At 59.7% G+C, this 230686-nt stretch carries 201 protein-coding genes, 6 tRNA genes and 3 pseudogenes (2 of these 210 only partly in view); 105 read left to right on the top strand and 105 right to left on the bottom strand.

The window, feature by feature from the left end; all coding sequences use genetic code 11:
* A protein-coding gene (locus GH657_RS10235) for an autotransporter outer membrane beta-barrel domain-containing protein (RefSeq protein WP_153100663.1) crosses the window boundary here: on the top strand, positions 1–862 show its 3' portion. The gene continues 485 nt to the left of window position 1, outside the view; the window shows 862 of its 1347 coding nt (coding positions 486–1347); its start codon lies off the left edge, out of view; its stop codon occupies positions 860–862.
* Between the two features lie 125 nt (positions 863–987).
* Positions 988–1134 carry a hypothetical protein gene (locus tag GH657_RS10230; RefSeq protein WP_153100662.1) on the top strand — a complete coding sequence of 49 codons (147 nt, stop codon included), beginning with the start codon at positions 988–990 and terminating at the stop codon, positions 1132–1134.
* A 40-nt stretch (positions 1135–1174) separates the two neighbouring features.
* On the opposite strand, the gene GH657_RS10225 is transcribed toward GH657_RS10230, so the two are convergent.
* A complete protein-coding gene (locus tag GH657_RS10225; RefSeq protein WP_153100661.1) occupies positions 1175–1978 on the bottom strand; it encodes an inositol monophosphatase family protein in 804 nt (267 codons plus the stop codon).
* A gap of 283 nt (positions 1979–2261) precedes the next feature.
* Between GH657_RS10225 and GH657_RS10220 the strand changes: the two genes are divergently transcribed.
* Entirely contained in the window at positions 2262–3077 is an 816-nt protein-coding gene (locus GH657_RS10220; RefSeq protein ID WP_153100660.1) for an RNA methyltransferase, read from the top strand.
* Between the two features lie 78 nt (positions 3078–3155).
* Here GH657_RS10220 and GH657_RS10215 read toward each other — a convergent pair whose 3' ends face one another.
* The 4 genes from GH657_RS10215 to GH657_RS10200 form a co-directional block, all read right to left on the bottom strand.
* A complete protein-coding gene (locus GH657_RS10215) occupies positions 3156–3962 on the bottom strand; it encodes a UDP-2,3-diacylglucosamine diphosphatase (RefSeq protein ID WP_153100659.1) in 807 nt (268 codons plus the stop codon).
* 87 nt (positions 3963–4049) lie between these two features.
* Positions 4050–4544: a peptidylprolyl isomerase gene (locus GH657_RS10210; RefSeq protein WP_153100658.1), complete on the bottom strand. Its 495-nt coding sequence runs from the start codon at positions 4542–4544 to the stop codon at positions 4050–4052.
* Between the two features lie 105 nt (positions 4545–4649).
* Positions 4650–5231: a peptidylprolyl isomerase gene (locus tag GH657_RS10205; protein WP_153100657.1), complete on the bottom strand. Its 582-nt coding sequence runs from the start codon at positions 5229–5231 to the stop codon at positions 4650–4652.
* Positions 5232–5331: 100 nt separating this feature from the next.
* The gene (locus tag GH657_RS10200; protein ID WP_153100656.1) at positions 5332–6069 is read right to left on the bottom strand and encodes a tetratricopeptide repeat protein; all 738 of its coding nucleotides are present in this window, start codon (positions 6067–6069) and stop codon (positions 5332–5334) included.
* Positions 6070–6322: 253 nt separating this feature from the next.
* On the opposite strand from GH657_RS10200, the gene cysS reads away from it, so the two are divergent.
* From cysS to GH657_RS10170, 6 genes are all read left to right on the top strand, one after another.
* Entirely contained in the window at positions 6323–7720 is a 1398-nt protein-coding gene (cysS, locus tag GH657_RS10195) for a cysteine--tRNA ligase (protein WP_153100655.1), read from the top strand.
* A 45-nt stretch (positions 7721–7765) separates the two neighbouring features.
* Positions 7766–8824, top strand: coding sequence for a DNA-3-methyladenine glycosylase family protein (locus GH657_RS10190; RefSeq protein ID WP_153100654.1), 1059 nt, complete (start codon positions 7766–7768; stop codon positions 8822–8824).
* Positions 8825–8935: 111 nt separating this feature from the next.
* Positions 8936–9907, top strand: coding sequence for an acetyl-CoA carboxylase carboxyltransferase subunit alpha (locus GH657_RS10185; RefSeq protein ID WP_153100653.1), 972 nt, complete (start codon positions 8936–8938; stop codon positions 9905–9907).
* A 124-nt stretch (positions 9908–10031) separates the two neighbouring features.
* Complete coding sequence (tilS, locus tag GH657_RS10180) at positions 10032–11519, top strand: tRNA lysidine(34) synthetase TilS (RefSeq protein WP_153100652.1); 1488 nt, start codon at positions 10032–10034, stop codon at positions 11517–11519.
* Positions 11520–11820: 301 nt separating this feature from the next.
* Complete coding sequence (locus GH657_RS10175; protein ID WP_153100651.1) at positions 11821–13071, top strand: aspartate kinase; 1251 nt, start codon at positions 11821–11823, stop codon at positions 13069–13071.
* A 210-nt stretch (positions 13072–13281) separates the two neighbouring features.
* Positions 13282–13375, top strand: a tRNA-Ser gene (locus tag GH657_RS10170).
* Positions 13376–13488: 113 nt separating this feature from the next.
* Here GH657_RS10170 and GH657_RS10165 read toward each other — a convergent pair.
* Positions 13489–14588, bottom strand: a protein-coding gene (locus GH657_RS10165; protein WP_425495738.1) for an IS3 family transposase whose coding sequence is annotated in 2 segments (ribosomal slippage) — positions 13489–14327 and positions 14327–14588 — 1101 coding nt in all. Because the reading frame shifts where the segments join, the coding sequence is not laid out codon by codon here.
* A gap of 78 nt (positions 14589–14666) precedes the next feature.
* Between GH657_RS10165 and GH657_RS10160 the strand changes: the two are divergent.
* The 3 genes and pseudogenes from GH657_RS10160 to arcA form a co-directional block, all read left to right on the top strand.
* Positions 14667–14810: pseudogene (locus tag GH657_RS10160) on the top strand (integrase core domain-containing protein); the annotation flags it as partial.
* Positions 14811–15597: 787 nt separating this feature from the next.
* Positions 15598–17022, top strand: coding sequence for a basic amino acid/polyamine antiporter (locus tag GH657_RS10155; RefSeq protein WP_153100649.1), 1425 nt, complete (start codon positions 15598–15600; stop codon positions 17020–17022).
* A 20-nt stretch (positions 17023–17042) separates the two neighbouring features.
* Complete coding sequence (gene arcA, locus GH657_RS10150; RefSeq protein ID WP_153100648.1) at positions 17043–18308, top strand: arginine deiminase; 1266 nt, start codon at positions 17043–17045, stop codon at positions 18306–18308.
* A 266-nt stretch (positions 18309–18574) separates the two neighbouring features.
* Here the strand turns inward: arcA and GH657_RS10145 are convergent, their stop codons facing one another.
* From GH657_RS10145 to GH657_RS10120, 6 genes are all read right to left on the bottom strand, one after another.
* Entirely contained in the window at positions 18575–21892 is a 3318-nt protein-coding gene (locus tag GH657_RS10145; RefSeq protein ID WP_153100647.1) for an efflux RND transporter permease subunit, read from the bottom strand.
* 91 nt (positions 21893–21983) lie between these two features.
* Positions 21984–25121 (bottom strand): MdtB/MuxB family multidrug efflux RND transporter permease subunit, encoded by a 3138-nt coding sequence (locus GH657_RS10140; RefSeq protein ID WP_153100646.1) that lies wholly within the window; start codon positions 25119–25121, stop codon positions 21984–21986.
* A 15-nt stretch (positions 25122–25136) separates the two neighbouring features.
* On the bottom strand, positions 25137–26642 hold the full coding sequence (locus tag GH657_RS10135) for an MdtA/MuxA family multidrug efflux RND transporter periplasmic adaptor subunit (protein WP_153100645.1): 1506 nt from the start codon (positions 26640–26642) through the stop codon (positions 25137–25139).
* Between the two features lie 308 nt (positions 26643–26950).
* The gene (locus tag GH657_RS10130) at positions 26951–27796 is read right to left on the bottom strand and encodes an IclR family transcriptional regulator (RefSeq protein ID WP_153100644.1); all 846 of its coding nucleotides are present in this window, start codon (positions 27794–27796) and stop codon (positions 26951–26953) included.
* 522 nt (positions 27797–28318) lie between these two features.
* Entirely contained in the window at positions 28319–28699 is a 381-nt protein-coding gene (gene crcB, locus GH657_RS10125) for a fluoride efflux transporter CrcB (protein ID WP_153100643.1), read from the bottom strand.
* 205 nt (positions 28700–28904) lie between these two features.
* Positions 28905–29231 carry a hypothetical protein gene (locus tag GH657_RS10120; protein WP_153100642.1) on the bottom strand — a complete coding sequence of 109 codons (327 nt, stop codon included), beginning with the start codon at positions 29229–29231 and terminating at the stop codon, positions 28905–28907.
* A 78-nt stretch (positions 29232–29309) separates the two neighbouring features.
* Between GH657_RS10120 and GH657_RS10115 the strand changes: the two genes are divergently transcribed.
* Together GH657_RS10115 and GH657_RS10110 are read left to right on the top strand one after the other, a co-directional pair.
* The gene (locus GH657_RS10115; protein WP_153100641.1) at positions 29310–29810 is read left to right on the top strand and encodes a GNAT family N-acetyltransferase; all 501 of its coding nucleotides are present in this window, start codon (positions 29310–29312) and stop codon (positions 29808–29810) included.
* Entirely contained in the window at positions 29807–30334 is a 528-nt protein-coding gene (locus GH657_RS10110) for a BCAL1086 family glycoprotein (RefSeq protein ID WP_246174048.1), read from the top strand. Before GH657_RS10115 ends, GH657_RS10110 begins: the two co-directional genes overlap by 4 nt.
* A gap of 103 nt (positions 30335–30437) precedes the next feature.
* Here the strand turns inward: GH657_RS10110 and GH657_RS10105 are convergent, their stop codons facing one another.
* Positions 30438–31076, bottom strand: coding sequence for a cysteine dioxygenase family protein (locus GH657_RS10105; protein ID WP_343031265.1), 639 nt, complete (start codon positions 31074–31076; stop codon positions 30438–30440).
* A 168-nt stretch (positions 31077–31244) separates the two neighbouring features.
* Between GH657_RS10105 and GH657_RS10100 the strand changes: the two genes are divergently transcribed.
* On the top strand, positions 31245–31712 hold the full coding sequence (locus GH657_RS10100; RefSeq protein WP_153100640.1) for an Lrp/AsnC family transcriptional regulator: 468 nt from the start codon (positions 31245–31247) through the stop codon (positions 31710–31712).
* A gap of 120 nt (positions 31713–31832) precedes the next feature.
* Entirely contained in the window at positions 31833–32024 is a 192-nt protein-coding gene (locus GH657_RS10095) for a hypothetical protein (RefSeq protein ID WP_153100639.1), read from the top strand.
* A 46-nt stretch (positions 32025–32070) separates the two neighbouring features.
* Here the strand turns inward: GH657_RS10095 and GH657_RS10090 are convergent, their stop codons facing one another.
* Positions 32071–34527: an FUSC family protein gene (locus tag GH657_RS10090; protein ID WP_153100638.1), complete on the bottom strand. Its 2457-nt coding sequence runs from the start codon at positions 34525–34527 to the stop codon at positions 32071–32073.
* A gap of 252 nt (positions 34528–34779) precedes the next feature.
* On the opposite strand from GH657_RS10090, the gene GH657_RS10085 reads away from it, so the two are divergent.
* From GH657_RS10085 to arfB, 4 genes are read left to right on the top strand one after another with little or no spacing between them, the layout of a single operon-like run.
* Positions 34780–38280 carry an exodeoxyribonuclease V subunit gamma gene (locus GH657_RS10085; protein WP_153100637.1) on the top strand — a complete coding sequence of 1167 codons (3501 nt, stop codon included), beginning with the start codon at positions 34780–34782 and terminating at the stop codon, positions 38278–38280.
* Entirely contained in the window at positions 38277–42110 is a 3834-nt protein-coding gene (recB, locus tag GH657_RS10080; RefSeq protein ID WP_153100636.1) for an exodeoxyribonuclease V subunit beta, read from the top strand. The genes GH657_RS10085 and recB overlap by 4 nt, the downstream gene beginning before the upstream one ends.
* Positions 42107–44254 carry an AAA family ATPase gene (locus tag GH657_RS10075; RefSeq protein ID WP_153100635.1) on the top strand — a complete coding sequence of 716 codons (2148 nt, stop codon included), beginning with the start codon at positions 42107–42109 and terminating at the stop codon, positions 44252–44254. Before recB ends, GH657_RS10075 begins: the two co-directional genes overlap by 4 nt.
* A complete protein-coding gene (gene arfB, locus GH657_RS10070; protein WP_153100634.1) occupies positions 44251–44661 on the top strand; it encodes an alternative ribosome rescue aminoacyl-tRNA hydrolase ArfB in 411 nt (136 codons plus the stop codon). The genes GH657_RS10075 and arfB overlap by 4 nt, the downstream gene beginning before the upstream one ends.
* 92 nt (positions 44662–44753) lie before the next feature.
* On the opposite strand, the gene GH657_RS10065 is transcribed toward arfB, so the two are convergent.
* Complete coding sequence (locus tag GH657_RS10065; protein WP_153100633.1) at positions 44754–45011, bottom strand: DNA-binding protein; 258 nt, start codon at positions 45009–45011, stop codon at positions 44754–44756.
* A gap of 166 nt (positions 45012–45177) precedes the next feature.
* On the bottom strand, positions 45178–45408 hold the full coding sequence (locus tag GH657_RS10060; protein ID WP_153100632.1) for a hypothetical protein: 231 nt from the start codon (positions 45406–45408) through the stop codon (positions 45178–45180).
* Positions 45409–45900: 492 nt separating this feature from the next.
* Between GH657_RS10060 and GH657_RS10055 the strand changes: the two genes are divergently transcribed.
* Complete coding sequence (locus GH657_RS10055; RefSeq protein WP_153100631.1) at positions 45901–46227, top strand: hypothetical protein; 327 nt, start codon at positions 45901–45903, stop codon at positions 46225–46227.
* A 642-nt stretch (positions 46228–46869) separates the two neighbouring features.
* On the opposite strand, the gene GH657_RS10050 is transcribed toward GH657_RS10055, so the two are convergent.
* Entirely contained in the window at positions 46870–47271 is a 402-nt protein-coding gene (locus GH657_RS10050) for a transposase (protein WP_153100630.1), read from the bottom strand.
* A 408-nt stretch (positions 47272–47679) separates the two neighbouring features.
* Between GH657_RS10050 and GH657_RS10045 the strand changes: the two genes are divergently transcribed.
* The 8 genes from GH657_RS10045 to truB all read left to right on the top strand — a co-directional run bounded on the left by GH657_RS10045 (position 47680) and on the right by truB (position 58601).
* Positions 47680–48594, top strand: a complete 915-nt coding sequence (locus GH657_RS10045; RefSeq protein ID WP_153100629.1) for a LysR family transcriptional regulator — start codon at positions 47680–47682, stop codon at positions 48592–48594.
* A 264-nt stretch (positions 48595–48858) separates the two neighbouring features.
* Entirely contained in the window at positions 48859–49701 is an 843-nt protein-coding gene (gene scpB, locus GH657_RS10040) for an SMC-Scp complex subunit ScpB (protein ID WP_153100628.1), read from the top strand.
* A gap of 60 nt (positions 49702–49761) precedes the next feature.
* Positions 49762–51618 (top strand): 23S rRNA pseudouridine(2605) synthase RluB, encoded by a 1857-nt coding sequence (gene rluB / locus GH657_RS10035; protein ID WP_153100627.1) that lies wholly within the window; start codon positions 49762–49764, stop codon positions 51616–51618.
* 420 nt (positions 51619–52038) lie between these two features.
* Complete coding sequence (gene rimP, locus GH657_RS10030; RefSeq protein WP_153100626.1) at positions 52039–52497, top strand: ribosome maturation factor RimP; 459 nt, start codon at positions 52039–52041, stop codon at positions 52495–52497.
* Complete coding sequence (nusA, locus tag GH657_RS10025; protein ID WP_153100625.1) at positions 52494–53969, top strand: transcription termination factor NusA; 1476 nt, start codon at positions 52494–52496, stop codon at positions 53967–53969. The genes rimP and nusA overlap by 4 nt, the downstream gene beginning before the upstream one ends.
* A 96-nt stretch (positions 53970–54065) precedes the next feature.
* Entirely contained in the window at positions 54066–56963 is a 2898-nt protein-coding gene (gene infB, locus GH657_RS10020; protein WP_153100623.1) for a translation initiation factor IF-2, read from the top strand.
* A 234-nt stretch (positions 56964–57197) separates the two neighbouring features.
* On the top strand, positions 57198–57563 hold the full coding sequence (gene rbfA / locus GH657_RS10015; RefSeq protein ID WP_153100621.1) for a 30S ribosome-binding factor RbfA: 366 nt from the start codon (positions 57198–57200) through the stop codon (positions 57561–57563).
* A gap of 81 nt (positions 57564–57644) precedes the next feature.
* Complete coding sequence (gene truB / locus GH657_RS10010) at positions 57645–58601, top strand: tRNA pseudouridine(55) synthase TruB (protein ID WP_153100619.1); 957 nt, start codon at positions 57645–57647, stop codon at positions 58599–58601.
* A gap of 58 nt (positions 58602–58659) precedes the next feature.
* Here the strand turns inward: truB and GH657_RS10005 are convergent, their stop codons facing one another.
* From GH657_RS10005 to GH657_RS09990, 4 genes are all read right to left on the bottom strand, one after another.
* Complete coding sequence (locus GH657_RS10005; RefSeq protein WP_153100617.1) at positions 58660–60228, bottom strand: DHA2 family efflux MFS transporter permease subunit; 1569 nt, start codon at positions 60226–60228, stop codon at positions 58660–58662.
* Between the two features lie 33 nt (positions 60229–60261).
* Positions 60262–61518 (bottom strand): EmrA/EmrK family multidrug efflux transporter periplasmic adaptor subunit, encoded by a 1257-nt coding sequence (locus tag GH657_RS10000; RefSeq protein WP_153100615.1) that lies wholly within the window; start codon positions 61516–61518, stop codon positions 60262–60264.
* Between the two features lie 68 nt (positions 61519–61586).
* Positions 61587–63116 carry an efflux transporter outer membrane subunit gene (locus GH657_RS09995; protein WP_153100614.1) on the bottom strand — a complete coding sequence of 510 codons (1530 nt, stop codon included), beginning with the start codon at positions 63114–63116 and terminating at the stop codon, positions 61587–61589.
* Between the two features lie 55 nt (positions 63117–63171).
* The gene (locus GH657_RS09990) at positions 63172–63687 is read right to left on the bottom strand and encodes a MarR family winged helix-turn-helix transcriptional regulator (RefSeq protein WP_153100612.1); all 516 of its coding nucleotides are present in this window, start codon (positions 63685–63687) and stop codon (positions 63172–63174) included.
* Between the two features lie 383 nt (positions 63688–64070).
* On the opposite strand from GH657_RS09990, the gene typA reads away from it, so the two are divergent.
* The 6 genes from typA to GH657_RS09960 all read left to right on the top strand — a co-directional run bounded on the left by typA (position 64071) and on the right by GH657_RS09960 (position 73690).
* Positions 64071–65894, top strand: coding sequence for a translational GTPase TypA (gene typA, locus GH657_RS09985; protein WP_153100610.1), 1824 nt, complete (start codon positions 64071–64073; stop codon positions 65892–65894).
* 286 nt (positions 65895–66180) lie between these two features.
* A complete protein-coding gene (locus GH657_RS09980) occupies positions 66181–69042 on the top strand; it encodes a 2-oxoglutarate dehydrogenase E1 component (RefSeq protein WP_153100608.1) in 2862 nt (953 codons plus the stop codon).
* A gap of 90 nt (positions 69043–69132) precedes the next feature.
* Complete coding sequence (gene odhB / locus GH657_RS09975; protein WP_153100607.1) at positions 69133–70407, top strand: 2-oxoglutarate dehydrogenase complex dihydrolipoyllysine-residue succinyltransferase; 1275 nt, start codon at positions 69133–69135, stop codon at positions 70405–70407.
* 85 nt (positions 70408–70492) lie between these two features.
* Positions 70493–71923 carry a dihydrolipoyl dehydrogenase gene (lpdA, locus tag GH657_RS09970; protein ID WP_153100605.1) on the top strand — a complete coding sequence of 477 codons (1431 nt, stop codon included), beginning with the start codon at positions 70493–70495 and terminating at the stop codon, positions 71921–71923.
* Positions 71924–72010: 87 nt separating this feature from the next.
* Complete coding sequence (gene zapE / locus GH657_RS09965) at positions 72011–73108, top strand: cell division protein ZapE (RefSeq protein WP_153100603.1); 1098 nt, start codon at positions 72011–72013, stop codon at positions 73106–73108.
* Between the two features lie 108 nt (positions 73109–73216).
* Positions 73217–73690 (top strand): transposase, encoded by a 474-nt coding sequence (locus tag GH657_RS09960; RefSeq protein ID WP_153100601.1) that lies wholly within the window; start codon positions 73217–73219, stop codon positions 73688–73690.
* Positions 73691–73836: 146 nt separating this feature from the next.
* Here GH657_RS09960 and GH657_RS09955 read toward each other — a convergent pair whose 3' ends face one another.
* The 3 genes from GH657_RS09955 to GH657_RS09945 all read right to left on the bottom strand — a co-directional run bounded on the left by GH657_RS09955 (position 73837) and on the right by GH657_RS09945 (position 78196).
* Complete coding sequence (locus GH657_RS09955; RefSeq protein ID WP_153100599.1) at positions 73837–74325, bottom strand: DUF2147 domain-containing protein; 489 nt, start codon at positions 74323–74325, stop codon at positions 73837–73839.
* Positions 74326–74529: 204 nt separating this feature from the next.
* The gene (locus GH657_RS09950) at positions 74530–76215 is read right to left on the bottom strand and encodes a ShlB/FhaC/HecB family hemolysin secretion/activation protein (RefSeq protein ID WP_153100597.1); all 1686 of its coding nucleotides are present in this window, start codon (positions 76213–76215) and stop codon (positions 74530–74532) included.
* Between the two features lie 307 nt (positions 76216–76522).
* The gene (locus tag GH657_RS09945; RefSeq protein WP_153100594.1) at positions 76523–78196 is read right to left on the bottom strand and encodes a collagen-like triple helix repeat-containing protein; all 1674 of its coding nucleotides are present in this window, start codon (positions 78194–78196) and stop codon (positions 76523–76525) included.
* A 1098-nt stretch (positions 78197–79294) separates the two neighbouring features.
* On the opposite strand from GH657_RS09945, the gene GH657_RS09940 reads away from it, so the two are divergent.
* The 15 genes and pseudogenes from GH657_RS09940 to GH657_RS09875 all read left to right on the top strand — a co-directional run bounded on the left by GH657_RS09940 (position 79295) and on the right by GH657_RS09875 (position 93536).
* Positions 79295–79486, top strand: a complete 192-nt coding sequence (locus GH657_RS09940; protein ID WP_153100592.1) for a Flp family type IVb pilin — start codon at positions 79295–79297, stop codon at positions 79484–79486.
* Between the two features lie 158 nt (positions 79487–79644).
* Positions 79645–80148, top strand: a complete 504-nt coding sequence (locus GH657_RS09935) for an A24 family peptidase (protein ID WP_153100590.1) — start codon at positions 79645–79647, stop codon at positions 80146–80148.
* On the top strand, positions 80145–80630 hold the full coding sequence (locus GH657_RS09930) for a TadE/TadG family type IV pilus assembly protein (protein WP_153100588.1): 486 nt from the start codon (positions 80145–80147) through the stop codon (positions 80628–80630). Before GH657_RS09935 ends, GH657_RS09930 begins: the two co-directional genes overlap by 4 nt.
* 103 nt (positions 80631–80733) lie before the next feature.
* Positions 80734–81654, top strand: coding sequence for a Flp pilus assembly protein CpaB (gene cpaB, locus GH657_RS09925; protein ID WP_153100586.1), 921 nt, complete (start codon positions 80734–80736; stop codon positions 81652–81654).
* 54 nt (positions 81655–81708) lie between these two features.
* Positions 81709–83064, top strand: coding sequence for a type II and III secretion system protein family protein (locus GH657_RS09920; RefSeq protein ID WP_153100584.1), 1356 nt, complete (start codon positions 81709–81711; stop codon positions 83062–83064).
* Positions 83061–83186: a hypothetical protein gene (locus tag GH657_RS18410; protein WP_281349380.1), complete on the top strand. Its 126-nt coding sequence runs from the start codon at positions 83061–83063 to the stop codon at positions 83184–83186. Before GH657_RS09920 ends, GH657_RS18410 begins: the two co-directional genes overlap by 4 nt.
* Positions 83158–84396: a fimbrial protein gene (locus tag GH657_RS09915; RefSeq protein WP_153100582.1), complete on the top strand. Its 1239-nt coding sequence runs from the start codon at positions 83158–83160 to the stop codon at positions 84394–84396. The genes GH657_RS18410 and GH657_RS09915 overlap by 29 nt, the downstream gene beginning before the upstream one ends.
* Positions 84397–84399: 3 nt before the next feature.
* Positions 84400–85746, top strand: coding sequence for a TadA family conjugal transfer-associated ATPase (locus tag GH657_RS09910; protein ID WP_153100580.1), 1347 nt, complete (start codon positions 84400–84402; stop codon positions 85744–85746).
* Positions 85739–86740: a type II secretion system F family protein gene (locus GH657_RS09905; protein WP_153100578.1), complete on the top strand. Its 1002-nt coding sequence runs from the start codon at positions 85739–85741 to the stop codon at positions 86738–86740. Before GH657_RS09910 ends, GH657_RS09905 begins: the two co-directional genes overlap by 8 nt.
* Positions 86741–86781: 41 nt before the next feature.
* Positions 86782–87786 (top strand): type II secretion system F family protein, encoded by a 1005-nt coding sequence (locus GH657_RS09900; RefSeq protein WP_153101712.1) that lies wholly within the window; start codon positions 86782–86784, stop codon positions 87784–87786.
* A 13-nt stretch (positions 87787–87799) separates the two neighbouring features.
* A pseudogene (locus GH657_RS09895) lies at positions 87800–88705 on the top strand (tetratricopeptide repeat protein); the annotation flags it as partial.
* 500 nt (positions 88706–89205) lie between these two features.
* Positions 89206–89589 (top strand): DUF3613 domain-containing protein, encoded by a 384-nt coding sequence (locus GH657_RS09890; RefSeq protein ID WP_246174045.1) that lies wholly within the window; start codon positions 89206–89208, stop codon positions 89587–89589.
* Between the two features lies 1 nt (position 89590).
* A complete protein-coding gene (locus tag GH657_RS09885; RefSeq protein ID WP_153100576.1) occupies positions 89591–91348 on the top strand; it encodes a TadG family pilus assembly protein in 1758 nt (585 codons plus the stop codon).
* A gap of 23 nt (positions 91349–91371) precedes the next feature.
* The gene (locus tag GH657_RS09880; protein ID WP_153100574.1) at positions 91372–92760 is read left to right on the top strand and encodes a sigma 54-interacting transcriptional regulator; all 1389 of its coding nucleotides are present in this window, start codon (positions 91372–91374) and stop codon (positions 92758–92760) included.
* A gap of 47 nt (positions 92761–92807) precedes the next feature.
* Positions 92808–93536, top strand: coding sequence for a DUF2968 domain-containing protein (locus GH657_RS09875; protein ID WP_153100573.1), 729 nt, complete (start codon positions 92808–92810; stop codon positions 93534–93536).
* Positions 93537–93725: 189 nt separating this feature from the next.
* On the opposite strand, the gene hfq is transcribed toward GH657_RS09875, so the two are convergent.
* From hfq to GH657_RS09845, 6 genes are all read right to left on the bottom strand, one after another.
* Complete coding sequence (hfq, locus tag GH657_RS09870) at positions 93726–94190, bottom strand: RNA chaperone Hfq (RefSeq protein WP_153100571.1); 465 nt, start codon at positions 94188–94190, stop codon at positions 93726–93728.
* 306 nt (positions 94191–94496) lie between these two features.
* Positions 94497–95726 (bottom strand): MFS transporter, encoded by a 1230-nt coding sequence (locus GH657_RS09865; protein ID WP_153100570.1) that lies wholly within the window; start codon positions 95724–95726, stop codon positions 94497–94499.
* A 233-nt stretch (positions 95727–95959) separates the two neighbouring features.
* Positions 95960–96820, bottom strand: coding sequence for an efflux RND transporter periplasmic adaptor subunit (locus GH657_RS09860; RefSeq protein WP_153100568.1), 861 nt, complete (start codon positions 96818–96820; stop codon positions 95960–95962).
* Positions 96821–96833: 13 nt separating this feature from the next.
* The gene (locus GH657_RS09855; RefSeq protein ID WP_153100566.1) at positions 96834–97034 is read right to left on the bottom strand and encodes a DUF1656 domain-containing protein; all 201 of its coding nucleotides are present in this window, start codon (positions 97032–97034) and stop codon (positions 96834–96836) included.
* The gene (locus GH657_RS09850; RefSeq protein ID WP_153100564.1) at positions 97024–99231 is read right to left on the bottom strand and encodes an FUSC family protein; all 2208 of its coding nucleotides are present in this window, start codon (positions 99229–99231) and stop codon (positions 97024–97026) included. Before GH657_RS09850 ends, GH657_RS09855 begins: the two co-directional genes overlap by 11 nt.
* A 15-nt stretch (positions 99232–99246) precedes the next feature.
* Positions 99247–100845 (bottom strand): efflux transporter outer membrane subunit, encoded by a 1599-nt coding sequence (locus GH657_RS09845; RefSeq protein WP_153100562.1) that lies wholly within the window; start codon positions 100843–100845, stop codon positions 99247–99249.
* Positions 100846–101017: 172 nt separating this feature from the next.
* Between GH657_RS09845 and GH657_RS09840 the strand changes: the two genes are divergently transcribed.
* Positions 101018–101956, top strand: a complete 939-nt coding sequence (locus tag GH657_RS09840; protein ID WP_153100560.1) for a LysR family transcriptional regulator — start codon at positions 101018–101020, stop codon at positions 101954–101956.
* Positions 101957–102004: 48 nt separating this feature from the next.
* Here GH657_RS09840 and GH657_RS09835 read toward each other — a convergent pair whose 3' ends face one another.
* From GH657_RS09835 to wrbA, 4 genes are all read right to left on the bottom strand, one after another.
* On the bottom strand, positions 102005–102832 hold the full coding sequence (locus GH657_RS09835) for a metallophosphoesterase (RefSeq protein WP_153100558.1): 828 nt from the start codon (positions 102830–102832) through the stop codon (positions 102005–102007).
* A gap of 49 nt (positions 102833–102881) precedes the next feature.
* On the bottom strand, positions 102882–104327 hold the full coding sequence (locus GH657_RS09830; protein WP_153100556.1) for an FAD-binding oxidoreductase: 1446 nt from the start codon (positions 104325–104327) through the stop codon (positions 102882–102884).
* A 149-nt stretch (positions 104328–104476) separates the two neighbouring features.
* Positions 104477–104920 (bottom strand): DUF2069 domain-containing protein, encoded by a 444-nt coding sequence (locus GH657_RS09825; RefSeq protein ID WP_153100554.1) that lies wholly within the window; start codon positions 104918–104920, stop codon positions 104477–104479.
* Positions 104917–105519, bottom strand: coding sequence for an NAD(P)H:quinone oxidoreductase (gene wrbA / locus GH657_RS09820; protein ID WP_153100552.1), 603 nt, complete (start codon positions 105517–105519; stop codon positions 104917–104919). The genes GH657_RS09825 and wrbA overlap by 4 nt, the downstream gene beginning before the upstream one ends.
* 147 nt (positions 105520–105666) lie before the next feature.
* Here wrbA and GH657_RS09815 point away from each other — a divergent pair, with 147 nt between their 5' ends.
* Positions 105667–106941: a YihY family inner membrane protein gene (locus GH657_RS09815; RefSeq protein WP_174769975.1), complete on the top strand. Its 1275-nt coding sequence runs from the start codon at positions 105667–105669 to the stop codon at positions 106939–106941.
* 44 nt (positions 106942–106985) lie between these two features.
* On the opposite strand, the gene GH657_RS09810 is transcribed toward GH657_RS09815, so the two are convergent.
* Positions 106986–107306 carry an Mpo1-like protein gene (locus tag GH657_RS09810; protein ID WP_153101709.1) on the bottom strand — a complete coding sequence of 107 codons (321 nt, stop codon included), beginning with the start codon at positions 107304–107306 and terminating at the stop codon, positions 106986–106988.
* 249 nt (positions 107307–107555) lie between these two features.
* Here GH657_RS09810 and GH657_RS09805 point away from each other — a divergent pair, with 249 nt between their 5' ends.
* The 4 genes from GH657_RS09805 to GH657_RS09790 all read left to right on the top strand — a co-directional run bounded on the left by GH657_RS09805 (position 107556) and on the right by GH657_RS09790 (position 113104).
* Positions 107556–108011: a CBS domain-containing protein gene (locus GH657_RS09805; RefSeq protein ID WP_153100551.1), complete on the top strand. Its 456-nt coding sequence runs from the start codon at positions 107556–107558 to the stop codon at positions 108009–108011.
* 305 nt (positions 108012–108316) lie between these two features.
* Positions 108317–110260, top strand: a complete 1944-nt coding sequence (locus GH657_RS09800; protein ID WP_153100549.1) for an MFS transporter — start codon at positions 108317–108319, stop codon at positions 110258–110260.
* A 206-nt stretch (positions 110261–110466) separates the two neighbouring features.
* On the top strand, positions 110467–111567 hold the full coding sequence (gene aroC, locus GH657_RS09795; RefSeq protein ID WP_153100547.1) for a chorismate synthase: 1101 nt from the start codon (positions 110467–110469) through the stop codon (positions 111565–111567).
* A gap of 46 nt (positions 111568–111613) precedes the next feature.
* Positions 111614–113104, top strand: a complete 1491-nt coding sequence (locus GH657_RS09790) for a glycosyltransferase family 9 protein (RefSeq protein WP_153100546.1) — start codon at positions 111614–111616, stop codon at positions 113102–113104.
* A gap of 71 nt (positions 113105–113175) precedes the next feature.
* Here the strand turns inward: GH657_RS09790 and GH657_RS09785 are convergent, their stop codons facing one another.
* A complete protein-coding gene (locus tag GH657_RS09785) occupies positions 113176–114849 on the bottom strand; it encodes an electron transfer flavoprotein-ubiquinone oxidoreductase (RefSeq protein ID WP_153100544.1) in 1674 nt (557 codons plus the stop codon).
* Positions 114850–115114: 265 nt separating this feature from the next.
* On the opposite strand from GH657_RS09785, the gene GH657_RS09780 reads away from it, so the two are divergent.
* Together GH657_RS09780 and GH657_RS09775 are read left to right on the top strand one after the other, a co-directional pair.
* A complete protein-coding gene (locus GH657_RS09780; protein ID WP_153100542.1) occupies positions 115115–115891 on the top strand; it encodes an SDR family oxidoreductase in 777 nt (258 codons plus the stop codon).
* 116 nt (positions 115892–116007) lie between these two features.
* Positions 116008–116430 carry an acyl-CoA thioesterase gene (locus GH657_RS09775; RefSeq protein WP_153101708.1) on the top strand — a complete coding sequence of 141 codons (423 nt, stop codon included), beginning with the start codon at positions 116008–116010 and terminating at the stop codon, positions 116428–116430.
* Positions 116431–116510: 80 nt separating this feature from the next.
* Here GH657_RS09775 and GH657_RS09770 read toward each other — a convergent pair whose 3' ends face one another.
* A complete protein-coding gene (locus GH657_RS09770) occupies positions 116511–117056 on the bottom strand; it encodes a PAS and helix-turn-helix domain-containing protein (RefSeq protein ID WP_153100539.1) in 546 nt (181 codons plus the stop codon).
* Between the two features lie 172 nt (positions 117057–117228).
* Between GH657_RS09770 and GH657_RS09765 the strand changes: the two genes are divergently transcribed.
* Entirely contained in the window at positions 117229–117933 is a 705-nt protein-coding gene (locus tag GH657_RS09765; protein WP_153100537.1) for a CoA transferase subunit A, read from the top strand.
* Between the two features lies 1 nt (position 117934).
* The gene (locus GH657_RS09760) at positions 117935–118576 is read left to right on the top strand and encodes a CoA transferase subunit B (protein WP_153100535.1); all 642 of its coding nucleotides are present in this window, start codon (positions 117935–117937) and stop codon (positions 118574–118576) included.
* A 230-nt stretch (positions 118577–118806) separates the two neighbouring features.
* On the opposite strand, the gene GH657_RS09755 is transcribed toward GH657_RS09760, so the two are convergent.
* Positions 118807–119190 carry a hypothetical protein gene (locus tag GH657_RS09755; protein ID WP_153100534.1) on the bottom strand — a complete coding sequence of 128 codons (384 nt, stop codon included), beginning with the start codon at positions 119188–119190 and terminating at the stop codon, positions 118807–118809.
* 2445 nt (positions 119191–121635) lie between these two features.
* Here GH657_RS09755 and GH657_RS09750 point away from each other — a divergent pair.
* From GH657_RS09750 to GH657_RS09695, 12 genes are all read left to right on the top strand, one after another.
* Positions 121636–122559, top strand: a complete 924-nt coding sequence (locus GH657_RS09750) for an alpha/beta fold hydrolase (RefSeq protein ID WP_153100533.1) — start codon at positions 121636–121638, stop codon at positions 122557–122559.
* Between the two features lie 138 nt (positions 122560–122697).
* On the top strand, positions 122698–123051 hold the full coding sequence (locus GH657_RS09745) for a RidA family protein (protein ID WP_153100531.1): 354 nt from the start codon (positions 122698–122700) through the stop codon (positions 123049–123051).
* A gap of 54 nt (positions 123052–123105) precedes the next feature.
* On the top strand, positions 123106–125367 hold the full coding sequence (locus GH657_RS09740) for a RelA/SpoT family protein (RefSeq protein ID WP_153100529.1): 2262 nt from the start codon (positions 123106–123108) through the stop codon (positions 125365–125367).
* A gap of 172 nt (positions 125368–125539) precedes the next feature.
* Positions 125540–125616: transfer RNA gene (locus GH657_RS09735), tRNA-Val, on the top strand.
* Between the two features lie 390 nt (positions 125617–126006).
* Complete coding sequence (thrS, locus tag GH657_RS09730) at positions 126007–127914, top strand: threonine--tRNA ligase (protein WP_153100527.1); 1908 nt, start codon at positions 126007–126009, stop codon at positions 127912–127914.
* 50 nt (positions 127915–127964) lie between these two features.
* Positions 127965–128489, top strand: a complete 525-nt coding sequence (gene infC, locus GH657_RS09725; protein ID WP_153100525.1) for a translation initiation factor IF-3 — start codon at positions 127965–127967, stop codon at positions 128487–128489.
* A 237-nt stretch (positions 128490–128726) separates the two neighbouring features.
* Positions 128727–128924, top strand: a complete 198-nt coding sequence (gene rpmI, locus GH657_RS09720) for a 50S ribosomal protein L35 (RefSeq protein ID WP_153100523.1) — start codon at positions 128727–128729, stop codon at positions 128922–128924.
* A 30-nt stretch (positions 128925–128954) separates the two neighbouring features.
* Entirely contained in the window at positions 128955–129314 is a 360-nt protein-coding gene (gene rplT / locus GH657_RS09715; protein ID WP_006052502.1) for a 50S ribosomal protein L20, read from the top strand.
* 198 nt (positions 129315–129512) lie between these two features.
* Complete coding sequence (pheS, locus tag GH657_RS09710; protein ID WP_174769926.1) at positions 129513–130526, top strand: phenylalanine--tRNA ligase subunit alpha; 1014 nt, start codon at positions 129513–129515, stop codon at positions 130524–130526.
* A 130-nt stretch (positions 130527–130656) separates the two neighbouring features.
* Entirely contained in the window at positions 130657–133089 is a 2433-nt protein-coding gene (gene pheT / locus GH657_RS09705; protein ID WP_153100521.1) for a phenylalanine--tRNA ligase subunit beta, read from the top strand.
* 69 nt (positions 133090–133158) lie between these two features.
* Positions 133159–133551 (top strand): integration host factor subunit alpha, encoded by a 393-nt coding sequence (locus tag GH657_RS09700; RefSeq protein WP_153100519.1) that lies wholly within the window; start codon positions 133159–133161, stop codon positions 133549–133551.
* A gap of 46 nt (positions 133552–133597) precedes the next feature.
* Positions 133598–133996, top strand: a complete 399-nt coding sequence (locus GH657_RS09695; RefSeq protein WP_153100518.1) for a MerR family transcriptional regulator — start codon at positions 133598–133600, stop codon at positions 133994–133996.
* A gap of 281 nt (positions 133997–134277) precedes the next feature.
* On the opposite strand, the gene GH657_RS09690 is transcribed toward GH657_RS09695, so the two are convergent.
* The 19 genes from GH657_RS09690 to sctC form a co-directional block, all read right to left on the bottom strand.
* Positions 134278–134354, bottom strand: a tRNA-Pro gene (locus tag GH657_RS09690).
* 409 nt (positions 134355–134763) lie between these two features.
* Positions 134764–135057, bottom strand: a complete 294-nt coding sequence (locus GH657_RS09685) for a ribbon-helix-helix domain-containing protein (protein ID WP_153100516.1) — start codon at positions 135055–135057, stop codon at positions 134764–134766.
* A gap of 514 nt (positions 135058–135571) precedes the next feature.
* Positions 135572–136009 carry a hypothetical protein gene (locus GH657_RS09680; RefSeq protein ID WP_153100514.1) on the bottom strand — a complete coding sequence of 146 codons (438 nt, stop codon included), beginning with the start codon at positions 136007–136009 and terminating at the stop codon, positions 135572–135574.
* Entirely contained in the window at positions 136006–137337 is a 1332-nt protein-coding gene (locus GH657_RS09675; RefSeq protein ID WP_153100513.1) for a FliI/YscN family ATPase, read from the bottom strand. Before GH657_RS09675 ends, GH657_RS09680 begins: the two co-directional genes overlap by 4 nt.
* A complete protein-coding gene (locus tag GH657_RS09670; RefSeq protein ID WP_153100511.1) occupies positions 137334–139430 on the bottom strand; it encodes a flagellar biosynthesis protein FlhA in 2097 nt (698 codons plus the stop codon). Before GH657_RS09670 ends, GH657_RS09675 begins: the two co-directional genes overlap by 4 nt.
* Before the next feature lie 8 nt (positions 139431–139438).
* On the bottom strand, positions 139439–140182 hold the full coding sequence (locus tag GH657_RS09665) for an EscU/YscU/HrcU family type III secretion system export apparatus switch protein (protein WP_153100509.1): 744 nt from the start codon (positions 140180–140182) through the stop codon (positions 139439–139441).
* Entirely contained in the window at positions 140179–140922 is a 744-nt protein-coding gene (locus GH657_RS09660) for an EscT/YscT/HrcT family type III secretion system export apparatus protein (RefSeq protein ID WP_153100507.1), read from the bottom strand. The genes GH657_RS09665 and GH657_RS09660 overlap by 4 nt, the downstream gene beginning before the upstream one ends.
* Positions 140922–141188: an EscS/YscS/HrcS family type III secretion system export apparatus protein gene (locus GH657_RS09655; protein ID WP_153100505.1), complete on the bottom strand. Its 267-nt coding sequence runs from the start codon at positions 141186–141188 to the stop codon at positions 140922–140924. Before GH657_RS09655 ends, GH657_RS09660 begins: the two co-directional genes overlap by 1 nt.
* The gene (locus GH657_RS09650; protein WP_153100503.1) at positions 141185–141859 is read right to left on the bottom strand and encodes an EscR/YscR/HrcR family type III secretion system export apparatus protein; all 675 of its coding nucleotides are present in this window, start codon (positions 141857–141859) and stop codon (positions 141185–141187) included. The genes GH657_RS09655 and GH657_RS09650 overlap by 4 nt, the downstream gene beginning before the upstream one ends.
* The gene (locus tag GH657_RS09645) at positions 141856–142866 is read right to left on the bottom strand and encodes a FliM/FliN family flagellar motor switch protein (RefSeq protein WP_153100502.1); all 1011 of its coding nucleotides are present in this window, start codon (positions 142864–142866) and stop codon (positions 141856–141858) included. The genes GH657_RS09650 and GH657_RS09645 overlap by 4 nt, the downstream gene beginning before the upstream one ends.
* Positions 142863–143480, bottom strand: coding sequence for a FliH/SctL family protein (locus GH657_RS09640; RefSeq protein ID WP_153100500.1), 618 nt, complete (start codon positions 143478–143480; stop codon positions 142863–142865). The genes GH657_RS09645 and GH657_RS09640 overlap by 4 nt, the downstream gene beginning before the upstream one ends.
* The gene (locus tag GH657_RS09635; protein ID WP_153100499.1) at positions 143477–144109 is read right to left on the bottom strand and encodes a hypothetical protein; all 633 of its coding nucleotides are present in this window, start codon (positions 144107–144109) and stop codon (positions 143477–143479) included. The genes GH657_RS09640 and GH657_RS09635 overlap by 4 nt, the downstream gene beginning before the upstream one ends.
* Positions 144106–144714, bottom strand: coding sequence for a type III secretion system inner membrane ring lipoprotein SctJ (gene sctJ, locus GH657_RS09630; RefSeq protein ID WP_174769925.1), 609 nt, complete (start codon positions 144712–144714; stop codon positions 144106–144108). Before sctJ ends, GH657_RS09635 begins: the two co-directional genes overlap by 4 nt.
* Positions 144711–145034: a hypothetical protein gene (locus tag GH657_RS18025; protein WP_174769924.1), complete on the bottom strand. Its 324-nt coding sequence runs from the start codon at positions 145032–145034 to the stop codon at positions 144711–144713. The genes sctJ and GH657_RS18025 overlap by 4 nt, the downstream gene beginning before the upstream one ends.
* A complete protein-coding gene (locus GH657_RS09625; RefSeq protein WP_153100495.1) occupies positions 145031–145465 on the bottom strand; it encodes a tetratricopeptide repeat protein in 435 nt (144 codons plus the stop codon). The genes GH657_RS18025 and GH657_RS09625 overlap by 4 nt, the downstream gene beginning before the upstream one ends.
* A gap of 48 nt (positions 145466–145513) precedes the next feature.
* Complete coding sequence (locus tag GH657_RS09620) at positions 145514–145681, bottom strand: hypothetical protein (protein ID WP_153100493.1); 168 nt, start codon at positions 145679–145681, stop codon at positions 145514–145516.
* Between the two features lie 26 nt (positions 145682–145707).
* Positions 145708–145929 (bottom strand): hypothetical protein, encoded by a 222-nt coding sequence (locus tag GH657_RS09615; RefSeq protein ID WP_174769923.1) that lies wholly within the window; start codon positions 145927–145929, stop codon positions 145708–145710.
* A gap of 10 nt (positions 145930–145939) precedes the next feature.
* Positions 145940–147043 (bottom strand): FHA domain-containing protein, encoded by a 1104-nt coding sequence (locus tag GH657_RS09610; RefSeq protein WP_153100489.1) that lies wholly within the window; start codon positions 147041–147043, stop codon positions 145940–145942.
* Positions 147040–149079, bottom strand: a complete 2040-nt coding sequence (gene sctC / locus GH657_RS09605; protein ID WP_153100487.1) for a type III secretion system outer membrane ring subunit SctC — start codon at positions 149077–149079, stop codon at positions 147040–147042. The genes GH657_RS09610 and sctC overlap by 4 nt, the downstream gene beginning before the upstream one ends.
* A gap of 387 nt (positions 149080–149466) precedes the next feature.
* Here sctC and GH657_RS09600 point away from each other — a divergent pair, with 387 nt between their 5' ends.
* Positions 149467–150585, top strand: a complete 1119-nt coding sequence (locus tag GH657_RS09600) for a DUF1521 domain-containing protein (protein ID WP_153100486.1) — start codon at positions 149467–149469, stop codon at positions 150583–150585.
* Between the two features lie 89 nt (positions 150586–150674).
* Here the strand turns inward: GH657_RS09600 and GH657_RS09595 are convergent, their stop codons facing one another.
* The 3 genes from GH657_RS09595 to GH657_RS09585 all read right to left on the bottom strand — a co-directional run bounded on the left by GH657_RS09595 (position 150675) and on the right by GH657_RS09585 (position 154593).
* Positions 150675–152441 carry an AMP-binding protein gene (locus GH657_RS09595; RefSeq protein ID WP_153100484.1) on the bottom strand — a complete coding sequence of 589 codons (1767 nt, stop codon included), beginning with the start codon at positions 152439–152441 and terminating at the stop codon, positions 150675–150677.
* A gap of 267 nt (positions 152442–152708) precedes the next feature.
* A complete protein-coding gene (locus GH657_RS09590) occupies positions 152709–153584 on the bottom strand; it encodes a MaoC family dehydratase (protein ID WP_246174043.1) in 876 nt (291 codons plus the stop codon).
* 100 nt (positions 153585–153684) lie between these two features.
* The gene (locus GH657_RS09585; protein WP_153100482.1) at positions 153685–154593 is read right to left on the bottom strand and encodes a TetR/AcrR family transcriptional regulator; all 909 of its coding nucleotides are present in this window, start codon (positions 154591–154593) and stop codon (positions 153685–153687) included.
* A 293-nt stretch (positions 154594–154886) separates the two neighbouring features.
* On the opposite strand from GH657_RS09585, the gene GH657_RS09580 reads away from it, so the two are divergent.
* Positions 154887–155258, top strand: a complete 372-nt coding sequence (locus GH657_RS09580) for an MAPEG family protein (protein ID WP_153100481.1) — start codon at positions 154887–154889, stop codon at positions 155256–155258.
* Positions 155259–156091: 833 nt separating this feature from the next.
* Here GH657_RS09580 and GH657_RS09575 read toward each other — a convergent pair.
* The 3 genes from GH657_RS09575 to GH657_RS09565 form a co-directional block, all read right to left on the bottom strand.
* Positions 156092–156178: transfer RNA gene (locus GH657_RS09575), tRNA-Leu, on the bottom strand.
* 404 nt (positions 156179–156582) lie between these two features.
* Positions 156583–156669 (bottom strand) — tRNA-Leu (locus GH657_RS09570).
* Positions 156670–156774: 105 nt separating this feature from the next.
* Positions 156775–158289 (bottom strand): glycoside hydrolase family 130 protein, encoded by a 1515-nt coding sequence (locus GH657_RS09565; RefSeq protein WP_153100480.1) that lies wholly within the window; start codon positions 158287–158289, stop codon positions 156775–156777.
* 389 nt (positions 158290–158678) lie between these two features.
* Here GH657_RS09565 and rnr point away from each other — a divergent pair, with 389 nt between their 5' ends.
* The 4 genes from rnr to GH657_RS09545 all read left to right on the top strand — a co-directional run bounded on the left by rnr (position 158679) and on the right by GH657_RS09545 (position 163946).
* A complete protein-coding gene (rnr, locus tag GH657_RS09560) occupies positions 158679–161174 on the top strand; it encodes a ribonuclease R (protein WP_246174040.1) in 2496 nt (831 codons plus the stop codon).
* A 130-nt stretch (positions 161175–161304) separates the two neighbouring features.
* The gene (rlmB, locus tag GH657_RS09555; RefSeq protein ID WP_153100478.1) at positions 161305–162063 is read left to right on the top strand and encodes a 23S rRNA (guanosine(2251)-2'-O)-methyltransferase RlmB; all 759 of its coding nucleotides are present in this window, start codon (positions 161305–161307) and stop codon (positions 162061–162063) included.
* A 108-nt stretch (positions 162064–162171) separates the two neighbouring features.
* Positions 162172–162867 carry a ribose-5-phosphate isomerase RpiA gene (gene rpiA, locus GH657_RS09550; RefSeq protein ID WP_153100477.1) on the top strand — a complete coding sequence of 232 codons (696 nt, stop codon included), beginning with the start codon at positions 162172–162174 and terminating at the stop codon, positions 162865–162867.
* Between the two features lie 383 nt (positions 162868–163250).
* Positions 163251–163946 carry a FadR/GntR family transcriptional regulator gene (locus GH657_RS09545; RefSeq protein WP_153100476.1) on the top strand — a complete coding sequence of 232 codons (696 nt, stop codon included), beginning with the start codon at positions 163251–163253 and terminating at the stop codon, positions 163944–163946.
* A gap of 121 nt (positions 163947–164067) precedes the next feature.
* Here the strand turns inward: GH657_RS09545 and GH657_RS09540 are convergent, their stop codons facing one another.
* The 7 genes from GH657_RS09540 to GH657_RS09510 form a co-directional block, all read right to left on the bottom strand.
* Complete coding sequence (locus tag GH657_RS09540; protein ID WP_153100475.1) at positions 164068–164727, bottom strand: amino acid ABC transporter permease; 660 nt, start codon at positions 164725–164727, stop codon at positions 164068–164070.
* A 150-nt stretch (positions 164728–164877) separates the two neighbouring features.
* On the bottom strand, positions 164878–165702 hold the full coding sequence (locus GH657_RS09535; protein ID WP_153100474.1) for a transporter substrate-binding domain-containing protein: 825 nt from the start codon (positions 165700–165702) through the stop codon (positions 164878–164880).
* 99 nt (positions 165703–165801) lie between these two features.
* Positions 165802–166854 carry a quinone-dependent dihydroorotate dehydrogenase gene (locus GH657_RS09530; protein ID WP_153100472.1) on the bottom strand — a complete coding sequence of 351 codons (1053 nt, stop codon included), beginning with the start codon at positions 166852–166854 and terminating at the stop codon, positions 165802–165804.
* 124 nt (positions 166855–166978) lie between these two features.
* Positions 166979–167770 (bottom strand): arginyltransferase, encoded by a 792-nt coding sequence (locus tag GH657_RS09525; protein WP_153100470.1) that lies wholly within the window; start codon positions 167768–167770, stop codon positions 166979–166981.
* A gap of 117 nt (positions 167771–167887) precedes the next feature.
* A complete protein-coding gene (gene aat, locus GH657_RS09520) occupies positions 167888–168637 on the bottom strand; it encodes a leucyl/phenylalanyl-tRNA--protein transferase (protein ID WP_153100468.1) in 750 nt (249 codons plus the stop codon).
* A gap of 18 nt (positions 168638–168655) precedes the next feature.
* Entirely contained in the window at positions 168656–169201 is a 546-nt protein-coding gene (locus tag GH657_RS09515; RefSeq protein WP_153100466.1) for an NUDIX hydrolase, read from the bottom strand.
* A 236-nt stretch (positions 169202–169437) separates the two neighbouring features.
* Positions 169438–169511 (bottom strand) — tRNA-Met (locus tag GH657_RS09510).
* Between the two features lie 134 nt (positions 169512–169645).
* Between GH657_RS09510 and GH657_RS09505 the strand changes: the two genes are divergently transcribed.
* From GH657_RS09505 to GH657_RS09495, 3 genes are all read left to right on the top strand, one after another.
* Positions 169646–170194, top strand: a complete 549-nt coding sequence (locus tag GH657_RS09505) for a heme-degrading domain-containing protein (RefSeq protein ID WP_153100465.1) — start codon at positions 169646–169648, stop codon at positions 170192–170194.
* On the top strand, positions 170154–170486 hold the full coding sequence (locus GH657_RS09500; protein ID WP_425495754.1) for a DMT family transporter: 333 nt from the start codon (positions 170154–170156) through the stop codon (positions 170484–170486). Before GH657_RS09505 ends, GH657_RS09500 begins: the two co-directional genes overlap by 41 nt.
* A 69-nt stretch (positions 170487–170555) precedes the next feature.
* Positions 170556–171725, top strand: coding sequence for an enoyl-CoA hydratase/isomerase family protein (locus GH657_RS09495; RefSeq protein ID WP_153100463.1), 1170 nt, complete (start codon positions 170556–170558; stop codon positions 171723–171725).
* Positions 171726–171731: 6 nt separating this feature from the next.
* On the opposite strand, the gene GH657_RS09490 is transcribed toward GH657_RS09495, so the two are convergent.
* Positions 171732–172160, bottom strand: coding sequence for a hypothetical protein (locus GH657_RS09490; protein WP_153100462.1), 429 nt, complete (start codon positions 172158–172160; stop codon positions 171732–171734).
* A gap of 237 nt (positions 172161–172397) precedes the next feature.
* Here GH657_RS09490 and GH657_RS09485 point away from each other — a divergent pair, with 237 nt between their 5' ends.
* Positions 172398–173474 (top strand): permease, encoded by a 1077-nt coding sequence (locus GH657_RS09485; protein WP_153101705.1) that lies wholly within the window; start codon positions 172398–172400, stop codon positions 173472–173474.
* 185 nt (positions 173475–173659) lie between these two features.
* On the top strand, positions 173660–174082 hold the full coding sequence (locus tag GH657_RS09480; RefSeq protein ID WP_153100461.1) for a hypothetical protein: 423 nt from the start codon (positions 173660–173662) through the stop codon (positions 174080–174082).
* 100 nt (positions 174083–174182) lie between these two features.
* Here GH657_RS09480 and GH657_RS09475 read toward each other — a convergent pair whose 3' ends face one another.
* Both GH657_RS09475 and nodI read right to left on the bottom strand, forming a co-directional pair.
* Entirely contained in the window at positions 174183–175010 is an 828-nt protein-coding gene (locus GH657_RS09475; RefSeq protein WP_153100460.1) for an ABC transporter permease, read from the bottom strand.
* Between the two features lie 107 nt (positions 175011–175117).
* The gene (gene nodI / locus GH657_RS09470) at positions 175118–176032 is read right to left on the bottom strand and encodes a nodulation factor ABC transporter ATP-binding protein NodI (RefSeq protein WP_153100459.1); all 915 of its coding nucleotides are present in this window, start codon (positions 176030–176032) and stop codon (positions 175118–175120) included.
* 223 nt (positions 176033–176255) lie between these two features.
* Here nodI and GH657_RS09465 point away from each other — a divergent pair, with 223 nt between their 5' ends.
* Complete coding sequence (locus GH657_RS09465; protein WP_153100458.1) at positions 176256–176756, top strand: universal stress protein; 501 nt, start codon at positions 176256–176258, stop codon at positions 176754–176756.
* Between the two features lie 191 nt (positions 176757–176947).
* On the opposite strand, the pseudogene GH657_RS09460 reads toward GH657_RS09465, so the two are convergent.
* Positions 176948–177205: pseudogene (locus GH657_RS09460) on the bottom strand (hypothetical protein); the annotation flags it as partial.
* 300 nt (positions 177206–177505) lie between these two features.
* Positions 177506–178174, bottom strand: a complete 669-nt coding sequence (gene lexA, locus GH657_RS09455; RefSeq protein WP_153100457.1) for a transcriptional repressor LexA — start codon at positions 178172–178174, stop codon at positions 177506–177508.
* A gap of 202 nt (positions 178175–178376) precedes the next feature.
* On the opposite strand from lexA, the gene GH657_RS09450 reads away from it, so the two are divergent.
* The 6 genes from GH657_RS09450 to GH657_RS09425 all read left to right on the top strand — a co-directional run bounded on the left by GH657_RS09450 (position 178377) and on the right by GH657_RS09425 (position 184759).
* Positions 178377–179417, top strand: a complete 1041-nt coding sequence (locus GH657_RS09450; RefSeq protein WP_153100456.1) for a sulfate ABC transporter substrate-binding protein — start codon at positions 178377–178379, stop codon at positions 179415–179417.
* Positions 179418–179592: 175 nt separating this feature from the next.
* A complete protein-coding gene (gene cysT / locus GH657_RS09445; RefSeq protein ID WP_153100455.1) occupies positions 179593–180498 on the top strand; it encodes a sulfate ABC transporter permease subunit CysT in 906 nt (301 codons plus the stop codon).
* Positions 180495–181439, top strand: coding sequence for a sulfate ABC transporter permease subunit CysW (cysW, locus tag GH657_RS09440; protein WP_153100454.1), 945 nt, complete (start codon positions 180495–180497; stop codon positions 181437–181439). Before cysT ends, cysW begins: the two co-directional genes overlap by 4 nt.
* Before the next feature lie 12 nt (positions 181440–181451).
* Complete coding sequence (locus GH657_RS09435; RefSeq protein ID WP_153100453.1) at positions 181452–182510, top strand: sulfate/molybdate ABC transporter ATP-binding protein; 1059 nt, start codon at positions 181452–181454, stop codon at positions 182508–182510.
* An 87-nt stretch (positions 182511–182597) separates the two neighbouring features.
* Positions 182598–183524 (top strand): CysB family HTH-type transcriptional regulator, encoded by a 927-nt coding sequence (locus GH657_RS09430; protein WP_153100452.1) that lies wholly within the window; start codon positions 182598–182600, stop codon positions 183522–183524.
* Between the two features lie 149 nt (positions 183525–183673).
* Positions 183674–184759, top strand: a complete 1086-nt coding sequence (locus GH657_RS09425) for an asparaginase (protein WP_153100451.1) — start codon at positions 183674–183676, stop codon at positions 184757–184759.
* Between the two features lie 168 nt (positions 184760–184927).
* Here the strand turns inward: GH657_RS09425 and lysM are convergent, their stop codons facing one another.
* The 5 genes from lysM to gcl all read right to left on the bottom strand — a co-directional run bounded on the left by lysM (position 184928) and on the right by gcl (position 189653).
* Entirely contained in the window at positions 184928–185413 is a 486-nt protein-coding gene (lysM, locus tag GH657_RS09420) for a peptidoglycan-binding protein LysM (RefSeq protein WP_153100450.1), read from the bottom strand.
* Positions 185414–185484: 71 nt separating this feature from the next.
* Positions 185485–185742 carry a hypothetical protein gene (locus GH657_RS09415; protein WP_153100449.1) on the bottom strand — a complete coding sequence of 86 codons (258 nt, stop codon included), beginning with the start codon at positions 185740–185742 and terminating at the stop codon, positions 185485–185487.
* Positions 185743–185913: 171 nt separating this feature from the next.
* Entirely contained in the window at positions 185914–186822 is a 909-nt protein-coding gene (locus tag GH657_RS09410; RefSeq protein ID WP_153100448.1) for a 2-hydroxy-3-oxopropionate reductase, read from the bottom strand.
* Positions 186823–186983: 161 nt separating this feature from the next.
* Positions 186984–187793, bottom strand: a complete 810-nt coding sequence (hyi, locus tag GH657_RS09405; protein WP_153100447.1) for a hydroxypyruvate isomerase — start codon at positions 187791–187793, stop codon at positions 186984–186986.
* A gap of 84 nt (positions 187794–187877) precedes the next feature.
* Positions 187878–189653, bottom strand: a complete 1776-nt coding sequence (gene gcl / locus GH657_RS09400) for a glyoxylate carboligase (protein WP_153100446.1) — start codon at positions 189651–189653, stop codon at positions 187878–187880.
* Between the two features lie 183 nt (positions 189654–189836).
* Here gcl and GH657_RS09395 point away from each other — a divergent pair, with 183 nt between their 5' ends.
* From GH657_RS09395 to GH657_RS09360, 8 genes are all read left to right on the top strand, one after another.
* Positions 189837–190748, top strand: a complete 912-nt coding sequence (locus tag GH657_RS09395) for a LysR family transcriptional regulator (RefSeq protein WP_153100445.1) — start codon at positions 189837–189839, stop codon at positions 190746–190748.
* A gap of 278 nt (positions 190749–191026) precedes the next feature.
* On the top strand, positions 191027–191401 hold the full coding sequence (gene rpsF / locus GH657_RS09390; RefSeq protein WP_153100444.1) for a 30S ribosomal protein S6: 375 nt from the start codon (positions 191027–191029) through the stop codon (positions 191399–191401).
* A gap of 43 nt (positions 191402–191444) precedes the next feature.
* Complete coding sequence (gene priB / locus GH657_RS09385) at positions 191445–191744, top strand: primosomal replication protein N (RefSeq protein WP_153100443.1); 300 nt, start codon at positions 191445–191447, stop codon at positions 191742–191744.
* A 2-nt stretch (positions 191745–191746) separates the two neighbouring features.
* Entirely contained in the window at positions 191747–192022 is a 276-nt protein-coding gene (gene rpsR, locus GH657_RS09380) for a 30S ribosomal protein S18 (RefSeq protein WP_153100442.1), read from the top strand.
* Positions 192023–192048: 26 nt separating this feature from the next.
* Positions 192049–192501, top strand: coding sequence for a 50S ribosomal protein L9 (gene rplI, locus GH657_RS09375; protein WP_153100441.1), 453 nt, complete (start codon positions 192049–192051; stop codon positions 192499–192501).
* Between the two features lie 129 nt (positions 192502–192630).
* Positions 192631–194016 (top strand): replicative DNA helicase, encoded by a 1386-nt coding sequence (locus GH657_RS09370; RefSeq protein WP_153100440.1) that lies wholly within the window; start codon positions 192631–192633, stop codon positions 194014–194016.
* 120 nt (positions 194017–194136) lie between these two features.
* Positions 194137–194763, top strand: coding sequence for a DUF47 domain-containing protein (locus GH657_RS09365; protein ID WP_153100439.1), 627 nt, complete (start codon positions 194137–194139; stop codon positions 194761–194763).
* Between the two features lie 12 nt (positions 194764–194775).
* Positions 194776–195786, top strand: a complete 1011-nt coding sequence (locus tag GH657_RS09360) for an inorganic phosphate transporter (protein WP_153100438.1) — start codon at positions 194776–194778, stop codon at positions 195784–195786.
* A 98-nt stretch (positions 195787–195884) separates the two neighbouring features.
* Here the strand turns inward: GH657_RS09360 and GH657_RS09355 are convergent, their stop codons facing one another.
* From GH657_RS09355 to GH657_RS09290, 14 genes are all read right to left on the bottom strand, one after another.
* Positions 195885–196691: an SDR family oxidoreductase gene (locus GH657_RS09355; RefSeq protein ID WP_153100437.1), complete on the bottom strand. Its 807-nt coding sequence runs from the start codon at positions 196689–196691 to the stop codon at positions 195885–195887.
* 100 nt (positions 196692–196791) lie between these two features.
* The gene (locus tag GH657_RS09350) at positions 196792–197835 is read right to left on the bottom strand and encodes a C40 family peptidase (RefSeq protein ID WP_153100436.1); all 1044 of its coding nucleotides are present in this window, start codon (positions 197833–197835) and stop codon (positions 196792–196794) included.
* A gap of 322 nt (positions 197836–198157) precedes the next feature.
* Positions 198158–199252 carry a hypothetical protein gene (locus GH657_RS09345; protein ID WP_153100435.1) on the bottom strand — a complete coding sequence of 365 codons (1095 nt, stop codon included), beginning with the start codon at positions 199250–199252 and terminating at the stop codon, positions 198158–198160.
* Between the two features lie 372 nt (positions 199253–199624).
* Positions 199625–201388 carry a PhoH family protein gene (locus GH657_RS09340; protein ID WP_153100434.1) on the bottom strand — a complete coding sequence of 588 codons (1764 nt, stop codon included), beginning with the start codon at positions 201386–201388 and terminating at the stop codon, positions 199625–199627.
* A gap of 101 nt (positions 201389–201489) precedes the next feature.
* Positions 201490–201621 (bottom strand): hypothetical protein, encoded by a 132-nt coding sequence (locus tag GH657_RS18405; RefSeq protein WP_281349371.1) that lies wholly within the window; start codon positions 201619–201621, stop codon positions 201490–201492.
* 102 nt (positions 201622–201723) lie between these two features.
* Positions 201724–202185 carry a peroxiredoxin gene (locus GH657_RS09330; RefSeq protein ID WP_153100432.1) on the bottom strand — a complete coding sequence of 154 codons (462 nt, stop codon included), beginning with the start codon at positions 202183–202185 and terminating at the stop codon, positions 201724–201726.
* A gap of 92 nt (positions 202186–202277) precedes the next feature.
* Complete coding sequence (locus GH657_RS09325; RefSeq protein ID WP_153100431.1) at positions 202278–203174, bottom strand: polysaccharide deacetylase family protein; 897 nt, start codon at positions 203172–203174, stop codon at positions 202278–202280.
* 10 nt (positions 203175–203184) lie between these two features.
* Positions 203185–204234 (bottom strand): bifunctional UDP-4-keto-pentose/UDP-xylose synthase, encoded by a 1050-nt coding sequence (locus tag GH657_RS09320; RefSeq protein ID WP_153100430.1) that lies wholly within the window; start codon positions 204232–204234, stop codon positions 203185–203187.
* Complete coding sequence (locus tag GH657_RS09315) at positions 204231–205205, bottom strand: formyltransferase (RefSeq protein WP_153100429.1); 975 nt, start codon at positions 205203–205205, stop codon at positions 204231–204233. Before GH657_RS09315 ends, GH657_RS09320 begins: the two co-directional genes overlap by 4 nt.
* Positions 205202–206248, bottom strand: a complete 1047-nt coding sequence (locus GH657_RS09310) for a glycosyltransferase (protein ID WP_153101704.1) — start codon at positions 206246–206248, stop codon at positions 205202–205204. The genes GH657_RS09315 and GH657_RS09310 overlap by 4 nt, the downstream gene beginning before the upstream one ends.
* 39 nt (positions 206249–206287) lie before the next feature.
* Positions 206288–207439 carry a DegT/DnrJ/EryC1/StrS family aminotransferase gene (locus GH657_RS09305; protein WP_153100428.1) on the bottom strand — a complete coding sequence of 384 codons (1152 nt, stop codon included), beginning with the start codon at positions 207437–207439 and terminating at the stop codon, positions 206288–206290.
* A gap of 121 nt (positions 207440–207560) precedes the next feature.
* Complete coding sequence (locus tag GH657_RS09300) at positions 207561–207932, bottom strand: SMR family transporter (protein WP_153100427.1); 372 nt, start codon at positions 207930–207932, stop codon at positions 207561–207563.
* A 21-nt stretch (positions 207933–207953) separates the two neighbouring features.
* A complete protein-coding gene (locus GH657_RS09295) occupies positions 207954–209651 on the bottom strand; it encodes a glycosyltransferase family 39 protein (protein WP_153100426.1) in 1698 nt (565 codons plus the stop codon).
* Positions 209652–209887: 236 nt separating this feature from the next.
* Entirely contained in the window at positions 209888–210262 is a 375-nt protein-coding gene (locus GH657_RS09290; RefSeq protein ID WP_153100425.1) for an Mth938-like domain-containing protein, read from the bottom strand.
* Between the two features lie 432 nt (positions 210263–210694).
* Here GH657_RS09290 and GH657_RS09285 point away from each other — a divergent pair, with 432 nt between their 5' ends.
* The 6 genes from GH657_RS09285 (at position 210695) to GH657_RS09260 (ending at position 217045) form a co-directional block, all read left to right on the top strand.
* Positions 210695–211933, top strand: coding sequence for a pyridoxal phosphate-dependent aminotransferase (locus GH657_RS09285; RefSeq protein WP_174769922.1), 1239 nt, complete (start codon positions 210695–210697; stop codon positions 211931–211933).
* 156 nt (positions 211934–212089) lie between these two features.
* Positions 212090–213421: a homoserine dehydrogenase gene (locus GH657_RS09280; protein ID WP_153100423.1), complete on the top strand. Its 1332-nt coding sequence runs from the start codon at positions 212090–212092 to the stop codon at positions 213419–213421.
* A 12-nt stretch (positions 213422–213433) separates the two neighbouring features.
* Entirely contained in the window at positions 213434–214885 is a 1452-nt protein-coding gene (thrC, locus tag GH657_RS09275) for a threonine synthase (RefSeq protein WP_153100422.1), read from the top strand.
* Between the two features lie 90 nt (positions 214886–214975).
* Entirely contained in the window at positions 214976–216259 is a 1284-nt protein-coding gene (locus tag GH657_RS09270) for a molybdopterin molybdotransferase MoeA (protein ID WP_153100421.1), read from the top strand.
* Between the two features lie 37 nt (positions 216260–216296).
* Positions 216297–216554, top strand: a complete 258-nt coding sequence (gene moaD, locus GH657_RS09265; RefSeq protein WP_153100420.1) for a molybdopterin converting factor subunit 1 — start codon at positions 216297–216299, stop codon at positions 216552–216554.
* A gap of 8 nt (positions 216555–216562) precedes the next feature.
* Positions 216563–217045 carry a molybdenum cofactor biosynthesis protein MoaE gene (locus tag GH657_RS09260; protein ID WP_153100419.1) on the top strand — a complete coding sequence of 161 codons (483 nt, stop codon included), beginning with the start codon at positions 216563–216565 and terminating at the stop codon, positions 217043–217045.
* Between the two features lie 78 nt (positions 217046–217123).
* On the opposite strand, the gene GH657_RS09255 is transcribed toward GH657_RS09260, so the two are convergent.
* The gene (locus GH657_RS09255; RefSeq protein ID WP_153100418.1) at positions 217124–217660 is read right to left on the bottom strand and encodes a group III truncated hemoglobin; all 537 of its coding nucleotides are present in this window, start codon (positions 217658–217660) and stop codon (positions 217124–217126) included.
* Positions 217661–217874: 214 nt separating this feature from the next.
* Here GH657_RS09255 and clpB point away from each other — a divergent pair, with 214 nt between their 5' ends.
* Entirely contained in the window at positions 217875–220472 is a 2598-nt protein-coding gene (clpB, locus tag GH657_RS09250; RefSeq protein WP_153100417.1) for an ATP-dependent chaperone ClpB, read from the top strand.
* 70 nt (positions 220473–220542) lie between these two features.
* On the opposite strand, the gene GH657_RS09245 is transcribed toward clpB, so the two are convergent.
* The 10 genes from GH657_RS09245 to rho all read right to left on the bottom strand — a co-directional run.
* Positions 220543–221903 (bottom strand): IS3 family transposase gene (locus tag GH657_RS09245; protein WP_153099652.1). Its coding sequence is split into 2 segments (ribosomal slippage): positions 220543–221433 and positions 221436–221903, totalling 1359 coding nucleotides; the frame shifts between segments, so codons are not numbered across the junction.
* Positions 221904–222020: 117 nt separating this feature from the next.
* The gene (locus tag GH657_RS09240) at positions 222021–222488 is read right to left on the bottom strand and encodes a YidB family protein (RefSeq protein ID WP_153100416.1); all 468 of its coding nucleotides are present in this window, start codon (positions 222486–222488) and stop codon (positions 222021–222023) included.
* A gap of 163 nt (positions 222489–222651) precedes the next feature.
* Positions 222652–223227: a ComEA family DNA-binding protein gene (locus tag GH657_RS09235; protein WP_153100415.1), complete on the bottom strand. Its 576-nt coding sequence runs from the start codon at positions 223225–223227 to the stop codon at positions 222652–222654.
* A gap of 372 nt (positions 223228–223599) precedes the next feature.
* Positions 223600–224979 carry an MATE family efflux transporter gene (locus GH657_RS09230; RefSeq protein WP_153100414.1) on the bottom strand — a complete coding sequence of 460 codons (1380 nt, stop codon included), beginning with the start codon at positions 224977–224979 and terminating at the stop codon, positions 223600–223602.
* 2 nt (positions 224980–224981) lie between these two features.
* Positions 224982–226736, bottom strand: a complete 1755-nt coding sequence (locus tag GH657_RS09225; RefSeq protein ID WP_153100413.1) for an ArnT family glycosyltransferase — start codon at positions 226734–226736, stop codon at positions 224982–224984.
* A 297-nt stretch (positions 226737–227033) separates the two neighbouring features.
* The gene (locus GH657_RS09220) at positions 227034–227303 is read right to left on the bottom strand and encodes a type B 50S ribosomal protein L31 (RefSeq protein WP_153100412.1); all 270 of its coding nucleotides are present in this window, start codon (positions 227301–227303) and stop codon (positions 227034–227036) included.
* Positions 227304–227468: 165 nt separating this feature from the next.
* The gene (locus GH657_RS09215) at positions 227469–228296 is read right to left on the bottom strand and encodes a M90 family metallopeptidase (protein WP_153100411.1); all 828 of its coding nucleotides are present in this window, start codon (positions 228294–228296) and stop codon (positions 227469–227471) included.
* 4 nt (positions 228297–228300) lie between these two features.
* On the bottom strand, positions 228301–229857 hold the full coding sequence (locus GH657_RS09210; RefSeq protein WP_153100410.1) for an MFS transporter: 1557 nt from the start codon (positions 229855–229857) through the stop codon (positions 228301–228303).
* On the bottom strand, positions 229854–230375 hold the full coding sequence (locus tag GH657_RS09205) for a MerR family transcriptional regulator (RefSeq protein ID WP_153100409.1): 522 nt from the start codon (positions 230373–230375) through the stop codon (positions 229854–229856). Before GH657_RS09205 ends, GH657_RS09210 begins: the two co-directional genes overlap by 4 nt.
* A gap of 177 nt (positions 230376–230552) precedes the next feature.
* Positions 230553–230686: the 3' end of a transcription termination factor Rho gene (gene rho / locus GH657_RS09200; protein ID WP_153100408.1), read on the bottom strand. It continues 1129 nt past the right edge of the window; the window shows 134 of its 1263 coding nt (coding positions 1130–1263); its start codon lies beyond the right edge, outside the window — the gene reads right to left on this strand; its stop codon occupies positions 230553–230555.

Genomic DNA, 230686 nt, shown 5'->3' with positions numbered 1-230686 from the left:
GGCCAGCGCTGCCTGCAACACCACGCCGTCACGCGTCACGAGTGTCTGGGGCCAAACCTACGGCTCGCAAGGACGTCTCGGCAGCGATGGCAACGCCGCCAGCGTGGACCGCAGCAGCACGGGCTTTATCGTCGGCGCGGATACGGCGCTGAACGAAACCTGGCGGGTTGGGGTGGCCAGCGGCGTTAGCAGCAGCGCGTTCGATACCAGCGCGAACAACGCCTCCAGCACCATCGACAGTTATCACGTGGCGCTGTATGGCGGCGCGCAGCTCGATGACGTGGCATTGCGCATGGGCACGGCGTATTCGTGGAACCGGGTGCAGGTGAACCGCAGCATTAATTTCGGTGACTTCTCGGGCAACCCATCGGCCAATTACGGCGCAGGCACGGCCCAGATCTTCGGTGAAGCGGGCTATGCCACGGCGCTCGGGCCGGTGGCGCTGGAGCCCTTCGCCGGTCTGGCTTATGTGGTGCTGCATACCAACGGCTTTGCCGAAGATGGCGGCGTGAGCGCGCTCACCGGCGACGAAGACACGCAAAACCTGGCGTATTCGACGCTGGGCGTGCGCGCCGCGACCCGCTTCGAACTGGGCAGCCAGACCACGCTGATGCCGCGTGCGATGGTGGGCTGGCGCCATGCGTTTGGCGCTCTTTCGCCGACAGCGCGCATGGCCTTTACCGGCAGCCCGACCACCTTCAGCATCGCGGGCGTGCCGCTGGCGCGCGATAGCGCGGTGGTGGAGCTCGGCGTCGATATCAGCGTCGGCAAAAACGCGACGCTGGGGTTCAGCTATGCCGGCCAGTACGGCAGCGGGTACCGGGATAACGCGATCCAGGGCAGCGTGCTGTGGAAGTTTTAGGGGGCGCTTAAAGCGGGCCTGGGTTCGGACGCTGGGCGTCTGAACCGGGCCGTATCGGTATCGGTATCCGTATCCGTATCCGTATCCGTGGTGGAACTCCCCCGCGCTGGGGCGCGTAGCCACCGGTGTTCGAGCGCGCGCTTGAGCGGCGCGGCATCGCCTCGCGCGCTCAAGGTGCCGAGCGCGGCTGGCAACAGCAGATCGGGGAGATCGGGGAGATCGGGGGAAATCTGGAAAGCCAGGAAGCAAAAAAGCGGCCGAAGCCGCTTTAAAACAAAACAGGCGAGCCGCTGTCCGTGTCCTTAGCCGTACTCAGGCGCCTGGCTGCTTCAGACGGCTATAGCGCGAGACAATCGGGACCATCTGCGCATACAGCTTGGGGTTGCCCGCCAGAATCTCGCCGAGATGCAGGAAATCCGAATCGCCCGTGTAATTGCCGACCAACCCTCCCGCTTCCGTAATCAGCAGGCTGCCCGCGGCGACATCCCAGGCATGAATGCCTTGCTCGAAAAAACCATCCAGACGCCCGGCGGCGACGTTCGCCAGATCGAGCGCGGCCGCGCCTGGGCGGCGCAGGCCGGCGCAAGCTTCGGTCATGTCGGTGAACAGACGGGTGTAGGGTTCGAGCCCGCTCTTGTCGCGGAACGGAAAGCCCGTGGCAATCAGGCCATCGGCGAGCCGGTCGCGGCGGCCGACGCGAATGCGGCGGTCATTCAGAAACGCGCCACGGCCGCGCGAGGCCGTAAACAAATCGTTGCGAGTCGGGTCATATACCACGGCCTGGGTCACGATGCCCTTGTGCACCAGCGCAATCGACACGCAGTAGTAAGGAAAGCCGTGGATGAAGTTCGTGGTGCCGTCGAGCGGATCGATGATCCACTGGAATTCGGATTCGTTGTCGGAGCGGCCGGATTCTTCCGCCAAAAAGGCGTGATCGGGGTAGGCGGTTTTGAGGGTATCGAGGATCGCGGCTTCGGCTGCCTTGTCGACTTCGGTCACGAAATCGTTGTGCTGCTTTTTGCTGACCTGGACCAGATCGAGATCGAGCGAGGCCCGATTGATGATTTGCGCGGCGCGGCGAGCGGCCTTGACCGCGATGTTAAGCATGGGATGCATGAGCCTGGATCCTTTTGCCAGCGCCTGGAATTATCACAGGGCATGGCCGGTTGAAATATGCCGGAAAAGCAAGGTGGCAATGTGAGGCGCGGTCAACGGCGCTTTCCATCGACAAGACGGGGCGAGACGAATTGGACAAGAACGAGGCGTCTGTCTGAAGACAGCGCGAGAGCGCGATTTTACCCGAGTCCTGGCCACTCGGGCAGCATGCTGTTAAAGCATGCTGTGCGCGCTCGGGATGACGCTAACATAGCGCTTCTTCCAACTTGCCCGACCTTAAGCCGTGACCCATTCCCTTTCTTCACCGCCCGTGCCGGCTGTCTTTGCCGGGTTTGCCGCGACGCGTTTCATTCTGGTCGAACCGAGCCATCCAGGTAACGTCGGCGCGGCCGCCCGCGCGCTCAAAACGATGGGTTTTACGCGGCTCGTGCTGGTTGCGCCACGCGTGTCAGGGGTGTTGGCGGAGCCGGAGGCGCTGGCCATGGCGTCTGGCGCCACCGATGTGCTGGCCGCCGCGCAAGTGGTGCCGACGCTGGCCGAGGCGCTGGCGGGCGTGCAATGGTCGATGGCGCTGACCGCGCGTTCGCGCGAGTACGGCCCGCCGCAACTCACGCCGAAAACCGCGGCGCTTGAGGCCTGCACGCACGCGGCGCAGGGCGAGATGGCGCTGGTGTTCGGTAATGAGCGCACGGGTTTGTCAAACGAAGACGTCGAGCGTTGCAGCGTGCGTGCGCATATTCCCGCGAACCCGGCGTATAGCTCGCTGAATCTCGCTCAGGCGGTGCAGGTGCTGGCTTATGAATTGCGTGCGGCGTTTTCCTCGGCCAGCGCTGCGGCGGGCTCGCCATTGCTGTCGTCGCTGCCGGCTTCCGTTGGGAGCGCATGGGCGGCCAGCGACGATATCGAACGCATGTATGTGCATCTGGAACAGGCCCTGATTGCGCTAGCGTTTCTCGATCCTGGCCATCCCAAGAAACTCATGTCGCGTTTGCGTCAGCTGTTTGCGCGTTCGGGCCTTGAAGCAGAGGAGGTCAATATCGTGCGCGGGATCGCCAAGCATATTTTGTTAAAGACCAAGCCGCCCGGCGCTGAGGGGTAAGCGTGGGCGCCGGGCCGATGCCGTGCGCGGCTCAAGCCTCATTGCGCTTCATTGAGCCTCATGTCATTGAACCTCATGTCATTGAGCCTCATCGAGCGCTTGCGCCGTGATGCCTTGAGCATCGAGCCGCAGATAGCCGCCGCGCCGCTCACCGTGATCCAGCTCCCAGTCCGGCAGTACCCAGCGCGTGCCGTCCGCTTCCACATGACGGGCCGGGCGATGCGTATGGCCATGAATGAGGGTGGCCGTGCCCGATTTTTTGAACAGTGCGGCGATGGCTTCGCGCGTGACGTCATAGCGCGGCGTGACGGGGCGCAGGCGGCCTGCTTCGCTGTTGCGCCGCATGCGTTCGGCGAGCGCCAGGCGCCATTTGAGCGGCCACGCCAGAAAAAGTTGTTGCACAAGCGGCATCCGTACCAGACGGCGAAACCGTTGATAGCCGTGGTCTGCGGTGCATTGGGCATCGCCATGGGCGAGCGTGAGGCGCAAGCCAAAGGCCGTGAGGGTGAACGGGTCGGGCAACCCGATGGCGCCAGCGGCTTGCATAAAACGCCGGCCTAGCAGGAAGTCGCGGTTGCCATGCATGACATAGAGCGCGATGCCCCGTTCGGACAACGTATGCATCAAGGCAGCCATGCGCGCCACAAAGGGTTCGGCGAGCATGTCGTCGCCGATCCAGTATTCGAACAGGTCGCCGAGAATAAAAACCGAATCGGCTTCTTCCGCGGTCACGCGCACGAAGTGCTCGAACGCCGCCACCGTGCGTGGAATCGCCTCGCTCAAATGCAGGTCGGCGATGAAAAAGAGCGGACGCGCGGGCGCGGGCGCAGCACCCGCGCCGGGCCCGCCCGCAGCCGCGCTACCCTGTGGCGTATCAGGCAGCATCAAGGCGTCAGCCCTTGATTCGTGATTCGTGATTCATGATTCACGGTTCATGGCTCACGCTTGGGCAAGCATCGGGCGTGGGTCACGTTATTCGACGATGACGGCTTTTTCGATGATGACGTCGTCGGTAGGCACGTCCTGGTGAAAGCCCTTCGTGCCGGTCTTGACCTTGCGGATTTTCTCCACCACATCGAGGCCGTCCACCACCTTGCCGAACACGGCATAGCCCCAGCCCTGCGGCGTAGGCGACGTGTGGTTGAGGAAGTCGTTGTCGCTGACGTTGATGAAGAACTGCGCGGTTGCCGAATGCGGATCGTTCGTGCGCGCCATGGCAATCGAGCCCTTGACGTTTTTCAGGCCGTTGTTGGCTTCGTTGGCAATTTGCTCGCCCGTCGCTTTTTGCGTCATGCCAGGCTCGAAGCCGCCGCCCTGGATCATGAAGCCGTCAATGACGCGATGAAAAACGGTGTTGTTGTAATGGCCGGATTTCACATAGTTGAGAAAGTTTTCAACGGATTTAGGCGCTTTTTCAGCGTTGAGTTCAAGCTTGATGATGCCGTGATTGGTATGCAGTTCAACCATGATGAAATCCTTTGCCAGACGGGTGGCGGGTTAAAAAGAAAAGAGCGGAAAGCTGGCGCGACAGGCGGCATGGCTGCCCCAGGCGCGCCTTGAGGTGAAACACGTTTATTTGCCGACGACGGTGGCGGACTCGATCACGATGGGGGTTTGCGGCACATCGCTCATCGGGCCGCGCGAGGTGGTGGGCGTGCCTTCGATTTTTTTCACGACATCCATGCCCGAGGTGACCTTGCCGAATACCGCATAGCCATTGCCATCGGGGTTGGGGTAATCCAGCCCGGCGTTATCGACGGTATTGATGAAGAACTGCGCGGTGGCTGAATTAGGGTCGCTGGTGCGCGCCATGGCGAGTGTGCCGGCGGTGTTTTTCAGGCCGTTGCGGCTTTCAAGCGGAATGGGCGCGCGCGTGGGTTTTTCGGCATAGCTGGTGGTGAAGCCGCCGCCCTGAATCATGAAGCCGCGAATCACGCGATGGAAAATCGTGCCGTTGTACTGGCCGGATTTGACGTAGCCCAGAAAGTTCTCAACGGATTTGGGGGCTTTTTCAGGGTAAAGCTCGACGCGGATGTTACCCGCCGAGGTCTTGAACAGCACAGCGGGATGCGCGGCTTGCGCGGTGGGCTGGGCAAAGGCCGGAGCCTGGGCGATCAGGGCGGCGCTACCGAGCGCCAGCATCAACCGTTTCATGGAGATCCTCTAGAGGGGTAATGAAGCGTGGTTCAAAAGAGCAAAGGGGTAAAGGGATAAAGAAAAAGCAAAGAGTCAACAACGGGGTGGCGCGAGAGGCTTAGCGGGAAGGGGCGACGTAAGGCAGGATGGCCATCGAGCCGGAGGGGCCGCCGAACTGGAAGCCGGGGGTTTGTAGCGGCGCTTCGATGGCAGGCGCGGGAGGGGCCGCGATTGCCGCACGCGCAGCCGGGCTGTCGCCGGGCCGGGTTGGGGTTGGCGGCGGGGCGATGATTTTCTGGATATCGCCTAGCCGCTGACGCGTGGTCCCGCTGGCTTGCCCTGAATCCTGGGCGTGGCGATAGGCTTCGCTAGCCAGACGCAAATAAAGGTCACCGAGATTTTCGTAGGCCAAACCATAGCCAGGGTTGACCTTGATGGCCATTTCCAGCGCCTGGCGTGCTTCAGCATAGTGGCCCCGTCTGGCTTCGAGCATGGCCAGGTTGTTGTAGGGTTCGGGCAGTTCGGGATAGATCTGCGTCAGTTCGGTGAAGGCGGCGATGGCTTCGTCGTCGCGCTTGAGCCGGGCGAGCACCGTGGCGCGCTTGAATTTCGCCTGGGCGTCACGCGGATGGGCGGCAATGCGTGTCTCAAGCTGGGCGAGCGCGGTATCCCAGTTTTGGGCTGCGATGGAGGCGTCGATTTCAGGCGTGCTGTCGCGCACGGCGGAGCCCGATGCCAGAGGCGAGCTGTTTGGCGCGGCGGCCGCGCTAGCCGAAAAAAACGTCAGAGTGAAACCGCAAAGGGCCGTGATGGCAAGGGCTTTGGCGCTGCATACGCGGCCATTGGAAGGTTTCATAGGCTTGAATTCTGGGTGTTATACTCCGGCGCATTCTAACAAAAGGTCTGCGCGTTCCGTCGAACCACAGACTGTCTTTTCGCCACTTGGGGTCGTCTTTCTGTTTTGCTTGCAGCCGGAACGCCGCACCAATTGCGCTGCTTCGTTGCTGCCCATGCTGCTTTTCGCGCGAATCTCGCTTTACCCGGCGCGGCAGACACACCATCAGGTGAAGCACCGTACGGATTATTCGGCCCACGCCTCGCCTGTCTCTATGGAATCTCTGCGCATTTACAACACGCTCGCGCGTGACAAGCAAACTTTTGTGCCACTTGAAGACGGTGCCGTGCGGATGTACGTCTGCGGCATGACGGTATATGACTACTGTCATATCGGCCATGCGCGGGTGATGGTGGTGTTCGATATCGTGCAGCGCTGGTTGCGCCAGCTCGGCTATCGCGTGACCTACGTGAGCAACATTACCGATATCGACGACAAGATCATCCGCCGCGCGCTCGAAAACGGTGAAACCATCAAGGCGCTGACCGAACGTTTCATTCAGGCGATGCATGAAGATGCGGATGCGCTGGGGGTTCAGCGTCCCGATCTCGAACCTCGCGCAACCGATTTCATCCCGCAAATGCTGGGCCTGATCGACAAGCTGGAAGCGCAAGGTTATGCCTATCAGGCCGATGACGGCGACGTGAATTACGCCGTGCGCAAGTTCGCGCGTTATGGCCAGCTATCGGGCAAATCGCTGGAAGACCTGCGGGCGGGCGAGCGCGTGGCGGCCAATGACGCCAAGCATGATCCGCTCGATTTCGTGTTATGGAAGCAGGCCAAGCCCGGCGAGCCTGAAGACAGCGGCTGGGATTCGAAATACGGCCGCGGCCGGCCAGGCTGGCATATCGAGTGCTCGGCGATGGGCTGCACGCTGCTGGGCGAGCATTTCGATATTCACGGCGGCGGCCAGGACCTGCAGTTTCCACACCACGAAAATGAAATCGCCCAGAGCGAAGGCGCGAGTGGGCAAACCTATGTCAATTACTGGATGCATAACGGTTATGTCCAGATCGACAACCAGAAGATGTCCAAATCGCTGGGCAACTTTTTTACGATTCGTGAGGTGCTGGCCCAGTACGACGCCGAAGTGGTGCGTTTTTTCATCACACGGGCGCATTACCGCTCGCCGCTGAACTATAGCGATGTCCATATCGACGACGCGCGCCAGGCGCTGACCCGCTTGTATACGGCGTTAAAAGAAGTGCCCCCGGATGCGGCGGCGCTTGACTGGCATGATGCCTATGCGCTGCGTTTCAGTGCGGCGCTCAACGATGACTTCAACACGCCGGTGGCCATGGCACTGTTGTTCGAGCTGGCGGGCGAAGTCAACCGGACCCGGAGTGCGGCGCTGGCGTGCCAGCTCAAGGGCTTGGCAGGCGTGCTGGGCTTGCTGCAGCGCGAGCCGCGCCACTTCCTGCAGCAGGCGTCAGGGCCTGCGCTGGCCGTCACGCTTGAGGCGGATCAAATCGACGCCATGATCGCGGCGCGTGTCGCCGCGAAGCACGCCAAAAATTACGCTGAAGCAGACCGGCTCCGGGCAGTACTGCTCGAAGCCGGGATTGCACTTGAAGATAAACCCGGTGGATCGACTGAATGGCGGCGTGTGTGAGCGCGCCTCGGGCTTTCTTTTAATCGATTCGCCGCAGGAGGCAGGATGGCAACGGCCACGAAGACGCCGGTTAAACGGGGCGCAGCCACAACGGGCACGGCGGCGGCAAAATCGCCCCGCGCGAAAAGCGCTGTGGCAGCGAAAGCCGCAAAAGGCAAGACGCCTCTGGCCGCCGGACGCGGCGCCAAGGGCGTGGCAGGCGAGGCGCCGAACGAGATAACGGCGGTGAAGGCAGTGAAGGCGTTGAAGCCGGCCAAGCCGCTTAAACCGCTTAAACCGCTGAAGACAGTGAAAGCCGTGAAAGCAGTAAAGGCGAAAAAAGAGACGAGCGACGTTCAGAACAACAAGGATGTCAAAGCGTCTCGCCCATCTCGGGCGAAAGCCCAGGAAAGCTTGCCTGAGGCTGATATTGATATCGATATCAATATCGATATCAATACTGAAGTTGCCGTTCCTGTGCAACTGGGTGGCCTGACGCCCGAGATCGAGCGGCCAGCCTACTGGGACGGGGCTTGTAACGATCTCGTCAAGCGTGACCGGATTCTCAGCAAGCTGATTCCGAAGTTTGGCCCGGTGCATTTGCTGAGCCGGGGCGATCCGTTTGTCACGCTGGCGCGCTCGGTGGTTGGACAACAGATCTCGGTGACGTCCGCGCAAGCGGTGTGGCAGCGCGTCGAAACCGCGTGCCCGAAGCTGGTGCCGCAACAGTTCATCAAGCTGGGTCACGACAAACTGATGGCGTGCGGGCTGTCAAAACGCAAGACAGAATACATCCTTGATCTGGCCCGGCATTTTGTCTCGGGCGCGCTGCACGTGGGCAAATGGACGTCGATGGATGACGAGGCGGTGATTGCCGAACTGACACAGATTCGCGGCATTGGACGCTGGACCGCCGAGATGTTTCTGATTTTCAACCTGTCGCGGCCCAATGTGCTGCCACTTGACGATTTAGGCCTGATCCGCGCCATCAGCGTGAATTACTTTAGTGGCGAGCCCGTCACGCGCAGTGAGGCACGGGAGGTCGCCGCAAACTGGGAGCCCTGGCGCACGGTGGCCACCTGGTACATGTGGCGCAGCCTTGATCCCTTGCCCGTCGATTATTAACGGTTTCGTTTCACGGCCAGGGTCTTTTCAAAGGCCATAGCCGCGAAGTATTTTGAGCGGAGCGCGCGCAGGTAGAATACGCGCTGCCGGTAAGTCCAAGGATGACAACCCATGAAGACCACGTTTCTGGATTTCGAACAGCCGATTGCTGAACTCGAAGCAAAGATCGAAGAATTACGCTTCGTGCAGGACGATTCGGCTGTTGATATTTCGGAAGAAATCGAGCGGCTCTCGAAAAAAAGCCTGCAACTGACCAAAGATCTCTACGCCAACCTGACGCCGTGGCAAGTCTCACAGATTGCCCGTCATCCGCAGCGGCCGTACACGCTCGATTACGTCAATGAGCTTTTCACCGATTTTCACGAACTGCATGGCGACCGTTCTTACACGGACGACCTGTCGATCGTGGGCGGCCTCGCCCGTTTCAGCGGCCAGCCCTGCATGGTGATTGGCCAGCAAAAAGGCCGCGATACCCGTGAGCGTTCGCTGCGCAATTTCGGCATGCCGCGCCCCGAGGGGTATCGCAAGGCTGAACGGTTGATGCGGCTCGCTGAAAAATTCGGCTTGCCGATTTTCACGTTTATCGACACCCCCGGCGCCTATCCAGGCATTGGTGCCGAAGAGCGGGGCCAGTCGGAAGCCATTGGCCGCAACCTGTATGTGATGGCCGAGCTGAAAACGCCGATCATTGCCACGATCATCGGCGAAGGCGGATCGGGCGGCGCGCTTGCCATCGCCGTCGGCGACAGCGTGTTGATGCTGCAGTTTTCGACGTACTCCGTGATTTCGCCAGAAGGCTGCGCGTCGATTCTCTGGAAGAGCGCGGCGAAGGCGCCCGAAGCCGCGGAAGCGCTGGGGCTCACCGCGCACCGGCTGAAAGCGCTGGGTTTGATCGACAAGATCGTGGCCGAGCCGGTAGGCGGTGCGCACCGTGATGTGAAGGGGATGGCCGCGCTGCTGCGGCGCGCGCTCTCCGATACGCTGCGCCAGTTCCAGGGGATGAGCACGACGGATCTGCGTCAGCGCCGTTTTGAGCGCCTGATGGCTTACGGCAAATTCAAGGAAACGGCGCCGGGTGCCTGACCGGGCGGGCGCCGGGCGGGCGCCGGGCGGGCGTATACGCTAGCGCTCCAGCGTGCCTGGCGCCTGCCTGTCCCCCGTTTTTCCTCTCATTCAAACTTCCGGCGCTTGAAGCCTCCTCGCGGTGATGCCTTTCATTGATCCTTCCATTGATCGCCTCGTGACCGGGGCGATCGGTGCGGCGCTGGCATCGCTGCCGGCTGGCGCCAAAGTGGCGCTTGCGTTTAGTGGCGGCGTGGATTCCTCCGTGCTGCTCGACGCGGCCGTCCGGGTGGCCGGCGCGGCGCGCTGTATCGCGTTGCATGTGCATCACGGCCTGAGTCCGAACGCCGATGCCTGGCTCGCGCATTGTCAGGCGGTTGCAGCGGCGCATGGCGTGGCTTTTGCCGCCCAGCATGCCGACGTGTCGCGCGGCGCGGGACACGGCCTTGAGGCCGCGGCCCGCGATGCGCGTTATCGCGCGCTTGAGGCACTGTGCCGCGAGCATCGTGTCGATGCGCTGTGGCTTGGGCAGCATGCGGACGATCAAGCCGAAACGGTGCTGTTGCAACTGCTGCGTGGCAGTGGTCTCGCCGGGCTGGCCGCGATGGCGGCTGAGCGCTTGCCGCCAGGTGCGTCAGTGGTCCATCAGCGGCCCTTGCTGCATATACTGCGCGCCCAACTGGAACGCTATGCCGCGGAGCGGGACCTGCACTGGATCGACGACGAATCCAACACAGATACGCGGTATGCGCGCAACGCGCTGCGCCATGAGGTCATGCCTGCGCTGGCGGTGCATTTTCCAGGGTTCCGCGATGCGCTGTCGCGTACCGCAGCGCATGCGGCAGCGGCGCAAGGCCTGCTCGATACGCTTGCGTGGCGGGATCTGCAAAACGTGGCGCTTGACGAGGAGGGGACGGCGTCTTCGTTTCTGTCTTCGCCCTCGCTGCCATCGCCGTCGTCTGCTTTACTGCCTTTGCAGGTCTCGCTCTCGCATGCGGGCTTGCTGGCGCTCGATGACGACCGGGCGTTGAACCTGCTGCGCTACTGGATACGCCTGTGCGGTTTGCCTGCGCCCTCTGCCGCGCGTTTGAACGACGCGTGGCGGCAGTTGCGCGCGGTTCAGGGCGGCCATGCGCTGCGCGTCGACCATGCGGGCCACGCGCTGCGCTGCTATCGCGGTGCGCTTTACTGGGAAGCGGGTGATAGTGCCGAACCCGCGGATGAAACGACACAGCCTGAGCGGGAAGTCAGCCAGCTTGTGTGGCAAGGCGAAGCCATCTGGCGCTTGCCGCAATGGCGCGGCACCTTTGTGTTTACGGCTGCGAGCCAGGATGATCCTGACGCGGTGCCACGGGCGCTGCTCGACCAGGCGCTGTTGACGGCACGCTCCCGCCGTGGCGGTGAGCGAATGCGCCGCAAACGCTTAAGTCCTGGCCGGACGCTGAAAAATCTTTTCCAGGAGCAAGGCGTGCCCGCATGGAGGCGCGATGTGCCGCTGCTGTGGGTGGGCGAGGTCCTGTTGTACGTGCCTTTGCTTGGCGTGAATCATGCCGCGCTGCCCGAACCTGATGCGGCACACAGCCGCTCGCCTGGTGTGCGAATCGACTGGCGCGAGGATCTGCTGCTCGCCTGAGGGGCGCTGACGCTCATCTGAAAGATTGACCGAACCTTTATTGGGATTCGGTTTGCGCAATTTTGAGAGTCTCTTTTCGGCTTGTTTTTTACCTTTCGATCGGGTAGGGTTACCCGTTTTGCCCGGGCCGCCGCAATTGGCTTCTGATTGTGGTTGAGTGCGCCGGATGCACCAGATGCACCAGCTGCACCAGCTGCACCAGCTGCACCAGACGGAAGGGCACAGGCGCGGGGCAGATTGATTTCGGGCGCGGTAACGCGGTTTTGCGGGTTTGCGGTTTTTTCTCCAGTTCAAAACGACAATGGCACTCATCGTACATAAATACGGCGGCACTTCGATGGGCTCGGTCGAGCGCATCAAGAATGTCGCACAACGCGTCGCCAAGTGGCACAAGGCGGGTCACAAGATGGTCGTTGTCCCGTCGGCGATGTCCGGCGAAACCAACCGTCTGCTTGGCCTCGCCAAAGAGATTTCGTCGCAGCCCAGCCCGCGCGAGCTCGACATGATTGCCGCAACCGGCGAGCAGGTGAGCGTGGGCCTGCTGTCCATCGCGCTGCAGGAAGCCGGTGTCGACGCGATCAGCTACACGGGCTGGCAAGTGCCGGTCAAAACCGATAGCGCTTTTACCAAGGCACGGATTAGCGATATCGATGGCGAGCGCGTCCTGCGCGATCTCGACGCGGGCCGGGTGGTGGTGATCACCGGGTTTCAGGGCATTGATCCCGATGGTCATATCACCACGCTGGGCCGGGGCGGCTCGGATACCTCGGCCGTTGCGGTGGCCGCCGCGCTCAAGGCGGAAGAATGCCTGATCTATACCGATGTCGATGGCGTCTACACGACGGACCCACGCGTTGTCGAAGAAGCGCGCCGGCTCGATCGCGTGACGTTCGAGGAGATGCTGGAAATGGCCAGCCTCGGCTCGAAGGTGTTACAGATTCGTTCTGTCGAATTCGCTGGCAAGTATCAGGTCAAGACACGGGTACTTTCCAGCCTGACGGATCCGCTGATTCCGCTCGAAACAGAAATGACCTCGGGCACCCTGATTACTTTTGAAGAAGACGAGACCATGGAAAAGGCAGTTATCTCGGGCATTGCATTCCAGCGTGACGAAGCGCGCATTGCTGTGATTGGGGTGCCGGACAAGCCGGGCATCGCGTACCAGATACTGGGCCCGGTCGCCGAGGCCAATATCGATGTCGACATGATCATCCAGAACCAGAGCGTCGATGGCAAAACGGCTTTCACGTTCACGGTGGCGCGCGGCGACTATCAACGCGCGATGGAAATCCTGACCAGCCAGGTGAAGGGGCAGGTCGCGGCGGAGCAGGTGCTGGGTGAGCCGAAGGTGTCGAAGGTCTCGGTAGTCGGTGTCGGCATGCGCTCGCACGTCGGCATTGCCAGCACGATGTTCCGCACGCTGGCCGAAGAGGGGATCAATATCCAGATGATCTCGACTTCCGAAATCAAGATATCGGTGCTGATTGATGAAAAGTACACGGAGCTGGCCGTGCGCGCATTGCATAAGGCGTTCGATCTTGAGCAGGCATGAAGCCCTGATCTTGAGCGGGGCGGCTTAAAGCCACAGGAAACCTGGTTGTCCTTTGTCTGCTGTCGGGTTGGGGTTTCGGGTTGAGGTTTATGAGGCCCATGATTCAAACCTTTGCGGCATAAAAAGTATGTCGCGGAAATTGACCTGGGTTCTGTAACCCGCTATGATCTTGGCTTCGTCGCACTGACTCCCTGTGCGAGCGAAAGTTTGGGAGACGTGGCCGAGAGGTCGAAGGCACTCCCCTGCTAAGGGAGCATCTGGGCCAAAACCTGGATCGAGGGTTCGAATCCCTCCGTCTCCGCCAAAAGCGGTGAGAAAACCCCGCAAGTTCAAGGACTTGCGGGGTTTTTGCTTTTCGGCCCATCAATTAGTCCATCAATTAGCCTGACCTCCCCCCGGATAACCGAGCACTTTGGCCTAGAGAGTTCCGGCTTCAAGGTGGGCAAGTCGGAACTCACCCGGAGTCAAATCGCCTAGCGAACTATGCGGTCTGAAGTCGTTGTAATCCTGTCGCCAGCCTTCGATCTTTTCTCGGGCATCGTCCAGTGACAGAAACCAATGCACGTTCAGGCATTCATCCCGAAAACTGCCGTTAAATGACTCGATGAACGGATTGTCCGTGGGTTTGCCAGGACGGGAGAAGTCCAACGTTACGCCATTTTCATACGCCCAGTGATCCAGCGCATGAGAAATAAATTCGCTCCCGTTATCGACCTGTATCCGTTTCGGGGCACCTCGCAGCGATTTTAGATGTCCCATCGTTGCCACCACATCGGCAGCCTTCAAGGCGTGATCGACGGTAATCGCCAAGCTCTCCCGACTAAAGTTATCGACCACAGTTAAGGCCCGGATTTTCTGCCCGTTGAACAACTGATCGGCCACGAAATCCATGCGCCAGCACGCATTCACCGTAGAGATTTCGGGGCGCTCCATACGGTGTGCGGCAGCGACACGACGGCGAGGCCGCTTACGCCTCAGGTTCAGCCCCTCTTCACAGTAGATTCGGTAGGTTTTCTTGTGATTGATCAACCAGCCTTCGCGGCGCAGCAGAACGTGAATGCGCTCTACGCCGTAACGTATCCGAGTTTCGGCAATCTCCCGGATGCGCCGGCGCTCGGCACGGTCATCACGTGGGCTCGGCACATAGAAGTACGTGGCCTGGCGTAGCTGCAATAGTGCTGTCGCACGCCGGATGCTCACCCGATACGCTTGAATCAAAAAATCAGCCAGCTCGCGCTTACGGGCTGGCTTCACAGCTTTTTTTGCACCACCTCCTGAAGCATTTGCTTGTCGAGGCTTAGGTCGGCCACCATGCGCTTGAGTCGGGCGTTCTCCTCTTCGAGTTGCTTTAGGCGCCGCAACTCCGAAACGCCGAGGCCGCCGTACTTCTTCTTCCAGTTGTAGAACGTGGCTTCGGAAATACCCATCTTCCGACACACTTCTGCCACCGGGGTACCCAGTTCGGCCTGCTTCAGCGCGAACGCGATCTGCTCTTCCGTGTACCTGGATTTCTTCATGCAAACCTCCCGCCCGTCAGGGCTTCAAATTTGCCAGAAATCTCTACTTCTCGCCGCTACGTTTTTTCGGGGGGAGGTCACGGGTTCACCAGTCTGCCGCATGCCAAGGTGGTGATCGAGGTATGGCGACGGGAATATAACGAGGAGCGGCCGAAGAAATCACTGGGCGGATTAACGCCGGCAACCTACGCCCGGAACCTGGCGGAAAAGCAGTTACATTAACCCTCGGACTCTAAAGCTCAGTGATACTGAAGACAGGAAGACGTCGCATCTGCAGAACTCCCTCTTAACGAGAAAATCTTAATTCTCCCAACGATGGATTTGCGGGGGCATTACCGTGGTTCTAATAAAGTTAGCGGAGAAATGTTTTAAGCTGCGAAAAATTTTCGTAATTAGAATTCGACTGGTTAGTCGCAAGTTGTTTTTTTATGATTTGCAAGATGCGAAATTTATTGTTAGTAAAGTTTATTTGGAACCAGATGATGGAGTGGCTGTACTTCAAGAAAATAGCGAGTTCTCGGATGTTCGATTTTCGGACCCAAGACAAGGTGCTGATGGTCAAGTTACAATCGGCTGGGTCCATTTTGCAGATCTTGTGAATCTGTTTCCTCCAATTGTGAGAAAATAAGAAGCGCGTTGCGAATAATGACAAAACCCCAGAGGGATAGTGAATGGGTTATTTACGCACACGGGGCCCTGTCGCCTGCGTGATCATATATTTTCGGTGTGCGCGCATCATCCTGTCAGGCATTGAGACGATGCATCTGATTAGCAAAGGTCAGATCAAATATTCACCTCGCGTTAATTCTAGAATATGCGCTGGCGCTCAGGCCGAAATGAGCAGGCGGGAGTCTAATGTCTTGTGACGAAAATGGCATTTCGTGGATGCCGCCGCCTGTCAAAGTCGGCTAATCCTGTTATCAACCTGAACGCGCGACAATTCATGTCACAGGCAATTCATTTGTGACCTACAAACGATTCACAAGCAATCACAGCAAAAAAGGATCGTATGGCTTCTACTGAGCAAAAGATGTCGCGCATGCAACTCACTGCGATGGTAGTGGGTGGTATGGTCGGCGCGGGAATTTTCTCTCTTCCGCGCACTTTCGCGGATGCAACCGGCCCATTGGGCGCAGTCATTGCGTGGGTTATTGCAGGTACCGGCATGTATATGCTGGCGCGCGTGTTCCAGTCGTTAGCCGAACGGAAACCCGATCTTGATGCCGGGGTGTTTGCCTACGCGAAAGCCGGTTTCGGTGACTATCCTGGCTTTCTTTCCGCATTCGGCTACTGGATCGGCAGTTGTATTGGCAATGTTTCCTACTGGGTTCTGATCAAGTCCACACTCGGCGCATTTTTCCCTATATTCGGCGACGGTAATACGATCGCTGCAATTGTAGTCGCGTCAATCGGCATCTGGCTGTTCCATTTCATGATTCTCAGGGGCGTGCAGCAGGCCGCCTTTATCAATAGCGTTGTCACGGTTGCGAAGCTGATTCCCATTCTGGTGTTCATCGTCGTGCTGATCTTCGCGTTCCGAATGGATCTGTTCCGGGCTAACTTCTATGGTGGCGAGGGCGTGTCGGGGAGCATCTTCGAGCAGGTGCGAGCGACCATGCTGGTCACGGTATTCGTCTTTCTCGGCATTGAGGGAGCAAGCGTCTATTCACGTTTCGCCAAGGAGCGCACGGACGTCGGCAAGGCCACGATCCTCGGCTTCGTCGGCGTGACTGGCCTGATGGTGCTCGTGTCGATGCTGCCGTACGCGGTGCTGCCGCGTGGCGATATCGCGGGTATGCGCCAGCCTTCGATGGCTACCATGCTCGAGGCGGTGGTGGGTCACTGGGGTGCGATTTTTGTCAGCATCGGGCTGATCGCCTCGGTGCTCGGCGCCTATCTCGCGTGGTCGCTGATCTGTGCCGAAGTGATGTTCACCGCGGCGAAGACGAGCGACATGCCGGCGCTCTTCGCGCAGGAGAACAAGAACAAGGTGCCGGCCAACGCGCTCTGGCTCACCAATATCGTCGTCCAGCTGTTCGTGATCAGCACGTACTTTTCGCGTGATGCGTTCACGCTGATGCTCAATCTCACGAGCTCGATGTCGCTGATTCCATATCTGTTCGTCGCGGCCTACGGCTTCATCATCTCGCGGCGCGGCGAAAGCTATGAGGTTCGCCCGGAGGATCGCAAGCGCGATCTCATCATGGCCGCCGTCGCGGTCATTTACACCATCTTCATGATTCTCGCGGGCGGTCTGAAATTCATTCTGCTGTCAGCGGTGTTGTATGCGCCGGGAACTCTGCTCTATGTCTGGGCGCGGCGCGAGCAGAAGAAGATCGTTTTCACGACCGCGGAGTGGGTTATCTGCATCGTCGCCGTGTTGGGTGCGGTTGTCGGCGTCTACGGCCTGGCAACGGGCTTGATCACCATCTAGTTTTGTCACAGGAGTTCATCATGTCGGATGCAAACGCAGCTTCGAAGGAAGTCAGTTTTGGTGTGCACTCGGAGGTTGGGCAATTGCGCAAGGTGATGGTGTGCGCACCAGGGCTCGCGCATACCCGGCTGACGCCGAGCAATTGCGACGAGTTGCTGTTCGACGACGTGCTATGGGTGGAGAACGCCAAGCGCGACCATTTCGACTTCGTCACCAAGATGCGCGAACGCGGTGTCGAGGTGCTGGAAATGCACAATCTGCTGGCTGAAACGGTGGCGGTGCCCGAAGGCAAGAAGTGGATCCTCGATAACCAGGTGGTACCCAATCAGGTCGGACTGGGCTTTATCGATGAACTGCGAAGCTATCTGGAAGGGCTGGATAACCGCAAGCTGGCCGAAACGCTGATCGGCGGATTGTCGATCCACGACTTCCCGCAAGCGCATGGCGGCAAGGCACTGGAAATCGCCCGGGAAGCGGCGGGCACGACGGAATACCTGCTGCCGCCGCTGCCGAACACGCTGTACACGCGTGACACGACGTGCTGGATCTACGGCGGCGTGACGCTCAATCCGCTGTATTGGCCAGCGCGGCACGAGGAGACGATCCTCACGGCATCGATCTACCGGTTCCATCCGGACTTTGCGGGCAAGGTGAACGTGTGGTGGGGCGACCCGACTGAGGATCATGGGTTGGCGACGCTCGAAGGCGGCGACGTGATGCCGATCGGCAAGGGGGTGGTGCTCATCGGCATGAGCGAGCGGACCTCGCGTCAGGCGATTAGCCAACTGGCGGCAACGCTGTTCAAAAAGGGTGCGGCCGAGCGGGTGATCGTGGCGGCGATGCCGAAGATCCGCGCGGCAATGCATCTGGATACGGTGTTCACGTTCGCCGACCGCGACTGCGTGCTGCTCGCGCCGGAATTCATGAACAAAACACGCACGTTTTCGTACCGGCCGAGCAATCATCCGAGCGGGGTGGAATTGCACCGCGAAGACAAGCCGTTCGTCGACGTGGTAGCCGAGGCGCTGGGGCTCAAGAAGCTGCGCGTGGTGGAGACGGGCGGCAGCGACTACCAGCGCGAGCGCACGCAGTGGGACAGCGGCGCGAACCTGGTGTGCGCTTCGCCGGGGGTGGTCTATGCATACGACCGTAATACGTACACGAATACGCTCCTGCGCAAGGAAGGCATCGAGGTGATCACCATCGTCGGCGCGGAACTCGGCCGGGGACGCGGAGGTGGCCATTGCATGACGTGCCCGATCGTCCGTGACCCGGTCGACTTCTGACGTGAATGGGCTGTGTCGTGACAAGACGGGCATAGCGAAAACTTCTGCAATGAAGAGAAATCATTGCGCTACCGACGAATAAAACTGATCAGCAGGGCTTCGGGTAATGCCAGCGTCCTTCACTGACCTTTGCTGACCTTTGCTGATCAGGGCATCGTCTCAATGCCGGACAGGATGATGACCCAGCGGTGCATGCTCGAATGAGCCACTTCGATTTCCCGTTCGGCCATCATTTCCAAAGCCCAGCTTCCGGCCGGGCCGCTCCCTCACTCCATGACCGGGCCCGCGCGCCGCGCTCGCCGTGACGCGGCCCACACCCGCAGCCGGTCCATATACAGATAAACAACAGGCGTCGTATACAGCGTCAGGATCTGGCTGACGATCAGCCCACCGACAATCGCAATCCCCAGCGGGGCACGCAGTTCCGCGCCTTCGCCACGACCGAACGCCAGCGGCACCGCGCCTAGCAGTGCCGCACAGGTGGTCATCATGATCGGCCGAAAGCGCAGCAGACAGGCCTGATGGATCGCGTCATAGGACGACATGCCTTCACGCGATGCGGCAATGGCAAAGTCGATCATCATGATCGCGTTCTTCTTGACGATGCCGATCAGCAAGATCACGCCGATTAACGCGATGATGCTGAACTCGGTACGAAACAGCAGCAGCGCCAGCAGCGCGCCGACGCCGGCCGAAGGCAGGGTGGAGAGAATCGTCAGCGGATGGATATAACTCTCGTACAAAATGCCCAGCACGATATACACAGCGGCGAGCGCCGCGAGGATCAGCAGCGGCTGGTTGGCCATCGCACTCTGGAAGGCCTGGGCCGTGCCCTGAAAACTGCCGTGGATCGTTCCTGGCACACCGATTCGCGCCATCGTGTCGTAGATCGCCTGGGTGGCATCAGACAGTGATCGGCCTGGCGGCAAGTTAAACGAGATCGTCGAGGCGACGAACTGGCTCTGGTGGTTGACCGAGAGCGGCGTGTTGCCTGGCGCGAAGTGGGCAATCGCGGACAGCGGAATCATCGTTTCTTTCGAGGTGGAGACCGCCGAGCCCGACGAAGCGCTCGATTTGCCGCTGGCGGCGATGGCGTTGGTTGCCTGGTTGCGGGCTGAATCGCTGGCGATGCGGGCGGCGCTCGATGCGCTCGTGCCGCCGGTGCCGCCTGTGCTGGCTGAGGTCGACACGGGCGCTGTCGTGGCCGTGGCGGTTACCGTTCCCGCGGTGGCATTGGTGAGCTGGGCGCCGCTGGCGCTGCCGCCCGAGGTGCTGATGTAAATCTGCTTGAGCATCTCCGGGCTTTGCCAATACTGCGGCGCGACTTCCATCACCACGTGATACTGGTTCAGCGGGTTGTAGATCGTCGAGACCTGACGCTGGCCAAAGGCGTCGTACAGCGTGTTGTCGATCTGTGCCGGCTTGATGCCGAGGCGGGCGGCGGTGGCCCGGTCAATGGTCACCATCGCTTCGAGGCCGCCTTGCTGCTGGTCGGAATTCACATCCGCCAGTTCGGGCCGCGCCTGTAGCGCTTCCGTGAGTTTCGGGCCCCACGTGTAGAGATCGGTGGTCGAATCCGCCAGCAGCGTGAACTGGTATTGCGCATTCGATTGCCGCCCGCCCACGCGAATATCCTGTACCGCCTGCAAGAACGTCCGCACTCCCGCGACCTCCGAGAGCGGCGCACGCAAGGCCTGGATCACCTGATCGGCGGAGTGCGTGCGTTCCTTTTTGCTTTTGAGCACCACGAACATAAAGCCCGAGTTGGTCTGCCGCCCGCCGGTAAAGCCGACGACGCTCTCGACAGCCGGGTTGGCCTGGACAATACGCATCATCTCGGCGAACTTCACTTTCATCGCCTGGAACGAGGTGCTCTGGTCGGCCTGGATGCCGCCGACGAGCCGTCCGGTGTCCTGCTGCGGAAAGAAGCCTTTGGGGATGACGATATAGAGCCACACGTTCAGGCCGACGGTCGCCAGCAGCGTGACGAGGATCAGGCGCGGGTGGCGTAGCGCCCAGCCCAGCGTGTGTTCATAGCTGCGTTGCAGGCGGGCGAAGCCGCGCTCGAGCCAGCGGCCGAAGCGTCCTTCTTCGCGTTTGTTGTGCGCTTCGGACAACAGCCGCGAGCACATCATCGGCGTGAGCGTGAGCGACACCAGCAGCGACACGCCAATCGCCAGCGACAGCGTCAGCGCGAACTCCCGGAACAGCCGCCCGACGATGCCGCCCATCAGGAGGATCGGCAAAAACACCGCGACCAGCGAGAGGCTGATCGATAACACGGTGAAGCCGACCTCGCGTGCGCCAAGAATTGACGCGCGCATGCGCGGCATGCCGTTCTCGATATGGCGCGAGATGTTCTCCAGCACGACGATGGCGTCGTCCACGACAAAGCCGGTGGCGATGGTGAGCGCCATCAGCGAGAGGTTGTCGATCGAAAACCCGAGCAGATACATCGCACCGAAGGTGCCGATGATCGAGATCGGCACGGCGATGCTGGGAATCAGCGTCGCGCGCCAGTTGCGCAAAAAGAGAAACACCACCATCACCACCAGCGCCACGGCAATCACCAGGGTGTGCTCGGTGTCGCGCAGCGAGGCCCGGATGGTCGTGGAGCGGTCGGCGGTGGGCGTGACTTCGACATCCGCGGGCAGGGCGGCGCGCAGTTGCGGCAGCATGGCCTTGACGCGGTCGATGGTCTCGATGATGTTCGCGCCCGGCTGGCGGTAGAGGATTACCAGCACCGAGCGCTGGCCATTCATCAGGCCCTGGTTGCGCAGGTCTTCGACCGAATCGATGACTTCCGCGACGTCCGACAGCCGTACCGCCGCGCCGTTGCGATAAGCAATCACCAGATCGCGGTATTGCGCCGCCCGGCTGGCCTGATCGTTGGTGTAGATCTGTACCCGGTTGGGGCCGAACTCGATCGCACCTTTCGGGCTGTTGGCGTTGGCCGCGGCCAGCGCCGCGCGCACGTCCTCGAGGCCGATGCCGTACTGGAACAGCGCGTGCGGCTCCAGTTCGACGCGCACGGCCGGGTTGGCCGAACCGCTCACATCGACTTCGCCGACGCCGTCCACCTGGGAGAGCGACTGTTGCAGCACCGTCGCCGCCGAATCGTAAAGCTGCCCGGCAGGCAGCGTGGGGGAGGTGAGCGCGAGAACCAGGATCGGCGCGTCGGCGGGGTTGACCTTGTGATACGTCGGATTGCTGCGCAAGCTGGCGGGCAAATCGGCGCGGGCGGCGTTGATCGCCGCCTGGACATCGCGTGCCGCGCCGTCGATATCGCGGTTCAAGCCGAACTGCAACGTGATGCGGGCCGAACCAAGGGAGCTGCTGGAGGTGATCTCGGTGACATCGGCGATCGAGCCGAGATGGCGCTCCAGCGGGCTGGCGACACTCGTGGCGACGGTTTCCGGGCTGGCGCCGGGCAGGCTTGCCTGTACCGAGATGGTGGGGAAATCAATTTGTGGCAGCGGTGCCACCGGCAAGCGGATAAACGCAAAGACACCCGCGAGCGCGATGCCTACCGCCAGCAACGTGGTGGCAACCGGGCGCTTGATGAAGGGGCGGGAGAGGTTCATTGCAGGCCGGGCATGCGCTTAGGGGCGCTCAGGGGCGTTTAGGGGCATTTAAGGGCGTTCAGAGGCGTTGGGCGGCGCGGGTTTCATGCGGCTAGGGCGTTGCATCGCCGGCGGGCGCGCCGCCTACCGTTTTCAGGCGGCGGCGCACGCGTTGCGAGAGCGCATCGAACGCCAGATAAATCACCGGCGTGGTGAACAGCGTCAGCAACTGGCTGACGATCAGCCCCCCGGCGATGGCAATGCCTAATGGCCGCCGCAGTTCGGACCCCGCGCCGTTGCCGAGGATCAGCGGCAATGCGCCAAGCAGCGCGGCGAGCGTTGTCATCAGGATCGGGCGAAAGCGCAGCAGGCAGGCTTGATAAATCGCCTCGCGCGGGGGCATGCCCTGTTCGCGTTCGGCGTCGAGGGCGAAGTCGATCATCATGATGGCGTTCTTTTTGACGATGCCGATCAGCAACACGATGCCGATGATGCCGATGATGTCGAGATCGTGGCCGGTGAGCAGCAGCGCCAGCAGCGCGCCGACCCCCGCGGAGGGCAGCGTCGAGAGAATCGTCACGGGATGGATAAAGCTTTCATACAGCACGCCCAGCACGATGTACATCGTCACCACGGCCGCCAGAATCAGAAAGAGCTCATTCGAGAGCGAAGCCTGGAACGCCAGCGCCGCGCCCTGGAAGCGCATCTGGAACGACGCGGGCAACTGGATGTCGCGCCCGGCTTGCTCGATGGCTTTGACCGCTGCGCCAAGCGAAGCCCCCGGTGCCAGGTTGAACGACACGGTGGTCGCGGGAAACTGGCTCAGGTGCGTGACCAGCAAGGGCGCAGGCTGCTCGTAAAAGCGGGCGATCGCCGAGAGCGGCACCTGGCCGCCGCTTGCAGTGGACGAGGGCAGATAGATTGAATTGAGCGATTCGGCGTAATGCTGCATCTGCGGTTCGGCTTCGAGAATCACGCGGTATTGGCTCGATTGCGTAAAGATGGTCGAGATGATGCGCTGGCCAAACGCGTCGTAGAGCGCGTTATCGACCGTGGCAGGCGTGATGCCGTAACGCGCGGCGGTGGCGCGATCAATCTCGATGTACACCGACTGGCCGTTGTTTTGCAGATCGGTGGCGACGTCCGCGAGCTCGGGCGCTTGCTGCAGGCGCTCCATCAGACGCGGCACCCAGGTGGAGAATTCGTCAGCGTTCGGGTCGGTCAGCATGAACTGATACTGCGTTGGGCTGACCGTCGAATCAATCGTCAGGTCCTGCACCGGCTGCATATACAGCGAGATTCCCGGCACCTGCGCGACGTCATGCTGCAACTGGCGAATGATCTCGCTGGCGGTGGCGCTGCGCTCGTCGCGCGGTTTCAGGTTGATCAGCAGGCGAGCGCTATTGAGCGTGATATTGCTGCCATCGACACCGATAAACGAGGTCAGGCTTTCGACCTCGGGATGCTTCAGGATTTCGGCGGCAAGCTGTTGCTGGCGCTCAGCCATCGCCGCATATGACACCGATTGCGGCGCCTGGGTCATCGCCTGGATCACGCCCGTGTCCTGCACCGGGAAAAACCCCTTCGGAATGACCACGTACAGCACCCCGGTCAGCACCAGAGTGAGCACCGCGACGGCGAGCGTGGCGCGCTGGCGCGCCAGCACCCAGGTCAGCGCGACGGCATAGCGCGCAATCATGCCGTCGATGAACGCATGCACCCAGGCTTCGAAGCGGCGCGAGGGCGGGCGTTGCGTTGGGGTTGCGACGGGGGTATGGCGCAGCAGTTTCGCGCACAGCATGGGCACCAGCGTGAGCGACACCACCGCGGAAATCACGATGGTGACGGCCAGCGTGATGGCGAACTCATGAAACAGCCGGCCCACCACATCGCCCATGAACAGCAGCGGAATCAGCACGGCGATGAGTGAGACCGTGAGCGAGATGATCGTGAAGCCGATCTGCTTCGAGCCTTTGAGCGCCGCTTCGAGCGGGGGATCGCCGGCTTCGATGTAACGCGTGATGTTTTCGATCATCACGATGGCGTCGTCCACGACGAAGCCGGTAGCGATGGTGAGCGCCATCAGCGACAGGTTGTCGAGCGAGAAGCCACACAGATACATCACGGCCAGCGTGCCGATCAGCGAAAGCGGTACCGAGAGACTGGGAATCAGCGTGGCATAGACATTGGCGAGAAACAGGTACATCACCAGCACCACCAGCACGACTGCGAGCAGCAGCTCGAACTGCACATCGCGCACTGAGGCGCGGATCGTGGTGGTGCGGTCGGTGACGATCTGCACGTCCAGCGCGGCGGGCAGCGAGCCCTGCAGCTTCGGCAGCAGCGCCTTGATGTTGTCCACCACCTGGATCACGTTCGCGCCAGGCTGACGCTGCACGTTGAGGATGATCGCGGGCGTCAGGTTCGACCAGGCGCCGAGCTTGGTGTTTTCCGCACCCGCCACGATGCGCGCGACATCGGTCAGCATCACGGGCCGGCCATTCTTGTAGGCGATGACCGCGCTTTGATAAGCCGCCGCGTCGGTGAGCTGGTCGTTGGCGTTGATCGTATAGGCGCGCGAGGGGCCATCGAAATTGCCCTTCGGCGTATTGACGTTGAGATTGGCGATGGTGGTGCGCAGATCGTCGAGGTTCAGGCCATAGGATGCCAGCGCCCGGGGGTTGGCCTGAATCCGCACAGCGGGCCGCTGGCCGCCCGACAGGCTGACCAGACCCACGCCCGCCACCTGGGAGATTTTTTGTGCAAGACGCGTGTCGGCGAGATTTTGCACCTCGGTGAGCGGCATGGTTTTCGAGGTGAGCGCGAGCGTCAGGATGGGCGCGTCGGCCGGATTGACCTTGGCGTAGATCGGCGGCGCGGGCAGATCGGACGGCAGCAGGTTGCCCGCGGCGTTGATGGCGGCCTGCACTTCCTGTTCGGCGATATCGAGCGGCAAATCGAGGCTGAACTGTAGCGTGATGACCGACGAACCCGCCGAGCTTTGCGATGACATCTGGTTGAGCGAGGCCATCTGGCCGAACTGACGCTCCAGCGGCGCGGTCACCGATGACGTCATGACATCGGGGCTCGCGCCGGGATAGAAGGTTTGCACCTGGATGGTGGGGTAATCCACCTCAGGCAAGGCCGAGAGCGGCAGGAAACGCAAGGCGACCAGGCCGGCCAGCATGATGGCCGCCATCAGCAGGGCGGTGCCCACGGGACGCAGGATAAAGAGACGGGAAGGATTCATGCGGAGGCCGGGGGCTTACTGCCTGGCGGGCGGTTGCAGCGGGGTGCGAGCTCCCGGTGCGGATGGGGCGGCGGGTGTCGCGCCAGGCGCCGCACCTGGCGTTTGCGGACCCTGACCCTGACCCTGACCCTGACCCTGACCCTGACCCTGACCCTGACCCTGACCCTGACCCTGACCCGCATGAACGTGACGCTTGCCCTGGACGCCGCTGGCGACGGCACCCGGAGCGGCTCGTGGCGAGTCGGCTGGAATCGTGACGGCCGCGCCTTCCTTGAGGCGATCCGAGCCGTCGATCACCACCCGTTCGCCGGGTACCAGGCCTGACTCGATGCTGGTGCGCTCGCCGTCGATCGGCCCCACCTTGACCGGACGCACCGTGACGGTGTTATCCGGCTTGACCACATAGACAAACTGCCCCATCGAGCCATTGAGTACCGCGGGCGTTGGCACGATGAGCGCCCCATGCAAGGTGTCCACCAGCAAGCGGGTATTGACGAACTGGTTCGGAAACAGCCGCTTGCCTTCGTTTTTAAAGAGCGCGCGCAGCTTGAGCGTACCGGTGCTGGTGTCGATCTGGTTGTCGAAGGTTTCCAGCACGCCGCTTTCGAGGGGCGTCGTATTGCTGCGATCGTAGGCGGTCACCGACAGTTTTTTACCCGCATGGATCTGCTTCATGACCGGTTGCAGGTTGTCCTCGGCGGTCGTGAAGATCACGCTGATGGGCTGTAACTGCGTGATGACGACGAGGCCATTAGCCTGGCCTGGTGTCACGTAATTGCCTGGATCAACCTGGCGCAGGCCTACTCTGCCGGACACCGGCGCTGTGATGCGAGCGTAGGTCAGGTCGAGCTTGTAAGTGTCGATATTGGCGCGGTCGGAGCGGACCGTGCCTTCGTATTGCTTGACCAGCGAGGCCTGGGTGTCGACCTGTTGCCGCGCGATGGAGTCTTGTGCGAGCAGTGTCTGGTAGCGTTTCAGGTCGAGCCGGGCGGTTTGCAGCAGGGCTTCGTCGCGGGCGAGCGCGCCTTCTGCATTGGCGAGCGAGATTTGATAGGGACGTGGATCGATTTGCGCCAGCAGGTCGCCTTGGCGAACCATCTGGCCTTCATGAAAGGCCACGCTTTGCAGGACACCGCTCAACTGGGTTTGCACCGTAACCGTGGCCAGCGGCGTGACGGTGCCGAGCGCGTTCAGCACGATGGGCATGTCGCCTTGCGTGACGCTTGCCACGCGCACGGGCTGTTTGAGCGCACCCATGCCGCGTGCACCGCTGCGGCCCATGGCGCTCCGCGCAGCGGCTGGGCTGCCTGTTGCGCCAGCCGGGTGCTGCCATGGTCGCCAGAGCGCCAGCACGATGGCGCCGCTGAGCAGGGCCGCGAGGCCCAGCCCGATGAGGCGGCGGCGACGGCTCGCGGTGGCGGTGTCGCTGACGGACGGCGCAATGAGCGTTGCCGGGACGGTCGGGGCAGAAGGCGGGGCGGCAGGACGGGTTGTGTCTGAAGGCTTGCGGGGTTCGTCCATCGGTGCGGTCTGTTTAGCGTGAGAGGGCGCTGAGGTGCTGCGGCTGGGTCAATGCGGAAGATCGTGCGTTGCGCGCGGATGAGCGCGGCAGGGGTATTACATGGGTCTTGCAAGAGTGGGGCAGAAGAAAGCGGAGATTCGCGCCGCCAGCCATAGATGACGGGCGGTGACGGGCGGCGCGCGAAAGCATGATGCTACGTCCCAGGCTTCATTGCCGTCCAGCAATGTATTTTTCGCGGTATTACAGCGAGGGATGAGCGGCATGGCCTGGGGCACGAATCATGCCGCTCTTAAAACCGGATGGCGATTTATTCGATACGTCGGCCAGGCGTGCCGCCAATTTCCTCGGTAATTTTTGCAACGCAGTCCAGCAGTGCCGGGGCCGCGTGACTGATGAGCCATTCGCGGGGACACTGCAGCGCATGGCCGCCGCAATTGACGGCATAGTGCTGCCCCGAAGGGCCAATGAAGCCGGCGGCAATCGCATTCAGATCCTTGTGCCATTCGCCTATGGCAATGGTGAAGCCATTCGTTTGGGCTTCAAGCAATGACTGGGTTAGGCGTGCGCTGATGCGGCCCCATTCGCTACCGAGGATCGCTTGCAAACCGTCCAGCAAGGTTTGCCGCTCAGGTTCGTCCAGCACCGCGAGATAGGCATGTCCAACCGCTGTGCAGCACAGGTCCATGCGCGCACCAATATCGAGACGTGAGACGAGCACGGCGGAGCGGGGCCGGATGGTGTCGATGACCACCATGTCGAGCCGGTCGCGCACGGCCAGATGCACGGAAAGCGAGGTGGCTTCGGCCAGTTTGAGCAGGAATGGCCGGGCCCGGACGCGAATGTCGAAATTACGCAAAAAGCCGTTGCTGAGTTCGAGTACGGAGGCTGTGAGCACGAAACGTTCGCTGTCAGGCATACGGAACAGAAACCCCGCATTGACGAGCGTTGCCGTGATGCGCGAGACCGTGGGTTTGGGAATACGAGTTTGTTCGGCGAGTTCACGATTGCTGACTGGGGCATGGGCTGCGGCAATACGTCGCAGCACGGTCAGGCCACGCGCCAGCGCCAGAACTTCATCGCTGCCGCCGTCCTTGTCTTTTTCCCCGTCTTTGTCGGTATTAAGTGAATGAAGCGACATAGATGATTGATTCATATTGTTTTTTGAAACTGTATTTCAGGTTGGCGATTTTTACGGTTGGCGACTTAGTCTGGAAGGGGCACATCAAAAAATCCCTCTAAATGATAGTTTGTCTTGTTTAATTGGATGAATCATTGTGTGCCGCGCAATTTTCGAGATTTGACGGAATAACCAGATTTTTCTTGACTTAAGCAGCCGAAACGTAAAAAATGGAACCTAATTTCGAAAGCGCCTAAAAACACTTTTGTATAGTCTTGAATCAGCATCGGCTAGGCACAAACAGTAACCAGGCGCTGATTACCGGATCATGATGCGCAGTGTGCATTTTCCTGCTCCGGGTATTTCGAATACCGTCTCTCAGGTTCTAGCACGGCCCTCGGAATGGCTAGAACTTTTAAGGCGTCACGGTCACGTGACGCCTTTTTTTTCGTCTGGGCGGCGCAAGGTCTTGCGCACGGGCCATGGCAACCTGCGAGCTTGCCCTTTCTCTTTTCCGCTTAAATCTCTTTGGTCCTTTGATTCCTCGCTGCGTTTAACTTAACGCGTCATCAAGGCGACCGTGCCAAAGCCGAGCAGCGTCATTGCCAGCGAAGCGCCGACATGCGCGGCGATTTCGCCGAGGGCCCAGCCGACCCGGCCTTGCTGAAGGTGCAGCGCGACTTCGGCGGAGAATGTCGAGAATGTTGAGAGACCGCCCATCAACCCAGTGATGATGAAAAGCCGCCATTCGGTGGCAATCGTGGGGTAGCGCGCAAAGTAGGCGACGGCGACACCGATCACATACCCGGCAATAACATTCGACGTGAGTGTTCCGAGAGGCAGGGCGGGAAAGATTTTGTCCAGGCGGGTGGCGAACAGCCAGCGCAGCAGTGAGCCCGCAGCGCCGCCCAAAGCAACGGCGAAGATCGACAGATACATGTGTTCAAGCCAGACGGGAGAGAAGCGCCATTAAGCGCCATTAAGCGCCATTAAGCGCCATTAAGCGGCGAAAGCGCGCGGCCCCAGGTTGGGCCGTTGACAGCCGGGGCGTGAGCCTAACGCCGGACGCGGGCAGTCTATCATCCGTCGATCTATCGGCCTAGCCGGGGCAGAGGCCTTCACGAATGCGGCATGAGCGCCGTGTTCAGCACGCCTCAAACAGCCGAAGCGGTTTGAACAGCCTGCCGCCCCGAACCAGCCAGTAAGCACTGCAGCCCAACAGCAGCAGTATCATGGCCAGCACGATTTGTGGGTTGGGTGTCAGGCCATTGAGGCCATCGACCATAAACAGACCGCGGGCCGCGAGCAGGGCCGCGGCCCATAGTGCATAGACCGCCTGTGCGAGCAGGCGAGTACCGGTGCGACGGCGGGTGCGGTGCTGCAATGACCAGTTGGCGGGAGAGCGGGTGCAGATGAATGTAATCGTGAGCAACGCGATGAATAGGATGAAGATCCAGTTTGTCAGGGGCATAACTAAAGGGTTCCTTGTTGGCGGCCACTATAAAAACACCCATGCCCTATGCATATCGGACCAGGACGAATCTTCCCCATGTTTGCCATGCACAAGATGACCTGGCGCGCTTACGAAGCGTCTGACGGTCCGGCGCTCGCGGCGCTGTTCCAGGATGCCGTGCTGCATCTCGCGGCCGCTACTTACCCGCTTGAGGCCTTGCTGGCATGGTCAGCCGTAGCGGACGACCGTGCTGCGTTTAGCCGGCGCCTGGCCCGGGGCGTGACGCTGGTTGCACTGCGCGCGGACCAGCCACAAGGATTCGCCCAGCTATATCCCGAAAATAATATTGAGATGCTGTATGTTGTGCCGTCCGCCGCGCGTCAGGGCTTGGGCCACGCGCTGCTCATGCGGCTTGAGCGCATCGCGCGCCATGCCGGGGCAAGGCGTCTGACGGCCCGCGTGAGTCTTGGTGCTCGCGCCTGTTTTGAGCACGCAGGTTTTCAGGTGCTGGGCTCAGAGATTGTTCAACGTCACGGCGCGTCATTGCACCGTTTTCGCATGGAGAAGCCGCTCGATGCGGCTGCACTTTCGTTATGAAAAATTTTTCTTGTTTTTCGTTTTTATTGGCGTCGTCGTCTTCGCGTTTGTCGGCACCGCGGCGGCTGGCGGTGATGGCGTTGCTTTTGCCAGGCGTGCTGAGTCTGGGTGCCTGCGGCAAAGATGACGCCTCCGCTCATGCCACGAACGCGCTCAACGACATGGCGCGCCAGGCTAGCCAGGCGCTCGGCCAGGCCGCCAGTTTTGTCGGGCAGCAAGTCGATTCCGCCCGTGCCACCGCGCAGCAGCATCTGGATGCGGCCTTGCCCAATGACGCCGCGTCTGGGGCGGCGGCTTCGGCCCCAACTGCGGCCTCTGCCGCCAGCGCACCGGTCATGGTCTTGACGCCCGATGCCCTGGCGTCGAGTGCCCAGGCGCATTTGCGCGACACGGCGAGCACGGTGCTAGGCAAGGCAGCCGGTTTGACCGGTGCGGGTCTTGAAACCGCTGGACGCAAATTGCAGGAATGGTCAAGCCAGACGGCGACGGGCAAGGATGGCGCGCAACCAGAGAAAACGCCGTAATCCAAACGCCGTCCGTAATACAAACGCCGCAAACGCCGCAACCCGGCCTCGACGGTCAAGGCAGGCACGGGCGAACCGGGCGGCATTTTTCGCCCGGCTGGTTTCAGGCGTTATGTCTGATGGCATCGCTCGCGTCTGGCGCGACCGGCAAGATATCGTTGACGTGCGTGGCTATTTGCTCGCCGGCCACGGCATACAGATGCAATGACACGGCGGGAACATTCCCCAGGTTGCGCAATTGGTGAATCCCGCCGTGGCCGGCCGGGGCGAACGATACGGCGCCGGAATCACGCGGATGGGTGCGTGTCGCACGGGCATAGCCTGCCGCTTCATCCCAGGTGTAGACGGTTTCGCTCAAGGTGCCGTCGAGCACCGCATAGCCACACCACGTGTGATGCGCATGGACCGGACTGGCTTGCCCCGGCATCCAGACCAGCGCGGCGACGGCGTAACGGCCGTGAGGGTCGGCGGCGAGCAGGTGGCGCTGGTAAGTGTCGGGTGCGCCTTCGCGCTGGGCGGGCTTGAGCAGGTTGGGAGACGAGATAGCTTCGGCCAGCGCCTGGCGCACGCGCCGGCCAAACGCGCCGAGCTGCGAAGGCTGGGGAAATGCCTCGCAAGCCAGGCTGAGCGCCGTGCACAGACGCGCCAGCGGCATGCTGGCGGGCAGGGTGTACACGGCTTCAGCCGGGGCGTTTGGGGAAAGGCAGGCGTCGAGCATCGGCAGATCGGTGTCGTGGCGCATGGTATTGGAGTAGAGGGGTCGAGGGGGTAAAGAGAGAGCGGGAAGGACGCGGCACAGTGCTGCGGCGAACGTGTATTTATACCGCTGCGTCTGGAGAAAGAGTTTTCATATCATTCTGCTTATTTTGATTTCGATAGAATATATTTCTATTTTTTATCGAGGTGAGAGATGGATGCTATCGATATGACCCTGCTCGAACTGCTTCAGGGGGACGCTACCATTTCGATCGCCGAACTGGCGCAACGCGTCAATCTGTCGCAGACGCCTTGCTGGAAGCGCGTGCAGCGGCTCAAGGATACCGGCGTGATTCGCGCTCAGGTGACGTTATGCGATCCGCGCAAGCTGGGCGTGGGCACGACTGTTTTTGTCTCGATCCGGACCAGCGAGCATACGGAAGCCTGGGCCCAGGCTTTTACCCAGGCGGTGCGCGATATTCCGGAGGTGGTGGAGGTGTACCGGATGAGTGGCGAGACCGACTATCTGCTGCGCGTGGTGGTCTCGGATATCGACGATTACGACCGCGTCTACAAACTGCTGATTGGCGCGGTGCCGCTCTATGACGTCAGTTCGAGCTTCGCCATGGAGCAGATCAAATATTCGACCGCGTTGCCGGTGCGCTTGCCCCGTGGGAGCTGAGGTGTGCCACCCTGGCGGGCGAGTTGCCGACGCTTTGCCCGGGATTTGCGCCAGGCTCAGCGCCGCGCAGCGTAAAATGCGCGCTTTCAGTTTTGCCCTCCTACCCCCTGAGCCCATCCGATGACCCCTCCGCGCAAGAAAAATCCGACATCCGGCGTTGCTGTTCTTATTGTGGCCGTGGTGCTCTTCGTGCTGGCTACGCTGCTCTATAACGCGATTACTGAAAAACGCGATTACGACCGGCAAAATGACACGGCTTCAGCCACATCGGCCCGCGCCGCCAGCTTGCCTGCCGCCCACGCCTGCAGCTAGCCGCGCTGCAGGCACACCCAGCGCCCAGACGTCGAACTTCAAGAGCTCAGGTTTCAGGCAGGCGAATCACACTGGCATCCTTGCGAATCAGCGTGGCCGCCAAAATCATCTGTTTGCACTGGTGAGCGAGCTGTTTGAGTTCGGCGATGGCGTCCGCTGAGGCTTCCGCTGTTTTTTCCACTTCGATCACCATCGCGTCGAGCTCGCGCGCCATCTGTTTGGAGAGGCTGGCTTGATCGGCGGGGAGGGCTGCGCCCGATTCGGCTTGCGTCAGCATGTCGCGGATCAGCGTTAGCGCGCGCTGCAAGGGCTGGTACGGCCCCTCTTGCTGTTGCGCCGTGGTCCGCAGCAAGGGTGCAGCGGCCGTGATTTGCGCCGCCAGTTCATGGCTGCGCACGAGCAGGTCATTGAGTTCGGGAACAAACTTCTGCGCGGCCTTGGGCTCAAGCATCATGCGCTGAAAGGCCTGGCCCAGATTGGCGAACGCAATATGAACGTTTTTACGTGCCAGCCGATAGCGGAAATCACGATCGAGCGCGTTGACCACTGCCACGGCCGCCGACATGGCGCCCCCCGTCTTGCCTGAGGTAGCCGTTGACGCGGCGGCGGCCGCTGCCGCGGTTGCTGCCGCTGCGGCCGCTTCGGGCCCGGACGCGTGCGCGCTGAGCGTGCCAGAGGCGCTCAAGACGCCGGCGCCAGGGTCTGCCGTGGTACCTGCTGCGGCAACACTTGCTGTGGCCGGCGCCGCGCCCGGTCCAGCCGTGGCCATGGCGCCCGCTGCCACAGGCTTGCCGCTCCACCACCAACTCGCCTCAAGATACTGCCGCGTCGCCACGATCATGTCGTTGACCAGCTTGCCCATCAGCCGGTATTCCCAGTAGGGGAACAGATGGCTGGCGGCAATGGCGATAGCACAGCCGACCACGGTATCAATGGCGCGCTCGCCGATGATGCGCATATTGCCGGGCGCCAGCAGATCGAACATCAGCAATACATACGAGGACGTGAACACCACGCTCGCGGTGTAGTTGAACAGCAGCAGGCTATAGCTCATCACCATCGAGGCGAACATCGCCACCATCAGCAGATGAGGCTCCTTGACCGTGACCATCAGCGCGATACTCGCGGCGCAGCCAATCAGCGTGCCGACAATCCGTTGGCCGTTGCGCTGTTTGGTCAGCGAATAGCCGGGTTTCAGGATGATGACGGTGGTCATCACGATCCAGTAGGCATTGGTGAGCGGCAGCAGGCGCCCGAGCCAAAAGCCGATCGCCACCGCGATCGTGACGCGCAGCGCGTGGCGAAAGCTCGGCGACGCCATGGTCAGGTTCGAGAAAATTTGCAGATAGGGCACGCGACGGCTCGAGACGAAACGCGATAGCGCCTGGTCGATGCGTAGCTCGGTTTCGGTGGTGGTGGCTTCGTTCGACAGGCTCTGGCGCATCTTGTCGATCAGGCGTGTGGAACTCCAGATGCGGCGAAAGGTGGCCGACACCGCTGCGTAGGCCTCGGGGTTTTTCGCGGGAAACTCCTGCCGCCGCATCTGCTCGAGCTCGTACTCGATGGCGCGCAGTTCGGCTTTGACGTTGGTGCGCAGACGCGGCGGGCGGTTTTGCAGCACCGCGAGGCCGATTTCCTCGAGATCGGCCGCCGCCTTGCGGATCAGGTCGCGGTAAAAAATCATCAGATCCGAGCCGCCGAAGGTATTACGCGCCAACGGGTAGTCGGTATGTGCGCCAACAAATAACTCGTGCAGGTCGACGGTATTGATGAACAGGTTGAAGAGCATCGCGCGGCGCGGGTTGAGACGGCCGCTTTTGAGTTGCGGCAGGTTACGCAGCACGATGTCGCGCGCGGCATCCTGGCGCTCGACGGCGGCGATCTGGCGTGCCACCAGATTGCGATAGCACTCGTCGAGGTCATTGTCGATGTCGTAAAAATCCGCCCGGGCGAGCAGGTAATCCGCGCAGGCGAAGACGCTTTCAGCCAGCGCTTGCTGCTCGATGCGATGCATCTGCCAGCGGCTGACGAAGGTCGACCAATAGGTGTACCAGAGGCCGCCCGCCAGCATCCACGAGGCATTGATGAGCGCCTGCAGGGGCGTGAAATGATCTTCGAGCGTCATGATCATCATGAAGAGCGTGGCGAAGCTGATCTGCGGCCAGCGATTGCCATACACCACGATCAGCGACAGCACGAAGGTCAGCGGCACGACGGTGCACCAGAGCGTCACCGGATTGACCGTCGCCAGCCCCGTGGCGAGCGCGGCCAGAAAGCCGATCACCGAACAGGCCAGCATTTCGTTGTGTTTGTATTTCAGGGGGCCGGGCATATCGACGACACAGGCGCCCAGCGCGCCCGTGGCAATCGTGAAACCGAGCTCACGGTTGTGAAAGACGATCAGGCACAAAACCGCCGGTAACGAGACCCCCACCGCGATACGCAAACCGCCATAAAAATACTGGCTATAGAGAAATTTTTTGATTTCAACCGAGTAGCGCATCGCCTGCCTGGATTTTCATGCGTGAAAGAACAACAAAACGACAAAACGATGGAACAACGCCATGAGGGTTCACCCCAAGAGGCGTCGAGTCTAACTGATGTACAACGGCTTTTGCAGTGATTCTGGCTGGCTTGAGGTCCTATCCCATCAGGCTATCTAGCCCGGCCCCTGACGCGTTTGCTATGCTGGGCGCCTTCTTTTCTGTGCGGCTGGGTGAAGCGCTCTTTGGCCGCCGGTTTCCTCGTGGGTTCCATGCTTGAGATTTTCTATTCGAACCGGTACGAAACACTGCTGGACACCTTGCTTGAAGACCTCAGCCGTCACCCGTCCGGGCCATGGTCGGCGCAACCGGTCATCGTCGCTAGCGCGGCCATGAAGCGCAATCTTGAACTGGCCATTGCCACGCGCGCAGGCATTTGCGCCAACTTCGAATTCTGCTATCTCGCGCAATGGCTCTGGGCCCGTATTGGCGGCGTGATACCCGTGCCCGCACAGTCGCCTTTTGCCCCTGACAGGCTGGTGTGGTGTTGCTACCAGTTGCTCGGCGAGACCGCCGAATCGGCGCCCTGGCTCGGCTCGCAGCGCCTGCGCACCTATCTTGGCGCAGCGGATGCATCGATGCGTTACGAACTGGCACAGCGCATCACGACGGTGTTCGACCACTATCTGACGTATCGCCCCGAATGGCTGCTGCACTGGCAAGCGGGCGGTTCGATTTTTGCGGGCGCACAGGGGCTTGAGGCAGCCGCAGCGGGTGCCGCGGCAGGCGGGCCGCGGCTGATGGGCGCCAGTGCCGCTGCGCGGGAAGATGAGCGCTGGCAGTCTGCCTTGTGGCGCGCCATCCTGACCGCCCTGGCGGGCGAGCATCAGGCTGGCCCGACAGCGCTGCCCCCGGCCTACCGTTTTCTCGCGGAAGTCGGCCAGTACGATCTCGACACCCTGGCACGCGCGCAATGGCCCGAGGCCGTCAGCATTCTTGCCTTGCCCACCATGCCGCCGTTGCATGTCGCGCTGCTGCGCGAGCTGTCGCGCTGGATCGACATACGGCTATATGTGATCAACCCGTGCCGCGAGTTCTGGTTCGACATCGTCAGCGAGCGTCGTCTCGATGCGCTTGAGGTTGCCGGGCAGCGTGACTTCCATGAGGTCGGACATCCGCTGCTGGCCGAATGGGGGCGGCAAACCCAGGCGCAACTTCATATGTTGCATGAGCTGACGGAACGCACGGCGTCTGTCGAAGCGGCGCATTTCACCGGGAATGCCGCGCCGACCTGGCTGGCCGCAATCCAGAACGCGATGCTCGACTTGCAGCCCGAAATTCCCATTGAGGTTGCGCCAGCGGAGGCCGGGATCGAGGTCCATGTCTGCCATAGCCTCTCGCGCCAGCTTGAGGTATTGCATGACCGGCTGCTGGGCTGGTTCAACGCCGATGACAGCCTGCAGCCGTCCGATGTGCTGGTGGCATTTCCGGATCTGGCGGTGGCGGGGCCGCTCATCGACGCTGTTTTTGGCACCGAGCCAGGCGGTGACACAAGCCGCATTCCGTATCGCATCACGGGGTTACCGCCATCGCAGGCTAATCCGCTGGCACGGGTGCTGCTCGACTGGCTGGCGTTGCCTGAGCGCCAGGTCAATGCTCCCGCGTTGATCGAGTGGTTACGGGTTGAGGCCATCGCCGTGCGTTACGGGATTGACGCCGTGGCGCTCGAAACCGTGCAGGGCTGGCTGGCGGCAGCGGGCGCCCGGCGCGGTTTTGCCCCGGCTGGGCCGGTGCGGGTAACAGAATCAACCGGAGCCACGGGAGCCATGGAGTTCGCTGAGCCCACTGAGCCCACTGAGCCGCATGGCGGTGCGGTGCCGGTGGCTCGCCACACCCTGGCCGATGCCCTGACGCGGCTTTTTCTGGGCTATGCCTTGCCGGATGGCGCGGAACCGGTGGCGGAGTGGCTGCCTGTCGCTGGGGCGGAGGGGGCAAAGGCGCAGTTGCTGGGCCGCCTTGCGTGTTTTGTCGACGATCTGGAGCATTTCGCCACGCGTTGTACGAGCGGCCATACCCCTGCGGCGTGGGCTCAGTTGCTGCTCGATACGCTGACCACCTGTTTCGCTGAGGGCATCGGCTTTGCCGATGCCCTCAGCGAAGTCCGCGCGGCCATTGATGCCATGACTGAAGCGATGGCCGCAGGTGCGGCCGATAGCGTGCTGCCCGCTGCCGTGGTGCGAGCCGCGCTCGCCGCAACGCTGGACGATCCCGCTCGCGGCGGTGTGCCATGGGGCAGTGTGACCTTCTCCTCGCTGACCAGTTTGCGCGGCTTGCCATACCGCGTTGTGTGTCTGCTTGGAATGGACGATGGCTTGCTGCCGAGCCTCGCGCGGGCCGACGAATTCGATCTGATGGCCGCATTTCCCAAACCGGGCGACCGGCAGCGCCGCGATGATGAGCGCAACCTGTTTCTCGATTTGCTGCTGGCGGCGCGGGACCGTTTGCTGATCGCCTACACCGGACGCAGCATCCGTGACAACGCACCGTTGCCGCCCGCCGCGCTGGTTGACGAGCTGCTCGACCATCTCGCCCGGCTTGCGGCGGGCGAGGGCGCGAGCCCCGCGGCAATCAGCGCGGCGCGCCAGGCCTTCGTGGTGGAACATCCCTTGCAGCCTTTCGCGGCGGATTACTTTATGGGCGCGGGCGGCAGGCTACTGTCATACGACCGTGAACGAGCCCGGCTCGCAGGCCTGCTGGCCGACGCCACCCGCCGTAACGTGCTGCCGTTTTTCCGCGAGCCGCTGCCAGAGGTTGCGCTGGACACGTTGGCCTTCGACGATTTTCAGCGCTTTTGGCGTCATCCCGCGCGTGCCCTGTTGCGTGACCGGCTGGGCCTCGTACTGTGGTCCGGCATGGATGCGCTGCCTGAGCTTGAGCCGTTCGAGCTGGATTACGAGGGCCGCGATGCGCTGGCCGAGCGGCTCTTGCCCATGCTGCTCGAACCCGGCGCGGGACAACGGGCCTTCGAGCGTGTGCAGCGGATCGCGGCAGCGAGTCCTGAGTTGCCCGGTGGCGCGACGGGCAAGGTGTGGCAGGCCCGCGAAATCGAAGGCTTGCATCAGCTTGCGCTAGGCGTGCAGCGTGAGATGGCGGGCGGGGGAGAGCGCTTGCCGTTCGTGCTGAACCTTGAGCCGCGCTGGCCTGAAACTCCGGCTGATCCGCAAAGCGGGCGCGAGGCCTCCTTCCAGGGCACGGCGCTCTTTGGCCCGTATGACGCCACGTTGCGTGCCTTTGCCGAAGCGCCCATGCAGTTACACGGCACGCTGAATCTGTTGAGTGCCACCGGGCAAATCATTTTTCGTTACGCCAGGCCCACCGCACGGGATTACCTCGCAGCCTGGCTGGCGCATCTGGTGTATTGCGCGGTGCGCCCGGAGGGGCCCTGCCGGACGCTGTGGCGGGGCCTGGACGCAGGTTTCGCGTTCACGCCGGTGGCCGCGCCGCTGGTGCATCTGGCGCCGCTCGCGGCCCTGTTTCGCGCGGGCCAGCGGCTGCCGCTGCGGTTTTTTCCGAAAAGCGCCTGGGCCAAGGTCCGCGAGGGCGATGCCGCGGCGCACAGCGTCTGGATCAACGAGCGTATTCGTGGCGAAGCGGACGATCCCGCGTTGCAACTCGCGTGGCGTGGCCTGCCGCTGACACTCGATGAGCCTTTCGGCATGCTGGCGGCGATAGTGTTCGAGCCGCTGGTGCGTCATTTGCAGGAGGCGCCATGAACGGCCTCACCCCCAAGGTTGCCACTGTCACGGCCGCCACCGCCACTGCCACTGCGGCGGCGGAACTCGATGTTTTCAGCTGCGCGCTGGATGGCGTGAACCAGATCGAAGCCTCGGCAGGAACCGGCAAGACCTGGAACATCTGCGCCCTCTATGTACGCCTGCTACTGGAAAAGCGTCTGGACACCGGACAGATCCTCGTCGTGACCTTTACCAAGGCAGCGACAGCCGAGCTGCACGAACGGATTCGCGCCCGCCTTGCGCAACTGTTGAGCGCGCTTGAGCGCGACGCCCCCCAGGGCGATCCCTTCCTCGAAAGCTTGTTCAAGACCACCCTGGCACCCGGTAGCGGGCTTGAACGCGAGCAGGCGCGCAAACGGGTGAAGAGCGCGCTAGGCACCTTCGATCAGGCGGCGATCCACACCATCCATGCGTTTTGCCAACGCGCGCTGCAAGAAGCGCCGTTTGCCGCGGCGATGCCCTTCGTCTTCGAGATGGAAGCCGATGATGCGGTGTTGCGTTTCGAGCTGGCGGCTGATTTCTGGCGCGAACAGGTGGAGCCGGTTGCGGCGGCACACCCGGCATTTGCCGCCTGGCTGGTGGCAAAACGCGCGGGCCCGGCGGCGCTCGACATGCAGCTTGTGCGGCGTCTGAAAAAACCCCTCGCGCAATTGCGCTGGGGTTTCATCGGCCAGCCTGCAGAGGCCGCACATGCAGAGCCGCAGGCTGTTTTTAGCGCGCTGCGTGAACGCTGGCTCGCGCAGCAAGACGAGATCACGCATTTACTGGCCGCAGCCGAAGCGCGTCTAAGCCGTACCTCGCACAAACCGGAAGTCATCCGTGCGGCGCTGGCTGCATGGGAGAGCTATCTGGCTCCAGAGGCCAGCTTTGCCGCACCGCCACGTATTGCCTTGAAACTCACTGCCAGTGCGCTGGCGAAAGCCACCAAGGTGCGTCAGGCGCCGCCCGTCCATTCTTTTTTCATGCTTGCGGACGAACTGGCCGCCGCCACGCTCGCCGCCGACGAAGCGCAGCAACGGCGCTGGCTGCAACTGATCCAGAGATGGCTGGATGACGCTCCGGCTGAACTGGCCGCGCGCAAGCGGGCGCGCCGCGTGGTGTCGTTCGATGATCTGCTGTCGAACCTGTTCCAGGCGCTAGCCGCGCATCCGTGGCTTGCCGAAACACTGCGCACCCGTTATCCCGCCGCGTTGATCGACGAGTTCCAGGATACCGATCCGCTGCAGTTTTCGATCTTTAACCGGATCTTTGCGCCAGCGGGCCCGCTCTTTCTGGTGGGCGATCCGAAGCAGGCGATCTACAGCTTCCGCGCCGCCGATCTGCACACCTATCTCGCGGCTCGTGCGGCTGCCAGCGCACGCTATACGCTGGCGATCAACCAGCGCTCCAGCGCACCGCTGGTTGAAGCCTGCAACAGGATCTTCAGCGCGAATCCGCACGCATTCGTGTTCGATGGGCTGAATTACCAGCCGGTGCGGGCGGGCGAGCGGCAGCGTGTCGCGCTGAGCGACAGCGCGGCACCAGGGGCACAGCCCGTGGAGGGTTTGCGCGTGTGGCGGCTGGCCGAAGGCGATGCCGTGCTGACGAAGCGCGAGGCGCAGCGTGCGGCGAGCCAGGCCTGTGCCGCGGAGATCGTGAGGCTGTTGCGTGGCGCGCGCGAAGGCACGGTACGGCTGGGCGAGACGCCCTTGGCGCCGGGCCAGATCGCCGTGCTGGTGCAGACTCACCGCCAGGGTAGCCAGATCAAGCGCTCGCTCGCGGAATGGGGCGTGGGCAGCGTCGAGCTGGCTCAGGCTTCGGTCTTTGCCACGCCCGATGCCGAACAGATCGAACGGGTGCTGAATGCGGTCGAAACGCCAGGCGATTTGCGCCGCTTGCGTGCCGCGCTGGCAACGGACTGGATCGGATTGAGCGCGACTGCGCTATGGCAGCAGCAGGCCAGCGAGACCCAGGATCTGACGGAAGAGGGCGAAGGGGGAACGCCCGGACCCAGGGCTGGGCATGCCGGTACCGGGCCTGAAAGCACCGAAAGCACCGGAAGCACCGACGCCATGGTGTGGGTCGAACGTTTTTCGCGTTATCGCTTGTTGTGGCTCGAACGCGGCTTCGCGGTGATGTGGCGCGTGCTGATGCGTGAGCTGGGCATCGCCCGGCAACTCGCAGCCGGGCCCGACGGCGAGCGCCGTCTGACCAATGCCAGTCATCTGGCGGAACTGTTGCAAGCGCGTGCCGCCGCGCAGCCGGGTATCGCGCCGACATTGCGCTGGCTGGCTGTACAGCGCGTCCAGGGCGGAGGCGAGGAAGCTCAACTAAGGCTTGAGTCCGACCGCAATCTGGTGCAGATCGTCACGGTTCACAAGGCCAAGGGGCTGGAATACGCGGTGGTGTTTTGTCCGTTTCTCAACGATGGCGCATTGCGCGAGCCCACCGCGTCGGGCTTGCCCGATGCCCGCGAATATCACGATGAAACGGGCCAGGCGATATTGCATTACGGCTGCGATGACGAGCAGGCCGAACACGCGCTAACCATGGCCCGGCGCGAGCAGGCTGCAGAGCGGGCCCGGCTCGTGTATGTCGCCTTGACGCGCGCGGTGTATCGCTGCTACCTGGTGAGTGGCCCCTATCTGGTATCCCGTTCGAACAGGGAATCGCGGCGCAGCGTGCTGAACTGGCTGGTGGCGGGCCGTGGCCAGGCGTTTGACGACTGGCTGGCGGAGCCGCCCGACGAGAACATGCTGACGCAGTGCTGGCACGATCTGACGCAAGGTTCCGCCCCGGGCCCCGTGACGCTGGAAGCCTTGCCGGTGCCCGCGCAATGCGTGCCGCTCGAGCCGCTGCAAAGCGGCGCTGAAGCCATTGAGGCGCAAGTGAGCCAGCGTTTCGTGCGTGAAACCTGGCGGATGGCGAGTTTCAGCGCAATGATCGCCGCGGGTGCCCGGATGGGTGCGATGCCGATGTCGCAGCACGAGACAGAGAGTCTTCCCGATCACGACCAGACTGCGGCTAGCCTTGCCGCCGGTCTCGCTCCCGTCCTGCCATGGCCGCTCGACGCAACGGCGCAGGCGCGGGCAGCTGACGATATCCTTGCCTTTCCACGAGGCCCCGCCGCAGGTGAGTGTTTGCACAAAATGTTTGAGCTGGCGGATTTCAGCGCGCCGCAAACCTGGCCCCAGGTCATCCAGCGCGCGTTGCGCGAGCGGCCGGTGAGCGCACCGGCCGCGCTGGCCCAACGTCTGCCCACGATGATGCAGACTTTGCTCGCCGATGTGAGCGCAACGGAGCTGGTGCCCGGCATGACGCTCGCGGGCCTCGACCATGGCCGCAGGCTCAATGAACTGGCTTTTCTGTTCCCGGCTCCGGCGCTCGATTTCACCGTGTTGCGCACCCGCCTGGCCGAGGCGGGCTATCCCGATGTGCTGCTAGAGGCTGGCGTCTTGCACGGTTTCATCAAGGGATTTATTGACATGATCGTTGAGCACGACGGGCGCTTCTGGATCATCGACTGGAAATCCAATTATCTTGGCGAGACTGCGGAGGCTTATGCCGCGGCTTCGCTGGAGGCCGCGATGGCGCAGCATGCCTATCACCTGCAAGCCCTGCTGTATACCGTGGCACTACACCGCTATCTGAAGACCCGCGTGCGGAACTACGCCTATGAAACCCATATCGGCGGTTATCTGTATCTGTTCGTGCGTGGCGTGCGGCCTGCCTGGCGCCATGCTGGGACGGCGGCGGGGGTGCATGCGCGCTGTCCGGATGCCGTGCTGGTCAACTGGCTTGACCAGTTGATGGAGGGGGCGATTTCATGAGCGAGCTTGAGCAGTCCGTTCAGACCGGTGCGCGTGATGCCGTACCAGACTCTATCCAGGATGCCCCGCATGAAACCCCGTCAGGCGCAGCGCCGATGGATGCCGGGAGCGCCTTGGCGCAAGGTCTGGCGCACCGGCTCAGTGTTCTGGCACGACAGACAGGGGCCTCCGCCGCTAGCGTCCAATGGGTGGCCCGTGCGGCTGAAGCGATCAGCCGTGCGACCGCCGAAGGCCATGTCTGCCTGTCCCTGCAAGCGCTCGCGCAGCATGACGCGGTACCCCTTGAGACGGTGCGGGCCGCTTTGCTGGCGAGTGGTGTCGTGAGTGACGCCATGAGCGGCCTTCAGGATGGCGCTGGGCTGAGGCCGCTGGTCATCGATCCGCAAAATCGGCTTTATCTCGCGCGTTACTACGACTATGAGCGCCGTTTTGCCGCCGCGCTGGTGGCGCATGCGCATGGCGTGCCGGAAACAGGCGCGGTGCTTGCCCAACCAGCTAGCCCTGTTGTGCCAGCGGCTGCACTCCGTGCGCGGTTGCTCCAGTTTTTTGGCACGCCCCATGACGAGGCGCCTGACTGGCAGCGTCTCGCGGCGGTGATTGCACTGTCCGGGCCGCTTACCGTGGTTTCGGGCGGGCCGGGCACGGGCAAAACGACGACCGTGGTGGGCGTGCTCGCGTGTTTGCTGGATACCTGCGCCGATTTGCGCATTGCTTTAGCCGCGCCGACAGGCAAAGCCGCCCAGCGCATGCAGGAAGCGCTGGCCGAGCGCGCCGGTGCCTTGCCTGCCGCGCTGGCGGCACGCTTGCCGCATACGTCCTATACGCTGCATCGTTTGCTGGGGTATCGCCCAGATGGTGGCTTGCGTTATCACCGGGATAATCCGCTGCCTTATGACGTACTCGTCGTTGACGAAGCATCGATGATCGATGTTGCGATGGCGGCCCACCTGTTCGATGCTATTGCCCCGGACACCCGGGTGGTGTTGCTAGGCGACAAGGACCAGCTTGCGGCGGTTGAGGCGGGCGCTGTATTTGCCGAACTCAGCGCCCGGCCTGCGTTTAGTTCAGCGGGGCTGGCACGGTTGGCTGCCGCGCTCGATCTCGAGCCGCAACGCCTGATTGCCTCGTTGCCCGAGGAGGCGCGTCAAGTGACGGTAACAACGGTGCAGGCAACGGTTGAGGCTGCCGGCACGGATCCTGGCGAGCCACGCGAGGCCGCTCGGGCTTTTGCTGTTGCGCGTTTGCCGGCCGCGGCGCCCATGGGGCACGCGGTGGCGAATCCATGGTTGCGCCAGCCGCAGTCCGACCAGGTCGCGCTGGCCGATTGCGTGGTCTGGCTGGAGCGTAATTACCGCTTTGGCCTGACGTCGCCGATTGGGCAGTTTTCGCTAGCGATACGGCGTGGCGAGGTAGACAAGGCGCTGGCCGCGCTCGCTTATAACCCCACCGAACCCTGTCCGGCCGCCTTCTACGAAGATTCCGCGACGCTGCTCAAGCCATCGACTCTGGCACGGCTAAGCACCGGATTTGCGTCTTATGCCGAGGCGCTTGGCCATGAGCTTGCGGCAACGGTGCCTGACCTGACACGGCTTTTTGACGCCTTGAACTGTTTTCGCATTCTGTGCGCAACCCGTGCGGGGCCGCGCGGCGTCGATTCGCTCAATGAGCTGATGGCTGGGCAATTACAGCGCGCTGTCCGTTTGCCACGCGTGGTGGGTACCCCCTGGTTTGCCGGGCGGCCCGTGATGGTCACGCAAAATGACGCGGCGCTGGGCCTGTTCAATGGCGATACGGGCATTGCCTTGCCAGACGCCGATGGCGCGCTGAAGGTGTATTTCCGCACAGGAAAGGGGGCGGTGCGCAGCTTGTCGCCTGCCGCATTGCCACCGCATGATACGGCGCTCGCCTTGACCGTCCATAAATCGCAAGGATCGGAATTCGAGCATGTTGCGCTGATGTTGCCAGAGGCTGCGAGCCGGGTGCTTTCGCGCGAACTGGTCTACACCGCCGTGACTCGCGCGCGAATGCGCATCGAAATCACGGGCGCACGCACGGTACTGGCACAGGCGATCGCTACCCCTACGCAACGCGATTCGGGCTTGGCCACGCGTATTGCCGAGGCGCTGGCCGCACGCAACGCATGACGACGACCCCGCGCTATCCGGTGCCTTTGCACGAAATCGAACTCACGGCTGTGCGCGCCCAGGGCGCAGGCGGACAGAACGTGAACAAGGTGTCGAGCGCGATTCATCTGCGTTTCGATATTCGGGCTTCATCGTTGCCCGAAGTGCTGAAGATGCGCTTGCTCGCGTTATCCGATCACCGCGTGACACGCGATGGCGTGGTGGTGATCAAGGCGCAAGAACACCGCACGCAGGAGATGAACCGCATCGCAGCATTAGCGCGTCTTGATGGCTTGATCGAAAGCGTCAGCGTGACACGCAAGGCGCGGGTTGCCACCCGGCCAACGCGTGCTTCCCAGCATCGCCGGCTTGAGGGTAAGGCAAGGCGCGGTGAGATCAAGCTGGGACGCGGGCGAATCAGTGATTAACGAGGCTGAAACGGGGGCTGAATTTGCCGCTGCCCGCCGTTGCTTGGCCACACGTGGCCCAAGCGCGGATAACGCTGGGATGAAAAGTGAGGTTAATGCTCTGTCTGAGGCACATCCAGAATCAGGATGATGGTCCAGTCCGCATCACCTTCATGGTGATACTGGCGTTCAACGACGATAAACGGCTGTTGTTTGCCCGCTGGGCCGAGGAACAGGACATCGCCTTCCATGGGTAGGCATTCGACTGGCGGGAGCGCAAGAAACGCCTCCTGGTTGCCACGCGGCATGAGTTTTTCGATCTTGCGCGAAGCGGCTTCGGTCCATTCGATGTCTAACTGAATATTGCTCATGGGGGTTCTCCGCAGCAAAGTGCGCATGGGTTGGCAGGCGTTTCGGTGCGCGACTCTAGCATATTGGAGGAGGGGGTTTGCCAATAAAAAGCTGAAGCCGACAGGGTCGGCTTCAGCTTTAACCGCAATTGCGGCATGACGCTTATTCGTTCGTCGCTAGTGCTGCTTATTTGGCAGGCTTTTTATGATGTTTTGTTTTTTTGTGCTCTATTTTGTGATGTGTGAGGGGCATGGCTGGGGTTGAGTGTTGCCGCGCTTGCAGATCCTGTGCGCGTTGCTCGACTGCCGCTGCGCGCGCTGGATCGGTGCTCATCGTGATGCCATTGTCTGTCTGGGCATAAGCCGTGCTGGCCAATGCGGAAAACGAAACCAGAATTGCCAGGGACACTTTTTTCATCGTTACCTCCGAAGGACGGTTAGGGATTCGGGTATTGCCTGTCTCTTGTTTAGTGGAAAAGACACCGCATTCTAGCTAGCAATATCTACTCCATCAGTCACTTCATGAAATATTTGACGGTTGGTTACATTTTGTCACGTGTGGTTTGGGTATTTAGCAACAATGCTGCGTATTTGCCTGTATGAATTCAATGAAAAAATATGCGGAATGGATTGCAGCAAATATAGTGGATCCGAGGATGTGCGGTTCCCATAAGCGAATCTGTGTTTAACGCTATTTCAATCGTGGCCAAACGCTTGGGTTAGCCTGTGATGCGAGCCTTCTGATCCAGCAAAAAATGATATTTAAGTGAATGCAAGTCAAGTAAATGGGGTAACGTATCATTTTGGAGATGGCGTGGACGGGTATTGCGTCTTTACCATCCGATGCTATAGATGCTGTACTGCCACGCCGTAAAAATGATTCGCGGTTGCACTTTAAGAAAAAAGCCAGATGACTAGGTATTCCAACGAAGCTGTGCTTGAAGCGCTAAGGCGGGCGCAATACCGTCAGGTTCCCTGGGCCCGGCGGCCTGGCGCTTTTGAATATTTACGCCGACTCGGTTTGATGGAAACGGTTAGGCAACGTACTGTTGCTCCTGCGCCAGGCTTTCATGCGCCAGTGGACATTGCCGTGTTGACCGAACGAGGTCGTTTAGAGTTTGCCCGGCTTGCCCGTAATGAGCGTTTGCCAAACTGGGACGCATTCAGAAGTGCGGAATATGCCGTGGTGGAAAGCGGCGCAACCGAGGCGCCGACGGCTATCGAAACCGGTTTATAGCCGCTGTTTGCTAAAAGCCCGGCTAAATAGCTCCATATGGCCGGGCTTAATGCTGGCTGACTGTCTGGCCCCAGGCGGAGAACATGTTTCAGCGCTGTGCATGCGCTTTCAGGCGTTGCTATTGCGTTTTTTAGTGGTGCAGCTGATTTTCAGTGCGCGTTGGCCCCGCGCGTCGTTGTGCATTATCCAAAATATCGTTGCGTAAATCCCCGCGCGGGACCGGCGGGGTAAACGTGCGGTCTGGTATTTTATTCATGCTTTGCGCCTGGGGGACTGACGCTTCCCCATTCCGGGGCGATAGCGATGTCTGGACGTCCGCTAGCGCACTCAGCGAAGACAAAACAATGCCACATAAAAACACGGACATTGATTTCATCGCGGACTCCCATCAGGCTGGTCGCTACAGGTGGGCTCACATGTGGGTAACGATAAGCCGATGGATGAAGGCTCGTTGTAAATAATCGTAATGGGATGTTTCGACGCAATTCACATTCTGGTTCGAGCTGAGTCGAAACCTGCTGCCAGCTTTCCTGAACCCCATGCCTGCCTGCTGTTTTGCAGAATCAAAAAGCGATGGGCAAAAAAGCGGCATGATGACATGGCGGCATTGCCCGGCAACGGTGTCGGGTTCAGGTGCACACGTTATGCCATTTTAACGGGGGCTCTCCACGATTCAGGATTAGTCCAGAATGCACCGCGGATACGGTCGCGGCTGGGAGGTGCAACAGGCTTGGAGGCTGTCGCGCCGATGCGTCCCCGTAACGAAATTTCGCGGCCATTGGTGCTAAGGCGTCGAACGATCTCGGCCAGCGTGCCATCCGTTTGCCATTCGTCGAAGCGGCGGCGACATGTTGGCGGGGACGGGTAGCGGCCTGGCAGCTTGGACCAGCCTTCGCCCGTTGAGAGTACCCACAGCACGGCATTGACAACCGCGCGAGCTTCGACGCGAGGCCGTCCGCGCCGCTCGCTGCGTTCAGGCTCCGCGCAAAAGAGCGCCTCGACTAGCATCCATTCGTTGTCTTTTAAATCGTCGAACAGCATCATGTTTCACCTCAATGAAGCTAACTTCAGTGCGCTGCCTCGAGCCGCGCACGCCTTGTGTATCCGGTTCCGGATGCAGACGGGGACAAACTTGCCATGGCCGGTCACAGGAAATGATCATCTTGTGGCAGGGGTTCTCGACAGGTGATAAAGCATGAACCATGCCAATTTCTGGCAGGCGCTTTCCTTTTTCCCGCAAGACCCAGCTAGTACGGACACTCGCCAAGACATATAAGAATCCAAAAAACCTATCTCGCAAATCAGGACAATTACCAATCTAGTGCGATCAGGAGCATAAAGCGTGCGTGGTGTTCAACATTGTGGAATGCCTGGTATAAGGTTGCTGGCATGCTCGACAGAATGGGACGACATACAATGCGCATTAAATATCGCTATTGATAAGGAAGTTGCATGAATGTGACGCTGCGTCAGTTGCGCGTGTTCATCGAAGTTGCCCGTCTGCGGAGTTTTAGCCGTGCAGGCATTGAGATCGGGCTGACGCAATCGGCGGTGAGCCGATGCGTCCGTGAGCTGGAGGTCGAGCTGGGGCTTCGTCTGGTTGACCGGACGACGCGCGAGGTGCTGCTCACGGACGTGGGTGCCAATCTGGTGTCGAGCGTGTCGCGCTTGATGACGGATCTGGATGCCACGCTTCATGAAATTCGTGATATCGGCGAGCAGCGGCGTGGACGCGTGATTGTCGCTGCGAGCCCGACGATCGCGTGCCGTCTGATGCCGCGGGTGGTTGCGTTGTGCGGACAGCGGTTTCCTTATGTCATGCTTGGGCTACGTGACGATGTCCAGAGTGACGTCATGCGCCAGGTCAAATCGGGTGAGGTGGATTTCGGCGTGATCGTGGGCCCGTTCGTGACGGGCGATTTGCTCAGCGAGCCGTTAATGGCAGATTCGTTTTGCCTGGTTGCACGTGCGGATCACTCGCTGGCAGCGCAAGCGGCTGTGGCCTGGCATGAACTTGAGGGCCAGCGGCTGGTGATGCTGGATTATGCTTCGGGCAGCCGTCCCATCATTGACGCCGTGCTGGCTAGCCATGGCGTCAAGGTCGATGTCGTGCAGGAATTAGGCCATTCAGCCACCGTTTTCGGCCTGGTGGAGGCGGGCGTTGGCATGAGCGTGCTGCCTTGGCTGGCACTGCCTTTGCCTGCAGGAGCCGCCCTGGTGGCGCGGCCGCTGGTGCCACGCGCGGAGCGAACCGTCGAGCTGGTGCGTCGCCGTGACCGTTCGCTGTCGCCTGCCGCGCAGGCTGTGTGGGACTTGATCAGACAATTGCCCATAGAAGGCGAAGCATTGAGTCAGAGCGCGGCCTGATTCGCTTATATTGCATCGCTTTATTGCGCTTTACGCATTCTTTCTTTTTCCGTATGATGGCGCCTAGTCACGCGGTTCCTTTGCGGAACACCGCTGCTCCGTCCGGCTGGGTTTAGCTCGATTTTCTGTTTCGCTTCCCCCCCGGTGCGTGCTCCCATCCATATGACCGATCAAAATCGGGCGAGCGCGTCTTCAGTTTCCGCGTCAATAGTTCCCTATCGTCTGTTTGATCCGGTTCTTTGACCACAGGATCGACCGAGCTGCATGAATACTCAAGAGGCGAAAATCGTCCTCGAGACTGCCTTGATCTGTGCGCAGGAGCCTTTAAAGCTCGCTGAGTTGCGTAAGCTTTTTGTTGATGAGGTCTCCGCAGACGTCATTCGCACGCTACTCGACGATCTCCGGCAAGACTGGGCAGGGCGTGGTGTCGAGCTGGTTGGGTTGGCGTCAGGCTGGCGTTTTCAAAGCAAGCCTGCAATGCGCACTTACCTGGACCGGCTGCACCCCGAAAAACCACCTAAATATTCTCGCGCCGTGCTTGAAACACTGGCAATCATTGCTTACCGCCAGCCGGTTACGCGTGGCGATATTGAAGAGATTCGAGGCGTGACGGTTAATACGCAGGTGGTGAAACAACTCGAAGATCGCAACTGGATTGAAGTGATTGGCCATCGGGATGTGCCCGGGCGTCCAGCGCTGTATGCTACGACGCGGCAATTTCTCGATGATCTGGGGTTGAAGGCGCTGGATGGCCTGCCTCCGCTAGATGATCCCTCCGCGCAACTGAATGCCGATTTGCTAGGGCAGCACGCGATCGAATTTGCTGAAATTGATTCTCTGCAGGCCTCCCAGGAGGGAGCAGAGAAAGCTTTGCCCACGCTGGCAACTGAGCCCGCGGTGGCGCTAGCGCTTCCTGCCGGGGACGTGCCGCAATCCACTGCGCCGGCTGATGACGCGGCGGCATCTGACTGCGATGCGGTGACTGGCATGGGCTCGGACCCGGTGCCTGTCATACCTGAAGACGCCGTGCATGAAGAAAATAGCAACATCGCGGTGCCGGATGAGGATGCCTCAATCCGCGACGATCTCCCGCTGGGCAATACCTGACATAACTGAACTTTTGCCGCGCCTGCAATGGGCGCGCGCGACCCGACACTTGAGGTTGTTTTGAAACATACCCCCGATACCGATTCGTCTGAATCCGAGCGCGCGTCGTCGTCCGCTCCTGCCGCTGAAACACGCAAGCCAAAGGTAGCGGCTGACGGCAGCGAGCGCTCAACGCCTAATGCGGCGGAATCTGGCGATGCGGACCGCCCACGTCGCGGTTTGCGTCGCGGGCCGCGGAGCCTGATTGCGCGGCGCCGGGCAGGCAAAATGAAAACCGGTGAAGGTGCTCCGGCACAATCCGCACCGCCTTCGAACGCTATTCCGCCCGATGGCAGCATGACAGGCCAGGGCTGGGCGTCGCGTAAGGAAGGGGCGACGGCGGGTGGGGCCAGAGGTCCGCGACGCGGTCCGGGTGTGGGTGCTGGCAAACAGCGCGATGGCGGCCGGCGGCCGACGGGCGAGCGTAATGAACGTAATGAGCGTAATGAGCGTAATGGCGCGGCGGGAACAGCGGGCGTGGCGGAAACGTCGCGTCTGGCTGGGGCCGAGGCAACCCAGGATGACGTGTTTTCCTATGTCACATCGCCTGCATTTGATGCGGATAACGGCGCCACGGGTGGCGTGCGTGCGCCGATGCTGCGCCAGGGGCGGATCCAGCCGGCCAAACGGGTTTTGTCGCCAGACGATGATGCGCCAAAGCTGCATAAGGTGCTGGCGGAAGCGGGTATGGGTTCGCGCCGCGAGATGGAAGAGCTGATCGTGGCGGGGCGTGTATCGGTCAATGGCGAGCCCGCGCACATTGGGCAGCGCATCATGCCGACCGATCAGGTGCGGATCAATGGCAAGCCAGTCAAACGCAAGCTGCAGAGCAAGCCGCCGCGCATTTTGCTGTACCACAAGCCAACCGGCGAAATTGTCAGTCACGCAGATCCTGAGGGTCGTCCTTCGGTTTTCGACAAACTGCCGCCGATGAAAACTGCGAAATGGCTTGCCGTGGGGCGTCTCGACTTCAATACGGAAGGCCTGCTCATCTTGACTACCTCGGGCGACCTGGCCAACCGGTTTATGCACCCGCGCTATAACGTGGAGCGTGAATATGCGGTGCGCGTAGTAGGCCAACTGGCAGAAGGCGCGCGGCAAAAGCTTCTGCATGGCGTTGAGCTCGAGGATGGTCCTGCCAATTTTCTGCGTATCCGGGATGGCGGTGGTGAAGGGACGAATCACTGGTATCACGTGGCGCTCGCCGAAGGGCGTAACCGTGAGGTGCGGCGAATGTTCGAGGCGGTGGGCTTGATGGTGAGCCGCCTGATTCGCACGCGTCATGGTCCGATCACGTTGCCACGCGGGCTCAAGCGCGGACGCTGGGAGGAGCTCGAAGACAATCAGGTGCGCAGTCTGATGGCCTCGGTGGGGCTTAAGGCGCCAGTTGAAGAAAAGGGCAGTCGTTCTGCTGCGTCAGAGCGGCGGCAGCCTGATCCGATGCAAACCTCGATGGGGTTTATCCATCGTGAACCGGTGCTGATGTCGCACAGCCGTTATGAGCAACAGCCACGTGGCCAGGGCGCTGGGCGGCGGAATGGCGCAGGCGGTGGGTTTGGCAGTTCTTCGGGGCAGGGGATGAACCATGGCGGTTACGGCAGCCGCGGCGTGAGTCGCAATGACAGCTGGAGCAGTACCGATGACCGTAACGGGCGCAACGGCAATGGACGCGATGTCGATGGCAATCGCGCGGTGCCTTCCGGCGGCGCCAAGCGCACCGGAAGTTATGCGGGAAATGCTGGAAACAGCCGTGCGCCGGGTAATTCCGGCGGTGCTGGCGGTGGACGAGGTGGCAATCCCGGCCGCACATCTGGCGGAGCGAATCCCAATGCGGCGGGGAACCGCGGCGGGCCACGCAACCGCGTGCGCGGCCGTTAGTCGGAGGTCGCCTGGTTCCAGGCTCGGGTCTGGTCTGGTTTGGTCTGGCTTGGTCGATAGGGGGCGCCGTTTTTCCTCGATCAAACTATTGTTTTGTTCTTGCGGGCCGCGACGGTTGAGGGTTTTCCTGTGCCGGCGCGACACCGAAGGGCATGCCGGTTCCACGTTGTTTCAGTGGGCGTAGCGGCGCTTCTGGTTTGCGTTTGTCCTGAAAAGTGGCTATACTCGTGGAATCGCTGGGCATGCGTTTTGGGGTGTGGCCCAGGTGCAGTCACCGGCAACAGGATGATGGGCGTTTCGCCCATTTTTTTTTGCTGTTTTGATTTGGCATCCTGGTGTGTGCACTAACGTACGCCGATCCGGCGTGCGGCCCGCAGGTGTATCGCAGGCTCGGCGTGCGAACACCTTGTGGGGGGCATTATGCAACTGACAGAACTGATTGAAACCACGGTTGTGGGCTTGGGCTATGAGCTTGTAGATCTTGAGCGCACGGGGCGTGGCATGCTGTGTATCTATATCGACCAGCCGGCTGGCATAGCCATCGAAGATTGCGAGAAGGTCACGCGTCAGCTTCAGCACGTTTTGACAGTCGAAAATATCGATTACGAACGCATGGAAGTGTCATCCCCAGGCCTTGACCGTCCGCTGAAAAAACTGGCGGATTTCGAGCGCTTCGCCGGCAGTGAAGCCGTCATTACATTGAAAAAGCCATTGGACGGGCGTAAGTCGTACCGGGGCATCGTGCATGCTCCGAACGGTGAGACGATCGGTCTGGAATTCGAAGGGAAGGAAGGCGCTGCGATGCTTGATTTCACGCTCGCGGACATTGATAAAGCACGCCTGATTCCCAAAGTTGACTTTAGGAGCCGCAAACAATGAGTCGCGAAGTGTTGATGCTGGTGGATGCGCTGGCACGCGAGAAAAACGTCGATAAAGACGTGGTTTTTGCTGCCCTTGAAGCGGCGCTCGCTTCGGCTTCCAAGAAACTCTTCGAAGAAGATGCGGATATCCGCGTGCATATCGACCGCGAAAGCGGCGAACATGAAACCTATCGCCGCTGGCGCGTGGTGCCGGACGAGGCGGGCTTGCAAGAGCCCGATCAGGAAATTCTGCTATTTGAAGCCCGCGAGCAAAAGCCCGATGCGCAAATCGACGATTTTCTTGAAGAGCCGGTGCCGTCAATTGAATTTGGCCGTATTGGGGCACAGGCCGCCAAACAGGTCATTTTGCAAAAAGTGCGTGACGCTGAGCGCGAGCAGATTCTGACCGACTTTCTTGAGCGCGGTGAAAACATCCTGACGGGTTCAGTCAAGCGTCTTGATAAAGGCAATTTCATTGTCGAGACCGGGCGGGTTGAAGCGCTATTGCGCCGCGACCAGCTGATTCCGAAAGAAAACCTGCGCGTGGGCGACCGTGTCCGCGCTTATATCGCCAAGGTGGATCGCACGGCCCGTGGCCCACAAATCGAACTCTCGCGTACCGCCCCCGAGTTTCTGATGAAACTGTTCGAAATGGAAGTGCCGGAAATCGAACAGGGCCTGCTTGAGATCAAGGCGGCGGCGCGTGATCCGGGCGTGCGTGCCAAGATTGGTGTGGTGGCGTATGACAAACGGATTGATCCTATCGGTACGTGCGTAGGGATTCGCGGTTCACGGGTACAGGCGGTGCGCAATGAGCTGGGTGGCGAAAATGTCGACATCGTGTTATGGTCAGAGGATCCCGCCCAGTTTGTGATCGGCGCGCTCGCGCCGGCAGCGGTGCAGTCAATTGTCGTCGACGAAGAAAAGCATTCAATGGATGTTGTCGTCGACGAGACCGAACTGGCCATCGCCATCGGTCGCAGTGGCCAGAACGTGCGTCTGGCGAGCGAGTTGACTGGCTGGCAGATCAATATCATGACGCCGGACGAATCCGCGCAAAAGCAGAATCAGGAACGCAGTGTTTTGCGCGACCTGTTCATGGCGCGTCTGGATGTCGATGAAGAAGTGGCCGACATTCTGATCGACGAAGGTTTTGCCAGCCTTGAAGAGATCGCCTACGTCCCGCTCAACGAGATGCTTGAGATCGAAGCATTCGATGAAGACACAGTGCATGAGTTGCGCAATCGTTCACGTGATGCGTTGTTGACCCAGGCGATCGCCAACGAGGAAAAAGTTGAAAATGCCGTGCTCGACTTGAAGAGCCTGGAGGGCGTGGACGATGAGTTGCTGGCAAAGCTGGCGGAGCATCAGGTTCAGACGCGTGACGAACTGGCCGAGTTGGCCGTTGATGAACTGGTCGAAATGACCGGAATGGAAGAGGAGGCCGCCAAGGTGTTGATTATGAAGGCCCGTGAACACTGGTTTCAGTGAGAAATGACAATGATCCACTGACTTGAACGCGGCCGTTAGGCCGCATGATCCCCGATGCTAACCGCAAGGAATCGGTCCTTGCTCTAAGAGGAATGAATGGCGAGTAACAACGTAGCCCAATTTGCCGCAGAACTGAAAATGCCTGCTGGCGTGCTGCTCGAACAGTTGCAGGCGGCGGGTGTACAGAAAGCGAGTGAAGACGACGCCTTGTCCGAAACAGACAAGGCGCGTTTGCTTGATCATTTGCGCAAGTCGCATGGTTCGAATGATGCTGACAAGCGCAAGATCACGCTGACGCGTCGGCATACGTCGGAAATCAAGCAAGCCGATGCCACGGGCAAGGCTCGCACCATTCAGGTCGAGGTGCGCAAGAAGCGCACCTTCGTCCGCCGTGATGACGCGGCCGAGCAAGGGGAGCAGGGAGTGGGCGAGCCCACTGCCGAAGCCGAAAATCTCGAGCTTCAGCGCCGTGAAGAGCAGGCTCGTCACGAGGCCGAACTGCTGGAGAAGCAGGCTCAGGAGCTGAAAGAGCGTCAGGAGCGCCTTGAGCGCGAGGAAGCCGAGCGTCAGGCGCGTGAGCTGGCTGCCGAAGCTGAACGCCAGCGTCAGGAAGAAGAGGCGAAAAAGCGTGTTTCTGTTGAGGAAGCCGCACGCTTGCAGGCAGCGCAGCAGGTTGCGACGCCCGCGGTAGCTGCAGCGGAGCAGGAAGACGAACGCGCGGCGCTAGAGCGCGCGGCGCAACGCGAAGCGGCAAAGAAAGCGGAAGATGCCGCGCGGGAAGCCGCACAGAAAACCCGTGCCGAGCAGGAAGAAGTCAGCAAGCGGCGCGCGGCGGCCGAGGCCGAAGCCCGGGCGATCCGCGACATGATGAACACGCCGCGTAAAGCTCAGGTCAAGGCGCCAGAGCCTGCGCCCAAACCTGCAGAACAGGCGGCGGCTAAAGCGGCAGAAGCGAAGGGTACGCTGCATAAGCCAGCCCGGCCAGCGGGTGAAACCACGGCGCGTCCGGCTGCCAAAAAAGCCGCTACGCCGTCTCCTGCCTCGGCACCATCGGCGGGTGACAAGAAAAAAGCCGGTGGGGGCAAGGGTAATGGTAGCTGGCAGGACGATGCCGCGAAGCGCCGCGGCATCAAGACCCGCGGCGACACCAGTGGTGGCGTTGACCGTGGCTGGCGCGGTGGTCCGAAGGGTCGCGGCAAGCATCAGGAAAGCACGACATTCCAGGCGCCGACCGAGCCTATCGTTCGGGAAGTGCATGTGCCTGAAACCATCACGGTTGCCGATCTGGCACACAAGATGGCAGTCAAGGCATCCGAGGTCATCAAGGTGATGATGAAGCTCGGCCAGATGGTCACGATCAATCAGATGCTTGACCAGGAAACGGCGATGATCATCGTCGAAGAACTGGGCCATCATGCCATCGCGGCGAAGCTGGATGATCCCGAAACACTGCTGGTCGAGGGCGAAGCCACCGATGCGGAAATGCTGCCGCGTCCGCCTGTGGTGACGGTCATGGGCCACGTCGATCACGGTAAAACCTCGCTGCTGGACTACATCCGCCGGGCCAAGGTCGCGGCCGGTGAAGCGGGCGGCATTACCCAGCATATCGGCGCTTATCACGTTGAAACGCCACGTGGCGTGATTACCTTCCTCGATACACCAGGCCACGAAGCATTCACGGCAATGCGTGCACGAGGGGCCAAGGCAACCGATATCGTGATTCTCGTGGTCGCGGCTGACGACGGCGTGATGCCGCAAACGAAGGAAGCCATTGCCCATGCGAAAGCAGGTGGTGTGCCGCTGGTTGTGGCCATCAACAAGATCGACAAACCTGATGCCAATCTGGAACGTGTGAAGCAGGAACTGGTGACAGAAGGCGTGGTGCCCGAAGAATACGGTGGCGATTCGCCGTTCGTGCCTGTTTCCGCCAAAACGGGTGCGGGCATTGACGATCTGCTTGAACAGGTCTTGCTGCAAGCCGAAGTGCTTGAGTTGACGGCTCCGGTGGATGCTCCGGCCAAGGGGCTTGTGATTGAGGCCAAGCTCGACAAGGGCAAGGGCCCGGTTGCAACGATTCTGGTTCAGTCAGGTACGCTCAACCGTGGCGATGTCGTGCTGGCGGGCAGTGCTTATGGCCGCGTGCGCGCGATGCTCGACGAAACCGGCAAGCCAGCGAAGTCTGCAGGCCCATCGATTCCCGTTGAAATTCAGGGTCTCTCTGAAGTCCCTGCCGCGGGCGAAGAAGTCATCGTCATGCCGGACGATCGCAAGGCGCGCGAAATCGCGCTCTTCCGCCAAGGCAAGTTCCGTGACGTCAAGCTGGCCAAACAGCAGGCCGCCAAGCTCGAAACCATGCTGGAGCAAATGGGCGAAGGTGAAGTGCAATATCTTCCGCTCATCGTCAAGGCTGACGTGCAGGGTTCGCAAGAAGCACTGGTCCAGGCATTGCTCAAGCTTTCCACCGATGAGGTTCGTGTGCAAGTCGTGCACGGGGCGGTCGGCGGCATCAGTGAAAGCGACGTTAATCTGGCAACCGCCTCCAAGGCCGTGATCATTGGCTTTAACACCCGGGCAGATGCCCAGGCGCGCAAGCTGGCCGAAACCAACGGCATCGACATTCGCTACTACAACATCATTTATGACGCTGTGGATGAAGTGAAAGCTGCGATGTCCGGCATGCTGGCACCTGAAAAACGCGAGATCGTGACCGGCATGGTCGAAGTTCGCCAGGTTTTCAAGGTGCCGAAGATCGGTTCGGTGGCGGGCTGTATGGTGACGGATGGTTTCGTCAAACGTTCGTCGTCGGTGCGGGTATTGCGCAATCATGTGGTCATCCATACGGGCGAGCTCGATTCGCTCAAGCGCTTCAAGGATGATGCGAAAGAAGTGCGTCAGGGCTTCGAGTGCGGGATGTCATTGAAGAACTTCAACGACATCCAGGAAGGCGACCAGTTCGAAGTCTTCGAGGTCACTGAAGTCGCGCGTTCGCTGTAATTCAGGCGCTCAGGCGTCAGCGTGAGGAGCGGGGCGGGCACTCAAGGCCCGCTCCGCTCTTTGTTTTTGTACTGGCTGGTGCCCTGTCTTTTTGGCTTGACCTTTTGGGCTTGGCTTTTTGGGGTTGAGCCTTTTGGGGTTGAGCCTTTTGGGGTTGAGCCATTTTGGGTTGAGCCATTTTGGCCCAGCTTTTTTATCCGACGTGTTCGTCGATAACGGAATCACGGATTCATCATGTCCAGGAAACGTACCTCCCCTAATCGCAATGTACAGATTGCCGACCAGATCCAGCGTGACCTGTCCGAGCTGATACGCGAGGTTAAAGACCCCCGTATTGGCATGGTGACGTTTCAGAGCGTCGAGCTCACGCCTGATTACGCTCACGCGAAAGTTTATTTCACGACCTTGACGGGCGATCCTCAGCAAACCCAGAACGCGCTCAATCATGCGGCGGGCCATTTGCACAATCTGCTTTTCAAGCGCTTGCATATTCACACCGTGCCGACGCTGCATTTTCATTTTGACCAGACCATCGAGCGCGCCGTCGAAATGTCGCGCCTGATTGATGAGGCTGTGGCCAACCGTGCCAAGGAAGACTGAATGTCTTCGTCTACCGTTCTGCTCTTCCCTGGCTGAACGCTTGCGTGTTGTGCTGCCCGACTTTTATCCGATGACTTTGATATGACTGTTTCCCAGCGTCCTCGCGTGCCGCGTCGCCTGCTTGATGGTGTCCTGTTGCTCGACAAACCCGTTGGCTTGTCGAGTAACGATGCACTGATGCATGCCAAGCGCCTGTATCGGGTCAAAAAGGCAGGCCATACAGGCACGCTCGATCCACTGGCTTCGGGTTTGTTGCCATTATGTTTTGGCGAAGCGACGAAGTTTTCACAAGATTTGCTCGAAGCCGATAAAACCTATGAAGCCACGATGCGTCTGGGTGTCCGTACGACTACCGGGGATGCCGAAGGCGACGCGCTCGAAACACGTCCCATTACCTGCGATCGGGCTGCGCTCGAGCAGGCATTAGCGGGTTTTCGCGGTGAGATTACCCAGGTGCCGCCGATGTATTCGGCGCTCAAACGTGATGGCAAGCCGTTATACGAGTACGCACGCGCAGGCCAGGTGGTCGAGCGCGAAGGGCGTCAGGTGAGCATTCACACGCTCGACATGCTGACGTGTGCGCTGCCGGACGTTACGTTCCGGGTGACGTGCAGCAAGGGCACTTATATCCGCACCCTGGCGGAAGATATCGGCGAAACGCTAGGTTGCGGTGCGCATCTGGTCGGGTTGCGCCGTACCGCTGTCGGAAGCTTGACGCTGAACCACGCTGTGAGCCTTGATACGCTTTCGCACGCGTCCGAGGTTGAGCGTGATCGCTGGTTGCAACCGGTCGACAGCCTGCTATCGACCTTTCCCGCTGTATGTCTTGATGACGCCACTGCGCGCCGTTTTTTACAGGGACAGCGTTTGCGTCTAGCTGATTTGCCACCGGCTAGGCTGTTGCTTGAATCGGCCACACAAGCCACACAAGCCGCTCGCGCCCGTATTTATAGCGCCGATGGCAGACTGCTGGGGGTTGCACGCGTAGTGGAAGGGGTGCTGGCGCCAGAAAGGCTGGTGATGAGTCACGCCGGCTGAAGCCCGCATTACTGAAACGCCGCAATATTTGCGGCGTTTCAGTTTTCATGGGGTACCTTCAGTGCGCGGCGGCAGCCGCAGCTCCCGCATCGCCTCCGGTGCGCTCGGGCCGGGTAATCCAGATCAGCGCGATCAGCGCGACAAAAACACCCGCCGAAATAAAGAACAGGTCATTGACCCCAAGTTGCGCCGCCTGCTGCGTCACCATGTTATTGAAAAGGCCATAAGCCTGTGATTCGCTCAATCCCGCCTGGCCCATTTGCTGTATTGAATGATTGAAGACCGGGTTGTAGACACTGGCCTGCTCGGATAGCTGGGCATGATGCAAGATCGTGCGATGATCCCACGCGGTCTGGAAGATCGAGGTGCCGATGCCGCCGCACATGATCCGCACAAAATTCGAAAGCCCTGACGCCGCGGGAATCCGGTTGCCGGGCAGCCCGGATAACGTGATCGAAACGAGCGGGATAAAGAACCCGGCCATGCCGATGCCCTGGATCAGGGTCGGCAGGATCAGTGAGAATTCGTCGACGCCGGTGGTGTAGCGCGAACGCATCCAAAAACACAATGCGAAAATCAGAAACGATGCGGTGGCGATAAAGCGCGGATCGGTGCGCGGCAAGATCTTGCCGGTGAGCGGCGAAAGCATGATGGCGAACACGCCCACGGGCGCGAGCATGAGCCCGGCATCGGTTGCGGTATAGCCAATATTGGTTTGCAACCATAGCGGCAACAGGACGAGATTGCCGAAATACAGGCCGTAACCGACCGAGAGGGCAACGGTGCCGCCGGTGAAGTTACGTCCCTTGAAGAGCGACAGGTCAACGACAGGGTGTTCAGCGGTGAGCTCCCAGATGACAAAGAACGCCAGTCCGATCACGGCAATCAGCGCCAGCACGATAATCGTTGTCGAAGAGAACCAGTCGAGGTCTTTACCTTTGTCCAGCATGATCTGCAAGGCGCCGACCCAGATCACCAGCAACCCAAGGCCGACGCCGTCGATGGGCGCTTTCTTCTGGACTGAATCGCGGTCGCGGAAAATAACCCAGGTAGCGATCGCAGCGGCGATGCCGACGGGGATATTGACGTAGAAGATCCACGGCCACGAGATATTGTCTGAAATCCACCCCCCTAGAATAGGCCCGGCAACGGGGGCGATAAGCGTGGTCATGGACCACATCGACAAAGCCGTGGAAGCCTTTGCCCGGGGATAGCTGGCGAGCAGAAGGGTTTGTGACAGCGGAATCATGGGGCCGGCCACCGCACCTTGCAGCACCCGTGAGGCCAGCAGGAATGGCAACGTTGGCGCGAGGCCACAAAGCCACGACGAGATGACAAAAAGAATGATCGACGCCATGAAGAGCCGCACCTGGCCGATGCGATCCGTTAGCCAGCCTGTAAGCGGCACCGAAATTGCATTGGCCACGGCAAACGACGTGATCACCCACGTGCCCTGATCAGCCGAGACACCCAGATCGCCCGAAATAGAAGGGATCGAGACGTTGGCAATCGACGTATCCAGCACATTCATGAAAACCGCGAGTGATACCGCGATGGTGCCGATTACCAGTTTCGCGCCTTCAAGCGGCGGATGAGACAACTGCGCCCCACGTTGAGCCTGAGCCATAAAAAACCTTGTGTTGTTGCGGATGGCTCGGGCTTACATCGAGGCGGTGTTCTTCATGCCTTGTGCGGCTGCAGGCTTGGGCATTGTGCTCGTTGTGCTGCTGGCGTGCGGGCTCGTGGTGGCATCCTGGCCTGCATTGGCCTCGATCACACGGGCGATTTCGGCATCGGCTTCATGACCGTACTGGTCGAACACGCTGGTTTGATACACGGTGTTCGGCGCATCGCCCAACTGGCTGCCCTGGTCGTTCTTGATAGCGACTTCCACTTGCATCGACAGGCCAATCCGCAGCGGATGTTGTTCAAGTTCTTTCGGCTCGAGTGCGATACGCACGGGCAGGCGCTGAACCACCTTGATCCAGTTGCCGGTGGCATTTTGCGCAGGCAGGAGCGAAAACGCGGAACCCGTGCCTGCCGAGAAGCCCACGACCTTGCCGTGATATTTCACGGCTGAGCCATAAACGTCAGCGGTCAATTCGACCGGCTGGCCGATGCGCATGTGCTTCAACTGCACTTCCTTGAAGTTGGCATCGACCCAGACGGCGTTGAGCGGCACGATCGCCATCAACGGATTGCCCGGCGCCACACGCTGGCCGACTTGCACCGAGCGTTTGGCCACGTAGCCCGTGACCGGCGCAGGCAAGGTATTGCGGGCATGGGCCAGATACGCATCGCGGACCTTGGCCGCGGCGGCCTCGACATTGGGATGATTCGTGATGGTGGTGTTGGCGGTCAGTGCCCGGTTCGAGGCGAGCTGCTGGCGGGCGGCGTCGAGTGCGGCCTGAGCGCTGCGGACCGCATCGCGGGCATGAGAAATTTCTTCCTGCGAGACCGCGCCGGTTTGCGCGACAGTCATCCGGCGGCGCAGATCGTCCTTGGCCCGCGACAGATCGGCCTCGCGGACGGCCATTTGTGCCTGGTACTGGCTATCGTTGGCGAACAGTCCGCGGACCTGGCGCACGGTTTGCGCGAGGCTGGCTTCAGCCTGCTGCAGTGCCACGCGCGCGTCGGCCGGATCGAGCTGCACAACGGGATCGCCGGCCTTGACGGTCTGGGTATCGTCGGCATTCACCGCGATGACCGTGCCTGTGACTTGCGGCGTGATTTGCACCACGTTGCCATTGACGTAGGCATCATCGGTTTCCTCGTAAAAGCGTGCGATGAAAAAGTAGTACAGCCCATAGATCACGGCGGCGATCAGGATCACGCCGGTCAGCAGCGTCATCATGCGCCGGCGTTTGCCGTTGTTTGCCGGTGGTGTGCTGGCGGCGGGTTGCGAGGGGGTGCTCATTGATGTGCTCCGGGTTCTGGCAGATTTTGTGTTGTTGATCTGGGTGGGCGTGGCGTTCGGTGCCTCGCTCAGCGCGCTGTGGATGGCGTGGTGGCGGCAGCCGTGGCAGCCGTTGGTGAGGCAGCGGCGCTGCTGGCGGGTAGCGCCAGCGCCGTGCTGGCGCTGTCGAAGCCGCCGCCGAGCGCCTTGATCAGGCCGATTTGCAGGTCCCGGCGTTTCATCTTCAGGTTGGTGACGGTTTCTTCGGCGGCGAGGCGGTTCTGATCGGCGGAGAGTACCTGCAACTGAGGCGATAGCCCCGCCTTATAGCGCACCACGGCAAGTTCGTAGGCGCGGGACGCGGCGTCGAGGGCGCGTTGGGCGTCAAGCGCTTGCCGGTCCACTGAGCGGATTGACGAGATCTGCGTGGCGACGTCACTTAACGCATTGATCAACAACTGGTTGTAATTGGCGACATCGAGATCGAAATCAGCGTAGCGGCCTTTGAGTTGCGCACGCAAGGCCCCGGCATCGAAGATCGGCAGATGGATGGCTGGATTGAACTGTGCCTGGCGGCTCGTGAAGTTCAGGAATTTGCCCCAGCCGAATGCATCGAAGCCGAAGCCCACCGCAAGATTGATATCCGGGAAAAATTCGGCTTTGGCTTCTTTCACGTCATGCAACGCGGCTTCGACTTGCCAGCGCGCGGCAACGATATCGGGACGGCGCGAGACCAGATCGGCGGGCAGGTTGGCGGGCAGCGCGACAGCCTGGCCGGTGTTCATCGCAGGCCGGGCGATCTGCAAACCGCGATCCGGGCCTTTACCCAGCAAGGCACCGAGCTGGTAGCGCACGACGGTGATCTGGCCATCCAGATCGGTCCGGTTGGCCTGGCTGCTGGCGATATTGCCATTCGCGGTTTGCCGCTCGACATTGGTATCGAGCCCTGCCGCGACGCGGCCATTGGTAATTTCGCCGATGGTCTCGCGGTTATTGATTTCGCGCTGGGCAATGTCACGCAGCGCATAGAGCTGGGCGAGCTGGTTATAGGTGCGTGCGACGGACGCTGAAAGCGTCACACGTGCTTGCTGCACATCGGCTTCGGCGGCTTTTTTTTGTGACACCGCTTGTGCCAGGCGTTCGCGGTTTTTGCCCCACAAGTCCAGGTCCCATGAGGCGCTGGCGAGCGCGTTGTGCTCGCTGAACCACGTGCCGCCGTAAGGCGGCGGAAACAGCGCATTGGCTGAGTAAAGCTCACGGTCGAACGAGTAGCTGGCGCTGACCTTGGGGAAGAGCGCCGAACGTGAGCTTTCGATATAGGACGAGGCCTTGGCGAGCCGTGCCTGGGCTTGAGCGATGGATGGGTTGCCCTCTAACGCTTCCGCGATCAGCGCGGACAGTTGCGGATCGCCAAACTGGCCTGGCCAGTCCAGTGCCGGCCATTGGCCACCGGAGGGAGCCAGGCTTTCGGAGGCTTCATATTGCGTGGGCGCAGCGATTTGCCTGTCGCTTTTGATCCCGGAGTAATTCGCGCACCCCGCCAAGGCAAGCGTTGCCGCCACTACGGTCATCGTGGCCTGGCGAGAAAGTACAGGCACAGGCAAGAAAAGGGATTTCATCGCTCGGCTTTAGACGTTTGAGTGAAGGGAAATAATGGACTTTGCAACTAATTTATTACGCCGGGTTTTCGTCTTCGCCACAGGCGATGGCGTCACATAGAAGCCCGGTTGCCTCACCGCTATTGAGCAATGCACGGCGCAGCATGCTTTTTAGAAAACCGACTTCTTCCGGGGTAAAGCCGCTTAACAGCTTGTCGAGCACGCTGATAAAGATGGGCGGCATGCGTTCGGCAATGGCCTGGCCTTCAGCTGTGAGCGCGAGCCGCACAACGCGGCGGTCGTCGCTGCAGCGCAGGCGGGTCAACAGGCCACGTTTTTCCAGGCGGTCGATCATCCGCGTGACAGCGCTGGCATTGATACCATATTCGCGTGCCAGCTCGGCGGCCAGCAGGCATTTGCCGCTAGCGACCATGAACAGGATGCTGCCTTGCGTGCTGGTAATGCCAAGCTCGCTCATGGTGCGTTGCGTCACCAGGTGCGACATTGACGATTTCACGCGCGAAAGCAGATAGCCGACGCTCTCACCGAGATGATAATCACGGATTTCAGTCGGCACGGAAGACACATTCATGGAAATTTTGTGCGCATGCAATGATTGACCAGGCAGGATTATAGGAGGGAGTTAATTGACATGGCAATCTTTATTTCATGCGCTATTACAGTACGAACATGGCGTGTTGCACCGTACGGCATCACAAGGCAATCGTGGCTAATTCCACGCGATTCACGCAAGCGATTTACGCAAGCAATCGGAATGCACGGAGTTTTGCAAGAATAGCCGTGCTACAATGCTGGGTTCCCGAGAGTGCGTTGCTTTTCAGTCTCAAAATAGATGCGGATATGCGGATATGCTGATTACCTGGCAAAAACGTCATCCGCATCGCATGTCCTGCATGTCCTACAAGAGCTAGTCGCAGTAACTGGCGCACTCATCAACTGTCTTCCAGGTTTCTTATGACCCGCGCCTTACGTAATATCGCCATCATTGCCCACGTTGACCACGGCAAGACCACACTGGTTGACCAGTTGCTGCGCCAGTCCGGCACCTTCCGCGAGAACCAGCAAATGGTCGAACGCGTGATGGATTCGAACGACATCGAAAAAGAACGTGGCATCACGATTCTTGCCAAGAACTGCGCAGTCGAATACGAAGGCACACATATTAATATTGTCGATACACCGGGCCACGCCGATTTCGGTGGTGAAGTAGAGCGCGTGCTGTCGATGGTGGATTCGGTATTGCTGCTGGTGGATGCCGTCGAAGGCCCGATGCCGCAAACCCGCTTCGTGACGAAAAAAGCACTGGCGTTGGGCTTGAAGCCGATCGTGGTCATCAACAAGATCGACCGTCCGGGTGCACGGATCGACTGGGTCATCAACCAGACATTCGATCTGTTCGACAAGCTGGGTGCAACAGAAGAACAACTCGATTTCCCAATTGTCTACGCGTCCGGGCTGAACGGTTACGCCGGGCTCACGCCTGAAGTACGCGAAGGCAATATGCGTCCGCTGTTCGAGGCGATTCTCGAGCACGTTCCGGTGCGTCCGGCGGATCCGGATGGTCCGCTGCAACTGCAAATCACCTCACTTGATTTTTCGACCTACGTGGGCCGTATCGGCGTGGGCCGTATCACCCGTGGGCGTATCAAGCCAGGCCAGCAGGTCGTGATCCGGTTCGGTCCGGAAGGCGAGATCCTGAACCGCAAGATCAACCAGGTGCTGTCGTTCCGCGGCCTGGAGCGTGTGCAGGTGGAGTCGGCTGAAGCGGGCGACATCGTGCTGATCAACGGTATTGAGGAAGTCGGCATCGGGGCGACAATCTGCTCGCCGGATACCCCGGAAGCCCTGCCGATGATTACCGTCGACGAGCCGACCCTGACGATGAACTTCCTCGTGAATTCATCGCCGCTGGCAGGCAAGGAAGGCAAGTTCGTGACGAGCCGCCAGATCCGTGACCGTCTGATGAAAGAGCTCAACCACAACGTGGCGTTGCGCGTGAAAGACACGGGCGACGAAACCGTGTTTGAAGTGTCGGGCCGTGGTGAGCTGCATCTGACCATCCTGATTGAAAACATGCGCCGCGAAGGCTATGAGATGGCGGTGTCGCGTCCGCGTGTGGTGCTGCACGAAGTCAACGGCGTGAAGCACGAGCCGTATGAGTTGCTGACCGTCGATCTCGAAGACGCGAACCAGGGCGGCGTGATGGAAGAGCTGGGCCGGCGCAAGGGCGAAATGCTCGATATGGCATCAGACGGCCGTGGCCGTACACGGCTTGAGTACCGCATTCCTGCGCGCGGCCTGATTGGCTTTCAGGGCGAGTTCCTGACGCTCACGCGTGGTACGGGGCTGATGAGCCACGTGTTCGACGAATACGCGCCGCTCAAGGATGGCTCGCTGGGCGAGCGTCGCAATGGCGTGCTGATCTCGCAGGACGATGGTGCTGCCGTGGCTTACGCCCTGTGGAAGTTGCAAGATCGTGGCCGGATGTTCGTCAAGCCAGGCGATGCGCTTTATGAAGGGATGATTATCGGCATCCATAGCCGTGATAATGATCTTGTCGTGAACCCGATTAAGGGCAAGCAATTGACCAACGTTCGTGCCTCTGGCACTGACGAAGCCGTGCGGCTTGTGCCGCCGATCCAGATGTCGCTGGAATACGCCGTCGAATTCATCGACGAAGACGAACTGGTTGAGGTCACGCCTCTATCGATCCGTCTGCGCAAGCGGCACCTGAAGGAACACGAGCGTCGCCGCGCTAGCCGCGAAACCGCGGACTGATTAAACGCATTAGGAAGGGTTGCGCAACAGGTTTTTTATTCTGCCCACAGTAAACAGCAAAAGCCGCTTTCGAGCGGCTTTTGCTGTTTACTGTGTCAAAGAATGTGGATGTATTGTGCTTGCTATCTGGACTATGCGTTCTATGTTATGCTCCGCCAGATGCATGCTTTAGGTCCTTCCAAGCAAGACTTGATTCGCGCAATCCGCTAAACGGTCAGGCCGTGTCGCGGAAGGTTGAGTAACCCGCTATTTTTCGAGAAGCTCGAAGAAAGGTGAGCGTAAACATATGATGAAGCAATTCCAGCTGAACTCCTATTTGTTCGGCGGCAATGCGCCGTACGTCGAAGAACTGTACGAAGCGTATCTCGACAACCCGGCCTCGGTGCCGGATACCTGGCGCGGCTATTTCGATGCGTTGCAAAACGTTCCTGCCACCGATGGCAGCAACGTCAACGATGTCGCGCACGGCCCTATTGTCGAATCGTTTGCCCAGCGGGCCAAAGCCAACGCCTTTATCCCTCGCGCGGCAAGCGGTGGTGAAGACCTTGAAACGGCTCGCAAACAGGTTTACGTCCAGTCACTCATCGGTGCCTATCGCTTCCTCGGCTCGCAGTGGGCTAATCTCGATCCGCTGAAGCGCCGCGAGCGCCCGGCCATTCCCGAGCTTGAACCTGCGTTCTACGACTTCTCCGAAGCCGATCTGGACCAGACCTTCAACGCCAGCAATCTCTACTTCGGTTTCGAACAAGCCTCGTTGCGCGATATCGTCAAGGCGTTGCGCGACACGTATTGCGGCACGATCGGTGCCGAGTACATGTACTTGAGCGATCCCGAGCAAAAGCGCTGGTGGAAAGAGCGGCTCGAATCCATCCGCTCCACGCCGAATTTCACGGCAGACAAGAAAAAACACATCCTGAAGCGGCTCACCGCAGCCGAAGGCCTCGAACGCTTTTTGCACACCAAATATGTGGGTCAGAAGCGCTTCTCGCTCGAAGGTAGCGAAAGCTTTATCGCGTCGATGGATGAGGTGGTGCGCCATGCCGGCGCCAACGGTGTTCAGGAAATTGTCATAGGCATGGCCCACCGCGGCCGCCTGAACGTGCTGGTCAATACCCTCGGCAAAATGCCTGCGGATCTCTTCGCTGAGTTCGAAGGCAAGCACGTCGACGATCTGCCCGCGGGTGACGTCAAGTACCACAAGGGGTTCTCGTCGGATGTATCGACCGAAGGCGGTCCGGTTCACTTGTCGCTGGCTTTCAATCCGTCGCACCTCGAAATCGTCAATCCGGTGGTGGAAGGCTCCGCCAAAGCCCGGATGGACCGTCGCGGCGACGACCACGGCATGCAAGTGTTGCCGGTGCAAATTCACGGCGATGCAGCATTCGCGGGCCAGGGCGTCGTGATGGAAACGCTCAATCTTGCGCAAACCCGGGGTTACGGCACATTTGGCACGTTGCATATCGTCATCAACAACCAGATCGGCTTTACCACTTCCGACCCGCGCGATGCACGCTCGACGCTCTATTGCTCGGACGTCGTCAAGATGATCGAAGCGCCGGTGTTGCACGTGAATGGCGATGATCCGGAAGCCGTCGTTTTGGCGACCCAGCTCGCGATTGATTTCCGCATGCAGTTTCACAAGGATGTCGTGGTCGATATCGTTTGCTTCCGCAAGCTGGGCCACAATGAGCAAGACACCCCGGCGGTCACGCAGCCGCTCATGTACAAGACAATTGCCAAGCATCCGGGCACTCGCGCGCTCTACGCGGAAAAACTGGTGCAGCAAGGCGTGATTGGCCCGGACGATGCGGAAGCCTATGTCAAGGCTTATCGCAAGATCATGGACGAAGGCCATCAGACGGTCGATCCCGTGCTCTCGAACTACAAGAGCAAATACGCGGTGGACTGGGTGCCGTTCCTGAACCGCAAGTGGACCGATGCCGCCGATACGGCCGTGCCGCTCGCCGAACTCAAGCGTCTGGCCGAGCGCATCACCACCATTCCTGAAAACTTCAAGGTGCATCCGTTAGTTGAGCGCGTCATCAATGACCGTCGCGCCATGGGACGGGGTGAAGCCAAGCTCGACTGGGGCATGGGCGAGCACCTGGCGTTTGCCTCGCTGGTGGCTTCGGGTTATCCCGTGCGCCTGACTGGCCAGGATTCGGGGCGTGGCACGTTCACGCACCGTCATGCGGTCTTGCACGATCAAAACCGCGAGCGCTGGAACGATGGCACTTATGTGCCGTTGCAAAACATCGCTGAAGGGCAGGCGACGTTCACCGTGATCGACTCGGTGTTGTCGGAAGAAGCCGTGCTGGGTTTTGAGTACGGTTATTCAACCGCCGAGCCTAATACTTTCGTGGCCTGGGAAGCGCAGTTCGGTGATTTCGTGAATGGCGCGCAGGTGGTGATCGACCAGTTCATCTCATCGGGTGAGGTGAAGTGGGGCCGGGCTTCAGGCCTGACGATGCTGCTGCCGCATGGCTATGAAGGGCAGGGCCCGGAGCATTCATCGGCGCGTATCGAACGTTTCTTGCAACTGTGCGCCGAGCACAACATGCAAGTGGTTCAGCCGACCACCCCGGCGCAGATTTTCCATCTGCTGCGGCGCCAGATGATTCGCCTGTTCCGCAAGCCGCTGATCGTGGCCACGCCGAAATCGCTGCTGCGTCACAAGGAAGCCGTGTCTGACCTGTCCGAACTGGCCAAGGGTTCGTTCCAGCCCGTCATCGGTGAGGTGGATGCCACGATCGAGCCGAAAAAGGTCAAGCGCGTGGTGGTGTGTTCGGGTCGCGTTTACTACGATCTGGTGGCCCATCGCCGCGAAGCGCAAGCAACCGACGTCGCCATTTTCCGTATCGAGCAGCTCTATCCGTTTGCGCACAAGCAGTTCGAGGCAGAGCTAAAAAAATACGATCACGCGACCGAAGTCGTCTGGGTGCAAGACGAGCCGCAAAACCAGGGGCCCTGGTTCTACATCGAGCACCACCTGAAAGAAGGCATGAAAGATGGGCAGAAGCTGGCCTATAGCGGCCGTCCGGCTTCCGCGTCACCTGCGGTGGGCTACTACGCGAAGCACTATGAACAGCAAAAAGCACTGATCGAAGGTGCGTTTGGCCGCCTCAAGAGCGCGTCGATTGCTAAATAACCGCGTCCTGCGTTGGGGCGGCTTGACGCCGCTCCAACGGGACGTGCATTACGGTGCGCTGGCACCCGATACGTATTCAGGAAAATTACAATGGCTATCGTTGAAGTCAAGGTCCCCCAACTGTCCGAATCGGTTTCGGAAGCCACCATGTTGCAGTGGAAGAAGAAGCCGGGCGAGGCTGTAGCGCAGGACGAAATTCTCATCGAAATCGAAACTGACAAGGTTGTGCTGGAAGTGCCTGCACCTGCCGCAGGCGTACTGGCGCAGGTTGTCAGAAACGATGGCGATACCGTGGTCGCCGATGAAGTGATCGCGCGCATCGATACCGAAGGCACAGCGGGTGCGGCTGCAGTCGAGGCTGAAGTCAAGCCTGCTCCGCAAGCGGCTGCGGCCCCAGCGGCGGCCGCTCCCGTGGCGGGCGCCAGTACCGCGGCCTCACCGGCTGCGACCAAGCTGATGGCGGAAAAAAACCTCGCCGCCACCGATGTGGCCGGCACAGGCCGCGATGGACGCATTACCAAGGGCGATGTGCTCGGCACGGGCCAGGCGGCGGCTCCCGCAGCCAAACCCGCCCCGGCTGCGGCTTCCGCTTTGGCAGCAAAAACCGCCCGGCCTGCGCTGCCCGACGTCAAGGCTCCGGCTTCAGCCGAAGTCTGGCTGAAAGATCGTCCGGAACAACGCGTGCCGATGTCACGTCTGCGCGCCCGGATTGCAGAGCGCCTGCTCGAATCGCAACAGACCAACGCCATTCTCACGACATTCAATGAAGTGAACATGGCGCCCGTGATGGAGCTACGTGGCAAATACAAAGACAAGTTCGAGAAAGAACACGGCGTGAAACTCGGCTTCATGTCGTTCTTCGTTAAGGCCGCGGTCCACGCGCTGAAAAAATTCCCGCTGGTGAACGCCTCGATCGACGGCAACGACATCGTGTATCACGGTTACTTCGATATCGGCATCGCAGTGGGTTCGCCACGTGGCCTGGTGGTGCCGATCCTGCGCAATGCCGATCAACTGAGCCTCGCCGAGATCGAAAAGAAAATCGCTGAATTCGGTCAGAAGGCGAAGGATGGCAAGCTGTCGATCGAAGAAATGACCGGTGGCACCTTCTCGATCTCCAATGGTGGTGTGTTCGGTTCGATGCTGTCGACGCCGATCATCAACCCACCGCAGTCGGCCATTCTGGGCGTGCATGCCACGAAAGAGCGCGCCGTGGTCGAAAATGGCCAGATCGTGATTCGTCCGATGAACTATCTTGCGCTGTCGTATGACCACCGGATCATCGACGGCCGCGAAGCGGTGCTGTCGCTGGTGGCCATGAAAGATGCGCTGGAAGATCCAGCCCGTCTTCTGCTCGACCTGTAATCCAGGCGGTTTATCACACGCTTTGTCTCAGGGCCGGACGTGCCGTCTCATGGCGCAACCGGCCCGGCCATCAAAAGGGATGCACATGTCCAAAGAATTTGATGTTGTCGTGATTGGCGCCGGTCCTGGCGGCTATATCGCGGCGATTCGCGCAGCACAACTCGGCAAGACGGTTGCCTGTATCGAAAAATGGCGTAACCCGGCGGGCGCACTGAAGCTGGGCGGCACCTGTCTGAATGTCGGCTGTATTCCATCGAAGGCGTTGCTGGCTTCGTCGGAAGAGTTTGAAAATGCTTCTCACCATCTGGCCGATCACGGTATTTCGGTGGCCGACGTCAAGCTGGATGTGACAAAGATGCTGGCCCGTAAAGACAGCATCGTCGAAAAAATGACGAAGGGGATCGAGTTCCTGTTTCGCAAGAACAAGATCACCTGGCTTAAGGGTCATGGCAAGTTCACCGGAAAAACGGCTGCAGGCGTGCAGATCGAAGTCAGCGGTGAGGACGGGACCGAAGTCGTGACGGCGAAAAACGTGATCATTGCGACCGGTTCGAAGGCACGCCATTTGCCGTCGATTCCCGTCGACAACACGATCGTGGCGGATAACGAGGGCGCTTTAAGCTTCACCGCCGTGCCGAAAAAACTCGCGGTGATTGGCGCGGGCGTGATTGGCCTTGAGCTGGGATCGGTGTGGCGTCGTCTGGGCGCCGAGGTGACCGTGCTGGAAGCGCTACCCGAATTTCTCGGCGCAGCCGACCAGGCGCTGGCCAAGGAAGCCGCCAAGCAGTTCAAGAAGCAGGGCCTTGAGATTCATCTGGGCGTGAAGATCGGTGAAGTGAAAACGAGTGCCACGGGGGTTTCGATCGCCTACACCGACAAGGACGGCAAGGCCCAGACACTCGCGGCCGACCGCCTGATCGTCTCGGTTGGCCGTGTGCCGAATACCGATAACCTTGGTCTTGACGCGATCGGCCTGAAAACGAACGAACGTGGTTTTATCGATGTCGATGACCATTGCGCGACGAGCGTGCCGAACGTTTACGCGATTGGCGACGTGGTGCGTGGTCCGATGCTGGCGCACAAGGCCGAAGATGAAGGCGTACTGGTGGCGGAAGTGATTGACGGCCAGAAACCGCATATCGACTACAACTGCATTCCATGGGTGATTTACACCGAGCCGGAAATTGCATGGGTGGGCAAAACGGAGCAGCAACTGAAGGCGGAAGGCCGTGAGATCAAAACGGGCCAGTTTCCGTTCATGGCGAATGGCCGCGCGTTGGGGATCAACAAGGCCGAAGGCTTTGTCAAGATGATTGCCGATGCGAAAACGGATGAGTTACTCGGCGTGCATATCATTTCGGCCAATGCTTCGGACCTGATCGCGGAAGCCGTGGTGGCGATGGAGTTCAAGGCCGCGTCGGAAGATATTGGGCGTATCTGCCACCCGCATCCGTCGTTATCCGAAGTCATGCGTGAGGCCGCGCTTGCGGTGGACAAGCGCGCGCTGAACATGTAGGTCTTCACGCCTGCAAAGGCCTGCAGGTATGAAGTCATCAAGGCGGGCGGGTTGATTCCCGCCCGCTTTCTTTTTTCCGGTCGCACGATGAACGTCACCGAATACTACGAAAGCGAGCTGAAAAAACGCGGATACCAGTCCGACCCGGCGCAACGGGCGATGGTTGAACGGTTGCAGCAGTGCTATGAGGAATGGGTCGCTTACAAGGCTCGCCGCTCGAACGTTTTTAAAAAACTCATTTTGCATCCTGAGTTACCACGTGGCATTTACATGTGGGGGGGCGTGGGGCGCGGCAAGAGCTTTCTGATGGACAGTTTTTTTGCAGTGGTGCCGGTACAACGCAAGACACGCCTGCATTTTCATGAATTCATGCGCGAAGTACACCGGCAACTCGAGGAACTGAAAGGCCAGGCCGATCCACTCGATGAACTCGCAAAACGCATCGCACGGCGTTACCGGCTGATTTGTTTCGACGAGTTTCACGTTTCGGACATCGCGGATGCGATGATCCTTTACCGTCTGCTGGACCGGCTGTTTACGAATGGCGTGCAGTTCGTGATGACGTCCAATTACGCACCCGACACGCTTTACCCCGATGGCTTGCACCGCGACCGCCTGCTGCCCGCCATCGAGCTGCTCAAGTCAAAGCTCGACGTGGTCAATGTGGATGCCGGTGTGGATTATCGGCGCCTGACCCTGGCGCAAGTGGCGGTGTACCACACGCCATTGGGGGCGGCGGCCGACAAGGCGCTGCGCAGCGCGTTTTCGCGTCTGGCGGCCGTGCCGGATGAGAGTCCCATCCTGCATATCGAGCAGCGCGAACTGAAAGCGCTGCGGCGTGCCGATGGTGTGGTTTGGTTCGATTTCGCCACGTTGTGCGGTGGCCCGCGTTCACAGAACGATTATCTTGAGCTGGCGAGCCGCTTTCACGCCGTGATTTTGTCGGGCGTGCCGCAGATGACGCCACGGATGGCCTCCGAAGCGCGCCGTTTTACGTGGTTGATCGATGTTTTCTATGATCACAAGATCAAATTGCTGATGTCGGCTGCGGTTGCGGCCGATCAACTGTATCTGGAAGGGCCGATGGCCAATGAATTTAGCCGCACGGTGTCACGTATTGTGGAAATGCAGTCAAAAGAGTATCTCGATGCGCCGCGTCGTCTGGTGGATACCTCGTTAACTTAAGACTTTGTAGGCATTTGAAAGGTAACAGCCTAAGGGGGCTCAAAGCCCAATTTCAAGATTCAGAATCATCTGATATCTGGACTATGGGGCGCTTGATATCTTCTGGTCATGCTTTTTGACAAAGGAGAAATCTTAATGACACCCCATCGTGATATTACCGACGAAGAATGGCAACGCGTAGCTCCACTGCTTCCGGAGCTACGTCCCCGTTCTGAACTGCGTGGTCGTCCTCTGGCCAATACCCGCTCTGTACTCAATGGCGTGCTTTGGGTGATGTACAGCGGTGCAACCTGGTCTGCGATGCCGCGCAAGTACCCGTCGTATCAGACATGCCACCGTCGTTTTAAGGCATGGCACGAAACCGGTGTCCTGAAACGCGTGACGGATCAGCTGTTCGGCGAAGCGAGCGAAGCGCTTTGCAGCACGATGCAAGCACGTATGCGGAATCATCAACAGGAAGCAAAACCCGTTACAACCGAGGTCGAGCATACCGTTCCAGCGGCTCCTGCTACCGGATACGCGCCGCAGCCCAATACTCCTGCTGTGTTTGGTTACGGCAATTCTTTTAAATATGCAGCATGAAAGTTGGTTTAATGAATTGACACTCCGCACGACAAAAACCGGCCAGCAATGAAATGCCTGGCCGGTTTTTTTATTCAGGCTGATTTTAGGTCACACTCGCCGGTAATAGTAATAGCCAGGTAGTAATAGCCAGGTCATGACCATTGTCATGGCTGGCGAATCCATGTTTGCGAGCGTCCGAGCAATGACACGCCGATATAGCCTCGCACCACCAGCTTTTGCCCGCCGTCTTCCAGATGCATTTTGCATTTGTAGATTTTGCCGTTCTCGGGGTCGAGAATCCGGCCCTCATCCCATCCGCCCTCGTTTTCTTTCTTCATGCCGTTGATGATCGTCATGCCGAGAATCAACTGATCCTTGCGTGCATCGGTACATGCTGTGCAACGCCGCTCCGGCTGGTTGTTTGCGCCCAAACCCTTGATCACCCGGCCGCTGAGCATGCCATCGCCATCCTGCGCAATTTGCACGAGTGCCTTGGGTTGGCCGGTATGGTCGTCGATGGTTTGCCAGATGCCAACCGGGCTCGTGTTTTGCGCGAAGGAGCCGGCAGCATGTGCAAGCAGCACGCTTGCCAGCGCCATGCGTTTCATGGCCTGGGCGAGCCGCGTACTTGCGCGTTGGGTAAATTGCCTCATTGCCTTCCCCTGGAAGATGGTTGAAAGTGGCACGATCTGAGCCGTGCTGGTTCAAGTGACGTGCTCAGGAAACCGGGCGGCGTAATGCTCGGGTTCAGGTTCGAGCCCCGCGCAGATTACGTGAAAGCCCTGCTCACGTCTGTGAGTGCATACCCCGAACCCCTCGAACCCCTGTGTACCGGCGCTCAAGCGTGCTCCATTCAGCTAGTTCAACTGATAGGAAAACGTGGCATTGACACGTGGGCTGCGCGATGGGCTTTCCACTGGCGCATCAGCCAGGGGCTTGGCCACCGACAGGTCCAGGTTGTAGTACTTCGCATCTGAAATCCGGAAACCAAGCGCGATAGAGGCCAGCCTTGAGGGTGAGGGTGTCCCTGCATGTAAATACACGCGTGCCATATCGAACGAGACATAGGGCGTGATCGTGCGCAGATAGGTGAATCCAGGCGCGAATGGCCGGTTGAGTTCGAAAGAGGCCGCCCAGCCTGAATCACCCGATGCCTCCCCTGGCTGATAGCCTTGGGCGAAACGTTGCGCACCAAAAGCAATCTGCTCCGACGTAGGAAGTGAATCCGGGCTGTACTGCCCGGTCAAGGCGATAGCGGTGCCCAGTTTCAGCGGCCACTCGTTGGTTTGCGAGAAACTCGCACCGGTGCGCACGAAGGTCAGGGAGGCTGGGTTGATGGTAACCGCGCCAGGAATATTCGAACTGCCCGCTTTGGAGGCGCCGAGAATATTGAACGCCTTTGCCAGATTCAGGCTGGCACGCTGCACCTGACCGGTTTGCGCGCTGGTGTAATCGGTTTGCAACTGCAGGACACGGATCTGCGAACTCAGGCCGATCTGTGCGCCATTGATCTGGTTCTGATAGCGGTCTTCGTCATGTGAGGCGTAACCGCTGACGGTGCCTAGCAGACTGCGGGTATTGCTCAGCAAGATGGGATAAGAGAGCGAGCCGATGATCTTGTCGTTGATGACCGTGCGCTGAACATAGCTGGGCAGGCCGGGGTTATCGACAGGATTGCCGCGATAGTGGGTGGCATCGATTTTGGCCGTTAGTCCGTTGCTGCCAATCGGCACGGCCGCGCGAACGGCCAGATAGGTTTGATTGTCACGACCCTTCGGCACCAGGGCTGAAATACTGAGCTGTTCGCCAAGCGACGTCAGGCCATTTTCGGTGGCCGTGAGCAGGCCCTGAACGCCGGGATGGTTGAAGTCCACGCCCGCGCTGACGTCGAATGATTTGCGCTCAACCTTGAGTTCAAGCGTGGCCGCGCCATCCGTGTTTTGCGGCGGAGCGACGGTGGCGGCCACCTTGACGCCAGGCAACAGCCCAAGCGTATTGATGTAGCGTTCGAAGGTTGCACGCCGCAGCGGGCGGTCAGCGCGGATGTGCTCGGCAATCGAACGAATGCGCGCTTCGGTCGCACCGGGCTTGCCGGTGACCGTCACCTCCGCGACGTAACCCTCTACCACGGTGATACGCACGATGCCGTTTTCAAATGTCTGTGCGGGCACGAAGGCGAACGAAAGCGCATACCCGTGTTCCTGATAAAGGCGCGTGACGCCATTGGCCAGCTCGATGAGCTCACCCACGGTGATGTCTTTTCCGACAATCGAAGTGAAGCGTTGGGCGACGTCATTGAACGGGATCGAATTCACCCCTTCAATCTGAACGCGCGAGGGTGTCAGATGACGTGCGAGCAGTTCCTGGAGGGGGGCTGCCTGGGGTTGTACCTGCACCGTGACGTTTGGTCCTCTTGCTGGAGCCTTGAGTTGCGGTAGCGCATCGAGTGGATTGCCGCTAACCGCGGGACGTGTCTGTGCTTGCACGGTACTGGCAGCGGTCATTGCCAGTAATACAGCCCATGTTTTATACCCGAGTTTCATCGGATGTGTCCTCGTTGGCCGTTCTTGTTATGCGAGGCGCGTTGTCTGGCCGGACAACGTGCACGCTTATGTGGCTGGAGTGGCTGGACGCATACTGCCATGGTGGCAGGGTGGCGTCACGTGCCCGATATGTGTGGCGTTACGCTAGCTTTGAAATGCAATTTACGGCACCGCTTATGCCGGGTTTGGCCCGGTTTTCATGCCGTTATCCGAACGATTGGGTGGTTTCTGCCGGTATGCAGGCATGACACAGGCCTGGCGGTATGCCAGGCCCATATTGATACCCGTTCAGGATGTCCCGGATGCTTTATTTTTTCCCGGACAAGCCCCCTAACAGACCGCCAACCGCTGATGTCACGCCAGACAGCAAACCGTCCGTGTTGCTGCTACCACCGGTGGTAGTGGTAAGCGAGATGCCCGGGTTGATTGTTGTGGTTGTGGTCGCGGTGGTGGTCGCAGTGGTCGCTGGTTTGGCACCGACGTTGCCGAGGCTGCCAGTCACACCCGAAAGCAAACCGGTGACGGGTGCGAGTACGCCACCGCTGCCCGACGTGCCACCGGTTGCACCGCCGGTGAGTCCGCCTACGATGCCGGTAACCGGTGCGAGTACGCCACCGCTGCCCTGCGTGCCACCGGTTGCGCCGCCGGTGAGTCCGCCTACGATGCCGGTAACCGGTGCGAGCAAGCCACCGCTGCCCTGCGTGCCACCGGTTGCGCCGCCGGTGAGTCCGCCTACGATGCCGGTAACCGGTGCGAGCAAGCCACCGCTGCCCTGCGTGCCACCGGTTGCGCCGCCGGTGAGTCCACCTACGATGCCGGTAACCGGTGCGAGCAAGCCACCGCTGCCCGACGTGCCGCCACCCGCACCGCCTGCCAGTCCGCCGAGCAACCCGGTGACGGGTGCCAGAGGATTGCTTCCCGTGCCGCCTGTCGACAAGCCGCCCACCGAGGCGACGGTATTACCTGTACTGGTTACGACATTGCCGAGACCTGTGGTAACCGGATTGTTACCCGTTTTAGCGACGAGCGCGCCGGTATTGGCGAGGCTACTACCGACGGTCGAGAGCAGTCCATTGAGCGGTGCGCCAAGGCCCGTCGCATTGCCCACGGTTTGCGTGGTGTTGGCCACCATCGCGGTGATGGGCGTAATTGCCGTGCTCAAGGTTTGCGTGACTTGCTGGATGGGACCCGTAGAGAGGATGTTGGTGAGCGTACCGCCACCATTGGTGACGGCACCGCCTAACGCATCGACGACACCGCCAAGAGGCGTAGTCACTGCCGAAAGCGGGGCGAGTGGGCCGCTGCCCAGGCTCGTCACCAGATTGCCGGTATTGCTGAGCGCACCTCCTGTCTGACCGACCACTCCACCAACGCTCGAGAGTGTGACGCCGACCGGATTACCTGCCGTGCCGAGCTGTCCCAGCCCTTGGCTGACACCGTTGCCTAGCGTGGATACCGCACCTCCCACGTTTTGCACGATGCCTCCTGCTGCCTGGGTGGTAGCAGGATTGACGCCAGGCAGGGTTTGCGAGCCGATGACTGTGCCAAGGCCCGATACCGTTGATCCGACACCCGAGACGATGCCGCCTGCCTTGTCCGTGACCAGACTAACGGGGTTGGCCGATGCCGTACCGCCGCCATTACCGCTTCCGCCACCGTTCCCGCCAGTTCCGCCGCCATTGCCGCCGTTACCCGCAGTGCCGCCACCGTTGCTGCCCGAGCCCGAACCCGAACCCGAACCGTCGGAGCCATTGTTGGCAGAGGTTCCGCCATTGCTGCCACCTGGGTTTGTGCCGGTGCCGGTGTTGGTTCCATTCGCACCGCCGGTTGAAATGGTTCCGCCAGTCCCGCTGGTGCCTTTGGAGCCGAGCCCAGAACTGAGGCTCCCCGAGCCACCGCAGGCGGCGAGTGAAAGCATGGCAGTGACGGCCGCCGTTATGATCGTTGTCCGTAGCACGCCGGAAGAAATTTGAGTTTTCATGTCGCCCTCGTATCGCATGGTTGTTGAATGATGCTGCGGGTTACTCTCTGCAATCACCATGCCAACTCACAAAAAAACGTGGGCTACGGGAATTAAAAATATCGACTTCCCCATGCAGCGGGGCAGAGACAAGTTATTGCGCATAAATTGATTGTTCTGGGATGCGGTCAGATAGCGCTATAAATGGGATTGGGCTTGTGTACGTAACGTAACGATCTCAATGCGACGTTACGCTTTGGCGCGTAACATGCGATTGAGATTGACGTAAGGATTTCAGATGGCCACGAAACTGATACGCATTATGGTTAGCCCTATATGTTGCAACACATTTTTTACGGTTAATCTTGGCACCGTACGGGGGGAGCACGGAAAGGCTCGAAAACTAGGGGTTAGGACAATTGCTTAAATATGATTGTTGTACTATAAAACGTAGAAATGCTGGGGGTTCTGGGGGTGTGAAGCAGCAAAAGAAGCAGTAAAAAATATTAACGATTCGCATGGCCAGGGGTGGCCTGCTGTTCCAGGATCTGAAAAATACGGGTGTCAGGTGCATTTATTTTTTAATAAATAGCAATTATTCGTATTGAATGCGGTTCAAGATAAAAACAAGAATAAATTATTGGTTTTTCTTCATTAAATGTTTTTTTGGGGAATTCTGATTCAGGCGGATGCTGTAGTGCGGCGTGTATTTTCCAAAAAAATGGGGGATGTGAGGCCATCTTCCAGGTCCACAACAGACTGACGCACTGGTACCTGCTAGCACCTCAGCCTGGAGCGTCAAGTTATGGGCTCCACGTCGCTTTTATGTTGGCTGCATCACCGGCGGTAAAAATTTCCGTTGTTTCCACTGCTTAAGAGTGGCGTTAATAAAAAACGGAATTGCTTGTAAATGAGATAGCGTTTATAAAACAGGGAAATTTGGCAAAGGGGGCATTATCGGAGAGATCATCCTGATGGCTTGGGTTTAATCTGGCCACGGTTAACGGGGGATGATTGGATAAGGGTAATGGCAGCGAGGGGGACTTGACTGCCTGCCTGGATAATCCATCTACTACCCTGCGTGGCTGAATATTATTTTTCATGAATTCCGGGGGAGTGATGAAAAACATCATTAAGCGTTTTCTAACAGAAAACAAAGGCGTCACGGCTATTGAGTATGGCCTGATTGCAGGAATCATTGCGGTGGGTATCGTAACCGCGACGACAGGGGTAAAAACAGCTATTGTTTCTACCTTTAATGCCGTGGCGAGCGCCTTGCCTACAGGCACATCAGGCGGCGGCGGTGGTTAAAAAGCCGGTCGGGACATTAATCTCGCACAAAAACTCGTGCCTGGCTATTTTCCAGCCTGCTCCACGTTTCCGGGTTAGCCTGACTAAATAACCCGTCATTCAATCCGTCTGAACCCAATATCTGGTTCAGACGGATTGTTCTGCCAATCGAGTGAAACATGAATGGGCATCTCAGCAGTGTCCTGTTTATTGCATGGGCGATCGCCATTGCGGTGTGCGATTGCCGCAATCGGCGGATTCCGAATGCACTCGTCGTCATCGGTTTCATTGCCGCTTTGATGTGCGCCGTGCTTCGCCATAACCCGTTTGGCATCTCTTTCTATGCGGCATTGCTTGGCACAGCAGTGGGCCTGATCGCATTGCTGCCGTTTTTTGTTATCGGCGTGATGGGTGCGGCTGACGTCAAGGTTTTCGCCGTTCTGGGCGCCTGGTGCGGAATGCAGCCGTTGCTCGGATTGTGGGTTGCAGCGAGTCTTGCCGCCGGGGTTCATGCCGCGACATTGCTGCTGACTTCGCGCTCGCGCATCCCTGCATTGAGCGGGCGTCGCGCCACACCTACTTTTGAGCTTGCAGGGCGTCGCTCGACGCCTTATGCCGCATGCCTGACAGTGCCCGCAGCCGCGTGGGTGGCCTTGCAGTTTGTAACAGGTGCCACGACATGACGTCCACTACGCTTGTCCACTATCGCATTGATGTCAAAGCGTCACGTGAGCAGCGCGGCAGCATGGCGGTTGAGTTTGCGATGATTTTTCCGCTGTTTTTCCTGATTCTCTATGCGATCGTCACGTTCAGCCTGATCTTCGTGGCGCAGCAAAGCTTGACGCTGGCCGCGGAAGAGGGCGCGCGCGCCGCACTGAATTATCAGCAGGCAAAAGATGTGCCCAGTGCGTTGGCCGCACGTGCGAGCGCCGCCTGCAGCGCGGCAACGGGAACCGTGGGCTGGCTCTCGGGCCGTTATGCAAGCTGCGTGGCCACACCCGCTGCTTGCACCTTCAATACCGCCATGCAATGCGTGAAAGTCACGCTGACCTACAACTACGCTGGAAAACCCCTGATTCCCACGCTGCCCTTGCTGAGTCTGGTGCTGCCTGCCGCACTCTCGAGCAGTGCCATGGTGCAGCTCAATCCCGGATACCTGCTGTGATCGACCGGTCAGAAATTCATGTGCTAGTCACGGCCTCAAAGCCCAAAGCCTACGCTGCGCGTGGTTTTTCCTGTTTCATATCCCGCCGCAAGAGGGGGCCGCGATGCCACACCTGACGCGAATCATCGCCGGTGTGCTGATCGCGCTAGCGCTCTTGCTCGGTCTGGCGGCATGGATGCTGTCGCACCGCGCAGCGCCTTCCGCCGTGGTCCGGCCTGTCGCGCAAGCCACGTTTCCCGTCGTCGTGACGACGCACGCTTTGCCCGCAGGCAAGCCGATTGCGCTCGAAGCGCTGCGCATCCAGCCGTTCCCGGTTCAGCCGGACGGAGCCTTTGCCGATCCCGCGGTGCTGGTTGGACGCGTGCCCATGGCGGATATTGGCGTGGGCGCACCAGTCTTTGAGACGCAGTTGTCATCCGGGCTCGCGGAGCGCATTGCTCCCGGCGAGCGGGCCGTGGCCGTGCGGGTGGATGAAACCAATGCGGTGGGCAATCGCGTGCGGCCAGGCAATTTCGTCGATGTGTTCTTTACGCTGAAGCGCGAACCGGCTGCGGGGTTAAGCGGCGCGGAGATCGAGCAAACCCAGGCGCGCCTGTTGCTCTCGAAGGTGCGCGTGCTGGCCTTCGGCAATAACACGAGCAGTGCCACGCTCAATGACGTCACACCCAATCCCAACGATCCCGCGGCGATGGCGCGGACTGCGGTGCTGGCGGTGCCGATGACCGATATCAACCGGTTGACACTCGCCGAAATGAATGGGCACCTGGTGCTGGCATTACGGAATCCAGAAGATAACGAGGTGGTCGATTCGCGCGCGTTTGCAGCGCTTCCCGAGGTGCTGAAAACCGTGGTGCAAGGCGCGGCTCAGGACGTCTCGACACGCGCCGCAGCCGGTATTGCGCTGGATGCGCTAGCGGGCGGCGGTGGCCGCACTCAGACAGCAGTGCATGCGCGTCCCGCAACGCGCACTGGCGGCAGCATTGAAGTCATTCGCGGTGGGCGCGCGGAAACGCTCGCCTGGTAAGCCGTTTCAGGTCACGGGTAGCGATGTTCGTGGCCGCTATAACAACACAACACAATGACAAAAAAGATTTTTGCCTTCGAGGTGGCGGCGTGGCTTCGTGCTGTGCCGCTGATAGTCTTGTCGCTGGCCGGCCCAACGGTTGCATGGGCGAATGAGCGTCCCGGCGCGACGCTTGAAATGGCGGTCGGTGCCCAGCGGACGCTGGCGGCGGGGCACACGATGCGGCGCATTGCCGTGGGGGATCCCAGCGTGGCGGACGTGCTGGTTTTGCGCGGTGACAAACGGGGGGGCGTGCTGCTGGTCGGCAAGGCAGCGGGTACCACCAGTGTGATGCTATGGGAGCGCGCGGATGCGCCACCCCTGACGTATACCGTCAACGTGAGCCCTCGCGCGGCACGCTCGATCCTCGGCGGTGACGCACCTGCCATGAAAGTGCTGGGCAACACGGCGTTGATCTCCGGTTCGACGCCCACGATGGAGTCACATCAGCGCGCGGTAGCAGCGGCCAATGCCTCGCTGGACAAAGATGGCGTGGTGGTGGACACCTCGACGATCGCATCGCGGGCCGTGGTGCAGGTGGATGTCAGGGTGGTGGAATTCAGCCGTTCGGTACTCAAGCAGATTGGCTTCAATTTTTTCCGTCAGAGCGCCAATGGTTTTTCGTTTGGCACCTTTGCGCCTGCCGCGCCTACTACTGTCACGCCAGGCTCGCTGCCCGCGCTGGGCACGCCAATCACCTCGGCTTTCAACCTGGTGTTCAACTACGCCTCCGAGGGTATTTTTTCTAACCTGAGCCTGATGGAAAGCAACAATCTCGCGCGCATCCTCGCGGAGCCGACCCTGGTCGCGCTCTCCGGACAGAGCGCCAGTTTTCTCGCGGGCGGCGAAATTCCGGTGCCCGTGCCTGAGGCGTTGGGTACGACGTCGATCCAGTACAAGCCCTATGGCATCGGCTTGACCGTGACACCGACCGTGCTCAGTCCGCGACGCATCGCGCTGAAGGTGGCGCCAGAGGCCAGTGAGCTGGATTTCGTGCATGCGGTCACGGTGAATAGCATCTCTGTCCCCGCCATCACGACGCGCCGCGCCGATACCACCGTCGAACTGGGTGATGGCGAGAGCTTCGTGATCGGCGGGCTGATTGACCGCGAAACGGCATCGAATGTCAGCAAGGTGCCGTTTCTGGGCGACTTGCCAATCATCGGAACGTTTTTCAAGCAGTTGAGCTACCAGCAAAACGACAAGGAACTGGTGATTATCGTGACGCCGCATCTGGTGTCGCCGCTGGCGAAGGGTGCTGTTTTGCCCAGCACGCCAGGCGAACAATCGGAGCAGCGCAACGGCCCGGTATGGCGGGACTTGTTAGGCGGCGCGGCGGCCACCACGCTGGTGCCAGGATTTTCGAAATGAGCGCACGACGTATCGCGGTGTGGGCGAGCGATGTCGCTGCAGCGGTGCGCGGCGCGGCAGCCGCCGTATCACGGTCCCCGAAGGATGCCCAGGATGAATGCGAGAACGTATCCCTTGACTGAACCAGCTCTGACGGACTCCTTCGTTCTTGCCTCCTTGAGCAGTGAGCATGCTCACTGGCTGGCGACGACGCTGGCCCAGGCGGGCAGGGTGGATGTGGTGGCACTCGATTCAGCCGTGCTCACGCAGCGCATTGCCGCGCTCAACCCCACACTGGTGTTTATTGATTTTTCGGCGGGCCGTGCCGCGGCCGCCAGCGTGGTGGCCAATGCAGTGCGGGCCGCTTATCCATGCATGCAGATTGTCGCGCTGGGTTTGCTCAGCGAGCCGGAAACGGCGTTGGCTGCTTTGCGTGCCGGCGTGCGCGATTTCATTGATCTGGGTGCACCCGCTGAAGACGCTGTGCGCATCACGCAGCAGGTGATGGCGCAACAGGTTGAGCCCATCAGCCGCCATGGCCGTTTGACGGTGCTGCTCGGAGCTCGCATCGGCATGGGCGTGAGCACGCTGGCCGCCAATCTGGCGGTGGCGCTGCAACGGCGCAAGGCGGCCCAGGACCAGCAGACGGTGCTACTGGATCTCGGCTTGCCCGCTGGTGATGGCGCCATGCTGCTCGATACGCGCAGCGAATTCGATTTCGTGGCAGCGGTGCGCAATTTGCGCCGCTTCGATCGAACCTTTATCCATACCGCGTTATCGCGTCATCCGAGCGGCGTGGCCCTGACGGCGCTGCCCACCGATCTGGCGGAGATGCGCACGGTTTCCTACGCCGCATCGATTAGCTTGCTGAACCGCCTGCGGGCCTTTTTTGACCAGCAGATTGTCGATCTGGGCGGCTTTTCCAACCGTGAATTTATGGCGCACGTGGTGCAGGCCGCCGACGAAGCGTGGCTGGTGTGCGATCAGGGGGTGGCCTCGGTGGTGTCGGCGGTCGGCGTGCTGGATGCGTTGCGTGAAGATTTGCCGCAAGCCGTCAACGTGCAGCTTGTCGTGAACAAATACGACCCCGAGCTGGGTTTGAGCGCGGCGCAAATCGCCCAGCGCCTGAACCTGCCGCTGCTGGCGAGTCTGCCAGAGCGTCGCGTGGCGCTGGGTCAGGCGGCCAATCAGGGGCAACTGCTTGTCGAGACCTCGACGCGTGACATTTATGTCCGCGCGCTTGAACCGCTGATTGAGCGCCTCGGTGGCGCGGCGTGCGCGACCTCCGCACGTGGGCGCTTCGCATTCGATGCGCTCAGGCGTTTTATTCCACCTTCAAACAAGCGGTCATAAACGATGGGAAAAGACATTCAATTTGCCGACGATGCCCCGTCGTTCGCGCACAGCCAGCAGTTTCAGGACATCAAGAACGCGGCGCATGAGCATCTGCTGACCCGCATCGAAGAACTGGGCGCTGAATTTGGCCGCTGGTCGCGCCAGGCGATCAACCAGTTCGTTGATCTGGAAATAGACAGCTTTGTGCGCTTGCGCCACATTCCCATCAACGAGAGCGAAGTGCGTCTGATTGCCGAGGCGCTCACCAAGGAGCTGGCGGGTTTTGGCCCGATTGAAGATCTGCTCAATGATCCCGCGGTCGAAGATATCCTGATCAACGGCTACAACGATGTCTATGTCTCGCGTCACGGCATTCTGGAGAAAATCCCGGTGCGCTTTGCCGATAATGCGCATCTGCTGCGCATCGTGCGACGCATTCTGGCACCCATCGGGCGGCGTCTCGACGAATCGAATCCGATGGTCGATGCGCGGCTGGCCGATGGTGGCCGTGTGAATGTCGTGATCGAGCCACTTTCCATAGATGGCCCGATCGTATCGATTCGCAAGTTTCGCAAGGACCCGCTGCGCCCCGACGATCTGCTCGGCAATGGCACGTATAACCACGAGATCGGCGCGCTGCTGGAGGCCGCGGTGAATGCGCGCTGCAATGTGCTGGTGTCAGGCGGGACGAGTTCGGGCAAGACCTCGCTACTCAATGCGCTGGCGTTTCATATTCCCGAAATCGAACGCGTCGTGACGATCGAAGACACGGCCGAGCTATCGCTGAACCATCCTCATGTGGTCCGGCTGGAAAGCCGCCCTGGCGGCTTTGACGGCTCGGGCCTCGTGACCATCCGCGATTTGCTGCGCAACACGCTGCGTATGCGGCCCGATCGCATCATCGTCGGCGAAGTGCGCGGCGGTGAAGTGCTCGAAATGCTGCAGGCGATGAACACCGGCCACGATGGGTCGATGGGGACGGTCCACGCCAGTTCGCCGCGCGAGTGCCTGTACCGGCTTGAGATGCTGGCGGGCTTCGCTGGTTTTCAGGGGACCGAATCAAGTTTGCGGCGGCAGATCGCCAATGCGATCGACTTCATCGTGCAGATCGGGCGCTTGTCGAATGGCCGCCGCCGCATCCTGTCGATTACTGAAGTGACGGGGCTTTCCGACAACATCATTGCAACCCAGGAGCTGTATCGCTACGAACCCGTAGCAGGTGCCGATGGCGAAGAGCGTGACCAGTGGGTGTCGCTCGGCATTCATCCGCATTCGTCCAAACTGGCGCGCTTCAGGCCGATGCTGTCGGAAGCGGCTGGGGGTTTTGGCGGGGGTTTTGGCGGCGCTGGGGGAGGCTTCAATGTCTAGCTCGGGCACGATCGCCATAGCGATCGCCTTGCTGGGCGCGCTGGCGCTGCTCAGCGCCGCGGCGGCGCTGCTGCTGTTGCAGCGAGGCGCGCAGCACAAGGAACGGGCCAACGCTGGGCGTTTTATCGACAGCCGGATGGCATCGTCGGCCCCGGCTATGGCGGGCATGCGTCCAAGTGCGCCCGCTCCGGCGCTCGCGGTCCCAGATGCGGGTGCGCGCTGGTCGGTGCGCGGGCGTTATCTGCGAGCCCAGGCGGCCAGGCGCATGGCCGAGCTAATGAGTCGCACGGGCCTGACGCAGGCGCGTTCACTGTTTTGGACCGTGGCAGTGGTTACGCTGCTGCTGTGCTGGTGGGCGCTGCGTCAGGCGGGGCTGCTGGCGGCAGGCGTGATGCTGCTGGCTTGCGTCGTGCTGGTTTATCTGCTGCTGTCGTGGCGCATCCAGAAGCGCCGCCAGATGATCGTGCAACAGTTGCCGTCGTTTCTCGATGGCATCGTGCGCCTGATCGTGCTGGGCAATAGCGTGCCCGCGGCGTTTCAGTCGTCGTTGCAAAGCACCGAAGCCCCTCTGCGTGAATGTCTCGATCATGTGTCGCGGATGCTGCGTTCGGGCACGGAGATTGATCGTGCGCTGTCCCATGTCGCACAGGTGTATCGCACCAGCGAGTTCGAACTGATTGGCGCCGTGTTGCGGCTGTCGGTCAAATACGGCGGCCGGGCCGATGTGATGCTTGACCGCATGGCGTCGTTCATGCGCGATATCGAGCAAGCCGAGCGCGAGCTGATTGCGATGTCGACCGAAACCCGTCTGTCTGCGTGGATACTGGCGCTGTTGCCGATTGGCATTGGTGGTTTTCTGATCATGTCGAATCCGGCGTACTTCAGCGTCATGTGGCATGACGATAGCGGCCGCTTGCTGGTGTACCTCGCGTTTCTGCTGCAGATGGCTGGCGCCTATCTGCTCTATCGCCTGGCGCGGCTCAGGCGGGCGTGATCTGGCAAACATGAACAGACAAACATGAACGAGGGGACATGATGCAACCGATGCCTCTGGTGGTCCTGGCGTTAGCGCTGTTCGCGCTGGCGTTGCTTTTGCTGGCGGGAGGGCTGATCGTGCGTCTGGCGCACGAGCGCCGCAGCGTTCGCACCTTGACCCAGGCGCTGGAGCAGCGCGCCGCGGCGGCAGCGGCCACGCGAGGCCATGGCGTAGAGGAACGCGCCAGCACGGCCGCGGGCGTGAAACCCGCGCTGGGTCGGCCATCGTTTTTCGCACAAGGGTTGCAGCAACTCGCGCGAACCGGAGCACGGCTGCTCGACACCTCATTGGGCAAGTTGATCGTCGCCGAGGAAGACCGGCGTTTGCTGGAGCAAAGCGGTTTTGTCGAGGCCCACTCACGCGGGCTTTTTCTGATGGCGCGGGTGGCCTGCGCCGTCGCACTGCCGCTGTTAGCGGCTCTCCTCGCGCACGGACAGCTTGCCGGGCCGCGCTATCCGTTGCTATTACTGCTGGCGGCGGTGGCCGGCTTCATGCTGCCCAAGCTCTATGTGCATCACCGCGCAGCGGCGCGGCGTGAAGCCGTGGTTGAAGAGCTACCCATGCTGGTCGATCTGTTGCGTTTGCTGCAAGGCGTAGGGCTTTCGCTGGATCAAAGCCTGCAAGTCATGGTGAACGATTTTCGTGGCGTGCAGCCGGTGCTGTCGAGCGAACTCGAGATTGCGCAGCGCCAGTTCGCCGCTGGGCGCACACGGGAGCAGTCGCTACACCGGCTCGCCACCAGTTTTTGCAATGAGGACTTGCGTGCCGTCGTGCGTTTGCTGATTCAGGTCGATCGCCATGGCGGTGCGGTTCAGGAGCCGCTCAAACAGTTCGGCGACCGCTTGCGCGAAACGCGCCGCTCGCTGCTACGTGAGCGGATTGGCCGTCTCACCGTGAAAATGACAGGCGTGATGATCGTCACGCTGCTTCCTGCGCTGCTAATCGTGACAGCCGGGCCTGGTGTGCTGGCCGTGACAAAAACACTGTCGGCGCTGCATCGTTGAGGAAATCACCATGATGGATCGGAAATGGCTGGGTTTTTATGTCGCCCCTGTTCCAGGCGCGCTGTTTGCCGGACGTCTCGGCGTGGTGCTGGGTTGTGCATGGCTCGGCGCGTGTGCGGGGCCCCCTTCAGGGTATGGCGTGGGGCCCCAGGTGGAACGCGAGGTCAAGATGCAGCAGGCCACGCGCAATGTCACGCCGGATACGCCCGGGATGTATCTGGGGTTGATCGAGCGCATGCAGGCACAGGGGCTCTATTACGCCTCGCTGGCGCATATCGATGCTTATGAGAAGCAGTACGGTGTATCGCCCGATACCATGCTGCTGCGTGCCGATGCGCTGCGCGCGACCGATCAGCCTGCGGCTAGCGCTGCGTCCTATACGGCGCTGCTGAAGACGCCACTGGCGGCGCGCGGCTATCGCGGTTTGGGACTACTGGCGGGCGCCAGCGGGGATTTTCCGGCTGCCACGCAAGCGTTGCAGCAAGCCGCGCAACTGGCTCCGACGGATGCCGTCACGCTGTCTGATCTCGGCTATGCGCGCTTGCGCAGCGGTGACATCAATGGCGCACGTGTGCCACTGATGCAAGCCGCGGAACTCGATCAGCACAATCCCAGGATTATGAGCAACGTGACGCTTTATTTGCTGGCTGAAGGCCGGCAAGCGCAGGCGCAGGCGCTGATGAATGAGCAGAAGATCGCCGACAACGTGCGCGAGACCATTCAAAACGAAGCGAGGAGAGTGGTGGTTGCCAGCCAGGCGTGGACACGAGCCGGGCATTCGTCCAGTGAGACGCCAGCGGCATCGACGTCAGCCGCCGTACCGGTGCCGCCTGGTGCGACATCGAATGCATCCGGTGAGTCAAAGCCAGCGGTGGCATTGGATGTGTCTACTGCTGAATCAAAGCCAGCGGTGGCTTTGGATGCGCCCACTGCATCAAAGCCCGTGCTGGCATCAGTCGTATTCGCCAAATCAAAGCCAACGGTGGCATTGGACACATCGATTGCTGAATCAAAGCCACCGGTGGCTTTGGATGCGCCCACTGCATCAAAGCCCGTGCTGGCATCAGTCGTATTCGCCAAATCAAAGCCAGCGGTGGCATCCGACACATCGATAGCTGAATCAAAGCTGCCGGTGGCATCGGATGCGCCCACTGCATCAAAGCTAATCATGGCGCCTCCACCCTTGTTGCCTTCCACGAAAGCGATGGAATCCGGGCAAACGGAAACAGCAACGTCTTCCATGGCATCGCAGCCTGGCTCCGTGCAGACGGTGGCGGCCGAAACCGTACCTGCGTCCGGATCGGATAAGCATGCCGCGATGCAGGATCCAGCGGTGTATCAGGCGTTGCGCATGCTGCAGCGATTTGCGCAATGACACGTGTTTTAAGAACGTGGGCAGCACGGGACAGGAGCCGGCACATGTCATTCAGAACCTCTTTTTTGCCAGCATGGCGCACATCGGCGCGATGGCTGCTATGCATGGGCATGCTGTCTGTGAGCTTCACCGCAGGCGCGCAGATACCCACAGAGGCACCCTTCCAGGAAGGGGCGAAGAGCGAACCGCGTGTCTCCGGTTCCGAAGCCGGTTATGCCGCCCGTGCCTGGCTAACGTTGCAAAGTAGCAATGCGGCAGCCGCTCCGGCGCTGCCGATGCTGGGCGCCGAAGCAGGGCTGGCCTATCAGCGCTACCTCGATTCGTTCAAGACGAAAATTCCGGCGTTATTCGGCTCGTCGATGGAAAGTGTGGTCAACGGGGACCCGTTACGCGGCGATTACCACAACAGCGGCTCGGCGCAAAACTGATATGTCACACCCCATTCGTCATTGCCGCGAATCTGGGCTGCCACGCCGTCGTCAGGCGGGAGCCATTGCCGTGCTGGCGGCGGTGTGGATCGGCCTTGCGGTCGTCGCGCTGGCGGCGCTGGATGTGGGCAACGTTTTTCTTGCGCGCCGCCAGTTACAGCGCACCGCCGATATGGCGGCGATTGCCGGGGCGCAAACGGTTTCGACGGCGACGGGCTGTGCCGGGGCCACCGCCGCCGCGCAAGGCAGTGCGGCGCGCAATGGCTTGCCCGCCACGGGCGCCAGCCTGAATCTGACCTGCGGCCGCTGGGATCCTTCGGTTAATCCCGGGCAGTCGTATTTTTCTGCGAGCGGCACGCCGGTGAACGCGGTGCAAGTCAAGCTGAGCCAGAACATTCCTTACTTTTATCTCGGGCCCGCGCGCCTGGTGCAGGCACAGGCCACCGCTCAAGCGACCAACGTGGGCGTGTTTTCGCTGACCACAACGCTTGCCAGCGTTTCGCCTGCCTTGCTCAATGGTTTGCTGAATGGCCTGCTCAATACCAATCTCAATCTCAGCGTGGCGTCTTACCAGGGGCTGGCCCAGGCGCAGATCAAATTGCAGGATCTGTCCACCGCGCTAGGCGTGGGCACGATGAACCAGTTGCTCACGACTCAGGTTGGCGTTGGGCAACTGGCGACGGCGATGATTAGCGCACTCAGCAAAAGCGGCACGGCCACGGGCAGCGTCATCACCGATCTTGGGACGATTGCGGCGGCGGTTCCGGGCGGCCAGAAGATTGCGCTAGGTAACACCGCAACGCAAAACGGGCTGCTCTCGATTGGTCTGGCTGACCCCCAGGCGGCAGCGAGCGCGAGCATCAACGCGCTGGATGCCTTGCTTGTCGCCGCCGAAATTGCGCGCGGAAACTCAGCGATCAATCTCGGGCTCGGGATTAATCTTGGGCCCCTGGTGACGTTGACAGCACAGGCGAAAGTCATTGAGCCGCCGGTGATCGCCGTGGGCGAAGCGGGTCGTTATCCGAATGGCACCTGGCGCACCAGTGCGCATTCGGCGCAGGTCCGGGTCTTTCTCAACGTGGCTTTGCTGAACGGCATCAATCTTGTGGGCTTGGCCAACCTGAGCGCGCTGAACTTGCCGATCTACATCGAGGCCGGGCAGGGCACGGCGTATTTGCAAAGCACGCGATGCACCGCGCAAAAAGCGACCAGCCAGAGCGTCGTGGTGGCGCAGCCAGGCATCGCGGCCCTGTGCGTCGGTGCCGATGCCGCGACTAATTTTGCCAATATCACCGGGCCTACCACGTGCAGCAAGCCCGCTACGATCACCACCGCGAGCGTGCTGTTTAGCCTGCTTGGCCTCGTGAATATTTCGGTCGGTAGCGCGTCGCCGCCATCGGGCCTGAACCTGAGCCTGCAAGCCGCAGCCCCCACGACGTTTGTCTTCAATGGCGTCGCGGGAGATAGCGACGATTACCAGTCGACCAATACCAACGGCGTGGGGGGCGCGACCGCGGGCGTGCTGACCCAGCTTGTCACGGCGCTGCCCGGATCGCTGCATGCGACCCTGCTCGGCGGTCTTGATGTCACGTCCTTGCTGTCAGCGGTGCTGAGCGGCTTGGTAGGCGTGCTCAACCCGATTCTCACCACGCTGGATGCGGCGCTCGTGCCGCTGTTGCAACTGCTCGGCGTGCAGATTGGCATCAGCACAGTCCACGACAGCACCTTGCTCTGCAGTCAGGCCCAGCTTGTTTATTGATGTTGAGAGAAGAATCACGGTCTATGAGAACTCCCGCCAAAATTGATGAACTCGACCTCTACGTGTGGGAGGGAAAGGCCGACATTCTCGAACGGGTAGCCCGTTGCATGGCGAGCTTCGATATCGAAGTGATTCGCGCCGACGATGGGGCGATTGCCCCAGAACGTATCGCTGCACGGCCTTCGCTGGCGCTGGTGAGCGTCTCGGTGATCGACAGTGGCGCGCTGGTTCTACGCGACTGGCGCGCCACGCATGGCATGCCCGTGATCTGGGTGGGGGCCGCGCCGCGCGAGCATGATCCAGCGAGCTATCCGTCGGAGTACTCGCATATCCTGCCGCTCGATTTCACCTGTGCCGAGTTGCGCGGCATGATTGCCAAACTGGCGCTGCAACTGCGGGTACATACAGCACGGCCTTCCGAAGCCAGCGAGCTGGTCGCGCATTCGGCCTGCATGCAGGCTTTGCTGCACGAGGTCGATACTTTTGCTGATTGCGATACCAGCGTGCTGGTGCATGGCGAGACCGGCGTGGGTAAGGAGCGCATTGCCCAGCTTTTGCATGACAAGCATTCGCGCTATGGCGCAGGTCCGTTTGTCGCCGTGAATTGCGGGGCGATTCCAGATGGCCTGTTCGAATCATTGTTTTTTGGCCATGCGAAGGGTTCATTCACAGGCGCCGTGGTTGCGCATAAAGGCTACTTCGAGCAGGCCGACGGCGGCACCTTGTTTCTCGACGAAATTGGCGATTTGCCGCTGTATCAGCAGGTGAAGCTGCTACGCGTGCTCGAGGATAGCGCGGTGACACGTCTTGGCGCCACGACGCCCGTGAAGCTCGATTTCCGCCTGGTGGCCGCGACGAACAAGTCTTTGCCACAACTCGTCAGGGATGGTGTGTTCCGGGCGGACCTGTATTATCGGCTGGCGGTGATCGAGTTGCGGATTCCCTCGCTGGAAGAACGCGGCGCGGGTGACAAGATTGCCTTGTTCAAGATGTTTGTGACGGCGATTGTAGGGGCCGAGCGGCTGGCCGCGTTATCCGGAATTCCGTACTGGCTGGCCGATGCGGTGGCCGAAATGTATTTCGCGGGCAATGTGCGCGAGCTGCGCAATCTTGCCGAACGCATTGGCGTGACGGTGCGCCAGATCGGCGTATGGGATGCGGCACGGCTGCAACGTCTGCTGGCACTGGCAAGCGGCACCCCCGCCGTGACTGAAACCACCCCGGATGTTCTGGTGGATCGCAGCAAGTGGGACATGGGTGAACGCAACCGCGTGCTGACGGCCCTTGACGCGAATAGCTGGCGCCGACAGGACACGGCGCAATATCTTGGGATTAGCCGCAAGGTATTGTGGGAAAAAATGCGCAAGTATCAAATTTTCGACGAAGAGCCCGAAACCCGGGAAAGTGAGTAATAATGAGACGGATCGCCTAAAACAAGAACTGTTCAAGCAGGAATCACATGAATTACAAGTCGAAATGCCGACAGACTGCGTTGGCGGCGCTCATCGTGAGCGGAGCAATACAGCATGCATCAGGGCAGTATTTGCCGGCAGATGTGAGAGGTACATCCCGCCATGCCGTCGTCGCGGTGAAGACCCAAAACACGGCATTGCCGGAGTTACCGTCTAGCCAGGCGCTGGACCAGCCGGCGGTTGCGCTGACGGCAGATGAAGCAGGACAGTCGGCTGCAGGTAATGTGGCGCAGTTGCAGCAGATGATTCGCAACTCAACGCTGGTTGAATTGCGCACAACCTATAACGGCAGTTATGGCACGAGCATTCTGTTCGATGCGCAAGAAATGACCTATTACGTCGCGCTTTTTCAGCAAAAGAGTTTCTGGCGTGTGATCAAGACTCAGGACGAAACCCGCGCCGATCTGATTTACAAGGATTTCGTGCGCCAGACGCAGCAGTTAGCGGAGATTGAAATTCGCCGGATGAAACTGGAAGCGCAAAAAGTCTTTACTGAACGCATGATCGCGCAGTCGCAGGGACGCGCGGACCGTTTGCAGGCGGATTTGAGCGTTGCGCGGCAACAGCAGTCGATTGTGCTTCAGCAGCAGCAGCAAACGCGTGCCGAAGCGGCCGCGCTACAGCAGCAAAAGAGCCAGGCGCAGGCGCAATTGCAAGATGCCCAGCGTCAGGTGCACGAACTTCAGCAGTTACTGGAAAGCGGGCTGCCTAAATGACGTCGGTTTGACGTCGGTTGCCATGTAAGCTTGGCGCTGACCGGCGCACATGAGCGCCCTGAAACTCAAAACCCCCATGGCTGGTGCGCATGGGGGTTTTGAGTTTCAGGGCGTCGACATCAGGCGAGGTATGAAATGCCACCTGCCGCCTGCCACCGGGCGGGCCCGGTGCTTGCGGCAGGCACCAGGTTACTCGTTATTGCCGTTATTACCGTTATTGCCATTGTTACCAAACAGACGCCGCCGCCGGGTCACGATGACCGGTCCATCTGCCGGAGCGCGTTCAGCACTGGGTGGCGGCTGATAAAAATCACGCGATTCGTGGGAGGGACGGGGTTCGCGCGGCTCGCGTGGTTCACGTGGTTCACGATGATCGCGTGAGCCATGCGGCCCGCGTGGCGTGTGCTCGCCATGCGACGGCCGGGCTGCGCGCGGGGCCGGGCGTGTGCCCATGTCAAGCTGGATAGTGGAGATGGCGCGCTTGTAGATGCCTTGCAGGCCAACAGGTGTGCGCAGCATTACCAGATACTGATCGAACGATTCAATGCATCCCGTCAGCCGGATGCCGTTGACGAGGTAGATTTCGACGCGCTTTCGTTCTTTGCGCGCAGCGTTCATGAAGTCGTTTTGCGGATGCGGTTCTGCGGAAGGCATGGACAAGTCAGGTTAGGGAAACGGATGCTGGCCGCCATTTTACCCATGGCGGGTGAAAGGGCGCTGCGAAAACTGCGCCTACTATAACGGCTTGCGACCAGATAAGCATCTCTTAACTACGCAGCCATATGGGGTATATCAAGGCATACATGCGATCGGGAAAGTATGGAGGGCAACCGCCAAGCCGGAATATGCGGGTTTTCACGCCCAGGCGTTCAGGTTCTTTGGCAGCCCGCTCACTTTGATCTTCGTGCATGTTGCGTGTGTATTGCGTGTGTATTGCGTGCGTATTGCATGCGTATTGCCTCACGCTTTGGCGGGTACAGCCTTGTGACCTTCAACGTCCGGCAGGAATATCGCCAGCACGCCAATCAGCGGCAAGAACGAGCAAATCTTGTAAACATGGGCGATGCTGGTCGCATCGGCCAGATGGCCCAGTACGGCCGCACCGATCCCACCCATGCCAAACGCAAAGCCGAAAAAGAGCCCCGCCACCATCCCCACCTTGCCTGGAATCAGCTCCTGCGCATACACCAGAATCGCCGAAAAAGCCGAAGCCAGTACCACGCCAATCACGACGCTCAGCACACCGGTCCAGAACAGGTTGGCGTAAGGCAGCAGCAGCGTGAAGGGCGTGACGCCCAGAATGGAGACCCAGATCACATACTTGCGCCCGATCCGGTCGCCTACCGGCCCGCCGATGATCGTGCCCGCCGCGACGGCGGCAAGAAACAGGAACAGTTGCACCTGAGCGGCCTGTACCGGCAAATGAAACCTGTCGATCAGATAAAACGTGAAATAGCTGTTGATGCTGGCCAGATAGAAATATTTCGAAAACACGAGCAGCACCAGTACACCCATCGCCAGCAGCACCTTATTGCGCGGCAAGCTGGCCTGTACAGCTTGCGCGCCACGGGCCTTGCGGTTTGACGGATGCTGTTTGTACCAGCGGCCAATTTGCGTCAGCACGACCATCGCCACGAGCGCCGCGAGCGAAAACCAGGCAATGCTGCGCTGCCCATGCGGAATCACGATCAGCGCGGCAAGCAGCGGCCCCAGCGCCGAACCGGCATTGCCGCCCACCTGAAACAGCGACTGCGCCAGCCCGTGCCGGCCTCCCGAGGCCATGCGCGCCACGCGCGACGATTCCGGATGAAACACCGAGGAGCCGCAGCCCACGAGCGCGGCCGCAACCAGCAGCAAGGGGAAACTGGGCGCGACCGACATCAGTAACAGGCCGCTCAGCGTAAAGCCCATGCCGACCGGTAATGAATAGGGCTTGGGGTGCTTGTCGGTATACATGCCGACAAGCGGCTGCAGCAGCGAGGCCGTGATCTGGTAGGTCAGCGTAATCAGGCCGATCTGGGCGAAGGAGAGCGAGAAATTGCTCTTCAGCATCGGGTAAATCGCCAGAATCAGCGACTGGATCATGTCGTTGAGCAGGTGCGAAAAACTGATGGCGCCAAGGATCGGGTAGACCGTGCGCTGCAGCGCCGGAGCGGCGGAGGGCGCACTTTGATTAAGGCTGGATTGCATGGGATGGGTGATAACGGAAGAAGGGGTGGGAACGCCTGACTTGCCAGAACTTCCCTGAAAGAGCGGAATGCGAGGCATTTTGTCATATCTGGCACGCAAGCGTGCAATGCGGCATGGAAGCCCCGCCCCGCGCCCTGGCATGAATCATCCTTGCCGCACAGGCAGGCGCGCAGGCGGCTCCGTCAGTGCCGCCGTTTGTCCTTTTGTCCCGGCCCCCGGCCCCCGTGAGGCTATCAGCTGGGCGACACCACCACGGTGCAGGTCGTGCCCGAGGAGAGCGTGATGCCGTCGGGCACCTTGTCGATCTTGATGCGCACCGGGACGCGCTGCGCCAGCCGCACCCAGTTGAAGGTCGGGTTCACATCTGCCAGCAGCTCACGGCTTTGTGGATTGTCACGATCGTAAATGCCGCGCGAAATGCTTTCGACATGGCCTTGCAACACGCCACCGCTCATGAGCCGGATTTCGGCTTTCGCCCCGATCTTCACGCGCGGCAGCTTGGTTTCTTCGAAATAGCCATACACCCAAAACGAATGACTATCGACAATCGCCAGCTTCGCTACGCCGGCATTGGCATAGTTGCCGCGATAAACGCTCAGGTTCGTGACATAGCCATCAACTGGCGATACCACCCGCGTGCGCGCCAGGTTCAGCTTGGCCGCATCCAGTGCCGCCAGTGCCTGCTGGTATTGCGCCTGGGCAGTGGAGGCCGAATGCGTGGCGTTCTCGCGGGATTCTTTGGATACCACGAGGCTGTCGACGTCCGCACGCCGGCGCGCGTCGTCGCGGCGCATTTGCAGCTCGGCCGCGCGTGCGGCGACGGCGGCTTCGGCTTGGGCGACCGCGATCTGGTAGTGCGCCGGGTCGATCTGCATCAGCAGGTCGCCTTTTTTGACCGGCTGGTTGTCATGCACCGGTAGTTCGACGATGGCGCCCGATACGTCTGGCGCGACCGTGATGATCTCGGCGCGCACGCGGCCGTCGCGGGTCCAGGGCTCGTCCATGTAATAGACCCACAAGGTCCGGCCAATCAGAAGCGCGACGATGAAAACGATGGCCGTTGCGACAAAGCCCAGAATATTTCGGATGGTCATGGTTTGACTCTAATCAACGGTAAACGGCGAGCCCAAGCACGCCACAGATACAGACGAGCACGCTGGCCCGGAACAGGAACGGATGCCAGACCATGCGGTACAGCCCGGTCTGGGCGAGGACGCGGTCAAGCAGCCAGGTGAGGAAAGCGCCCGCGATGAACAGCAGCACGATGGCAGGCACATAGGCGTCGAGAACAGCGATTTCACGGGGCACGGGAAACTCCTTCGTGGGATTGCGGCTTGCCCGCGAGCGCCGCCAGGGGGGACTGCGGGTCGAGCAGCGCTGTCCGGATAAAGTGTAGATGGCTCAGCACGCGTTGCACCTGATGCCGCTCCTCGCGCGAGGGCGTGAAGCTGCCCAGTAATTGCTGGACTTCGGCGATGGCGTGCGCGGTCGCCGTGTGCGCTGCATCGAGCCGCTCCGGGCGCGGCTGGCGAAAGAGCGCGGCGACGGCGGCATTCATGGCGCGTACGGCTGCCTGCCACGGCATGGCCGCGCTATAGCGGGTGTCGCCGGGTAACGCGGCGATCTCGCGGCGCAGATCGATGATCGCGTTGCCGGTTTCGAGCACCGCGAACAGCCAGCGCAGCGTGTCGTGTTTGAGCTGGGGTTCACCCTCGGCAACCGCGTTGATCTGGAACATCAGGTCGCGCGCACCGCTTTCGAAACGGCTGCGCAGCCGGGTAAGACTGCCCCGGCAGGCCAGCACGACCTGGCGGCGCAGATCGACCAGCAACCGGTTGCGTAGCCACGGGTTGGACGGCGGCAGCAGCACCGCGAACGCGATCGACGAGACCGTCATCGATAAAAGCAGCGCGAGCGCATCGTTGAGAAAGCCAGTGGGATCGTAGCGGATCACGTTGTCCGGGGCCGCCAGGAAGCACAGGAAGATGCAATAGCCGACGCCATAGCCTGCCAGCTTCGGGCGCGTCGTCATGAACACGCCAATCGCCAGGAACGGTACCAGCGCGAAGCACAACAGCGGAAAACCGTCGATGCGCGGATAAACGGCGAACTCCAGCACCAGCCCCATCAAGGTGGCGAGCAGCGTGCCGGCGGCCATCTGCCAGGCGGTGCGCGTCGGATACGGCGATGAGGAGGCAAGAGCGCAGGTCGCCGCCGCGTTGAGTACGAGCGTGGCGCCGCTTGGCCAGGCGGTGGCAATCCAGAACGCGCCCAGAATGATCATCACCACGGTTGCGCGCAATCCCGCTACGCCCGCCGAGAGCAGATTGGTCTTGGGCTCGTAGCGCTCGATCCAGCGTTCGCGCGCATGGCTGTCGACAGCCAGCGAGGCATAGGTTTGCGCGTAGGCGTGCAGGTCATCGACGAAACGGTAGAGCAGCTCGGCAGCGGTATCGAAGTCGAGCAGCGGCACCTCGGGCTGAGCCTCGAGCGTGGCCCGCGTGGCGCGAATGCGTTTGGGCAGCGCGCTTTTGTAGGCTTCGAGCTGATTCGCCGCTTGAGCGGCATCGGCGGCGCTCAGCACGGGTTTGCCCGATTTGTACAGCAAGGGCGCGATTTCCTTGAAGTACGGCTCGAGCGCTTCGATGGCGGTGAGCGCGTGAGTGTCGCGCAGGCGGTTCATCAGTTGATGCAGCGCATGAAACCGCGTTGAAGCGGTCATGAATTCACCGTTGAGCCGCGACAGCCGGCCGCTGCGCATGCGTGTTTCGGGGCTCTCGAACACGGCGGCGCTACGCGTGGCTTCGAAGCCCACGATGTCGTTGACGAAACGGGCATTGGTGGCTTCGATCTGCGTGCGGTCCGCGCGCCCGGACAGCGAGGCCGAAACATATTCGACAAACGCGCCAAAGCGGGCGCGCACGGTTGAGCGCATTTGATGCCCGGCTTGCTGCGGGAACACGAGGGCGCTGACTGCTCCGGCGCAAATGATCCCCAGAATGACTTCGACCACGCGCGTGAGCGCCGACAAAAACGCGCCATCGGGATGTTGTGACGCGGGAATACCGATCAGCGCGGCGGTATAGCCTGCCAGCACGAAACCATATGAGCGGAAATTGCGGTTGCGCGCCGCGCCCGCCGTGCAGATGCCGATCCAGATCGCGGTCGAGATGATGAACATTTCGGGCTGCTGGGCGAAGAGGCCAAGCAGCGCCAGCATGACGACGAGGCCAACCAGCGTGCCGCAGATGCGGTAGAAGCTTTTGGCCAGCACCATGCCGCTTTGCGGCTGCATCACGATAAACACGGTGGTCATCGCGCTGCGCGGCTGGGGCAGATCGAGCTTCATGGCGATGCCCAGCGCGAGCAGCGCGGCGGAGATGGCCTTGAACAGGTAAAGCCAGGTGCGGCCATCGGTGCGGGCCCAGTCGGCGGCGGCGTCATAGAGCGCCGCCAGCGGCCGCGGCTGTACCGGTGGCGTGGGAGAGGAAGAAGACGCGGACATCAGGTGCCTCCGGGCTTAAGGCGCGGGGGCCGCGGTGGGGGGAGGGGCGGCCGCTGGAATGGCCGCTGGGGTCGTCACTGGGGTGCTTACTGAGGCAGGCGCCGCTGTGGCAACGGGCGCGGGGGCCTGTTTGCCCTTCGTGGGCAGCATTTCGCCAGCATCCGGGTTGTCGCTGGCGTGGATCAAGCCGCCGCCTAGCGCCGTGACCAGCGAGGCATGCGCGCCCAGACGCTGGGCCTGAATGCGTGCCACGCCTTCCTGAGCCCGCAGTAACTGGCTTTGCGCGACCAGCACATTCAGATAGTCGGTCAGACCGCGCTGATAGCCTGTTCTGGAGAGCAAGTAGGTTTTGCGTGCCGCGTCCACCGAGCGTTGCGCATCTTTTTCTTGCGTAGCGAGCGAGCGTATCCGCACCACCTGGTCCGCGATCTCTCGCAGTGCGGTGACGAGCGTCTGGTTATAGCGCTCGACAGCCACGTCGTAACCCGCCGCGGCCGCGCCCAGCTCGGCGCGCAGCCGGCCGCCATCGAAGATGGGCAACGAGAGCGCGGGGCCCGCGCTCCAGCTGCCATTGGAGCCATGCATGAACTGGAAGAGCGGCCCCATCGCGGCATAGCCCCCCACCGATGCCAGCAGGTTGATATCGGGATAAAAGTTGGCGTGTGCGACGTCGATGCCACGCGCTTGCGCCGCCACGCTCCAGCGGGCCGCGACGATATCAGGCCGGTGGCCGATGAGTTCGGCGGGCAAGGTGGACGGCAGGCCGGCGGGGGCGGTAGCCGCCAGCGCTGGACGCCGCAGCGTGTCCGCCGCGCCGGGCCCTTTGCCGGCGAGCGCCGCAAGCTGGTTGCGATCGAGTGCGATGGCTTCCTCGAGGGCGTCGATCTGCCGTTCATATTCCGGCAGCGGCGTTTGCGCCTGGCTGAGTTCGAGCTGCGTGCCCAGCCCTCCCTTCAGGCGGCGCAGGGCGAAATCAACGATTTGCTGCTGTTGCCCAAGGGTCGCCTTGGCGATATCGAGCAGCGCGTAATGCAGCGACATACTGATATAAGCGCTCACGATGTTGGCTTGCAGCTCAAGCTGGGCGGCGCGGGCATCGGCGGCACGGGCATGGGCGGTGTCGAGTGCGCGTTCGGCGGTGTTTTTATCCTTGCCCCAGAGGTCGAGGTGATAGCTGAGGCCGATCATGCCGGTGTTATTCCAGGTGTTTTGACTGGCGAGCGGGCCGGGGCCGTAGAACACGTTGTCGGGCCAGTGCTCGCCCTGGATTGACAGGTGAGCGTCGATTTGCGGCGCCAGCGCCGAGCGGGCCACGCCCGCCATGGCCAGTGCTTCGCGCACGCGTGCCTGGGCGGCGGCAAGGGTGGGGTTGCCGGCCTGGGCGGTCTCGATCCAGGCATCAAGCTGGGGATCACGATAGACCTGCCACCAGTCGGCGGCCGGCCACTGGGCGTCGGCATTGGCGGCACGGAGCGCCGCGCCTGCATCGAGCGACATGGGGTCGAGCCCGGCGGCTTGCGGCGCGATTCCCCGGGTACTGGCGCAGCCGGTGATTGTTAATGAGATCGCAAGAAACGCCAGGGTGGCGATCCCTCTTGGTACCGGAGACTGCACGATTTACCCCTTGAATTGGTGATAGAAGCTGGTTCGGTATTATATTTTTCGAGAGATTGTCGAATAACCCGTAAAGATGAAATGTATTTTTACGGAGATTGAGATAATGATGATTTCAATTCATGCAACAATCCAGCGGTCTAGAAGACGGTGCAAAAGAGGGTGAGCAGGTATGGATACGCTTCAAAACATGCGAGTGTTTGTACGGGTCGTGGAGGCCGGTAGTTTCACAGGGGCGGCGCAGCATCTGAATACGACGACGGCTTATGCCTCGCGCGCGGTGTCGGATCTGGAGGCGCATTTGCGCACCCGGCTCCTGAACCGCACGACCCGGCGCATCGCGCTGACCGAGGCCGGTGCGCATTACCTGCAGCGTTGCGAGCAGATTCTGGCGTATGTCGACCAGGCGGAGGCTGAAGCGGGCGACGCTCATGCACGGCCATCCGGCCGGCTCAGGGTGCATTCGATGACAAGCTGCGGCCAGCATTACATCGTGCCGGCCGTGGGCCACTACCAGCAACGTTATCCTGATGTGCAAATCGAATTGACCCTGGCGCAACGCGCGCCCGATCTGCTGGACGAAGGTTATGACGTGGCGTTGGTGCTCGCGCAAACGCTGCCGGATTCGGGGCTGGTGTCACAGCGTCTGGGCACGGTGTTCAGCATTGCCTGCGCATCGCCCGATTACCTCGAGCGCCATGGGGTGCCGCAAACGCCTGCGGATCTCGCCGAGCATACCTGTTTGCAGATGGTGACACCGATTTATCCGTCGAACGAATGGGTTTTCAGTGGCCCGAACGGCCAGGAGAGCTTTACTCTCGCCTCGGCGGCATTCAAGGTGAATGTCGCCGAGGCGATGGCGGTGGCGACCTGTGAGGGAATGGGGGTCAGCGTGCTACCCGTCTTCTCGGCGATCAGCCGTTTTCGCAGCGGCGAGCTGGTCTGGATCCTGCCGCAGTACACGCTGCAGGAGATGAACCTGTATGCGCTGTATCCCTCGCGTCAGTACCTCGACGCGAAAATCCGCACCTGGGTTGAGTTTTTGCGCGATGAACTGCCCGCCACACTGGCTGCCGAGCAGGAGGAGTTGCGTCTGTTCGCCCGGACCTGACGGCTTGGGATGTGGGCGTGGGCCCAGGCCTGGGCCTAGCCCCACGCTTCAGATCTCGATGATCTTGTCCCAGGCGAAATCCGGGTTTTCCATTTGCCCTGTGCGCCGGTTGCGGTAGCCGCGGGGATTGCAGACCACCCGTGTGCCATTCACCGAATAATCAAAAGCGCTGTGCGTGTGGCCGTGAATCCAGAGTGCGACCGGCGCTTGCACGAGCGTGGGCAAATCATTCACAAAGCCCGCTGACACGGGGTCTTGTGCATAGCGCGGTGCCAGGCTGAGCCGGTGCGGCGCATGATGCGTGACCACGATTGTCTGGCCCGCAAACGGCTGCGCCAGTTGCTGTTCGAGCCAGGCACGCGCTTGCGCGTGTAGTGCGAGGGTGTCGTTGGGGGTGAGGTCGCGGGTGGTGTCGCGCATGACATCGGCGCCGGGAGCTGACGCCGATGGCCAGGCGAGCTGGATCAGGCCGCGAAAATCGAGCATCACCTGCTGTGCAGCCTCCATCGCGGCTTGACGCGTGGCGTCATCCGCGCCGTATAGCGCGAAATGGGTCCAGAGCGTCGTCCCCAGCACGCGCCAGCGTCCGGCTGGGTCGACGAGCGCTGCGTTATTCAGGAAATGCACTCGCCCGCCTGACTGGGCCGCATCTAGCATGGCGTTTTCGAGCGCGCCCATCTCACCGTCGTAGTACTCGTGATTGCCTGGCACGTAGACCACGGGCGCGTCGTCGCCGAAGGTTTCGGCCGCCCAGCGCAAGCCTTCGGCGTGATTGTGAATATCGCCCGCCAGCACCACCAGATCGGCTTGTGCATAGGGGATGGTCTCGGGCATCTGGCATTCCAGATGCAAATCGGACAGGACGCGAATTTTCACGCTAGCGGCTCCAGCCAGAGGAGAAGGTGCGGGCGCATCGGTTTTAGCTTCAGTGCCAGCGCAACACCTTGCCGGGGTTCATCAGATTCAGGGGATCGAATGCGTGCTTGAGCGTGCGCATCAGGCGTAGTTCGGTCGTGGATTTGTAGCGCGCGGCTTCATCGATTTTCAACTGGCCCAGACCATGTTCGGCGCTGATGCTGCCATGGTGCCGCTGCACGCTGTCATGGACGAGCCGGTTGATGGTGGCTTCATGCTGCGCCAGGAACGCTTGTGCCTCAACGCCAGGGGGCGCGGCGACGTTGTAGTGCAAGTTGCCATCGCCCAGGTGGCCGAAAGTGACCTGGCGTGCGCCGGGAACGGCCTGCGCAATCGCGGCATCGGTGGCGCTCATGAAATCCGCGATGCGCGAGATGGGCAGCGCGATATCGTGCTTGATATTGAGCCCTTCCTTTGCCTGCGCCAGCGGAATATGTTCGCGCAATGCCCAGAAGGCCGCCGTTTGGGCCAGATTCGTGGCGACTACGGCATCTTCCACGAGCCCCTGTTCAAGCGCCGCCGCCATCAGGCGCTCGAATAACGCGTGTGCGTGGGCTTCGTTTTCGTTGTCGGAAAGCTCCAGCAGCACGATCTGCGCATGCTTGTGCCTGAACGGGTAGGGCAACTGTGGAAAATGCTGCCCGACCAAGCGCACACAGAAATCGGACATCAGCTCGAAACCTGTGAGCAGCGGGCCTGCCGCACGTTGCGCGAGCGCCAGAAACGCGAGCGCGGCCTGAGGCGAGGCCAGCGCGGCCAGTGCCGTGACACGGGCCGCGGGCTGCGGATGCAGTTTCAGCACCGCCGCCGTGATGATGCCCAGCGTGCCTTCCGCGCCAATAAACAAATCACGCAGGTCGTAGCCGGTGTTGTCCTTGCGCAGTCCGCGCAAGCCATCCCAGCATTCGCCCTCGGGCGTGACGACTTCGAGGCCGAGACACAGCTCGCGGGCATTGCCGTAACGCAGCACGGCGGTGCCTCCCGCATTGGTGGCCAGATTGCCGCCGATGGTGCAACTGCCTTCGGCCGCGAGGCTCAGTGCAAAGAGCCGGTCAGCGGCCAGCGCCGCGGCTTGCACGTCGGCGAGGATCACACCGGCTTCGGCCGTGATGGTGTTGTTATGCAAATCGAGCGCGCGAATCCGCTTCAGCCGACGCAGGCTCAATAGCGCCTGCGTGCCGCTGGTGTCGGGCGTGGCGCCGCCCGCGAGCCCGGTATTGCCGCCCTGTGGCACGAGCGCGATGCGGTGGGTCAGCGCGTGCCGCACGATGGCAGCGACTTCTTCCGTGCTCGCTGGACACAGCACCGCGCAGGCTGCGCCGGTATAGCGGCGGCGCCAGTCGGTGAGGTAAGACGCGGTGTCAGAGGGCGTGTTCAGGACATGGTTTGTCCCGATGGACTCGCGGCAGGCCGTGAGGAAGGCAGACTGGGCGGATGAGGGCGTGGAAGCGGTCATGGCGGACCATCGTGGGTAAAAGAAGCAAAGAGAAGCAAAGAGAAGCAAAGAGAAGCAAAGAGAAGCAAAGAGAAGCAAAGAGAAGCAAAGAGAAACCAGGAACGGGAAGCCGAACGGCAGATGCGGAAAAAGTCCCGATGCTCGTGATCTCAGTGTGTCGCCGTGCGGGCTGAAGCGGCACGTGCAGCCTGCCTGGCGGCACGTTTGAAGGGCGCGACATAGGCCAGCGCGCAGACAAAGAAAACCAGTGCCAGCAGCGCTTCAAGCCAGCCAAACCAGGCGCTCGGGCCGGAGTCGGACATCCCGCGCACGATGCCTTCGGCCAGATACAGCAGAATCAGCAGCGCCGCCCATTGCAGCGTGTAGAGGCGCCGCCGCAATACGCCCGGCACGGCGCACAGCAGCGGCACGGCCTTGAGCACGAGGGTCGAGCCGCCAGGGCGCAGGGGCGCGAGCCATCCTTCCCACGCCAGCGCCAGCACGACCAGCGCGAGTAGTGCCGCCGCCGCGCCCAGGCCGGCATAACGCCGCACCGTGACGGGGGCCGCGGAGGCGTGCGCGGGCGGGATGGCGGGAAGGCGGGAAGGGCTCAAGGACGTGCCTCGAGCAGCGCGGCCGTCCGCGCGAGCCGGGTGCCCAGCGCCACGGCAAGGGTTTTTTCATCGGTGGAGAGGCCTGGCCCGGCTGTGCCGCCGCGGGCGAAATGGGACGCGCCATAAGGCGTGCCACCGCTTTGCGTGGTGCTCAACGTGCTTTCGGTATAGGGGATGCCGACGATCAGCATGCCGTGATGCAACAGCGGCAGCATCATCGAGAGCAAGGTGGATTCCTGGCCGCCGTGCAGACTGCCTGTCGAGGTGAAAACACAGGCGGGCTTGCCTGCCAGCGCACCGGACAGCCATTGTGGCGTCGTGCCATCGAGAAAGTATTTGAGCGAAGCGGCCATGTTGCCGAAGCGGGTGGGCGAGCCGAGCGCCAGTGCGGCGCATTCTTCGAGATCGCGGAGTTCGACGTAGGGCGGGCCATCGCGGGGAATGTCCGGCTGCGTGCTTTCGCAAACTGTGGAAACGGGGGGAACCGTACGCACGCGGGATTGCATGCCGGGAACGCTGTCGATGCCGTGGGCGAGTGCCAGCGCAAGTTCGCGGGTCGCGCCATGACGGCTGTAATAAAGCACAAGAATGTCTTTCATAAGCCTCACCGGGTGAGCGCGTATTATAGGCGCCCGCGCCTGCCGCTGAGCGCCTGAGTCCGCCTGGGGTATGGGGTTCGGGGCGGAGTCAGGACCTTCAGGTTCACGATGCAAAAGGAGGTAAGTGTGCTGTCAGTGCTGTCCAGGATGCGTGTCGATCTCGATACACTCAACCGTCTTACGCATTTTGCTGCGAAACGTAGCAGCGAAGACCGGATTCCCCAGGTGGCAGGCAGTTTGACCTTCACCACGACGCTTTCGCTGGTGCCACTGGCGACGGTTGCTTTTGCGCTATTCACGGCGTTTCCCATCTTCGCGTCATTCCAGATGGCGCTGCAGGGTTTTCTTGCCGAGCATCTGATGCCCGCGCAAATCAATAACCAGATCTTCAGGTATCTGAATGAATTTGCCTCGAAAGCCAAGGGCCTGACTGCCGTCGGGATGATCGTGCTGTTTGTCACGTCGGTGATGACGATGATGACGGTCGAATCCGCTTTTAACGTGATCTGGCGCGTGCGCAAGTCCAGGCCCTTCGCCCAGCGCGTGCTGGTGTACTGGTCGATCCTGACGCTGGGCCCGATTCTGATTGGCGGCAGCCTGTCGATTTCGTCGTATCTGTTCACCCAGTCGATGACGCTGAGCGCGGTTCAGCACATGCCTTCCGTGATCAGCTGGGCGCTGGTCAGCGCGGCGATGCCCCTGCCTGCGCTGGCTTTCACGATGCTGTACATCTGCCTGCCCAATTGCCGTGTGGAATGGCGCGATGCGCTGGTGGGCGGTGTGTGTGCCGCGCTGGCGTTCGAACTGGCCAAGCGCGGTTTTGGCTATAGCATCCGCCGCATTCCAACCTATACCGTCGTGTACGGTGCGTTTGCCGTGGTGCCGATGTTCCTGCTGTGGATGTATATGAGCTGGTTCATCACGCTGCTGGGTGCCATGGTGGCGTCGGCCTTGCCCGCGATTCGAGTGGGCCAGTTTCACCGGCCGCGCTTTGCGGGCAGCGATTTGCTCGATGCGCTTGAACTGCTCGCCTGGCTCATGCAGGCGCGCCAGGCGGGCACGCGGGGCTATACCGTGCAGGAACTGGCGCGCCTGCTGCGCCGTGATATGGAAACCATGAGCCGTCTGCTGCGCGAGCTGGAAGGCCTTGAGTGGATTGTCCGTTTGCAGGAAGAGGGCGAGCGCGCGCGCTTTTTGCTGCTGGCCAACCCTGAGCAGATTACGGTGGCGCGTCTGATCGATCTTTTTGTGCTCGACCATGCGGAACTGGAATATCAGTTGAAGCTGGATTCGACCCAGGTGGATTGCACGGCACTGCTCGCGGTGCTGAAGAACGACAAGCTGAATGTCTCGTTGGCCGAACTGTTGGCGGCAGCGCGCAAACATGACGCGAACGGGGAGCCGGAAGCGGAAGCGAAATAAGGCCGACGGCAAGGTGTCGGCACGGGTTTAAATCGCGGATTTATTTAAAGCGGTAATTTGCCCTGGCAAATGTCCTTGAACATCATCCAGTCGCCCATCAGGCTATAGAGCGGATAGCGGAAGGTTGCGGGCCGGTTTTTCTCGAAGAAAAAGTGACCGGCCCAGGCACAGCCATAACCGCAGACGATGGCGACGGGGAGCCAGAGCCAGCCGCCGGTAGCGAGCGCCATGGTAACGCAGCCAATCACGCCGAGCGAGCCCATGAAATGCAACCGGCGCGAGATCGGGTTGCGGTGCTCGCTGAGATAAAAAGGATAAAACTCAGCAAAACTGGCGAAATGCCGGGCTTGTGCGGGGTGGGCCATCATAGCCTCCGGAATGGGCGCTGCAGGTGGCTGTGCCGATGCGCGTGAGCTCAAGCATTGTGCGGCGTGCCGCTGACTGATGCAACCCCGTTGCCGTGGCGTTTTGGCGCAGCGCGGGCGGAGGCCTCCGGCTATTGCAAGCGCCCGGTATTCCGGTGTTTCACGTGCCTGGCGTGGCTTTTCTTTTGCAGGCCTTTCAGCTAGCATCAGAGACTAAATTTGCATTATCGGCATCATCAGGAGACATTCATGCGCGTCACCGACATTCTCAAGGTCAAGGGCAATACGCTCTTTACCGTCACCCCCGATACCCCGCTGCTCGATGCCGTCAACACCATGGCGGAGCACGATATCGGCTCACTGGTCGTCATGGAATATGGCGATCTGGTCGGAATGCTAACGTTTCGGGAAGTCATTGGCCTCTTGAGCCGCAATAGCGGCAGCGTCGGTGCCTCGACGATCCGCAAGGTCATGGATGACCATCCGCTCACGTGCACCCCAGAAACCGATGTCAACGAAGTCCGGCGCATGATGCTCGAACATCATGTGCGTTATTTGCCCGTGATGGATAGCCGCACGCTGATGGGCGTGATCTCGTTTTATGACGTGGCTAAAGCCGTGGTGGACGAGCAGGGCTTTGAAAACCGCATGCTCAAGGCTTATATCCGCGACTGGCCGGATGAGCAGGAACAGCAGGCCCGCTAGGCGTTGTGCCGCGGGTTTGGGACCTTGCCGCATCAGCCCCGTAGCTTGTCCGTGTAGCCTGTGTTTGCAGGCAGAAAACTTCCTCCCTTTGCGTTTTCCCCAGTTCCATTTTCGCGGTTAGCGCAGGCGTGACAGACATGAATGGCTGCTCACGCTAGCCGCTTTGGCTATCCGCTCCGTATCGGCGGGACATGGCCGCATCGCTGGCATCAATGAACGCGTCATGGCCGCGGCCTCCTGCGTGTCATCTTTTTACCTCCTCACCCCTTCAGCCCTTCACCCCTTCACTTTTCTTCACGATCCGGATGAATGAACAACCGTCTCCTGCTGTTTGTCGCGCAGTACGCGCGAGCGGCAAACACGCGTCCTCTTCCCAGTTTGGCCTGCTGCGTGAGCGGCGTTTTGCGCCATTTTTCTGGACTCAGTTTTTCGGGGCGATGAATGACAACGTGTTCAAGATTGGTTTTACCTCGCTCGTCACGTTTCAGACCGCGCGTTTTTCCGGTGTCGATGCCCAAACGGCGGCATTCCTGATTTCCGCGATTTTTATCTTGCCGTTTGTGCTGTTTTCGGCGACATCCGGCCAGATTGCGGACAAATATGACAAGGCGTGTCTGGTCCGTCTGGTGAAAAGCTTTGAAATCGCGGTGATGCTGGTCGGCACGGCGGGGTTCTGCTTGCATAGCGCACCGCTGCTGTATCTGTGCACCTTCCTGATGGGGGTTCATTCAACGATATTCGGCCCGATCAAATATGCGTATTTGCCGCAGCATTTGTCGCAAACCGAACTGGTGGGGGGCAATGGGCTGGTGGAAATGGGCACTTTTGTCGCCATTCTGTTTGGCACGATTGCAGGTGGCGCAGCCGCCGATTTTGGCCAGCACGGTGCGCTGCTGCTCTCGGCAATCTGCGTGGCGCTCGCTGTCGTGGGGCGTGCCGTATCGAGCTTTGTACCCGAAACGCTAGCGCCCCAGCCCGATTTGCGCATCAACTGGAATCCCTTTAGCGAAACCTGGCGCAACTTGCGTCTTGCGCGTGAAAACCGTGCGGTGTTTCTGAGCCTGCTGGGCATTTCCTGGCTGTGGTTCGTGGGTGCGACGTTTCTCTCTTCTTTTTTCCGTTTTGCCAAAGACGTGCTGCTGGCCAATCCGGACGTCGTCACGGTGCTGCTGGCTACGTTCTCTGTCGGTATTGGCATGGGCTCGCTGTTGTGCGATCGGCTCTCGCGGCAGCGCATCGAACTAGGCCTCGTGCCGCTGGGCTCGATTGGCATCAGTCTGTTTGCGATCGATCTGTATTTCGCTAGCCAGGCGCGGCCAGCGGCCGGACAACTGCTGGCGCTGGGCGAGTTCATGGCGCAGCCTGCCCACTGGCGGGTGCTGGCCGATCTCTTTTTGCTGGCGCTCTCGGGCGGGCTGTATAGCGTGCCGCTGTACGCGCTGGTGCAAAGCCGCAGCCAGGCCAGCCACCGGGCGCGGATCATCGCGGCCAACAATATTTTGAATGCGCTCTTCATGATCGCCTCCGCGCTGATGGCCATCGGGCTGACCGCACTGGGTGTCGGTATTCCGGGTATTTTCCTGATGATCGCCTTGCTGAATATCGTGGTGGCGTTTTATATCTACTCGCTGGTGCCCGAATTTTTGCTGCGCTTTCTCGCCTGGATACTGGTGCACACGATTTACCGGATTCGTCTGGTTCATCCTGAACGTATTCCCGATGAAGGGCCCGCGGTGCTGGTGTGTAACCACGTGAGTTATGTCGATGCGCTTGTCATCATGGCTGAGAGCCCGAGGCCGATTCGTTTTGTGATGGATCACCGGATTTTTCGCACGCCGTTCGCGGGCTGGGTGTTCCGCCATGCGAAGGCGATTCCGATTGCCCCGGCCCGTGAAGATGCGGCCTTGTTGCAGCAGGCCTATGACGCTTGCGCTAGCGCGTTGGCCGAGGGCGAACTGGTCTGTATTTTCCCCGAAGGCAAGCTGACGCAAACCGGCGAGCTCAATCCTTTTCGCCAGGGCGTTCACGGAATCATTCAACGCACACCCGTGCCCGTTGTGCCGATGGCGCTGCGCGGGTTATGGGGCAGCGTGTTTTCGCGGGCCGCCGACGCGCGTTGGCCACGGCCTTTGCGCCGGGGCGTGATGAGCCGCCTGACGCTTGCCGTCGGTGAGCCGCTTAGCCCCGCGCAGGCAACGCCAGAAACGTTGCAGCAGTACGTTACCGCCTTGCGTGGCCCGCGCAAGTAGCGCGGGGTAGGGGGCTAAGATCCGGGGCTAAGATCCGCTTCGAAATCCCGCCTCCCCGCCTCCTCACCTCCCCGCCGCATACCTGTTCTGTGCTGAAGCGGGCCCCGACCGGCCCCGACCGGCCCCAATTGCCCCGGACACGGCTGGCATAATGGCGGCTTCCGTGCTGTCTATTTGTTTATTTCCGCTTTTTTTGGACCTCCATCATGTCCGGCAATACGCTCGGTAAGCTTTTCACCGTTACCACCTTTGGCGAGTCTCACGGCCCCGCGCTGGGTTGCGTGATCGACGGTTGCCCGCCCGGTATGGCCCTCGTCGAGGACGACATCCAGCTAGAACTCGATCGCCGCAAGCCGGGCACGTCGCGTCACGTGACGCAGCGTCAGGAGGCAGACCGGGTTGAGATTCTCTCGGGTGTTTTCGCAGGGCAGACAACGGGCGTACCGATCGCCCTTCTGATCCGCAACACCGACCAGCGCAGCGGTGACTACGGCAATCTCACCGAAACCTTTCGCCCTGGTCACGCCGATTACACCTACTGGCAGAAGTACGGTATCCGCGACTATCGCGGGGGCGGCCGCTCGTCGGCGCGCCTGACCGCTGCCACCGTGGCTGCTGGAGCCGTGGCGAAAAAATGGCTGCGCGAGCGCATGGGCATCGGGATTCGCGGTTACATGGCGGCGTTAGGCGAGATTGAGGTGCCTTTCGTCGACTGGTCGCATGTGCGTGAAAATCCCTTTTTTGCCGCCAATGCGGCTTTGGTGCCCGAGCTCGAAGCCTATGTCGATGCCTTGCGCCGGGACGGCGATTCGATTGGCGCACGGATCAACGTGGTCGCCTCGGGGGTGCCGGTTGGGCTGGGCGAACCCTTGTTCGACCGGCTCGATGCCGACATCGCGCACGCGATGATGGGCATCAACGCGGTGAAGGGCATCGAGATTGGCGCGGGTTTCGCCAGCATCGCGCAGCGTGGCTCGGTGCATGGCGATGAACTGACGCCGGAGGGCTTCGTTGGCAATCATGCGGGCGGCATTCTCGGCGGGATTTCGACGGGACAGGACATCACGGTATCGCTGGCGATCAAACCCACGTCGAGCATTCGCACGCCGCGCCGCTCGATTGATAAAGCGGGGCAGCCCGCCGTGGTCGAAACCTTTGGGCGGCATGATCCGTGTGTCGGGATTCGCGCCACGCCCATCGCCGAGGCGATGCTCGCTCTCGTGTTGATCGACCACGCCTTGCGCCATCGTGCGCAATGCGGCGAGGTCGAGGTCGAGACCCCTCGAATTGCCGCCAGCGCCCCTTAAGCGCTTCTTATGCGCTCCTCTTGAATAGCAGAATGTCCCGGTCACAATGACGCAAAACCTTCCTTTGGCAGACCTCGAGCGTGAAATAGAACGCTTGTCTGCTCGCACGACATCGCCTGAGGCCCGCGCCACCGACTGGTTTTTGCTGGGCCAGGCGCTCTTGCAACATCCCGCAGCGGATTCCCAGCGGCGGCAGATGGCCTTGATGGCACTCGTGCTGGCTTATCAGATGGATGCCTCGTGCGCACCTGCGCTGCTGTCCACGATTGGCCAGACGGCCTTTGGGCTGCGCGCCTGGAGTTTGGTCGAAGAGGCCACCTCGGTTTTGCTGCAGCAAGACGCGACGGATGTGAACGCGTTGATGTGGCGCGCCGCGGCGTTGCAGTCCAAAAATGAATTTGCCGAGGCCGAGCGGCTTTTGCGTGAAGTCGTGCGTTTGCGCCCTGACGATCCGCTCACGCATCACAAGCTCGCGTTGTCTTTCAAGGAGCAAGGCCGTTTTGCCGAAGCGGAGGCCGGGCTAAGGCATGCGCTCGCGCTCGAGCCGGACAATATTTATACGCGTTTCGATTTGTCCGAACTCGAGTTATACAACGCCGACTATGCGGCTGGCTGGCCGCGCTATGAGGTCCGCGTCGCGTTCGCTGACAACCCGCGCAGCGCGCAGCATGTACTGGCGAAGCAAAGCCCGTATTGGCAGGGGGAATCCCTCGCGGGCAAGGTGCTGGTGGTGTACGGCGAGCAGGGCCTGGGCGATTGCCTATGGGCTGTGCGGTTTTTGCCGCTGCTGGCGCAACGGGCCCGCAGCGAGGGCGGGCGGGTGATTTTCGGCCATGACGGGCCGCTGCGGCATCTGATTGAACGCATGCTGCCTGATGATCTAGTGCTTGAAACGTCCCTTGAAACGCATCCCGATTTCCACTGCGGGCTGATGAGCCTGCCGCTGCGCCTCGGCGTGTTCAGTGCCGAGGGCTGGGGTCAGCCCTATCTGAGCGCTGATCCGGAGCGCGCCGCACGCTGGCGTGAACGGGTGAGCGCTGTGGCAGCGGAGGGGCGACCCAAGGTCGGACTGGTGTGGAACGGCAATCCGGGTCACATCCGCGATGCGCGCCGCTCCATGGCGCCTGAGCAGCTTGAGCCCCTGTTACAGGTGCCTGGCGTCACCTTCTTCGCGCTTTCGCCTGGGCGGGGGAGCACCGTGGAGCAATGGCGCACACGCGGCATGGAGGTCATCGATCTGACCGCGCAGTTCGAAACGGGTTTTGACGATGTGGCCGCGTTGCTGGTCAACCTGGATCTGGTCGTGACGATCGATAGCGGGCCTGCCCATCTGGCTGGCGCGTTGGGTGTCCCCACCTGCCTGATGATCGATTACATCTCGGCGTGGTTCTGGGGCCATCAGAACCAGCGCACGCCCTGGTACGATTCCATCGAACTCCTGCGCCAGCCTGAGATCGGCGCCTGGGCGCCCGTGCTGGAACGGGTGCGGCAAAAATTGGTGGCGCTCGCTAGCTCCCGCCCTGGTGAGGTGCAGTGACATGTACGCTAGCTTCCCGGCGCGAGATGGCTTTGCGCCGGGGTTCGCTTGCGTGTGACAGGTGACAGGTCTCACATATTGGGGTAGTTCGGTCCACCGCCGCCTTCCGGCGTCACCCACACAATGTTTTGCGTGGGGTCCTTGATGTCGCAGGTTTTGCAATGCACGCAATTTTGCGCATTGATGACGAGTTGTTCGTTACCGTCGTTGTTCTTGACGAATTCATAAACGGCAGCCGGGCAGTAGCGGCTCTCAGGGCCCGCATAGGTACGCCAGTTGACGTTGATGGGAACCGTTGCATCCTTGAGCGTCAGGTGCGACGGCTGATTTTCTTCGTGATGGGTATTCGAAATAAACACCGACGAGAGCCGGTCGAAGGTCAGCTTGCCATCGGGTTTCGGGTACTCAATGGGCTGACATTGCGAGGCGGGCTTGAGCATTTCGTGATCTGCATGCTTGTGATGCAGCGTCCAGGGCACATTGCCGCCTAACAGTTTTTGCTCGAGGCCCACCATCAGCGTGCCCAGATACAGGCCCCGGCTCATCCACTGCTTGAAGTTGCGGGCGCGATGCAGCTCAGTATGCAGCCAGGATTGGCGGAAGGCTTCTGGATAGGCACTGAGCTCGTCTGCCGCACGTCCGGCGGCCAGCGCCTCGAAGGCCGCCTGCGCCGCCAGCATGCCGGTCTTGATCGCAGCGTGGCTGCCCTTGATGCGCGAGGCATTGAGAAAGCCCGCATCGTCTCCCACCAGCGCGCCACCCGGAAACACCAGCTTGGGCAGTGACATCAGGCCGCCCGCCGTAATGGCCCGCGCGCCATACGACACGCGTTTGCCGCCTTGCAAAAAAGTGCGAATCGCGGGATGAGTCTTGTAGCGCTGAAATTCTTCGAAGGGCGACAGATAGGGATTGGAATAGCCCAGCCCTACGACAAAACCGATCATGACCTGGTTGTGATCCATGTGATAAAGGAACGAGCCGCCATAGGTATCGTTTTTGAGCGGCCAGCCGGCGGTGTGGAGCACGAGGCCGGGTTGGTGCATGGACGGGTCGATTTCCCATAGTTCCTTGAGGCCAATGCCATACGTCTGCGGATCGGCGCCATCGCGCAGCTGGAAGCGCTCGTGAAGCTGGCGCCCGAGGTGGCCGCGCGCACCTTCACAAAACAGCGTGTATTTCGCATGCAGTTCCATGCCGAGCTGGAAATTCTCCGTGGGCTGGCCGTCGCGGCCGATGCCCATGTTGCCGGTGACCACGCCCTTGACCGAACCATCCTCGTGATACAGCACTTCCGCTGCGGGAAAGCCGGGGAAAATCTCGACGCCTAACGCCTCTGCCTGTTGCCCGAGCCAGCGCGCGACATTCGCCAGGCTGACGACGTAGTTGCCCTCGTTGCGAAAAATCGCGGGCAGGGCCCAGTGCGGCACCTGCCTGGCGCTGCGCTCGCCGAGAAAAATGAAACGGTCCTCGCTGACCTCGACATTCAGTGGCGCGCCTTTTTCTTTCCATTCGGGGATGAGTTCGGTCAGCGCGCGCGGGTCCATCACCGCCCCTGACAAAATATGTGCGCCGATTTCCGAGCCTTTTTCGAGGATGCACACACTGGTTTCGACGCCTTTTGCCAGCGCCAGCTGTTTGAGCCGGATCGCCGCGGACAAGCCTGCCGGGCCACCTCCGACGATCACCACGTCGTATTCCATGGATTCGCGCGGGCCGTACTGCTCGATGAGGCTTGCGGGGGTCATTGATGCTCCTCTTGCCGTTAAAATACTTTTTCGAGATGGTTGGGGATTCTTTGGGGACCACACGGGGACGTATTGTCAGCGAACGGTCCGGACGCCGCAACCGGATGCGCATGAATTAGCACGATCGTTCTATTGGTGTGATACGGTGTCGCAGGTTCGTCGGGTCTTTCATCGCGCCTCTTACACTATCTTTTCTCCGCATCGTTTGCGGCCTGGCCGCAGCAGTTTGCGTTACTACTCGAAACTATTGAAATGAAGGAATGACATGGGCCGTTCGATTAATCTGGAAGGCAAAGTTGCGCTGATTACTGGCGCGTCGAGCGGGTTGGGCAAGCGGTTTGCACAAGTGCTCTCGCAAGCGGGTGCGAAGGTTGTGCTGGCCAGTCGCCGCACGGAACGGCTTAAAGAGCTGCGTGCCGAAATCGAAGCGTCGGGTGGTGCCGCGCACGTGGTGTCGCTGGACGTCACCGATTATCAAAGCATCAAGTCCGCCATCGCGCATGCGGAAACCGAAGCGGGCACGATCGATATCCTGGTGAACAATTCAGGTGTTTCGGCTCATCAGAAACTTGCCGAGGTCACCCCTGCTGATTTCGAATTCATTTTCGACACCAATACCCGCGGGGCTTTTTTTGTCGCGCAGGAAGTCGCCAAACGCATGCTCCGGCGCAACGACAGCGTCACCAAGCCGGGCTACCGGATTATCAACATTGCTTCGGTGGCAGGCATGCGCGTGTTGCCGCAAATTGGCCTGTATTCGATGAGCAAGGCCGCGGTGATCCACATGACCCGGGCGATGGCGCAGGAGTGGGGACGTCATGGCATCAACGTGAACGCGATCTGCCCGGGCTACATCGACACCGAACTCAATCATCACCGCTGGGCCACGGAGCAGGGGCAAAAACTGATTGCGCAACTGCCACGACAACGAGTGGGCGTACCTGAAGACCTCGACGGCCTGTTGCTGCTGCTTGCAGCCGATGAGTCGCAATTTATTAACGGCTCGATCATTACCGCCGACGATGGTTTCGGGCTGGTTTGAGGCGACATGAAGGTGTCCGGCCACCTGCTCTGCCTCCTGTTTCCATTGGCTGATGAAACACGGTGAACACGATGAATGCGATGAACGCGATGAACGCGATGAACGCGATGAACGCGATGAACGATTACCACGCAGTTTTTCAGATGTCGCTGCCGATTCGCTGGGGCGATATGGACGCCTTTGGCCACGTCAATAACACCGTGTACTTCCGCTACATGGAGCAGGTGCGGATCAGCTGGTTCGAGCAGCTCGATCTCGCGGATAGCCGTCAGGCGGGGCAGGGCCCGGTACTGGTGAATGCGTCGATGGAATTTTTACGGCAATTGCATTATCCGGGGGACGTCATTGGCCGAATGAGCGCGGCCCGCCCGGGGCGCAGCAGCTTTGACACCCGCTTCGAGCTAACGCGTGCCGACGAGCCGCAGACGCTGTATGCCCAGGGTACGGCGCGTTGCGTATGGATTGATTACGCAGCAGGTAAATCGGTACCGGTGCCGGATGTGTTGCGGGCGGCCATTGAACGTGCCATCCAGGCCTGATTTTGTATTTGCGTTTGAGCGGGTTGGCCAGGGCTCTGGCGCAAGACGCCAGGGCCTGGAGACGCACGCTTCCTGCGCGCTCAATGTCTGAGCAGACGTTGCAGTAGCTCGGTGGTATTCGTTGAACCGTACTTGCGCATCAGCCGTGCACGATAAACATCAACCGTGCGAGGGCTGATTTCGAGTGTCCGGCCAATTTGCTTGCTGGTTTTGCCGGTGGCGAGCTGGGCCGCGATTTCCCGCTCACGCGGGGTGAGCTCAACGGTGACCCGGCGCGTCGCGCTCAGGTCTTCGAAGGTCCAGACACCGGCGGCATGCGGTTGCGTCAGTTCGAGCGAGCGTCCCGTCACATGGCACCAGAACAGTTCTCCGTTAGCGCGCTTCATGATGCGGTCATCGGCGTAGCTGCCCTGGGCGCTCATGATCGGTGAAATACGCTCTCCCATGCGTTCGAACTCATCTGCGGAGGGATAGAGCAGTTGAAACGACTGTCCCAGCAGTGCCGCGCGCGAGTAGCCGAAAATCACAGCGAGCGGCTCGTTGCAGTCCTGGATGGTGCGCTCGCGTGACAGCACGAGGCCCACGGGCGCGAGATGAAAAGCAGTCTGGTAATCAAGAACAGGCATGGCGAAGAAGCAGGTGCTGGCTGGCGGTGACTACTTATGTAATTGTGCGTATTGTGCCGCAAGGCGGTGGCAGCGTACCCTTTGGAGCGCATCATGCGGCCATGGTGCAGCCCGTTGCCACGTTGCTTGTCGAATCTCTCGGGAAGCACTTCAGGAAGCAAGGAACATATTGATGAACAAGGTCTATCAAAGTGCGGCTGCCGCACTCGAAGGCATCGTCCACGATGCCCAGACATTTGCCGTTGGCGGGTTTGGGCTGTGCGGCATTCCAGAGGCACTGATTGGCGCGCTGCGCGATTCAGGGGTGAAAGATCTCACCTGCATCAGCAATAACGCAGGCGTCGATGGTTTTGGCCTGGGTTTGCTGCTCGACACACGGCAGATCAAAAAAATGATTTCGTCGTATGTCGGCGAAAACAAGGAGTTTGAACGCCAGTATCTGTCTGGTGAGCTTGAGCTCGAATTCACGCCGCAAGGCACACTGGCTGAAAAGCTGCGCGCGGGCGGCGCGGGCATTCCGGCATTTTTCACCAATACCGGCTACGGCACGCTGATCGCACAAGGCAAAGAGACGCGCCAGTTTGGTGACAAGCAATATGTTCTTGAGCATTCGCTGACCGCTGATGTAGCACTCGTCAAGGCCTGGAAAGCCGACAAGGCGGGCAACCTGATCTATCGTCATACCGCGCGCAACTTCAATCCGCTGTGTGCGATGGCGGGGCGGATCACGGTGGCAGAGGTCGAAGAAATTGTCGAACCTGGCGCGCTTGATCCCGATGCCATTCATACGCCGGGTATTTTCGTGCAGCGCATCGTGCTCAACGCACATCCAGAAAAACGCATCGAACAGCGCATCGTTCGCGCGAAAGGAGACTGACATGGCATGGACTCGTGACGAAATGGCCGCGCGTGCTGCAGAGGAACTGCAAGACGGTTTTTACGTGAATCTCGGCATCGGCTTGCCGACACTCGTAGCCAACCATGTGCCGCCCGGTGTCGAGGTCTGGCTCCAGTCGGAAAACGGTTTGCTCGGCATTGGCCCTTCACCCACCGAAGACGAAGTCGATGCCGACCTGATCAACGCGGGCAAGCAAACCGTGACGACCTTGCCGGGCTCGTCGATTTTCTCTTCGGCGGATTCGTTTGCCATGATTCGCGGTGGTCATATCAACCTGGCCATTCTCGGCGCCATGCAGATCAGCAAGACAGGCGATCTGGCGAACTGGATGATCCCCGGCAAGATGATCAAGGGGATGGGTGGCGCGATGGATCTGGTGGCGGGGGTCAAGCGTGTCGTGGTGCTAATGGAGCACGTGGCCAAGGGTGACCAGCACAAGATTCTCGAAGCCTGCACCTTGCCGCTAACAGGCGTTGGCGTGGTGGACCGGATCATTACGGATCTGGGTGTGATCGATGTGACGCCTGATGGCCTGAAAGTGGTTGAGCTGGCCACTGGCGTGAGCGTGGCGGAGATCGTCGCGCGCACGGGGGCGCCGCTTGATGTGAGCGCTGTGCGCTAAAGGCGGGTGGCCCGCTACGGTTTGCATCGTGTAGCGATTGGATTGCCCGCGAAGGTCGCGGGCAACAAGGGTGCCACGAATGGGACTGAGGTTCCGCCCATGGCACCTGTTTTGGCTTTCGCGCTGCCGTTCGACTGAACGTGAACGAAAAACTAGGATGAAAAAATGACCCGTATCAGTCAATTCAGCAGCGCGTGCGGTAACGGTCTCGGCAATGCCTGTGTGTCGCGTTAGCCGCCAAAGAATTTACCGATGCCTGCGCCCATGGCACCGAAGCCCCCGCCCATGGAGCCGAGGCCGCCGAACATACCTGTCATGGATTTCATCAGGCCGCCGAGCATACCCATGCCATGCTGCAGCAACGTCGATATCGCTTTTGTCAGATGGCGTTCGGCCCGGTGCTCTTCATGGCGCCGCTCTTGTCTCGAGCCAAATGCATCATCATGTCGGGACGGTATTCCTCGCGCTGAGCGTGCTCCCATTTCACTGCCGACACCTGCTGTGATGCCGACATGAAAACCCGCTGAAGCATCGTTTGCGGCAGACATGCCACGGTTTGCGATACCGATTCCGTTCATCATAATCATCTCCTTACTGGTTAGGTGAGACTTCATGATATTGAACGTATTGGCAGGGCTGTCGCGCAAGCATATGAATAGCTTATTAGCTTCAATCGATCCATTGCATCAGTCCAACGGGTTTGCAACGCACAGCTTATACACAGCCTATATATATCGACTGGCGTAATCCGATAATCGGTTAATCCGGGAGTACGGGTTTGCATGCGGGAATGATTCGATGCCGCCTGGCTCGAGGTGTCCACGCTGCTGGATAGATTCGGCACGTGGGGGAGGGCTGACTGGTTTTGCCGCGCACACAGGAGCGCTGCTTGATGTGAGTGCTGCGAGATAAAGGTTTTAATGCAGGGTTTGCAATACGTTTGACTGATATTTTTTAGCAAGACGCCCAAGGCGTCACGAATGGGACAGAGTCCCGCTCGTGACGCTTTTATACAGCCTTCAAATGAAAGCGAAGCCGGAGTAGAAAAAGTGAATCATTCCCGCCAACTACTGAGGTATGGACAATACCGGATACGGTAATACCTGCACATTGGATATTAGTTTCCAAAGAGTTTGCTGAAGCCTCATCACATTCCACCCAACTTCGCCTTCACGGATTGCATCATGCTGGCGAGTATGTTTGTGCTGCTTTGTGACTGCGCTGGCATGACATTTTCCTCAGACTACTTTCCATTCGCTCCAAACGATGGAGGGGACGGAAACTGCGGTGGTGACGGCTGCATCGGCATGGGCATTGGCACCGGCCGCGGCATCTGTGGTTGCTGCGGCCCTTGCGGCCCCTGCTGCCCGTATCCAGGAGGTGGCGTCTGCGGTCCTTGCGGCCCGTATCCAGGAGGCGGCCTCTGCGGCCCCTGCTGCCCGTATCCAGGAGGTGGCATCTGCGGCCCTTGCGGCCCCTGCTGCCCGTATCCAGGAGGTGGCATCTGCGGCCCTTGCGGTCCCTGCTGCCCGTATCCAGGAGGTGGCATCTGCGGCCCTTGCGGTCCCTGCTGCCCGTATCCAGGAGGTGGCATCTGCGGCCCTTGCGGCCCCTGCTGCCCGTATCCAGGAGGTGGCATCTGCGGTCCTTGCGGCCCCTGCTGCCCGTATCCAGGAGGCGGTCTCATCTGCTGTGGCGGTGGTGGCGGCGGTTTTGGCGTCGGCTTCGGAGGTACGTACTGGGGTTTGCATACACCGGGGTGTCTCGGCGGGCAATTATTTGTCGTTTGCCCTGGTTCTGTGCCAACTTCTCGTGAGGTTCTTCCGCTAGTGGCAGTTGTGTTAGAGCTTGCCATGCTATTGCTGATTCCACTCATCATTTTCAACTCCTGTTGGTTAGAGGAGATTTAATGATATTGACGGAATTAACGAAATTGTCGTTCCGATATATGAATAGATTAATAGCTTGAGTGGAATATCTCATTATTGGTTGGCTGTTTTTTTATTAATTTTTGCTTTTGTCAGAGAGGTTTCGATGAGTGCCTCGCTACCCATTTTTCCTGATAATTTCGGAGTGGTTATTCCGTGCCAGAATTTTGTCCAGTGCGTCAGTCAAGTGGGTTTGCAGCGCATGGTCTATACCGAATGGTGTAATCCGCTAGTTCGATAATCCGATAATCCGCGAGTACTGGTTTGCATGCAGGAATGATTCGATGCCGCCTGGCTCGAGGTGTCTATATTGCGGGATGGATTCGGCACTTCAAGAAGGGGGCTGGTTTTATCGCGCATACAGCAGCGTCGTTTGAGGCGAGTGCTGTGAGCCAGATGCTGGCGGATAGGGCGGAAGGCAAAAAAGGCTTCACAAACGAAATAGAGTTCCGCTCATGAAGCCTAAATTGGCTTTTGCGCTGCCTTCAACTGGCAGCAAAGCCGGAACAGAAAAAACGAACCGTTCTCGTTAGATCTGTTGTGTGCATCAATCGGGTGTGGTTATACCCGGATATCAGACATTAAATAACATACAAAGAGCTTGCTTGAACCTTGTCACATTCCACCCAACTTCGTCTTCAAGGATTGCATCATGTTAGCGAGCATGCCATTGCCTTGTGACTGGCTCTGTGACTGCACTATTGACGAATGATGCTTGTCTGGCGGCCCGTACTGCGTCTTGCATACACCAGGGTGGCGTGGAGGACAATTATTCCACCTGCCCCCTGAGTATGGGGCTTCTTCTGATCTTTTGGTGACTCCGCTGGTGGTAGACATGTCATGACTTGCCACATTGTTCATATTGTTGTTGATGTTCATACTGTTGCTGATTCCATTCATCATCTTTAACTCCTATTGGTTAGATGAGACTTCATGATATTGAGTGCATGAGCGGGATTGCCGCTCATGCATATGGATATGCTTAATTACTCGAGTGGGATCCCTCGTATCCAGATATGCTTTGCCCGCTAAAATCGCTCACGGTTTGGGTCGCGCTCATTGTTCAGGCGGGCTTCCGTTGTTAGCTAGCTGTTTTTCTATTGATCTTTTGCTTTTGCCAAGGATGTTTCGATGAGCGCCTCATCTCCCGCTTTTCCTGAAAATGCTGGCGTGGTTATTCCGCGCCAGCATTTTGTCCAGTGCGCCAGCCCAACGGGCCTGCATCGCATGGCCTATACCGAATGGGGTGACCCAGCCAATCCGCGCGTGCTGGTTTGCGTGCACGGTTTGGCGCGCTCCGGGCGTGATTTCGATCGCCTCGCGGCAACGCTGGCCCAGACATTTCGCGTGGTGTGTCCTGATGTCGTAGGCCGTGGCCTGTCTTCATGGCTGGCCGATCCGAACGGCTATAACGTGCCGCAGTACGTCGCGGATATGGTGACGCTGATCGCCCGGCTCAATGTGCCAACGGTAGACTGGTTTGGCACGTCGATGGGGGGGCTGATTGGCCTCGCGCTGGCAGGACTTGCCGAAACGCCCGTGCGCAGAATGCTGCTCAACGATGTCGGGCCGCATCTCGAACCGGCGGCGCTCGCGCGCATCGGGACCTATCTGGGGCAACCGTTCCGGTTCACGAGCTTGCAGCAGGGTATCGACATGTCCGCCCAACTGGCGCAAAGTTTTGGCCCGTTGAGCGACGATGAATGGCGTGAAATCAATACGCCGCTTCTGGTGGAGCGCGAGGGCGCCTGGCAGTTTCGTTATGACCCGCGCATTGCGCAACCGTTTGCCGCGATAACGCCGGATGCAGCGGCACTAGGTGAAGCGATCCTGTGGCAAGCGCTGGCAGCGTTTACGGGTGAGGTGCTGGTGGTGCGTGGGGCACAATCGGATTTGCTCTCGCCACAAACGGTGGCGCGCATGATTGAGCAGGGGCATGCCGTGTCGAGCGTTGAGATCGCGGACGTTGGCCATGCGCCCGCGTTTGTTGATGCCGCACAAATTGAGATCGCGCGGCGCTTCTTCCATGACGCAGGCCGCGACGTCATAATATGAGATAAGGTTTGGGCGCATGGTCTCCTTCCATGAAGCTCGCAGCCGTTGCCGCACGGGTATGGCATTACGCCGATGCGGAGTCACAGCGGCCCGTCACGTATTTTTTCGCTTTCTTTCTTCCCATTACCAGGACATTTCATGACAGTGACTCGTCATCACGTTGGCAAGCGTCTTTCCGAAATCGCCGTGTACAACGGCATTGTTTATCTGGCTGGCCAGATTGCGGAAGACACAGAGCAAGATATCGAAGGCCAGACCCGCGAAGTGCTGGGCCATATCGACCGCCTCCTGGCGGAAGTCAATAGCGATAAATCGCGGCTTTTATCGGTCCAGATTTTCATCTCGGACATGATTCATTTTCCTGGCATGAATGCGGTCTGGGATACGTGGGTTGCACAGGGAGCCACACCGCCGCGCGCCACGGTTGAAGCCAAACTGGCCAACCCGAAGTGTCTCGTCGAAGTGGTCGTGGTGGCGGCTCAGCGCGGTTGAATTTTCTTCGCAACATGTGTTGATGGATGCGCCCGGACGGGCGCTTGCCGTGTCATGAATACTGATAGCACCAAAGCTGAAACGATCCCCATGCCTTCCTGCGATGAAGCGATGGCCTTTGTGCGCGAGCATGCGGGCGAGGTGCGTTTTGCTTCGGGTGAATTACTGGCCGATCATGCGGCCGGTACAGCGGCCATTGTGCGAGCGTTGAACGTGGATCAACCGACCGTGCTGGCTGCGGCACTCTTCGCGCTGACGCCGTATCTGCATGAGCCAGAACGCATTCTGGCCCAGCATTTTGGGGCTGAAGTGGCGCATCTTGTCGGCGATGTGCGCAAGCTGCTGCGTCTCGGCACGGTGAGCTTGCGTGCCACCCAGACACCGATCCCTGAGACCGGGCGCGATGCCCAGGCTGCGCGCCGCACGCAGGTCGAAGCACTGCGCAAGATGTTGCTGGCGTTTGCCCAGGATATTCGCGTCGTGCTGATCCGGCTGGCATCGCGCTTGCAATCATTGCGTTATTACGCGGCGGCGAAAGTCGCGCCAGCGCCCACGGTTGCCCGGGAAACGCTGGATATCTATGCGCCGCTGGCGAACCGTCTGGGCATCTGGCAACTGAAATGGGAGCTGGAGGATCTCGCGTTTCGTTTCGAGGAGCCCGACACATACCGCCGCATTGCCCGGCTGCTCGACGAAAAGCGCGTAGAGCGCGAAGCCTACGTTGCCCAGGCCATCAGCCGGCTGCAGCAAGAGCTGGCTGAAGCGCAAATCCAGGCGGACGTCAGCGGCCGTCCGAAGCATATCTATAGCATCTGGCGCAAGATGCGCGGCAAGGAGCTGGATTTCGCCGAGCTGTATGACGTTCGGGCCTTTCGCGTCATCGTGCCGGACATCAAGGATTGCTATACGGTGCTTGGCATCGTGCACAACCTGTGGCAGCCGGTGCCGAAGGAGTTTGACGACTACATTTCGCGGCCCAAGCCCAATGGCTACAGGTCGTTGCATACCGTGGTGATCGGCGATGATGGCCGGGCCTTCGAGGTGCAGATTCGCACCCAGGAGATGCACCACTTCGCGGAGTATGGCGTGGCGGCCCACTGGCGCTATAAGGAAGCGGGTACGCGTGGTTATGGCGGCCAGTTCAGCGCGAGCGAAAAATACGACGAAAAAATTGCCTGGCTGCGGCAGTTGCTGGCATGGAAAGACGATATATCCGACAGCGGAAGCGAGGCTGGAACCGGAATCGCTCAGGTAGCCTCAACCGGGCCCTGGAAACAGTTGCGCGAAGCGACGCTTGATGACGATCACATTTACGTGCTGACGCCGCAAGCGAGGGTCATTGCCTTGCCACAAGGTGCGACGCCGGTCGATTTTGCGTATCACTTGCACAGCGATCTAGGACACCGTTGCCGGGGGGCGCGCGTGGAGGGGGCGATGGTGCCGCTCAATACGCCGTTGCAAAACGGTCAGACGGTCGAGATCATCGCCGTGAAGACGGGCGGGCCATCGCGTGACTGGCTTAATCCTCATCTGGGTTACCTGCGCAGCGCGCGGGCACGGCAAAAAGTCCGGGCATGGTTCAACACGATCGAGTTGCAGGAGAACATCGCGGCAGGCCGGGCTCTGGTCGAAAAGACCTTGCAACGTGAGGGTCGCACATCGGTCAATCTCGAACAATTGGCCGCGAGGCTTGGTTTTAAACTTCCCGATGACCTGTTTTTGGCGGTGGGCAAGGAAGAGTTCAGCCTGCGCCAGGTCGAACAGGCGTTGCACGATGCGCCAGCGCCTGTGGTTCAGCCTGATACGCCTGCCCAGTTTGAAAAGCGCAGCAGTGGCGTGAGTGTGGCGCAGGGGGCCTCGACGGGGGTGCTCGTGGTGGGCGTTGATGCGCTGCTGACCCAGCTCGCGCGATGTTGTCGACCTGCGCCGCCCGATGAGATTTGCGGTTTTGTGACGCGTGGCAAGGGCATGTCGGTGCATCGTAGTGATTGCCCGACGTTTATCCGAATGGCCGAGCGCGCTCCGGAGCGTGTGCTGCAGACTACCTGGTCTGCGGACGTGCTGAGTGGACAGGGACAGTCGGTGTATCCCGTTGATCTGGCGCTGGAAGCGAATGACCGTCAGGGCTTGCTGCGCGATATTTCTGAGGTGTTTTCACGCGAAAAAATCAACGTGACAGGCGTGAAGACACAGACGCGGCGGCAGGCGGCATTTATGCAATTCACGGTTGAAGTATCAAGCGCCACGCAGATTCAGCGCGCCTGCACGCTGTTGACCGAAGTGGCGGGCGTGGTGCGAGCGATGCGCAAGAGATAGCGCTGGGTTGTGCCGCTGTGTTTGGCGGTGCCCGGTGCCCGGTGCTCGGTACTTTTTCTGCGCATCGTTTTTTCGTTTTTTTATGCTGCATTTTTGGACACGGACTGGGGCAGTAAAACAAACACAAAAGGCTTGCCAACTGATCAGGCACCCCATATAATCTCTTTCTTTCAGGCTCGTAGCTCAGCTGGTTAGAGCACCACCTTGACATGGTGGGGGTCGTTGGTTCGAGTCCAATCGAGCCTACCAACGAAATCGAGGCACCGGGAGCAACCTTGCTCCCGGTGCCTTACAAGTATCAAGCATCAAGTATTAAATAGGTACCTATCTGGTACCAGGCAGGTATCACACAGGCAGTCAGGCAAAATTCGGCGCACTCGGGTTCGGGTGTGTCAAAAGCGCAAGGGGTGGCAGCGTAATGGCACTGCAGGCACTGCGAACGTTGACCGGAACTACTTCGGAGCGGCGCTAGTCGAGGAGCCATTTCGCCACTGCGGTTTGTTTGAATGTGTGTGCGTGAATAAAAATGCGGCCCCTCGAAAGCGGGGCCGCATTTTTTTTGCCTTCCTGTTTTTAATTTTCTATTTCTAACCCTGAATATTGTTTGCGCCGGCACCGGTCGGCCTCACGGAGAACACAATGGTATCGGTACGTCTGCCTGACGGTTCTGTTCGACAGTACGATCATCCCGTGACTGTCGCAGAAGTTGCGGCATCGATTGGTCCTGGCCTTGCCAAGGCGGCACTTGGCGGCAAGATTGATGGAGATCTGGTCGATGTGTCGACGTTGATCGAGCGCGATGCATCGCTTGCCATCGTGACGGACAAAGACGCTGATGGTCTCGAAATCATTCGTCACTCCGCCGCTCATTTGCTGGCGTATGCGGTCAAGGAGCTGTATCCGGAGGCGCAAGTCACTATCGGGCCGGTGATCGAAAATGGTTTTTTCTATGATTTCGCCTACAGCCGCCCATTCACGCCAGAAGATCTGGAAAAGATCGAAAAACGCATGCAGGAGCTGGCAAAAAAAGACGAACCCGTCTCCCGCCGGGTGGTGTCGCGTGATGAGGCTGTCGCTTACTTCAAGAGCCTGGGTGAAACGTACAAGGCACAGATCATCGAATCCATTCCGGCATCGGACGAAATCAAACTGTATTCGCATGGCGGTTTCACGGATCTTTGCCGGGGGCCGCACGTGCCCTCAACAGGCAAGCTGAAAGTTTTCAAGCTGATGAAAGTCGCTGGTGCATATTGGCGCGGCGATTCAAAAAATGAGCAATTGCAACGTATTTACGGTACAGCCTGGGCTCGCAAGGAAGACCAGGATGCGTATTTGCACATGCTTGAAGAAGCTGAAAAGCGCGATCACCGCAAGCTGGGTAAGCAGCTCGACCTTTTTCACATGCAAGACGAGTCGCCTGGTATGGTGTTCTGGCATCCACGTGGCTGGACCTTATGGCAACAGGTCGAGCAATATCTGCGGCGCCGTCTGGATCGGGCGGGTTATCTTGAAATAAAGACGCCCATGATCATGGACCGCTCGCTTTGGGAGGCGTCGGGCCACTGGCAGAACTACCGTGAAAACATGTTCACGACAGAATCGGAAAAGCGCGATTACGCGATTAAGCCGATGAACTGTCCCGGGCACGTTCAGGTGTTCAATCACGGTTTGAGGTCATACCGTGATCTGCCGTTGCGTTACGCCGAGTTCGGTTCGTGCCATCGCAATGAAGCGTCGGGGGCGCTGCACGGGCTGATGCGTGTGCGGGGATTTGTCCAGGATGACGCGCATATTTTCTGTACTGAAGAGCAGTTCATTAGCGAATCGATTGCATTCAATACGCTGGCAATGAGCGTGTACCAGGATTTCGGCTTTGATCACATTGAGATCAAGCTGTCGCTGCGCCCGGATTCACGCGCTGGCACGGATGAGACATGGGATCGCTCGGAACAGGGGTTGCGCGATGCGCTGACGGCGTGTGGCCTGACATGGGAAGAGTTGCCCGGCGAGGGCGCGTTCTATGGTCCGAAGATCGAATATCACATCAAGGACGCACTGGGCCGCTCATGGCAATGTGGCACGCTGCAGCTCGACATGGTGCTGCCTGAGCGCCTGGGTGCCGAGTATGTGGCGGAAGACAACTCGCGCCGCAGGCCGGTGATGTTGCACCGGGCAATCGTTGGCTCGATGGAGCGGTTTCTGGGCATTTTGCTTGAGCATCATGCGGGCGCGATGCCAGCCTGGCTGGCCCCAATGCAGGTTGTCGTGATGAATATCGCGCAAAATCAGGCCGAATACGCTGAAACGCTGGTTCAATCATTGCAAAAACAAGGGGTTAGGGCAGAGGCTGATTTGCGCAATGAGAAGATTAGCTATAAAATACGCGAGCACACGCTGGAAAAGGTACCGTACCTGCTTGTGGTCGGCGACAAAGAGCGTGAAGCACAAACAGTGGCCGTGCGTGCCCGTGGCGGCGTCGATCTGGGTGTCATGCCGGTCGATGCGTTCACTGAGCGCCTGCGCGAGGATGTGCAGGCCTTCAGGTAAAACCACCTGGCAGCGCGGCTCGTTTTTTTAATTTTTAGAGGAAACGTAACATCGCTACTGATAAGTCGTCGCATCGCATCAACGGGGAAATAACTGCACCCGAGGTGCGTCTGGTCGGGGTCGAAAACGAACCTCTCGGCATTGTGAAACTCGCTGATGCTTTCCGCATGTCGGAACAGCAGGATGTGGATCTGGTGGAAATTGCCCCACAGGCAGAGCCCCCAGTCTGCCGTTTGATGGATTACGGCAAGTTTAAGTACCAGGAAGCGAAAAAGCAGCACGAGGCGAAGCTTAAGCAGAAGGTAGTCCAGGTGAAGGAAGTAAAATTCCGCCCGGGCACCGATGACGGCGATTACAACGTCAAGCTGCGCAATCTTATTCGCTTTCTGGATGATGGTGACAAGACGAAAATCACGTTGCGTTTCCGTGGCCGTGAAATGGCTCACCAGGAAATCGGTATGCGTGTGCTGGAGCGCTTGCGCACCGATCTGGATGAGGTAGGCCAGGTTGAGCAGATGCCAAAGATGGAAGGGCGGCAGATGGTCATGGTGCTATCCCCCAAGAAAAAGAAGTAAGACAGCACCGCGTGAGGCCCGTGGCTTCACGTTCGCTGTCCTGGCAGAACATGGGCCGCTGTAACAGCGGAACACGATGGATTTTGGCAATAGCATGCATTCAGTACATGCGATTGCCGAAACGCGGCAGCCTGCATGGCGGGCTCGCTGCATACCAAGTGGAGTGGGTTTCGAAGGGCGGATGAAGGGCTGTCAGGGCCGACCGCACACCCATATCCATCAAATAATGGAGTTGTTATGCCGAAGATGAAGACCAAGAAGAGCGCTGCAAAGCGCTTCGTGGTGCGTCCGGGCGGTACCGTCAAGCGCGGTCAGGCCTTCAAGCGCCACATTCTGACCAAAAAAACCACCAAGAACAAACGTCATTTGCGCGGTTCAACAGCAGTTCATGATTCTGATATGAGCTCTGTTCGCGCAATGTTGCCGTTCGCTTAACCCTTAACCGATAACTCACAGGAGCGAAACATGCCTAGAGTCAAACGTGGGGTTACCGCACGGGCCCGTCACAAAAAAATCATCAAGCTGGCCAAGGGTTACCGCGGCCGTCGTAATAATGTCTACCGTATCGCCAAGCAGGCGGTTATGCGCGCAGGCCAGTATGCCTACCGTGATCGCCGCAACAAGAAACGGGTGTTCCGCGCACTATGGATCACGCGTATCAACGCGGCGGTGCGTCAGCATGACATGACCTACAGCGTGTTCATCAATGGTCTGAAAAAGGCTTCGATTGAACTGGACCGCAAAGTGCTGGCTGACATGGCTGTGTTCGACAAAGCGGCTTTTGCCGCAATCGTGCAGCAGGTGAAAGCCGCCGTCGCAGCCTGATTACCCACTGGGTTCGCGCTGGATTCGCGCTGTTCGTATTGGGTGATTAAACTGCGCGTTCACTGCGTGGTTTGTTGTAGCGAATACCCGGTTTTCCGGTGACGCTGCAACAAAAACGGGGCTCCTTACCGAGCCCCGTTTTTGTTGGTCGAACCCGTTTTGTTCCAATTGAATAAAGACGTTGAAATGATGGGATCAATGAATCTGGATCAGATTGTCACCGACGCGCAGCAGGCGTTTGAACAGGCGCCTGATGTGACTGCGCTTGAAAACGAAAAAGCCCGTTTTCTCGGCAAGGCAGGCGCGTTGACCGAACTGCTGAAGGGCCTAAGCAAGCTCGATCCCGAAACGCGCAAGTCCGAGGGCGCGCGGATCAATGCGCTCAAGCAGCAGGTCGAAGCCGCATTGAATGCCCGCCGTCAGGCACTGGCAGACGCATTGCTCAATCAGCGTCTGACTGCGGAAGCCATTGATGTCACGCTACCCGGCCGGGGTGCTGGCGCCGGGAGCCTGCATCCGGTGATGCGGACCTGGGAGCGTGTCGAACAGATTTTCCGCACGATTGGTTTCGATGTCGCGGATGGTCCCGAGATTGAGACTGACTGGTACAACTTCACGGCACTCAATAGCCCGGAGAATCATCCTGCCCGCTCCATGCAGGACACGTTCTATATCGACGGTAAGGATACTGATGGCCGTCAGCTGTTATTGCGCACGCACACCAGCCCAATGCAGGTGCGCTATGCCCGCAGCAGCACACCCCCGGTGAAGGTGATTGCGCCAGGACGCACGTATCGTGTCGATAGCGATGCAACCCATTCGCCGATGTTCAATCAGGTTGAGGGCCTCTGGATTGACGAGCATATTAGCTTTGCTGATCTCAAGGGCGTGTACACCGATTTTCTTAAAAAATTCTTCGAGCGCGACGATATTCTTGTGCGCTTTCGGCCGTCCTATTTTCCGTTTACCGAGCCTTCCGCCGAGATCGACATGATGTTCGAGCACGGCAAGCATGCGGGTAAGTGGCTCGAAATTTCTGGCTCGGGCCAGGTTCATCCAACGGTTATCCGCAACATGGGTTTCGATCCTGAGCACTATATCGGCTTTGCCTTTGGCAGTGGCCTCGAACGGCTAGCCATGCTGCGTTATGGCGTTGAAGATTTGCGCCTGTTTTTCGAGAACGATTTGCGTTTTCTGCGGCAATTCGCCTGATATCCAAGTGGCCCGGCAGTGACCATTATTTGTCTGCCGATGTGCCCGCTTCGTTCATTGCGGCGTTTTACCCCTGGTGTGAAGCTAGTCGCGCGGTCAATGATCCAACCTGTTGAGAACGTAAAGAACCATGCAATTTCCTGAATCCTGGCTTAGAACCTTCGTTGCCCCACCATTGACTACCGAGGCGTTATCGCATGCGCTGACGATGGCTGGCCTCGAAGTCGAAGCGTTGCGCCCTGTAGCGCCGCCGACTTCGATGATTGTCGTGGGTCAGGTGCTTGAGGTCGTGAAACATCCCGACGCGGACAAGCTCAACGTATGTCAGGTGGATGCCGGGACAGGAACACCACTGACCATCGTCTGTGGCGCGCCGAATGTGACGCCGGGTATCAAGGTGCCAGTCGCGCTTGTCGGCGCACAGTTGCCTCCAGCCGAGGAGGGTGGAGCGCCATTTGCCATCAAGCGCTCAAAACTGCGTGGCGTGGAAAGCGAAGGAATGCTGTGTTCGGCGCGCGAGCTCAAGCTGTCAGAAGATCACAGCGGTTTGCTGATCTTGCCGCCAGCGACGCCAGTGGGTCAGGATATCCGTGAGACGCTTAATCTCGATGACACGATCTTTGAAATCAAACTGACGCCGAACAAGGCCGATTGTCTGTCGGTGTTCGGTGTGGCACGCGAAACCGCCGCGATCACCGGCGCGCCATTGCATCCGCTCGACATCAAGCCGGCAAAGGTGACGCTGAACGAGGTATTGCCGGTCAAAATTTCAGCCCCTGATTTATGCGGCCGGTTTTCCGGACGAGTGATCCGCGGCGTTAATGCACGGGCAATGACACCGCAATGGATGGTTGAGCGTTTGGAGCGCTCCGGGCAACGAAGCATTTCCGCGCTGGTTGATATTTCGAACTACGTGATGCTCGAACTGGGGCGGCCCTCACACGTTTTCGATCTCGACAAGATTCACGGTGGCATGGAAGTGCGCTGGGCCCAGCGTGGTGAGGCGCTCAAACTATTAAACGGCAACACGATCGAGCTCGATGAGCGGGTCGGTGTGATTGCCGACGAGCAGCAGATCGAAAGCTTGGCCGGAATCATGGGTGGCGACAGTACGGCGGTGTCGCTCGAAACCACGAATATTTATCTCGAGGCCGCGTTCTGGTGGCCGGATAGTATCCGTGGGCGGGCGCGCAAATATAACTTCACGACGGACGCCGCTCATCGTTTCGAGAGGGGTGTCGATTATTCGACGACAGTCGAGCATCTCGAGCGCATTACCCAGCTCATTCTGGATATTTGTGGCGGCTCGGCAGGCCCGGTCGACGATCAATGCGTCAACTTGCCTCGGCGCTTGCCGGTCAGCATGCGCGTGTCGCGGGCCCGGCGGATTCTGGGCATTCCGGTTGAGGCGCAGCAGATCGCTGAAATTTTCACACGCCTCGGTCTGGTATTTGAATGCAGCGACGACACGTTTTCGGTCACGCCGCCGCCTTACCGGTTCGATATCGAAATCGAAGAAGACCTGATTGAAGAAGTCGCACGCATTTACGGTTTCGAGAATATTCCAGCGCTCCCACCCGTTGCGTCTAGCGCAATGCGGGCGACGAACGAAACGCAACGCTCGGTTCACACGATTCGCCATGCGCTGGCAGCACGTGATTACGCAGAAACAGTCAACTTCAGTTTCGTCGATGCCGAATGGGAGCAGGATTTCGCGGGGAACAGCAACCCGGTCCGGTTACTGAATCCCATTGCGAGCCAGCTTTCAGTCATGCGCACCACCTTGTTTGGCAGCCTGATCAGTGTGTTGCGCCATAACCTGAACCGGCGCGCGGAGCGAATTCGCCTGTTCGAGGTCGGCCGTATGTTTTTGTCTGACCCGGCAATCAAGGCTAGCGAGATGAGCGTCGAAGGCTTTGCCCAGCCGAAGATGCTGGGTGCATTAGCGTATGGCCCCACGCTCGAAGACCAATGGGGCGCGCCTTCGCGCCCAGTTGATTATTTCGATGTCAAAGGTGATCTGGAGGCGTTGCTGGCACCGGCAGTGGCCCGTTTCGTCAAGGCGGAACATCCGGCGTTGCATCCGGGGCGCAGTGCGCGGATTGAACTGGGGGGTAAAAACGTTGGCTGGATCGGTGAACTTCATCCGCGCTGGATGCAAAAATATGATTTATCTCATGCGCCAATTTTGTTTGAAATTGAAGCCGATGCATTAATTCAGCGGGTATTACCGCATCCATCGGAAGTATCGAAATTTCCGCCAGTGCGGCGTGATATTGCCGTGGTCGTCGAACAAAAAATCGAAGCCCAGGCATTGCTTGACGAGATGCATCAAGCGCTTTCCGAAACCGCTTGCAAGAGCATTCAGCGGGTCGCACTTTTCGATGAATTTCGTCCAAAATCAAATACTTCCAGTGGTTTGGCCGCGCACGAGAAAAGCCTTGCGTTCCGTATTACCTTGCAAGATACTGGCGGGACCCTTCAGGACGAAACGGTTGATCTGGCCATTCGGACCCTGGTGGATCGTCTGGCTCGAGTTTATGGCGCACGGTTGCGCGGTTAATACTGCAATTAATCGTTAAACGGCTGTTTTCGTATTTTCCGTTTTTGACTGGCGCGCTATTTTACAGATATGAATGAAATGAACTCGAGTGATTTCGAAGCTCTTCTCGCGGCACAACGTAGCACTATGACTCCTGCTTTATCGGCTGATGTTGCAGCTGAAACACCGACGCTGACCAAGGCTGAACTTGCTGAGCTGCTGTTCGACAATGTGGGTCTGAACAAACGTGAAGCAAAAGACATGGTCGAAGCCTTCTTTGAAGTCATTCGGGATGCGCTTGAGAGTGGGGATAGTGTCAAGCTCTCAGGTTTTGGCAATTTTCAGTTGCGCGACAAACCTCAGCGGCCGGGTCGCAATCCAAAAACGGGCGAGGCGATTCCCATTGCCGCGCGTCGCGTTGTGACCTTTCATGCAAGCCAAAAGCTAAAAGCGCTGGTTGAAAGCGGCGCTGAAGCAAGCTGACTGATTTGCGTGTTTTTGTTCCTCTCACCACGACGGTTCTCCGACGATGACAGTGGCGATTGATCAAATCGTCTTGCCTCCGATTCCGGCAAAGCGCTACTTCACGATTGGTGAGGTCAGTGAGCTTTGCGGTGTGAAACCGCATGTGCTGCGTTATTGGGAGCAGGAGTTCACCCAGTTGCGGCCGGTCAAGCGGCGCGGTAACCGGCGTTATTACCAGCATCATGAAGTTTTGCTGATTCGCCGTATTCGTGAGCTGTTGTACGAGCAGGGTTTTACGATCAATGGCGCACGCAACCGGCTGGATTCACATGGTGCGGTACGGGGTGGTGGCGCCGTTGATGAGATCGAGCGCGAGGGCGATAGCGCGCCTACGATGGCTGTCGTGGATATCGACGCGCTGCGCAGTGAACTGCAACAGATTCTCCAACTGCTGGAAAATTAGATCAGGGTGGCTTAGGTTTTCCCCCAAGCTGGCCCTGTGATGTGTGAAGCCCCGTATGGCGAATGCTGTGCGGGGCTTTTTCGTGGGTCTGGCGGGATAGAAGGCCTAAAAATGAAGGCCTAAAAAACGAGGGTCTAAAACGCTAAAACGCTAAAACGCTAAAACGCTAAAACGCTAAAACGCTAAAACGCTAAAACGCTAAAACGCTAAAACGAATAGGCGGGCCCGAAAAAAAACGGGTTACGAACCATGGCGATGGTTCGTAACCCGTTTTGTTTTCCTGGTCGGGGCGAGAGGATTTGAACCTCCGACCACCTGCACCCCATGCAGGTACGCTACCAGGCTGCGCTACGCCCCGAAAGAAAGAAATTATAACAGACACTTCTTTTGATTAAAACTGTCATGTGCAAAGAAGTCCCTCCCTGCGCTTGCGGGCTTCGGTTTTTCACGCGTGTCCTCCAGACGGAAGTCCGTGATGAATCTGTCCACTGTCTGGGTTGGGTGCTCTGCCTGGAACTGAACTAATTTTCGCTTGAGGTCGACATGCTAAATGTGCCGCTCGTTAAACGGGTGTTATCAATTACAAGCGATGCGGTTAATCCTGTTTTTTATCAGAGGTAGTGAATCAAGGTACCGGGCCCTATGTTTATCGTGATAATAAACTAAAAGTACTCACGAACTGGAAGCGCTATAAGTTGCAGCCAGTCGTTGACTTTTCGGTAATTCATGAAGTGTATTTTCAATGCATTATAATGAGTAAATTATTTTTATCTTTCAGCTGCTAATTTGATTTCTGGTTTGATGTCAGTTGAGTAATGGGTTGCCATGACACGTAAAAATCCACTGAAATTCGGGATATCGTGTTCTTTCAGGCGAATGGCGATGTCGAGTTGAGAAATAAATGCGCCAATCGAGATATTTTCATTGTTTGCAATTTCAATGATTATATCCCAATAAATTTTCTCAAGGCGAAAGCAGGTGCTAAGTCCATTAACTCTAACTGATCTTGAAACTGGTTTCATAAGCTCCGTTGGAAAATCACAATATTTTCTGGCAAGCATGATGCCACCCTCGATAAGTGCAGTATTCAGGTTGTACAGGAAATGAATTTTTATTATTTTTGTCAGTCATTTGCAATGCAGTTTTGATCTGTCATAGGCGTCATTGAAATTAAAGGTTGAGCTGTAAAAACAGCAATGTCAAATTTAGAAATTCGGATTGTGTTTAATGCGTGCGTATTCATAGTATTAATATTTGAATTGCTGTGATCGCGCATAGATACTACATGGCAGATCAAGTCATATGTCAGTTTTGGCTGAAATTTAATTGATTTGTAAGAAGTTATTTATCTTGAAAATAGGAAATAACTCTTCTGATTGTGATGTTTTTGTTAAATGTGATGTAGATATGTTAAATTGCTAACGAATATGGTTTTTATATCATAATTAATTTAAGCGCAAGGATTGAATTGATAATGCCAGTTTTAGATTAATGAATTTCAGTAATAAATAAAGTGGAGCGCAATTGCTTCTACGGGACTACCCTCACTCCAGGGTGGAATCTGGTGAAAAATGTTCAGACGTCGTTTTCATCTTCTATATCCATGATTTTTCGGGCGATCAGGCTTAGCTGTTTGCGGGATTCGTCGTAACGTATTTGAGCGCGCAGTAGAGCTTTCAGCCAGGCAGCCTGTTTCTGGTTAGCCTGGGCGAGAATCTGGAGTTTTTTTTGATATTCAGATTCAAGTGTCTGATTTTTTTCATGATTAATGCTTAAAGCATCACGCCATAATTTCCATGCGGAATTTTTATGGGTGAGATGCGCCACGATTGTCATTTGTTCTTGTTGTTGTGCATCGAGTCCGGCACGAATGGCCTGGCTTTCTTTAACGGCTGCAATCACCTCGGCACGAATCTGTTTTAATGTGCGCTGAATACGTTGTATTCGTCTTTCCCGGATTAAATGAATTTGTTGCCAATGAAGCTGGCTTGCCTTGAGTTTTATCTGGGTCACGATAATTTGATTAATTCTTCAAGTTGACTGAGTGTTTCTTCCCATGAAGACTGCGCGGTTGCCGATTGCTGTAAAAACAGGGCGATGGCCGGATGCCGGGCAAGTGCGGTATCGGTTTGCGGATCACTGCCTGGTTGATATTCGCCAAGCCGGACCAGCAGCTCAGATTCCTTGTAAAGAGCCAGCCATTCACGCACCCGGGTGGCGCAGTGACGCTGGGCTTTGCTGGCTAGCGAGTTCATGACGCGGCTATTGCTTTTAAGAATGTCGATGGCGGGAAAATGTCCGGCCTGTGCCAAGTCTGGAGACAACTGAATATGACCGTCCAGCAGTGAACGTGCTTCTTCAGAGATGGGATCGTTGGCATCTTCGTCCTCAGCGAGAACGGTATAAAACCCGGTGATGGCACCTGAACCCGCAGTGCGTCCTGCCCGTTCGAGTAGTTGCGGCAGCCGGGTAAAGGTACTCGGCGGATAGCCGCGCCGGGCAGGCGGCTCGCCTAGCGCAAGACCGAGTTCGCGCAAGGCTCGGGCGTAGCGGGTCAGCGAATCAAAGATCAATAAAACTTGCTGCCCTTCGTCGCGGAGTGATTCAGCGAGGAGGCTGGCGGTCTCGGCAGCCCGAATGCGCTCGGCTGCGGGTCGCTCGGCGGTTGCTGCAATGACAATGGATGATTTGATCCGGTTGCCTAACTGATGTTCGACGAATTCGCGTACTTCACGTCCGCGTTCGCCGATCAATGCCACGACTACCGCATCGGCTTTGCCCCAGCGCGCAATCATGCCAGTCAACGTGCTTTTACCGACGCCTGCTGGGGCGATGATGCCGACGCGTTGTCCCACGCCGCAACTCAGCAAGCCATCGACTGCCCGTATTCCAGTGACAAAAGGCGTGTCGATGAAGGCTCGCTCAAGCGGATTGAGTACCCGGTTTGCATTGTGCGTAGCGTGATCGGCTGCCGGGTGGGGTAGCGCCTGGGCATCGAGTGGCCGGCCGAGGCCGTCGAGTACGCGGCCCAGCAACTGGCTTGCGGCAGGCAGCGCATACTGGTGCGGCCGCAAGCGGACTTGCGTCAGCGACGATAGCCCGGTGTTGTTGCCGAACGGCATGAGTAGCGTTTGCCGGTTGCTGACGCCAACGACTTCGGCCCAAAGGGTGCGCGCCGATACCGGGTCGTTGAGCCATGCGATATCGCCGATGTTGGCTTGAAGGCCTGCCACGCGGGCCAGCATGTTGCCGATTTCCGTGACTTTTCCTTGAGGCTTGGGCAAAGGATCCGTTTCGCGGAGTTTCTGGAGAAGCGTATGAAAGCGTGCGAGCTGGCTCACTGCGAAACTCCCTCGGCGGCGAAGACGCGTGTTTGCTGGATCGTGAAGTGATGGCGCGAGACTTCCTCCAGGGCAATGACACGTTGCATTGCGCCCAGGCGTTCAAGGTGTTGCGCCAGATGCGGCCGAAGTACGGCCGTTGTGAGGACCAGAGACGGGTCGCCAGGCTCCGTCCGGTTCAGTCGCGTTAGCACGTTCAAGTCCTCGGCGGAAAGCCGCAGATGCGGCTCACCGTCGGTCTCGATCCGGATCCGGGATTCCAGATCGAATTCCAGTTGCGATTCGAGAATGGCGACGTGCAGGACGTGCGTTTGCGGATCGGCATACATCGAACAGATCTGGATGCCTAAGGCAATGCGGGCCGCACGAACCATCAGGTCGAGATTCATCTCGGCTTGCGGCACTTGAGCGATGGCTTCGACGATGACCCGCATGTTTCTGATTGCGACCTGGTCGTGTAGCAACCGGCGCAGCACGGCTGAAAGCTGCAGGGGCGTGATATGGCTGGACATCTGCGTGACCAGTTCAGGAAACGAAATGGCGAGCTGGTCTAGCAGGTACTGCGCTTCCTGAGTGCCCATGAAGCGCTCGGCGTAGGAGCGACACAGGTATTCCAGGTGCTCGCAAAGTACTTGTTCGGGGGGATAGACAGTATGTTCCGGGCTGGACAGCGAATCGGCCTTTTCATTGGCAATCCAGATGGCTGGGCGAAAGTCGGGGGCACGTCCTTCGATGGCCTGCGTGGTGTCGCCCAGGGTTTCGACAGGGCCTGAAACCAGTTTATGGCCCGCGACGAGCGTGCCGTAGGCGCTGGTGATGTCTTCTACATCCAGCGCGTAAAAGTAGTTACTGAGCGAGTGATCAATCCGGGTGGACAAGCCAGGGAAGGGAAGTCCAAGCGACATCGTGAGACGCATCCGGATATGCGCCAGATTTTCTCCCAGTGCTTTCTGGTTAATCGCCTGCATGGCTTCCTGGCTGAGTCGCAGACGCAGCGGATCGCTGGTGCCGAGTTCGACGTTTTCGGTCATGCGCAGCGTATAGTTTCCGCCGTCGCGCGTCAGTTCAGGAATGAGGGGAGAGGGATCGTGCTGCTGGCGTCTCGTGCGGCGCTTGATGGCGAACGTAAGCCCGAGCATGGACAACCCGGCGAGCGAGAATGCGAGCGTGGCGAAATGAGGAATGGCGGCGAGACCGAGGCATGCGGCAGCGGTGATCATCAGGGCTTTGGGATGCGAAGCCAACTGCACGGAGATGTCTTGCCACAGGTTGCCCGGATTCTTGTCATTGCCTGTCACGCGCGTCATCACGATGCCCGCAGCGATCGTTACCATGAGCGAGGGAACTTGCGAGACGATGCCGTCTCCCACCGTGAGAATAGTGTAGGTGCTGAGCGCATCATGAAATGCCATGCCGCGCATCGTGATGCCAACCGCTAACCCTGCGACGATATTCACCAGGGCGACAACCAGGCCTGCGATCGCATCGCCCTTGACGAACTTCATGGCGCCATCCAGCGATCCATACAGGTACGTTTCCTGTTCGAGCGTGCGCCGCGCATCGCGCGCTTCTTCCGCATTGATCGCACCAGAACGCAAGTCAGCATCGATGCTCATCTGCCGCCCCGGAATGCCGTCCAGGGTGAAGCGGGCGGAGACTTCGGCAACGCGGTCGGCGCCTTTGGCAACGACGATGAACTGCACGAGACAAAGCAGCACGAACACCACGAGCCCAACGATGATATTGCTGCCTGCCACTACCGAGCCAAATGCCTGAATCACCTGGCCTGCATGCGCATGCAGCAGGATCATCCGTGTCGAAGCAACGGCGAGCGCAAGCCGTAGCAGGGTACTCAGCAGCAGGATCGAAGGGAACGCCGTGAACTGGGCCGGCTTGTTGATATAGATCGCGCTCGACAAGATCAGGAAGCTGATGCAGAAGTTGGCGCAGATGAAGAGATCCAGGGCGAACGCTGGAAACGGAAAAATAATCAGCGCGAGGATGGCCACAAGAAATGCTGCGCCAAACAGTTCGACTGGCCGTGCGAACAGTGCGGCCGGGTTCAGGCCGCTGGCTGAAAAACGTTCTGACATGAAGAGCCTTACTTGAGGATTTGCCGATGGCGCGAACGTCGTTCGCTTTTGATGTAGGGGTCGCCGTCTTCGTCGCGCTGTTCGCGCTGAACTTCAGCGTGAGTCATGCGCAAACGGCGCAGCCAGAGCCGCTGGCGGCACATCAGGTCAACGAGCGATAGTCCAAGCTGCAAGCCCACGACCCAGTTCAGAAAGCTGCTGATGACTAATGCGATCAGGATGCTTTGTGCGATTACGGGGAGCTCGATCATCGCGCTTAACGCGCCGAAGTACTGCTTCAGCATGAGCGAGAGCACCGTGCTGAGAAAAACCAGTTGCAGCAGCATGCCGATCAGATCGACGAGCGAATCGATGCCGAAGATGCGCTGAAAACCCGAGACGGGATCGATCCGTTTGGGGTCTGGCGCCAGACGTTTCCACGCGAATGCCCCGCGGGTTTGCAGCAGTTCCGGCAAGATTGCAGCGCCAAGACAGATCAGCAGCACGACTCCCGTGATCTGGATGATGAGTGCGATGGCATGCCCCAGCGTGAACAGCACTTGTGGCCGGAACTCGCCGCTCAGGTTTTGCGATGTGATGACATTAATGAACTGGACCATGCGAGAAAGCACGTTTGTGGTAAGCACATGAATGGCAAGCAACCACAAAAATTGCGTCGCCGCAGTGCTGAACATCACGCTTTTGGCGATGTCGCCGTCGCGCTTGGCGGTACGTTTGCGCTTCTCGGTCGGTTGGAGAGTGCGATTGCTCATCGCAGGTCCAGGCTGGGTAGTAAAGTTTGCGCGACGCGCATCAGATGCGTAGCGATGGGTCCAAGGGTCAGTGCGAGCGATAGCGTCAGCAGCGCAACCTTGAGCGGTAAGGCAGTGATGAACGGATTCATCTGGCGTATCGAACGCGTTTGCATGACCACGGCAATTTCGACCAGCAACAGCATGCCGATCCACGGCGCAGCAAGGCCCAAACCATGCGCGAAATAACGGGGGAAATCGTGTTCGGCGTACTGACGCATCCAGCCGGTCAAGTTGCCATGCGAGCCGGGTGGCCAGATGACCCATGATTCGACGATCAGGCCAATTAGCAGGAAAAGGCCTGGCAAGGTGAACATGGTCAGTGCGGCGACATGGCTCAAAATCGTTTCGACAGGCGAGGATTCGCGGCTGAACAGCGGATCGAAGATGGACGCAATGGTGTAGCCCGATTGCTGGTCCAGTACGGCCCCCGCCGTTTGCGCGAGAACAAACGGCACGCTGGCAACGAGCCCAATCACAAAGCCCATCAGCGCTTCAATGGGGAGCGCCAGATACAGCGATGCGGGCGGTCCTGACAGGCCCGGCAGTAACGCGATCGCACCAATGAGCGGCAAACGTAACGCGAGCGCCGGCGAGGTGTTGGATGACAGCGGAATGACCGAAAGCGCGACGGCGGGGCGCACCATGCAAAACGCAAGGCCCTTGATCTGCTCGGCGAGCATGACGAGCGTGGTGTCCATCACAGATGATGGCCCGAAGTAATCAGTGCGAGTGCACGGTCCAGAACACGTGTCAGTTCGGCATGCATCCACGTCGCGGTGAATAGCAGGACGGCGCCCACCGCGAGAAACTTGATACCGTAGGCAATACTCTGATCCTGAATCTGTGTGACCGACTGCACGATGCCAACCACGACACCGACGAGTGCGGCTGTGCCCAATACCGGCAGAGACAGCCAGAACACCAGCAGGAAGGTGCTGGCGGCGAAAGCGATAAATTCGTTCATGGTGAGTTGGCGTAGCTCAGGATAAGACCGTGCATCAGGCGCGTGAGCCCTGACGACATGACGAACACCAGCAGCTTGACTGGAATGGACACAACCGTGGGTGAGAACATCGTCATCCCCATCGACATCAGGATGTTGGCAATGATCAGGTCGATTGCAACGAAGGCGATGAACAACAAAAAGCCGATCTCGAAGCCACTGGATACCTCGCTGATGACAAAAGCCGGAATTAGAACGGTGAGGCTGTTGCCCATTGGCGGCTGAATGTCAGGATTAATACCGCTGTGGTGACGAATGCGCTGCGCTGACGCGATGATGAAAGCGCGGTCACGTTCGGTGGTGTGCGTATACAGAAATTCAGTAATCGGTTCCTTGACGGCATTCACCAGATCAGTAGCGCGTGGCCATTGCTCCTGCTCCACCAGCGTCTCCACATCGAGACGATCGCCGATTTTCATGACGACCGGGCTCATCACCACGAGCGTTGCGGCGAGCGAAAGTCCTGCCAGCACAAGATTGCTTGGCGTTTGCTGGATACCCAGCGCTGAACGCAACAAGCTCAGGACAATAGAAAACTTGGTGAATGAGGTGGTCATGATGACGATCATCGGCAGCATGCCGAGCAGGAAAAAGCCGACGATCAGCGTATTGAAGCTATCCGGGCTAGTCATGGCGCCGGGCTCTCTTCCTGTGCGGCCCATGCGCCTTGATCTGCCAGCGTGCTGACGCGTACTCCTAGCAGGTCTCCTACCTGAACCAGATCACCTTTGGCAAACGGGATGCCTTGGCATAGCAAGGTGATGTTGCGGGCTTCAGCAGGGACCGGGACGGTCAGCACTGAGCCTGGACGCAACGACGCCAGCTCTCCAACGCTGAGCGTGATCGTGGCAATGACCGCATCGACGGCGAGGACAATAGCCTCGACAGGAGCCCAGCCTGGGGAAAACTGATTAACGGTTTGTGTCATGGATTCGGTAAGAACAAGTTGCTGCCGGTCCAGTTGGCCTGCAAGTACCAGCACACCTTCGTGGAGCGGAACGCGAATGGAAGGCCTCGAAGTCACGACAAGCACGTCGCCTGGCACGATTTGCCGCAGGCGGGCGATCTCAAGCGTGGGGCCAGCGAGACAGACCGGGACACGCACGTGACAGCGCAACAGGCTGGTGTGCCTGGCTGATGATGGGATGAGCATCAGGCCGTGTGCGAGCGCGGGACCTTCTATGGCGATATGCGCACGCTGGGCCGATTCGATCTGCATCACGTCAAAAGCACATGCCCCAGGCGATACAGCGGCCGCACGCTGGCAACGTTGCAACTGAATTTCGCTACCGCTTAGCGTTTCAAGTGCCTGAAGCCATTGGGCGAGGCCCGCAGCCACGCGTTCCAGAACCTGATCGGCGGTGTACTCCAGGATGGATGCCGAGAGTTCGGGCAGGCAGGCGCCGACGTCGAGATGCAGCACGAATGCAGCGTTTCCAAACGTGCCATAGAGCGTGATGGCATAAGTGTTGCAAGGACGGGTGACGCTGAAGAGGTAGTGCTGGCCGTTCACTACAAGCGGCGCATGACCGTAGGCCAGGAGCGCCCAGGCATTGAGGTAGCGTGCCTCATCAACGTGAATGCGTTCAAGTTCGCTCCACGGCTGTGGATACGATGCTTTGGGTGACTGATCGATCATGGCTTGGCACTATGCGCATCAATAGCACTTTGAACGCCATCGCAAAGTGCTTCGAGTTGCATCTCCAGGCTGGTATAGATGATCGAATCGTCAGCTTCGATGATGCAGGCGTCGGCTTCGAGTTGTGGGTTCTCGACCAGCGTTAGCAGCTCGATCCCCGTCTTTCTGTTCAGGGCCCGCAAGGTTTTACGGGCGCCTGGTAACGCTTGCTTCGAGACGTGAAGCGCAACCACCGGGTGCTTCTGTACCGTTTCCAGGGCGCGCCGAACCTGCGCATTGACGAGGCGTGTCTGGGAAAACCGGCCGATGATGTTGCGCGTCACCTGCACCACGGTAGACACCAGATCATGCTCAAGCGAACGATAGGTGAGCGCCGTGCGTGCGCTCACGCGGCCAAAATCTCGAGTCGCGGCCGCCACGCCAGCCTGATAGCCGCGAGCTCGTGCTTCCCGGTACAGCGTGCGCAATCTGGACTTTTGCTGGGACCGCTCACGATGGCTTTGCTCTTCGAGTGCGAGGCGCAACTCGTGCAGATGAAGCACGGTCTCGAAGTCGCGGCGGGAAACCAGCCCGTCCCCTGCGACGTGCCAGTCCATGAGTCGATAAATCATCATGTTGTTTTCCTTATCCAGTCGTACGAGAACGTGACTGCAGCGTGAACGGGTTCATCGGGCAGCGTGTTGACATTCATCGTTTCATTCAGTTGAGTGATTTCGGTTGCGAGCCGGAGTGCAACAAAAAAACCATGTGAAGCCTCATTCAATTGCCGTTGCAAACATCCGAGGCCTATCGCATCGAGCGTTTTGTGCTGACTCCAGTCGGGTGCCGGTAGCATTGTTCTGGCGCCGCGTGGGCTTTTGCCATGATTCGGGCCGGGCATGGCAAGCACCGCGCTGAACGCGCGCTCGCCAATGAGCCGCCGCGCGTCACGCATCGCAGTGCCGCTAATCGCGCGGCGCAGATGATCCCGGAGCAGGCACGCCGCGGTGAGGCGGCAAAGTTGCTCGAAGGCATTGCGCGAGAGTGTCAGCAAGCCGGCCATCGGCCTGGCATCGGAGGCCTGGCGTAATAGTGGATATCGCTGCATCAGCCAGAGGCTGGCCTGACGCAACTCTCGAGATCCGTTTGAACGATGGGGAATCCGGAATGCAGGCAGCCAGCTTTCATGGGCCCAGAGCGCTGGCAGCGCAGTGCAGCGCGGATAGCTCAGCGTGGGGTCATCGAGGTAGAAGATAGGGTTCATTGATGCCTCCCATGCTGGGTACCGATGCCAGGCAGTATCGGTGTGACGGGAATCAGTGCGAGGGCGACCTGCTCAGGTTTGAGACCCTCCACGCCGGCAGCGACCAGCGCGCGGATATCGCGCCGTCGGCTTTCGAGATTGACATCGCTCCGATAGCGGACCAGGACCGCGCACGAGGGAGCGGGCGACTGATTCGTCGTGGGATCTTTCTCGGGGATGACAACATGCACACGCGCCAGCAACACGCCATTTATTTGTTCTAGCGTATTCGACAGCTCCTGGCTTACGCCATACAGATAGCGCACGCGTTCTTCGGTTGGGCTGGAGATCAGGCCCTCCCGTTTGAACAGATCTCCCAGGCTGACGTAGGACGCATGCGGCAAATCGTAAGCGGTGATGATCTCCGCTGCCGTTTTGACATCGTCCGGGCGAACAGAGACGCTCCATTTCTGGCCGTCGCCGAGCGAGCGATGCGTCTCGATACCGAACTGTCCGAGCACCGTTTCGATCTGGGTGGCTTGCGCTTCGCTAAGCTGGGAAACGAGGGTATCCTGGCAGCCCATGAGTAGCGATGTGGCAAGAACTGACGTAAGAAGCCGGATCATGTGCGTTGCGTCAGCGTGTCGACGGCATGGGTGGCGGACTGCAGGGTTCGGGCACAGATCTGCACTTTCACCGAGACGTCGTTGCTTAACGCCTGAAGCGCGAGCATCTGTTGCACGGTGACAGGTGCGACGGCGCCTGAGGCGATGACCTTGTTCAGGTTCGTAGCGCTGGTTGCCAGGCTGTCGTCGTAACGTTCCCATAGTGTCTTGAGTGAGTCGTTGGGGCTGGCATTCATGCCTGTCTGGGCCGGTTGGACGGTGGCGATGGCACTTGCTTCTGGTACAAGCGGCATGGCGTAAGGAGAGAGTTCGAGGTTCATGCCGGCATACCTGTGATCAGCGCACGAGGTGCAAGTGTTTTTCTGCCGCCCGGTACGTGGACGTGTGAGGATTCAGCCAGGCTCATGAAGCGTCGTGCCATCTCGGCAGCTGCGTTATCGCCGCTTCTGATGGCGATGCGAAATGCTTCTATGGCGCTTGTATTGCGTTTCATCTTGAGTAAAGCGAAGCCTTTGCAGGCATGGGCGAGCGCGTAGTCCGGCGCAAGTCGTAGCGCACGGTTGCAGCGGCCCAGCGCATCGTCGTAGTCGGCCGTGTCGATGGCGAGCAAAGCGAGCGCCATGTGAGGGAAAATACGTTCGGGATACAAAATTTCCAACCGTGAAAAAAGATAGCGTGATTCGCTGTTCATCCGGCGCACTCGCGCCAGATGGCCGATCTGAATAATGTCGCTGAGCAGTTCATCGTTCATGATTCGTGTCCTGGCCGGACGCCCCGGAGTGGGACGCCCGGCGTGGGGTTAGCGGATGTTGTTCAGAATCTGCATCACCGTGTCATGCATGACCTGCATTTGCTTGGATTGCATGGCCGATTCCTCGGACATCTGGTTGAGTCTCTGTTGTTGTGCCATCGCATCATCCGGAGCCAAATTCCCACCGATGCTTCCCGCGTTGCCGATTGGATTCATGCTGGTTTCCTCAATAAAAAGGGCATTTAAATAATGCGGAGAGTCCGCTTCAGTATTCGCCGAGCAGCCCATAAACACTCGACAGAAATCATCGCCAGCCGTGCCTCGTCGCCGTTGAGCCGGGTAGCGCGGGCCGTGGCTCGGTCAGCTTCATTTTCGAGCCGCTGGATCAGCTCCATCAGGTAATCGACGCCGCCGTCGCCGAGCAGCTGTTTTTCGATTTCAAGGAGGCCGAGCTGGCCTAACATGCTTCGCTCTTCAGCCACAGGATGGCTCCTTTAAATGGGCCAGACGGATCTGGTAGCGCGCGAGTTCCTGATTGCGCAAGATGTCCGCGCTACAAGGGGAGAGCGCCATCACGACACCAATGGTGGTTTGTGCGCCGTTAAAAAAGGGTGCGCCGCTGCGATCGATCAGAAACCGCGCGTGCCGTGTTTGCAGCAGGTTCATGCCGGTGCTAAAAAGCGGTTGCGTGATGGTGGGTTCCGGCTCGCCCGCGGCGATGACGAAGCGAACCTGTTGCACGCCTGCGATTTCGCGCCTGGCCGCCCGCGCCAGCTGTCCCAGGTCGGGCTCAAGTGCGCGCGGCGATTGCGGTGCGGGTATTGACGTCACGATGAACGAGCCGGGTACGTCGTGCGTCACCGTGACATGGCGCAAATACTTTGCCGAGAATTCAGCCAGGTTTTGCTGGATGTCTTCGATAGCGAACACGCGGATGATGGGAGCCGGGCCATCGGCCCATGCACGCACCGTAAGCTGGGAGAGCTGGCTCTGGGTCTCGACGTAACCGCTATACATCCGGTTTCCGGAAGCCGCATCCACGGTGTTGACAACATTGGGAAAAAGACGCTGCAAACTGGTTTGGGCAGGCCGATTCGGCACGGGTAATGAGGTTTGCGCGAGCCAGATACCCGCGGCTAGCACAAGCACACCCAAGCCGATCGCACGTGGGTCTCGCAGCGCGCGCCGGCTGAGCCTGAGCAGCATCTTCGTGCGGGCATACCGCCCGAGAAACGTCCGTTCGGCCTGGCGCACCATGGCTGGTGAACAGGGTTCGCCGCCGGTAGTTTGCAACTGCACCCGATGGAGTGAGATCAGGCTTCCGGTGGGAAGCTCGTAGACCTGATTCACTTGTACCGCGAGCCCAAAAATTTTCACATCGGCATTCAGTGCGCGCAAACGAATCACGTTGTCGCTGCAATCCAGTTCGACATGGAGCGCGTCAATGCCGTCGTCAGTGAGCATGATGGTGGCATCCGCGCCGCTGCCGATCAGCACTTTGCCGTCTTGCGGCAGTGCGGCTTGCGCGCCTGCGTGATGGCCTGAGAGCACCTGGAGAAACTGCGGGCCTTGGCTCATGGCTGACCTCCAGGCGTGCGGCGGGCTCCGGCTGGCGCAAGCCAGCGGTTATGAGCCGAGCGTTCGGCACGCGGCGCAGCTTGCAGCGCGCGCACGATATCGTCGTCCTGGCGCGGTGACGCGGGCATTGCCGTGGGTATTGCTGCTGGCGTTGCCGTGGGTATCGCTGCGGGCATTGCCATGGGTGTTGCTGCGGGCATTGCTGCGGGCATTGCTGCCGGTATTGCCATGGGCATTGCCGTGGATGCGTTATCGTCCTCAAGGTACGGCTGGGGTAGCGAAGGAGGCGTGAGCTGGCGCGCTGCATCGCGGAGGGCTTCGGATGCATCAGCCGTTTGCGCAGCTTGCTGCAACGTGTTGATGTCGAGGCGCGGTGTGATGATGAAGAGCCGCTCGAAACGGTTCTTCAAGCCACTCCGGCTCCGAAAAAGACCGCCGATATAAGGGATGCTGCGTAATACCGGAATACCTGATTCGCCGGATTGTTCGAGTTCGTACTGATAGCCACCGATGATCAGGCTTTCGCCATTCCTGACGAAGGCCTGGGTAGCGATATGGTGCTTGCGCACGGCAGGAATGTTATCGACCTGGTCGTTACGGTCGAAGTTGCCATCATCAATTTCGATGTTCAGGCGAACCCGGCGCGTGGTGCCTTCGTCGGGCAAGATGAACGGAGTGACGAGCAGACGCAGCCCGGCATCGACTTCGTACAGGTTCGTCGAATGATCGCCCGCCACGCGGACATGCACCGAGTTCGACATACCGAGAATCGCTTGCTGATTGTTCAGCGTCAGGATGCGTGGCCGCGAGAGGATGCGAGCCTTGCCTGCCTGGGCGAGTGCCTTGATCCTGGCGAAAAAAAAGTTCGCGCTATTGCCAATTAATGTGGCGATGGCAAATGTCCCGGGCATGCCACCGTTTAACGGCGAGGAGCCGGGAGGATTGCGCAGGCCGCCGCCGTTATGTCCGGCCTTGAATTGCCAGTCGACACCGAGCTCATCAATCGAATTTGCGGACAGGTCGAGGACGGTTGCGTCGATTTGTACCAGGTCTTGCGGTTTGTCCAGCGCGGCGATGGCATGGGCATAGGCCGGCATCATCGACGGCAGGTCGTGGACGACGACCGAATTGGTCCGGATATCAGCCGTGATGTTCATGCCATCCCAGCTTGTACGGGTTTCGCCTGGCATGGCGAGCGGCGGCAAGGGCTGTGGCACAGGAATGCTTGCCTGGTTGTTGCCAGTGAGCGAGGCGAGCGTAGGCAAGGGCGGCACGCTGGTCGCAACGGGTTGCAGCACGCCGGGTCTGCGCGAGTACAGAAAACGGGAGCGTCCCATCAGTTCGCGCAAGGTGGTGGCAACGCCCGGAATGAACTGTTCGCGGTTGCCGACGAGCAATGTGGTGTCTTGTGCCTGCGCATATTTCAGGGGAAAGACTTCGATCGTTGCATCGTCGCCTGAGTTGCGCTGCAGTTGTGCGCTGCGTTCCGTGGCGATGGCCGCGGCAATCGTGTCTACGTAGCGTGACGGGCCCGACACCAGCAACGCGTTATTCGATTGCCGTAGCGGAAAACGCTTGTCGAGCAAATTGAGCCGGGACAGCAAGGCAAGGGCCGCTGCGGGCCGCATCGGCGAAGTGTCGAGCGATTGCGTGCGCATGTCGGCGCTAGTCGAAATGCTCATCACTGAGCCGTCGTAGTACCAGACGAGGCCATATGCATCGACAAGCTGAAGGAAAATCTTCTTTGCCGAATCATGAAAGATCCCATTGACCCGGCCTTTGACTTCGGGACGTACCGTGACGATCATGCCCTCGGCATTGAATAACTGCCGTAGTAGTTCAGGTAATGGTGTGTTTTGCGCATCGTATTGAAGCGGACGTGAACTCCATACAGGTTCCACTGCCGTTGCGGTATTGGAGGAAAAAATAATGAATAGCGCAAAAAAATACGGCATACCCCGATGACTCGGCGTGCTTTGACGTAATTCGCGGCGGGCGCCGCGAATCGAAACCGGGATTGGGAAAATTCTGGACATAAACGGCGGGCTCGTAATCGGTGAGGTGAAATTTAATCCCCGTTCTAACCCGCTTGTATTACATTAATATCGAGATAAGGCACAGAAATCGCAAATAAAGAAGTCATGGAGTGGTGCACTATATGAAGAGCATCCACATGCGCGGAAAAACTTTAAATTGTGTTTCAGGCGGTTTACTGCGAAGAGAAAGAAAAAACGGGGCGAGTGTGCGGAAGATTCCTCAGGAACGTAGCGGGCGTGTGGGAAATTTTTGGGTGTAGAAATAATTACGACATCCAATGTTACGGCGGATTTAATCTTGATTTACCCGATCACGATTCAGTATTTTCATGATCTGGTGTATCTGGTATTTCAGTCAACCATTGCACTGATATAGAGAAATCGATTATGCAATCTTCCGCCAGTTTTAATTTTTCTAATCTTCCTGCTTTATTTGCACAATATCTTCCAGCACCCTCGCCACGTTCCCGTTTTTCTGACAACCGGGCACAACGCACAGCTACATCACAGATGTCGTCTCCGCGTTATGGTTCAGAATCTCGTTTTGCTTCCATGTTCTCCCGCAAGAATGGTCTCGGCGGTTTTTTCTCCGGCAGGGAAAATCGTTCAGACGACAGTTTTGGTTATGTTCCAGGTTTTTCCAGCCGAAGGAATGGTTCAGACGACAGCTTGGGTTACGTTCCAGGTTTCTCAGACCGGAATAATCATTCAGACGACAGCTTTGGTTACATCCCTGGGAGGCCTTCGTCAGGTTACGGCCGTTTTTCTAATTCGAGGGGCAGCATGTTTGCCGCGATTTTCGGTGGCCATTCGCAGTATTCAGGTGGCGGCAGCAACATGCAGTCCAGCTGGTTCGCGGGAATTTTTGGCTCAAGTTCCAGAAATCGCCCGGGCCACGGCGACAGGGATGACTGGCATAAGGACAAGTGCGACAAGGACCGGTGGGACAAGGACCGGTGCGACAAGGACCGGTGGGATAAAGACGATTGTTCCGATCGCCCAAAACGTTGGAGCGCATCGGAAGTCAAGGATGGCAAGGGACAAATCGATCTGGGAAGCAACGTGTTGAAGTTTGACGAGAAAGATTCGTCGATGAAGCTCGAGAACAAACAAACGGGACAGACTACGTCGGTATGGGGTGATCCGCATCTCAAGTTGCCGGCATCCCAGGGCGGTAAGGACATGATGTTTCGTGGCCCGCTGACGTTCCGGCTGGATGATAAAACCCGGATCACGCTCCAGACTGAGCAGGCCAAAAACAACCCTAATGTGACTTATACCGACAAGGTTACGGTGACGCGTGGCAACCAGGCGTATGTCGTCAACGGGTTGAGTGAGCAGAAAAAAGGTGACCTGACGATCGAGCGCAAACATAACGGCCGTGAGCTAAGCAAGACGACACCGACTGGTTATGAGCTTCGGGAAAAACAGGATGGTTCGGGCTGGATCAGCACCGATACCGGACGCGCACCCACGCAGGAGGATCTGAAACGCGCAAATGCATAGCACGGGCTACAACAGTAACAGTAGCGAAGTTAAACGCATGCCGCGCTAACCCTGCGGCATGATTTTCCGGGAGGAGGTGCCGTACCAGCCTAGGCCTCCTCCTCTTTTTGCCTGGCCAGTTCTGCGTCACGCAACTCGCGGCGCAAGATTTTTCCCACGTTGCTTTGTGGTAGGGCATCACGAAATTCAACCGCCTTCGGCACCTTGTAGCCGGTCAGATGGCGGCGGCAATGCTGAATGATCTGCTCCGCGCTCAGCGCGGGATTGCGCGCGACGATAAACACTTTCACCCGCTCGCCTTGCGCGACGTCGGGAATCCCGATGGCGGCGACTTCACGCACCTCGGGGTGCATCGCAATCACGTCTTCGATTTCGTTCGGATAGACGTTGAAACCCGATACCAGAATCATGTCTTTCTTGCGGTCGATCAGGCGAATGAAGCCGAACGAATTCATTACGCCGATATCGCCGGTGGCCATCCAGCCTTCTTCGTCGAAGACCCGGGCAGTCTCATCCGGACGGTTCCAGTAGCCTTTCATGACTTGCGGCCCTTTGACACACAGCTCGCCTGGCTCGCCAACGTTCGCCCAGGCGCCGTTGTCCTTGCGCAAACGCACGGCTGTGGAGGGTGCGGGTAACCCGATTGAGCTGTCGAAATCATGCTGGCGTGCAACGCCAATGGGGTTCATCGTGACGATGGGCGAGCATTCGGTGAGGCCGTAGCCTTCCACGATCGACTGGCCGGTGACCGCCTTGAAGCGTTCCGCTACGGCCTTTTGCATCGCCATGCCGCCCGCCATCGCCAGCTTCAGGTTTGAAAAATCGCGCCGGCAAAATTCTTCGTTATCCAGAAAGGCGTTGTATAGCGTGTTGACCGCAGTGATGCAGGTGAATTTTTCGTGGCGAATGATTTTCATCACGCGTTTTGTGTCACGCGGATTGGCGATGAGAATGTTGCGCCCGCCAAGCCCCATGAAGATCAATGCGTTCACCGTCAACGAATAGATGTGGTAGAGCGGTAGCGGTGTCAGGACTGTTTCGACTTCGCCTTGCAACTGTTTTGCGGACCATGCCTTGGCTTGCAGCAGGTTGGCGATGATATTGCCGTGACTGAGCATCGCGCCCTTGGCCACCCCGGTGGTGCCGCCGGTGTATTGCAGGAACGCAATGTCCTGATGAGCGAGGCGCACCGGCGCGAGCGGCAACGTATAGCCTGTGGCGAGCGCATCCAGTAGCCGCACGGCCTCTGGCAGATGGTAGGCGGGCACCATCTTTTTCACGTGCCTGAGTATGAAGTTCAGAAAGCGGCCCTTGAGATTCAGGCCATCTCCGAGCAGATCGCCGAGCGCTGTCACGATCACGTTTTGCACGCGTGTGCCGGGCAGTGCGTCTTCGACCGTTTTGGCGAAATTTTCGAACACGATGAGCGTTTGCGCCCCGCTGTCCTTGAGCTGGTGCGCGAGCTCGCGCACGGTGTAAAGCGGGTTGACGTTCACCACGATGGCGCCCGCCTTGAGCACGCCAAACAGGGCGACGGGATACTGAAACGAATTGGGCAGCATGACCGCGACGCGTTCGCCAGGCTTGACGCCAATGCTTTGCAGGTAAGCGGCGAAGGCACAGGCTTTGCGTGCCAGTTCACCATAGCTCAGGCTGGCGCCGATACTGACGTAGGCAATGCGTTCGCTGAACTGCGTGGTGCATGCATCGAAGAAATGCGCCAATGACGTGTATTGCGTGACATCAATGTCATGTGCGACTCCGGCAGGATACGAGTCGTACCAAAGGCCATCGGTGTTTGGCGCGGCGTTGCCGGTTGTCGGCTCGTCTGGCTGTGGCAGGGATGGACTATTCATGAGGGTCTCCTGAAGCGGGTTTTGCGCCTGCCAGTCATGACGCGTGCTAGTCATGACGCGTGCTGTTTGCGCGCTTTTGCGTGCTTTTGCGTGATGGCATGCCGCATGCTGTTACGCGGGGTTGTCGCTGGGTCTGAATCATGGCACGAATTTTTACATTCACGGTGATTCGTTATGCCTGACGCATGCTTCAAACCTTTGCTTCACCGCACTGCCTCATGGTTTAGCGTGATGTTTTTGCCTCGGGCTCAAGGCCTGGTCCCTGAGTTATGCCGGGACGGTATACAGACGGCCACGCAGATGGGGTTTGCTGCCTGCCGCATCGCGCACTTCGAATTCATGCTGGGCGAAAGCAGGGCGAGCGCGCCAGAGTGTGGCTGTGCCGGGCAGCAGCAAGGGCAGTTTGAATTCGGCGTCGACGCTGGCTTGTTCAAGCCGCTGATTGGGCTGGAGTGCGGCAATCGTGCGTGCGAGGGTCCACATGCCATGAGCGATCGCATGAGGAAAGCCGAAGGCTTTCGCCGATAGCGTACTGAGATGAATCGGGTTGTAGTCGCCCGAAACATGAGCGTAATCGCGTCCGAGATGCGCGGGGAGCGTCCAGCGTTGCGCTTGCGTCAAGGCTTCGCGCTCAAACCGGGGTAGGGCCATTGCGGGTGGCGCTGTGCCAGAGGACGCCGCACCGCGCCGCAGATAGAGACTTTCGCTGTCCCACACCATGGCGCCTTGCCGGTACAGGCGTGAATGCATGACAAACGCCTGGCCTTTGGCATGCGGCAGCAGCGCGCCGCACTCGACTTCCACGCGTACGATCTCGCCACTTGTGAGCGGCTGGTGTTGGCGTACGTGATTGGCCAAATGCACGAGCCCGAGCGCGGGCCACGGAAAAGCGGGGTCGGTCAGCAGCAGCATTTGCAGCGGAAAAGCCAGCAAATGTGGGAATGTCAGCGGCAGGCCTTGTTGTGGGACAAAGCCGCAAATGCGGCTGTAACGCGCAAGCAAAACCGGATCGAGCAGGGCAGCCGGGCGCACGAGGCACTGGCTTGGCAGGTGGCTTGGGCGGCCGCGCTTGAAGAGTCCCGATAGCGTGCGTGCATATAGCAACGGCGCGCCTGGCGCGGAATTGATGAGAACCGTAGGCACGTAGAAATTCCGTTCAGAATCGAGAGTGGGCGAGGGGGGTGTACGGGGCTGCCGCGCGCCATCATGCACCACACAGCACCTCGCCGTGCTACGACTTAATTCAATTTGGGCGGAAGGCGCGGTTTCTGATGACCGGTGCGAAACGATGCGCGGAATGCCGGACAGGATCGATGGCGCGTACAACCAGTTGCTCGGCCATGCTGCAGATGTGCCGTGTCCGATGACGTGGTGTTACCGGCGCTGGCGTGAGCGGGCGGGAAGCATCGGGCGTGTCTGGCACGATCGGCGCATGGATGCTGGCGTCTTCTGCTGCATCGCCGAGGAGCGCCATGAATGAGGACAGGCGGCTGGCATTGGGCAACGGTGCTTCGAGCGAAGCAACCATGAGCGAGGCGAGGCGTGCGACCCGTTGCAGGTCGCCCAGGGTATCGCCGGAGGCGAACCTCGAAAGCAGCGCATCGGAACTGGCATCCGCCAGTACCCCGGAAAGCGCGCCGATCGCAAAATGCAACCGCCATCCTAGCTCTTCGCGTGGCAAATGCGGCAGCGCTTGCTGGAAGGCGGCGAAGAAACGTTCAGCGGTCGTGTCGTAATGCGTGGCGAGAAAATCGCGGATAAAGGCCGAGGGATCGGAATAGGCTCGCCCCAGCAAGCGCAAAAATGCCTTGCCGCCCTGTTGTGGATCACGCGCCTGGCGCAGCGCGGGAATGAACATCGCGCCCAGCACCTGTTCACAGGTGGGCGGTGTGGCGGCAGCGCCCGTGATCCGTTGCAGCAGGATCAGGCGTTGCTGGTTGAGTGGATCGAGGCGACCTGACAGCATCTCGTGCATCAGGGCTTCCTTGCTGCCAAAGTGGTAATTCACGGCGGCCAGATTGACTTCAGCGTGCGAAGTGATCTGCCTGAGCGACATCGCGTCGTAGCCGTTTTCGATGAAAAGTGCTTCGGTGGCATCGAGTATCCGTGCCCGGGTATCGCTGGATGAGCGGCGAGTGCTGCGAATGGCCATGTTGCGTCTCCCAATGCCGGTGACCCGGCCGCAATTTATGTATTTGAAACAGGCGTTTCGCAGGATAAAAAGGTTCATGCTGAACCGGCAAGCACGCGATGTGGGTAATGCCCTCTAAACTGGGTGCGTGTTTTTGGGCTGGTACAGGTTATTAGCTGTTGATTAAACGAAAATATCAGGCAGCGCGCATAAGTGGCGTAACGGGCTGGTACCGGAGCGTGCCTCACCGGATGGCCGGCATCGGAGGCATCAGGTAATGTCTGGCGTCTGGCCCAATTTCTGGAGACTTGTCGATGACTCTGCTTCACGTGTGCCTGCTGATTGTGGCGCTACTTCCTTTGCCGTGGACGCTGATCGCCAAGCTGGGTAGCCGTTACGATAATCACACGCCACGGGCCTCGCTGGCGGCACTGGACGGTTGGCGGGCACGGGCCCATGCGGCGCACCAGAATGCCTGGGAAGCGCTGGCGCTTTTTACGGCGGCGGTGGTGGTGGCCGGGCAGGCGGGTCCGAATGCCTGGGTCGATGGGCTGGCGCTGACGTTTGTCATTACGCGTGTGTTACATGGCGTGTTTTATCTGCTTGACTGGGCGTTATTGCGTTCGCTGATCTGGTTCGTCGGCCTGGTGTGTGCGGTTGCGCTGTTTTTTGCTGGAGGGGGGTGAGCGGCCGCGCTTGCAGGCGCTTTGCTTCCTGGGGCTGAAAATGGAAAAAGGCCGGCATTTGCCGACCTTTTTTAAAACCTGGTGCCCAGGAGAGGACTCGGTCACACAGGCGCGACCCCGGCAGCGCTTGCAAGCGCTGCCTTTCGAGACCTCCCGCAAAGCGCGCAGGCGCTTTGCTTCCTGGGCCTGAAAATGGAAAAAGGCAGGCATTTGCCGACCTTTTTAAAACCTGGTGCCCAGGAGAGGACTCGGTCACACAGGCGCGACCCCGGCAGCGCTTGCAAGCGCTGCCTTTCGAGACCTCCCGCAAAGCGCGCAGGCGCTTTGCTTCCTGGGCCTGAAAATGGAAAAGGCCGGCAAATGCCGACCTTTTTAAAACCTGGTGCCCAGGAGAGGACTCGGTCACACAGGCGCGACCCCGGCAGCGCTTGCAAGCGCTGCCTTTCGAGACCTCCCGCAAAGCGCGCAGGCGCTTTGCTTCCTGGGCCTGAAAATGGAAAAGGCCGGCAAATGCCGACCTTTTTTAAAACCTGGTGCCCAGGAGAGGACTCGGTCACACAGGCGCGACCCCGGCAGCGCTTGCAAGCGCTGCCTTTCGAGACCTCCCGCAAAGCGCGCAGGCGCTTTGCTTCCTGGGCCTGAAAATGGAAAAAGGCAGGCATTTGCCGACCTTTTTAAAACCTGGTGCCCAGGAGAGGACTCGGTCACACAGGCGCGACCCCGGCAGCGCTTGCAAGCGCTGCCCTTCGAGACCTCCCGCAAAGCGCGCAGGCGCTTTGCTTCCTGGGGCTGAAAATGGAAAAAGGCCGGCAAATGCCGACCTTTTTAAAACCTGGTGCCCAGGAGAGGACTCGAACCTCCACGGAGTTGCCTCCGCTAGCACCTGAAGCTAGTGCGTCTACCAATTCCGCCACCTGGGCACTTCTTAATGCAGACCGCTATTCTAGCGAGGCTTTGCTTTATGTCAATGAGAAAGTTTTTAAAATGGAAAAAGGCAGGCATTTGCCGACCTTTTTAAAACCTGGTGCCCAGGAGAGGACTCGGTCACACAGGCGCGACCCCGGCAGCGCTTGCAAGCGCTGCCTTTCGAGACCTCCCGCAAAGCGCGCAGGCGCTTTGCTTCCTGGGCCTGAAAATGGAAAAAGGCCGGCAAATGCCGACCTTTTTAAAACCTGGTGCCCAGGAGAGGACTCGGTCACACAGGCGCGACCCCGGCAGCGCTTGCAAGCGCTGCCTTTCGAGACCTCCCGCAAAGCGCGCAGGCGCTTTGCTTCCTGGGCCTGAAAATGGAAAAAGGCCGGCAAATGCCGACCTTTTTAAAACCTGGTGCCCAGGAGAGGACTCGAACCTCCACGGAGTTGCCTCCGCTAGCACCTGAAGCTAGTGCGTCTACCAATTCCGCCACCTGGGCCAAGTGTCTTACTTTCTTGTTGTTTCTTGCGAGCAACAAAGAACGCTATTATAACGGCCGATTAATAGGTGTCAAGCGGGTGTCAAGCATCTGGATGGCTGCTTGTTACTGAAAACGAATGGTCTGGATCATGAATGACAGGCGCCGTATGTCAGGGCTCAGTCCGGCCTGGGCTGGAACAAATGACCGGCTCGCGCGGATTTCGACCTCGGCAAAACGGGATGTGCCCAGCGCCGGAGCAACCTGGCTCCACGGCGCAGATAATTGAACGGTGTCGTCGTGGCTGTAGTCGTGAGATGCCACCTTCTTGCCATTAACCCATAACGTGAGCGTGACCTTGCCCGGCGTTTTTAAGGCCCTGGAGATCATTGTTGCGGGTATCCAGCCTGTCACCGTCAGGCTCTTGTTTTGCCGAGCCTTGTCAACTACGAGCGTGGCGTGCGTCTGTGGGCCTACCCAGGCTTGACGCTTGCCTGGTTCACCTTCGATGGCGAAGGAGCCACGCAGCACATCCGTGGACCGTACCGTGGTTTTCGACCAGTCAGCATTGGCATCGAATTCGCTAGCATTGCGCCCGTGGGTTAAATCGAGCGTGGCCAGACCTATCTGGCCGTTCAGATTTTGGCCAGGATGAGGCTTGTCTCCGCCACCGAACCAGACTTGCCATTTGCCCGGCGAGTTTTCCAGAAGGGTGGTATCGCATACGACTTTAGAGGCCCAAGATGGAAGCTGTTTTTGTGCAATCAGGCCCGTGACGGACATTTTTTTCCAGTGGATGCCATCAGTCGATATCGCGTATCCAATATTGCGCTGCTCGTTTTTGTCGCGGCCCGTGTAGAGCATGTAGAAGTAGGGGGGCGTATAAGCCACGCTGGGTTCGCCGAGGCCGTTCTCGTCGAAGGTCCCATAGGCCCCCACATCAAGAACCGGATTCGCGGAGGAGCGCTGCCATGTAATGCCGTCTTGCGACCGGGCAACGCCCAGGCGCTGGATCGCGGTGTGGTTTTGGCCGAGATAGTAGAGGTAAAGATAACCGTTACGGGCGATAACGTAAGGATCGCCGACGGCGCTATCTTCCCAGCTGTCCGCTTCTCCTGCGGTAAGAACGGGCTTGGGTTGCTTGATAAAACGTATGCCGTCTCGGGAGGTTGCCAAACCAATGGCCGTATGCCCTTTTCTGTCAACACCCTGATAGAAGTAAAGAATCTTGCCTTTCCATTCGATGGCCGCGCCATTTGCCGAGATATACGAAACATCCCAGTTTTTGGGTGATGGGGAAAGGATCGGATTGCCCTTGTATTTTTCCCACTGGATACCATCGATGGAGGTTGCTAGCCCCGTGTGCCAGATCTTGCCGTCATAACCGGAGTAATAGTTATATAGCTTGCCGTTAAAGCGTATGACTGATGGATTTAATACGTCGATGGCATCCCATTGTCCAGGTTTGCCCCGTTCCAGTACAGGTTTGGGGCTGGCCAGATTTAATTCGATTGCAACCGGGGCTGGCTGGTCGAACGACGGTGCCAGTGAAAATGTCGTGGTGGTTTGCCTGGCGTGAAGTGCAGCCGAAAACAAAAACAATAACGTGAGTGCGGCAAAGCGGAGCCTCTGATTTTTCATTGGAAGATCTCGTATGTGATTTCGGACGAATACTGCCCTATGTCCTGGCCGGAGAGTGATGATTTTTTGCTTGAATCTGTTCTGGCTGTTTTTGCTGTTCTATGCGGAATGTTCAATTGACAAGGGCGATAAAGCCATCTTCAGGCGCTGCCCGCAAACCCGTACAGACCGGCCGCGCCGCCTGTAGCGGATGTTAGAATGCCCCGCAGCAGTTCTTTGGCACGATGGCATTGGCCCGGTTTTGTCCTCTGAACGCGCTGCACCCGGGTGGCGGGTTTCAATTGCGCTTTCTTTTCCGCTTTTCTTTCTATTGTCATCGCACGTGCAGCAACGCTACGTCAGCGTCCTGGCCGACGTCCCACGCAACGAGAATAATCATCGACAAGCCCTTGACCAAATATCCGTATCCGATCCCAAGCCGTGAAGAGATTCTCGGCGCGTTGCGCACAAGTGAAGCCCCGCTGGCGGCTAACGATATCGCCGAAGCCCTGTCGATCAAGCGTCAGGAGCGTGAGGGGTTCTTCCGGCGCGTCGCCGCGATGGAGCGCGATGGCCAGATCCGGCTTGATTCGCGCGGCCATTATCAATTAACGCATCCCTCCAGTTTTGTCGCGGGCCGTGTACAAGGTCACCGTGATGGCTTTGGCTTTCTGATCCGCGATGATGGTCAGGATGACCTGTTTCTGCCCACGGGCGAAATGCAAAAGGTCATGCATAACGATCGCGTGCTGGCGCGCATCGTCGGATACGACCGGCGCGGCCGCCCCGAAGGGCACATCGTTGAAGTCACCGATCGCGCCAACACGCGTGTGATCGGGCGCTTGCTCAATGAAAACGGTGCGCTGATCGTCGTGCCGGAAGATAAACGCATTGGCCATGACGTGCTGGTCACGCAAAACACGCGTAAGGCCAAGCCCGGCCAGGTGGTGGTGGTCGAGCTGACCGAGTTTCCGAGCCGGCATTCGCAACCGTTGGGGCGTGTGGTGGAGGTGCTGGGCGATATCGACGATCCCGGTATGGAAATCGAAATCGCCGTGCGCAAATATGGTGTGCCGCATGAGTTCAGCCAGGCCGCGCTCGATGCGGCGGCAAGGCTGCCCGATGAAGTCCGGCCCGCCGATATCCGGCATCGGGTCGATCTGCGCGATGTGCCGCTGGTGACTATCGACGGCGAAGATGCCCGCGATTTCGACGATGCGGTGTACTGCGAGCCGGTGGCCGTGGGGCGGGGCGAGGGTTTTCGTCTGATCGTGGCGATTGCCGATGTTTCGCATTACGTGTCGCCGGGCAGCGGGCTTGATGTCGATGCGATCGAACGCAGCACCTCGGTGTATTTCCCGCGCCGGGTGATTCCGATGTTGCCGGAAAAGCTGTCGAATGGTCTCTGTTCGCTGAATCCTCAGGTTGATCGTTGCGTGCTGGTGTGCGACATGGTGGTGAGCGCCCGCGGCGAAATCAAGGCGTATCAGTTTTATCCTGGTGTGATGCATTCGGCGGCGCGGCTCACTTATACCGAAGTGGCTGCCGTGCTGAGCAACACCAAGGGGCCTGAGGCCGCGCGGCGCGCGACGCTGTTGCCGCAACTGCAAAACCTGCATGGCGTCTTCAAGGCGCTTTTTGCCTCACGGCAAAAGCGCGGCGCGATCGATTTCGATACCACCGAGACCTACATCGTTTGCAACGCGCAAGGCAAGATCGAGCAGATCGTGCCACGGCAGCGTAACGAGGCGCACAAGCTGATCGAAGAATGCATGCTGGCCGCGAACGTGTGCGCGGCCGATCTCATGAAGCGTCACAAACAGCCGGGTCTCTATCGCGTGCATGCGGGGCCCACGGTGGAAAAGCTCGAAAACCTGCGGACCTTTTTACGCGGCATGGGGCTGACGCTCGGGGGCGGTGAGACGCCTCACGCCAGCGATTACGCGGCGGTGATGGCGCAAATCCGTGAACGGCCCGACGCGCCGATGCTGCAAACCATGTTGCTGCGCTCGATGCAGCAAGCGGTCTACAGCCCGGAAAATATCGGTCACTTTGGCTTGGCCTATGAGGCCTACGCACACTTTACGAGCCCGATCCGGCGCTATCCGGATCTGCTGACCCATCGCGCCATTTATGCCATCTTGCAAGGTCGCAAGTATCAGCCAGAAGCGCCGGGCGGCGTTGAGCTCAATACCGCGCTATCGCCCCGTGCCCGGGCGTTGCAGCAAGCCGATGGCGACAAGGGCCGCCGCCGTTCAGGCACGGCGATCTGGGAAGAACTGGGCCTGCATTGTTCAGCCAATGAACGCCGTGCCGACGAAGCCTCGCGCGATGTCGAAGCCTGGCTCAAGTGCTATTTCATGCGTGACAAGCTCGGCGAGGAATATGGCGGCAAGGTCAATGGCGTCACGTCGTTTGGGATTTTCGTGCAGCTTGATGCGCTCTTTATTGAAGGGCTGGTGCATGTCACCGAACTCGGCGCCGATTATTTCCAGTACGACGAAATCAAAAATGAATTGCGTGGTGAGCGCACCGGTATCCGTTACCGCCTGTCGGACCGGGTGCGAGTCCAGGTGGGCCGGGTTGATCTCGATGCCCGCAAAATTGATTTTCGTCTGGTGCGTGACACGCCGGTGAAAGCCCCCGCCGGACGTTCGGCCCCGGCTGAGCGGGTGAGTGCGGGCGAGACAGGCAGCGCCCGGGTTCGGCCTCTGGCGGATGAGCTTTCTGGCGCTAGAGGGAGCAGCAACAACAGTGGTAACAAGGGGCGGCGCAAAAAAGCGGCGTTGGCGTCACCTTCTCCGGCTAGCGAGAAAGTCAAAGAGCGAGGTTCGGCCAAAAAGCAGGGTGCCTCAACCCGGCCGGCGGCAAAATCCCAGACGGCCCAGCCGCGTAAAAAACGTTGAAGCGTTGAATGCAGGTCGCGCCGCATGCCGTGTCAGTCACATGAGCGCGACGGCGTTTGGCTTTGCGGCGTGATGCAGTGCTTTTATGGATCGCGCTTTCTGAACCGTTTAATCAAAGGTTGTTTTAGTCATGGCACGTTTCAAGGTTTTATACGGCTTTCATGCGGTTACCGCGCGTATCCGGCACGATGCTGCCACGGTTGAAGAGGTGTATTACGATGCCACTCGCCGTGACCGGCGGATGCAGGATTTCCTGCACATGGCCAAGGATGCCGGTGTGCGTCTGATTGCCGCTGACGAAACCCGTTTGTGGGGGCTTTCTCACACCGAACGCCATCAAGGCGTGGTGGCACGCGCAGGCGACATGCCGCTGGCCCAAAATCTGGCGGAACTGCTCGACGGTATTAGTGGCACGCCACTGCTGCTGGTGCTCGATGGCGTGACCGATCCCCACAACCTCGGCGCCTGTTTGCGCGTTGCCGATGCGGCTGGCGCACATGCGATCATCGCGCCCCGCGACCGCGCGGTTGGCCTGAACGCGACGGCGGCCAAGGTGGCAAGCGGTGCGGCGGATACGGTGCCCTACATCACGGTGACGAACCTCGCACGCGCCTTGCGCGAGCTGAAAGAGGCCGGTGTCTGGGTGGTTGGCACGGCGGGCGAGGCTTCGACCAGCCTCTACGAAACCAGACTGGATGGTCCGGTTGCACTCGTGATGGGTGCCGAAGGCGAAGGCATGCGCCGCCTGACGCGCGATACCTGCGATGAGGTGATGCAGATTCCGATGGCTGGCAGCATCGAAAGCCTGAACGTGTCGGTTGCCAGCGGCGTGTGCCTGTTCGAGGCCGTGCGGCAACGTGCACTGAAGACGCCGAAGGCACATGGCTGAACGCATGGGGCGTGACTGTTCGCACGAATGCCGCTTCGGTTGTTTCGGTCGCTTCGATCGCGTCGGTAAACAGGCCCCTTCCTGCTTCCTTATTTTTTGCTTTTTTCCATGACTCAAGACGAACTCAAGCAACGGGTGGGCCAGGCCGCCGCCGATTATGTCAATGCCACTGTCGCGCCTGGTGCAGTGATCGGGGTGGGCACGGGTTCAACGGCGAATTGCTTCATCGATGCGCTGGCCGGCTCGAAAGACCGCTATCGCGCAGCCGTATCCAGCTCGCTGGCGACAACAGCACGGCTTGAAGCACGAGGCTTCAAAGTGCTTGAGCTCAACGAGGTGGAGGTGTTGCCGATATATGTCGATGGCGCTGACGAGATCGATCCTCACGGCGCGATGATCAAAGGCGGTGGCGGTGCGCTAACACGGGAAAAAATCGTGGCTTCGGTGGCGGAGGTGTTCGTTTGCATTGCAGACGCGAGCAAGCGCGTCGAGGTGCTGGGTGAGTTTGCGTTGCCTGTCGAAGTCGTGCCGATGGCACGCGTGGCGATCGGCCGCCGGATGCTGGCGTTGGGGGGCGTGCCGGTGCTGCGCGTGAGGCCGGACGGCAGCCCCTTCGTGACGGATAACGGTAACCAGATCCTCGATGTGAAGGGCTTGCGGATTCACGATCCGCGCGCACTGGAAGCGCAGGTCAACGGGTGGCCCGGTGTGGTGACGGTTGGCCTGTTTGCTAGCCGTGGTGCTGATCTGTGCTTGCTGGGCACCGACACCGGTATCGAGCGGATTGATTATGCGAGTCACTGATCGTCACGGGCCTGTCACCGGATAGGCCCGGGCGTACACGGACGTAATCAGTCAGCGATAGATAAGCAATCGAAAAGTAGTAAATAAGTAACACAATGGCCGGGTTGAAAGCAGCCGACTCAATGCGAGACTCCATGCTGATTGGGTCCGCTGCTTTGGCATGAAATGCCGCGCTTAGGGTATGCCTGCGTGATTTGCACGCGTTACACGAATGAAGTAGTGCGCTAACGGGGTAACCCTGTCAGGTGAATGCCTGGCGAGCCGCCGATAAAACAGGCAAGCAATGAACTCATTTTTGAGATAGAAAGTGGCCTATGGGGAAATGGCAAGTAGCCAGCGGGTTATATCGGCGAATAGATGCCGCATTAATCGGGGGGGATGTCATGGAGCAGGGCAACAAGCAGCGTTCGCGGGTCAGCACCGTCATGGATGGCCTGATCAGGGGAATCGTGGAAGGCGAGTACGGCACGACATTGCCGCCGCAAGACGTGCTGTCGAAAGCGTTTGGCGTGAGCCGTACTGTGATGCGCGAGGCGCTGTCGATGCTGTTGGTGCGGGACATGCTCGATGTCCGGCCCAAGACGGGCACGCGCATCCGGCCGATGCACGAGTGGCGCATGATCGACGACTCCGTGGTGAGCTGGCGTTTTGGTGCCAGGCCAGATACGCAACTGGTGAGGGATGCGGCGGAGTTTCGCCGTTTGCTTGAGCCGCAGGCGGCGGCACTGGCCGCGATGCGAGCTACGCCCGCTGACATTGCCGCGATTCGCACGGCATTTACCGCATTGAACAAGACGCCACCCAGCGATGCAAGCCATCATGCGGCGTATGCGCTGGTTCATACGCGGATTGTGGCCGCGAGCGGTAACCAGATTTTTCAGCAGATGACGGTTCTTATTCAGGGCGCGCTGTCGATGGCGGCAAATCAGGCCGGACCTTCGGCGCTGCCATGGGAACACGTGTTGAAAGCGCATGAACGCCTGATCGATGCGATTGAACGTCACGATTCGCAAGCCGCTTATGCGGCCTCGCTAGCGTTGACGGATGACACGGCGCCGGCTGACTCCGGCATTACATGAAATGCCCTGGCTTGTGCGCCCGCGCTCGCGTGTGCGGGCCGCTTTTGTTTTGCGCCAAGCCTTTTCGTGCATTTTGTGCATTTCGTGCATTTCGCGCCGCTCACAGCAAACGTTCAGAAAGCTAATGCCGCGACGGCAAGGCGAGACGGCGTTCGTACCAGTGCTGCGCCCATTCGAGTATCTGACACAGTATCCAGTACACGGCAGCCGCTGCGAGATAGAGCGGCAGCGGCTGGTAGGTCGAGGCAATGATTTCCTGAGCGCTGCGCAGCAACTCGGTCACCGTGATGACGGATACAAGCGAGGTGTCCTTGATCAGGCTAATCAGGCTGTTCGACAGGCTGGGTATGGCAATGCGTAGCGCTTGCGGCGCGATGATGTAGCGCAGCGTCTGGCTGCGAGACAAACCAAGACTGGAAGCGGCGAGCCATTGGCCATTGTGGATGCCGAGAATCGCGCCACGCATGCTCTCGGACAGATAGGCCGCGACGTTGGCGGAAAGTGCGATAACCCCGGCGGGCGTCGGCTCGAGCGAAATACCAAGGCTCGGCAAGCCGTAGTAAATGACAAAAATCTGCACCAGTAGCGGCGTGCCGCGCATCAGGCTGATGTAAATCCGGGCGAACACATTCAGTACGCGGTGGTGGCTGATGCTCATCAGCGCGAGGACACTTCCGCCAAGCAGGCCGAAAATCATCGACAGCACCGCGAACTTGATGCTCAGAAGCGCTCCTTGCGCCAGCAGCGGCATTGACTGGAGCAGCAGGGAAGTGATGGGCATGGATTGGAAAGAAAGGCGAGCGGCAAGGCGCCGCGAAGCGAGGCGCTTATCATAAACCGGCAGCTAAACCGGTACTCAACCAGCGCCCAACGAATGGCCCTAAACAAAGAGCGGCATCGTGCGATGCCGCCCCGGATGAAGCAACCCGGTTTATGGCGTGACCGGGTGTGTGGTGGTGGTGGACGTGAGCGGCCTGGTTACGTCGATACCAAACCATTGGATGGAAATCTTCGAGAATGTGCCGTCTTGTTCGAGCTGGGTCATGGCATCGGCCAGTGCCCGGGCGAACTTTGGATTGCCTTTTTTGAACGGCAACGCTGACAGGATGCTTGCGCCGACGAGCGCACCGGGACGCAGCGGTAACGGCGAGGTTTTCAGCATGTAGGCGAGCATCAGCCGGTCCGCCAGAGCCGCGTCCAGACGTCCTGCGGCCAGGTCGCGCAAATACTCCGGCGTGCCGGGATAGGTTTTCACCTCAATGCCCGGGACCGCTTTCGCCATGTCCATGTAAATCGTGCCGAACCCCGCGCCCAGTTTTTTGCCTTTCAGATCCTCAAGGGTTTTGAAATTGCGCTCGTCGTTTTTGCGCTGAATCAGTTGCGCGGCCGAATAGGTATAAGCCGGCGAAAAATCGAAGCTTTGCTTGCGTAAATCCGTGACGCCGACCTGATTGGCAATGATGTCGTACTTGCCCGCCTGGAGCCCGGCAATAATGCCGCTCCATTCGGTGGTGACGAAGACCGGTTTGACCCCAAGCTTGGCCGCTATTGCTTGACTAATGTCAACTTCGAAGCCAGTCAGCTTACCCGAGGGGGTTTTGGAATTGAACGGCGGGTAAGTGCCTTCAAGGCCGATGCGCAAGGTGCCGCGCTGTTTGATCTGGTCGAGCAGATCCTCGGCATGGGCTGCGGTGGTCATGAAGGAAGCCCCTATCACAGCGGCGAGCAACAGTTTTCTTAGCAAATTGAATGTCATCGTGTTCCTTTTCATGCCCGCTAGGGGATCTGAATGGCCTGGGTGATAGCTTAAAAACGATTCAAATAGCCATGCTCTTCATTTTCTTCATTTATTTCCCTATGACGCAGAACGATTTGAGGCAATGGCCTGGACGCATTCCGCAATGAGAGCGGGGCCGCGATAAATAAAGCCGGTATACAGCTGTACCAGCGCGGCGCCCGCGGCGAGTTTAGCCTGTGCATCCGCGCCGCTTGAGATCCCGCCGACGCCGATGATCGGCACGGTTGTGCCGACTTCGGCGTACAGCTTGCGGATGACCCCGGTTGAGGCATCGCGCACCGGCATGCCAGACAAGCCACCGCTTTCTTCGGCATGCGGCAGGCCCGCGATGGCCGTGCGCGAGAGTGTGGTGTTGGTGGCGATCACACCTTCAAACCGGTGCCGCAGCAGCGTACCGGCAATCGACTTGATTTGCTCATCATCGAGATCCGGCGCGATTTTCAGCGCGAGTGGAACGAGCTTGCCGTGCAAGTCGGCGAGCCGTTGCTGCTTGCTCTTGAGCGCGGACAGCAAGGCATCCAGCTCGTTAGTGTCTTGTAACTGACGCAAATTTTTAGTGTTCGGTGACGAGATATTCACGGTCACGTAACTGGCGAACGGATAGACCCGTTCGAGGCAATACAGATAATCTTCGGCGGCCCGCTCAATGGGGGTATCTGCATTTTTGCCGATGTTCAGCCCGAGTACGCCGGTATAACGCGCAGCCTGAACGTTCTTCACGAACTGGTCGACGCCTGCATTATTAAAGCCCATGCGGTTGATGAGCGCCTGCGCCTCGGGCAGGCGGAATATGCGTGGCCGTGGATTGCCTGGCTGGGCACGCGGCGTGACGGTGCCAACTTCGATAAAACCGAAACCCAGTGCCGCGATGCCGTCGATGCAGGCACCGTCCTTGTCGAGCCCCGCCGCGAGCCCTACCGGGTTGCGAAAGGTCAGGCCCATCACGGTTCGCGGTGCATCAGGCACGTGCGGGGCAAGCGCCCGGGCGATACCGGCACGCCCGGCTGCGCCTAGCAGACGCAACGTCAGATGATGAGCCTCTTCCGCGTCCATGCGAAAAAGTTGACGGCGAACCAGGGGGTAAAGCGAGCTAAAGGGGGATCTGGGCACGGAGCGAAGCCGATTGGCTGGAAATGGGGACGCCGCATTCTACCGGGATTAATGGGACTGGATGCGGGACTGGATGCGGGACTGGAAGCGAGCAGAAGCACGCGTACGGCTGCGAACAGGGAGGTTAAAGCTTGAGGTGGGTTTCAAGCTGGGCACCGGCACCGCGCATCGACGCGAGTGGACTCCAGACACCGTCAATTAAACCTTCGAGGGGTTGGAAGTTCGCCTTGTAGGCCATCTTGGCGCTCTCACGAATCCAGTAGCCTAGATAAACGTAGGGCAGTTTCAGGCTATCTGCCTGGGCGATTTGCCAGAGGATGTTGTAGGTGCCAAAACTGGTATGTGGCAAATTGGGTTCGAAGAACGTATACACCGAGGACAATCCGTCGCCGAGGATGTCGATCATGCTAACCATCCGCAGTAAGCCTGGCTCGCCGGGCTGTTCGACGAGAGGCTCGCGGAATTCGATGAGGCGCGAATTGATCCGGCTTTGCAACAAAAACTGTTCGTACTGGTCGCGGCTGTCGCGGTCCATGCCGCCGCCAGCATGCCGTGTTGACTGGTAACGCATATAAAGCGCGTAATGCGCTTCGTCGTAATGCAGCGGCGCGACGCTCGCTATCAGTTCGCCGTGCTGTTTCCTGATGCGTCGCTGCGTGCGGTTCGGTGTGAATAGTGCCGCAGGCACACGCACGGGGATGCATGCGCGGCAGCCATCACACCAGGGCCGGTAGGTGAATACGCCGGAGCGGCGAAAGCCGGATTTGACGAGATCGGTATAGACATCCGAATTGATCAGATGGCTCGGCGTGGCCACTTGCGAGCGGGCGGTACGTCCGTCGAGATAACTGCAGGGATAGGGGGCCGTTGCATAAAACTGCAACGTGGAAAACGGTAACTCGTTTAGATGAGCCACGTTGGCAGCGCTCGAAGCGTCTCTCTTGATTGGCCTGATATCAGATGGGCCGGTGTGGACCGCCTTGTTGTCATGGAGCGGAACCGGGCTTGCCTTGCATCAGGTCTGATTTATCCATTATTTTGCTGTGCTGGCCGCGCTGGAAATCACGTCGAGCAAGATAGTCTTGTCGAAGCGCCACGGAACAGGTTCGGTATCGACCGAAGCCTGTACATGAGCGATGAATGCCTGGCGCGTGATCTCACGGGCGCCCAGTGATGCTAAATGGGCCGTGTTTTGCTGGCAGTCTATCACCTCCACCTTGTGCTGGCGCAAGTGGCCGACCAGCGCGGCAAGCGCGATTTTTGACGCATCGGTGACGCTGGCATACATCGACTCGCCAAAAAACATCCGGCCCAGCGAGACCCCATAGAGGCCGCCTACGCGCTGACCATTGCACCAGGTTTCGACGCTGTGCGCCTGGCCGGCATGATGCAGTGAGCAATAGGCTTCGACGATATCAGCGGTGATCCATGTGCCATGCTGTCCATGACGCGGCGCTTGGGCGCAGGCGCGCATCACGGCGGCGAAATCGTCGTCGACACGTACCTCCCATACGGCGTCACGCACGATGCGTTTTAAGGTTTTGCGCAGCGAGGGCGAGACCTTGAATTCGTCAGGGCGCAGGATCATGCGCGGATCCGGGCTCCACCACAACACGGGCTGGCCATCCGAATACCACGGGAAAATGCCGTGCGAGTAAGCGTCGATGAGCCGTGAAGGTAATAGCTCGGCGCTTGCCGCGAGCAAGCCGGGTGCGCCGCTGCCCGCGGCGAGCGCGCGTTCGATGCAAGGGAAGGGATCGTCAGTGGCAAGCCAGGTAATCATGGGTCATCGGCAGGCCGTTCAGCCTTCGCGTAGCGGGCGTAAGATATCGCCGGTATGCAGCCCGTAGACTCCTGCCGCCCGGTCGGCGAAGAAACAGCGCAGCGTCTGGCTGACCGTGGGAAACGCGATGTCGTGCCAGGGAATCTCGGTTTCGCTGAAGAAGCGGATTTCAAGGCTTTCTTCACCCGCTGCGATATCGGTATCGAGCAGACGCGCAAGATAAAACAGATGCACCTGATGCACGTGCGGCACGTTGAGCAGGGAGAAGAGCGTTTGTATTTCGACGCGCGCGCCGGCTTCTTCGAGCGTCTCGCGCCTGGCGGCCTCAGCCGTTGTTTCGCCGAGCTCCATGAAACCCGCGGGCAGCGTCCAGTAGCCATAGCGTGGCTCAATCGCGCGGCGGCACAGCAGCACTTTGTCATCCCAGGTCGGAATGGTGCCGACGACATTGCGCGGGTTCTGATAATGCACCGCATGGCAGCGAGAGCAGACGAAGCGTTCACGGTTGTCGCCCGGTGGAATGCTTAGGCTGACTGTATGGCCGCAATCGGGGCAGAATTTCATGAGGAACGCGTGGAGGAAGACGGGAACGATGCTGGAGAGTTTAGCATCGGGGCAGGGTGTTTTGAGGAGCCTCTCCCTTGTGTCGGGCGTGGCTCCCGCTCCTGGAGGAATGACGCGATGAGTGAATCAAGACGTCAGAAAACAAAAAAACCCGCCAGAAAGCGGGTTTGATGATGCGGCGGTTCTTTGCAAAAATTTTGCTAAAAACTGCGGGATTTGTTTTTTTTAAGCTTGGGTTGCGGGGGTAGGATTTGAACCTACGACCTTCGGGTTATGAGCCCGACGAGCTGCCAGACTGCTCCACCCCGCGTCCGTCGAAGAATCGATTATAGACCAAAGGCATAGGCTGGCACAATCTATTTTTAAGAATAGTTGTCACGTTAGAATCGGCGTCCTTCTCCCATCCTTATGCGCAATCTTCTTGCGACTTTTTGCTGGAACGCCATGGATACGCTTCAAGACTTGCAGGCAATCGCAGTTCAGGAACAGACACTCGTGCTGTCGCGTTGCACGGCTTCTGACGCGTGGCAATTGGGCATGGCGTTACGCGACATGGCCGAGGCTCGCGGTCACGCGCTGGTGATCGATATTCGCACCTTCAGCTTGCCGTTATTTTTTTGCACGCTGGGTACGGCGGTGCCCGATAACGTGAGCTGGGCGCGCCGCAAGGGCAATGTCGTCGCGCATTTTCACCGGAGCTCGTATGCCCTCGGCTTACGCATGCAACAGGCAGGTAGCACGCTGGCCGACAAGCATGGCTTGCCCGTGAGCGAGTACGCGGCGCACGGCGGAGCGTTTCCGCTCACGCTCGAAGGAGCGGGTGTGATCGGTTCCGTCACCGTGTCGGGGCTGCCGCAGCGGGCCGATCATGAACTTGTCGTCGAGGGGCTATGCGCCCATCTCGGCATGGATTACGCCCAGCTCGCGCTGGCCAAAGGCAGAGACGATGACGATTCCTCCCTATCTGCTACTGGTGTTCGCCATCGTGGCTGAAGTGCTCGCCACCTCAGCATTGCGCGCCTCAGAGGGGTTTTCCCGGCTGCTGCCTACTTCAATTGTCATCGTGGGTTATGGGCTGGCGTTCTATTGTCTGTCGTTGACGCTCAAAAGCATTCCGGTGGGTATCGTGTATGCGATCTGGTCTGGCGTTGGCATCGTGCTGATTACGCTGGTCGCGGCGGTGCTGTATCGCCAGGTGCCGGATTGGCCCGCGATCATCGGTCTCGCGCTGATCATTGCCGGGGTGATCGTGCTTAACCTGTTTTCGACCATGAAAGCACACTGAAACTTGCCGTTGTTTTAGGGGGTCCTGTGCTCTTCGCGGGTGCGCTTTTTTCTTCAGGCCAAACCAGACATGTCCTCTGCTGAATCCACCGCGTTTGCGCTTGCGGGCACGCACGATAACGACAATGTGGCGACCTATGTGGCTAACCGCATTGGTTTTATCGAGCTGCAGCGTCCCAGGGCGCTGAACGCGCTGACTCCCGCGATGATTCGCGCGCTGCACGCGGCGCTTGAGCGCTGGCGCGACGATCCGGAGGTGCTAGCGCTGCTGGTGCGCAGTGCGGACCCGCGTGCGTTTTGTGCGGGCGGCGATATCCGTCTGATGTACGAGGCGCATCAACGCGGCGATGCCGCTGCCATCGAACAGTTTTTCATCGACGAATATCGTTTGAATCATGCGATTTTTACGTATCCCAAGCCGTATCTGGCGCTGCTGCAGGGCGTCGTGATGGGCGGCGGCATGGGCATTGCGCAGGGTGCCGCGCAGACGGGCGGCTTGCGCGTGGTGACGTCGTCGACGCGCATGGCGATGCCGGAGACGCGGATCGGGTTATTCCCGGACGTCGGCGTGAGCTGGTTCCTCGCGCGCGCGCCGGGTGCGATAGGCCGCTATCTGGCGGTGACCGGTGAAAGCATCGATGGCGCCAGCGCGCTCGACGCCGGGCTGGCAGATGTCTGGCTCGACGACGCGCACTTGCCCGCCTTGCTTCATGGGCTCAAGCATGAACCGTTCGAGAGTGGCCAGCAGATGGTGGCGTATGTACGGCGCGTGGCCGCGGCCTACGGGAGGCCAGAGGGCGAGTCATCGCTGGCGCAGATGAAAAGCGGGATCGACCGTCATTTTGCGCTCGCCAGTGTGGCGCAGATTTTTACCTCGCTGATCGCGGCCGCCGAGGTGAACGAAACCGCTGAAACCGCTGAAACCGCTGCATGGGCGAGGCAAACGGCCGAGGCCATGCGTGAGCGTTCGCCGTTATCCATGGCGGTGTCGCTCGAAACCGTGACACGAGCGCGGCATAGTTCGATGGCGCAATGCCTGCGTCGTGATCTTGATCTGACGCGCTCGACGTTTGCCCTGGGCGACGTGATCGAAGGCATCCGGGCGCGCATCATCGACAAGGACAACCTGCCGCGCTGGCGTTTTGGCCACATCGACGCAGTGCCGCCGGACGAGGTCGCACGGATGTTTGAAAGCCCATGGCAGGCGGCGCTTCATCCGCTGCGCGCGCTGCACGACTAGAACGCTTCAGGTTTCATCGGTGCTGTGGGCCGTGAAGGCGCGCATGAAAACTAGCGTGCCCCAGCCCCACATCGCATTGGCGGCGAAGCCCAGTGCCAGTTTGGGCAGCATGTTGCCGCGCGGCCAGATACCGCGCAGGGGATCGGCCACGAATACGCTGGCGGCGGTTAGCACCACGCCGCCAAACATCAGGGCGGCAAGCCACGGCGCGGGCTGTTCGGGCGAGATTCGCAACAGCCAGACCATCGGAATGGCCCACAGGGCGCTCCAGATGGCATTGGCAATAAACACCGGCAGCCCGAAGGGCGCGAAGGGTTCCGTTGAAAATCCGCTGGAATCGGTCAGCCCGGCTGCATGCAAAAACGTGAGCGTGGCGTCATGAAAAAACAGCGCAGCGAGAAAGCCCGCCACGAAAGGCAAGATGATCTTGTGCATGGTTGATGGCGTTGTGATGGCGTGGCCGATGTCAGCGGTGCCGGGTTGCGCGGGGTAGTGCGCTTACGTGCGCCTAGGGCATGCGGTGCGGGCGCTACGCAGCGAAAGAAGCAAAAAGAAAAGTGCGGGTCATTATAGCGAGCGGCGAGTGGGCGGTTTCCGTGCTGGCCCATTGATCCAGCCGGAGAGTCAGCGCCGTGGGCGCAGCCTGGTTTAGGGCTTTCAGGGGGCATCGTGATGAACACAACGCGGCGAACATCTTCTCAGGCATCGTTTTTTCCTGGGTGGATCATTGTTCTGTTGCTGGCCGTATGCGGGCTTTTCTATGTCAAATGGTTGCCGTATTACGACCGGGCGCTGAGTGCGGCGCAGACGCATGCGCTTGGCGTCTCTATTTTGATGGGACATGAGACGAGCCCGCCTGAACCGTCGCTGGCCGCTGCGTTCGATTACGCCTTTGCCTATGGCCGCGCGATCTGGCAGGCGATGGTGCTGGGCTTGCTGCTGGGTTCGGCGGTGCAGGCGCTGTTGCCTGCGCGCTGGATTGCGCGTGTGCTGGGCAGTACGGGGTTGGGCAGCGTAGTGGTGGGGGGCTTGCTCGCGCTGCCTGGCATGATGTGCACCTGCTGCGCGGCACCGGTCGTGGCGGGCTTGCGTCAACAACGCGCCTCGCCTGGCGGCGCGTTGGCCTTCTGGCTGGGTAACTCCGTGCTGAATCCGGCCACGCTGGTTTTTATCGGCTTTGTGCTGGGGTGGCGCTGGGCGGCGTTGCGTCTGGTGCTGGGCGGGCTGATGGTGTTTGGACTCGGTTACTGGGTGAACGGCCTGGCACGGCTGCGAGATCGTGCTGACCGGAAGCCGTTGGCGCAGACACAGGACCTGGCGTTACAGCACGGCGCTTTTGACGGCAATCCGTTGCGACGCTGGGTGCATATTTTTATGCGCATGGCGCGGCGTCTGTTACCCGAATACCTTGTGCTGATCTTGCTGCTGGGCGCCGCGCGTGCCTGGCTGTTTCCGCATGCGGGGCCTGAAATCGGCAATCATGTCGGCTGGATCGTGGGAATGGCGCTGGCCGGAACGTTATTTGCCGTTCCAACCGCTGGTGAAGTGCCCATTATCCAGGCGATGCTGACGTTGGGGATCAGCGCGGGGCCTGCTGCTGCCTTGCTACTGACATTGCCACCGGTCAGCCTGCCGTCGCTCGTGATGCTCGCCCGGTCGTTTGAGCCGAAGGTGTTGGCGCTTGTCACGGGCGCGGTCGCAGGGTTTGGCGTGATCGCGGGAAGTCTGGCGTGGCTGCTGGGATTTTGAGCGGCGCTTGGGCGAACACGTGAACGGAACATAGCTGAAACAGCGGGCATGGGGATCTGAGCGCGGGGCCTTGAACCGCGATTGAGCGCACCAGTGGTACGATTCCGCCCTCAGACCTGATAGGGATGGCGTGTCTTGAAGAAGACGGGCGGCTCATCATCGAACGATTGAACTCGGGATATCGAATGGCGCAACAAAAAACCAATCCGAAACTTGAACAGGCGCTCACGCGCGGCGATCTGGCGATTCGTCAGGCTAACTCAGCACGGGCGACGGCATTGCTGCGCGCACTGGGAAAAATGATTGTGGAGGCTTCGGCGACGATTGGCGTCGAGGCCTTTACGCTGGTTCCCGATGGCGACCGCATTTACGACCCCGCTGATGGCCTATGGCCACAAGGGCTGCTGGTGTCCCTGGATGGCCCGGTCGAAGAGGCAGACCCCGATGAAGTGCGCACGGTTCGCTTGCTGGCGAATGATCCGGGCACGATGTTCCGGGTCGAGTGGCAACGCGCCGATGGCAAGATCGGCCGCCAGGAAGGCGGGCCGTTTGCGACCGTGGCGTTTATCTCCGACGTTGATATCCCCTGGACCGACGACGAAGACTGAATGCTTCGCCGTCTGGCAAGACGGCCGGTTCTACGCGCCTGAGCGCCTATGTTTGATCCGGGCGCAGCCGCCGCGTGCGGACCACAGGCATGGCGCGCAACTAACGCATCATGCGGCGATTGAACAGTGTTGCTGCGATGCAAAACGCGACGAAGGCATAGGCGGCCAGCACGGCCAGATGCAAAGCGGCATGCTCGACAGGCCGGCCGAGCATCGCGGGCCGGATCAGTTCAACGGCGTGGGCGAGCGGTAATAACTGTGCGATGTGCTGAATGGCGCCCGGCAACTGGGTACTGGGAAAAAAGACCCCGGAGAGCAGCAGCATCGGCGTGAGTATCAGCGTCTGATAAAACATAAAGAAATCATAAGAAGGCGCAAGGGCGGTAACGATCATCGCCACGCTGGCAAAGGCGAGCCCAGCCAGAACAATGACCGGAAGCGTGAGCAGCATCGAAGGAAAGCTCGCGTAGCCGAGTGCCCCGGCCACAAGCATGATCGCCGCACCCGACAGCGCCGATTTACTGGTCGCCCAGATGACCTCGCCCAGCACAATGTCACCCAGCGTGAGCGGGGTATGCATGATCGCCTCCCAGGTGCGCTGCACGTGCATTCTTGAAAACCCCGAATACATCGCTTCAAAACTGGCCGACGTCATCACGCTGGAGGCCACCGTGCCCGCCGCGAGAAAAGCGATGTACGAGACGCCATCCACGCGTCCGACCATCAGCCCAAGGCCTAAGCCCAACCCGAACAGGTAAATCATGGGGTCGGCGAGATTGCCGAACATGGAGGCCACAGCCAGCTTGCGCCAGACCAGATAATTGCGGCGCCAGACCGCGATCCAGTTGCCTCGGCTTGCCGGTAGCGACGAGCACACGAGATTCAGCAACGAAGGTTTGCTGGCGGTGACAGAAGAAGGGGGATTCATGGTGCGGGTCCTGAGGGTCCTGAAGATCCTGGTTGAGCGCCTGATGAAATGTCTGATTCCGATGTGCCTGACTCTGATGTGCCTGACGTAGCGGCAGCGTTGCGCGGCTAGTCCAGCATTTCGCGGCCCGTGAGCCGCAGGAACACGTCTTCGAGATTGGCGGGCCGATGCAGATAACGCAAATCAGTGCGTTGCGCGAGGCGTGCGTGGACCGGTTGCGCATCGTGCACGTAGCAAAAGAGTGTCTCGCCGCTAATTTCAGTGCGCACGGCAAGTGGCGCCAGCTCTTCGCGTAACGCGGCCGGGTCAGGGCCATAAATCTCGATGACCTCGCAACCGATTTCGGCGGCGATGAGCTCATTGGGCCCACCTTCAGCGATCTTCCGGCCTTCTTCGATCACGCACAGCCGGTGACAGAGCCGTTCGGCTTCTTCCATGAAGTGGGTGGTGAGCAAAATGGTTTTGCCGCGCGTGAGCAATGAGCGTAGCCGCTCCCAGATCAAATGACGCGCTTGCGGATCAAGGCCCGTGGTGGGTTCATCCATGATGAGCACGTCTGGATCGTTGACCAGCGCCCGGGCTAGCGTGAGCCGTCGCTTCATGCCACCGGAAAGCTCGCTTACCCGGGCCTCGGCCTTGCTTTCCAGCCGGGCAAATTCGAGCAGGGACGGCACAAGCGCATGCATGGCCGCCGCACCGAGGCCGAAATAGCGGCCAAATACCAGCAGATTTTCCCGGACCGTGAAATCGGGGTCGAGATTGTCGAATTGCGGCACCACGCCGACACGGATGCGGGCAAAGCGGGCCCGCTGCGGAACCGGCTCACCGTTTAGCTCGATCAAGCCGGTGTCAGGTTTCGTGAGCCCCAGCAGCATCTTGATGGTTGTCGTCTTGCCTGCGCCATTGGGCCCAAGCAGGCCAAAGCATTCACCTGGATGAACGTGGAATGACAGGTTGTCAACGACGGTTTTTTCTCCGAAGTGTTTGCATACCTGCTGGAAGTTGATGGCGAACTGGGACATGGCGCGCGGCGATTTTCCGGAAGTAGGTCGTGGGATGAGTGGGATGAGGTGGCTGCCTATTCTAGGCCATCGTCAGAAAAGGATCGGTCACTGGGATAGCGCTGGCGAGAACAGAAACAATAATAGGGGGTTGACTCAGTCAATGTTTTCAGCGCTTGCCAGCGGCGTGGCGCTATACCATGATTGCGGCGCAAACCACGATAGGCGTGGATGAGAGACGAATATGAAAAGCTATAAAAAAATCCTGCTGTGTTACGACGGTTCGCGCGAAGGCCGCAAGGCGCTCCGTCACGGTGCTGACTTGGTGCTGGATCTGAAAGCGCAAGCGCATTTGTTGTCGGTGGTCGATATGCGGACCAGCATTGCGCAAAGCGCAGGGCTGCTCAGCGATATCACGTGCAGTAGCTTTGAAAAAAGCGCACGGGACATCTTGCAAGAAGGTGTGGACTGGCTGACCGAGCGCGGTGTAAACGTGCAAGGGCATTTTGCCTTTGGCCATCCCGTGGACGAAATTGCACGTCTTGCCCATGAGTTGCAAATAGATCTGGTCGTGGTTGGGCATCGTTGCCGCACCGGGCTGTCACGCTGGTGGATGGGCGCTGGAAACACGCCGCTGCTGAACCGCGTGAGCTGCAGCATTCTGGTGGCGTGTTCGTCGGCCAACGAGCCGGAGCTTGTCGACGAACTTGCGGCTGAAGCGGCCGTTGAGCCGGTGGTGAGTTAAGCGTTAAGCCGGCAACGCATTGAGCGGGCAATTCAGCCGCTGGCCGGACAGCTAACCTGAGACCGCCACACCGGTTTTTAGACGGCACGGATCATACAGATGGGCCACCCCGATGGGCTATACAGCAGGGCTATACAGCAGGGCCACGGCGCGTGATATTGCATGATATGCGCGCATGACGTGGCCCTGTTTTACTTGAGCGGCGCTAGTTGCGCCGCGATCCGCTCTTCTTCGATGCGGTGATCAATCATGCGGCAGACTGAATCAAACGTACCGACCATGATGAGGCGGGATGCGCCGTGGTAGACCCTGACAGGTGCACGCCGGGCAGCTTCGAGGTTGAGCCCGGTATTGAGCGAAACACGGGAAAAGGCGGGAGAGAAAGCAGGAGAGAGGGCGGGCGGTAGCGACAGGGCCGGAGACCGCGACGGATTGGCACAAGACAGGGGCCGGGGCCGTGCCGCCGATACCGCTGCTGTGCTCAGGTGCGATCGCATGACAGAAGACACTTGCGGCGGCTGGGGGTGGGCGGCAGCCAGCTTGCGCAGCGAGTGCAAAGGCTGTGGATGCAGAGACAGCAAATGCGAGAACGGGTGCTGGAGCACGCGAGGTAACAGGCGTGACAGACGTGACAGGCCTGATAAATAACGACGCAGCAACAACGAACGGCACAGTAACAAAGTGGCAAAAACAGTGGCAAAGAAAGTGGCAAAGCGCTCCATGAGGGTCTCCTGGTGGCGTTCAGAATTTTAGAATTCGCTGGGCCGAATCAGCCCGACCGCGATGCCTTCCAGCGCAAACTCCGCGCTGTCGGCTTGAACAAAGATATTTTCGTAATCGGGATTTTCGGCAATCAGCTCGATGCCATTGGGCTGGCGCTTGAGACGTTTGACCGTGACGTCATCACCTAGCCGCGCGACGATGATCTGGCCGTCTTTGGCTTCACTTTTCTTTTGTACGGCCAGCAGATCGCCATCGAGAATGCCGGCATCGCGCATCGACAGCCCGCGTACTTTCAGCAGGTAATCCGGCCGGCTCGAAAAAAGCGCAGGGTCGCAGGCGTAATGCTGGGCGATATGCTCTTGCGCGAGGATTGGGCTGCCTGCCGCGACACGTCCGATGAGCGGCAGTGAAAGCTGCATCAGGCTGGCGTGGGGGAGCGTGTATGGGTGTGGCGGGTGGTGTGGCGGATCGTGCGGGTTGGGGCCATGAAGCAGGCGGATGCCGCGTGATGCGCCCGCGGCCAGTTCGATGACACCTTTGCGCGCCAGCGCCCGGAGGTGCTCTTCAGCCGAGTTGGCCGAACTGAAACCCAGTTCAGCGGCGATCTCGGCCCGGGTGGGCGGAAAGCCGGTGCGCTCGATGGCCCGGTGGACCAGTTCGAAAACCTGCTGCTGACGTGCGGTGAGTTTGATCATGGAAAGACTGTATGGATAGACAGGTGGCTGTATTTTTATACAGTATTCGAAGCAATTCAAGCTTTACTTGTCGCGTTCATTAACACTTTTCCATATTAAAAAATGAAAAAACATTCGTTTTGATTATGAGATAGCTTCGATAGACTGGCCTGCAATCGAAACCACAACGCGTCTCATACCGCACACACCTCGGAGAAAAACGATGTTCTATCGCAATACAGGCTTGGCTGGCCGCCTGCGCCGCAGATTGGGCGCACTGGCTTTGGGGGTGATTTCCACGGTCGTTCTGAGTGTGCCCGTTCGGGCTGCCGATACGACGTTTCTAAACGTTTCTTATGATCCGACCCGGGAGCTGTATCAGGATTTCAACCAGGCATTCGGCCGGGCATGGAAGGCCCAAACCGGTGAAAGCGTGAATTTCAGGCAGTCGCACGGCGGCTCCGGGGCACAGGCAAGGTCGGTGCTCGATGGTCTTCAGGCGGATGTCGTGACGCTCGCGCTGGCTTATGACATCGACGCGCTGGCCAACAAGGGCCTGCTCGATAAAAACTGGCAAAAACGCTTGCCCGACAATGCCTCGCCCTATACCTCGACCATCGTTTTTCTGGTGCGCAAAGGCAATCCGAAGCAGATCCGCGACTGGGATGACCTGACAAAACCCGGCGTGTCGATCGTCACGCCGAACCCGAAGACCTCCGGCGGCGCACGCTGGAATTACCTTGCAGCATGGGCCTATGCGGAACATCAGCCGGGTGGCAATGCGCAGAAAGCCCGGGAATTCGTGACGAAGCTCTACAAAAACGCAGGCGTGCTCGATTCGGGCGCGCGGGGCGCGACCACCAGCTTCGTGCAGCGCGATATCGGCGACGTCCTGATTGCCTGGGAAAACGAGGCCTTCCTGTCGCTCAAGGAGTTCGGCCCGGACAAGTTCGAAATTGTCGTGCCTTCGGTGAGTATTCTTGCCGAGCCGCCCGTGGCGGTCGTGGATAAAGTCGTGGACAAGCGCGGTACGCGCAAGCTGGCTGAGGCTTATCTGAACTTCCTTTATAGCAGCGAGGGCCAGCAGATCGCCGCACGCAACTTCTACCGTCCGCGTTCGGACAAAGTTCCCGCTGCGCTCACAGCCAAATTTTCGAAGTTGAAGCTGTACACCGTCGACGATTCGTTTGGCGGCTGGACTCAGGCGCAGAAGGTTCATTTCGCCGATGGAGGGGTGTTCGATTCGATCTATCAGCATCAGTAAGCGCGGCTGACGGCTGGCATTCCGGCCCCGCGAGCCGCGCGGCGCGCCCCACGGGGCGCGTTTTGCCGGTAGGTGCCAATGCATGCCAGATGCACGCTGCTTATCTGTGTTGCTTATCTGTGTTGCTTACCCGCGCTATTTACCCGCGTTGTTCACCCGATAACGGACCTCACGCATGACAACGTTGACTTTCCGCCGACCGGGCGCCTTGCCGGGCTTTGGCCTGACGCTCGGCATCACGGTGACTTACCTGAGCCTTGTGGTACTGATTCCGCTGGCATCGACCTTTCTGAAAACCGCCACGCTCGACTGGGCGCAGTTCGTCCAGGCCGTCACGTCGCCGCGCGTGCTGGCGTCCTACCGGCTGACGTTTTTCGCCGCGCTGGGTGGGGCGCTGATCAATGCGGTGTTTGGTTTTCTCGTCGCCTGGGTGCTGGTGCGTTATTCGTTTCCGTTGCGCCGCCTGGTCGATGCGATCGTCGATTTGCCGTTTGCGTTGCCCACTTCGGTCGCGGGCATTTCGCTGGCGGCGGTGTATGCCAGCAATGGCTGGATCGGGCAATTTCTCGCGCCGCTCGGCATCAAGATCGCTTTTACGCCTGTCGGCGTGCTGGTGGCGCTCACGTTTATCGGTTTGCCGTTTGTCGTGCGAACGGTGCAGCCCGTGCTCGAAGAGTTTGAGCGCGAACAGGAAGAAGCCGCCGCTTGCCTTGGTGCCTCGCGCTGGCTGACGTTTCGCCGGATCGTTTTGCCCGCCGTCTTTCCCGCGCTGCTGACCGGCTTTGCACTGGCATTTGCCCGCGCGCTGGGGGAGTACGGCTCGGTGATTTTCATCGCGGGCAATGTGCCGATGAAGTCCGAAATTACCTCGCTGCTGATCATCACCAAGCTCGAACAGTACGACTACGCAGGCGCCACGGCGCTCGCCGTAGTGATGCTGATGGTGTCGTTTGCGATGCTGCTGCTGATCAATACCCTGCAGTGGTATTTGCAGCGCAAAACCAGCCGCCGGGGCCAATCCGGGCGATCCGGCCAAGCCGCGGCCAACCCGGCGAATCATTCAAAGGCGGACGCATCATGAGCCGCGCGAGCCTATCTCCTGGCGCTGCGGCGAGCCGCACCCATCCGGTGACCGAACCTGCGTGGGTGCGCGGGGTGCTCACGGGCATCGCCTTGCTGTTTCTCGGACTCTTTCTCGTCGTGCCGCTCGTCGCGGTGTTTTATCAGGCGTTCAGCAAAGGCGTGGGAGTGTATTTCGCCGCGCTGGCCGATCCGGATGCCGTCTCGGCGCTCAAGCTCACGCTGCTGGTCGCGTTCATCGCCGTGCCGCTGAACCTGGTGTTCGGTCTGGCCGCCTCCTGGTGTATTGCCCGTTTCGAATTTCGCGGCAAGGCGCTGCTGACCACGCTGATCGACCTGCCGTTCTCGGTGTCGCCGGTGATCTCAGGCTTGATCTACGTGCTGCTGTTCGGCGCGCAAGGCTGGTTCGGGCCGTGGCTGCAAGCGCATGACGTGCAGATTATCTTCGCCGTGCCCGGCATCGTGCTGGCGACGGTCTTCGTCACGTTTCCGTTTGTCGCGCGGGAGCTGATTCCGTTGATGCAGGCACAAGGCAACGATGAGGAAGAAGCGGCGCATGTGCTGGGCGCATCCGGCTGGCAGATTTTCCGCCGGGTGACGTTGCCCAACGTCAAATGGGGGCTGCTGTATGGCGTGATTCTGTGTAACGCGCGGGCGATGGGCGAGTTTGGCGCGGTGTCGGTGGTGTCCGGACATATTCGCGGGCAAACCGACACGATGCCGCTGCATGTCGAGATTCTCTATAACGAGTACAACTTTGCCGCCGCGTTTGCCGTGGCCTCGTTGCTGGCGCTGCTGGCGCTGGTGACGCTCGCCATCAAGCTGCTGGCCGAGCGGCATCTGTCCGCCGGAATGGCGCCGGCGCGTCGGGTTCCCGCCCATGCGGGTCAGCCTGGGGACGCCAGCGCGTCGGACGCAGCGCCCCAGCATCCGGTTCTGTAAGGAGTGTGAGCAATGAGTATCACGGTTCGTCATCTGCAAAAACGTTTTGGCGATTTCATCGCGCTCGATGATGTTTCTCTTGATTTCCCCGCTGGCGAACTGGTCGCGCTGCTGGGGCCCTCGGGTTGTGGCAAGACCACGCTGTTGCGCGTGATTGCCGGCCTGGATGACGCCGATGCGGGCCAGGTGGTGCTGCAAGGCCAGGATGTGGCGCGCGTCGGCGCCCGCGAGCGGCAAGTGGGTTTCGTATTTCAGCATTACGCGCTGTTTCGCCATATGACGGTGTTCGAGAACGTCGCTTTTGGCTTGCGCGTCAAGCCGCGCCGGGAGCGCCCGGCGGAGGCGGTGATTCGGGACAAGGTGCATGAGCTGCTCCAGCTCGTGCAACTCGACTGGCTCGCGCAGCGTTATCCCTCGGAGCTGTCGGGGGGGCAGCGCCAGCGTATTGCGCTGGCGCGGGCGCTGGCGGTCGAACCCAAGGTGTTGCTGCTCGACGAGCCTTTTGGTGCGCTGGATGCCAAGGTGCGCAAGGAACTGCGGAGCTGGCTGAGGCGCTTGCACGACGATTTGCATATTTCGACGCTGTTTGTCACGCACGACCAGGAAGAGGCGCTTGAAGTGGCGGACCGCATCGTCGTGATGAATCACGGCCATGTTGAGCAGGTTGGCAGTCCACAAGCCGTGTATGACCATCCTCAGACCTCGTTTGTCTATGAGTTTCTGGGCGCGGCGAACCGTTTGGCCGGTCATGTCGATCACCGTGGTTTTGTTGCGGCAGGCGCAACGCAGCCGATCAAGCTCGACGCCAGTTTCGAGGGGCCGGCACAGGCCTATGTGCGGCCGCATGATCTGGTGCTCTATCCGCTCAGCGCGGAGCAGCGGGATGGCATCAGGGTCGGTGTGCGGCGAGTGGTCACGCTGGGCGGCTCGGTCCGGGTTGAACTCGAAGGCCAGCATGGCAACCTGCTCGAAGCCGAGCTCGACCGCGAAACCTGGCGGGCGTTGCAACTGGCGCCGGGCGACGGTGCCACTGTTGTGCCACGCGCGCTGAGGGTGTTTCCCACGCCATGACGTGCTGCCCGTGACCTGCTGGCGCAGGCATGCTTCGCGCGCATTCTTTTTTTTGCTGTTTTTTGCTGTTGCAACCGGAAACCCGTTATGAATTTCCAGCAGTTGCGTTTTGTGCGCGAGGCCGTGCGCCAGAACATGAACCTCACCGAGGTGGCCAATGTGCTGTATACGTCGCAATCGGGCGTATCGAAGCAGATCAAGGATCTCGAAGATGAACTGGGCGTCGATATTTTTATCCGTCGCGGCAAACGGCTGACAGGGCTCACCGAACCCGGCCGGGCGGTGCACCAGTTGATCGGGCGGATGCTGCTGGACGCCGAAAACCTGCGGCGCGTGGCGAGCCAGTACGCTGACCAGGACAATGGCCATCTGGTCGTGGCAACGACCCATACCCAGGCGCGCTATGCCTTGCCCAAGGTGATTCGCCAGTTCACGACGGTGTTTCCGAAGGTGCATCTGGCGCTGCGCCAGGGCAGCCCGCAACAGATCGCGCAGATGATCCTTAACGGCGAAGCGGATATCGGCATTTCGACCGAGGCGCTAGACCGTTATCCGGATATCGTCACGTTCCCGTGCTATTCGTGGCATCACGTGGTGGTGGTGCCCAAAGACCATCCGCTGGTGGGGCGGCCGAAGCTGACGCTCGAAGAGATTGCGGAGTATCCGCTGATTACCTACGACCAGGATTTCACGGGCCGCTCGCATATCGACCAGGCTTTTGCTCGCGTGGGCGCGCTGCCGGATGTGGTGCTGACCGCGATTGACGCTGACGTGATCAAAACCTATGTCGAACTGGGCATGGGAGTGGGCGTGGTAGCGGCGATGGCCTACGATCCGAAGCGCGATACCGAACTGGTGGCGCTTGAGACACAGCACCTGTTCGAAGCCAGCACCACACGTCTTGGGCTGCGTAAGGGGGCGTTTTTGCGCGCTTACGCCTACCGGCTGATCGAGATGTTCGCGCCGCAACTGGACGAAGCCGAGATCGCTGGACAATTGCGTGAAAGCGTATGACAGGTGCGTGAGCAGAAAATCAGCCAATCAGGTAGACAAGGGCTACTGCATCAGCGAAAACACTTCGCCTACAATCGTGGCCCATGAATATTCCTATGTGCACACCCTCGTGGCCATGAATACCCCTCAATTTGTCTACCCTTGCGGCCATGAATACTTCGACTTCCTCTCCCGCTTCCGCTTTGCCTGAAGCGTCTGGTTCAGCTCATTCGCCTGATTCGCCTGTTTTTCCCGCTGCGGCGCGGACGTTGCCCCGTATCGTGGTGCTGGCCACGGGCGGCACGATTGCCGGTGCGGCATCCGACCCGGCGAATACTGCGGGTTACGAGGCGGGTGTGCTGAGCATTGAACAGTTGCTGGCAACCATTCCCGCGCTGGGCAAAGTGGCGCGCCTCGACGCCGAACAACTGGCGAACCTCGACAGCAAGGACATGACGCTGGCGTTCTGGACGACGCTGGCGCAACGCGTCAACGCGTTGCTTGGCGATGACGCGATAGACGGTGTCGTCATTACGCACGGCACCGATACGCTCGAAGAAACGGCTTATCTGTTGCATCTGACAGTAAAAAGCAGCAAGCCGGTGGTCCTGACTGCCGCGATGCGTCCGGCCACGGCGCTTTCCGCAGATGGCCCACTGAATCTGCTGAATGCGGTGACGCTGGCGGCAAGCCCTGCGGCGCGGGGCCAGGGCGTGCTGGTGGCGCTGAATAACCGGATCCATAGCGCCCGCGATGCAGTCAAGACCAGCACCTTTGCCGTTGATGCGTTTCATTCACCGGAGGCCGGTGTGCTGGGCTGGGTGCAGGATGCCCGGGTGGAGCTGGTGCGCCGCGTGGTGCGGCCGCATACGCTGGATACGGAGTTTGTGATCGGCTCGGCATGGCCGCACGTCGAAATCGTGACGAGCTATGCGGGTGTTTCGCGCGCGCTTGTGGAGGGCCTGGTGGCGGCTGGGGTACGTGGGATTGTCGTCGCGGGCACGGGTAACGGATCGATTCATGAAACCTTGCAGCAGGCGCTGGTGGACGCGCTAACCCAGGGGATCGCGGTGGTGCGGTCGTCACGGGTAGGCTCAGGACATGTGATGCATAACGGTGCGGCAGCGGATGATGCGCTGGGCTTCGTTACAGCGGATTCGCTGAATCCGTACAAGGCGCGCGTGTTGCTGATGCTGGCGCTGGCGGCCGGAGCCGCTGGACCGGTGGCCTTGCAACGGGTGTTTGATCTTTATTGAGGGGGTGTTTTGCCGCGGTCGAGGCAATAGCCACGATAAAACCTGCGCTAAAACCGCTAAAACAAAACAATACGGCGGTATGGGCTAAAGCCGATACCGCCGTATTGATGATGTTGACTTCTACGGTTTAATTCCCGGAAGCGATGCTTATGGGCTGTTATGGGCCGACTAGGCGGCTGGGATGACTAGCACCTGGCCTGGATAAATCTTGTCCGGGCTTTTCAGCATGGGCGTATTCGCCTGGAAGATCAGGTCATTTTTCGCGCCGTTGCCGTAATACTTCTCTGCAATTTTCCACAGATTATCGCCGGCAACCACCGTGTGAAACTGGGCGGCGGCTGACGGATTGCTCACCGTCAGCTTGTCGTCAACCTTGTCAACGTTTTGCACATTGCCCGCTGAGACCAGGATTTTTTCCTTGGTGGGCTGGTCGGCGGCTTCGCCTGACACGGTCACGACATGCGTGGAGCCGTCATAGGTGACTTGCAGATTCTGGGCGTCGAGGCCCTGGGCACGGATATAAGCGGCAATGGCATCGCCCGCTGTCTTGTTCAGGGCGGCGGCATCGGCTGGCGCCGTTGCGGCTTGCGCGGAACCCGAGGCTGCACCGAACAGTTTTTCGCCGGCGTCTTTAATGAAGCTGAGGAGACCCATCAGTCATACTCCTTACGTGGTTGAAAAGCTGTTGAGGTGTTGCAGTCTAAGCGAGTCTGACTTGAATGCAATTAGATAATTCCATTTTTATGTAGGAATAGTTCAGGGTTTTGCATCAGAAAAAGTCTCAAACGTAATAACGGCAATATAGAAAATAGTTCGTTTGAATAACGTAGAAAAAATGCAGAAAAATCGAAATCCGACAGTCGGACACCCGGTAACGACGTCTGACCGACCAAGGCTTCCCCGGCATTACCGGGTGCCGCTGCGGACCCCTGCATGCCGCCCGGCGGACTGGGCGGTTTGGTTTGCCTGATCGCTGGCGCCATGCCATCGCGCCATGGTGAGTCAGGCGTGACGCGGGGGAGGCCAGGATCAGATCAAGCTGGATTTTGCTCGCGTTGCGAGCGCCAGATCGTTGGCGGGTGGTGCGGGCCCCAGGGATGCATCCGGCATGAAAAGCCCGGACACGGGGCCATGAACCGCACAATGCACGTCCTTCAAGCCGCTTTCGCTTCCTTGCCCGGCGCCTCTGCAACCTCGAAGTTCGCCATGATCTCGAGCGCACGCACCATTGCCGAGTGATCCCATGCCTTGCCACCGTTCGCCACACAGACGCTGAAGAGTTGCTGGGCGCTGGCCGTGTGCGGCAGGGCGATTCCCAGCTTGCGGGCGCCGTCCAGCGCCAGGTTCAGGTCTTTCTGGTGCAGCTCGATCCGGAAGCCTGGATCGAACGTGCGCTTGATCATGCGCTCGCCATGAACCTCAAGAATGCGCGATGAAGCAAACCCGCCCATCAGTGCCCGGCGCACCCGTTCGGGGTCAGCGCCGGAGCGTGCGGCGAAGAGCAACGCTTCGGCAACGGCTTCGATGTTCAGTGCCACGATGATCTGGTTGGCGACCTTGCAGGTTTGACCCGCACCGTTATCGCCGATTAGCGAAATATTCTTGCCCATCAGTTCGAAGAGCGGCTTGGCTTGATCGAACGCTTTTTGCGGGCCGCCCACCATGATCGTCAACGTTGCATCACGGGCGCCGATTTCGCCGCCGGAGACCGGTGCATCGAGATAGTCACAACCGAGCGCGTTGATCTTTTTGGCGAATTCCTGTGTTTCAAGCGGCGAGATCGAACTCATGTCGATGACCAGCTTGCCGCGCGTCAGGCCTTGAGCCGCGCCTTCGTCGGCAAACAGCACGTCAGCGACGTGAGGGGTGTCGGGCACCATGATGATCACGACATCCGCGGCTTCGGCCACGGCTTTCGAGTGGGCGACAACCGTGGCCGTGATGCGCAGGTCATCGGGCACGTGGTATGCGCCATTCACGAATAGCGTATGACCGCCTTTGATAAGGTTGCGCGCCATGTGCGCGCCCATGATGCCGAGGCCAATAAAACCAATCTTCGCCATGCTGTTTCTCCATCCAGAGTGTCGGGTTGCGGGGCGAGCGCGTGTGCTGGCTGCCCCGATGTGTTGTGGTTCGCGCCGTTCGATCGTGCCGTTTAATGCTGTCAGACCCGCTGTTAGACCCGCTGTCAGACCCGCTGTCAGACCCGCTGTCAGACCCGCTGTCAGGCCACGACGCGTTCATTCGCGCGAGGCTGTCCAGCGCTGCGTTGCAGCCAGCCGAGCCCTTCGGCGGTTGTGGTGCGAGGTTTGTATTCGCAGCCGATGTAGCCGTCGTAGCCGAGCGTATCAAGCAGCTCGAAGAGGAACGGATAGTGAATTTCGCCGGTGCCAGGCTCGTGACGGCCGGGGTTGTCGGCAAGCTGGATATGTCCGATCGAAGCCAGATTGCTTTTGATCGTAGCGGCCAGTTCGCCCTCCATGCGTTGCATGTGATAGATGTCGTACTGCAAAAAAAGGTTGTCCGATCCCACCTCGCGGATCACTTCCAGCCCTTGCGCCGAATAGTTCAGGGCGAACCCCGGCATGTCGCGCGAATTGCAGGGTTCGACCAGCAGCCTGATGCCTTCTTTTTTCAGCGCCGCCGCCGCGAAACGCAGGTTGTCGACCAGCGTGGCGCGTGCCGTTTGCGCTTCGAGGCCCGCGGGGACAAGGCCCGCGAGGCAGTTTAGTTGCGGCACATTAAGCGCCTTGGCATAGCCGATGGCACGGCCAACGCCTTCGCGGAACTCCTCCGTGCGTCCGGGCAGGCAGGCGATGCCGCGCTCGCCGGCTTCCCAGTTGCCGGCCGGCAGGTTATGCAACACCAGACGCAACCGATGCTGCTTGAGCTGTGCGGTGAGCTCTGCAACGGCATAGGGATACGGAAACAGGAATTCAACGGCGTCGAAACCCGCTTGCGCTGCCGCGGCAAAGCGCTCAAGAAACGGGACTTCGTTGAATAGCATGGTGAGATTGGCTGCGAATTTTGGCATGTCACTTCACTCTCTCAAGTTCTTTGGGGTTGTCTCAGGTTCTGGCTCTGGCCGTTTGCCCCGGTTTCAGGTTTTTTATCCCACTTAGTCGAGCAGGCAAATGGCGCTCGGGGCGTGTTCGGCGGTTTCAGCCAGATCCTCGAATTCGTTGATTGCGTCGATTTCCGCGCCCATCGAAATATTGGTCACGCGTTCAAGAATGACTTCGACGATGACGGGTACGCTGAATTCGGAGAGCATCGCCTGGGCTTTTTGCAGCGCGGGTTTGATCTCTTCCGGGCGGAACACGCGCAGCGCCTTGCAACCCAGGCCTTTGGCCACCGCGATGTGGTCTACCCCGTAGCCGTTGACTTCCGGGGCATTGATGTTGTCGAACGCGAGCTGGACGCAGTAATCCATATCAAACGCGCGCTGGGCCTGACGGATCAGCCCGAGATAAGAGTTGTTCACCACCACGTGGATGTAGGGCAGCTTGAATTGCGCGCCCGCCGCGAGCTCTTCGATCATGAACTGGAAGTCGTAATCGCCCGAGAGCGCGACGATGGGCCGCTGGGGATCGGCGGCACGCACGCCGAGCGCGGCGGGAATGGTCCAGCCGAGCGGGCCCGCCTGGCCGCAGTTGATCCAGTTACGTGCCTTGTACACATGCAGGAACTGGGCGCCCGCGATTTGCGAGAGCCCGATCGTGCTGATGTAGCAGGTATCGCGGCCAAACACCTGGTTCATCTCTTCGTAGACGCGTTGAGGCTTGATCGGCACGTTATCGAAGTGGGTTTTGCGCTGCATCGTGCGCTTGCGCAACTGGCACTCGGCGACCCAGGCACTGCGCTCTTGCAGCTTGCCTGCCGCCTGCCATTCGCGGGCGACTTCGACGAACAGTTCGAGCGCGGCTTTTGCATCCGAAACGATGCCCAGATCCGGGCCGAAGACCCGGCCAATCTGTGTTGGCTCGATATCGACATGGACGAATTTGCGGCCTTTGGTATAGACCTCGATGCTGCCCGTGTGACGGTTCGCCCAGCGGTTGCCGATGCCCAGCACGAAATCGGACGCAAGCAACGTGGCATTGCCGTAACGGTGCGCCGTTTGCAGACCGACCATGCCGGCCATCAGCGGATGGTCATCAGGGATCGCACCCCATGACATCAGCGTGGGAATGACCGGAACGCCCACGGTTTCCGCGAATTGCACCAGCAGGTCTTCGGCCTCGGCATTGAGCACACCGCCGCCCGAGACGATCAGGGGTTTTTCGGCTTCATTGAGCAGGGCCAGCGCAGCTTCGATCTGCTTGCGCGTCGCCCGGGGCTTGTAGACCGGCAAAGGCTCGTAGGTATCGATGTCGAATTCGATTTCGGCCAGTTGTACGTCAATCGGCAAATCGACCAGCACGGGGCCTGGACGGCCCGAGCGCATCAGATGGAAGGCCTGCTGGAACACGCGCGGCACGAGCGCGGGTTCGCGCACGGTCACGGCCCATTTGGTGACGGGCTTGGCGATGGATTCGATATCGACAGCCTGAAAATCTTCCTTGTAAAGCCGTGCGCGTGGCGCCTGGCCGGTAATGGCGAGGATCGGGATGGAATCGGCGGACGCTGAATACAGCCCGGTGATCATGTCGGTGCCCGCGGGCCCGGAGGTGCCGATGCACACGCCGATATTGCCGGGAGCCGCACGGGTATAACCCTCGGCCATATGCGAGGCGCCTTCGACGTGGCGTGCCAGCACGTGGCTGATATTGCCCGCCTTGCGCATCGCCGAATAAAACGGGTTGATGGCGGCGCCTGGCACGCCGAACGCCGTGTCGATGCCTTCTTTTTCAAGTACCAGCACGGCTGCGTCGACGGCTCTCATCTTGGCCATGAATGTCTCCTCAATATCGGGGGAATGCCACAGTGGCAGGGATGGCAAGCACTCTAAGTCTGCAAATAAGGTTTGATAAGATCGCAGTTGGTCGTTTATTTCGAAACAAAAAGTATTGAATGGGGCGGCTTTCCCCGTGGCGTGGGCGTAACCGGTTATCCCAAAAATGCAGGGGGACGAGTCGTGGATCGATTTAGACAGATCGAAACGTTTGTGCGTGTGGCGGATGCGGGCAGTTTGGCGGCGGCGGCGCTTGAGGAGGGCGTTTCGCCTGTCATTTTGGGACGCCGCATCGACGCGCTGGAAAAGCGTCTGGGCGTCAAGCTGATGTACCGTTCGACGCGGCGGCTGGTGGTGAGCGAGGAGGGCGGCGCGTTTCTGGAGCGCTGCCGTGGTTTGCTACGCGAATGGAACCAGGCGGAAGACGAGTTGACCGAGGGTCGCCGCACGGTAAGTGGTCATCTGGTGGTGTCGGCACCCGCGGCGTTTGGCCGCAAGCACGTTGCGCCGTTGGCCAGCACTTTTGTGGCGGACAAGCCCAAGCTTCGGGTGTCATTCAATCTGAGTGACCGGGTTGCGGACCTGGTGCGCGAGGGTTATGACCTGTCGATCCGGATCGGGGGCACGGTGGACCCTAATTTTGTCGCGGTGAAGCTGGCGTCGAATCGTCGCGTGGTGTGCGGCACACCGGCTTATTTTGAGCGCCATGGCCGGCCGCAAACGCTGGACGACCTGCGCTCGCACAATTGCCTCGCGTTTAACCTTCAGGGCGGCCAGAACCGGGGCTGGTTTTTTAACCGTGACGGGCGGCTGGCAACGGTGCGGGTGAATGGCACGCTCGATTGCAACGACGGCGAATTGCTGCATCGCTGGGTTTCCGAAGGCCTGGGGCTGGGCTGGCGTTCGACCTGGGAAGTCCAGGCACAACTGGCGCGCGGCGAGCTGGAAACCGTTCTGGACGAGTTTGCGCTGCCGGATTACGACATCCTTGCGGTCTATCCGCAACAACGTTACGTGCCCGCCAAGGTGCGCTATTTCATCGACTATCTGAAAGCGTGTTACGCCGAAGCCGATTACTGGAATGGCAAGGATTAGGCGACGGATCAGGCCGCAAGCGCGAAGAAAAACGGCGTGATTTGACGTAAAACGGCGCGCCAGCATGCCCAATAGCCGTGCCTAAAGGGGTAAGCCGGGGGGTAAGCCGGGGAGTAAGCCGGGGTAAGCCGGGGTAAGCCGTTGAAAATACGGCCGAATTGGCAGGGAAAAGAGGCGAAAGCCTTGCCTGCGGCAGGATTCACCGTTACACTTTCGGGCTTCTCACTTTGCCGCACCGGTTCCGACGCCCGGGTGGCTTTAATCCATAAGGAGTGTGTATGCGTCATTACGAAATCGTCTTTATCGTGCATCCGGATCAGAGCGAGCAGGTGCCCGCCATGATCGAGCGCTACAAGACCACGATCACGTCGCACGGCGGCCAGATCCACCGCATCGAAGACTGGGGCCGCCGTCAACTGGCCTACATGATCGAGAAACTCGCCAAGGCTCACTACGTCTGCATGAACATCGAGTGCGACCAGACCACGCTCGACGAACTCGAGCACGCATTCAAGTTCAATGACGCTGTTTTGCGTCACCTGATCGTCAAGATGAAAAAGGCCGAAACCGGCGCATCGCCGATGATGAAGGACGTGCAGCGCGAAGAAGCCAAGAAGGCGGCTGCAACGCAACCGTCTGAAGCGCAGGCTTAAGACCTCTTTTTAAGCCACCAGGGTACCAAGGCGCGCCGCTTCCGTGAACAGGCTGCAACTCACTGCCAGCATTGTTGAGCGCGAAGTGCTGCGATATACGCCTGCAGGCGTTCCGGTTGCGGGCTGCACGTTGCAGCATCACACGGAAGTCGTCGAGGCAGGCATCGCCCGTCAAGTCGAACTGACCTTGCCCGCGCTTGCGGCAGGCGAAGTGAGCGGCAGGATAGAAGGCTGTGTCATGGGCGTTGAAATGCTCTTCACCGGCTTTCTGGCGAAAAAACATCGCAATGCCAGAACCCTGGTGTTTCACATCACAGAATTGCAGGATATTGGAAAGGACTGAACATGCCCCGCCCGACAGGTAAGAAATTCGACAAGCGTCGCCAGCAACAAAACCCGCTGTTCAAGCGCAAGAAATTTTGCCGCTTCACAGCCGCTGGCGTCGAGCATATCGACTACAAAGACATCGAAACGCTGAAAGACTTCATCGGCGAAAACGGCAAGATCACGCCGGCACGTCTCACGGGTACGAAGTCGCACTATCAACGCCAGCTGGATACGGCTATCAAGCGCGCCCGTTTTCTCGCGCTGGTGCCGTATACCGACCAGCACAAGGCCTAACCCGACGACGCTAAAGGAGCATCCGAATGCAAATCATTCTTCTGGAAAAAGTCGTCAACCTGGGCAATCTTGGTGACATCGTCAAAGTCAAGGACGGTTACGCACGTAACTTCCTGATTCCGAACAAGTTCGCCCGCCGTGCAACGAAAGACGCTATCGCTGAATTCGAAGTGCGTCGTGCGGAACTCGAAAAAATCGCCGCTGAAAAGCTGGCTGCGGCTCAGGCACAAGGCGAAAAGCTGGCTGGCCTGATGCTTCAGATCGGTCAGAAAGCGGGTGTCGATGGCCGTTTGTTTGGTTCCGTGACAAATGCGGATATCGCGGCCGCGCTTGCCAAGCAGGGCTTCCAGCTCGAAAAGGCGCAAGTGCGTTTGGCCCATGGTCCGCTGAAGATGGTCGGCGATCATCCGGTGCAAGTTTCGCTGCACACGGATGTTCTCGTCGACGTGACGGTATCGGTACTGGGCGAGCACGTCTAATCAGGTATTGCATTGCGTCATAAGCCCAGGCGTTGTCTGGCAAGGGGCAGGGGCCGGGTAACCGGTCCCTGCCTTTTTTCTTGGATAGCCTGTTTCCCGGCGTGGCCATTTGCCCGATAATCCCTCCCCATGAACGCACCGTTGAACGATCCTCAGCTCGAATCACTGAAAGTCCCGCCGCATTCGATCGAAGCCGAACAATCGGTATTGGGTGGCTTGCTGCTCGATAACGGCGCCTGGGACCGCATTGCGGATTTTTTGTCGCAAAGCGATTTTTACCGCTATGACCATCGCCTGATCTTTCAGCACATTGGCAAGCTGATCGCGGCGACGCGTCCGGCTGACGTCGTGACAGTCTATGAAGCGCTCGGGACGTCGGGCAAGGCTGACGAAGTCGGCGGGCTCGCCTATCTGAATGCGCTGGCGCAAAACACGCCAAGCGCGGCCAATATCCGCCGGTATGCCGAAATCGTGCGCGATCGCGCGGTGCTGCGCCGTCTGGTGACGGTCGCCGACGAAATTTCCGCCGACGCGTTTAATCCGCAAGGCAAGGAAGTCCGCCAGTTGCTGGACGAGGCCGAATCGAAAGTGTTTTCGATCGCCGAGGATGGTGCACGCGGGACGCAGGGGTTCCTTGAGATCGGCCCGCTGCTCACGCAAGTGGTCGAGCGCATCGACACGCTTTACCACACCGCGAACCCGAGCGATGTGACGGGCACGCCCACCGGCTTTATCGATCTCGACCGGATGACGTCGGGTATGCATGGCGGCGAGCTGATTATCGTCGCGGGGCGGCCCTCCATGGGCAAGACGGCGTTCTCGATGAACGTCGGTGAGTATGTGGCCGTGGAATATGGTTTGCCGGTTGCGGTGTTTTCGATGGAGATGCCGGGCACACAGTTGACGATGCGGATGCTGGGTTCGGTCGGGCGGCTCGACCAGCACCGGATGCGTACCGGACGCCTGACCGACGAAGACTGGCCCAAGCTGACGCACGCCGTGCAGAAAATGAGCGAGGCACAGATATTTATTGATGAAACGGGGGGGCTGAACCCCATGGAACTGCGCTCGCGCGCACGGCGGTTGTCGCGCCAGTGCGGCAAGCTGGGCTTGATCATCATCGACTATTTGCAGTTGATGAGCGGCTCGTCCACGGGCGAAAACCGTGCGACTGAAATTTCAGAAATCTCACGCTCACTCAAGAGCCTGGCCAAAGAACTCGACGTGCCTGTGATTGCGCTTTCGCAGTTGAACCGTGGGCTGGAGCAGCGTCCCAACAAGCGGCCCGTGATGTCGGATTTGCGTGAATCCGGTGCGATTGAGCAGGACGCGGACGTCATCCTGTTCATCTACCGCGACGAAGTCTACAATCCTGACAGCCCGGATAAAGGCACCGCTGAAATTATTATCGGCAAGCAGCGTAATGGCCCAATTGGTCCGATTCGCCTCACGTTTCATGGGCAATATACAAAGTTCGATAATTTTGCCGGTACGCAAAACTTTCGCAGTGAATAATCGGCCATGCCGTGCTGTGTAGACAACGTCATGGCCCTTTTCACGTGTCACGACGTATAAGGCGACGGTACAATACCGCAGTTTTCTGCCTGCCATCTGTGACCATTTCCCGGGATTCCAATGTTCGGTCGATTCATGCCCACCGAGGGCAAGTTCTTTGAAATCTTCAACGCGCATGCTAAATGCATTGTTTCCGCCAGCCATGAACTAGAGCTGCTGATCGACAATCTGGCGGACGCAGAGATTCATAAGCAAAACGTGCAGGCTGCCGAAAAAGCAGCGGACAAGCTCACGCACGAAACCATCGACCTGCTGCACAAGACGTTCATCACTCCGCTAGACCGCGACGAAATCCATAAACTGATTACCACGATGGACGACATCCTCGACCTGATGGAGGATGTCGCCACGGCTATTTCGCTTTATGACGTTCAGGCAGTGACTTCAGAGGCGAGCCAGCTGGCGCATATCTGTACGGAAACTGCGGAACACGTCCAGTCGGCAGTCGGCATGCTGTCCGACCTGAAGCAGGCCAGTCAGATCCTGAAAGCCTGCGAAGAAATTGATCGCCTTGAGTCGGAAGCCGACCGGGTGCTGCGTTCGGCAATCTCCAAACTGTTCCGTGAAGAAGACAACGTCAAGACGCTGATCAAGCTCAAGGCCATTTACGAGTTGCTCGAATCGATTACCGATAAATGCGAGGATGTTGCCAACATCATCGAAGGCATTGTGCTGGAAAACGCTTAAGCGGACGGGACGATGCATTCGATACAAATTGCCATCTGGGTGGTTGCCGCCCTTGTTACTGTCGCACTGATTTTCGACTTCATGAATGGGTTTCATGATGCCGCGAACTCCATTGCCACAGTCGTTTCGACGGGCGTGCTCAAGCCCCATCAAGCCGTGGCATTTGCCGCTGCATTCAACGTCATTGCGTATTTCGTGTTTCACCTGAAGGTGGCGCAAACGGTCGGCAAAGGCACGATTGATCCCGATATCGTCGATCACTACGTGATCTTCGGCGCGCTGGTGGGGGCCATTGGCTGGAATATCGTCACCTGGTATTACGGCATTCCATCGAGTTCGTCGCATGCGCTGATCGGCGGCCTCGTGGGCGCGGCGCTGGCCAAATCGGGCTGGTGGGCGCTGAATTTTGATGGCTTGCTTAAAACAGTCGCCTTTATTTTCATTTCGCCGCTGCTGGGTTTCGTGCTGGGCTCGTGCTTCATGCTGGCGGTTTCGTGGATTTACTTTCGCACGCCCGCGAGCAAGGTCGACCGGCGTTTCCGTCATCTGCAACTGGTATCGGCGGGGCTGTATAGCCTTGGGCACGGCGGTAACGATGCGCAAAAAACCATCGGTATTATCTGGATGCTGCTGATTGCCTCCGGATACGCTTCGGCCACCGCCGCCGAGCCGCCCGTGTGGGTGATCGCCGGGTGTTATCTGTCGATGGGGCTGGGCACGCTGTTTGGCGGCTGGCGCATCGTGCGCACGATGGGACAGAAAATTACCAAGCTCAAACCTGTCGGTGGCTTTTGTGCCGAATCGGGGGGTGCCATTACGCTTTTTATTGCTTCATGGCTGGGTATTCCGGTTTCAACCACGCATACCATTACAGGTGCCATTGTCGGCGTCGGTGCAACGCGCAAGCTGAGCGCGGTGCGCTGGGGCGTGGCGGGCAATATCATCTGGGCCTGGATCTTGACGATTCCCGCTTCGGCGATGCTTGCCGCTGCGGGATGGTGGGTGGGGCGCCATCTGTTCTAAGGCTATCGGGTGGAGGGCTCAAGACCCTCTACCTGGAGCCCGGCCCTCTACCTGGAGCCAGGATTGCCACGATTTGGCAGCCTGTTCTTTTTAGTTCATCAGATCATCGGCGTGCTTGCGCCATCCATCGGAATGATCGCGCCTGTCACGTAACTCGCCCGGCGGCTTGCCAGAAAGAGTGCGACGTTAGCGACTTCTTCCGGTGTGGCATAGCGTCCAAGCGGCACACGTGCTTCGTCTTGCGCTAAAACTTCATCGCGTGTCAGGCCTTGCCGGCCAGCTTCCAGCGCCAGGGTTTCCTCTAACCGTTCCGTTCGCGTCGCGCCTGGATTGATCGCATTGATGCGGATGCCGTAACGCGCGTAATAGTGTGCGAGCCCCACTGTAGCCAGCATTAAGGCCGCGTTCGCGGCGCCACCTGCGAGATGGATGTCGCTCGCCACTTTGCCACCCATGCCGATGATATTCACGATCGTGCCCGATGCTGCTTCGGGCGCGCTTTCGCGCCGCTGCACCATGTGCCGCAGCACTTCTTGCTGAGGGTTGATATACGGAAAATATTTGGCGTCCATGGCGGCTCTAAAGGCCGCGGCGTCCAGGGCTTCCGGATCGTAGCGGCGCGCGGCGCCTGCGCTATTGATCAGGATGTCAATCGGGCCTAGCGTGGTGCTGGCTTCCTCGACTACGTCGGCAGCGCTGTGGGGGTCATGCATATCGGCGCGAGCCAGATGAACCTGCAAACCGTCGCGGGCCAGTTCCTCGCGCGCCCGGGAGAGATTCGCGGCATCGCGTGAGACGATCGCCACGCGCGCTCCTTCAAACGCGAATGCTCGCGCGCAGGCGAGACCAATACCTTTGCTGCCGCCGGTGATTAACACGACTTTGCCGTTGAGTTCGAGATTCATGATGGCCGCCTGTTGAACAGAAGAATAGATCTGCGAACCATAGCAGAGCCTGTGCTGCGACAGGTTACAGGACGGTAAAGTCAGGCGTGCTGGGTGGAGCCTAGAAGTTGCCGTTGGCGAAGCGGGCAATGGGATCGTCGCTGGGGACGGCGGGTGTCGAGGTACGGATGACCTGAACGTTCGCGCCCGTAGCTTCAGTGTGTTGTGCCCGCTGAGCCTGGCGTAATGCCATTGAGGCGGTGGGGGGTGGTTCAAAGGCATCGCTGGCCGCACCCGGCACACGCGCGGCCGTGATGGCCGTCTCGGCCTGAACCGGGGTGGGCGTGATGGCCCCGGCAGCGAGTGCTTGCCGCTGGGCCGCACTTAGGCTGGGTGGGGGCGGCTCAAACGGGTCCGCTGTTCTTGTCGCGCTAGAAGATGTCGCCACGGGTGTGGTGACAGGCTGGGTGATGGGCCGATTTGCGGCTTGAGTCAGGCGCACGTTTTCGAGGGCAACCTGCGTGGGCTTGACGGCGGCAACTGCTGGCGTGTCCGGTAGCGCTTGCGGTGGCGTCGACATTGAGGCCGATGCTTGATACAGCGGTGCATTGAACGGTGTGGGCGCGGTATTGGGTGGGGCGACCCGGCGAATTCCGTCGAAACGTTTAGCCCAGTAGGGGTTGGTCAGATAGTCGAGGCGAACCGTGCCCCCGGTCGAGGGCGCATTGACGAAGCGCAGCTTGCCGGCATAAATCCCGACGTGAGAGTGTGCCCGTCCGGTCGTATTGAAGAAAATCAGATCGCCTGGGGCAATCTCGTCAGGCTCGATGGTCTGACCGTGGCCGCTCATATCGAGCGTGGTACGCGGCAGGCTGACGGAGGCGGCCCGTAATACGACATAGCGCACCAGCCCGCTGCAATCGAAGCCGCTATCGGGCGTATTGCCGCCCCAGCGGTAAGGCACGCCGACGAGGCTCATCGCCTGAATGGATATTTCTTCACGCCCGATGCTGTGATCGACGAAATTCGGAAAGCCCTGCGGCGGACGAAAACTACCGCTTGGGGCTTGGGCGAGTGAGGGAGCGCTCCGCATCACCTTCTGCGGCGGGCCCGCGCAGGCGGTAAGCAGCAGGACAATCAGCAGTGAAAATCCGAATCGGCGCATGAAACCACAAGCGGGTGAAAAACCCGTCAAGAGAGTGCTGATGGGCGGATGGTAGCCCGCCCAGCATGGCGTAGGCAAGAACTCTTGACAATTTACTTGAAGTCCATGGATAAATAGCTTTGTTTCGGCGAGTGATGCGGGGCGCTTGTACTGTGTTGTTTCTCCCTGGAGTAGCTCACGCAACTTGTGACCTCATTGTGTGAGGTCGGTATCCTGGCGAGATAACGAGACGAACAATCAGCCAGAATCATCAAGATCTGAAGCGACCCCCGAATGACGAGGCTGCCGCCAAGCATTCTGGTGGCAGCCTCGCGGAACGGCTTTAGTGGTCTTTGCTGAGCGTTTTGCTCATCGCACCCTGCAGGTTACCGAGCGCGAAGAACAGGTTGCCGAGTAGCGGAGCAGCCTTGGTGGCGTTCTCTCCGGCGGTCTTGTAGCCGGCTTCCGTCAACGCGCTGCCCAGCGTGGACGATAGCGCCATGCCGGCCCGAGTCGCACCTTGGACGCCTCCAATCCCTGAGATCAGCGCTTGGCCGTAGTGGCCCTGCTGAATGTCACTTTTGAATGCATCCAGGCTGTTCTTCATGGTTTGTACGCCACCTACCAACGTCCCGGTGTTCCCCAGCGAACTGCCGAACTGTTTCCAAAACTTGCTGGCGTCACTGTTTCCCTGGCCGGTTATGACTGGGCCGCCAGCGCTCGCAAGCTCTGCAGCCGTAAGGGTAGTGGCTTGATTTTTGTCCTCTTGTGTCTTGTTTGGATCCCGAGACGTATTGATGGCACTAGCAATCGAGCCTAACGCCGAGCTGGATGACAGGGACTCCATGCCTTTAACTGAAAATGCATCAGATGCGGCCTTAACTTTGTCTGACAGACTTTGGTTTCCGGCCAGGCCGGCAATACTTGAAATGCCGTTCAATGCCGATCCCGTGAAACCCATCAGCGATCCTACTGAACCGACGGCATTGCCAAAGCCTGAAACCGGATTGCCAGAGCGGAAGTCGTTGATCGCATTCCCTACCTGTGTTTGGCCTAATTGATAGTTAGATAGCACGCCGCCCGCACCTTGCGCGATATTCAACAAGTGTTCGGCTGTTGACTTCTCTTTCTCCTGTCCCGCGCGGCCCTGACGATTACTGTCAGTCGATGGATTGGCGGATGTACCGGCGCGAGTGGCAGGAGCGCTGGGTTTCTGCGTTCCAGCTCCGCCGGAGGATGAGGGCTTGGCAAGCGTACCGGCGCGCGCGGAAACCGCATTGTGCTTCTGTATTCCAGCTCCGCTGTCGGACGCCGGCTGTGACGTCACTACAGGCGATGCCCGAAGCGGACGTGCCTTGGTTGCCGGGGATTGAGAGTCGGATTCGTTAGCTTTGTAGCTGGCAATATTATTTTCGGATGCCTTATTGACTCGTTCCATGATTTATCCTTCGAAATGAATGAAAATATTTATGTTCGCTGTCTTTTATAGAACCGCTTGTATTTGAGTATAGTGATTCGGTTCTGAATGCTGTCGTACATTGCGTCTGGCAATAATGCTGCTTTACCTCGGCGCCAATGATGCGCATTTTGCAGGGGTATAGGGTCGCGGATGCTTTACCAAAAAATTATTTAGGAAATAAAATTTCCAGTTGTCTGCTGCTCGCGTGATTATTTTTTTGGAACGGCTTCCATGCATTCCATAAAAAAAGCCACATCGGGCTTGTTGCCCGATGTGGCTTTCAGATTTTTAAAACCAGGCGGATGAATATCCCGGGGACAGGACATCAACCACGAGCCTGAAGCTTGGAGCCTAGAGCACTTCCGAGGCGTAATCGGCCAGCCGTGAGCGCTCGCCACGCGCCAGCGTCACATGACCACTGTGCGTCCAGCCTTTGAAGCGGTCCACCACGTAAGTGAGGCCGGAGCTGCCTTCAGTCAGGTAGGGCGTGTCGATTTGCGCGATATTGCCAAGACAGATGATCTTCGTGCCCGGGCCTGCCCGGGTGACGAGCGTTTTCATTTGCTTGGGCGTCAGATTTTGCGCTTCGTCGATGATCAGATATTTATCGACGAAAGTACGGCCACGCATAAAGCTCATGCTCTTGACCTTCAGACGCGAGCGGATCAGCTCCTGGGTCGCCGCGCGGCCCCATTCGCCAGCGGAATCATCGGTTTTTTGCAGTACTTCGAGGTTGTCATCGAAGGCACCCATCCAGGGCTGCATTTTTTCTTCTTCGGTGCCGGGCAAAAAGCCAATATCTTCGCCGACGGGCACGGTTGCGCGGGTCACGATGATTTCGTTGTAGCGCTTGTCATCGAGCACCTGCGCTAGCCCCGCGGCCAGCGCCATCAAGGTTTTGCCGGTGCCGGCCTGGCCGAGCAGGGTGACGAAATCAACCTCGGGGTTCATCAGCAGGTTCAGCGCGAAATTTTGCTCGCGGTTGCGCGCCGTGATGCCCCAGACGTTGTTCTTGTGATGGCCATAATCGCGCAGGGTTTGCAGTAACGCGGTTTTACCGTTGAGTTCGCGCACGATGGCATGGAACGCGGGTTCGCCGTTTTGCGGCTCGAGATAGACAAACTCATTGACCAGCATCGACGCACACAACGGCCCGGTTATGCGATAAAACGTCGTGCCGTTTTTGGTGTCCTGCCAGCTTTCCATGCCCTTGCCATGCTTGTTCCAGAAATCCTGGGGCAGTGCGCGAATGCCGGAATAAAGCAGATCCTTGTCTTCCAGCACCTGGTCGTTGAAGTAGTCTTCCGCGGGCAGGCCAAGGGCGTGCGCCTTGATGCGCATGTTGATGTCTTTCGACACCAGCACGACCTGGCGGTCTTGCCGTTCACGCTGCAAGGCTCGCACCACGCCGAGGATCTGGTTATCTGCCTTGCCTTGCGGCAGGCCGTCCACGGGTTCGATGTGCGTGAGCGTGGTCTGGAAATACAGGCACCCCAATGCTTCGCGGCTGCCAAGGCGCGAGAGCGCGATGCCTGCCGAAATTTCCCCTGCGTAGGCGACTAACGCATCGAGCGTGCGGCTCACCTGGCGTGCGTTGCGCGCCACTTCCGACATGCCCTTTTTGTGGTTGTCGAGTTCCTCGAGCGTCATCATCGGCAGATAGACGTCGTGCTCTTCGAAGCGGAACAGGCAGCTTGGGTCGTGCATCAACACGTTGGTATCGAGCACGAACAGCTTGCGCATTTCGAGCTCGCCGCGGTTGTTGTTGCGCTTGCTGGAACGGGTAGGCGTGGCGGGTGCAGCCAGGGCTGCGGCGGCATCGTTGGCCGGTTTTCTCTTCGCACGCGCGGCTACCGGCTCGCGTGCGGGTGCAGCCGGAGCCGGAGCCAGTACGGCGGCAGGCGCGCTCGGGACCGGTTGCAAAAGCGCAGCAGTTTGCCGCGATTTCCGGTTGCGCCCGGGGGCTGTCTCGGGCTCGGCTGCAACGCTTACCGGTTGCAATGCTGAAGCCGTGCTGGCGGCTTTTTTACCTGCTTTAGCGGGTTGAGCGCTGGCCTTGTATTCGTCAGCGGGCAGTAACGTGCCCAGTTTGCTGGGGGGGGTAGGCAAAGGCATGATTTCCCTCGAAAGATTCGGGTCACATATCGTGCGCCGTCTGTCGCATCCTGCGGTGCTGGGCAGCGGCACGCAGGCTGCGCCAAAAGGCGCGCTTCGGTCTAGAAATGCCAGTTCGCCTGTGTTTCGATGGGCTCCTTGACGAAAGCGCAAGAACGAATAAAAGAACGTCCTGACACCATGAAAAAAGCCGCTGCCCAGGCATAACGGGCAAGCGGCTCGGCTTCGGTCATCGCTGTGTCCTGTACGCGCTCAGTCATGCAAACGTGGGACTGGGCAGGGCGATGAAAAGTAGGGGATAGATAGGCATGCATTGCGGCCCAATATAGCGCGGCTCACAACGCTTGTACAGCTTGCAGGATATCTGCGACATGCCCGGGCACCTTGACGCCGCGCCACTCGTGACGAAGCACACCGGCGGCGTCGATGAGGAAGGTTGAGCGCTCGATGCCGCGTACTTCCCGGCCATACATTTTTTTCAGCTTCATCACGCCAAACAGCATGCACAGCGTTTCTTGCGGGTCGGAAATCAGGGCAAACGGCAGTTCGAGTTTGGCTTTGAAATTGTCGTGCGAGCGCAGGCTGTCGCGTGACACACCAATGATTTCAGCGCCCGCAGCCTGAAACGCCGGATACAGGTCGCGGAACTGCAAGCTTTCAGTGGTGCAGCCGGGGGTGTTGTCTTTCGGATAGAAATACAGCACTACCTTTTTACCCCTCAGGCTGGACAGCGTGATATCCGCGCCGGTTGCCAGTGCGGTGAAGTCGGGGACGGGTTGGTCAACTGCAATAGACACGGAGGGCTCCGGTTGTAATGGACTGACAGACGGACTGACAGACGACGAACTGGCGATGACGCGCGGCGGGCAGCGCACTTGACGTTTAACGCTTACCCGGGCTGGACGATCAGCTCTCCGGCGCGTCCGGGAATTTCGCCCCATGCGACGGGGTAAGCGGGCAACGTCTCACGGTTTAACGTGGCATGGTAGTCGCCCATCGTGGCAAAAGTATGGCCTTGTGCACGCCAGCCAGCCAGCAGTTGCTCAAAGACGGGGGCCAGCTTTTGTCCTTCGAGTTCGGCATGTAGCGTGAAAACCTGATCGTGTGTGATGTGTTCAGTGTGCTTGAGCAGCCACGCCGCGATATTGCCTGTGTCAATCCCGTCGGTGCCCAGAACTTCATCGAGGGTCGGCAGCGTCGTGGGGATCTGCACATGCGTGAGCGCGCGGCCCGCGACCACCGGAAAGTAGGGCTCATGGCCGCGTCCATCCGAGGCATAACGCATGCCCCAGGCGTCGATTTGTTCAAAGGCGTGATCGTTCATTTGCCAGCCTGCCGCGCCATGCGTTGGCGGTGGCGTGCCGAAGATGTCGCAAAACCGCTCGTAGCTGCGCTGCATCTGGGCGACGGTCCACTCACGCGGGCGTTGGCGTACGTTGTCCTGCCAGTAGACGTGATCCCATGTATGAATGCCGCACTCAAGGCCCGCCTGCTGAATGGCGCGCATGTCCGCGGCGGCGCGCCGGCCGATATCCGGGCCTGGCAACAGGACGCCGTACATCAGCTGGCGGATGCCGTAGTGTTCCACCACCGAGGTGCGCGACACCTTCCGCAGAAAACCCGGCCGAAACACGCGGCGCATCGCCCAGCCCGTGTGATCGGGCCCAAGACTAAAAAGAAACGTGGCGCGTGCGTCGAAACGCTCACACAGGCGTGCCAGATTGGGCACGCCTTCGCGGGTGCCACGCAACGTATCGACGTCAACCTTCAGAACGATCCGGGGCAAGATGGCTCGCCTAGTGCGGTTCGACGAGGGCACGTGCCTCGCCGACATGGCCGCGATACGCTTCGAAAATCTTGCGCAGCGCGTCGTCGAAGGTCGAGGCCGGAGCCCAGCCGAGTTCCTGCATCGTATTGTCGATTTTGGGCACGCGGTTTTGCACGTCCTGGTAGCCCGTGCCGTAATACGCGCCCGATGAGGTCTCGACCAACTGCACTTTTTTGGCTTCGCTGGCGTACTCGGGGAATTCGGCCGCCAGTGCGAGCATCTTGTGCGCCAGTTCGCGCACCGAGAAATTATTCTTCGGATTGCCAATGTTGTAGATCTTGCCCGAGGCCACGCCCTTGGCGTTTTCGATGATTTTCATCAGGGCGCTGATGCCGTCGTCGATATCGGTGAAGGCCCGCTTTTGCGCACCGCCGTCAACGAGGCTGATGTTCTCGCCGCGCACGATATGGCCGAGAAACTGGGTGACCACGCGCGAGCTGCCTTCTTTCGGGGTGTAGATCGAATCGAGCCCAGGGCCAATCCAGTTGAATGGCCGAAACAGCGTGAAGTTCAGCCCTTCCTGCATGCCGTAACCCCAGATCACGCGGTCCATCAGTTGCTTGGAGCAGGCGTAGATCCAGCGCGGCTTGTTGATCGGGCCATAGGTGAGTTCGGAGGCGTCGGGGTCGAAGGCTTCGTCGGCGCACATGCCGTAGACCTCGGAGGTCGACGGAAACACCAGATGCTTGCCGTACTTGACGGCGGAACGCACGATCGGCAGGTTCGCTTCGAAATCGAGTTCGAACACGCGCAGCGGCTGTTGCACATAGGTGGCTGGCGTGGCGATGGCAACCAGCGGCAGGATCACATCGCATTTTTTGACGTGATATTCGACCCATTCCCTGTTGATCGTGATATCGCCTTCAAAAAAATGCATCCGCTCGTGATGGAGCAGATCGCCCAGGCGGTCGGTTTGCATGTCCATGCCGAACACTTCCCAGTCGGTCGTTTCGAGGATGCGTTTGGACAGGTGATGGCCGATGAAGCCATTAACACCCAGAATCAGGACTTTTTTCATGAATGACGACAAGAGTGAAGGAGCTGGGCCAGTTCGGCGGGGGTGACGAAGGTGTCGATGAAGGTGTCGATTTGGCTCTCGCCCTGGAGAGGGGGAGGCTCGTGCGGCCCGGACGCTCGCTGTAATGCGTGGATTCGCAGCGCGCGGCCATCGCCGCATTGGGCAAAAACGGCATTATCGCTTACGTGGAGCCCGACGGGCAAATCAGAGGGTAGCGCGCCGGGCGCCGCGAGCCGTGCCCGCGCCACGATCAGGCGTGTGCCATTGATCTCGGTGAACGCCCCCGGATAGGGCGGCGCAACCGCGCGAATCAGGTTATAGACCTGCTGCGCGCTCTGGTTCCAGTCAATGCGGCCATCCTCGGGCGTGCGAGCGCCGAAGTAGCTGCCCTGAGCCAGGTCGTTGGGCAGATGCGGGGCTTCGCCTGCCAGCAGCGCAGGCAGCACGCGCCAGAGCGTTTGCTCGGCGGCGACGGTGACTTTATCGAAGACTTGGGCTGCGGTGTCGTCAGGCAGGATCGGCACGCTGGTCTGGCCGAGGATCGCGCCCGCATCGGGTTTGGCCGTCATCTCATGCAGCGTCGCGCCGGTTTCGCTGGCGCCATGCAGCACGGCCCAGTTGGTCGGCACCCGGCCCCGATAGTGCGGCAGCAGCGAGCCATGCATGTTGTATGCGCCGCGCGGCGCCAGCGCCAGCAGCGCGACGGGCAGCATGTGGCGGTAGTAAAAAGAAAAAATGAAATCGGGCTGGGCGGCGCGCACGGCTTCGTGCAACTCGGCTTGCTGAGCGCCGGTGAGCGTTGGGATGCCCTGTTCGGCGGCCACTTCGGCCACGCTGTCAAACCAGATCCGTTCGTTCGGGTTGTCTTCGTGCGTGACCACCAGGGCGACGTCGACGCCGCGCGCCAGCAGCACCTGCAGGCAGCGCACGCCCACGTTGTGATAAGCGAATACGACGGCGCGAGGTCTCACGGGCGGCTCCCCCGGCCGCTGCCTGATACGGTCGGCGGGTGCGGCGTTTGGGTCACGGCGAGGCCGTTGCGCTGCTCGAGAATGGTCTGCACCAGATAGCGCGGCCGGGCCCGCACTTGCTGATAAATCCGGCCGATGTACTCGCCTAGCAGCCCTAACGCGAAAATAATCACGCCGAGTAAAAAGAAGGTGATCGCAAACAGCGTGAACACGCCCTGGACTTCAGCGCCGACGATGAAGCGGCGAACCAGCAGCAGCACAAATAACGCTGCCGAGCCCAGCGACAGGATGACGCCGATAAACGAGAGCCATTGCAACGGCACGACCGAAAACCCTGTCACCAGATCAAAATTGAGGCGGATCAGGCTATACAGCGAGTATTTGGATTCGCCGGCGAAACGTTCTTCATGCGCGACTTCGATTTCGACGGGGTTTTGCGCGAAGGTGTAAGCGAGCGCCGGAATAAACGTGTTGATCTCGCCGCAGCAGTTGATCGTATCCACGATATGGCGGCTATACGCGCGCAGCATGCAGCCCTGATCGGTCATCCGGATGCGTGTGATGCGCTCGCGCACGCGGTTCATCATCTGCGAGGCCTTGCGCCGCCACAGGCTGTCCTGGCGTTGCAGGCGGATCGTGCCCACGTAGTCATAGCCCTCGCGCATCTTGGCCGCGAGGCGGCTGATTTCTTCGGGCGGGTTTTGCAAGTCGGCGTCGAGCGTGATGATGATGTCGCCGCGCGACTGCTCGAAGCCCGCGAGGATCGCCATGTGCTGGCCATAGTTGCCGTTGAGCAGGATCACCCGCGTGGTGTCGGGGCGCGCGCGAAACTGCCTGGCCAGCAGCGCGGCGGACTGGTCGCGGCTGCCGTCGTTGACGAAGATCACCTCGTAACCGGTTCCCAGCGCATCGAGCGCGGGATAGAGCCGTGCGTAGAGCGCCGCCAGCCCTGCTTCTTCGTTGAAGACGGGAATGATGATCGAGATTTCCGGCGTGGTGACGTGTGGGGCAGCTTCTGTGCTGGCTTGTGCTCCGGTTTCCATGGCGGTCTCCGCGGGTATCCCTGTCTGGCTCATGTGCGCTTATTTTCCGTGTTGTTCGCAAATTTCATTGATGGCGCGGCAGACCCGCATCACATCGGCTTCGGTCATTTGAGTGAAAAGGGGGAGTGTGACGGTGCTCGCGCCAAAGCGTTCCGCATGCGGGAACATGCCTTCCGCGAAGCCGCGCGCACGGTATAGCGAAAACAGGTGGATCGCGGGGTAGTGCACGCCGGAGCCAATGCCGTGCGCTTTCAGCGCTTCCATGAAGGCGGCGCGTGTGAGCGTGAGGTGTTCCAGCGGCAGCGTGATCTGGAACATGTGCCAGTTGCTGTTATCGAAATCCGCCAGCGGCAGGCCGAGACCCAGTTTTACTGCGGCACCGTCGGCGAGGCCGGCGAAATAAGCCTGCGCCAGTTTGCGGCGTTGTGCGGTGAAGCGTTCGATATGCGGTAACTGACCCAGCCCCACCCGGGCGGCGACATCCGTCAGGTTGTACTTGCCGCCCAGCACATCGCAGTCCATGCCGTCAAAACCCGTGCGCGTAATGCCTTGCAGCCGGTACTTTTGCGCCAGCAGCGCTTCGTCCTCGCTATTGAGCACGAGCGCGCCTCCTTCGATCGACGTCAGGTTCTTGTTGGCATGAAAGCTGAACGAGACGATGTCGCCCAACTGGCCAATGCGCGTGCCCTTCCAGCTCGAACCGAATGCCTGGGCGGCATCTTCGATCACGCGCAGCTTGTGGTTGCGGGCGATGCGGTAAAGATGATCCATATCGACGGGCAAGCCCGACAGATACACCGGCATGAGGGCTTTGGTGCGTGGGGTGATGGCTTGTTCCAGCAGGTTCAGGTCGATATTGCGGGTGCGCGGATCGATATCGACGAACACCGGCATGGCGCCGGTTTCGATGATGACGTTGCTGGTGGCGACCCACGATGCGGGCGTCGTGATGACTTCGTCACCCGGGCCCACGCCGGCGATGCGCAAGCCGATTTCAAGCGTCGCGGTGCCTGAATTGAAGGTGCGCACGGGACGCCCACCGCAATAGGTCGAGAGTTCGGCTTCGAACTGCTGGTTTTGCGGGCCCGTGGTGATCCAGCCTGAGCGCAGCACATCGGCCACGCCCGCGATGGTGGCTTCGTCGATTTCCGGGCGGACAAACGGCAAAAATGGAACAGAGGACTGAGTCATCGGGGTCCCGAATGATTGAGCTAAATAAAAAAGGGCAGCCAGGCCAAAGCATGCTGCAACAAAGGATTTTGTCTTTCGGCTGCGCGGGGTTGCCAGCGTCAGCGGATCAATCCGGGGGTGCCTAGCTGCGCGCCAGCACCACCACGCCGAGCAGGATGATGCCAATGCCGATCAGGCGTTGCAACGACAGCACTTCGCCAAACAGATACCAGGCCGCGAAGGCATTGACGACATAGCCCAGCGACAGCATGGGATAGGCAATCGACACGTCGACCCGCGACAGCCCGAGAATCCAGACCACCACGCTGATCACATAGCACGCAAGCCCGCCGATGACCGGCCATTGGGTGGCGAGTTTGAAACCGATGGGCAGGATGTTCGCACGGGTGAAATCGAAGTGTCCAACGGCATTGGTGCCCGCTTTGAGCAGCAACTGGGCGCAAGCGTTTAACGCCACGCCCAGCAGGATACAAACGAGCGAAACAGGATTCATGAATGCGTTCCGGGAGGCGGGTCAGGGTTGCGCTTTGGCAGCGGGTTTAGCGACGATCACGCGGCGCGAATCGCGGGCAATCACTTGCATCGGCACGTGCTGCGCCTGAAATTCTTCATATTTTTCCACGGGGAGCAGGGCGAGCGCATAGGGCTCGGCGGCCCAGCGCTGGCGCCATGCATCGAGGGTGGGTACCCATTTTTGCGGCTCGACGGAGACGCCAAACGCCAGTTCGTCGGCGTGCTGCACCATGATCGTGGTGTGGCCGATGTAAAACGGTAACGTGTGATCCAGCACGCCCACTGAGTAAAACGGCGTGTCGGGCGGCATCTTGTCCAGTACGGCGCGGATCGTGGGCGCGAGCGGCGCCCCTGAACTGAGGCGGCCAAAAATGTTGTGACCGGTGCCTGCAATCGTGCCTAGCAGCAGCCAGGCCGCGCCGAACATGACCACGGACGCCGCGATGCCGTTTTTGCTGCGGCGGTTCAGCCAGAGCGCGACCAGCGTCAGCGCGAAGGCCACCGCGAGGGCAGCCAGCACCCAGCCACGGTACGCGACATACAGCTCGTTGGGATTGCGGCTATCGCCCGCGCGGCCCAGAACAATCGCGGCGACGATGGCGGCGGCCAGCAGAAACACGGCATAGCCCGCCAGATGAAAGCGCCATTGCGTGCGTGTGACCAGCGGCAAATACAGGCCGATCAGCAGCGCGAGGGCGGGCGCGATGGGCAGCACATAAGAGACGAGTTTGGAATGCGAGGCGCTGAAAAACACGAAGATGAAGCCGGCCCAGACCAGCAGCAAGATCACGGGCGAAAAGCCATTGGGCTGGCGCGGCAGGCGCAGGGCATGGCGGATGCTTTGCACGCTGAGCGACAGCCAGGGCAAGAAGCCCACGAGGATCACCGCGACGAAGTAATACACCGGGCCGGGCCGGTTTTGCTCGGGGGTGAGGTAGCGCTGGAACTGCTGGACGATGAAAAAGAAATTCAGGAATTCCGGATTGCGTTGCTGCACCAGCACGAACCAGGGCATGGCGATCAGGAGAAAGAGAATGAGTCCGCTGGCCAGATAGAGGCGCTTCCAGACGGCCCAGTCGCGTGCCGCGAACGTATAGAGCACTAGCACGGCGCCGGGCAGGATGAGGCCGATCAGCCCTTTTGACAGCACCGCGAGGGCCATCGAGGCCCAGCATAGCCACATCCAGAGCCGCACCTGGCGGCCTGCCAGGTTGGGACGCTGCGCCAGCAGCAAGGCGCACAGCGAGAGCTCCATCCAGAACGACAGGCCCATGTCGAGCGCATTGAAGTGGCCCATCAGGTTCCAGTAGGGCGACGTGGCGAGCACGACAGCGGCGAAGAAACCTGTGGCGGCGTTAAACACCCGGGCGCCGGTATAGCCGGCCAGCAGCACGCCAGCGAAGCCTGTGAGCGCGGTATAGAGCCGCGCCTGCCAGTCGCCGATGCCGAACCAGGCGAACGTCAGCGCATTGGCCCAGGTTTGCAGCGGTGGTTTTTCGAAATATTTGTAGCCGTTGTAGCGCGGCGTGATCCAGTCGCCGGTCACGAACATTTCGCGCGCCATTTCGGCGTACCGGCCCTCGTCGCTCGGCAGCAGATAGCGCCAGCCGAGTGGTACGAACCAGACTACCGCAAGCGCCAGTATCAGCAGCAAGAGCGTGTTGCGCTGGAGCGTTAGCCGGTAAGGCGTATCGTTCATGAGGTTTTAACCTGTTGATAAAAAAGGACGTGCCGCTGGCGCGGCGCCGTGCGGGAGAGCAGGCCCACGCCGGCTGGCCGGGTGACACGCGGTGCAACGGCAGGACGGCGCAGGACGACATCGCCGGGCAGTTTACGCGATTGGCGCCGGCTGCTGGCATAAACCGCATGTTCGTGGGCTTAATCGAGTGTACGAATGTACAACTGGGGCCGCCAGCAACTGCCGCTAGCGCGGGCTTAGGCCTCGATGAGCAGTGCTGCCGCGACCTTGCGGCCTTCGGCGATCAGGATGTTATAGGTACGGCAAGCGGCCTTGAAATCCATGGTTTCGACGCCGATCCGCTGGGCGGAAAGCGCCGCTGTCAGGCGCGGATGTGGAAAGCGCAGGCGAGGGCCACTGCCAAAGATGACCAGTTCGGGGCCGAGCGCGAGCAGCAAGTCGAAATCGGCGGCCGTGAGTGTATCGAATGCCGTCACCGGCCAGGCGATAACCGGCACGTCAGGCAGCAGCACGATGCTGCCGCTATGCCGCTGAAGATTGATCTCGACGTAACCGGGGCCATAGCCGGTGACCGTATTGAGTGCGCCGCTGGAGTCCTGGTGGAGTTTCAAGTGGGTGTTCCGGAGGTTCGGGGTTCGTGGAAGGCGGGTATCGCCGCACGGCCTTGTGCGCCAGCCATTGCCGCCGCGGTCTGTGCAAGTTTGTGCATTGCGGAAGTCGGCTAAAATCCGCTAAATTATAACTTTTCGTCCGACGTTCGCAGCGGGGCTGGGCGTGCGTGCCGGATGAAGCGCTGGATGCGAGGCCGGGTGGAGGCCTGAGCAAAGGCTTGAGCAAAGGCCTGAGCGGGAACGCTTCGGATGCTTCTGGCGAGGCTTCCCGCCGCAGAGGTTCGTGATTTCCAGATTGTTGCGACGTTGTATCCGGGCTGTATTGGGGCCGTATCCGGGCTGTATCCATGCCGTTTCAATGTTTGTTTCAATGTTTTTTCAAGGCCTTTAGGGCTTGTCCGCTTGACTCAATTCCAGGATGAAGTACCCGCCGTGAAACCGATTCTCAAATCCAACAAGCTGCAAAACGTCTGCTATGACATTCGCGGGCCCGTTCTCGAACACGCCAAGCGGCTGGAAGAAGAAGGCCATCGCATCATCAAGCTGAATATTGGCAATCTCGCCGCGTTCGGCTTCGATGCGCCGGACGAAATCATTCAGGACATGATCCTGAACCTGCCGGGCTCGTCGGGGTATTCCGACTCCAAAGGGGTGTTCGCGGCGCGCAAGGCGATCATGCATTACGCCCAGGAAAAAGGCGTGCAAGGCGTCGAACTCGACGATATCTACATCGGCAACGGCGCCTCCGAGCTGATCGTGATGGCGCTGCAGGCACTGCTCAACAATGGCGACGAGGTCTTGCTGCCCGCGCCGGATTACCCGCTCTGGACGGCCGGTGTCAGCCTGTCGGGCGGCACGCCCGTGCATTACACCTGCGATGAAGCCAACCGCTGGATGCCCGATCCGGACGACATTCGCCGCAAGATCACGCCCAACACGCGGGCACTCGTCATCATCAATCCCAATAACCCAACCGGTGCGCTGTATTCGGACGCGCTGCTGCTCGAACTCATCGACATCGCGCGCCAGCACGGCCTGATGATTTTCGCCGACGAGGTCTATGACAAGATCGTCTACGACGGCTTGCAGCACACGGCCATCGGGGCGCTGTCCGAAGACGTGCTGACCGTGACATTCAATAGCCTGTCCAAGAGCTATCGCTCGTGCGGCTACCGTGCGGGCTGGATGTACGTGTCGGGGCTGATGGGCGCCAACCGGCAGCGCGCCAAAGATTATTTCGAAGGGCTGGGCATTCTGGCGTCGATGCGCCTGTGTCCGAACGTGCCGGGTCAATATGCGATCCAGACCGCGCTGGGCGGCTACCAGAGCATTCAGGACTTGATCATGCCCGGCGGCCGTCTTTATCGCCAGCGCCAGGTGGCTTACGACCTGCTCACGGCCATTCCGGGCGTGAGCTGCGTCAAGCCTGATGCAGCGCTGTATATGTTCCCGCGGCTCGATCCGAAGATGTATCCGATTGAAAACGACCAGCAGTTCATTCTCGATTTGCTGCTCGCCGAGCGGGTGCTGCTGGTGCAAGGCAGCGGCTTCAACTGGAAAACGCCCGATCACTTCCGCGTCGTGTTTTTGCCGAATGTCGACGATCTGACCGATTCGATTAGCCGCATCGCCCGTTTTCTCGACGGTTACCGCAAACGTCACGCGGCCTGATGGCCGGATGGCTTTATGGCTTGATACCTGATACGCCGGGTTCGTTGCCTGGGCGGTGGCGCTTGCCCGACGAGGCGCTTTTCGCCTTCCGCCTTCCGCCTTCCGCCTTTTACACCCGCTTTTTAATCGACACTTTTAACTGACACGACACGCTGCATGGAACCAATCAAAGTGGGATTGCTGGGCTTCGGCACAGTGGGCAGCGGCACCTTCACGGTACTGCGCCGCAATCAGGAAGAAATCAGGCGCCGCGCCGGACGCGGCATCGAGGTTACCCGCATCGCCGTGCGCAATCCGGCCAAGGCCCTGGCGGCGCTGGGGGATGCGGCTGGCAGCGTCGCGCTCACCGACGATTTCGCCGCGCTGGTGGACGACCCCACGCTGGATATCGTCGCCGAGATGATGGGCGGCACGAGCCTGGCCCGTGAGCTGGTGCTGCGCGCGATCGCCAATGGCAAGCACATCGTGACAGCCAACAAGGCGCTGCTGGCTGTGCATGGCAATGAAATCTTCGAAGCCGCGCACGCCAAAGGCGTGATGGTCGCCTTCGAGGCGGCCGTGGCGGGCGGTATTCCGATCATCAAGGCGTTGCGCGAGGGGCTGAGCGCGAACCGCATCCAGTACATCGCCGGCATCATCAACGGCACGACGAACTACATCCTGTCCGAGATGCGCGACCGCGGCCTTGATTTCGCCACTGCACTCGAGGCGGCCCAGGCGCTTGGCTATGCCGAAGCCGATCCGACGTTCGACATCGAGGGCGTGGACGCCGCGCACAAGGTGACCATCATGAGCGCCATCGCGTTTGGCGTGCCGGTTCAGTTCGAGCGGGCGTATATCGAAGGAATTAGCGATCTGGACGCCATCGACATCCGCTATGCCGAAGAGCTCGGTTACCGCATCAAGCTACTGGGCATTACGCGCCGCACGGCGGAGGGTATCGAGCTGCGGGTGCATCCGACGCTGATTCCCGAAAAACGTCTGATCGCCAATGTCGAAGGCGCGATGAACGCGGTGGTGGTGCATGGCGATGCGGTTGGCACGACGCTTTATTACGGCAAGGGCGCGGGGGCCGAGCCGACCGCTTCTTCCGTGGTGGCCGATCTGGTGGACGTCACGCGGCTGCATACCGCCGACCCCGAGCACCGGGTGCCGCATCTCGCGTTTCAGCCTGACCGGCTTTCCAGCACACCGATCCTGCCGATTGAAGAAATCAGCAGCAGTTACTACTTGCGCTTGCGGGTGGCAGACGTGGCGGGTGTGCTGGCCAGCATCACGCGCATTCTGGCCGATGCGGGCATTTCGATCGACGCCTTGCTGCAAAAAGAGTCCGAGCAGGTGGACGATCATGGCAAGGGCGAAACCGACCTCATCGTGCTCACGCACGAAACGCGCGAAAAACACATTAACGCCGCGATCCGCACCCTCGAAGCGCTCACCACGGTTGTCTCAAAGGTGACCCGGTTGCGCATGGAAGCACTGAACTAGGTCCCAGGTCTCATGAACTATCTCTCGACGCGCGGCGCCGGCGCCCATGAGCGCCATACGTTTTCCGACATCTTGCTGGGCGGGCTGGCGCGTGACGGTGGCCTTTACCTGCCTGCCTCCTATCCCCGGATCGCGGCTGACGAGCTGGCGCGCTGGCGCACGCTGCCGTATGCCGATCTGGCCTTTGAAATTCTCTCGAAGTTCAGCGACGACATCCCGCCTGACGATCTGCGTGCCCTGACGCGCCGCACCTATACGGCGCAGACGTATTGCAACGTGCGCCACGGCGAAAACGCCGCGCAGATCACGCCACTGCGTACGCTCGGCGTCGAACAGGGCGCGCCGCTCGCGCTGCTGGAACTCTCCAATGGCCCGACGCTCGCGTTCAAGGACATGGCGATGCAACTGCTGGGCAACCTGTTCGAGTACACGCTGGGCCAGCACGGCGAGACGCTGAATATCCTCGGCGCGACGTCCGGCGATACCGGCAGCGCTGCCGAATACGCCATGCGCGGCAAGCGGGGCGTGCGCGTCTTCATGCTGTCGCCGCACAAGAAGATGAGCGCGTTTCAAACCGCGCAGATGTACAGCCTGCAAGATCCGAACATCTTCAATCTGGCTCTCGAAGGGGTTTTCGACGATTGCCAGGACATCGTCAAGGCCGTGTCCAACGATCACGCCTTCAAGGCGCAACACCGCATTGGCACGGTCAACTCGATCAACTGGGCACGGGTGGTGGCGCAAGTCGTCTATTATTTCAGCGGCTATTTCGCGGCGACGCGCTCGAATGACGAGCGGGTGTCGTTTACCGTGCCATCGGGCAATTTCGGCAATGTATGCGCGGGCCATATTGCGCGGATGATGGGGCTACCCATCGAAAAACTGGTCGTCGCCACGAACGAAAACGACGTGCTCGACGAGTTTTTCCGCACCGGGGTGTATCGCGTGCGCAAAGCCGCCGAGACCTGGCACACCAGCAGCCCGAGCATGGATATCTCGAAGGCATCCAATTTCGAACGCTTTATCTTCGATCTGCTGGGCCGCGATCCGGCGCGGGTGTTGCAGTTGTTCCGCGATGTCGAGGAAAAGGGCGGTTTCGATCTGGCGGCGAGCGGCGATTTTGCCCGCGTGCAGGCGTTTGGTTTCGTTTCCGGGCGCAGCAGTCATGCGGATCGTGTTGCCACGATCCGTGATGTGTTCGGGCGTTATCAGACGATGATCGACACGCACACGGCCGATGGCGTGAAAGTGGCGCGTGAACATTTGCAGCCCGGTATTCCGATGATCGTGCTGGAGACAGCGCAGCCGGTTAAATTTGGCGAGACCATCCGCGAGGCGCTACAGCGTGAGCCAGAGCGGCCAGCGGCCTTCGTCGGGCTGGAGGCGCTGCCGCAACGCTTCGAAGTGCTGGCGGCTGACGTGCGCCCGGTCAAGGCGTTTATTGCCGCGCATACAGGGCAATAAAGGGGCGGGGCGGCGCTTTCTTCATCCGCGCCAGCCACGGCTACAATGACTGCTTTGCCCAACTTGCCCAACGGGCTTCCTCGCATATCCATGCCTTCGACCCATCCTGCCACCGCTGGCGCTGCGTTACGCTCAACCGCCGAAGCCCTGAAGGCATTGCTGGACGCCGCCGTCCCGCTCGGTGGCAGTGAATCCCTGCCTACCCTTGAGGCGCTCAACCGCGTGCTGGCTAGCGATGTCGTTTCGCCGCTCGATGTGCCGCCCATGGCCGTTAGCGCGATGGATGGCTATGCGGTGCGGGTCGCCGACCTGCTGCATGGCGAGCGCCGTTTGCCGGTGTCGCAGCGCATTGCCGCCGGGCACCCCGCACAGCCGCTCGCGCCAGGGACCGCCGCGCGAATCTTCACGGGGGCCACCGTGCCGCCAGGGGCCGAAGCCATCGTGATGCAAGAGCAGACCGAGGCCGATCCGCTTACCCACGAAGTGAATTTTCTGCATACACCGCAAGTCGGTGAATGGATTACGGCACAAGGCGCGGATATCCAGCGTGGCACCGTTATCCTGCCCGCAGGCACGCGTTTGACGCCTCAGGCGTTGGGGCTGGCGGCGTCGGTGGGCTGCGCCACGCTCGCTGTGACACGGCGCGTCAGGGTGGCGGTGTTTTTTACCGGCGATGAACTGACGATGCCCGGCGAGCCGTTGCAACCGGGTGCGATCTACAATTCAAACCGTTTTACCCTGCGCGGGCTCCTGCAGAACCTCGGCTGTGCCGTGACCGATTACGGCATCGTGCCCGATCAGCTTGACGCGACACGGGCGGCGCTGCGTGAGGCCGCGGAGGCGCATGACCTGATCCTGACGTGCGGTGGCGTCTCGGTGGGCGAAGAAGACCACGTGAAACCGGCTGTCGAAGCGCAAGGGCATCTTGCGTTATGGCAAATCGCGCTCAAGCCCGGCAAGCCGCTTGCGTTTGGCGCGGTGCGCCGCAGCGCCGCCGCGGGCGCATTGGGTCATTCGGACGCAACTTCGGGCGAAACGTTTTTTATTGGTTTGCCAGGCAACCCGGTCTCGAGCCTCGTCACCTTCTTGCTGTTCGTGCGTCCGTTCGTGCTGCGGTTGGCGGGCGCCCGCGTTGTGACGCCTCGCGCGCTGTCGCTGCGGGCGGATTTCACGCAGCACAAGGCTGACCGGCGCAATGAGTTTTTACGCGCCCGGGTCAACGCAGCAGGCGGGCTTGAGCTGTTTCCTGACCAGCGCTCGGCGGTGCTGACCTCGGCGGTCTGGGGCGATGGCCTGATCGACAACCCGCCGCATCACGCGATCAGCGCGGGTGAGACGGTGCGTTTCATTCCTTTTTCTGAATTGCTGAACTGATAACCGGCTACGGGCGCGAGCGCGTGGACATTCTCCGATGAAGATCCATTTGAAATACTTTGCCAGCGTGCGTGAGGCGCTCGGCTGTTCCGACGAAACGCTGAGCGTACCTGACGGCATCGCCACGGTGGGCGATGTGCGGGACTGGCTGCGCCTGCGCGGCGGCGCCTGGGCCGACACCCTGGCCGAAGGCCGGCCATTGCGCATGGCTTGCAACCATGTCATGACGGACGCCAGCCGGCGCATTACCGAGGGCTGCGAAGTGGCATTTTTTCCGCCGGTCACGGGCGGTTAGGACGGGCGATGACAGTTCGAGTCCAGACTGAAGATTTCGATCTCAGCGCCGAAGCCGGTGCACTGCGTGCCGCGAATCCACAGGCGGGTGCGCTCGCCTGCTTCGTGGGCCTGGTGCGTGATCTCAACGAGGGCAGTGCGGTGCATTCGATGACGCTGGAGCATTACCCCGGCATGACCGAGCAGGCACTGGAGCAGATTGTTGCCGCCGCGCAGTTGCGCTGGCCCGGAATTGACGTGCTGATCGTGCATCGCGTCGGCCCACTGGCGCCCTCCGCGCAGATCGTGCTGGTGGCGACGACAGCAGCGCATCGCGGCGATGCGTTTGCCTCGTGCGAGTTCGTGATGGATTTTCTGAAGACACAGGCGCCATTCTGGAAAAAAGAAGCGACTCCAGAAGGCGCACGCTGGGTGGATGCCCGCGTGAGCGACGACACGGCATTCGCCCGCTGGGGCGTGGCGCCGGACGACAACGGCGGCGCCCAGAACTGAAACCCTGACTTGACCTCTCACCCCTCGGCCGCGATGAACGGCATGAAAGGTGGGCCGGCTGGGACGGGCCCGTGCGTGCTACCCGCGCGGCTTGCCGTGCCGGAGTGCGTGTTCATGCGCCTGTTGATGCTCAGGCGAACGTTCACGCGGGGCGATATGCGCGAGCAGCGCTTTTTGCTCTTCAGGAATGACGTAATTCCAACCGAAACGGCTTAATTGCAAGCTTTGCGCAATACGCAGCGCGGGTTCCATGAAGCGCACAGCGGCAGCGGGTTCGTAGCGTGATTCGACGGTTGCGAGAAACAGGAACAGCCACTGGCTGAAATGCTGCGGCTCGATGCCAGAGAGCGGCTGGTGTACTTGCTGAACGTTGCCGCGATACTGCTTTGACCCGAGGACGAGGCTCGTCCAGAAGGCGCACATTTTGGGCAGATGGGCGTCCCAGCGGCCCGCGAGCGTTTGCTCGAACACCGGGCCTAATAATGGATCGGCGCGCACACGGTCATAGAACGCGTAGACCAGTTCACGAATATTGGCTTCCGTGGGTTCGGCGTGGCGGGGCAAGCTCGAGGCCAGGGCCAAGGCCGAAGAGGCGGCAGGCAAGGTATCAGTCATTGCACAGGAACACGGATCAGGAAGGCGCCCGTGGGCGTTAAACAACGGGCAATAGCGAGCTGCCAGCAGGGACGCCAGCAGGGACGCTAGCAGGGACATCACACACCAACTGCCCGGCCAAGCTAGCACGCAATGCAATGAAACAAAAATAAATGCTTGAAACTCGCATCATGCGCCTCATTTGGTGGTTATTCGTTACAGGAGATCGCTGCACATGAGAATAGACAAGCTTACTACCAAGTTTCAGGAAGCACTGGCCGATGCCCAAAGTCTGGCCGTCGGCCACGACAATCAATACATCGAACCGGTTCATTTGCTCTCGGCCCTGCTGGCCCAGCAAGACGGTTCCGCGCGTTCGCTGCTGGCTCACGCGGGCACCCAGGTTGCAGCGCTGCAAACGGCGCTGGATGACGCCATCACACGGCTGCCGCAGGTTCAGGGCACGGATGGCAACGTGCAAGTCAGCCGTGAGCTGACCGGGCTGCTGAACCAGGCCGACAAGGAAGCTCAAAAGCTCAACGATACTTACATCGCCAGCGAGATGTTCCTGCTGGCGCTGGCTGACGACAAGGGCGAAGCCGCCCGTCTGGCGCGCCAGCACGGCCTGACGCGCAAGGCGCTGGAAGCGGCGATTACCGCCGTGCGGGGTGGCGCGCAGGTGAATAGCCAGGATGCCGAGAGCCAGCGCGAAGCCCTCAAGAAATACACGGTCGATCTGACCGAGCGCGCCCGCGCGGGCAAGCTGGACCCGGTGATTGGCCGCGATGACGAAATTCGCCGCTCGATTCAAATCCTGCAACGCCGTACCAAGAACAACCCGGTGCTGATCGGCGAGCCTGGCGTGGGTAAAACAGCGATTGTCGAAGGCTTGGCGCAGCGCATTGTCAATGGCGAAGTCCCTGAGTCGCTCAAGGGCAAACGGGTGTTGTCGCTCGATATGGCGGCGCTGCTCGCGGGCGCGAAATATCGCGGTGAGTTCGAAGAGCGTCTGAAGGCGGTGCTCAGCGATATCGCCAAGGATGAAGGCCAGACCATCGTCTTCATCGATGAAATTCATACGATGGTGGGCGCGGGCAAGGCCGAAGGCGCGATGGATGCGGGCAACATGCTCAAGCCCGCGCTCTCGCGCGGCGAGCTGCACTGCGTGGGCGCGACGACGCTGGATGAATACCGCAAGTACATCGAAAAAGACGCCGCGCTCGAACGCCGTTTTCAGAAGGTGCTGGTGGATGAGCCGACGGTCGAGGCGACCATTGCCATCCTGCGTGGTTTGCAGGAGCGCTATGAGTTGCACCACGGCGTGGATATCACCGATCCGGCGATTGTCGCTGCCGCCGAGCTCTCGCATCGCTACATCACCGACCGCTTTTTGCCGGACAAGGCGATCGACTTGATTGACGAAGCCGCGTCCAAGATCAAGATGGAAATCGATTCGAAACCCGAAGAGATGGACCGTCTCGATCGCCGCCTGATCCAGTTGAAGATCGAACGCGAAGCCGTCAAGAAAGAAAAGGACGAAGCTTCGCAAAGGCGTTTGCAGCTCATCGAAGAAGAAATCGAGCGGCTCAACCGTGAGTATTCCGATCTCGAAGAAATCTGGATGGCCGAAAAGGCGGCGGTGCAAGGCAGCGCGCTGCTCAAGGAAGAGATCGAGAAAACCCGCGCCGAGATCACCCGTTTGCAGCGCGAAGGCAAACTCGAAAAAGTGGCCGAGCTGCAATATGGCACGCTGCCCCAGCTTGAAGCGCAACTCAAGCAGGTAACCCAGGCCGAGGCGAGCGAGCAGAACAACCCCGCGCGCCCGCGGTTGCTGCGCACCCAGGTGGGGGCGGAAGAAATCGCGGAGGTGGTATCGCGTTCAACGGGCATTCCCGTGTCACGGATGATGCAAGGCGAGCGCGAAAAACTGCTGCAAATCGAAGAGAAATTACACGAGCGGGTGATTGGTCAGGACGAAGCCATTACGGCGGTGGCGGATGCGATTCGCCGCTCGCGTGCCGGGCTGGCCGATCCGAACCGGCCGTATGGTTCCTTCCTGTTTCTCGGCCCGACTGGCGTGGGTAAAACCGAGCTATGCAAGGCGCTGGCCTCGTTTTTGTTCGATTCGGAAGATCATCTGATTCGTATCGACATGAGCGAATTCATGGAAAAGCATAGCGTCGCGCGTCTGATTGGCGCGCCGCCAGGCTATGTCGGTTATGAAGAGGGCGGTTATCTGACGGAGGCCGTACGGCGCAAGCCCTATAGCGTGATCTTGCTCGATGAGATCGAAAAGGCGCATCCGGACGTGTTCAATGTGCTGCTCCAGGTGCTGGATGACGGACGCATGACCGATGGCCAGGGGCGCACGGTCGATTTCAAGAACACGGTCATCGTGATGACGTCGAATCTTGGCTCGCACGTGATTCAGTCGATGGTTGGTCAAACGCAGGAGGCGGTGAAGGATGCGGTCTGGGAGGAGGTCAAGCTGCATTTCCGGCCTGAGTTCCTGAACCGGATTGATGACGTGGTGGTGTTTCATGCGCTCGACCGTTCGAATATCCAGTCGATTGCGAAGATCCAGCTACAGCGGTTGCACGACCGGCTGGCGAAGCTCGATATGCAGCTTGTCGTCTCTGACGCGGCGCTGGAGCATATCGGCAAGGTGGGCTATGACCCACTCTTCGGCGCCCGGCCACTGAAGCGGGCGATCCAGCAAGAGATCGAAAACCCGATCGCCAAGCTGATCCTGTCTGGCCGGTTTGGTCCGAAGGATGTGATTCCGGTGGATCTGAAAAACGGTGAGCTGGTGTTTGAGCGCAATGTGCACTAAGCGTTAGCGCGTATTAAAAAGTCAAGGGCAGCGGAGTGGTGAACTGACCCCGTAAAGTTGGACGGTTAAGTTATGCAGCTAAGGGCTGAGTTCTGTACTGCACAGGACTCAGCCCTTTTAGCTTTAGCTTGATGCGCTCGTGGTTGTAGTAGTGGATGTAGTTAGCAATAGCGCTGCGCAGTTGCTCCACATAATCGAAGCGGGCCAAGCGAAAGCACTCTGATTTGAGGGTTCCGAAAAAGCTCTCCATCGCGGCATTATCCAGACAATTACCTTTGCGTGACATGCTTTGCACCAAACCTCGCTTGGCGAGCCGCTCCCGGTAGGCGCGCATTTGGTAAGCCCAACCTTGATCGGAGTGCAGCATCGGCGTTTGGCCGCGCGACAGGCGTCTAAATGCCTTATCTAGCATTCCCTGGATGAGTGCAAAATCCGGGCGTTCGCTACTTTCCCAAGCGATGATTTCGCCGTTATAAAGATCCAAAACCGGCGATAGATATAGTTTCTTGCCACCGACGTTAAATTCCGTGACGTCCGTCACCCATTTCTCATTGGGCTTGCTCGCCTCGAATTGGCGCTTGAGCAAGTTCGGCGCGACTCGACCGAGTTCTCCGCGGTACGAGCGATACTTCTTGGGCCGTACCAGCGATTTGAGTCGCAATACCGACATCAAACGCTGCACCGTCTTGTGATTGACTAAGCTGCCGTCCTTTCGCAGGGCCGCCGTCACACGGCGATAGCCGTAGCGGCCCTTATGTCGAGCGAATATCTGAGAAATCCTGGCTTTAAGCTCGGCATGATGATCCCCGGCTTTGCGTGCAGCCATCTGGTAATAGAACGTGCTGCGCGCCAAGCCTGCAATGCTTAACAGTGCCCCGAGCGGATGATGCTCGCGCAACACGCTCACCGCTTGCGCTTTTTCTTTGGCGCTGTCTGCTCCTTGGCCCGGAGCAGCTCGTCCAACTTTTTTAGGTACGCCACCTCCGCGCGCAGGTATTCGATTTCTTTGAGCAAGTCTTCGCGTGGGCGCTCATCGCCTGGCGTCGTCGGTTGGGTGTGCTGTTTGGGCTGTGACATCTTGGGTGGCCGCCCCCTGGGGCGCGGCTTGAGGGCTTCGAGACCGCCCTCATGATACTGGCGCTCCCAGCGGCTCACACTATTGGCCTCGCGCAAGTCGAATACCGCACACGTGTGTTGGTACGACAGTTCGTGACGCCACATATGCTGGAGCACCGACATTTTGAACTCTGCGCTATACGTTTCGTGCTTCTTGCGAAGCCCGGCCTCACCATGTTGCCGAAAAGCGCCCACCCAGCGCCGCAACACCGAATAGCCAATTCCGTGCTTCTGACTCACGTGCCGCAAACCGCCTCGACCATCTAAATACTCCTGAACCACCTGGAGCTTAACCGCCTCGTCATACTTCGTCATGAAAAAACCCCCAACGATTGGAGTTATGTCCAACTCTTGGGGTCAGTTCAGATTCCGCTGCCCTTTTTTATTGCCACGGTGATAAGGCGCCCACCGCTTTAAGCGCCAAGCCGCGCTTTAAACGCTCTTGTCCGCGTCATTCTTGTCCGCTTCGCCCTTGCCGCCGAACAGCGAAGCGAGGCCCCCCAGGCCGCCTAGCGCGCCGAGGATGGCGCTGGGGTTGAGCTTGCCTTCATCGGCGACTTCGCCATTGGGCGTCGCGGCGTTGACCACATGGGGCAGGACTTGCGACAGCAGGCCCGTGACCTGATCCGGCTGAACCCCTGCCTTGGCGGCAAGGCCATTGACCGTGTCCGACCCCAGCACGTTTTGCAGCATGCCGCTGGCAATCGGCAGGTTGGCGCCGTTGCTGACCCAGGACTTGATGATGTCGCCTGCGCCTTTTTCATGGAATTGCTGGATCAGGCCGTTCAGGCCACCTGGCTGGTTGTTCACGAACTCGAGCGCTGTAGTGATCAACGCTTGCTTGCTGCCGCTTTCGGGCGATTTGCCGAGCAGGGAACCGAGGGTGTCGAGTAGGCTCATGAGGATTCTCTTGAATCAAGTGCCAATGCAGGCTGCACATCGGCGAGAGGAGACGATGCCGTGTAGCCGGAGCGGCTGCACGGCGCTGGATCAGCGCTTTAAGGCAATTCAAGCATGCTGTTGTTCATCGGGCGCTTCGGTTTCAGGGGTTGAGGGTTTTGAGTTATGTCGCTGAATCCGCTGTGGCTGAGGCGGCTTTACTCTTCTTGGCTTTTTTGGTTTTTTTCGGTTTTTGGGCTGGGCTGTCCGATGCGGTTGCATCGGCGTTTGCCGTATCGTCAGAAGCCGTTGACTTGGCTTTCTTCGATTTTTTCCGGGGTTTCTTGTTGCTGTCAGCGGGTTCGCTGGCGCTTGCCGAGGTGGCCGGTTCTGCCGTGGTAGCCGTGTCAGGAGCGGACGCGGTGGCTTTATGCGTGGTCTTTGTCGTGCTGTGGCCTGGTGTCGAGGCCTTGGCGCCACTCGGCGGTGCGGATGAGCCGTTCACGGTTAGCCCTTCTGCTGCGAGGTTGGCGCCTGATTGCGTGCCAATGCCCTTGATACGGTTCGCCAGATCATCGGCGTCCTTGAAGGGGCCGTGCTGCTTGCGTTCATCAATAATCGCTTTAGCGTAGACCGGGCCAATACCCTTGACGGATTCGAGTGCGGCCTGGTCGGCAGAATTGACTTCAACAGCAGAGGCGAATCCGGCTGACATCGACAGGACCAGCGCAGCGCATAACAGTAATAGTTTTTTCAGCATGGCAAGGGCTCCATTGAGGATAAAACGGACGTGAAAATGAAATGTGAACAGGCAGCTTATCGAGCCGGATTATCCAGGCTATTTATCCGGCTGAAGAACCCAGCCGGATTGTTTCATCACGAATGGCATTCAGGCCTGGTCATTGGGATCTAGCATAGGATAATCTGCACACTATATTAGCGAAAACCGAAGATTTATACCGGTCAATGCACGCCAAGTAAATCACTTTGGCCAGGTTTTAACTCATTTGTCTAATTAATTTGCGGATTATTGCCATGATATCGCATAGATTATGCACATTGCGCTGGTTTTTCAGGCTGCGATTATTTACGGTGAGCATTTCAGCATGAACATTGTGTAATGCCGCTTAAATCAGATGCCGAGGTTATCGCTAGCGCCTGGTCTGGTGCGCAAATAACGCGCACTGACTGTGCGCCAGTAAAACAGCAAGCCTATGCCTGCAATGGCGAGGCTAATCAGGTTCGCTAGCCAGAACCCAGGTGCGCCGGTGAGGGCGGCAGGCGTCAAGCCCGTCAGATTGAAACCCAGCACATAGCCGCCGCCTAGCCCAACACCCCAGAGCGCCACCGCATAGATGAGGGTGGGTACGACGGCGACTTTGTAGGCGCGCAGCACGAACGCGGTGATGACCTGTAGCGCATCGAAGACGTGATAGCACACGACGAGCGCCACGAGCGACGTGGCGCTCGCAATAACCTGGAGGTTCAGCGTATACGCCGAGATGAGCCAGGGCCGCAGCGCCATCACGAGCACGCCGTAGCAGCAGGCGAGGGCACAGGCGAGCAGGATGCCGTGGCGTGCCAGGGTTTGCGCCGCGGCAGCGCGCCCGGCGCCTAGCGCCTGGGCCACCAGCGTCGACACTGCCACGCCGAGCGACAGCGGCGTCATGTACAGCACGGCACCGATGTTCCCGGCAATCTGATGACCGGCCAGTGCCGTCGTGCCGAAACGCGTGATAAAGAGCGCCATGAAGGTGTAAGAGGTGACCTCGATCAGGTACGACAGCCCGAGCGGCAGGCCGAGCCGCAGCAGCGCCGCCTGGCGTCGCCAGGCAGGCCAGCAAAAGCGCGCGGAAATCGCAAATGGGGCAAAGACCTCATGACAGGTGAGCAGCAGCATGCCGACCAGCGCCAGTGTCCAGTTGATGGCGAGGCTGGCCAGTGCACAGCCCGGCCCGCCGAGCGCGGGAATACCGAGGCCGCCGAAAATCAGCAAGGTATTGAGCGGAAACTTGATCAGCAGCGCGCCGATTTGCAAAACCATCACGAGGCGCGGCTTGCCGATGGCGTTGGCCACCGAGCCATACACCCGAAACACCAGACTCGCGGGCAAGCCAAACGACAGAATGCGCAAATAAGTTTGCGTGCGCTCGCGCAACGCTTCAGGGGCACGGGCGATATTGAGCAGCGGTTCGGGAAAATACAGCACGACAAACCCCAGCAGCGCCAGTGCCAGCGCCAGCCATAACGATTGCCGTACCTCCTCGCCGATCTCCTGATAGCGGTGAGCGCCAAAGAGCTGCGCGGCGATGGGCTGCAGGGCCGTCAAGATGCCGGTCAGGCCAATATAGACCGATACGTAAATCGACGAACCCAGACCTAGTGCTGCAAGATCGAGCGCGGAAAAGCGGCCTACCATCGCGGTGTCGATGACGCCAAACGCGATGATGGCCAACTGGCCGATGAGTACCGGCCAGGCGAGCGTGATGATTTTGCGGATGTCCGCGAACATGATCAGTTGCGCCGGGCTTGCCACCCACGGCGCTGGCGCGGCGCTTGTGGCCGGTCGATGCGCACATAAAGGCGGAAGCGTTCGTCGCGGTCGGCGGCGCGGCGGCCTTCCCAGAGCAGCTTCCAGGCGAAATGGGACATCGGGCTGGGTTCGCCGAAGTCTTGCGTGTCCTGGCGCAAGATGACGTCGCAGTCTTCATTGAAGGCGAAGTGCATGTTGCCGAAATAGGCAAACGTGGCGATTTGCGCGTCGCCCAGGCGCACGGGCGAAATACAGGTGTAACCGGCAGGCAGATGGCTGGCGATCTGTTCTGCGACGTCCTTATACGTCCGGCTGTAATTGACGACAGGCAGCCACAGTGTCATGAGTAATACCCACATCAGCGTCGTGCCTGCGCTCGAAAGAACAACGCTGCGCCACAGTACCTTGGGGTGGCGCGCCAGCCGCCATTGCACCAGGAACAGCCAGCACACCGTGACGGCGATGGCGCAAACAAACGACAGAATCTTGAATTCGGGCGTGAAGCCGGGGGCGAGGCGAGCCAGATTGCGGGCGAGCGGCGGCGGAAACCCTGTCATGCCCGCGAGCCAGACCAGCCAGACAAAGCTGCCGAGAATCGTGAAGCTCAACAGCGCAAACCAGTCGATGGCATTGATGGCGCCGCGTTTGAGCGTAGGCAGGGCGAAGGCCGCTAGCACCGCCAGTGCAGGCAGCAGCAGCATATAAAGGCGGTTGCTCTGATGGCTCTGCAACGTGATGAGAATGAGCAGGGGCGCGATGATCGAGAGCGGAATCGCAATATGCGGCGCCCGGCGCAGCCCTGCCCAGCTAAACCAGGCCCAGATAGCTAGCGGCCAGGCCGGCCAGGTGAAGAGCGGCAGATTTTTTAACGCATAGTGCAGCACTGGCCCGGATGGACCCGCAAAGGCATTGAGGCTGTCGTACCCCCACTGGTTGAGAAACCAGACCGCATCTTCAGGAAAAGAAGCCAGCGCTGCGATGGGCCAGGTGAGCGACACGGCGAGCGCTACAGGTAGCCCGAGCAGCAGCAGCCAGCGTGAGCGCAGCTCCCGCACGCAGATCACCAGGGCCAGCGTGCCTGCGGCGAGTGCCGCGACGAACACCGGATGGCTGGCCAGCAGCATGAGCCCAAGCGCCAGGCCCCAGAGCACTGCGCCTTCCCGTGGCCGCTCGAGCAGGCGCACCAGCCCGTAAGCGAGCAGGGCGATGCAGGCAAATTGCGCGAGCAAGGGTGTGGTTTCATGGCCGCGTTCAGCCAGACCAAAGCAGGCGAGCAAGATCAGCAGTGCGCCGTCGGCGAGGGTGCGGCCATAGTCGCGCGGTTCAGGTTCACCGCCAAAGGCGTACTTGAAGGGCTGGACTTCAGCGCGCCGTCCTAGCAGATACGCGGTGTACCAGACAAAAGCGCAAGCGAGACAAAACAGCAAACCGGTAAACACCCGTGACGCATTGCTGGGATCGACCCAGGGCGCGAGCAGGCGGATCGCGCTGGCGCCGAGCCAGTAGCCGAGCGGACCATCGCTAGTCATGTATTTGCCGACCAGATTGGGCAGCAGCCAGTCGTGGGCGTTGCCGCGAGCCATGGTCCACATGACACCGAAGCCTGCTGCATCTTCGTTTTTCCACGGGTCACGGCCGAATAGCCCGAATGCGGCGTAGACGATGCAGATGGTAAGCAGCAGTGAGCGCGGGAGCGCGCTGGTCGCGGAGGCCGTGAGGCGAACGACAGGTCTCATGCAGATTTATCGGTATCAGAGAAGAGAAGCGGTTCAGACGGCGGTAGAACGGTGGCCGATGGGGCCGCCCCAGCATTGTAGGCGGGCGATACAGCTTGCGTCACGGTGGGGGTGGCGCGGGGGTGGTTTTAGGCCGGCGATGCGTGGCGTGTGTAGAAGGTGTTGCCTGGTTAAAACCGGCGTAAAAAAAGGCAGCGTGTGCTGCCTTTTTCGTGCTCAGGTTGTCAAGTGCCCAAGTTGGGCCTGAACGTTGGCAAACCCCCCCGAAGTGATTTCCGGGGGCCGGGCCAGCGAGCCTTAGGCTGCGGTTGTAGCCTTGCCGTTGGCGCGTGAGCCGAACTTCTTGTTGAATTTCTCGACGCGACCGGCCGTGTCCATGATCTTTTGCTGACCGGTGTAAAACGGATGTGATTCCGATGACACTTCAATCTTGGCGAGCGGGTAGGTCTTGCCGTTGAATTCGGCTGTTTCACGCGTCTGGATGGTTGAGCGTGTCACAAAGCGGAAGTCGTTCGACATATCGACGAACAAAACTTCGCGGTAATCCGGGTGAATACCTTCTTTCATGGTCTTTCCTTTGGTCTGGCGGTAGCCAACCCGCGTGCCGCCACACGTTCCGTGCGAACAGCATTTTGGCGCGAGCCACTTGCCTAAAGTCGAAAAACGGTGATTATGCCAGAAAATCAGTCAATTGACGTGACCTGTTCCGGTTTTTTCACCCTGTGGGTGCCGCTACGCGTGCTGTCGCGCCGGGTCCTGGCGGTAATAGCGGGAAAGCAACCGGTAAAGCTCAGGATATTGGGCTGCGAAGGCCTCGGGCTGGACAAAAAGAACTTCGCTGCAGACGGCGAAAAATTCAGCGGGATGATCGGCTGCGTAAGGATCGATCAACGATTCCTGCTCGAACCGGGGCCAGTGCCGCCCCGATACTGAATCCACCTGGGCACAGAACTGGGCATACGCCGGATCGAACACCGCGGCCCACTCAGCCGTATCGAGCGGGGCATGCCAGCGGCGAAAAAGCGGTGGATAGCCGTCTGCCTCGCCGTTGAGCATGTCGATCTTGTGTGCGAACTCGTGAATCACGACGTTGTAAGCCCCGGCGCTATCCGTGATCTGCACGTCCTCCCAGGACAGCACCACGGGCCCGCCTTCCCATGCCTCGCCGCTGGCGTCATGTTCGATTTCGTGGATCACGCCCGCTTCATCTTCGAGCGTTTTACGGATCATGAATTCACCGGGGTAAATAATGATGCCGACCCAGCCCTGATACAGCTCGAGGCCCAGATTCAGAACCGGCAGGCAGGCCTGGAGGGCGATGGCCACGCTCATCTCCTGCGTGAGTTCCAGCCCTTGCGCCACGGAAAAGCTTTTTTGCGCCAGAAACAGACGGGTGAGCTCGCGCAGGCGTTCGAGGTCGGCGGCACTGAGGCGGGCGGTGAAGGGCAAACGCTCAAGCGTCGTCTGCCACAACGCGTCATCCAGCGGATAACGGCGTAACAAACGGGCCTGGCGGGCGCGGCAGCGGGCATCGAGCCAGCGGGAGAGTATCTGGCGCATAAGATCAGTTGATCTGCTTTTGCCACGCGGCGAACAGGCCACCACACAACGTGATGCCGATCAGATAATAAAAACCGTCGAGCGAGGTGAGAAAACTGGCCTGTTGCGTCACCATCTGGCTCAGATGAATCATGGCAAGCGCGTGCGCTTCGCTCGCGGAGCGGCCGGCAGCGGCGAAACCTTGGGTGAGCGTGGCGAGCAGCGTCTGAAACGCCGGGTTGAACGGGTTGATAAATTCAGTCAGCCGGGTTTGATGGAGCGCCAGGCGGTGCTGCTCGACGATGATCACCGATGCCGTGGCAAATGAAATGGTCAGTTGCCGCACGATATTTTTCAGCCGGTAGCCATGAGCGAATTCTTCAATGGCAAAGATGCTGAAGGTCAGGTTGGCGACGGGCAGCATGATGAACAGCAAGAGCAAGCCGCGCAGTAACAGCGGTACGAGCAGGGCTTCCTGGCCTACGCCTGGCGACATGCGCGTCATCCATGCGGCGGCAAAAGCCGCAAGCGCGAAGCCAGGAATAATGATCCATTTTTTGTGCGTCAGCAGTTTGGCGTAACGCAGATAGACGAACAGCGCGCTAGCCGATGCGAGTGAGGTTAAACCCACCAGACGGCCGGCGTTTTCGACTGGAAACCCCAGCCCGCCTTCAAGAAAACGTGAAATCAGATAACTGAAAACGGTGGATTCATAGTAATAGAACATATACAGCACGAGCCCGACCTGAAAGGTCTTTTCCCGCAAGGCATGCAGTCGCATCAGCGGTGAGGGGTGATGCCACTGCTGCCAGACGAACCAGGCGAGCGCGACGATACCGGTGACGCTTAAGAGAATCAGCTCAGGAGAGGCGCTCAAGACTTGAAAGCGCACTTGCTGCATGACGATTTGCAGTGCTCCCTGGGCAAAGGCAAATATCAGATAGGGCCAGAAATGTATGCTGCCACGCTCAGCGGGTGGCCGGTCGCCGGAGTCGGGAATGATGATGAGCGCCAACACGCCGAACAAAAAGCCTAACGGTACGGTGCAGGTGAATAACGCACGCCACGTGAAATGCGCGACGAGTGAGCCACCGATCAGCGGCGCAATGGCGCTACTGGTGACGATGAGGATCAGGAACGAACGCAGTGCTCCGGCGCGTTTTTGTGGCGTGAAACTGTTCTGAATCAGAATGCGGCACACGCCCATCATCGGTCCGATGAAATACCCCTGCAAGCCACGCGCAAAGGTGAGCTGGAGTGAGGTGTCGCATAGCGCTGCCGCGACGGCGCTCGCTGAATAAAGCAGCATGCAGCCTGCGATATAGCGTCGATAACCGACTCGTTCGACCCACCATTGCTGCTGCAAGATTCCCAATACGGCGGCCATGGCGTAAGCGCTGGATGACCACACCAGTTCATCCGGGGAGGCATTCACGCCGCCCGCAATGTAGCTGACGAAAAAAGAAAAGATGGCGTTGTCGAAGTAATCGAGCCCTGTAATGAGCGCGAGCACCCAAGGGAAAAAATCACTCCGCAGTTTCTGCTTGCTAAATAAGGCTGGGCGCATTGAAACGGTATTCATGATTTTTTGCGCCTGCTTGCGGCTGCCGTGGGGGCAGCTTGACGACGTATCGCCGGACGTGCCTGGCGGCGCTGTTCGAGCAGGGCCTCAGCATTTTCGCCAGCCAGACGGCGGCTCACGTAATCGAGATCATGGTCGAGTTCGGTTTTCAGTTTTCGGGCTTCTTTCAGTTCACGGCGCATGGCGTCGATGCGCTGGTCGAGCGCGCTGACTTGCTGTGCCAGCGCATCATGGATACCGTGCAGTGATTCGGCGGAAAACCGGTTGCGACCAGGGATGCCTGATTCCAGCGGGCGCTTGAGCATCTCGGTGATGCCATATAACGAAAAGCCCAGCGAGCGTAGCCGCAAAATGCGCACGAAACGTTCGAGATCGTCTTCCGTGTAAAGCCGGTATCGGCCTTCGCTGCGGGCGGGTGAGACAAGACCGCGTTCTTCGTAATATTTCAGCGTGCGAGGCGTGACGCCGAGCGTTTTCGCGGCATCACGCACGGTGAGCAAAAGGGGAGTGACTGGCATGACATCTATAGTTGAAACGGGTGCGCGCAGTATAAGTCAACGTGAACGTTTGGGTTCAGGTTGGTCAGGGCAGGGCATGTACCAGATGAATGCCGCCCCAGGCGAAAAAAAACCGCCCACGAAAGGCGGGCGGTGGCGAGCGTTTGAGGCTACCAAACGCTTGACGCTCGATGCGGATTAACCACTACGACGCATCATGTCGAAGAATTCAGCATTGTTTTTAGTCTGGCGAACTTTATCGAGCAGGAATTCCATCGCTTCGACTTCGTCCATATCGTGAATGAACTTGCGCAGCACCCAGATCTTTTGCA

Source organism: Paraburkholderia hayleyella (genome assembly GCF_009455685.1).
GTDB lineage: Bacteria > Pseudomonadota > Gammaproteobacteria > Burkholderiales > Burkholderiaceae > Paraburkholderia > Paraburkholderia hayleyella.
Note: the sequence above shows the minus strand (reverse complement) of the source record. Positions and strands in the feature narration are given on the sequence as shown.

Excerpts from the sequence above, each read along its gene's own strand:
- GH657_RS10225 (WP_153100661.1), bottom strand. The coding sequence starts at position 1,978 with ATGCATCCCATGCTTAACATCGCGGTCAAGGCCGCTCGCCGCGCCGCG.
- GH657_RS10215 (WP_153100659.1), bottom strand. The coding sequence starts at position 3,962 with ATGCTGCCTGATACGCCACAGGGTAGCGCGGCTGCGGGCGGGCCCGGC.
- GH657_RS10210 (WP_153100658.1), bottom strand. The coding sequence starts at position 4,544 with ATGGTTGAACTGCATACCAATCACGGCATCATCAAGCTTGAACTCAAC.
- GH657_RS10205 (WP_153100657.1), bottom strand. The coding sequence starts at position 5,231 with ATGAAACGGTTGATGCTGGCGCTCGGTAGCGCCGCCCTGATCGCCCAG.
- GH657_RS10200 (WP_153100656.1), bottom strand. The coding sequence starts at position 6,069 with ATGAAACCTTCCAATGGCCGCGTATGCAGCGCCAAAGCCCTTGCCATC.
- cysS (WP_153100655.1), top strand. The coding sequence starts at position 6,323 with ATGGAATCTCTGCGCATTTACAACACGCTCGCGCGTGACAAGCAAACT.
- GH657_RS10190 (WP_153100654.1), top strand. The coding sequence starts at position 7,766 with ATGGCAACGGCCACGAAGACGCCGGTTAAACGGGGCGCAGCCACAACG.
- GH657_RS10185 (WP_153100653.1), top strand. The coding sequence starts at position 8,936 with ATGAAGACCACGTTTCTGGATTTCGAACAGCCGATTGCTGAACTCGAA.
- tilS (WP_153100652.1), top strand. The coding sequence starts at position 10,032 with ATGCCTTTCATTGATCCTTCCATTGATCGCCTCGTGACCGGGGCGATC.
- GH657_RS10175 (WP_153100651.1), top strand. The coding sequence starts at position 11,821 with ATGGCACTCATCGTACATAAATACGGCGGCACTTCGATGGGCTCGGTC.
- GH657_RS10155 (WP_153100649.1), top strand. The coding sequence starts at position 15,598 with ATGGCTTCTACTGAGCAAAAGATGTCGCGCATGCAACTCACTGCGATG.
- arcA (WP_153100648.1), top strand. The coding sequence starts at position 17,043 with ATGTCGGATGCAAACGCAGCTTCGAAGGAAGTCAGTTTTGGTGTGCAC.
- GH657_RS10145 (WP_153100647.1), bottom strand. The coding sequence starts at position 21,892 with ATGAACCTCTCCCGCCCCTTCATCAAGCGCCCGGTTGCCACCACGTTG.
- GH657_RS10140 (WP_153100646.1), bottom strand. The coding sequence starts at position 25,121 with ATGAATCCTTCCCGTCTCTTTATCCTGCGTCCCGTGGGCACCGCCCTG.
- GH657_RS10135 (WP_153100645.1), bottom strand. The coding sequence starts at position 26,642 with ATGGACGAACCCCGCAAGCCTTCAGACACAACCCGTCCTGCCGCCCCG.
- GH657_RS10130 (WP_153100644.1), bottom strand. The coding sequence starts at position 27,796 with ATGAATCAATCATCTATGTCGCTTCATTCACTTAATACCGACAAAGAC.
- crcB (WP_153100643.1), bottom strand. The coding sequence starts at position 28,699 with ATGTATCTGTCGATCTTCGCCGTTGCTTTGGGCGGCGCTGCGGGCTCA.
- GH657_RS10120 (WP_153100642.1), bottom strand. The coding sequence starts at position 29,231 with ATGCCCCTGACAAACTGGATCTTCATCCTATTCATCGCGTTGCTCACG.
- GH657_RS10115 (WP_153100641.1), top strand. The coding sequence starts at position 29,310 with ATGTTTGCCATGCACAAGATGACCTGGCGCGCTTACGAAGCGTCTGAC.
- GH657_RS10110 (WP_246174048.1), top strand. The coding sequence starts at position 29,807 with ATGAAAAATTTTTCTTGTTTTTCGTTTTTATTGGCGTCGTCGTCTTCG.
- GH657_RS10105 (WP_343031265.1), bottom strand. The coding sequence starts at position 31,076 with ATGCGCCACGACACCGATCTGCCGATGCTCGACGCCTGCCTTTCCCCA.
- GH657_RS10100 (WP_153100640.1), top strand. The coding sequence starts at position 31,245 with ATGGATGCTATCGATATGACCCTGCTCGAACTGCTTCAGGGGGACGCT.
- GH657_RS10095 (WP_153100639.1), top strand. The coding sequence starts at position 31,833 with ATGACCCCTCCGCGCAAGAAAAATCCGACATCCGGCGTTGCTGTTCTT.
- GH657_RS10090 (WP_153100638.1), bottom strand. The coding sequence starts at position 34,527 with ATGCGCTACTCGGTTGAAATCAAAAAATTTCTCTATAGCCAGTATTTT.
- GH657_RS10085 (WP_153100637.1), top strand. The coding sequence starts at position 34,780 with ATGCTTGAGATTTTCTATTCGAACCGGTACGAAACACTGCTGGACACC.
- recB (WP_153100636.1), top strand. The coding sequence starts at position 38,277 with ATGAACGGCCTCACCCCCAAGGTTGCCACTGTCACGGCCGCCACCGCC.
- GH657_RS10075 (WP_153100635.1), top strand. The coding sequence starts at position 42,107 with ATGAGCGAGCTTGAGCAGTCCGTTCAGACCGGTGCGCGTGATGCCGTA.
- arfB (WP_153100634.1), top strand. The coding sequence starts at position 44,251 with ATGACGACGACCCCGCGCTATCCGGTGCCTTTGCACGAAATCGAACTC.
- GH657_RS10065 (WP_153100633.1), bottom strand. The coding sequence starts at position 45,011 with ATGAGCAATATTCAGTTAGACATCGAATGGACCGAAGCCGCTTCGCGC.
- GH657_RS10060 (WP_153100632.1), bottom strand. The coding sequence starts at position 45,408 with ATGAAAAAAGTGTCCCTGGCAATTCTGGTTTCGTTTTCCGCATTGGCC.
- GH657_RS10055 (WP_153100631.1), top strand. The coding sequence starts at position 45,901 with ATGACTAGGTATTCCAACGAAGCTGTGCTTGAAGCGCTAAGGCGGGCG.
- GH657_RS10050 (WP_153100630.1), bottom strand. The coding sequence starts at position 47,271 with ATGATGCTGTTCGACGATTTAAAAGACAACGAATGGATGCTAGTCGAG.
- GH657_RS10045 (WP_153100629.1), top strand. The coding sequence starts at position 47,680 with ATGAATGTGACGCTGCGTCAGTTGCGCGTGTTCATCGAAGTTGCCCGT.
- scpB (WP_153100628.1), top strand. The coding sequence starts at position 48,859 with ATGAATACTCAAGAGGCGAAAATCGTCCTCGAGACTGCCTTGATCTGT.
- rimP (WP_153100626.1), top strand. The coding sequence starts at position 52,039 with ATGCAACTGACAGAACTGATTGAAACCACGGTTGTGGGCTTGGGCTAT.
- nusA (WP_153100625.1), top strand. The coding sequence starts at position 52,494 with ATGAGTCGCGAAGTGTTGATGCTGGTGGATGCGCTGGCACGCGAGAAA.
- infB (WP_153100623.1), top strand. The coding sequence starts at position 54,066 with ATGGCGAGTAACAACGTAGCCCAATTTGCCGCAGAACTGAAAATGCCT.
- rbfA (WP_153100621.1), top strand. The coding sequence starts at position 57,198 with ATGTCCAGGAAACGTACCTCCCCTAATCGCAATGTACAGATTGCCGAC.
- truB (WP_153100619.1), top strand. The coding sequence starts at position 57,645 with ATGACTGTTTCCCAGCGTCCTCGCGTGCCGCGTCGCCTGCTTGATGGT.
- GH657_RS10005 (WP_153100617.1), bottom strand. The coding sequence starts at position 60,228 with ATGGCTCAGGCTCAACGTGGGGCGCAGTTGTCTCATCCGCCGCTTGAA.
- GH657_RS10000 (WP_153100615.1), bottom strand. The coding sequence starts at position 61,518 with ATGAGCACCCCCTCGCAACCCGCCGCCAGCACACCACCGGCAAACAAC.
- GH657_RS09995 (WP_153100614.1), bottom strand. The coding sequence starts at position 63,116 with ATGAAATCCCTTTTCTTGCCTGTGCCTGTACTTTCTCGCCAGGCCACG.
- GH657_RS09990 (WP_153100612.1), bottom strand. The coding sequence starts at position 63,687 with ATGAATGTGTCTTCCGTGCCGACTGAAATCCGTGATTATCATCTCGGT.
- typA (WP_153100610.1), top strand. The coding sequence starts at position 64,071 with ATGACCCGCGCCTTACGTAATATCGCCATCATTGCCCACGTTGACCAC.
- GH657_RS09980 (WP_153100608.1), top strand. The coding sequence starts at position 66,181 with ATGATGAAGCAATTCCAGCTGAACTCCTATTTGTTCGGCGGCAATGCG.
- odhB (WP_153100607.1), top strand. The coding sequence starts at position 69,133 with ATGGCTATCGTTGAAGTCAAGGTCCCCCAACTGTCCGAATCGGTTTCG.
- lpdA (WP_153100605.1), top strand. The coding sequence starts at position 70,493 with ATGTCCAAAGAATTTGATGTTGTCGTGATTGGCGCCGGTCCTGGCGGC.
- zapE (WP_153100603.1), top strand. The coding sequence starts at position 72,011 with ATGAACGTCACCGAATACTACGAAAGCGAGCTGAAAAAACGCGGATAC.
- GH657_RS09960 (WP_153100601.1), top strand. The coding sequence starts at position 73,217 with ATGCTTTTTGACAAAGGAGAAATCTTAATGACACCCCATCGTGATATT.
- GH657_RS09955 (WP_153100599.1), bottom strand. The coding sequence starts at position 74,325 with ATGAGGCAATTTACCCAACGCGCAAGTACGCGGCTCGCCCAGGCCATG.
- GH657_RS09950 (WP_153100597.1), bottom strand. The coding sequence starts at position 76,215 with ATGAAACTCGGGTATAAAACATGGGCTGTATTACTGGCAATGACCGCT.
- GH657_RS09945 (WP_153100594.1), bottom strand. The coding sequence starts at position 78,196 with ATGAAAACTCAAATTTCTTCCGGCGTGCTACGGACAACGATCATAACG.
- GH657_RS09940 (WP_153100592.1), top strand. The coding sequence starts at position 79,295 with ATGAAAAACATCATTAAGCGTTTTCTAACAGAAAACAAAGGCGTCACG.
- GH657_RS09935 (WP_153100590.1), top strand. The coding sequence starts at position 79,645 with ATGAATGGGCATCTCAGCAGTGTCCTGTTTATTGCATGGGCGATCGCC.
- GH657_RS09930 (WP_153100588.1), top strand. The coding sequence starts at position 80,145 with ATGACGTCCACTACGCTTGTCCACTATCGCATTGATGTCAAAGCGTCA.
- cpaB (WP_153100586.1), top strand. The coding sequence starts at position 80,734 with ATGCCACACCTGACGCGAATCATCGCCGGTGTGCTGATCGCGCTAGCG.
- GH657_RS09920 (WP_153100584.1), top strand. The coding sequence starts at position 81,709 with ATGACAAAAAAGATTTTTGCCTTCGAGGTGGCGGCGTGGCTTCGTGCT.
- GH657_RS18410 (WP_281349380.1), top strand. The coding sequence starts at position 83,061 with ATGAGCGCACGACGTATCGCGGTGTGGGCGAGCGATGTCGCTGCAGCG.
- GH657_RS09915 (WP_153100582.1), top strand. The coding sequence starts at position 83,158 with ATGAATGCGAGAACGTATCCCTTGACTGAACCAGCTCTGACGGACTCC.
- GH657_RS09910 (WP_153100580.1), top strand. The coding sequence starts at position 84,400 with ATGGGAAAAGACATTCAATTTGCCGACGATGCCCCGTCGTTCGCGCAC.
- GH657_RS09905 (WP_153100578.1), top strand. The coding sequence starts at position 85,739 with ATGTCTAGCTCGGGCACGATCGCCATAGCGATCGCCTTGCTGGGCGCG.
- GH657_RS09900 (WP_153101712.1), top strand. The coding sequence starts at position 86,782 with ATGCAACCGATGCCTCTGGTGGTCCTGGCGTTAGCGCTGTTCGCGCTG.
- GH657_RS09890 (WP_246174045.1), top strand. The coding sequence starts at position 89,206 with ATGTCATTCAGAACCTCTTTTTTGCCAGCATGGCGCACATCGGCGCGA.
- GH657_RS09885 (WP_153100576.1), top strand. The coding sequence starts at position 89,591 with ATGTCACACCCCATTCGTCATTGCCGCGAATCTGGGCTGCCACGCCGT.
- GH657_RS09880 (WP_153100574.1), top strand. The coding sequence starts at position 91,372 with ATGAGAACTCCCGCCAAAATTGATGAACTCGACCTCTACGTGTGGGAG.
- GH657_RS09875 (WP_153100573.1), top strand. The coding sequence starts at position 92,808 with ATGAATTACAAGTCGAAATGCCGACAGACTGCGTTGGCGGCGCTCATC.
- hfq (WP_153100571.1), bottom strand. The coding sequence starts at position 94,190 with ATGCCTTCCGCAGAACCGCATCCGCAAAACGACTTCATGAACGCTGCG.
- GH657_RS09865 (WP_153100570.1), bottom strand. The coding sequence starts at position 95,726 with ATGCAATCCAGCCTTAATCAAAGTGCGCCCTCCGCCGCTCCGGCGCTG.
- GH657_RS09860 (WP_153100568.1), bottom strand. The coding sequence starts at position 96,820 with ATGACCATCCGAAATATTCTGGGCTTTGTCGCAACGGCCATCGTTTTC.
- GH657_RS09850 (WP_153100564.1), bottom strand. The coding sequence starts at position 99,231 with ATGTCCGCGTCTTCTTCCTCTCCCACGCCACCGGTACAGCCGCGGCCG.
- GH657_RS09840 (WP_153100560.1), top strand. The coding sequence starts at position 101,018 with ATGGATACGCTTCAAAACATGCGAGTGTTTGTACGGGTCGTGGAGGCC.
- GH657_RS09830 (WP_153100556.1), bottom strand. The coding sequence starts at position 104,327 with ATGACCGCTTCCACGCCCTCATCCGCCCAGTCTGCCTTCCTCACGGCC.
- wrbA (WP_153100552.1), bottom strand. The coding sequence starts at position 105,519 with ATGAAAGACATTCTTGTGCTTTATTACAGCCGTCATGGCGCGACCCGC.
- GH657_RS09815 (WP_174769975.1), top strand. The coding sequence starts at position 105,667 with ATGCGTGTCGATCTCGATACACTCAACCGTCTTACGCATTTTGCTGCG.
- GH657_RS09810 (WP_153101709.1), bottom strand. The coding sequence starts at position 107,306 with ATGGCCCACCCCGCACAAGCCCGGCATTTCGCCAGTTTTGCTGAGTTT.
- GH657_RS09805 (WP_153100551.1), top strand. The coding sequence starts at position 107,556 with ATGCGCGTCACCGACATTCTCAAGGTCAAGGGCAATACGCTCTTTACC.
- GH657_RS09800 (WP_153100549.1), top strand. The coding sequence starts at position 108,317 with ATGAATGAACAACCGTCTCCTGCTGTTTGTCGCGCAGTACGCGCGAGC.
- aroC (WP_153100547.1), top strand. The coding sequence starts at position 110,467 with ATGTCCGGCAATACGCTCGGTAAGCTTTTCACCGTTACCACCTTTGGC.
- GH657_RS09790 (WP_153100546.1), top strand. The coding sequence starts at position 111,614 with ATGACGCAAAACCTTCCTTTGGCAGACCTCGAGCGTGAAATAGAACGC.
- GH657_RS09785 (WP_153100544.1), bottom strand. The coding sequence starts at position 114,849 with ATGACCCCCGCAAGCCTCATCGAGCAGTACGGCCCGCGCGAATCCATG.
- GH657_RS09780 (WP_153100542.1), top strand. The coding sequence starts at position 115,115 with ATGGGCCGTTCGATTAATCTGGAAGGCAAAGTTGCGCTGATTACTGGC.
- GH657_RS09775 (WP_153101708.1), top strand. The coding sequence starts at position 116,008 with ATGAACGATTACCACGCAGTTTTTCAGATGTCGCTGCCGATTCGCTGG.
- GH657_RS09770 (WP_153100539.1), bottom strand. The coding sequence starts at position 117,056 with ATGCCTGTTCTTGATTACCAGACTGCTTTTCATCTCGCGCCCGTGGGC.
- GH657_RS09765 (WP_153100537.1), top strand. The coding sequence starts at position 117,229 with ATGAACAAGGTCTATCAAAGTGCGGCTGCCGCACTCGAAGGCATCGTC.
- GH657_RS09760 (WP_153100535.1), top strand. The coding sequence starts at position 117,935 with ATGGCATGGACTCGTGACGAAATGGCCGCGCGTGCTGCAGAGGAACTG.
- GH657_RS09755 (WP_153100534.1), bottom strand. The coding sequence starts at position 119,190 with ATGAAGTCTCACCTAACCAGTAAGGAGATGATTATGATGAACGGAATC.
- GH657_RS09750 (WP_153100533.1), top strand. The coding sequence starts at position 121,636 with ATGAGCGCCTCATCTCCCGCTTTTCCTGAAAATGCTGGCGTGGTTATT.
- GH657_RS09745 (WP_153100531.1), top strand. The coding sequence starts at position 122,698 with ATGACAGTGACTCGTCATCACGTTGGCAAGCGTCTTTCCGAAATCGCC.
- GH657_RS09740 (WP_153100529.1), top strand. The coding sequence starts at position 123,106 with ATGAATACTGATAGCACCAAAGCTGAAACGATCCCCATGCCTTCCTGC.
- thrS (WP_153100527.1), top strand. The coding sequence starts at position 126,007 with ATGGTATCGGTACGTCTGCCTGACGGTTCTGTTCGACAGTACGATCAT.
- rpmI (WP_153100523.1), top strand. The coding sequence starts at position 128,727 with ATGCCGAAGATGAAGACCAAGAAGAGCGCTGCAAAGCGCTTCGTGGTG.
- rplT (WP_006052502.1), top strand. The coding sequence starts at position 128,955 with ATGCCTAGAGTCAAACGTGGGGTTACCGCACGGGCCCGTCACAAAAAA.
- pheS (WP_174769926.1), top strand. The coding sequence starts at position 129,513 with ATGAATCTGGATCAGATTGTCACCGACGCGCAGCAGGCGTTTGAACAG.
- pheT (WP_153100521.1), top strand. The coding sequence starts at position 130,657 with ATGCAATTTCCTGAATCCTGGCTTAGAACCTTCGTTGCCCCACCATTG.
- GH657_RS09700 (WP_153100519.1), top strand. The coding sequence starts at position 133,159 with ATGAATGAAATGAACTCGAGTGATTTCGAAGCTCTTCTCGCGGCACAA.
- GH657_RS09695 (WP_153100518.1), top strand. The coding sequence starts at position 133,598 with ATGACAGTGGCGATTGATCAAATCGTCTTGCCTCCGATTCCGGCAAAG.
- GH657_RS09685 (WP_153100516.1), bottom strand. The coding sequence starts at position 135,057 with ATGCTTGCCAGAAAATATTGTGATTTTCCAACGGAGCTTATGAAACCA.
- GH657_RS09670 (WP_153100511.1), bottom strand. The coding sequence starts at position 139,430 with ATGTCAGAACGTTTTTCAGCCAGCGGCCTGAACCCGGCCGCACTGTTC.
- GH657_RS09665 (WP_153100509.1), bottom strand. The coding sequence starts at position 140,182 with ATGAGCAATCGCACTCTCCAACCGACCGAGAAGCGCAAACGTACCGCC.
- GH657_RS09660 (WP_153100507.1), bottom strand. The coding sequence starts at position 140,922 with ATGGACACCACGCTCGTCATGCTCGCCGAGCAGATCAAGGGCCTTGCG.
- GH657_RS09655 (WP_153100505.1), bottom strand. The coding sequence starts at position 141,188 with ATGAACGAATTTATCGCTTTCGCCGCCAGCACCTTCCTGCTGGTGTTC.
- GH657_RS09650 (WP_153100503.1), bottom strand. The coding sequence starts at position 141,859 with ATGACTAGCCCGGATAGCTTCAATACGCTGATCGTCGGCTTTTTCCTG.
- GH657_RS09645 (WP_153100502.1), bottom strand. The coding sequence starts at position 142,866 with ATGATCGATCAGTCACCCAAAGCATCGTATCCACAGCCGTGGAGCGAA.
- GH657_RS09640 (WP_153100500.1), bottom strand. The coding sequence starts at position 143,480 with ATGATGATTTATCGACTCATGGACTGGCACGTCGCAGGGGACGGGCTG.
- GH657_RS09635 (WP_153100499.1), bottom strand. The coding sequence starts at position 144,109 with ATGAACCCTATCTTCTACCTCGATGACCCCACGCTGAGCTATCCGCGC.
- sctJ (WP_174769925.1), bottom strand. The coding sequence starts at position 144,714 with ATGATCCGGCTTCTTACGTCAGTTCTTGCCACATCGCTACTCATGGGC.
- GH657_RS18025 (WP_174769924.1), bottom strand. The coding sequence starts at position 145,034 with ATGAACCTCGAACTCTCTCCTTACGCCATGCCGCTTGTACCAGAAGCA.
- GH657_RS09625 (WP_153100495.1), bottom strand. The coding sequence starts at position 145,465 with ATGAACGATGAACTGCTCAGCGACATTATTCAGATCGGCCATCTGGCG.
- GH657_RS09620 (WP_153100493.1), bottom strand. The coding sequence starts at position 145,681 with ATGAATCCAATCGGCAACGCGGGAAGCATCGGTGGGAATTTGGCTCCG.
- GH657_RS09615 (WP_174769923.1), bottom strand. The coding sequence starts at position 145,929 with ATGTTAGGCCAGCTCGGCCTCCTTGAAATCGAAAAACAGCTGCTCGGC.
- GH657_RS09610 (WP_153100489.1), bottom strand. The coding sequence starts at position 147,043 with ATGAGCCAAGGCCCGCAGTTTCTCCAGGTGCTCTCAGGCCATCACGCA.
- sctC (WP_153100487.1), bottom strand. The coding sequence starts at position 149,079 with ATGTCCAGAATTTTCCCAATCCCGGTTTCGATTCGCGGCGCCCGCCGC.
- GH657_RS09600 (WP_153100486.1), top strand. The coding sequence starts at position 149,467 with ATGCAATCTTCCGCCAGTTTTAATTTTTCTAATCTTCCTGCTTTATTT.
- GH657_RS09595 (WP_153100484.1), bottom strand. The coding sequence starts at position 152,441 with ATGAATAGTCCATCCCTGCCACAGCCAGACGAGCCGACAACCGGCAAC.
- GH657_RS09585 (WP_153100482.1), bottom strand. The coding sequence starts at position 154,593 with ATGGCCATTCGCAGCACTCGCCGCTCATCCAGCGATACCCGGGCACGG.
- GH657_RS09580 (WP_153100481.1), top strand. The coding sequence starts at position 154,887 with ATGACTCTGCTTCACGTGTGCCTGCTGATTGTGGCGCTACTTCCTTTG.
- GH657_RS09565 (WP_153100480.1), bottom strand. The coding sequence starts at position 158,289 with ATGAAAAATCAGAGGCTCCGCTTTGCCGCACTCACGTTATTGTTTTTG.
- rlmB (WP_153100478.1), top strand. The coding sequence starts at position 161,305 with ATGGCACGTTTCAAGGTTTTATACGGCTTTCATGCGGTTACCGCGCGT.
- rpiA (WP_153100477.1), top strand. The coding sequence starts at position 162,172 with ATGACTCAAGACGAACTCAAGCAACGGGTGGGCCAGGCCGCCGCCGAT.
- GH657_RS09545 (WP_153100476.1), top strand. The coding sequence starts at position 163,251 with ATGGAGCAGGGCAACAAGCAGCGTTCGCGGGTCAGCACCGTCATGGAT.
- GH657_RS09540 (WP_153100475.1), bottom strand. The coding sequence starts at position 164,727 with ATGCCCATCACTTCCCTGCTGCTCCAGTCAATGCCGCTGCTGGCGCAA.
- GH657_RS09535 (WP_153100474.1), bottom strand. The coding sequence starts at position 165,702 with ATGACATTCAATTTGCTAAGAAAACTGTTGCTCGCCGCTGTGATAGGG.
- aat (WP_153100468.1), bottom strand. The coding sequence starts at position 168,637 with ATGATTACCTGGCTTGCCACTGACGATCCCTTCCCTTGCATCGAACGC.
- GH657_RS09515 (WP_153100466.1), bottom strand. The coding sequence starts at position 169,201 with ATGAAATTCTGCCCCGATTGCGGCCATACAGTCAGCCTAAGCATTCCA.
- GH657_RS09505 (WP_153100465.1), top strand. The coding sequence starts at position 169,646 with ATGGATACGCTTCAAGACTTGCAGGCAATCGCAGTTCAGGAACAGACA.
- GH657_RS09495 (WP_153100463.1), top strand. The coding sequence starts at position 170,556 with ATGTCCTCTGCTGAATCCACCGCGTTTGCGCTTGCGGGCACGCACGAT.
- GH657_RS09490 (WP_153100462.1), bottom strand. The coding sequence starts at position 172,160 with ATGCACAAGATCATCTTGCCTTTCGTGGCGGGCTTTCTCGCTGCGCTG.
- GH657_RS09485 (WP_153101705.1), top strand. The coding sequence starts at position 172,398 with ATGAACACAACGCGGCGAACATCTTCTCAGGCATCGTTTTTTCCTGGG.
- GH657_RS09480 (WP_153100461.1), top strand. The coding sequence starts at position 173,660 with ATGGCGCAACAAAAAACCAATCCGAAACTTGAACAGGCGCTCACGCGC.
- GH657_RS09475 (WP_153100460.1), bottom strand. The coding sequence starts at position 175,010 with ATGAATCCCCCTTCTTCTGTCACCGCCAGCAAACCTTCGTTGCTGAAT.
- nodI (WP_153100459.1), bottom strand. The coding sequence starts at position 176,032 with ATGTCCCAGTTCGCCATCAACTTCCAGCAGGTATGCAAACACTTCGGA.
- GH657_RS09465 (WP_153100458.1), top strand. The coding sequence starts at position 176,256 with ATGAAAAGCTATAAAAAAATCCTGCTGTGTTACGACGGTTCGCGCGAA.
- lexA (WP_153100457.1), bottom strand. The coding sequence starts at position 178,174 with ATGATCAAACTCACCGCACGTCAGCAGCAGGTTTTCGAACTGGTCCAC.
- GH657_RS09450 (WP_153100456.1), top strand. The coding sequence starts at position 178,377 with ATGTTCTATCGCAATACAGGCTTGGCTGGCCGCCTGCGCCGCAGATTG.
- cysT (WP_153100455.1), top strand. The coding sequence starts at position 179,593 with ATGACAACGTTGACTTTCCGCCGACCGGGCGCCTTGCCGGGCTTTGGC.
- cysW (WP_153100454.1), top strand. The coding sequence starts at position 180,495 with ATGAGCCGCGCGAGCCTATCTCCTGGCGCTGCGGCGAGCCGCACCCAT.
- GH657_RS09435 (WP_153100453.1), top strand. The coding sequence starts at position 181,452 with ATGAGTATCACGGTTCGTCATCTGCAAAAACGTTTTGGCGATTTCATC.
- GH657_RS09430 (WP_153100452.1), top strand. The coding sequence starts at position 182,598 with ATGAATTTCCAGCAGTTGCGTTTTGTGCGCGAGGCCGTGCGCCAGAAC.
- GH657_RS09425 (WP_153100451.1), top strand. The coding sequence starts at position 183,674 with ATGAATACTTCGACTTCCTCTCCCGCTTCCGCTTTGCCTGAAGCGTCT.
- lysM (WP_153100450.1), bottom strand. The coding sequence starts at position 185,413 with ATGGGTCTCCTCAGCTTCATTAAAGACGCCGGCGAAAAACTGTTCGGT.
- GH657_RS09415 (WP_153100449.1), bottom strand. The coding sequence starts at position 185,742 with ATGGCGCCAGCGATCAGGCAAACCAAACCGCCCAGTCCGCCGGGCGGC.
- GH657_RS09410 (WP_153100448.1), bottom strand. The coding sequence starts at position 186,822 with ATGGCGAAGATTGGTTTTATTGGCCTCGGCATCATGGGCGCGCACATG.
- hyi (WP_153100447.1), bottom strand. The coding sequence starts at position 187,793 with ATGCCAAAATTCGCAGCCAATCTCACCATGCTATTCAACGAAGTCCCG.
- gcl (WP_153100446.1), bottom strand. The coding sequence starts at position 189,653 with ATGGCCAAGATGAGAGCCGTCGACGCAGCCGTGCTGGTACTTGAAAAA.
- rpsF (WP_153100444.1), top strand. The coding sequence starts at position 191,027 with ATGCGTCATTACGAAATCGTCTTTATCGTGCATCCGGATCAGAGCGAG.
- rpsR (WP_153100442.1), top strand. The coding sequence starts at position 191,747 with ATGCCCCGCCCGACAGGTAAGAAATTCGACAAGCGTCGCCAGCAACAA.
- rplI (WP_153100441.1), top strand. The coding sequence starts at position 192,049 with ATGCAAATCATTCTTCTGGAAAAAGTCGTCAACCTGGGCAATCTTGGT.
- GH657_RS09370 (WP_153100440.1), top strand. The coding sequence starts at position 192,631 with ATGAACGCACCGTTGAACGATCCTCAGCTCGAATCACTGAAAGTCCCG.
- GH657_RS09365 (WP_153100439.1), top strand. The coding sequence starts at position 194,137 with ATGTTCGGTCGATTCATGCCCACCGAGGGCAAGTTCTTTGAAATCTTC.
- GH657_RS09360 (WP_153100438.1), top strand. The coding sequence starts at position 194,776 with ATGCATTCGATACAAATTGCCATCTGGGTGGTTGCCGCCCTTGTTACT.
- GH657_RS09355 (WP_153100437.1), bottom strand. The coding sequence starts at position 196,691 with ATGAATCTCGAACTCAACGGCAAAGTCGTGTTAATCACCGGCGGCAGC.
- GH657_RS09350 (WP_153100436.1), bottom strand. The coding sequence starts at position 197,835 with ATGCGCCGATTCGGATTTTCACTGCTGATTGTCCTGCTGCTTACCGCC.
- GH657_RS09345 (WP_153100435.1), bottom strand. The coding sequence starts at position 199,252 with ATGGAACGAGTCAATAAGGCATCCGAAAATAATATTGCCAGCTACAAA.
- GH657_RS09340 (WP_153100434.1), bottom strand. The coding sequence starts at position 201,388 with ATGCCTTTGCCTACCCCCCCCAGCAAACTGGGCACGTTACTGCCCGCT.
- GH657_RS18405 (WP_281349371.1), bottom strand. The coding sequence starts at position 201,621 with ATGACCGAAGCCGAGCCGCTTGCCCGTTATGCCTGGGCAGCGGCTTTT.
- GH657_RS09320 (WP_153100430.1), bottom strand. The coding sequence starts at position 204,234 with ATGAAAAAAGTCCTGATTCTGGGTGTTAATGGCTTCATCGGCCATCAC.
- GH657_RS09310 (WP_153101704.1), bottom strand. The coding sequence starts at position 206,248 with ATGGAAACCGGAGCACAAGCCAGCACAGAAGCTGCCCCACACGTCACC.
- GH657_RS09305 (WP_153100428.1), bottom strand. The coding sequence starts at position 207,439 with ATGACTCAGTCCTCTGTTCCATTTTTGCCGTTTGTCCGCCCGGAAATC.
- GH657_RS09300 (WP_153100427.1), bottom strand. The coding sequence starts at position 207,932 with ATGAATCCTGTTTCGCTCGTTTGTATCCTGCTGGGCGTGGCGTTAAAC.
- GH657_RS09295 (WP_153100426.1), bottom strand. The coding sequence starts at position 209,651 with ATGAACGATACGCCTTACCGGCTAACGCTCCAGCGCAACACGCTCTTG.
- GH657_RS09280 (WP_153100423.1), top strand. The coding sequence starts at position 212,090 with ATGGAACCAATCAAAGTGGGATTGCTGGGCTTCGGCACAGTGGGCAGC.
- thrC (WP_153100422.1), top strand. The coding sequence starts at position 213,434 with ATGAACTATCTCTCGACGCGCGGCGCCGGCGCCCATGAGCGCCATACG.
- GH657_RS09270 (WP_153100421.1), top strand. The coding sequence starts at position 214,976 with ATGCCTTCGACCCATCCTGCCACCGCTGGCGCTGCGTTACGCTCAACC.
- moaD (WP_153100420.1), top strand. The coding sequence starts at position 216,297 with ATGAAGATCCATTTGAAATACTTTGCCAGCGTGCGTGAGGCGCTCGGC.
- GH657_RS09260 (WP_153100419.1), top strand. The coding sequence starts at position 216,563 with ATGACAGTTCGAGTCCAGACTGAAGATTTCGATCTCAGCGCCGAAGCC.
- GH657_RS09255 (WP_153100418.1), bottom strand. The coding sequence starts at position 217,660 with ATGACTGATACCTTGCCTGCCGCCTCTTCGGCCTTGGCCCTGGCCTCG.
- clpB (WP_153100417.1), top strand. The coding sequence starts at position 217,875 with ATGAGAATAGACAAGCTTACTACCAAGTTTCAGGAAGCACTGGCCGAT.
- GH657_RS09240 (WP_153100416.1), bottom strand. The coding sequence starts at position 222,488 with ATGAGCCTACTCGACACCCTCGGTTCCCTGCTCGGCAAATCGCCCGAA.
- GH657_RS09235 (WP_153100415.1), bottom strand. The coding sequence starts at position 223,227 with ATGCTGAAAAAACTATTACTGTTATGCGCTGCGCTGGTCCTGTCGATG.
- GH657_RS09230 (WP_153100414.1), bottom strand. The coding sequence starts at position 224,979 with ATGTTCGCGGACATCCGCAAAATCATCACGCTCGCCTGGCCGGTACTC.
- GH657_RS09225 (WP_153100413.1), bottom strand. The coding sequence starts at position 226,736 with ATGAGACCTGTCGTTCGCCTCACGGCCTCCGCGACCAGCGCGCTCCCG.
- GH657_RS09220 (WP_153100412.1), bottom strand. The coding sequence starts at position 227,303 with ATGAAAGAAGGTATTCACCCGGATTACCGCGAAGTTTTGTTCGTCGAT.
- GH657_RS09215 (WP_153100411.1), bottom strand. The coding sequence starts at position 228,296 with ATGCGCCAGATACTCTCCCGCTGGCTCGATGCCCGCTGCCGCGCCCGC.
- GH657_RS09210 (WP_153100410.1), bottom strand. The coding sequence starts at position 229,857 with ATGAATACCGTTTCAATGCGCCCAGCCTTATTTAGCAAGCAGAAACTG.
- GH657_RS09205 (WP_153100409.1), bottom strand. The coding sequence starts at position 230,375 with ATGCCAGTCACTCCCCTTTTGCTCACCGTGCGTGATGCCGCGAAAACG.